We start from the raw sequence: 225,626 nt of genomic DNA, 5'->3' as shown, positions 1-225,626 counted from the left end.
ACGGACGGCACGGCGGGTGTGGTGCCGGCGCTGTTGGCCGAGCGTCTGGGTGTGCCGCAGGTGACGCTGCTGTCCGAGGTTTCCGTCGAGGACGGTGTGGTCAAGGGCCGCCGGGACGGCGACTCCGCCTCCGAGCAGCTTGAGGCCTCGCTGCCTGCCGTCGTGTCGGTCACCGACCAGTCGGGCGAGGCGCGTTACCCGTCCTTCAAGGGCATCATGGCCGCCAAGAAAAAGCCGGTCGAGGCCTGGGACCTGTCGGATCTGGACCTGGAGGCGGACGAGGTCGGCCTGGCGGGTGCCTGGACGAAGGTCGAATCGGCCACCGAGCGTCCCGCGCGCACCGCGGGCACGATCGTCAAGGACGAGGGCGAGGGCGGCAAGCAGCTCGCTGAGTTCCTCGCGGGCCAGAAGTTCATCTGAGCTTCAGCCATCCCCTTCCAGCAACCGCCCAGTTCCTCGTAATCGCAGGAGATTGAATTCCCATGGCTGAAGTTCTGGTCTATGTCGACCACGCGGACGGTGCCGTCCGCAAGCCCACCCTGGAGCTCTTGACGCTGGCCCGCCGTGTCGGCGAGCCCGTCGCCGTCGCGCTGGGCAACGGCGCCGCGGACACCGCAGCGGTGCTGGCCGAGCACGGCGCGGTGAAGGTATTGACCGCCGATGCGCCGGAGTTCGCCGACTACCTGGTCGTGCCGAAGGTGGACGCGCTGCAGGCCGCCTATGAGGCTGTGTCCCCGGTCGCCGTGCTCGTGCCCTCCTCCGCCGAGGGCAAGGAGATCGCGGCGCGTCTCGCGGTCCGCATCGGGTCGGGCATCATCACCGACGCCGTCGACCTGGAGGCCGCCGACGGGGGTGTGGTGGCCAGTCAGTCGGCGTTCGCCGCCTCCTACACCACCAAGTCCCGGGTTTCCAAGGGCACTGCGGTGATCACGGTCAAGCCGAACTCGGCTGCCGTGGAGGCCGCCCCGGCCGCGGGCGCCGTAGAGGCCCTCGCCGTCTCCTTCTCGCCGCTGGCCACCGGCACCAAGGTGACCGGGCGTACGCCGCGTGAGTCGACCGGGCGTCCGGAGCTGACCGAGGCCGCCATCGTGGTCTCCGGTGGGCGCGGGGTGAACGGGGCGGACAACTTCCACCTCATCGAGTCCCTCGCCGACTCCCTGGGCGCGGCGGTGGGTGCCTCGCGTGCCGCGGTGGACGCGGGCTGGTATCCGCACTCCAACCAGGTCGGCCAGACCGGCAAGAGTGTCTCGCCGCAGCTGTACATCGCCTCGGGCATCTCCGGTGCGATCCAGCACCGGGCGGGCATGCAGACCTCCAAGACGATCGTGGCGATCAACAAGGACGCCGAGGCCCCGATCTTCGACCTGGCCGACTACGGCGTGGTCGGCGACCTCTTCGACGTCGTCCCCGCCCTCACCGAAGAGGTCAACACCCGCAAGGGCTGAGCTTCTTCAGGCAGTACGAGAACGAGGCCTTCGCCACCGCACACAGCTGCGGAGGTGAAGGCCTCGTCGTGTCACGGGGGCGGCAGTGTCACAGCGTCAGCGAGGCCTGCACCGGCAGGTGGTCGCTCGGGAACTGGCCGCCCGCCGAGAAGGTGTTGATGGCCGCCGAGTGCACCTCCACCTCCGGCGTCGCCAGGATCCAGTCGATCCGGTCGCCGTCCGGCACCAGCGGCCGGTAGCCGTGGAAGGTGGCGTACGCCTTGCTGCGCTGGTCCGCGGCGTCCCACGTGTCGACGAGACCGGCGGCGAGCATCGTGTCGTACACCGGGTTCTTGTGGGCAGCGACATTGAAGTCACCGGTGACCAGGAGCGGCAGGGACGAGTCCAGGGCGGGGATCCGTTCGCAAATCAAACTCGCGGCACGCGCGCGTGCGTACTGGCTCGCGTTGTCGAGGTGCGTGTTGAGGACGTACAGCTCCTTGTCCGTCCGCAGGTCGCGGAAGCGGACCCAGGTGACCATGCGGATGGAACCGCCGCCCCAGGTGTTGGAGCCGATGACGTCCGGGGTGTCGGAGAGCCAGTAGTGGTCGTACTCGACCGGGGCGAGTCTGCGGGTGTCGTAGAAGACGGTCATGAACTCGTTGCGGCTGCCGCCCGCCCGGCCGGTGCCGATCCAGTCGTAGTGCGGGCCCAGATCCTCGGCGATGTCCTGTACCTGCTGGTAGAGCCCTTCCTGGGTGCCGATGACATGAGGGCGCGCGCGACGGAGGAGTTCCCTGGTCACCGGGCGGCGGTCGGCCCAGGTGTGGGGAGGCGTGGTGCTCGCGTAGCGGAGGTTGAACGACATGACCTCCAGGCGTCGCCCCGCGCGCTCCACCCCGTGGGCGGGTGTGGCGAGGGCCGCGGTGAACAGGGGGACTGCCACCGCGGCCAGCGTGGTCTGCAGGCCGAAGCGGCGCGTCACTCGGGTGTCATTCGGCACGCGGTCTCCTTCAGTGGGTACCGGTCAGGATGAGGTGCGGGCAGGCAGGTGCGGAAGCAGGATCTGAGACAGGGGTGAACGGCCGGGGTCCGGCAGACGAGAGGGTGTTGACCAGCGGGAAGGTCGCCGGATAACTTCGCCATGCGGATTGTTGATTCCGTGAAGCGGAAAATATCGAGTCCTGAGTGTGTGGTCCCGAGCGTGTGGAGGGTGCAGGAATGGGTCAGCAAGAGAAGGTGGCAACGAGCCTCGCGGGTGCGGTCAGCGAGGGCATCAGCGCTTCCCTCGCCCCGGTGGACGCGGAGCTCGAGCGCCGCTACCCCGGCGACCCGGGCACCCGCCAGCCCGTCCACACCGTGTACGTCCCCGGTGAGCTGTTCGGCGCCGACACCATCCGTACGTGGGGCGACCAGGCACTGAAGGCCCTCGACGAGCACGCTCCGGACGCCGCCTCCTTCGCGGCCGTCCTCGGCCTCACCGACGACCTGGCCGCGCCCGTCTACGACCGCGTACGCGCCAAGCTGGAGCGCGAGCCCGTCGAAGACCTGCGCATCGACTTCGAGGACGGCTACAAGGGCACCGACGAGGACCAGGACGCCGCCCGCGCGGCCCGCCTGATCGCCGAGGCCTACAAGAACGGCACCGCGGCCCCGTACATGGGCATCCGTATGAAGTGCATGGAGGAGGGGGTGCGCGACCGTGCCATCCGCACCCTCGACATCTTCCTGTCCGGCCTCATGGAGGCGGGCGGTCTCCCGGACGGCCTCGTCCTGACGCTGCCCAAGGTGACCTACCCCGAGCAGGTCACCGCGATGGTGCGCCTCCTGGAGGAGTTCGAGAAGGTGCGCGGCCTTGAGGCGGGCCGGATCGGCTTCGAGATCCAGATCGAGACCAGCCAGTCCATCCTCGCCGCCGACGGCACCGCCACCGTGGCCCGCATGATCGGCGCCGCCGAGGGCCGCGCCACCGGTCTGCACTACGGCACCTTCGACTACAGCGCCTGCCTCGGTGTCAGCGCCGCCTACCAGACCAGCGACCACCCGGCCGCCGACCACGCCAAGGCGATCATGCAGGTCGCCGCGGCCGGCACCGGCGTCCGCGTCTCCGACGGCTCCACCAACGTCCTGCCCATCGGCACCACCGAGAAGGTGCACGACGCCTGGCGCCTGCACTACGGCCTCACGCGCCGCGCCCTGGCCCGCGCCTACTACCAGGGCTGGGACATGCACCCCGGTCACATCCCCACGCGCTACGCCGCCGTGTTCGCGTTCTACCGCGAGGGCTTCGAGCAGGCCGCCGCACGCCTGTCCGCCTACGCCGCCCACCGCGAGGGCGGCGACGTGGCGGACGAGCCCGCGTCGGCCAAGGCGCTCGCCGGTTACCTGCTGCGCGGCATGGACTGCGGCGCCCTCGACGTCGGCGAGGTCACCCGGCTCACCGGTCTGACGCTGGCCCGCCTGCAGAGCTTCTCGGGGCCGCGCCGCGGCGACCTCACGCCCTCCGGCAAGTAACTCCCGGCACCCGCTGTCACCCCTGCCCCGTAGTCTGTGAGCCACGCACAGTGGTGTCACAGGAACGGGGCAGCGGTGACTTCGGGGGACCAGCAACAGACGGGCGGCACGAGCGGCCGTCTTCTCGCCGGGCGCTATCGCGTCGTGGCTCAACTCGGGCGCGGCGGCATGGGAGTCGTCTGGCGCGCCGTCGACGAAGTGCTCGGGCGTGAGGTCGCCGTCAAGGAACTGCGTACGTACACGGACGCGGCCGGGCCCGAACTGGCCGATCTGCGCGTGCGGATGCAGCGCGAGGCCCGCGCGGCGGCCCGGGTGCGCCACCCCGGAGTCATCGCCGTGCACGACGTGGCGGAGGTCGACGGGCGGCCCCTCATCGTCATGGAACTCGTCGAAGGACCCTCCCTGGACGACGTGCTGCGCGAGCGCGGCACCCTGGACCCCCGTGAAGCGGCGGCCATCGGCGCCAAGGTCATGGAGGCCCTCGCCGCCGCGCACCGCGCCGGAGTCCTGCACCGCGACGTCAAGCCCGGCAACATCCTCCTGGAGGCCGGGGGCCGCGTCGTCCTGACCGACTTCGGCATCGCCACGATGGACGACCCGGGGGACGGCTCCGCCACACATCTCACCCGCAGCGGTGAACTCGTCGGCTCCCTGGACTACTTGGCGCCCGAGCGCGCCCAGGGCCAGGACCCGGGCCCCGCCTCCGACGTATGGGCGCTGGGCGCCACGCTGTACGCGGCGGTCGAAGGCGCCTCGCCCTTCCGCCGTACGTCGACGTGGTCCACGCTCACCGCGATCGTCACCGACCCGCTGCCCGAGCCGCGGCGGGCAGGGCCCCTGATCCCCGTGCTGCGACAGCTGATGGACAAGGACCCGCAGTCGCGACCGGACGCGCACCAGGCGGCGCTGCTCCTCGCCGATGTGGCCGGCGGTGAGGTGACGGCGGCTCCGCGGCAGCCCGCACCACGCCCGAGGGAGACCACGGAGCGCAGCATCCCGAGCGGCCCGCCGCCGGGCTTCGGACCACCGCTCGCCGCCGTGTCCCCGCAGGCGGCGCCGGTCGCCGCACCCGCGGCCACAGCACCGCCCGCGCGACGACCGCGCCGTGGCCGCGCGCGGCTCGCGGCGGTGGCTGTCGTCGTCGTCCTGGCGGCGGCCGGCGTCACCGTAACCCTCCTGAACGACAAGGAGGGCAGCGGCAGTCAGGCCCAGGGTCCCGCCTCCGGGGACTCGGCCGAGCCGGCGGCCGACAACAGCCGCGGCACGCTGGACGGCGCGGACGCGTCCGAGCCCTCCAAGCAGGGCGACGAGAAGGCCCGGAAGCCGGACGGAAAGCCCTCCGCCGATCAGGACGAGGACCCCAAGTCCAGGGACAAGGCGTCGACCCGCCCCAAGTCCTCCACCAAGCCGACCGAGGGCGGCGGCACCACAGGCGACGGCACCGGGGACTCCGACGGTTCCGGCGGCACATCGGGTGGCGGCGACGACCCGGCCCCCGAAGCCGCCTGTCACGCGGCGGGCGGCGGCAAGTACGACTGCTCGGTGTGGCGTAGCGCCACCTCGTACACCGCCTCGGGCGCCGAAGCGGGCGTACTGAACGCGGGCACGAACTACTTCTACTGCCAGCAGAACCTGGGCCGCCGCGAGACGCACGGCGAGTGGACGAACGTCTGGTGGGCCAAGACGGACGACGACAGCGGCAACAGAGACGTCTTCATCAGCGACGTCTACATCAAGGGCGGCGACAACGACAAACCGCTGCCGGGCCTCCCGGTCTGCTGACACATCGGGCCAGAACCGCGATCCCTGCCGCCGGCCTTCAGACCGCCGGTGGCAGTTCACCCGACCCACGCTTGATCAGCCGGGTGGGAAGCTCGATGCGCTCCGGGGCGTCGGACGCGCCGTCGAGCTGCCGGAACAGCCGCTCCGCCGCGGTCCTGCCCAGCTGCGCCGCGTCCTGGGCGACGACGGTCACGCCCGGCTGCAGCAGGTCCGCGAGTTCGATGTCGTCGAAGCCCACGAGGGCCACGGGGCGGGTGAGCCCGGCGAGGACGCGGACGACCGTCACCGTCACACGGTTGTTGCCCGCGAAGATCGCCGTGACGGGCTCCGGGCCGCCCAGCATCGTCTTGGTGGCCTGCTCGACACGGTCAGGGGCGGTGGGGCCGAGGGACATCCACTCGTCATCGACGGTGATGCCCTCGTCCTCCATGGCGGCGCGGTAGCCGCGCAGGCGTTCTATGGCGGTGTGGATGCGCGGCTGGTCGCCGATGAAGCCGATGCGGCGGTGACCGTGGGAGATGAGATGCGCGACGCCGTCGCGTGCGCCGCCGAAGCTGTCGGAGAGCACGACATCGGCGTCGATCTTCCCGGCCGGGCGGTCGACGAAGACGGTGGCGACACCGGCGGCGATCTCCGGCTCCAGATAGCGGTGGTCGTCACCGGCCGGGATGACGACGAGCCCGTCCACCCGGCGCGCGCACAGCGCGAGCACCAACTCCTGCTCGCGGTCCGGGTCCTCGGCGCTCGAACCGTTGATGAGGAGCGCTCCGTGGGCGCGGGCCACTTCCTCCACGGCGCGGCTGAGCGGGCCGTAGAAGGGGTCTGCGAGGTCTTCGAGTACGAGACCGATGCTGGCCGTGCGGCCCTTGCGCAGGACCCGCGCACTGTCGTTGCGGCGAAAGCCCAGGGCTTCGATGGCCTCCTGGACACGGCGCTCGGTGTCCGGGGTGACGCCCGGCTCGCCGTTCACGACGCGCGAGACCGTCTTGAGGCCGACTCCGGCGCGGGCGGCCACGTCTTTCATGGTCGGACGGTTGCCGTAGCGGGGTTCGGGTCGCTCGGGTCGGCTGGCGATCTCGGCCACGGTGCGCTGTCCTGTCGTCGACGTAGGTGAGCTGAAAGTGGTGCGTAAGTGATGTGGCGTCGAGCATAGAACCTGGACAACGTTGTCAGATGCAAGAGAGACTGTCCATCGCATTCTCCGGCCTGCCCTTTCACCGAGAGGGTCGGCCTGCCCTTTCACCAGGAGATCTGACACTGATGCACACGGACCTCGTCGCCGCGCTCGACATCGGCGGCACCAAGATCGCCGGCGCCCTGGTGGACGGCCGCGGCCGGATCCTGCTGCGCGCCCAGCGGCCCACGCCCGCGCGCGAGGACGGTGACACCGTGATGCGGGCGGTCGAGGAGGTCATCGGCGAGCTCACGCTCTCCCCGCTGTGGCGCAGGGCCCGTGCGGTCGGCATCGGCAGCGCGGGTCCGGTGGACGCGTCGGCGGGAACGGTCAGCCCCGTCAACGTCCCCGGGTGGCGCGGCTATCCGCTGGTCGAGCGGGTGCGTGCGGCCACCGGCGGACTGCCGGTCGAACTGGTCGGCGACGGCGTCGCGATGACCGCGGCCGAGCACTGGCAGGGGGCGGCGCGGGGGCACGACAACGCGCTGTGCATGGTGGTGTCCACGGGTGTCGGGGGCGGGCTGATCCTCGGCGGCAAGCTGCACCCCGGCCCGACCGGGAACGCGGGGCACATCGGGCACATCAGCGTGGACCTCGACGGCGATCCCTGCCCGTGCGGGGCGCGCGGGTGCGTGGAGCGCATCGCCAGTGGGCCGAACATCGCGCGGCGCGCGCTGGAGGGCGGGTGGCGGCCAGGAGCCGACGGCGACACGTCGGCTGCCGCGGTGGCTCTGGCCGCGCGGGCCGGGGATCCGGTAGCGGTCGCCTCCTTCGAGCGGGCGGCCAAGGCGCTCGCCGCGGGGATCGCGGCGACGGCGACGCTCGTGGAGATCGACATCGCGGTGATCGGGGGAGGCGTCGCGAAGGCGGGCAACGTCCTCTTCGACCCGCTGCGGAGGTCCCTGCGGGAGTACGCCACGTTGTCGTTCGTACGGCACCTGACGGTGGGTCCCGCACTGATGGGGACGGACGCGGGTCTGGTGGGGGCTGCTGCGGCGGCGCTCATGCGGGAGCCCGGGGCGGCGGAATTGCACCCGGCGGTGGGGAGCTGACCGGGCCCCTGGCCCCTATGAGCGGCTCAGCCCCGGCTCCGGCAGGGGGCCACATCGGCCCAATCGAGGCCACCTGCCGGGAGTTGACCGCCCCCGGCGTCTCTTCGGGCCGGCTGAGCGTCGGGAACTGGCGCTCTGCCAGGGGGCCGAAGTGGTGAAATGGCGTACAGGCGTGGGAAGTTGACGTCACCGAGCCCCCCTCCGGGCCGGATGATGCCTCGAACCGCCGGCTGGGCTGAACCTCTTCAGCCCAGCCGGCGGTGCACGGCACGCGCCGGGTCAGCAGTTCAGCACCGGCTCCGCCCAGTCCGCGTGGTCGGAGTCCCGGTCGTCGCCGCCGTCCGTGACGACGAGGCGTACGACCTGGGCGCCGGTCACGTCGGCCGACAGGCTCTGCGCGGGATCGGCGTTGGTGAGGACGCCGGTCGAGGACGCCTTCTTTCCGTCGGCCCAGATCTCGAAGGCCACTGTCCCCTTGGACTCCTTCTCGTCGTCGACGCCCACTAGCGCGGTGACCTTCTCGCAGGACCCGCCGGTGTAGTACTCGACGGCGCTCTCCGCGTGCACCCCGAGACCCTTGGCGTACACGACCCCGCCGATGGTGATCGGGTTGCCGTCGCCCGCCGCGCTCTCGCCGTTGCTGGTGTTCTTCTCGACGGGGCCCCAGCCGTTGACCGTCGACATCCACGGCAGGTCACCCATGGCCGAACTGCCCGCGGGCGGCGCCACCACGACGTGCGCCGTCAGGGGCAGCACACTCTCCGCGCGCGTGCCGCTGGGCGAGCGGTAGGCCGTCTTGAGCGTCAGGTCGTACGCCCCCGGGGCCGTGCCCGGCGGCGCGGTCACCGACCACGACGTACCCAGCGTCTTCCCCGTACGCAAGGAGCTCGCGGTCGAGGGCGACGTCGCCTTGATCTGCCAGCCGGAGGGTCCGCCGAAGGTGGCGGACACCTTCTGCGCGGGGGTGCGGCCGAGGTTGGTGACCTTGGACGTCAGCGTCGCCGCCTTGCCCGCCTCCACCAACGGGGCTCCGCTCAGGCCGAGTTCGACAGCAGGCGGGTTCTTGGCCCACGCGTCGTCCGCCGAGACGCGCAGCAGTACGGTGCCGTGCGCGGGGACGGTCGCCGAGATCCTGCCCGCCGTGTTGTAGCTCTTGTGCTGCCACAGGTCCCGCAGCGTGTACCCGTCGGCGTCCGGAAGACCGACGGCCTTCGCCGACGTGGCGATCGACTGGGCGGTGCCCGTCTCGTTGAAGAGCGCGACCGCGCGGCTGCCGTCCCGCATCTCCTTGGCGACGGCCCACCGGCCGCCTTCCGATGAGAGCACCTCGCCCTGCCTGCCCAGCGGATCCTGGTCGACGGCGATGACTTCTTTGTTGCCGATGATCTCGAAGGTCTCGGGGGTGGCCTTGCGCAGGTCGGAGCCGATGAGCAGCGGCGAGGCCATGATCGACCACATCGAGAAGTGCGTGCGGTACTCGGTGTCCGTCATGCCGCCGTTGCCGACCTCAAGCATGTCCGGGTCGTTCCAGTGGCCCGGACCCGCGTGCTGGGCGAGCGGCAGATTCTGCTTCATGATCGACAGCATGGAGGACCAGTTGTCGCTGATGTCGCCGGTGGTGCGCCACAGATGGCCCACGTCGGCGGCCCACTCCCAGGGTTTGTTCTCGCCCCATTCGCAGATGCTGTAGACGATGGGACGGCCGGTGGCCTTCAGCGCGTCACGCATGGCGATGTACCGCTTCTTGGCGTCGACACCTTCGTTGTTGCAGTTGTCGTACTTGAGATAGTCGACGCCCCAGTCGGCGAACTGCCGTGCGTCGCTGACCTCGTGGCCGAGCGCGCCGGGGAAGCCCGCGCTGTTGCAGGTCTTGGTACCGGCACTGGTATAGATGCCGAGCTTCAGGCCCTTGGCGTGCACATAGTCCGCAACTCCCTTGATTCCATTGGGGAATCGCTTGGGATCGGGTACGAGTCTGCCGTCCGCGTCCCGCTGCGGCAGCGCCCAGCAGTCGTCGAGATTGACGTACTCGTATCCGGCGTCCTTGAGGCCCTTCTCGACGAAGATGTCCGCGATCCCCTTGACCATCGCTTCGTCGAACTCGGCCCTGCAGTGGGTGGAGTTCCAGTTGTTGAAGCCCATGGGTGGGGTGAGCGCGAGACCGCCGGGGAGCTTCGTGTCGGCGGTGAAGGGCGCCTCGGTCACGCTTCGGTCGCCCGTGTCGCCCGTGTCGCCCGTGTCGCGCGCCGCCGCCGGGACCGCGAGTCCGGCGGCGCACAGCAGTGCGGCGGCCAGCGATCCGACGACTCTTCGACGCGCTGTGAGGGGTGAGAGGTGACGCATCGTTACATTCCTCCGTACTCGCAGGAGTTGGGTGTCTGCATGTACGTGTCAGAGGTGCGCGCTTACGGTAGGCCGTGTTGGACTCTGTTGGAAGGGGAGCCGTAACGGTTCGAGCTCCCGGCGCCAAAACCCTTGACTGCGGTGGCACTTGGGAGTGGGATCCAACCCTCGCGTTCGGTTGTGTTCGGTTGCACCCCGAGGAGGGGGACATGGCACAGTCATCGTTCATGGGTCCTGCCACACCTCGAAGCATGTCAGGACATCGGATGTCCCGGCGGAACGTCCTGCGGGGTGCCGCGGCCGGCGCCGGTGCCGTCACCCTTCCGGCCCTGCTCACAGCGTGTGGCGACGGCCCTGGCGGCAACAAGGACGAAGTCACGATGGGGTCCAATTCCTCGGACGCGGTGCCCAAGAAGGCGTTCGCCGCCGCTTTTGACGCCTATGAGAAAAAGTCCGGGAAGACCGTCAAGGTCAACACGACAGAGCACAACGAGTTCCAGCAGAACATCACGCGCTATCTGCAGGGCACGCCCGACGACGTCTTCATGTGGTTCGCCGGTTACCGCATGCAGTACTTCGCGGAGAAGGGCCTTCTGATCGACGTGAGCGACGTATGGAAGGGCTTCAAGGGCTTCTCGGACGCGCTGCGGGAGCAGTCCACGCATGACGGCAAGCAGTACTTCGTGCCGTATTACTACTACCCATGGGCCGTCTTCCACCGCAAGAGCCTCTTTGAGAAACAGGGCTATGAACAGGCCAAGACCTGGGACGACTTCATCGGGCTCGCCAAGCAGATGGGCAAGGACGGCATTCCGGTCGCCTTCTGCGACAAGGACGGCTGGCCCGCCATGGGTACCTTCGACTACATCAACATGCGCCTGAACGGTTACGAGTTCCACAAGAACCTGATGGCCGGCGAGGAAGCCTGGACGAACACGAAGGTCAAGAAGGTCTTCGACCTGTGGCGCGAACTCATGCCGTACTACCAGAAGGGCGCGCTCGGCCGTACCTGGGAAGAGGCGGGCCAGGGCCTGCAGAAGCGCAAGACGGGCATGGCCGTCTTCGGAATGCCCCACCCCGGCCAGCAGTTCCCGGCGAACGAACGCGGCGACATCGATTTCTTCGCCTTTCCCGAGATCGACCCGGCACACGGGCAGGACGCCGTGGAGGCACCGATCGACGGGTTCCTGGTCGCCAAGAAGTCGAAGAACGTCGACGCCGCGAAGGAACTCCTGAAGTGGCTCGGGACGCCGAAGGCCGAGGAGATCTATCTGGCCGGCGACCCCAACAACGTCGCCGTCAACGACGGAGCCGACACCAGTAAGTACAGCCCGCTGCAGAAGAAGTCGGCCGAACTCGTCGCCGGGGCCAAGCAGATCTCGCAGTTCCTGGACCGCGACACCCGGCCCGACTTCGCACAGACCGTCATGATCAAGGCGTTGCAGGACTTCATCGACAATCCGAAGGACGTCGACGGTCTGGTCAACAGCATCGAGCGCCAGAAGAAGGACATCTTCTCGTCGGACGTCAGCTGATAGACGGGGGAGAGCGTTCCGTGCCGCAGAAAACCGCGCGGCGCGCCGGACGGCGGGGCCCACGGCGTTTCACACGCCGTGACGTCGCCGTGCTCGGCGTGCTTCTGGGAATTCCCGTCCTGCTGGACATCGTCATCATCTGGGGCCCGACGCTGGCCTCGATCGGACTGTCCTTCACGTCCTGGGACGGCATCGGGGACGTCGAGTGGGTGGGCGGGAAGAACTACAAGAACCTGGTCGACAACTACCCGGCGTTCTGGCCCGCGGTCCGCCACAACCTGCTGTGGACAGCGTTCCTCGGCCTGGTGGCCACGCCGTTCGGCCTGCTCCTGGCGGTCGTCATCGACCGCGGAGTCCGCTTCAGCCGCTTCTACCAGTCCGTGCTCTATATGCCGGTGGTGCTCTCACTCGCCGTGGTCGGCTTCATGGCCCAGTTGATCCTCGGAACCGACCAGGGCGTGGTCAACACCATCCTCAACGACCAGAAGGACCCGATCGACTGGCTCGGCAACTCCGATATCAACCTCTGGATGATGATGCTGGCCGCGAGCTGGCGGCACACGGGTTACGTCATGATCCTTTATCTGGCCGGCCTGAAATCCGTCGACCCGGCCCTGAAGGAAGCGGCACAGATAGACGGCGCGAACGCCCGCCAGACCTTCTTCCGGGTCGTCTTCCCGACCCTTCGCCCCGTCAATGTCATCGTCGGCGTCATCACGGTCATCGAGGCACTGCGCGCCTTCGACATCGTGTACGCGGTCAACAAGGGCCGCAATGGCCTGGAACTGCTCTCCGTACTCATCACCGACAACATCATCGGTGAGGCGAGCCGCATCGGATTCGGCTCCGCCATCGCGGTCGTACTCCTCACCGTCTCCCTCGGATTCATCGTGACGTTCCTGGTCCAAGAGCTGCGAGGTGCGCGCGACCGATGACCGCCGACATCCACACCACGCCACGCTCCAGCGCCCCCGCGCGCCCCGCCGGGAAACCCGCGGGCCGCGGACGCCGCCGGGGCCGTTTCGGGGTGCACATCTTCCTCATGGCGGTAACCCTGGGCTTCTTGGCCCCCCTCCTCCTCGCGGTGTACGCCTCACTGCGCCCGTACGAGGAGACGGCGAAGCACGGCTATTTCTCGCTCCCCGAGCATCTGTCGTTCGACTACTACCGCCAGGCCTACAGCGATTCGGGCATGGGGAAGTACTTCACCAACACGCTGCTCATCGCCGTACCGGCGGTCCTGATCACCCTTTTCCTCGCGGCGTTCGTGGCTTTCGCCGTATCCCGACTGAGGATCCGCGGCGGCATGATCCTGCTGATGTTCTTCACGGCGGGAAACCTGCTTCCTCCCCAGGTCCTCGTCACCCCCCTCTACGTCCTGTTCCTGAAAATCCCCCTCCCTTGGTGGATGTCCGACTCGCTTACTCTCTACGACTCGTACTGGGCGATCATCCTCGTCAACATCGGCTTCCAGGTCGGCTTCTGCGTCTTCGTGCTCTCCAACTTCATGCGCACGCTGCCGCAGGAAATCCTGGAGGCGGCGATCGTGGACGGCGCGGGAGTATGGACCCAGTTCTGGCGCATCACCCTGCCCTTGTGCCGCCCCGCCCTCGCAGCGCTGGGAACGCTCGAATTCACCTGGATCTACAACGACTTCCTCTGGGCCCTCATCTTCATCTCCAACCCCGACAAACTTCCGATCACGTCATCCTTGAACAACCTGCGGGGTCAATTCTTCACGGACTACAACCTCTTGGCAGCAGGCTCGGTCCTGGTGGCCCTGCCCACGGTCCTGGTCTTCCTGCTCCTGCAACGGCACTTCATCGCGGGCCTGACGCTGGGGTCCAGCAAGGGGTGAGGGGCCGGCCGTTCGCTGGTGGCAAGGGACCCGACGCGCGCCGGAGCCCCGCCGTGTTCGGCGGGGCTCCGGACGACAGGAAGGGTCAGCGCTTGTCGCGCTTCATGGAGTCGCGTGCGCCCTCCACGCGCTCCCTCGCGTCGCCCATGGTGTCCTTCATGCCGCCCTTGGCCTGGTCAGTCCGGCCCTCGGCCTTCTTGCGCTCGTCGCCGGTGGCCTTGCCGGCCATCTCCTTGGCCTTGCCCTTGAGCTTGTCCATGCCGCCTTCTTTGTTACCCATGACTACTCCTATGCGGTGCCGATCAGGTACTCGAACAACGTAGGACGGCCGCTCACGCTCCGCATGCCGAACAGTTGCGCAGCGTGACGAAGGAGGTCCGGTCGGGGCGTTACCCCGCCTGCAGTGCCTCCCCCAGCGTCGGCACCGGTAACAGCGTCGGAGTCAGGCCCGTGATGCGCAGGACGCGCAGCGTCAGGGAGTGATTGCAGACCACCGCCAGGCGGGCGTCCCTCGCCTTCGTGCGGCGGTGGGCGCGGACCAGCAGTGAGATGCCGGAGCAGTCGAAGAACGTGGTCCGGGTCAGGTCGATGACGACGGTCGACGCCGGGCCCGAGGTGATGGGGTCGAGCAGAGGCGCCAAGCGCTGGTAGGCCAACAGGTCGATCTCGCCGTGCAGTTCGACCACGACCGCACCATCGAGGCCGTAGACCCGCGGCGGCCGGTCGGAATCGTTGAACGCGAATTCGTTGAGAGCGTCGAGTTGCATGCGTCCCCCACTGCTGACGTCGGCCGGTCCTTCCGAAGCGGGATACATCGGAAGAACCTGATACAGGAGGTCACCAGGGGCTGGGGCGCCTGGCGGATCACGCTAGTGGCGCAGGAGGTTCCCTGGAGTGAGGGAACGATTCATGCAGGGTGACTCTCACTCAATGGGGTGAAGTGAATGCGAACCGCTTGACGTATTTCGGCGTCTTTTGGCCCAGGAGATGACTGCCTCATCAGGGCCTGGTTTCCGTGGCAGGGTGTTGCGGGCAAGCCACAGGGGGCCAACAGAAGAGGGGGGAACCGTGATCGTCTGGATCAACGGCGCGTTCGGTGCGGGCAAGACCAGCGCCGCACGGGAACTGATCGAGCTGATCCCGAACAGCACACTCTTCGACCCCGAGGTCATCGGCGGCGCACTGCCCTTTCTGCTGCCGTCCAAGCGCCTCGCCGATGTGAGCGACTTCCAGGACCTGCCGATCTGGCGGCGGCTCGTCGTGGACACCGCGGCGGCGCTGCTCGCGGAGGTCGGCGGCGTCCTCGTCGTGCCCATGACCCTGCTGCGGCAGGAGTACCGTGACGAGATCTTCGGCGGCCTCGCCTCGCGCAGGATCGCCGTACGACATGTCGTCCTGGACCCGGATGAAACGATCCTGCGGGAACGAATAACCGGCCGCCCCGTCCCGGCGGACCTCCCGGACGGCGAGACGCGCGTGCGGCAGTGGTCCTTCGACCACATCGAGCCGTACCGCGCCGCACTCGACGGCTGGCTCGGCGCCGACGCCCACCGCGTCGACACCGGCGCACTCACCCCCTGCGAGACCGCCGAGCACATCGCCGACGCCGTACGCACCGGGGCCGCGTCCGTCTGCGACATCGTGCAGACCCCGGAGCCGACCGCGGAGACGCTCGCCGCCGGAGTGCTGCTCTTCGACGAGCGGGACCGGGTGCTGCTCGTCGACCCGACGTACAAGGCCGGCTGGGAGTTCCCGGGCGGCGTCGTCGAACGGGGCGAGGCGCCCGCGCGCGCGGGCATGCGCGAGGTGGCCGAGGAGACCGGGATCCAACTCACCGACGCCCCCCGGCTCCTGGTCGTCGACTGGGAGCCGCCCACACCGCCCGGCTACGGAGGGATGCGCTTCCTCTTCGACGGCGGGCGCCTGGACGGCGGTGAGGCGCGGCGGATGCTGCTGCCCGGCCCCGAACTCCGCGACTGCCGCTTCGTCACCGAGGAGGAAGCGGCCAGGCTGCTGCCCCCCGTGCGCTACGAACGGCTCCGCTGGGCCCTGCGCGCGCGGGAGCGGGGGAGCGCGCTGTACCTGGAGGCGGGCGTTCCCGTCGGCGGCCAGTAGCAGCCGCCCGGCGGTTCAAGGCCCCGCGCCCGCGGCTCCGCTCAGTTCGCCGCGTACTTCTGGAGGAACAGCGCCTCCGCCACCGACAGCCGCTCCAACTCCTCGGGAGACACGCTCTCGTCGACCGCGTGGATCTGTGCCTCCGGCTCGCTCAGGCCGATCAGCAGGATCTCCGCCCCGGGGTAGAGCGCGGCGAGGGTGTTGCACAGCGGGATGGAGCCGCCCTGCCCCGCGTACTGCATCTCCTCGCCCGGGTAGGCCTCGCCCATCGCCTCCGCCATGGCCGCGTACGCCGGGCTCGTGGTGTCCGCGCGGAACGCCTGGCCCTGCCCGATCTGCTCGGTGGTCACCTGCGCGCCCCACGGCGTGTGCGCCTCCACGTGCGCCTGAAGCAGCTCGGTGGCCTCGGCCGCGTCCACGCCCGGCGGCACCCGCAGGCTGATCAGCGCCCGAGCGCCCGCCTGCACGGACGGCGTCGCACCGACCACCGGCGGGCAGTCGATGCCGAGGACCGTGACCGCGGGACGTACCCAGATGCGGTCGGCGACCGAGCCGTCGCCGATAAGCCGCACGCCGTCGAGCACCTTCGCGTCCTTGCGGAAAACGTCCTCTTCGTACTGAAGGCCGTCCCACACCTCGTTGCCCGTGAGCCCGTCGACCGTCGTCGAACCGTCCTCCGCGCGCAGCGAGTCGAGGACCCGCACCAGCGCCGCGAGCGCGTCCGGCGCCGCGCCGCCGAACTGTCCCGAGTGCAGATTGCCCTCAAGGGTGTCGATGCGGACGCGTACGAGAGTCATGCCGCGCAGCGTGGTCGTGACCGTCGGCAGGCCGACGCGGAAGTTGCCCGCGTCGCCGATGACGATCGTGTCGGCCGTCAGCAGCTCCGGGTGCTCCTCGGCGTACCGCTCGAGACCGCCCGTGCCCATCTCCTCCGAGCCCTCGGCGATCACCTTGACGGTCACCGGGACACCGCCGTTCGCCTTCAGGGCGCGCAGCGCGAGCAGGTGCATCAGCACTCCGCCCTTGCAGTCGGCGCTGCCGCGCCCGTACCAGCGGCCGTCCCGCTCCGTCAGCTCGAACGGCGGAGTCGTCCACGCCGCCTCGTCGAGCGGCGGCTGCACGTCGTAGTGCGCGTAGAGCAGGACCGTGGGCGCGCCCACCGGGCCGGGCAGCAGGCCGTACACCGACTGTGTGCCGTCCGGGGTGTCGAGCAGGGCCACGTCCTGGAACCCCTCGGCGCGCAGCGCGTCCGCCACCCAGTTCGCCGCGGCCTCGCTCTCGCTCTTGGGGAACTGAGCGAAGTCCGCCACCGACTTGAAGGCCACCAGTTCGGTGAGCTCCGCCTTCGCCTTCGGCATGAGTGAGGCGACGGTCTCGGCGATCGGATTCGGCGACATGGGCACGCTCCTCGTAGGTGCGACGTTGTACGTGTGCGGGTGCCGTGATCCTCCCACAGGAGGTGGCGCGGGACGCTCGCCGTAGGATGCCCAGGAAAGCGCGGCCAACAGCGGGATCGGGAGCGGTAGACCAACGTGAGCAGCGAGAACTCAGCGGACGACGCTCAGTACGTGTGGGACGTCGTCGTGGTGGGAGCAGGGCCCGCCGGGGCTTCGGCGGCCTATGCGGCGGCCGTCGCGGGACGCAGCGTCCTCGTCCTGGAGAAGGCGGAACTGCCCCGGTACAAGACGTGTGGCGGCGGCATCATCGGCCCCTCGCGCGACGCGCTCCCGCCCGGCTTCGACCTGCCCTTCAGGGACCGGGTGCACGCGGTGACGTTCTCCCTGGACGGCAAGTTCTCCCGCACGCGCCGTTCGAAGCAGATGCTCTTCGGGCTCATCAACCGTCCCGAGTTCGACCAGCAACTGGTCGAGTACGCGCAGAAGGCGGGCGCCGAAGTACGCACGGGCGTCACCGTGACGCGCGTGGAGCAGCACGGCTCCGCGGTGCCCGACCGGCGCACGGTCGCCGTGGTCCTGCAGGGCGGCGAGACGGTGCTCGCCCGCGCGGTCGTCGGCGCCGACGGCAGCGCGAGCCGCATAGGAGCGCATGTCGGGGTGAAGCTCGACCAGGTGGACCTCGGTCTTGAGGCCGAGATCCCGGTGCCGCAGAGCGTCGCCGAGGACTGGGCGGGCCGGGTGCTCATCGACTGGGGCCCGATGCCCGGCAGTTATGGATGGGTGTTCCCCAAGGGCGACACCCTCACCGTCGGTGTCATCTCCGCCCGCGGCGAAGGATCGGCCACCAAGCGGTATCTGGAGGACTTCATCGCCCGCCTCGGGCTCGCGGGCTTCGAACCGAGCATCTCCTCCGGCCATCTGACGCGCTGCCGCAGCGATGACTCGCCGCTCTCGCGCGGCCGGGTCGTGGTGTGCGGTGACGCGGCGGGGCTCCTTGAGCCGTGGACCCGCGAAGGCATCTCCTTCGCGCTGCGCTCGGGGCGGCTCGCGGGGGAGTGGGCGGTGCGGATCGGCGAGGCGCATGACGCGGTCGACGCCCGCCGCCAGGCCCTGAACTACGCCTTCGCGATCAAGGCAGGCCTCGGCGTCGAGATGAGCGTCGGGCGGCGCATGCTCACCGCCTTCGAGCGGCGGCCCGGCGTACTGCACGCGGCGATCACTGGTTTCCGGCCCGCGTGGAACGCGTTCGCGAGGATCACCCGCGGTTCGACGACGCTCGGCGAACTGGTGCGGAACCACCCGCTGGCGGGGCGAGCGCTCTCCGCGTTCGACAAGTAGCGGACCTCGGCGAGTAGCAAACCTCGACAAGTAGCGAACCCCGGCGAGCACCCGCCCTGCTCGCGAGCGCCAACGGGCCCTACGGGAATGTCAGTGAACTCCGCCCTCGATATGGGCGAGTTGGGCGGCGAGGATCTCTTCGAACGCCGCGCGGCGGTCCACCCCGAGGGGGCGGACGTCGCGGGCGAAGTGGGCCAGTGCGGGGAAGAGTTCGGGGTCGGCACCCAGTACCGCGACGCGGAACAGCTCCATGCCCTGTTCGTACTCTTCGGGGGTGATGGTGCCGAACCCCGCCTCGGAAGCGATCAATGCGGCGATGAGGATCACGATCCGGTGATAGCGCGCCGGGATCTCCTCGTCCGGCAGGCCCGACCCCCGCAGGGCCTGGAGCACCTCTTCCATGACCAGCCGGGAACCCGTGCCGCTTGAGGCGTAGCGCCCCCAGACCGCGGCGAGTTGGGGCTGTTGGCCGAAGGCTTCCCTCAAGCGCAGGGCCACGGTCGTGATGCGCTGCTTCCAGTCGCCTTCGGGACGGTAACCGTCCATGGCGGCCACGAGGGTCCGGTCCGCGACTGCGCGCAGCAGTTCGGTCTTGTTGCGGAAGTGCCGGTAGAGACTGGAGGAATCGGTCCCGAGCGCCGCGGCGAGCTTGCGCACGCTGAACGACTCGGCGTCGCTCGTACGCAGCAACTCCGCCGCCGTGTCCAGGATCTCCTCGGTCGACCAACGCCTTCGGCCTGCCATCTCGCCCCTCTCTGCCTCGCCCCTCTCGTATGGACTCAGCGTCTCGTCCGGACTCAGCGTAACCCATGCACTTGCTGTTGCACGCACCGCGTGCATAATGAGGACGCAAGCTACGCCTGACCATGACGCGCCGCGGCGGTCGGCCGCGGGAGGGGGATCGGGACATGAGCGAGGACACTGCCACCAAGCGGCCGCCGGAGCCGGACTGGCCGACGGTGACGGCCGGGGAACTGGTTGCCTACCGTGACGCGGAGAACCGCTTCCGGGCGTCGAGCGAGGCGCGGGCGATCCTCGGGGAGCCGGATCCGGGCGCCGCGATCGAGTGGCAGCAGATAGCGCTGCCCGGCCGCGAACTGCCGGTCCGGGTGTACCGGCCGGCGACGGAGAGCGGCGGGACGGGGGCCGGCCGGGCGGCCTTACCGCTCGTGCTCCACGTACACGGAGGTGGCTTCGTGGGCACGGCGGTGCAGTGCGACTGGGCCAACAGTCACCTGGCCACCCAACTGCCCGCGGTCATCGTCTCGGTCGAGCACCGCCTCATCGACCAGGAATCCCCGCTGTCGGCGGCTGTCGATGACGGCTGGGACGTGCTCCAGCACGTGGTGCGGCATGCCGCGCGGTGGGGCATCGACCCGGCGCGGACCGCCGTCTTCGGCGAGAGCTGCGGCGCGTTGATCAGCGCCATGGCGGCGATCCGGGCGAGGGAGGCAGGCCTGCGGCTCAGGGCGCAGGTGCTGGTCAACCCGGCTGTCGATGTGAGCGAGACGATGTTCGACTATGCCTCGATCGCCGAGTACGGCTACAGCCCGACCCGCGCCGACCCGCTACTGCGCTTCCTCCAGCGGCTCGCCGTTCCGCCGGGGGCCGACGCTCGCGCTCTCTCGCCGCTGTACGCCGACGAGCTGGGCGGGCTGGCCCCGGCGCTCGTGGTGGTGCCGACCCAGGACGCGGTGGCCGATCACGGCCGCCGCTATGTCGAGCGGCTGCGCGCGGCCGGGACGTCCGTGCGGCTCACCGAATACCCCGGAGCGAGGCACGCGTTCCTCACGCTGCCGGGCGTGGAGCAGCAGGCGGAAGCTGCTCGGGCGGAGATCCTCGAGTACCTCCGGGCCTCCCTCGCCGTATGACCGTAGGGAGGGGGTGCCAGGGGGTCGGTCTCACTTCGTGAGGGTGATGCGGAAAACGGGGTGGTCGGCCGCGGCCGCCTCGAGCTCCGCGTCCGTGGACTTGGCGGTGACGCCCTTGAAGTACTGGTTGACCTCCCAGCCCCACTTCTCCAGGTAGCCGCGCAGCAGCGGCAGCTTCCCGGCGTCCGGGATCTCCTCGACGGTGAACGCGCGCACCTTGCGCCCGACGCGCAGTTCGCCACCGCCGGCGGCGCGCATGTTGCGTACCCACTGGGAGTGCCCACGAGCCGAGACCAGGTACTGGGTGCCTTCGTACGTGAACGGGTTGACCGGGATGCGCTGCATCTGGCCGCTCTTGCGTCCGCGCACGGAGAGTTCCGCCGAACCCATCAGGCTGAAGCCGTGCCGCGCGAGCCAGCCGATCACGCCGTTGAGTCGCACGTTCAGGCGGCTGCCCTTGAGGTAGTAGGGGTCGGGGGAGCCGGAGGCGGAGGCCGAAGACGAGGGCGAAGGCATAGTGACCACCAGAGTCGGGAGAGTTTCCGAGAGCACTGCTCTCGCTTGAGAGCAGTGTGTACGAGAGCGGTGGCCCATGGCAAGAGCGGTGCTCTCGAAAGTGAGCGCCGATCTCGTTTCAGGTCACCGCGCACACATGAGTGCGGTGCTCTCGTATTAGTGCACTGCTCCGTTCGCATGGCACACTGGCTTCCATGAGCAGCGCCACCAGCGGAGCAAGGGCCCGCGCCCGAGTCGAAGTAACCGCCGCCATCAAGGACGAGGCCCGCAGACAACTGGCGGCCGATGGCGCGGCCAGGCTCTCGCTGCGCGCCGTGGCCCGCGAGCTCGGCATGGTGTCCTCCGCCCTCTACCGCTACTTCCCCAGCCGCGACGACCTCCTGACCGCGCTCATCATCGACGCCTACGACTCCCTCGGCGCCGCCGCCGAGGAGGCGCACGCCGAGGTCGCGTCGGCCCGACCGCTGCGGCGCTGGACGGTCGTGTGCGAGGCCGTGCGGTCCTGGGCGCTCGCACATCCGCACGAGTACACCCTCATCTACGGCTCGCCCGTCCCCGGGTACAGCGCGCCCGCCTCCACGATCGAAGCCGCCTCCCGCGTCGGGCTGCTGCTCATCGGGATCGTGCGCGACGCCCATCAGGGGCGCGGTGTCGCCGTCCGGCCGCTGCCCACCGGGCTGCGTCCCGAGGCGGAGCGGATCGCGGCCGATCTCGCGCCCGATCTGCCCCCGGCGGTGATCATGGCGATGGTCGCGGCCTGGGCCCAGCTGTTCGGACTTGTGGGATTCGAGGTGTTCGGGCAGTTCAACCGCGTCGTCGAGGACCGCTCGCCGTTCTTCTCGTACGCGGCCACTCAACTCGCCCACGGTGTGGGCCTGTTGGAACAGGAGTAAGACCCGGGGCCCGGCGGCGGACGCCTCCTCAAGCCGCCGGGACAGGAGCCGGCGCCCGCGTGGCCAGCAGCTCCGGATCCTGCCGCAGTATCCGCGCGTGCAGGGACCGCAGCGCGGGCCCCGGATCCGCGCCCATGGCCTCGGCGATCCGCAGCCGTGCCTCCTCGAAGGCGAGCAGCGCGTCCGACGAACGTCCCGTGCGGTACAGGGCGTTCATCAGGAGCTCGACCGGGCGTTCGCGCAGGGGGTGGGCGGCGACGAGCCGGATGAGTTCATGGACGTACTCGAAGGAGCGGCCGACCTCGATCTCCCCGGCGATCCTGGCCTCCAGGACGGTGATCCGCTTCTCGCGCCACCGCAGCCGTTCCGCCGCCAGATAAGGGCCGCCCAGGCCCTCGGCGAACTCGCCGCGCCACAACGCCTCGGCCCGGTCGGCGAGTTCGCCCGCACGCCGCAGCCGTCCCGCGTCCCGCGCGGTGAGCGCCGCGTCGATCAACTCCCGCCGCTCGCGCAGGTCGTCGGCCGCGGCACCGGTAAGGCGGTAGCCGCTGCCGGTCCAGGTCAGGGCCGGGCCCGCGGCGCCCGCCGACGCGAAGGCGCGCCGCACTCCGGAGACGTACTTCTGCACGAGGTTGCGCACATGGGCGGGCGGTTCGTCGCCCCACACCGCGTCCACCAGTCCTTCGTACGAGATCGGGCGCCCCTCCTGAAGCAGCAGCACCGCGAGCACCGTCCGCTGCTTCGGCGGTCCGAGCCGCACCTCCTCGCCACCATGCAACGCCCTTAGTGGGCCCAGCAGTTCGAAGCGCATCCCCGCGGACATCCCCACACCACCCATGGGCCGAGCGTAACCCGACCCCAGGTCGCGCGCCCCAGTGGATCTTCCAGCGAACCTTCCAGTGGCCCTTCCAGCGGTGACCGCGACCGTGGCGGCACCGGATCCCGCACGGGGATTCCGGGAGAGAGGCAGACAGCGATGCTGACCCGGCTCGGCCTATTCGTGGTGCGGCGCAGCCGTGCCGTGCTGATCGGCGTGGTACTGGCCTTCCTCGGTCTCGGCGCCTACGGAGCCGGCGCCCAGGCCGACCTCGACCTCGCCCGCTGGGACGCCCCCGGCACCGAATCCGTGCGCGCGGCGGACATCCTGCGCGAGGAGTACGGCACCGGCAACCCCAACCTCGCGCTCCTCGTCACGGCCCGCGACGGCGACATCGACTCGCCCCGTACGAGTGCCGCCGCCCGCCAACTGACCGCCGAGGTAAGGGACATCACCGGCGTCACGGACGTCAGTACCTACTGGTCCGGCAAGAGCCCTGCCCTGCGGGCCTCCGACGGCGACCGCGCCCTGATCCTCGCCCGTCTGGAGGGCGACCCCACCGCAACGCGGAAGCAACTCGCCGACCTCTCACCCCAACTCGCCCGCACCACACCGAGCCTGACCGTCGCCGTGGGCGGCCAGGAGGAGATCTCCCGGCAGGTCGGCGAGCAGGCCCGTACGGACTTCCTGCGCGCCGAGCTGTTCGTCCTGCCCGCCGTGGTGCTCCTGCTGATCCTCGTCTACCGGCGCACGGTGGCGGCCCTCCTGACCGTGGGCGTCGGGCTGCTCTCGGTCGTCGGCACGCTCGCCGGACTGCGGGCGATCGCGCAGGTCACCGAGGTGTCGACGTTCGCGGCGAATCTCGCCCTCGTCCTCGGCCTCGGTCTCGGCATCGACTACAGCCTGTTCGTCATCAACCGCTACCGCGAGGAACGGCACGCGGGCCACGCCCAGTCGGACGCCGTGGTCCGCGCGACCTCCGCAGCCGGACGCACCGTGATCTTCAGTGGGGTCACCGTGGCGGTCTCGCTCTGCGCGCTGCTCGTGTTCCCGTTCTTCTTCCTGAGCTCCTTCGCGTACGCGGGTGTCCTCGTCGTCGTCACCGCGGTGGCCGGAGCGCTGCTCCTGCTGCCCGCCGCGCTCGCCCGCTGGGGCCACCGCGTGGAGCGCCCGCAAGCCGCGGTCGGCGGATTCTGGCACCGGACCGCGCTGGCCGCGATGCGCCGCGCGCTCGCCTCCGGTGCCGTCGTGGTCGGCCTCCTGCTGCTCGCCGCCGCACCCCTGCTCGGCCTGCGCTTGGGACTGCCGGACGAGCGGACCCTGCCCACGGGCACTTCCTCCCGCACCACGTCCGAGACCATCCACAAGGAGTTCCCCGCCGAACCGACCGACACCGTCCAGGTCGTCTTCCGGGGCAAGTCCGACGCCCAGGGCGCCCGGCGCTACGCCGCTCAACTCTCCCGTGTACAGGGCGTGTTCCAGGTCGACGCACCCACCGGCCGTTACCAGGACGGCCGCCGCACCGGCCCCTCGGCCCTCACACCCGAAGACGCCGGAGCCCGCCTGGCGGTCGTGCCGACCCAAGCGGCCATGTACGGCGACGTTCCGGCCTTCGTCGACGACATCCGGCAGATCCCGGCCCCCGCGCCCGCCCTCGTCGGCGGCTACCCGGCCGAGACCACCGACTTCCGCTCCACCCTCCTGGACCGGCTCCCGTACGCCGTGGGCCTGATCCTTCTCGCCACCTTCGTCATCCTCTTCCTGATGACCGGCAGCCTGCTGCTGCCCGCCAAGGCGACCGTGCTCAATCTGCTCAGCCTGTCGGTGATGTTCGGGTGCCTGGTGTGGGTCTTCCAGGACGGTCATCTGTCGGGACTCCTGGGCTTCACGCCCACCGGGTCGATCGAACCGAGCATCCCGGTGCTGATGTTCTGTGTCGCCTACGGCCTCTCGATGGACTACGAGGTGTTCATGCTGGCCCGCATCAAGGAGGAGTACGAGCGGGTCGGCGACACCGAGCAGGCGGTCGCCACCGGGATCAGGCAGAGTGCGCCACTGATCACCGCCGCGGCCGGAATCCTCGCGCTGTCCTTCCTCACGTACGCGACCGGCGGCGTCGTCTTCCTCAAGGAACTCGGCGTCGGCACCGCCGTGACGATCCTCGTGGACGCCACCCTCATCCGAATCGTCCTGCTGCCCGTCGCCATGCGGCTCGCGGGCCGCGCCAACTGGTGGGCGCCGGGCCCGCTGCGCAGACTGCACCGCCGCTTCGGTCTGCACGAAGCTACGGAGACGGGCAAGACCCCCGAGGTACTCCAGCGGGAGTACGCGTGATCGCCACGCCGGGCTGACGCCCGCCGCCCACCCCGCGGTCTAGCGTGGCCGTCATGGATGAGCAGCGCGAACACAGGCGCGCCGGTCCGCCCCTGCCCTGGGGCGGACCGGCGATGTGGCGGCAGGGACCACCGTGGTGGAACCAGCGGGACCACGCCGGGGGCATCGGCGGGCTGCCGTGGCTGACGACGCTGGCGATCACCGTGTTCGTGCAGGTCGGTTCCGGGTTCGCCGCGCACAGTCAGCTCGACCGGGTGAGCCTGGACATGCCGGCCCGGTTGCTGCTGCTCGGGGGCACGGCCTCGCTCCTGCTGCGCCACCGCCACCCCGTCCCGGTGGCGTACTTCACCGCCGGGACCGCCCTGGTCTATCTGGCCGCCGGGTACGCCTACGGTCCCGTGCTGATCACTGTCGCCGTCGGCTGCTTCGCCGCCGTCGTCGCGGGGCACCGGCGCGCGGCGTGGGGCGCCGTCGGGATGCTCTGGGCGGGGCACGTGCTCGTCGCGCACTGGCTCTACCGGTGGCTGCCGCCGGGCGACGACGGTGCGCGCACCTGGGGCGAGGAAACCGTCGTCGCCGTCTGGGTCGTAGCCATCATCGCCGTGTCCGAACTGGCCCGCGTACGCCGTGAGCAGTGGATGAAGGAGCGGGCCGAGCGCGCGCAGGCCGCCAAGCGGCGGGCCGACGAGGAGCGCCTTCGCATGGCGCGCGAGCTGCACGACGTCCTCGCGCACAGCATCTCCGTGATCAACGTCCAGGCGGGCGTCGGCCTCGCGCTGCTCGACTCCGATCCCGAGCAGGCCCGTACGGCTCTGACCACCATCAAGGCCGCCAGCAAGGAGGCGCTGGGGGAGGTCCGTCAGGTCCTCGACACGCTGCGCACGCCCGGTGATGCTCCCCGAGCCCCCGCTCCCGGGCTCGACCGGCTTCCCGAGCTCGTGGAGCAGGCCGCGAGCACGGGACTCACGGTCGAGGTCGACACCGAGGGATCCGGCAGGAAACTGGCGCCCGGCGTCGACCTCGCCGCCTTCCGCATCGTCCAGGAAGCCCTGACCAACGTCGTACGGCACTCCGGATCGCGGCACGCGCGCGTGCTGGTGCGATACGAGGCCGCGGCGCTCACCCTGCGCGTGGACGACGACGGCCCCGCCACCGGCGCCGACGCGGGCGGCAGCGGGAACGGTCTCGCCGGGATGCGGGAGCGGGCCGCCGCCCTGAATGGCACGATCGAGGCGGGCCCGCGCCCGGACGGGGGCTTCAGGGTCACCGCCGTACTGCCCACCCGCACGGCACCTCAGGAGGACCAGTGATCCGCGTACTGCTCGCCGACGACCAGTCGTTGGTCAGGGCCGGTTTCAAGGCACTGCTCGGCGCACAGCGGGACATTGAGGTCGCGGGGGAGGCGGCGGACGGCGAGGAGGCGGTGCGCCTGGTGCGTGAACTGCGCCCCGACGTCGTCCTGATGGACATCCGCATGCCCCTGCTCGACGGTCTCGCCGCGACGCGGAAGATCACCGGCGAGCCGGACCTGAACGACGTCAAGGTGGTCATGCTCACCACCTTCGAACTGGACGAGTACGTCTTCGAGGCGATCCGTTCCGGAGCTTCGGGTTTCCTCGTCAAGGACACCGAGCCCGAGGAACTGCTGCGCGCCGTGCGCGCGGTCGTCGACGGCGACGCGCTGCTCTCGCCGGGCGTGACGCGCCGCCTCATCGCCGAGTTCGCGGCCCGCTCCAAGGAGCCTACGACCGCCGAGCCGCTGGGTGAACTCACCGAGCGGGAGCGGGAGGTGATGGCGCTGGTCGGCATCGGCCTGTCGAACGAGGAGATCGCCCGGCGTCTCGTCGTCAGCCCGCTCACCGCCAAGACCCACGTCAGCCGCACCATGGTGAAGCTGGGCGCCCGCGACCGGGCCCAACTGGTCGTCCTGGCCTACGAGTCGGGGCTCGTCCGGCCCGGCTGGCTCGGCTGACGCGTCGCGCGCCGGTGGCGTAGGAGGATCGTCACCAGGGTCGTGACGAAGACGACGGCCCCCGCGATCACGCCGGCCCGGACCAGCGTGCCCTCGCTGGGTGATGTCACGCCGAAGAAGAAGGCCGGTGACACCACGGCCAGCATCGTGCAGCCCGCGAGCAGCGTCGCGGCGAAGAGCGCGAAACCTATCTCTACAGTGTTCGCGTCGCGCTCGGCCTGCGTTCGTGTCCCCATGTCCCGAGTGTCAGGGGTAAGCCTCCGGCGGGCAAGGAACTGACCCGCCGGAGGACGCGTGTTGACGTACGGACAGGTCAGTCGTGGACGGCTACTCGCTCCTCTTCGGCCTCTCGCTGTACGGACTTCACGACCAGGACGGTCTCCTGCGTACGCCGCGTGCGCAGCCCGGTGAGGGTGATGAGGAGACCGGCGACGGCGATCGCCGTGACCACGATCAGGCCGGGCCGGTAGCTGTCGAGCAGGGCCTGTGGCGAGGCGTCGGCGCCGTGGGAGGACGCGGTGATCACCGCCGTGACGACGGCGAGGAAGATCGCGCCGCCCACCTGGATCGAGGTGTTCAGGAGGCCCGACACCATGCCCTGCTCGTCGTCGTCCACGCCGTTGGTGGCCTGGATGTTGAGCGAGGGGAAGACCAGGGCGCACGCGAAGCCGAGCAGGATCATGGACGGCAGGACCATCGACGCGTACGACGGGGTCAGGCTGACACGCAGGAACAGCACGTACGAGGCGACGAGCAGGACGAACCCGGCCACGATGACCCGCGGTGTGCCGAAGCGGTCGATGACCGAGCCGACCTTCGTGGACGACAGGGCGACCAGGGCGCCCGCGGGCAGGAAGGCGAGCGCGGTCTCAAGGGCCGACCAGCCGAGCAGCGTCTGGAAGTACTGCGTGGCGATGAACTGGAAGGAGACGTAACCGCCGAAGAACGCCATCGCGCCGATCTGCGCCCGCAGCTGTGGTCCCGAGCGCAGCACGCCGAGGCGGATGAGCGGGCTCGCGGTGCGTAGTTCGATGCGTACGAAGACGGCGAGCAGCGCGGCCGCGACGAGGAACGACAGGAGAGTGCGGGCCGACGCCCAGCCGGCCTCGGGTGCCTCGACGACGGTGAAGACGAAGAGCAGCATCGCCGCGGTGCCGGTGACGGCGCCCGGTATGTCGTAGCCGCCGGTGTTCTTCTCGCGGGCGCTGCGCGGGATCAGCTTGAGTCCGGCGATCAGCGCGATGACGGCGATCGGCGCGGGCAGCAGCATCGTCAGGCGCCAGCTTGCCTCGGTGAGCAGTCCGGACAGGACGAGGCCCATGGAGAAGCCGGTGGCGGCGCAGGTGGTGTAGATGGTGAGCGCGCGGTTGCGGACCGGGCCCTCGGCGAACGTCGTGGTGATGATGGAGAGGCCCGCGGGAGCGGTGAACGCGGCGCTCAGGCCCTTGATGAAGCGGCTCGCGATCAGCAGCGGGCCGGAGTCGACGAACCCGCCGAGCAGCGAGGCGAGCGCGAAGACGGCGAGCGCGATCAGGAAGACCCGGCGCCGCCCGAGCAGGTCGGCGGCCCGGCCCCCCAGGAGCAGCAGGCCGCCGTAGCCGAGGATGTAGCCGCTGACGACCCACTGGAGGGTCGAGGTGGAGAGGTTCAGTTCGGAGCCGATGGAGGGCAGCGCGACGCCGACCATCGATACGTCGAGTGCGTCGAGGAACATCGCGGCGCAGAGCACGAGCAGAGTGCCCCACAGGCGCGGGGACCAGCGCTCCGGGGGCGCGGAGGCAGCTGTGAGCGGAGAAGTCATGCGGAGCAGAGTACATGCACGTGCATTGAGTGCAAGCGCATTTAATTCCAACGCAACAAAGGGCGTTTTCTCTGCTACCGTGCGATGTCATGGCGGCGAATCAGGCCGAGCAAGGGCTCGTGGACCAATGGCGCGACATCCTCGCGGTGCACGCGCGCACTCTCTGCGCGATCGACCGTGCCTTGCATGAGCATGGCCTCGGGGCGAGCGACTTCGAAGTACTCGACGTACTGACCGAGGGCACGGCGGACGACGGCGGCGACGCTTACCGCGTGCAGGACATCGCGGGCCGGGTGCACCTGAGCCAGAGCGCGCTGTCCCGCCTCGTCGGACGCCTGGAGAAGGACGGCCTGGTCTCGCGCGGCATGTGCAGCGAGGACCGGCGCGGAGTGCGGGTGTGCCTCACGGACAAGGGCCGCGACCTGCATGCGCGAGTGCGACCCCTGCAGCGTGCGGTCCTTGAGGAGATGCTCAGGGAGCCGAGCGCACGCTGATCCGCGCCCGGCCCCCCTCTTGAGTCCCGCAAGTCCTACACCCCCGCTTTCTCCTGCCACAGAGCGGCGAGCGCGCTGTCGCCGCTGACCTGCGGGAACGGCGCGCGGTTCCACAGCGCGAGATAGAGCCGCGCGGCAGGGCCGGACAGTTCACAGTCCGCCTCGCCCACCGCACCCCGCTCCGTGACGGGCGGCTCCGCGGAGAGACGTACGGTCCACACGGCATCGTCCGCGTCTGTCGCGCGCACACGCAGAACCCGGGGCTCTGCCGTTCGCGCCCTGCTGCGCTCGCGGGCGTGGAATCCGCGGAGCAGCTCGTCGATCCCGTCGGCGCCGAAGTCCGTGCGAAGCGGCGACAGCGCGCCTCCCCGCGCGGACTCGGCGTCCACGCGGTGCACCGCCGTCTCGTTCGCCTGCCGCCGCGCCCAGAAGGCGAGCGGTGACGGCGCGGGCAGGAAGGCCCAGCACTCCACGTCGTGCGGTGCGGCGGACAACGTGGCGACCAGGGCGGCGTGGCCCTCGCGGTACCAGGCGAACAGCGCGTCCCCGTCCAGGTCGGGCGGGTCGCCCAGTGGCTGGCGCGAGCTGCGTCCGGTGGCGACGTACTGCGCGGCCCAGCGGTGCACCGTGCCTATGTGTCCCACCAGGTCGCGCACCTGCCATGCGGGACAGGTGGGCACTTTGGCGTCGGGCCCGGCCGCTTCGGCGGCGCGCGCCAGCAACTGACCCTCTTCGTCGAGTATTTGGATGTGCTCGGCAATGTCCATGACGGTGATTCTCGCCGATGGAGTGCGGTTGAGGGGTGCATGCGAGGGTCGGCTGGATCAGGTGCCGGCGCCACTGCCCTCAGCGGCGGGTCGTGTAGCCGATCACCGCTGCGATGCCCGCCAGAGCCGCCACGCTGGTGAGGGCCGTGGGCAGGGTGAACCAGTCGGCCATGAAACCGATGGCCGGTGGGCCGAGCAGCATGCCGCCGTAGCCGAGTGTGGAGGCGGTGGCGACGCCGCTGGGGCCCGCCAGTGCACCGGCGCGTTCGACGGCTACGGGGAAGATGTTGGCGAGTCCGAGCCCGGTGATCGCGAAGCCCAGGAGCGCCAGCCAGATGGAGGGGGCGAGCGCGCCGAGGAGCATGCCGGCGGCGGCCGTGGTGCCGCCGGCCACGAGGATCGGGGTCTGGCCGAGCCGTTCGAGCAGGGTCGTACCGCTGAGTCGGCCGATCGTCATGGCGAGCGCGAAGCAGGAGTAGCCGGCGGCGGCGACGCCGGGGTGGGCGTTGAGGTCCTGTTCGAGGTGGAGCGCGCCCCAGTCGGCGAGTGCGCCCTCGCCGAACGCCGTGCACAGGGCGATGAGGCCGAAGACGAGTACGAGTCCGCGGGTGCGGCCGTCGAGGCGCCGCGGAGTTCGGCCTTCCGCGTCGTGCTCGTCGGCCGGGGGCGTCGGGGGTTCCAGGCGCAGGAGGGTGCGGCCCGCGACTGCGGTGACGAGCAGGCCGATCACCGTGAGGCCGAGCAGGTGGCGCGTGGGAGACAGGGAGCCCGCTATCAGTCCGCCGACTCCCGCGCCGACCATGCCGCCCAGGCTGAAGGCGGCGTGGAAGCTGGGCATGATCGGACGCCGCAGGGCGGCCACGAGGTCGACGGCGGCGCTGTTGAAGGCGACGTTGATCCCCCCGTAGGCGGCGCCGAAGACCAACAGCACCGCGGCCAGTGCCGCCGCGGAGTGGGTCAGGGGAGGCAGCGCGACGCTCAGCGACAGCAGCACGGCGCAGACGACGGTGACCGGATGGCTGCCGAAGCGGCGGCAGAGCCGTCCCGTGAGCGTCATCGTGATCACGGCACCGGCGGAGACCCCGAGCAGCGCGAGCCCGAGGTCGCTGGCTGACGCGCCGGTCTGTTCCTTGATGGCGGGGATGCGGACGACCCACCCGGCGAAGATGAAGCCGTCGAGCGCGAAGAAGACGGTGAGTGCGACACGGAGCCGGGCGAGGCCCGGTGGGGTGGCCCGCGACGCTGCGGACGTGGTTTTGTTTAGGAGCGGCACAAAGTCAGAGTAGGGGCGTGCCCCGGCCGCGTACAAGACAGTTTGTGTGAGGCGGGGGTCACCGGTGAGCGGAAGTTTTCGTGGGGCGGCGGTCACCGGTGGACGGAGGGTTCTCGTGAGGTGGCTGTCGCCGGGGGGGCGGAGGATTCTCGCGAGGTGGCGGTCACCGATCGACGGAAGTGTTTCGTGAGACGCAGGGGAAGGGTGGCGGAAGGCCGGTGGACGGGCAGATGACGACTGAACGGCGAGGCGGCGTACGGATCATGGGAGACTCGCCCTCATGAACGGCAAGGCTTCCCCCCGCGCCGAGGGGGATCTGTCCACGCGTACGCGCCTGGAGCGAGGGCGCGGTGCGCTCGGTCCCGCGCTTGAGCTCGTCCACACCGGGCGAGCCCCGACCCGTGCCGTGCTCACCGCCGAACTCGGCGTCACCCGCGCCACGGCGGGCGCCGTCGCCGCGGAGCTCGAAGCGCTCGGTCTGATCAGGATCGACGCGCGGCCGAGCGCCCCCGCGGGTTCGCAGGGTCGCCCCTCGCACGGCCTGTCCATCGCGGAGGACGGGCCGGTCGCTCTCGCGGCGCAGGTGCACTCAGACGGTTTCCGGGCCGCGCTCGTGGGGCTCGGCGGTCGCATCGTCGCCACCGCGCCCGGCTGCGAGACCATCGACGCCGACCCGGCGCAGGTGCTCGGCTCGGTCATCGACGCGGGTGCGCAACTCCTGCGCGAGACCGGCAGGCGCTGCGTGGGCGCGGGCCTCGCCGTGCCGTCGGCCGTGGCCGAACCGGAGGGCACCGCGCTCAATCCGCTGCACCTCGCGTGGCCCGCGGGCTCGCAGGTCCGGCAGATCTTCGCCGACTGTGTACGGGACGCGGGCATCGCGGGTCCGGCCTTCGCCGCCAACGACGTCAATCTCGCCGCGCTCGCCGAGCACCGGCACGGCGCGGGACGCGGGGCCCGCGACCTGCTCTGCGTGGCCACCGGGCACCGTGGGGTCGGCGGCGCCCTCGTCCTCGACGGGCGTCTGCACACGGGCAGTTCGGGTCTCGCCCTTGAGGTCGGTCACCTCACCGTCAACCCCGAGGGCCGCCCCTGCCACTGCGGCAGCCGGGGCTGCCTCGACGTGGAGACGGACCCGCTGGCCTTCCTCACGGCGGCGGGCCGCGCACCGGCTTCCGAAGGGCTGTTGCAGCAGGCGTTGGACCTGCTCCGTGGCGCGGGCGGCGACCCCGCTGTCCGTGCCGCCACCGAGGAACTGATCGACCGGCTCGGCCTGGGGCTCGCCGGCCTGGTGAACATCCTCAACCCGGACCGCATCGTCCTGGGTGGCCTGCACCGCGCGCTCCTTGAGGCCGACCCCGAGCGGCTGCGCGCCGTCGTCGCCGACCGGAGCCTGTGGGGGCGCAGCGGCGGCGTACCGATCCTGGCCTGCACGCTGGACCACAACAGCCTGGTGGGGGCCGCCGAGCTGGCCTGGCAGCCGGTGCTCGACGACCCCCTCGGGGCGCTGGGCTGAAGCTGCCCTAGACGCGGGAGGACGCCTTCGCCTCCCGCGGGCTCTGCGGGTCAACGCTCTTACCGGCAGGGGCGGTTCGCCCGGCACGCAGCCGCCGCAGGTCCGGTACCAGGGTGAGGAGCCCGAGCCCGGCCAGCGCGGCGCCGATCCACAGGGGCGCCCGCAGGCCGAACGTATCGATGGCGGGTCCTCCGACGGACGTCGCGATGATGATGCCGAGGGTGATGAACGAGGAGTGGACCGTGTTGACCAGCGGCCGGGCGTTGCCGGTGCGCTGGACGCGGGTCACAAGGGCCGGGTTCATCGTGACCCCGACGAGGCCGATGCCCATCATCAACGCCACGGCGGGCACGCTCAGTTGGGCGAGTACGGCGAAACCGGCGAGGAACCCCAGATTGAGCAGCAGACCGATGAGCAGGACCGGAACGGTGTGCCGGTCGGCGAACCTGCCGACGATGGTGTTGCCGACGACGGTGGCGGCGCCGTACGCGATGAGCAGGAGAGGGACGGTGCCGGTGGAGAAGCCGGTGACCTCGGTGAGGATCGGGTTGAGGTAGCTGAAGGCGGAGAATGTGGCGCCGATGACGAAGGTGCTGGTGGTGAGCGTCAGCCAGAGCCGGGGGCTGCGGAAGGCGCCGAGTTCCTGACGCAGGCTGCCACCGTCGTCCTCGATGCGCTCGATACGCGGCACTCCGGCGAGGGTGGCCAGCGCCGCGAGGACGGTCAGGCCGGTGATGGCCCAGAACGCGGCGCGCCAGCCCAGGTGTTCACCGATGACGGTGGAGAGCGGAAGGCCGAGGAGGGTGCCCAGCATCAGCCCGTTGAGGGCCACCGCGATGGCCCTGCCCCGGACTTCGGGGCGGGTGAGCTGCGCGCACAGGGAGATGGAGACGCCGAAGAAGGCCTGGGAAGCGATGCCGGTGATGACGCGGGCGACGAGCATGGTGCGGTAGTCAGGGGCGAGGGCGGCGAGCACGTTACCCGCAAGGAAGATGGCGAACAGGACCAGCAGGGCCTGCTTCTGACGCATTTTCAGCAGCCCGATGGTGAGGAAGGGGCCGCCGAAGGCCATCGCCACGGCGAACGCGGTGATCAGGTAGCCGATCTCCGGAATCGTGGCGTGGAGGCCTTCGGCCATCTGCGGCATCAGGCCGGCGACGACGAACTCGCTGGTCACCATGGCGAAGATGCCGAGGGCCAAGAGGTATACGGCGCGGGGCATGGGGCTCCTGTCAGAGGTGGGTCGTACGGGGTGGGTCGCACGAGGGTTGTGCACTGGTCGGTACAAAACGCGGGCATGCCGGAGGGGGTGCGGGCCTGGGGGGCGGCCCGGCTTCGACCCGGCTGCGGCCGGGCTGCGCAGGTGAGGCGTCGGCTAGCGGGTCAGCGCGTCCAGGGCGGTCTCGGTGATGGCCTCCAGGGCGGCGCGGTCGGCGCCGCCCTGCGCCGCGATGCGCATGCCGCCGATGATGGCGTTCAGGAAGCGGGCGAGGTCGCCGGGGTCCCGTGGGGAGGTGATCTCGCCGCCGCTCTGTCCGGAGCGGATGACGGCGCTGATCGCGGTGAGCCGCACCGCGAGGTCACGCGCGAGCAGTTCGGCGGCCTCGGGGTCGCGCCCGGCCAGTTCCACGGTGGTGTTGACGGTCAGGCAGCCGATGCTGTGCCCGTCCTCGCGGCATTCGAACTCGGAGTCGACGACGCGGGCGAACAGGGCGCGGAGGCGCTCCAGCGGGGAACGCTCCGCGTCCTCCAGGATGCCGACCTGGGTGGACGTCATGGCGTCCATGTACCGGGCCAGGGCTCGCAGGAAGAGATCGTGCTTGCTGCTGAAGGTGTTGTAGATGCTGCTGCGGCCCAGGCCGGTGGCGTCGCACAAGTCCTGGGTCGAGGTGGCTTCGTAGCCGTTCGCCCAGAAGGCGCGCATCGCCGCGTCCAGGGCCCGTTCCTCGTCGAAGGTTCTCGGTCGGGCCATGTCGGTACGGTACCGGTTTTGGAACGCCCAGTGCAATACGGATGGGGGGCACCGAAGGACCGGCGTTACTGCCCCAGGCCCCGCTCCCCTCCATACTCCCACTCCACCGCGAACGCCCGCGCCGGATTCACCGTCAGCATCCGCTCCACCACCCCTGCCCCCACGGCGAGTTCGAGCCGCGGCCGGACCCTGCGCAGCAGATACGGCAGCCCAGGACCGCCGTTCACCGAGCGGGCCGCGGACGTCGTCGTGTCCCCGCCGAGCAGCAGCTGGTCCTCGAAGCCTGCCTCGGTCAGGGCCAGGACGGCTTCCGGCATGCGCCAGTCCGTGGCGTGGTTCGCGCGGGAGGGGCCGTCGAAGGCGAGATAGGCCCCGGCCTGCGCGGCCTCGCGGTGGACGGTCAGGTCGGGGGAACGGTTGAGGTGGCCGAGGATCACCCTCCCCGCCGGTGCGCCCAACTCCCCGCACAGCACGTCGAGTACGTCCAGCGCGCCGGTGCCGAGCTCCAGGTGAACGGCGATGGGCGCACCCGTCGCCCGGTGTGCCTCCGCCGCCGCCTCCATCGTCCAGCGGGCGTGCGCGTCCAGGCCGTGGAAGCCGCCCGCGACCTTGATCATCCCTGCCCGTACGCCGGTGTCGGCGATGCCCTTCGTCAGCTCCCGTACGAAGAGATCCGCGAGCCCGTCGGCGCGCAGCCGCGTCAGCAACTCCGGTGTGTAGTGGACTGCTTGATGCAGTCCCGTCGCGGCGACGATCCGCACACCCGTCGTCCGGGACAGGCCGGGCAGTTCACTCGCGTGGCGCCCCATCCCGTGCGGGGTCCACTGGATCAGACTCTCCCCGCCCACCGCCCGGAAGGCCGCCAGTTCTTGAGCCGCAAGGTCTGCTGAGTCCAGCTCCTGGTCAGGGAGTTGAGGGCTCGTCAGGAAGAGGTGGTCGTGCGCGTCGCAGACGCCGAGGTCCGTGGGTGCGATGTCACCGAGTACGGTGCGCACCGCGCTCACCACTGTCGACCCTGGGGGAGGAGGCCACGCTCCGGGGCGGAGAGGTGAAGGACCTGGAACACGTCACCCTCGCCCTTCGGCGCATCGTGGTCCCAGACGGAGAAGTGCAGTGCCTCCCACGTCCTCGGGTCGATGGACACGGCGGCGTAGAGAGCCCCGTCCTGACGCGCCAATCTCTGTGCCTCGTGGGCTAGTTCGTCCGCGAGGCCGCCCAGGTGAGTACCGGCCGGGATGCGCATCCGGCGACGAATCGCGGACTTCGCGGACTTCGCCGACTTCGCGGACCTCGCGGGCGTGCCCGAAGCCGCGCCCTCCGCGAACGCGATGCCCGCCCAGTGCTGTACTTCCGGTCGCCCGAAGTCGTCGACGATGCCCTGGAATCCGGGGCCCCAGAGGAAGGAGTTCATGCCCTCGGGGGTGTTCCAGAGGTAGAACGGCGCGTACTGGTTCACGGGGGAGCCGTCGACTCCTCGCTCGCGTATCAGATAGGCCTTGGCGCCAAGGCCTGGGTAGTTGTCCATGAGGTGGCCCTTGGTCGCCACGCGGTCGCGGATGACGCCCATGTCGTAGTCGGCCGGAAGGGTGATCTCGTACTGCATCGCGTGCATGGTTGTTCGCTCCTCAGGGTCGTGCTGCCGGATACGCGTCGGCGCCCACGGTGATGCGCGGGCCTCTTCAAGTCCGTGGCGCAGGCGGGGTGGTGGCGGCGAAGAGGAGCGCGAGGAGGCCGCGTACCGCGGTGTCGAAGGCGGCGGGGGCTCCCGAGGCGCGGGCCAGTACGTAGCCGCCCTGGACCGTCGCGACGACCGTCGCCGCGATCGTCCGCGGATCGAGCGTGGCCGCGAACTCGCCCCGGGCCTGGCCCTCTTCGACGATTCCGGTGATCCGGTCCCGCAGCCAGTCGAGCGTCTCGGTGACGGGCGCGCGCAGCTCGTCGCTCGCGATGACGTCCGGGTCCATCGTCAGCCGCCCGACCGGGCAGCCGCGCAGCACGTCGCGCTCGCGCAGCAGATACGCCTCGATGCGTTCGTACGCCGAACCGGTGCCGCCAAGGACGCCCTCGGCCGTGGCGCGCATCTCGTCCGCCGTACGCCGGATCGCGGCGAGCGCAAGGTCAGGCTTTCCAGCGAAATGGTGGTACATACTGCCCTGTCCGGCGCCCGCGTGCTGCTGGATCGCCTTGGGGCTCGTACCGACGTATCCGCGCTCCCACAGCAGTTCACGGGTGGACTCGATCAAGCGCTCCGGAGTGCTCATGTCCTGACTGTACATACTAGTAGGTACAGAGGTCCAGGCCCCTGCTGCCACCACCGGGAGCAGCGCCGAACAGCCCACGTACTCCCCACGTGGTACGCGAGCTGCCGCTGGCCGTACGACGACTCGGACCCCCTCGGAGGGCGAGTCTCAAGGCATCGAAACAACCACCGCACATCGCGGCAACGCTCCCAAGGAGATGGACCCCATGAACACCCTGGCTCACTTCGACGGCGGACCCGGCCCGTGGATCCTGTTCTTCCCGCTCATCTGGGCAGCCGTCGTCATCGGAAGCATCACCCTCCTGCGCCGTACCGTGTGGCGTGGCCGCCGGGCGCCGTGGCAGCGTGGCGGTGCCGAGCAGAACGTACGCATCGACGAGAAATCGCCCATCGCCGTGCTCGGCCGGCGCTTCGCCTCGGGTGAGATCGACGAGGACGAGTACTGGCGGCGCCTCTCCGTCCTGAACGAGGAGTTCGGGCGTACCTCCAAGGGCGGTACGGCATGACCACCGCCATCGGACGCCGCGGCGCCACCACCGCCGACGCCGCCCGCGTCACCGACGCCGTCAAGGTCTACGGCCGCGGAGACACCGCCGTGCGGGCCCTTGACGGGGTGAGCGTCGGCTTCCCGGCCGGGCGCTTCACCGCGATCATGGGCCCGTCGGGCTCCGGCAAGTCCACTCTGATGCACTGCGCCGCGGGCCTGGACACCCTCACCTCGGGGGCCGCCCACATCGGCGACACCGAGCTGGGCGCGCTGGACGACCGGCGGCTTACGCTCCTGCGCCGCGACCGCATCGGCTTCGTTTTCCAGGCCTTCAACCTGGTCCCGACGCTGACCGTCGCCGAGAACATCACGCTCCCGATGGATCTCGCCGGGCGGCGCGGCGAACGCGAGTGGACCGACGCCCTCATCGATGTCGTCGGGCTGCGCGACCGGCTCCACCACCGGCCCGCCGAACTCTCCGGCGGGCAGCAGCAACGCGTCGCCGTGGCGAGGGCGTTCGCCGGTGCGCCGGACGTCGTCTTCGCCGACGAACCGACCGGCAACCTCGACTCGCGCTCCGGCGAGGAAGTACTCCGCCTCCTCGGCCGCGCGGTGCGCCAGATGGACCGCACCGTCGTCATGGTCACCCACGACCCGGTGGCCGCGGCCCACGCCGACGAGGTCGTCTTCCTGGCCGACGGCCGCCTCGTGGACCGGATGCAGGACCCGACCGCGGACAAGGTCCTCGACCGGCTCAAGGCGTTCGACGCGCGGGCGGCGGCCGAGTCCGGTACCGCATTGCGTACGGAAGGGGCCCCGTCATGAGCTCCCCGAACTCCCCAGAATCCCCGAGATCCCTCAACTCCCCAGACTCCCCGAGCTCCCCGAGTCCCCTGAACTCCCTGAGCGCGTCCGCGCGCATCAGCCTCTCCTCGCTGCGCGGCCACAAGCGGCGCTTCGCGGGTACGTTCCTCGCGGTCATGCTCGGTGTCGCCTTCCTGGCGGGCACGCTCGTCATGGGCGACACCCTGCGCGGCAGCTTCGACACGATGTTCGGCAACGCGACGAGCGGCACCGACGCCGTCGTCCGCAGCGCCGACACCATCACCACCCCCGACGACAGCCAGGGCACCCGGCAGCCCGTCAAGACCTCGCTGGCCCGGAAGATCGAGCGGACCGAAGGCGTCGCCGCCGCCGCCCCCAGCATCCAGGGCGCCGGTCAACTCCTCGGCAAGGACGGCGAACCCATCGGCGGCAAGGGCCCGCCCACCCTCGCGGGCAACTGGATCGACGACGGCAAACTGAACGCCTATCAGCTCAGCGAAGGCCGCGCCCCCGCCAAAACCGGCGAAGTCGTCGTCAATCGCGGCGCCGCCGACTCCGGCGGCCTGAAGGTCGGCGACACGACCACGCTGCGCACCCCCGACCCCGTCAAGGTGACGATCGTGGGCCTCGCGACCTTCGGCGGCGAGGACGGCATGGCGCAGACCACCTTCACCGGCATGACGCAGACCGACGCCGAGAAGTACCTGACGCCGAAGCCCGGCGAGGCCGCCTCCATCCAGGTCAGGGCCGGACCCGGAATCAGCGAGCAGGAGCTCGTGGACGCGCTGAATCCCGTACTTCCCAAGGGAGTTGAGGCGATCACCGGCGAGGCGTCGGCGGCGGAGAACACGGACAACATCTCCGGTCAGTTCCTGACGCTCTTCACCAGCTTCCTGCTCGTCTTCTCCGGGATCGCCCTGCTGGTCGCCACCTTCAGCATCCACAACACCTTCGCGATCGTCGTCGCCCAGCGCACCCGCGAGAACGCGCTCCTGCGCGCGCTCGGTGCCTCGCGCCGCCAAGTCACCGCCTCCACCCTCGTCGAGGCGAGCGTGGTCGCCGTGGTCGCGTCGGCCGCGGGTCTCGCGGGCGGCATCGGGATCGCGGCCGGGCTCCAGGCGCTCTTCCCCGCCATCGGATTCCCCTTCCCCGAGGGCGACTTGGTGATCAGCGGTCTCTCGATGCTGCTGCCCCTGGCCGTCGGCATCGTCGTCTGCCTCGGCTCCGCCCTGTTGCCCGCCGTACGCGCCGGACGCACGGCGCCCCTCGCCGCCCTGCGCGAGACCGCTGTCGACCACTCCGGGGCCTCGCGGCAACGCGCCGTCACCGGCACGGTCCTCGCGCTCACCGCCGTCGCCCTCGCGCTGACCGGCGTCTTCGTCAGCCCGTCCGTGTGGCTGGCAGGGGCCGGAGCAGTCCTCGCGCTCGCCGCGTTCGTGGTGCTCGGGCCCGTCGCGTCCTCGCGGGCCGTACGCATCATCGGCGGGCCCCTCGACCGGCTGCGCGGCGTCACGGGCAGGCTGGCCCGCCGCAACGCCCTGCGCAGTCCCAAGCGGACCGCGGCCACCGCGAGCGCGCTCATGATCGGTGTCGCCGTCGTCTCGCTCTTCACGGTCTTCGGCGCCTCGCTGAAGGCGACCATGGACGAGACGGTGAACCGCTCCTTCGCGGGCGACCTCGCCATCAGCACCCCCGGCTTCGGCGCGGGCGGCAGCGGACTCAGCCCCAGGCTGGCCCCCGCGCTCGCCGAGCAGCCGCAGGTGGCGACCGCGGTCGGCCTAGGCAAGGGCACGGCGGAGGTCGACGGGAAAGGCCGGGCCCTGACCGTGACCGACCCGGGCCCCTTCGCCAAGTCCTTCGACCTCGGCAAGGTGGACGGCTCGCTCGGCGCGCTCGGCACCAACGGCATCGCGATCACCCGGGAGGAGGCCGGCAAGCAGGACCTGAAGGTGGGGTCCACGGCGCAACTCGCCTTCGCTGACGGCAAGAAGGACACCTTCACGGTCCGGGCGCTGTACGGCCGCTCCGAGCTGGCGGGGGACTACGTCATCACCCGCGAGGCCTGGGCGCCGCACCGCGCACAGGACGCCGACAGTCTCGTCTCCGTCACCTTCAAGGACGGCGTGAGCGCGGACGACGGGAAGGCGGCGGTCTCCAAGACCGCGCAAAAGTACGGCAACCCGGACGTGCAGACCCGGGGCGAGTACGCGCGGTCGGCCGCAGGCGGCATCGACATGATGCTCACGCTGGTCTACGCCCTGCTGGCGCTTGCGGTCCTGATCGCACTGCTCGGCATCGCCAACACCCTGACCCTCGCGATCCACGAACGTACCCGTGAACTCGGTCTGTTGCGTGCCGTCGGGCAGACCAGGGCGCAGCTGCGGGCCATGGTCCGCTGGGAGTCGGTGCTTGTCGCCGCCTTCGGCACGGCCGGCGGACTCGCGCTAGGCGGGTTCCTCGGCTGGGTGCTCGTCAAGGCCTCGGACGGCGCGACGAGCAGTGCCTTCGCGTTCGCGGTGCCACCCGTGCGGCTCGCGGTGGTGGCCCTGGTGGGCCTGGCGGCGGGAGCCCTCGCGGGTCTGCGTCCGGCGCGGCGGGCCGCACGCCTGGACGTGCTGCGTGCCATCGCCACCGAGTGACGTAGCGCCCGGCCCACGCGGAGCCTGTCACCGCCCGGTCAGCCGACAACGGCCGACCGGGCGGGAGTGTGTCCGGGCGCGTGGCCGTCGGCGATGGTGTCCGGCACGGTTTCCAGGTCCGCGAAGGGGCCCGCCGTGGTCGCGCCGTACACGGGGTACGTGGGCGGCAGGGCGACGGCAGGGGCGGGGGCGGGGGCGGCCGGGAGGGTGAACCAGACGACCTTGCCCGTGTCGCCGTGGGGGCGTACCCCCCAGCTCTCGCTGACCGCGGCGATCATCGCGAGCCCGCGGCCACAGGTGGCGAACGGCTCCGCGACGCCGACCTCGGGAAGGCGCGGGTCGTTGTCGTGCACGGAAACCGTGAGGCGGTCGAGCAGCAGCTCGATCTCCACGGTGCATCCCTTGTCCGGCTGTGCGTGCCGGTGCACGTTGGTCAGGAGCTCGGTGACACCGAGCGCGGCCCGGTCTATCAGCGGATCGAGACGCCAGTAGCGCAACTGCGCCGATACGATCCTGCGGACCTGGCCGATCCGCGACGGCAGAGCCTGGAGCTCTACGGTGCAATACCTGCTTGGCTGGCTGATCACGGCTGCGACTCCCCGAATTGCGGTCCGGAAGAAGACGACGATCGGATTCAGCAGCGGCCGCGGGGTCTGCCGGCTGCTGTTCGTAGCCGGCGGGCTGGTTCGCAGCGTCATCGCCGGTGAACCCAGAGTGATGTGAGACCAGAGTGACTCAGGGGGTGCGGGCGTGCAACTCGCACCGTTCTCAGCCCGGGGCGCGCGGCCCCCTCAAGCGCCCGGCCGACGGCCTGAGGCGCTGCGCACCGCGTCGATGAACCTGCGCACCGTGGGAGGTCCCGGCTCGCCGGGCGCCGGCTCGTGATCGGCGAGGGTCAGCCGGTAGCGCGTGCCGTTCAGTTCGGCCAGCGCGCGGTCGTCGGCGGCGAACCACGGCTTGCCGGCCCGCACCGTCTGCACCGGCGCGCTGTCGATCTCGCTGCCGTAACTGGTCAGCAACTCGAACCTGCCGTCACTGATGCGGACTTGACCCGCCCGCGTGAGGGAGCGCAGTCGCTTTCCGATCCGCACGCCTGTGGCCGTGAAATCCGGCTCCGCCATGACGTTCCGCCCCCTTGAGCGCTTCGGTAAGTCGTTGAGTACGGGACCGCCGTCCCGTGCGGTGCAGTCTGCACGCACCGGGCGTCGAGCACCAGTACGTATGTAGACGTGCGCCAAGCAGGACATATTCCCTTCCCCTGTGTGCCGTGTCTACGCGTCACCCGGCTGCGCCAGGTGTGCCTTTGAGGTGCTCAAAGGTGTGTTTATGCAGGTGAGAAGCGTGCGGAAGGTGATTATCATCGAGACGTCCGGCCCGCTGAGAGCGTGGCCCGCCTTATCCCAAGGAGCCACGCGGTGAGCAGTACACAGCAGGATCGAGCCGACGGGCCGATGGCCACCCTCGACGTGGACCGCAGCGACGCGGAGTACCGGTCCTGGCTGAAAGAAGCCGTACGCAAGGTCCAGGCCGACGCCAACCGCTCCGCCGACACACACCTGCTGCGCTTCCCGCTGCCGGAACACTGGGGCATCGACCTGTACCTCAAGGACGAGTCGACGCATCCGACCGGCAGCCTCAAGCACCGCCTCGCCCGCTCGCTCTTCCTCTACGGCCTGTGCAACGGCTGGATCCGGCCGGGGCGCCCGGTCATCGAGGCCTCCAGCGGCTCGACGGCCGTCTCGGAGGCGTACTTCGCGAAGCTGATCGGGGTGCCCTTCATCGCGGTGATGCCCCGCACGACCAGCGCCGAGAAGGGCCGCCTGATCGAATTCCACGGCGGCCAGTGCCACTTCGTGGACGACTCGCGCATGATGTACGCCGAGTCGGCCGCCCTCGCCGTCGAGACCGGCGGCCACTACATGGACCAGTTCACCTACGCGGAGCGGGCCACGGACTGGCGAGGCAACAACAACATCGCCGAATCGATCTACCAGCAGCTGCGCCTCGAGCGCTACCCCGAGCCCGCGTGGATCGTCGCCACGGCGGGCACGGGCGGCACCTCGGCGACCATCGCCCGCTACGTCCACTACATGCAGCATGACACCCGGCTCTGTGTCGCCGACCCCGAGAACTCCTGTTTCTTCGACGGCTGGACCCGGCACGACCCGGAGGCCACCAGCGACTGCGGCTCCCGCATCGAAGGCATCGGCAGGCCGCGCATGGAGCCGAGCTTCGTGCCCGGCGCGATCGACCGCATGATGAAGGTGCCGGACGCGGCGAGCGTCGCCGCCGTGCGTGCCCTGGAACAGGCGATCGGGCGCAAGGCGGGCGGCTCCACCGGAACGGGCCTTTGGAGCTCCCTGAAGATCGTGGCCGAGATGGTGGCCGCGGGTGAGACGGGCAGCGTCGTCACGCTCCTGTGCGACCCGGGCGACCGTTACCTGGACAAGTACTACTCGGACGCGTGGCTGGCCGAACAGGGGCTGGACATCACGCCGTACGCGGCGGCGATCAAGTCGCTCCTTGCGACCGGGTCCTGGACCGAGTAGGCCTCAACGGCCGCGCGCCGCTCAGGCGTTGGCCGCGGTGAGACGCCGGTCGAGGGAGGTGACGGCGTCACGGAAGGCCCGGCCCATGCCCGCCCTGCCGAGCTTCAGGGTGTAGCGGAAGGGCGCCGCGCCGTCAGCGGCGAACGTCCACTGGACGCGCGTGCCGGTCCCGGCCGGGGTGAGCCGCCACTCTTCGAGGAGGGCGCGGGGCCCGGGGGCGTTCGTCTCGTCGACGCGGTAGGCGTACCGCTCGGCGTCGTCCGCCGCGACGATCGTCTCCCTGAAGCGAGTGCCGCCCTTGAGCCGCACCTCGCGGCCCTTGCCACCGTCCGTGGGCCGGCACAGCGTGACCGCGGTGAACCACTCGGGCCAGCCCGTCATGTCGTCGGCGAGGGCGCGGTACACCGCATCGGGCGGCGCGCTCACCTCACGGACGAAGACCAGGCGCAGCGGCGCGGAGTCGACGAACTCGAGCCCCACAGGCCTCAGTCGGCGTGCCATCGAACTCAGCCCCCAAGCGGAATCGGGTCGTTGACCGGGCACCGACACCATAGCTGACAGGCCGTCAGATGTCTGTGGTGCTCCCGGCGTTCCCGTCCTGCCCGGCGTCCACGGACTCCTCCTCGGGCTCGCCCGTGACCACCAGGCGCCGCAGATGCTCGGCGATCTCCGTCCGCGCCGACGCCGGCAGTCCGGCATCCGTCACGAGCGTGTCGACCTGCTCCAGGGTGGCGAACGAACTGAGGCCCACCGTCCCCCACTTGGTGTGGTCGGCGACCACGATGACACGCCGCGCCGACTGCACCAGACGCCGGTTGGTCTCCGCCTCCGCGAGGTTCGGCGTGGACAGACCGGCCTCCGCCGATATGCCGTGCACACCGAGGAAGAGCACATCGAAGTGCAGCGCGCCGATCGCCTGGTCCGCGACCGGGCCGACCAGCGAGTCCGAGGGGGTGCGCACACCGCCCGTGAGAACCACCGTCGCCGCGCCCTGACGCTGGCCCGACGTGCGCTGCGCGGAGTGGAAGACATCCGCGACCCGCACCGAGTTCGTCACGACTGTCAGGTCCGGCACGTCCAGAAGATGATGCGCCAGCGCGTACGTCGTCGTGCCTCCGGAGAGCGCGATCGCCGTGCCCGGCGCCACCAGGGAGGCCGCGGTCCGCGCGATGTCCTCCTTGGCGCTCAGCTCAAGACCCGACTTCGCCTCGAACCCCGGCTCGTGCGTGCTCGCCTCGACCACCGGCACGGCGCCGCCGTGCACCTTCTCCAGGACCCCCTGGCGGGCGAGGGCGTCGAGATCGCGGCGGACCGTCATGTCCGACACACCGAGCTTGCGGGTGAGTTCATTGACACGCACCCCGCCCCGGCGGCGTACCTCATCCAGGATCAAGGCGCGGCGCTGCTCCGCGAGGAGGTTCTGATTCTCACTCACGTCCGTCCCGGCCCTTCTGCCTCATCACACCCATCGCGCCCGTCCGTCGCGCAGCCTCATCCTCGCACGCGTCACCGACACAGGGCCCACCGCCCGAGACAGCGCGCTCACTCGGAACGGGGAGATTGCGTGAGGAGTGGTGTGGACCGGTCCGCGAGCGGAGAACCTTACCCCCGACTACGGGTACCTCGGGGGAAGCAGAAAAGTGGCAGCTGACCACAGAGAAGAGACGGCTCTCGAACTCCTCGTCCATGGAGTGGGGGGCACCACACCGGAACAGATGCTGGGCGACCCCAGGACCGTGCGGGTCTCCGGCGACGAGACGGCGGCCGTCTTCCGCCGCACCGAGGACGCCGACGCCGAACAGCGCCCGGACGACTACCGGGGCAAGCCCGTCCCGGAGGCGTACGTCTGGTGCAATCTGACCTCCGGCAACGGCTCGCGGGCCTTGTGGCTCCTGCTGCTGCCCTTCATGGTGGTCAACCTCGCGCACTGGATGCGCCCCACATCGCGGCGCATGAAGAAGACGGTCCGCATGTACGGACTCCTGGTGCGCCTCACCGGACTCACCCTCACCGTCCTGCTCGTCGCCGCCGCCTGCGAGGTCGCCATCGACCTGACGGCCTGGCAGTGCGCGGGCACCCCTGAGTGCGCCTCCGGCCGCTCATGGCTCGGCTTCCTCGCGCCCGACGCCTCGGGGCACGGTGGCTGGTGGAGCCGGCCGGGCCGCCGCGTCGCCCTCGCCGCGGTGGTGCCCGCCGCGCTCACCGGGCTGCTCTGGTACCTCTCCCATCGCACCTGGAGCGCGTACGAGTCCCAGACCCCGCTGCCCCACCAGGCCGACCCGGAGGAGGAGACCGGCCGGACGGCGCTCGGGCGGCCCGGCTTCTGGTACGGCCGCAGGCTGGTGGCCCGGCTGCGTGCCGCGCACACGGCCGCCGGTTTCCTCACGGTGGCCGCCGCGGTGGGTACCGCCGCCGCGCGCCAGGACCGACGCGGCGGCGGCCCCGCGCTGCTCGACGTCCTCGGCTGGGTCCTGGAAGTGACGCTCGTCCTCGGCGCGGTGATCGTCGTCCTGGTGGTGTGCCGCAGGGGACGCAGCGAGAACAGGATCGACCAGCAACTGGACGAGAAGCTCACCCGCGGGCTGCCGGCCGGCGCGCTCACCCTCCTCACCCTGACCCTCCTGTACGCGGGGTGGGACCGCCCCGGCTGGACCTCCGACGGCAGGCTGCCCGGCAACGTCACCTTCGGAGGCATCACCCTGGTACAGGGCCTCCTGGTCATCGCCCTCGCCGTGGTCGCCCGCACCCTCTACCGCACGGCCCCCGACCCCCGCACCGCCCTGCGGGGCTACGCGGGACCCGCCGTCGCCATGCTGTCCTGCGCGCTCGGCGGCGTGATGTCCGGAGGCGGCGCCCAACGCGTCGCCGACTGGCTGGACGGCGCGGGGGAGCCCGGCTCGGGCGGCACCATAGACGGCCCGCCCGTCCTGCTGACCTGGCAGGCGTCCGTGATCCCGCCCCTCCTGGTGGTCGTCGCGGCGCTCTGCGGCTGGCTCGGCGTCCGCACCTGGAAGCGGGCCCGCCGCGACCGGGCGAACGTGCTGCTCGACTACCCCGGCGAGCCCAAGGACGCCGAACGCACCCGGCGCATCGCCGGTACACGCGCGCGTGCCGCCCTCACCGACCGGGCTCCGCTGCTCGTGGGCATCACCTCATCGGTGACGCTGCTGCTCGGCGCGGGGGCACTGGTCGGCGCCTGGGTCAGCGACCAGGTGCCGGGGGAGGCCGCGATCGGGGCGCCCGGCTTCGTCGTCGGGGCGGCGCAGACCTGCCAGGCGCTCGGCTCCTGGCTGATCGGCTTCGGCTTCATACTGTTCGTCACCTGGGGCCGCCGCGCCTATCGCGACGCCTCCGCACGCCGCACCATCGGCATCCTCTGGGACGTCGGTACGTTCTGGCCGCGCGCCGCCCACCCCTTCGCCCCGCCCTGCTACGCCGAGCGCGCCGTCCCCGACCTCACCTGGCGCATGCACACCTGGACCCGGGCGACGCGCGCCACGGGCGGCCGGCTCGTCATCTCCGGCCACTCGCAGGGCAGCGTCCTGGCCGCCGCGGCCGCCTGGCAGCTGTGGCCCTCCGTACGCAAGAGGGTCGCCCTGCTCACCTACGGCTCACCCCTGGAGCGGCTCTACGGCCGGTGGTTCCCCGCCCACTTCGGCCCGGCGGCCCTCAGCTCCCTGCACCGCGAGGTCGACTGCTGGCGCAACCTGCACCGCCCCACCGACCCGATCGGCGGCCCCGTCCGGGTCGTCCCCGAGGACGAGGGGCCGCAGGTCGACCGCGCGGCGCTCAAGGACCCGCTAGCCTACGGCCGCACCGAGCAACACCCGCTGCCCGCACCGATCCTGGGCCACTCCGACTACCAGGCGGATCCGGCGTTCGCCGAGGAACGCGCACGGCTCCTCGCCCGCCTCAAGCCCGAGGTGCCATCGCCGCGCCCGGGGGCCGACGGGGCCGCGGGGCCGGTCACGGCAGTTCCGGCAGATCCTCCGGATACAGCAGGGTGAGGTCGTCCGTGCTCGGTTCCTCGAACTGGGCGACCCGTCCCGCGTGCCGCTCCACCATCGACTCGAACGTCTGGCGGGCGGTGCGGCCGTTGCCGAACGCCGGGCCCTTGGGGAGCGCCGTGAAGTACTTCAGGAGGGCCTCGCCCGTCCCCGTGTCGAGGCGGTACTCGTGCTCCTCGGCCTGCTGCTCCACGATCCGGAGCAGCTCCTCAGGGGCGTAGTCGCTGAAGGTGATGGTCCGTGAGAAGCGGGACGCCACACCGGGGTTGACGGAAAGGAAGCGCTTCATCTCGGCGGTGTAGCCCGCCACGATCACCACCACCGCCTCTCGGTGGTCCTCCATCAGCTTCACCAGCGTGTCGATGGCCTCCCGGCCGAAGTCACGCCCGGAGTCCTCGGGCGAGAGCGCGTACGCCTCGTCGATGAACAGCACACCGCCGCGCGCCCGGTCGAACGCCTCCTGGGTGCGGATCGCCGTCGACCCGATGTGCTCGCCCACCAGATCGACCCGCGACACCTCGACGAGATGCCCGCTCTCCAGGACGCCGAGAGACGCGAGGATCTCGCCGTAGAGCCGCGCCACCGTCGTCTTGCCCGTGCCGGGGGAGCCCGTGAACACCAGATGGCGGCGCACGGACGCGGCCTTGAGCCCCGCGAGCTGCCTGCGCCGTCCGACCTCGATCATGTCGGTGAGGGCGCGCACCTCGCGCTTCACGCTGTCCAGGCCCACCAGCGCGTCGAGTTCACCGAGCACGGCCTTCGACGAGCGGGACGGCTCGGCGGCGACGCTCTTCTCCGGTTCCGTTGCGCGCTGCCCGGGAAGCGCGCCGAGCAGACCCACGGACTGCGTGGCCGTCTGCGGGGCCGACTCCTGCGTACGGGATGCCGCGGACACGCCCGTCGCGGCGGTCCGCACACCGCCGCTCTCGTCGCTGGTGCAGTCCTCGACGAGCGGCCCGTCCTCGGCGAACTCGAAGCCGCCGCGCGCGCACCTCTCCGTACGGCACTTCTTCAGCGTCGTACGGCAGCCGTCGATGACATGGAAGCCGTAACCCCCGCTGTCGGTGACCCGGCAGCCGTGCAGGCTGCCGCGACCACCCGCCGAGACGTAGAAGCCGGCCTCCGCGGGCGAGGTGACCGTGCAGCGCTCAAGGGTGGGGTCGGCGCCCTTGGTGACGATGACGCCCGTCTGGACGCCGTCCACCGTGCAGTTGGCGAGCGTGCCGCCGCTGCCGTGATCGCGGAACCACGCGCCGGTGGCGGCGTCGCGGATGCGGCAGTCGTCAAGCTGCGCCGTCGCACCGTCGCTCACGGACACCGCCGTGTTGCGCACCTGGGAAAGATCGCTGTCGACGACATCGGCACGCGAGCCGCGGTCGAGGACGAACAGCGCGTCCGGCACGTCGTGCACCCGGCAGGACTCCAGGACGGCCGTCGCGCCGTCGCTGACCCACACCGCCGGGTAGTCGCCCGTGCTGTCGTGGATCTCGCACTGGTTGGCGTCCACACGCGTGCCCGGGTCCCAGACCGAGAGGCCGTTGCGCCCGAACTGACGCACCGTGGAACGCGTCAGGGTCAGCACCGAGCGGGAACGCAGATCGATCGCGTTCTCCGGAATGTCATGGATGCGGCAGTCGGCGAGCGTGAGGACCGCGTCCGTGTCGAGCGTGACGCCGTCCGACGTCGTGCGGTGCACGTCGCAGTCCGTGAGGTGCGCCGCGGCCCGCCCGGTGATCTGCACCCCCGAACCCTTGACCTCGTACACCTCGCAGCCGATCGCCTCGAGCCCCGAGTGCTCACCGGTCACCGAAAGACCCGCGCCGGACGCGTGATGCACCCGGCAGCGCTCAAGGCGCGGGTGCGCGCCGCCGCGTACCGCGATGCCCGACTGCCCGGCCGAGACGATCTCGCACTCCTCGAAGACACCGCCGCCGCCGTCCAGCACGGCGATCCCGATGCCGCCCGGGTTGTCGACGGTGCAGCGGCGCACGGTGGGCCTCGCGCCGCCGCGCACCTCTATACCGGCCGCGGAACGCGTCACCACGCGTACGTCGATGAGTTCGGGCGCCCCGTCCTCGACGAGCAGCGCGGGCGCCGCCGAGTCCTGCCCCTCGACATGCAGGTCCTGCACCACGGCGGACGACCGGACGGTGAGCGGCACTCCGTCCGATGGCGCGATGCGGACGGAGCCGGGGGAACCCTCGGGACCGCGCAGCGTCACCGCCCGCTGGACGACGAGGTTCTCGCGGTACGTGCCGGGGGCGATGGTGAGGACGTCCCCGTCGCTCGCGGCCTCCAAGGCGGCAGCGAGCGATGCGTACTCACCCGTGCGGCGCCGCCACCGCGAGGTGCCGGTGTGCGTCACCTGGACCGTGCCCTGTGCCATGGAGTTGCTCTGCCCCCACCTTGTCGTACGCGGGACCTCACGACCTCGCGCAAGGAGCCGAAGAGTTCGGCCGGTCCACCGTAGCGCGCGCGGCGAGGGCGAGTTGACCCGATCGCCAGGCTCTCACCTGGTCATCGCCGGTCTCTCACCTGCCCCGGGAGGCGGCGCGGGCCGCTCAGGAGCCGGTGCCGGTCCGTCCCCAGTCCGGCCCCGCCTTGTCCCATGCCTGGTCCCAGCGGTCGTAGCGCCGCGCGATGAGCCGCCAGACGACCAGGCGCCGCGTTCCCTCCACGAGTCCGATGACCGCCACCGCCGTGCCGAATCCGGCGAGGGCCGCGTGCGTGGACGCCGTCACGTCGTCCAGCGGGCGGCCGACCACCTGGCCGTGCTCGTCCGTCCAGAGCGCGAACCGGTCGCCGGGGTCGGGGGACCGGAGGTCGGCGAACACGGTGCCGGAGTGTGTCGTGCCGTCGGGCGCCGTCCAGTCGGCGAGCACCCGGCTGTGCTTGTCACGCGCGGAGGACGTCTCGGGGTCGGGGTCGACCGGGGGCCGTGAGACCTTCTTGACCACCGTGGCGGCGATCTCGTGACGCGCCTTGTGCTGCTCCCGCGCGGACTGCAGCAGCGCGTCCCGAGAGAGGGAGCCGATCGCGAAGCCGGCCAGCGGCGCCGCGACCGCCATGAGCAGCACGGCGGCGAAGGCAACCCAGGCTTCGGCGAGGTCGCTCTTGCGGCACAGCGGATTGTGCCGCCAGCACCATAGCCCGACGAGTGCTCGCACAGTCCTGCACCCCCTTCCGCGTCCGTCTTTACCAGGAACGGCGCGGCCCACGCGTCGACAGGAAGAAGAGAGAGGCACATCACCCTTCTTCACACAGACTCAACGACCGCGCCCGGCCCCCGAGTTCCCTTCGCCCACGCCCTTAATCGAGGACGGTGAACGGATCACCGATCCGGATCGAACCGGTCGTCTCCGGCACCAGATTCTGGCCGAAGACCAGCTGGTCACCGAAGCGGCGGTGCTTGGCGAGCGTCCGCAGCGGCTCCTTGCCGCGCTCCGCGCTCCGCTGGTCGGTGGTGGTCACGACACAGCGCCCGCACGGCTTGGCCACCCGGAAGGTGACCTCGCCGATCGCGATGCGCGACCAGTCGTCCTCGGCCCAGGGTGCCGTCCCGTCCACGACCACGTTCGGCCGGAAACGGTTCATGGGCAGCGGACCCTCGTCGGAGTGATCGCCCTGCGCGATCAGCGAGTTCAGGGCGTCGAGCGAGGAGAGCGTGGTCAGGAGCAGCGGAAACCCGTCTGCGAAGGAGACGGTCTCGCCGTCCTTGGCGTACGCGGGATCGATGGCGCGCCGCGTCCTTGGGTCGTCGAGGTGGACGAGCCGGGCGTCCGTCTCCAGATAGGCGCTGAACCAGGCGTGGGCCTCCGCCTCGGCGGGTACCGCCTCGACCTTGTCCTTCCAGATGTCCACCGTGACCGTAGCGCCGGGACCGGGCACGGGGACCGTAAGGGCGTCGCGACCGGGCGCGGACACGCGTATGCCGCCGCCGGGCAGAAGCTCGGCGGCGGCCAACGCCAGCCGCGGATGCGGCCTTTGCGTCAGGACCTGCCCGTCACCGTCGATCACTACCCACCGCCGGTCGCCTGCGAGTCCCCAGGGCTCGACGACGGCCTCACGCGGAGCGTGTCCCCCGACCGCCTTCAGTGGGTAGTAGTGGATCGAGTGCAGCGCTGAGTTCGGCATGCCGTCATCCTGCCAGCAGCCACTGCCAGGGACGCATGCGGGCGAATCAGTAGCCGCGGTAGGGGCGGTTGTACGGATCCTCGTACGTCGCCGGGGCGGGGCGCGGCGCCGCGGGGCGCATGGCCTCGTAGCCCGTGCCGGCCGGTGGGCGCTGTTGTTGCTGGGGGCCCGGGTAACCGCGCGGCGCCGACGGCTGCTGCGGGATGTACGGCGCGGGCGCCTGCTGAAGCGGCGCGGGCTGCTGCGCGTAGCCGTACGCCGGATTGTGGTGGGACGGAGCGGCAGGCAGCGCGGGCAGGGCTGACTGCAGTGCGGGCAGGTGACTGCCCGTGTCGTACGCGGAGGGGACCCGGATCGGGGCGATCTGAGGAGTACCCCGCTCGGCGACAAGGGAGTCGTAGATCGGAGTGTCCGGGAAGGACGGCGCGGAGTAGTAACCGCCGCCATAGGTGGAGCGGGGGGAGGTCATGACACATAAGTTAAGCCCTTGATGTGCTGGTTGGGGAGACCGATAAGAGGGTTGTTTTACGCGTCGGTAGTGACTTGGAGTCCCCAATGCGAGCGAACTTAGGAAAAATCGGTCGCATGACGACGTATGGATCATGTAAAAGCCGAGCTCCGTACGGGTTACCGGCGGTTGACGCACCGTTGACATGAGGCTCGTGCGACGGGGTGTCGGCGGTGGGCATGGGCCTCCCGGGGGCCTGGGTAATAGGTTGGTCATGAACGGGACGGCGGCATGGCCGGACGTGGCGACTTGCGATGGGGGCGGACATGACAATGCCTAAAGGATCGAATGTTCCTGTGCCGGCACCTGCCGTGCGCGTCGAATTGGGGTGGGCTTCAGGACCCGGAGTGCCGGACGCCGACGCGTCGGCGCTGCTGCTCGCCGCTTCCGGGAAGGTCCGCTCGGACGACGACTTCGTCTTCTACAACCAGGCGGTCCACACCTCCGGCGCGGTGCGGCACGAGGGAAAGAAGACCGACGGCGGCCGGGTGACCGACGCGCTCGTGGTGGACCTCGCGCGCGTGGAGCCCGCCGTCGAGACCGTCGTCCTCGCCGCATCGACGGACGGCGGCGCCTTCGGGCAGGTCCCCGGCCTCTTCATCCGGGTCGTCGACGCGGCGAACGGCGCCGAGATCGCGCGCTACGACAGCCAGGACGCGACGGTGGAGACGGCGTTCGTCCTCGGGGAGCTCTACCGCCGCCAGGGCGCGTGGAAGTTCCGCGCCGTCGGGCAGGGTTACGGCAGCGGCCTCCAGGGCCTGGCCACGGACTACGGAATCTCGGTGGACGAGCCGCAGCAGGCGCCGCCGCCCGCCGCCGTGCAGGCGCCCCCGGCCCCCGTGGCTCCCGCGGCCCCCGCCACCCCCCTCCAGGCCCCGCCGCCGCCCGCCCAGGCGCCCGCGCCCGCCGCCGCCCAGCCCGTGCGCCTCACCAAAGTGACGCTGACCAAGGAAGCGCCGTCCGTCTCGCTCACCAAGCAGGGCGGCACATCCGGCGCGATGCGCGTGAACCTCAACTGGGAGGTGCGCAAGCAGTTCAAGGGCTGGGCCAGCAAGCTCGGCCGCGCCGTGGCGACGCACGCGGACCTCGACCTCGACCTGTGCGCCCTGTACGAACTCGCGGACGGCCGCAAGGGAGTCGTCCAGGCGCTCGGCAACGCCTTCGGAGCCCTTGACCAGCCCCCGTATCTGCTGCTCGACGGCGACGACCGCACGGGAGCCGTGGCCGCCGGCGAGAACCTCACGGTCAACCTCGACCACATCAACGACTTCAGGCGCATCGTCATCTTCGTGACGATCTACGAAGGCGCGCGCAGCTTCGCCGACCTGAACGCCACGGTCACCCTCCAGCCGCAGCACGGCGCCTCCATCGACTTCTCGCTCGACGAGTGCACGGTGCCCTCCACGGTGTGCGCGCTCGCCCTGATCACCAACAACAACGGCGACCTCTTCGTCCAGCGCGAGGCCCGCTATCTGGTGCCCGAGCGCGGCGTGAGCCCGCAGCGCACCATCGACTACGCCTACGGGTGGGGCATGAACTGGACGCCCGGCAGGAAGTGACCCCCAGGGCAGGGGATCAGGACTGCTCCGCGGTGGGGTCGGGCCGGGCGTAGGTCCGCCCCTTCCACGCCGCACCGCGCCCCCTGTAGTGCTGCACCGCCGAATCCACTGTCATGAGGAGGTAGAGGAAGGCGGTGAACGGCAGCAGAGGGGCGAGCCAGAGGGTCTGCCGGTAGTAGCGCAGCATCGGGAGGTACGTCGCCGTCATCAGGAGCCACGCGAGCCCACCGAGCACGGCGGGCACCGCACTGCCGGTGGCCAGGCCGGCAAGGAGCGCGAGAGGCGGGACCAGGTAGACCAGCGCGAGGCCGAGGACGGTGCCGAGCAGGACCAGCGGGTTGTGCCGCAGCTGGGCGTAGGCGCTGCGCGACACCATCCGCCACAGGTCTGCGAGACGGGGGTATGGCCGCACGCTGTCGACGCGCTCGGCGAGGCCGAGCCAGATGCGGCCGCCCGAGCGCTTCACCGCCCTGGCGAGCGACACGTCGTCGATCACCGCGTGCCGGATGGAGTCGGGGATCCCCGCCCGCTCGGCGGCCACCGCGCTCACCAGGACGCATCCACCCGCCGCGGCCGCGGTCCGCGAGGTCTTCCGGGCGATCCGGCGGAACGGATACAGCTGGGCGAAGAAGTACACGAACGCCGGGACGACGAGCCGCTCCCATCCGCTCTGTACGCGCAGCCGCGCCATCTGCGAGACGAGATCAAAACCGGCCGTCTCCGCCGCCGCGACCAACTCCCGCAGGCTGTCCGGCTCATGGGCGATGTCCGCGTCGGTGAGCAGCAGATAGCGCGGCTCACGCGCGCGTGCCAGGCCCATTCCATGGCGCACGGCCCAGAGCTTGCCCGTCCAGCCGCGCGGCGGCTCACCCGGCGAACCGACGGTCAGCGGCAGACCGCCGTGGCGGTCGGCCAGGGCGCGGGCGAGCTCGCCCGTACCGTCCGAACTTCCGTCGTCGACAAGGAAGATCTCGGCCTGCCCGGGATACTCCTGGGCAAGGAGCGAGGGAAGGCTCTTAGGCAGGACCGCGGCCTCGTCGCGCGCGGGGACGACGACGCAGACCGATGGCCAGCCGTCCGGTTCGCGGCGCGGGGGCAGACGCAGGTCCGTGCGCCAGAAGAAGCCCTGCCCCAACAGCAGCCACAGCCAGGCGACAAGCGATGCGGCGACGGTCCACACAACGGCGCTCATCCGCCGCAGTCTGCCCCACGCCGCCGGGTGCCGGGGGCCCATCGACTATGGTGACCGGGTGAAGATCGCGCTCATCGACTCCGGTATCGGCCTGCTTCCCGCGGCGGCGGCGGTACGCCGTCTGCGGCCGGACGCCGATCTCATCCTCTCATCGGACCCCGACGGGCTGCCCTGGGGACCGCGCTCCGCAGAGGACATCACCGAGCGCTCCCTGGCCATCGCCGAGGCGGCGGCATCGCACCACCCCGAAGCGCTGATCGTGGCCTGCAATACCTCTTCCGTGCATGCCCTGCCCGCCCTGCGCGCCCGCTTCGAGCCCGGTCTGCCCGTCATCGGGACCGTACCGGCGATCAAGCCGGCCGTGGCGGGTGGCGGCCCCATCGCCATCTGGGCCACTCCGGCCACCACCGGAAGCCCCTACCAGCGCGGCCTCATCGAGGAGTTCGCCGGTGGCGTCGGCGTCACCGAGGTGCCCTGCCCCGGCCTTGCGGACGCCGTGCAGTACGCCGACGAGGCGGCCATCGACAAGGCGGTCGCCGCCGCGGCGGCCCTCACCCCGCGTGATGTAAGGGCCGTCGTCCTGGGCTGCACCCATTACGAGCTGGTCGGAGAGCGTATCCGCGCGGCGGTGCAGCAACCCGGCATGCCGCCTCTCGTCCTGCACGGCTCCGCCGGTGCGGTCGCCGCCCAGGCGCTGCGCAGGACCGGGGAACTCCCCGGTGCGGGCGCCGGCACGGAAGGCGGCCTGACGGTGATTTTGAGCGGGCGGGCCGCCGAGCTGCCCGTCGCCGCCCACACGTACGCAGAAGGCAGGCTGCTCGCGGCGGTCAGCTCCGCGCGCTGAGCGCTCAGGGACGAGCCGTCACGCTCCGCGATGCCAGTGCGGTCACGCTCCGCGATGCGGTGCCTTCGGAGCGGAAGGTGAGTAGTCTCTGACGCATGAGGGACCACACCCACGGCGAGCGGGGCAGCACAGCCGACGCCCCGCCGGAAGTCTGGACCGGCAGCGCGACCAACCGCATGCAGTGGCTGCTGGCGCTGGTGGGTGCCTCCTGCCTGGCACTCGGCATCGAACTGGCCGTCGACAGCATGTGGACGTCCGGGATCGCGGCCCTGGTCATGTCCGTCGTGGGGTGCATCGCGGCCGGGCTTCTGATGCTGTTCGGCACCCTCGCCTTCGTCCATGTCGCCGTGAAGGTCGACATGGAGTGCCTCGAAGTGCGCTGCGGCCACATGGGCGTGCCGCGCCGCCGCATCCCCCTCTCCCACGTGGTGGCCGCCGAGTTCGCGCAGGCGGTCAGCCCCCGGCAGTGGGGCGGCTGGGGCTACCGCTCGCGGCCCGAACTCGGCACCGCCGTCGTGGTCAGGCGCGGTGAGGGCCTGGTGCTCAGCCTGGGCGACGGACGCAAGTTCACCGTGACCGTCGACGACGCCGAAGCGGCCGTGAAGATCATCCGTGACCGTCTCTCCAGGGCGAAGTCTCCGACGCTCTGACCTGCGCCGCGTCGTCGCCGTCGTCGCCCAGCGGGCGTGCCGTGGCGATGCCCGCCAGATAGCCCGCGCCCGTCGTCACCGCCGTGACACTCAGCGCGTTGCCGACCGAGGCGACGGCGGCCAGAGCAGTGAGGGCCGCGCCCGCCGACAGGACGACCTGGGTGGAACGCGGCGAGCGGTACAGGGCGTACAGAAGCCAGCAGAACACCGCGGCGAGCAGCACCACGCCCAGCAAGCCCTGCTCCGCCGCCTGCTGCAGCGGCGCGGAATGGGGTTTGCCGTCCGTGAGGAGATTCTCGGCCACCGTGGGACTCGCGTCGGCGAACCGCCCCGGGCCCACCCCGAGCGCCGGTTCCTGGCCCACCAGGGCGAGCGCGTCGTGCCAGAGCTGGACCCGGTATCCGTGGAGCTGGCCCTCCAGGGACGCGCTCAGGCCCTCCGGGAGTACGTCATCGGCGATGGCCCAGGTCAGACCGGTCACCACCGCCGTCGCCAGGGCGAGGCCCACCAGGCCGAGCGCCCTGCGCCGCATCAGGGCCGCCGCCAGCGAACAGAGCAGGATCCCGGTGCACGCCACGAGACCCGCCACAGAGCCGAGCGCCACGGCGGCCACCGCGACCCCGACGGCCACAAGGCGCATCGCGAGCCGCACCGAGGGGCCCCGGGCCGCCCACGCCGCGCAACAGGCGGCCCCCGAGGCAAGGATCAGGAGCGCCGCCGTCGCCCCGGTGTGGCCGAGCGGCGCCGCGCTGACCGGCCCCGGCGAGAGCCGCGGAGCCACCGCCGCGAGGCCGGCCCCGGCGAGCGCCCCGGCGCAGGGCGCGGCCACCGGCAGGAGCGCGCCGCAGATCCGCCCGCCCGCGTAACCCGCGGCCACGGCGAGCACCGCGAGGAGTACGCCCTCCGGCTGCCCGCCGTGCACCCCGGCGGTGATCAAGGACCAGGCCGCGCACACGCCGAGCAGGGCGACCCCCGTCGCGTCGGACGCGCTGCGTCGCTCGTACCCCATAGGTCTACCGGCCGTCACGGCCATCCCCGTTGCCCCCACCCCGTCGCCCCCCACTGTGAGACGGGCCCCGATCATGGTGGACCGATCACTGTGGCTTGATCTGGCCGCATGTCAGGGGCTCCGGCACACCGTAACGGCTGCGACCGGGAGATGTGGACGTCTTGCGCAGGAACGATCCGCCCGCAGGTCCCGCAGCGACCGGGGCATGACCGTGCTGTCCGTGTCCAAGTGACGCGCCGTACACTCCCCGAGTGACCGCCACCACCACCCCCGTAGACGAGTCGGAGCAGTTCGGGCCGCGGCCCGGGACCGTCTCCCGTAAGGCCCGCTTCCGGCGAGCGCTCGTTCCGGCCGCCGCGGCGGCACTCTCCGGAGTGCTGCTGTACGTCAGCTTTCCGCCACGCACCCTGTGGTGGCTGGCCCTGCCGGCCTTCGCGGTGTTCGCCTGGTGTCTGCACGGCCGCGGGTGGAAGGCGGGCCTCGGGCTCGGCTACCTCTTCGGGCTCGGCTTCCTGCTGCCGCTCCTGGTGTGGACCGGAGTGGAGGTCGGCCCCGGCCCCTGGCTGGCGCTCGCCGCCATCGAGGCGATGTTCGTCGCCCTGGTCGGAGCGGGCATCGCCGCGGTCTCGCGACTGCCCGGCTTCCCGCTCTGGGCGGCAGCCCTGTGGACCGCGGGTGAGGCGGCACGCGCGCGTGTGCCGTTCAGCGGCTTCCCCTGGGGGAAGATCGCCTTCGGGCAGGCGGACGGCGTGTTCCTCCCGCTTGCCGCGCTCGGCGGCACTCCGGTCCTCGGGTTCGCCGTGGTCCTGTGCGGATTCGGCCTGTATGAGATCGTCCGCCAGGCACGCGACGTACGGAGCACCCGGGTCGTACGCCGTGGCGCCGCGGCCGCGGCCCTGCTCAGCGTGCTCGTCCCGGTCGCCGGTGCGTTCGCCGCGCGGCCGCTCGTCAGCGACGACGCCGAGGACGGCACCGCGACCGTCGCGGCCATCCAGGGCAACGTCCCGCAGGCGGGCCTGGAGTTCAACGCCCAGCGCCGCGCCGTGCTCGACCACCATGTGCGCGAGACCGAACGGCTCGCCGCCCGGGTGAAGGCGGGCAAGGCCGAGCAGCCGGACTTCGTCCTGTGGCCAGAAAACTCTTCGGACATCGACCCCTTCACCAACCCCGACGCCCGCGAGGCGATCGAGCGCGCGGTCAAGGCGATCGGCGCCCCCATCTCGGTCGGCGGAGTCGTCGAGACCAAGGAAGGCAAGCTCTTCAACGAGCAGATCCTGTGGGACCCCAAGAAGGGCCCCACGGACACCTACGACAAGCGGCAGATCCAGCCCTTCGGCGAGTACATCCCGCTGCGTTCCCTCGTCGGCTTCTTCAGCAGCGATGTAGGCATGGTCCGCCAGGACTTCAGCCGCGGCACGAAGCCCGGCGTCTTCACCATGGCGGGCACGAAGGTCGGCCTCGCCACCTGCTACGAGGCGGCCTTCGACTGGGCCGTACGCGACACCGTGACGCATGGCGCGCAGCTGATCTCGGTACCGAGCAACAACGCGACGTTCGACCGCAGCGAGATGACGTACCAGCAGCTCGCCATGTCACGCATCCGCGCCGTCGAACACAGCCGCAGTGTCACCGTCCCGGTGACCAGCGGTGTCAGCGCCATGATCATGCCGGACGGCAGGGTCTCCCAGAAGACGAAGTGGTTCACCGCGGACTCCCTGGTCGAGGAGGTGCCGCTGCGTTCCTCGCAGACCCCGGCCACCGAGCTCGGCACCCTGCCCGAGGGCATCCTCGTGCTGATCGCCGCCGCCGGTCTCGGCTGGGCGGTGACGGCGCGAGTGCGGGCCAAGCGCGCGGGTCAGGCCCGTTAGGGTCGTCGGCATGGCTACTCCTGACTTCATCAGCACCATCCGGGCCGACGCGGGGCACCAGCTCCTGTGGCTTCCCGGGGTCACCGCCATCGTCTTCGACGACGACGGCAGAGTGCTGCTCGGGCGGCGTTCCGACAACGGCAAGTGGTCGGTCATCGGCGGCATCCCGGACCCGGGCGAGCAGCCCGCGGCGTGCGCCGTGCGCGAGGTGTTCGAGGAGACCGCGGTGCACTGCGTGCCCGAGCGGGTGGTGCTCGTCGAGGCCCTGGAGCCGGTGACGTACCCCAACGGCGACACCTGCCAGTTCATGGACATCACCCTGCGCTGCCGTGCCGTCGGCGGCGAGGCCCGGGTCAACGACGACGAGTCGCTCGAGGTGGGCTGGTTCGCCCTTGACGCGCTGCCCGACCTGCACGAGTTCGGGATCTTCCGGATCAAGCAGGCCATGGCGGAGGAACAGCCCACCTGGTTCGACCGCAGCTGAGGACGCACCCGCGGAAGACGGCGCCGGGCCCGCTCAGGTGGCCTTGAGCAGGTCCGCGCACTTCTCGCCGATCATCATCGTGGTGATGCACGGGTTGACCGCGGGCAGGAACGGCATGACCGACGCGTCGGCGACGCGCAGGCCCGTGACGCCCTTGACGCGCAGTTCGGGGTCGAGCGGCGAGTCCGCGTCGCCTGCCGCGCCCATCCGCACGGTGCCCGCCGGGTGGTAGACGGTGTTGTGGGTCTCGCGGATGTACGCGAAGAGCTCGTCGTCGGTCGTGGCGTTCGGGCCCGGGGCCAGCTCGGCGCCCGCCCAGTCCGCCAGCGGGGCCTGCGCGGCGATCTCGCGGGCGAGCCGCAGCCCGTACGTCATCACGCGGATGTCGTGCTCGTGCGTGAAGTAGCGCGGGTCGACCTTCGGCTTGTCCCGGAAGTCACGCGTGCGCAGCCGGACCGTGCCCATCGAGCGGGCCCGGGTGACGTTCGGCGTGAGACAGAAGGCGTTGTCGGTGGTCGGATAGCCGCGCCGGTAGGTGTTCATGTCGAAGGGCACCGAGCCGTAGTGGAACATCAAATCCGGGCGGTCAAGGCCCGGTTCGGTGTCCGCGAAGATGCCGATCTCCCACCACTGGGTGGAGGAGGTGACCATGGGCTGCTTCGCCTCCCACATGATCACGCCCTCGGGGTGGTCCTGGAGGTGGGAGCCGACGCCGGGGGAGTCCACCCGCACGTCCACGCCACACTCCCGCAGATGCCCGGCGGGACCGATGCCGGACAGCATCAGGAGCTTCGGCGAGTCGATGGCCCCGCAGGAGACGATCACCTCAAGGCGCGCCCTGACGCTGTTGCTGTGGATGGTGTCGGGCTCCAGGTACTCGACGCCCGTGCAGCGCCGGTTCTCGTCGAACAGCAGCCGCCTGGCCTGCAGCCCCGTGCGTACCTCAAGGTTGGGACGCTTGCCCAGAATCGGGTGCAGATACGACACCGACGCCGACGAACGGGTGCCGTCCGGGCGGGAATTGATCTGAAACCAGTGCGCGCCGCGCTTCACCGTCTTGCCGGTGTTGAAGGGGGTGGTGGGGATGCCCGCCGCCGCGCACGCCTCCAACAGAGCCGTTCCGCAAGGGTCGTTCGGCGGGACGCTCATGATGTTCACCGGGCCCGAGCGGCCGTGGTGGTCGCCGGGCGCGTCGTTGGTCTCCAGACGCTGGTAGAGGGGGAAGCAGTCCGCCGCGCTCCAGCCCGTGCAGCCGAGCGCCCCCCACTCGTCGAGGTCCTCCGCCGGGGCCCAGAAGGCGATGCAGGAGTTGTGCGACGAGCAGCCGCCGAGGACCTTGGCGCGGGCGTGCCGCATGAAGCTGTTGCCGTTCTCCTGCGGCTCCACCGGGTAGTCCCAGTCGTAGCCGGACTCAAGGAGGGCCATCCAGCCTTCGAGACGCAGGATGTTGTCGTCGCCGACGTCCGAAGGCCCGGCCTCAAGGACACAGACGCTGACGTCCGGGTCCTCGGTCAGCCGCGCGGCGACGACCGCGCCTGCCGTACCGCCGCCGACCACCACGTAGTCGTACTCGGCCTTGGGGCTCTCTGCGGGCATGGTGACTCCAGATCAGAGGGGTTCAGGGGGCGGCAGGGGGCGGCGGGGGAGAGGTGGGGTCGACGGCCTCTTGGAAGCGGTGCTCTTCGAGGACGCCTGCCTTGTGCCGCTGCACGAACCAGTAGTAGGCGAAGCCGCCGCAGGCCACGATGCCGATGAAGACGAACGCGCCCCAGCGCAGATACCAGTGCTGGGGTCCCGTCGCGTTGTAGACCTCCGCGCGGGGCCAGGCCAGGTTGATGGACATGGCCGCGCCCCAGAGCACGGCGATGATGTTGACGGGCAGGCCCCACTTGCCGAGCGAGAACTTGCCCTCGGCGGGCTGCCACTGGCCGCGCAGACGCCTGATCAGCATCGGTGTGGTGACCAGCAGATAGGCCACGTAGATCATGATGATCGCGATGCTGGTGATCACCGAGAAGATCTGCGGCTGGTTGATGTTGATCACCAGGATGCCCACGCCGACGAGCCCGATGATGATCGCGGGCAGTACGGGCGTCTTGAAGCGCGGGCTGACCCTGGCGAGCAGCGAGGACGCGGGCAGGCAGTTGTCACGTGCCATCGCGAACGCGAGGCGGATGCCCGCGGCGTGCACCGCGAGGTCGCAGACGGTGATGGCGACGACCACGCACCACAGCACGATCTCGCCGATCGTGGAGCCGAGCGTGCTCAGGACCACGTACTGCAGGCCGTCCACGGACAGTTGCTTCGAGTGCAGGTCGGGCACGGCCAGGAGTGCGAACAGCAGGATGAGCCCGCCGATGAGGAACGAGAAGACGAGCGCCCGCAGGATGGCCCGCGGGGCGTTGCGGCTCGGGTCGAGGGACTCCTCGCCAAGGGACGACGCGGTGTCGAAGCCGTACATCACATACGCCGATGCGAGCGAAGCGGTCAGGAACGCCCCGAGATACCCGAGGTTCTGCCCCTTGCCGAGGCCGCCGGTCTCCATGATGGCGCTGGGGCCGCGCGTGATGTGCGCGGCGAGCAGCACGATCAGTACGACGGCCGCGATCAGCTCGATCAGCACGCCGGCGGAGTTGATCCGGGCCATCAGCTTGACGCCGAACGCGTTGACCAGCGTGGTGAACAGGATCAGCACGGCGCCGAGAAGCACGGCGTTCTTCGCCGCGTCGGTCGTACCACTGCCGTCCCCGATGAACTGGAACGTGTCGGAGATCTGCGGCAGCGTGATCTGGTACGCGAGGGCGACCGCCGCCAGGGACACCATGGTGGCCGTCAGCATCATCCAGCCGCCGAGCCAGCCGACGTGCGGGCCGCCGAGCTGCTTGGCCCAGTTGTAGACGGACCCCGCGACCGGGAAGCGGGCGGCCAGCTCACAGAAGCAGAGCGCCACCATCAGCTGGCCGACGAAGACCATCGGCCAGGACCACCAGTAGGCGGGACCGCCGAAGCTGACGCCGAAGTAGAAGAGCTGGAAGGTGCCGGTGAGGATCGAGATGTAGCTGATCCCGGCGGCGAAGGTGTGGAAGTTGCCGAGGGTGCGCTTGAGTTCGGGCCGGTATCCGAGCTTGCCGAGCGCGTCGTCATCGTCCTGATGCTGCTGCCGGGCGGCGTCGGCGGCCTCGGCGCCCTTGTCGGGATCCGTGCTCATTCGAACCACCTCTGGGGTGTCGGTGCGAGGTTGCGCCAGATGTGCTTGGCCTCTTGGTACTCGGCGAGGCCGGCCGGGCCCAGCTCGCGGCCGAATCCGGACTGCTTCATGCCACCCCATTCCGCCTGCGGCACGTAGGGGTGGAAGTCGTTGATCCATACGGTTCCCGCGCGCATCCGGGATGCCACCCGGTGCGCCTTGCCGGTGTCCTGCGACCAGACGGCGCCCGCGAGTCCGTACACGGTGTCGTTGGCGAGCGCGACGGCCTCGCCCTCGTCCCGGAATCGCTCGACGGTGAGCACTGGACCGAACGACTCGTCGGTGATCACGGACATGCCGGGGGTGCACTCGTCGAGGACGGTCGGCGGGTAGTAGTAGCCGTCCGCGAGGGCCGGGTCGTCAGGGCGGGCGCCGCCGCAGCGCAGCACCGCGCCCTCGGCGATGCCGGCCGCCACGTACGCCTCGACCTTGTCGCGGTGCGCGGCGGAGATCAGCGGCCCGGTGCGGGCGTTGAGGTCGAAGGGTCCGCCGAGCCGGATCTGCTGCGCCCGCTCGACCACTTCGTCGACGAACGCGTCGTGCAGCTCGTCCTGGACGAGGAGCCGCGCACCCGCCGAACAGACCTGCCCCGAGTGGAGGAAGATCGCCATCAGGGCGTAGTCGACGGCCGCCTCGAAGTCGGCGTCGGCGAAGACGATGTTGGGATTCTTGCCGCCGAGTTCCAGGGCGACCTTCTTCACGGTGGGGGCCGCGGCGGCCATGATGCGGCGCCCGGTGACGAGCCCGCCGGTGAACGACACCATGTCGACCCGCGGGTCCTCGCTCAGGGGCGCGCCCGCGGTGGGGCCCGCGCCGAGGATCAGGTTGGCGGCCCCGCCCGGCAGCCCGGCCTCGGTGAGCAGGCGCATCAGGATGATGGAGGTGTGCGGGGTCAGCTCGCTGGGTTTGAGGACGAAGGTGTTGCCCGCGCCGAGCGCGGGGGCGACCTTCCAGGCGGTCTGCAGCAGCGGATAGTTCCACGGCGTGATCAGCGCGCACACCCCGACCGGCTCGTGCACCACCCGGCTGTCCACCTCCGGACTGCCCGCGTCGACGACCCGGTCGGTGCCGCCCGCCGCCGTCAGGTTGCCGAAGTAGCGGAAACAGTTGGCGATGTCGTCCATGTCGTACTCGCTCTCGACGAGCCGCTTCCCGGTGTCCAGGGATTCGGCGCGGGCGAGTGCGTCCTTGTCGCGTTCGAGGAGGTCGGCGACGCGCAGCAGCAGCCGGCCGCGTTCGGCCGCCGGGGTGTCAGGCCAGGGTCCGCGGTCGAAGGCCTCACGTGCGGCGGCGATCGCCGCGGCGGCGTCCTTCGGCCCGGCTTCGTCGACGGTCGCGACCAGGGTGTTGTCCGCGGGGCAGCGGATCTCCCGTACCTGCCCGTCCACGGCACTGGTCCACGTTCCGCCGATGAACAGCTCCGGCATGACGGCTCCTCGGGGGTGGAATGCGCGGGTGCTCCATCAAGGGACGCTAAGGAGAAAGCGCCGCGCCCGCACCACGGGAGCCGCTATTCGGCGCTATTCGGCTCTATTCGGATCAGCCGCCGCAAGCACCCCCCACGCTCAGTTAGCCTGAGGGCACGATGAACCTGCTGAGCACGTCTTGGGGCGCGTACGACCTCACACGATTTCCCGAGGACCCCCGCGACCCGCTGCGCGCCTGGTCCGCCGCCGACGCCTACCTGCTGCGGCATCTGGCGGGTGAGACGGGCAAGGCGGGTGAACCAGGTGAGATCGACGCGGGGGCCAAGCCCGTGGACCTCTCCGGCACCGTGGCCGTCGTCGGCGACCGGTGGGGCGCGCTGACCACCGCCCTCGCCGAGCACGGGCCGACGCTGATCACCGACTCGTTCCTCGCGCGGGAAGCGACGCGGGCCAACGTGGCGCGCGCCGGATTCGCGCCGGACGCGGTGCGGCTCACCACGACCGGCGACGCCCCGCCCAGCCGGATCGACGTACTCCTCGTCCGCGTACCGAGGAGCCTCGCGCTCCTCGAGGACCAGCTGCACCGGCTCGCGCCCGCCCTGCACGCGGACACGGTCGTCGTCGGCACCGGCATGGTCACCGAGATCCACACCTCGACGCTTGAGCTGTTCGAGCGGATCATCGGCCCTACGCGGACCTCCCTCGCCCAGCAGAAGGCGCGGCTCATCTTCAGCACGCCGGACCCCGGGCGCGACGCAGGACCCAGCCCCTGGCCGCGCAGCTACGTCCTGGACGACGACTCCGGAGCGGGATCGGGACTGACGGCCGTCAACCACGCCGGGGTGTTCTGCGCCGAGCGCCTCGACGTCGGCACCCGCTTCCTCCTGCGCCATCTGCCGACCGGCAGGGGCGCCGCGCACATCGTGGACCTGGGCTGCGGCAACGGCGTGCTCGGCACGGCCGCCGCCGTCGCCGATCCCGAAGTCACGCTCACCTTCATCGACGAGTCGTTCCCGGCCATCGCCTCGGCGCAGGCGACCTTCCGCGCGAATGCCGCCGACTCCACGAAGGCGGAGTTCGTGGCGGGCGACGTGCTGGCGGCCGTCCCGGACGGGTCGGTGGACCTCGTCCTGAACAACCCGCCCTTCCACAGCCACCAGGCGACCACGGGCGCGACCGCCTGGCGGATGTTCAGCGGGGCGCGGGCGGCGCTGCGCCCCGGCGGCGAACTGTGGGTGGTCGGCAACCGCCACCTCCAGTACCACGTGAAGCTGCGCAAGCTCTTCGGCAACTCCCAAGTGGTCGCCAGCGACCCGAAGTTCGTGGTCCTGCGGGCGGTCAAGCGCGACCGCTGACACTGCCTCAGGCCGCTGGCGACCGCCTCAGATCGCTGATACGCCTCAGGCGTCGAAGGCGGTGGCCCGGGTCACCTTCTCCCACGCGGCGATCTCCGCGCGGACCGCGTCGAGGTGACCGACGACCGCGTCCACGCCGTCGTCGCCGAGCGGAAGCCGCAGCGGTGTGTCGTCGGCGTCGAGCGCGGTGAGGATGGCGGCGGCGGCCTTGGCCGGGTCGCCGGGCTGTTCGCCGTCGCCGCCCGCGACCATGGCGCGGGTGACGCCCGCCGTCTGCGCGTAGTCCGGAATCTCGACGGCGCCGGCGCTGGTGTTGCCGAACAGGTTGGTGCGGAACGCGCCCGGCTCCACGATCAGGACCTTGATGCCGAGCGGCCCCACCTCCTGGGCCAGCGCCTCCGACATCCCCTCAAGGGCGAACTTCGTGCCGCTGTACGCCGAGAACCCGGCGAACGACATCTGCCCGCCCATGCTGCTCATCTGCACGATCGCTCCCGAGCGCCGTGCCCGCATGTGCGGAAGGACGGCGCGGGTCAGCGCGGCCGGGCCGAAGACATGCACGTCGAACAGGGAGCGCAGCTCGGCGTCCGAGTCCTCCTCCAGGGCGCCGACGTGGCTGCGGCCCGCGTTGTTGACCAGGACGTCGATGCGGCCGTGGCGGTCGATGACGTCCTGTACGGCGGCCTCTGTTCCGGCGGTGTCGGTCACGTCCAGGGTGAGGGCCTCGACCTGGTCGGGGTGGGCGGCGACCACGTCGTCAAGGGAGGAGGCGTTGCGGGCGGTGGCCACGACCACGCCTCCCGCGGCGACGGCCGCCTCGGTGATCGCCCGGCCGAAGCCGCTGGTCGCCCCCGTCACGAGCCATACCTTGGTCATCTCGAACTCCCTTGCACTGTCGGTCGGTTCATCCGTAGTCGGTTACGTGGATCATTCTGTGGCCGGTGCGACTGGCCCGTCCAAGACCTGCCGTGATAGCTGATGGTTATGGACCTGAACGGCAAGGACGTACACAGCAGGGATCTTCGCTACTTCGTCGCGGTGGCGCAGGAGCTGCACTTCACGCGGGCCGCCGAGCGGCTCTTCGTCTCGCAGCCCGCGCTGAGCAAGCAGATACGGTCCCGGGAACGGCAGTTGGGGACCGAGCTGTTCGTGCGGGACCGGCGGGAAGTGCGTCTGACGTCCGCCGGTGCTGCGCTCCTGCCGTACGCCCAACAGGCGCTCGCAGCAGTGCAGTTGGGTGTGGAGGCAGTGGAGCGCGCGAAGACCGAGGAGCGTGCCACGCTCGCCGTGGGCATGAGCACTCGCCCTGCCCGTGGCGGTCTCCTTCCGGCGGTGCGGTCCCGCTTCAGTGCGGCGCACCCGACGGCCACGATCCGTCTGCGGCAGGTGGGTTGGCAGGACGCGAGCGCGGGCCTCGCGGACGGCACGGCGGACGTGGGCTTCATCTGGCTGCCGGTTCCGGACGCGGAGCGCTACGCCTGGACGGTGGTCGCCGAGGAGGCACGCCATGTCGCCCTGCCGGATACGCACCGCCTCGCGGCCCAGGACGAGATCGACTTCGCGGACATCGCCGACGAACCCTTCCTCGCGCTGCCCGAGAGCGCGGGCGCGCTGCGGGACTACTGGCTCGCCCTGGACGCCCGCGCGGGCCGGCCGCCCCGGGTCGGCGCGGAGATCGCCAGTACGGACGAGACGTACGAGGCGCTGGTGGACGGCCGCGGCATCTGCCTGGTCGCCGCGGGCAACGCACCCCTGATCACCCTTGGCGGCGTCGTCACACGTCCGGTGCGCGGTATCGCGCCCAGCCGGTTCGCCCTGGCCTGGCGCGTGGGCGAGGACCGCCGCCCGCTGGTGGGGGCGTACATCAGGGCGTGCCGGGAGGCACTGGGGCGGGCCGAGTAGGCGCCCACGGGGCCCATGTTGTCGCAACCGTTGACCTTGCCCCAACGCCCCTTTACCGTTTCGGCGTTCGGAGTATCAGATGGCGTTCGAAATCACGAACATCGATGCCCGCCCCCGCAGGGAGCCGTATGAACCACGACCAAGTCCCCAGCCGCAGAACCGTGCTGCGCGGAACACTCGCCGTCGGCGCCCTCGCCGCCGCGCCCGCCCTCGCCCAGGCGCCCGCCCACGCGGCGACCCGCGCCGCCGCCTACCGCAACCCGCTCGTCGAACAGCGCGCCGACCCGCACATCAGCCGCCACACCGACGGCCACTACTACTTCACCGCGACCGCCCCCGAGTACGACCGCATCATCCTGCGCCGCTCCCGCACCCTGCGGGGCCTGACCCGGGCGGACGAGTCCGTCATCTGGCGCCGGCACACGACCGGCGACATGGCCTCGCACATCTGGGCGCCGGAGCTCCACCACATCGACGGCAAGTGGTACATCTACTTCGCCTCGGCCCCCGCCGACGACGTATGGAAGATCCGCATCTGGGTCCTGGAGAACACCAACGCCAACCCCTTCAAGGGAAGTTGGACGGAGAAGGGTCAGCTCACCACCGCCTGGGAGACCTTCTCCCTTGACGCCACCACGTTCACGCACCGCGGCAGTCGCTACCTCGCCTGGGCACAGTACGAGCCCGGCATGGACAACAACACCGGCCTCTTCCTGTCCCGCATGGCCAACCCATGGACCCTGACGGGACCTCAGATACGCCTGAGCACACCCGAGTACGACTGGGAGTGCGTCGGATTCAAGGTCAACGAAGGGCCGTCGGTCATCCAGCGCAACGGCCGCGTCTTCCTCTCCTACTCGGCCTCCGCGACCGACTTCAACTACTGCATGGGGCTGCTCACCGCCGACACCCGAAGCGACCTCATGGACCCCGCCTCCTGGAACAAGTCGCCGACCCCCGTCTTCACCAGCAATGCCACGACCAAGCAGTACGGCCCCGGCCACAACTGCTTCACCGTCGCAGAGGACGGCCGCACCGACGTCCTCGTCTACCACGCCCGCCAGTACAAGGACATCGTCGGCGACCCCCTGCACGACCCCAACCGCCACACCCGTATCCAGAGGCTCGGCTGGAAGGCCGACGGCACACCGGACTTCGGCATTCCCGTCGCCGACGGGGCGTGAGCGCGATGGCAGCCACCGTGCGAAGACGCGCGGCCACCGCCCTGCTGACCGCGTTCGCGGCCGTCGCCACCTCCCTCGCCCTTCAGCCCCCTGCCCTGGCCGCTCCGGCGGCCGGGGCGCCCGGGCTCGCCGACTGCACCACCACCGCCCCCGTCACCTGCCACTTCGACGTCGCGCCGGGAACGTACGACGTGACGGTCGACCTCGGCGGTGCAGCCGCCGCGAGCACACGGCTCACCGCCGAGACCCGCCGCACCGTCCTGGCCGAGACGGCCACCGAGGCGGGACAGCGACTGCGCCGCAGCTTCACCGTCGACGTGCGCACTCCGGAGGGCGAGCCCCTCGGACCGGACGGCAATCCGGGGCTCGACGTGTACGTCGGTGGCGCGGCGCCCGCTCTCGCCGGAATCCGGGTGAGGCCCGCCCGGCACGCGCGGCAGATCCTCCTGATCGGCGACTCCACCGTCTGCGATCAGCCAGGGGCGCCCTACTCCGGCTGGGGCCAGCAACTGCCGCAGTACCTCGGCAGAGGTGTGTCCGTCGCCAACTACGCTGATTCCGGGGAGAGTACGGTCTCTTACCTCGCCAACCCCGGCCTCTTCCCGGCCGTACGCACACGGATCGGCAAGGGCGACCTGGTCCTCATCCAGCTCGCCCACAACGACAAACAGACCGACGGCCCCACCTACCGGGCGAACCTCGAAGCCCTGGTCGACGGTGTCCGCGCTCGCGGGGGAAAACCGGTCCTGGTGACGCCGGTGGTGCGCCGCTGGTTCAACGCCGACGGCACGCTCGACAACGACACCGCGCTCCTGGTGAACGCCCTGGGTGTCAACCACCCCGAGGTCGTCCGTTCGGTCGCCGCCGACCATGGCGTCCCGCTCATCGACCTGACGGCCAGGACGAAGCAACTCGTGGAATCCCTCGGCGTCGAGGACTCCAAGGCGCTGTACCTCTACGACGAGAAGCGCGACAACACCCACACCTCCACCCGTGGCGCGACGCTCTACGCGGGCCTGGTGGGAGATGGGCTGCGGGCACAGCACCTGCTGCCGAGACCACGCACCCAAGGCGCCCGGTAACGAGCGGTCCCTCGCCCACCGCTCGACGGCCAGGGGCCCCTTACCATCGCGTCATTGCCTCACCGGCACGGTGCTCGCCACTGTCTCGGTGGCGCCCACGCCCAGTCCGTGGGGTTGGGCGGTACGGAGCTACGCCGACGCGCAGGCCAAGCTCCGCGTGCGCAAAGAGCCCACCCCGGGTCAGTGCGCCTTCCGTGCCACGTAGTAGACGTTGAGGATGTCGCCCTCCACCTGGCGGACGTCGACCTCGCCGAACCCGGCATCGGCCAGCATGCGCAGGGCGGTCTGCCTGCCCCACACCGTGCCGAGGCCGGCGCCGCCCTCGCCGAGGGAGACGGTCATGCAGTAGAAGACCGAGAAGGTGTAAAGGGCGGGGCCCATCGGGTGGTCGAGGTTCTCCTCCAGCTTGCTCGATGCGGCGATGTCGCCCATCAGGAAGACCCCGTCGTCGCGCAGGGCATCGGCGATCGCCGACAGAGTGCGCGCCGGGCGGGCCAGGTCGTGGATCACGTCGAAGGCCGTGATCAGGTCGTACGAGCCGGAAAGCCCGGCCGAGTCCGACACGTCGAACCGGGCGTTTCCAAGGCCGAGCCGCGCGGCCTCGTCGCGGGCCGCCGCGACGCCGGTCTCGGAAATGTCCACGCCGTGGAAGCGGCTGGCCGCGAACGCCTCGGCCAGGAGGATCACCGCATGCCCCTGCCCCGTGCCCACGTCGAGTACGTCGATGCCTTCACGCAGCCGCTCCGGGAGGCCGGGCGCCAGCGGGACAATGGCGTTCACCAGGGCGGCGTCGTACACCCTCGCGGTCTCCTCGGCCTGGAGCCCCTGGAAGCGCGGATAGGACGAGTACGGCACGCCGCCGCCCTTGTGGAAGCACTCCAGGACCTCGTCCTCGACGATGCCCAACAGGGCCAGATTCTGCGAGAAGGACGCCATGTTCTCGGGGCCCGCGGCGCGGGCGAGGGAGGCGGCGTGCTCGGGCGGCAGCCAGTACGTGCCGCCTTCCGGGTCGTACTCGACGAAGCCGCCCACGGTCATTCCGCCCAGCCACTCCCGGACGTAGCGCTCATCCAGACCGGCGGCCCGGGCGATCCGCTCGCCGGTGGACGCGGGCAGACCGGCCAGCACGTCGAACAGCCCCGTTCGGTGACCGAGACTGCACAGGTATCCCAGGCAGGAGTCATTGAGTACCTCGACCATCCGCTCCGCGAACCGCTCCTGTCGCACCGGATCAAGGGCATGTGTCTGCGCGGTCATCTCGCTCTCCCTCCTTCGGCCCGCGAGCTCCAGGTAGGGCACCCTGCCACAGATGGCCGAATTGACGGGTTTGCTACGATTTTACGCCTACGAAAGAGCGCACGAAGGCATTGCGGAACTTCCCCTGCGGATCGAGACGCCGGGCCAGCGCGGCGAAATCGGCGGCGTGCGGATAGCGGGCGCCGAGCTCGGCGGGGTCGGTGGTGAACACCTTGCCCCAGTGCGGCCGGGGAGCGAACGGCGCGAGACGCTCCTCGACGCGCGCGATCACCGGAAGCACGGCCGCCGTCTGAGGCACCCAGGTGAAGTGGAACGCCACGGTGTCCCTGCCGTGGGCGGGGCTGAGCCACTGGGTGTCGGCGGCGACCGTACGCACCTCGCAGACCTGGAGTACGGGCGCCATCTCGTCCCTGATCGCGTCCAGGGCGTGCAGCGCGGCGAGGGCGTGCTCGCGCGGCAGCAGGAACTCCGACTGCAGCTCCGCCCCGCTGCTCGGCGTGAACTCCGCCCGGAAATGGGGGAGTCGCTCGTGCCAGGGCCCAGGAACGCCCAGCTGCTCGGTGCAGTTGACGGCGGGCATGCCCGGCACGGGATGCTGCGGCTCACTCGCGGGCACCGCCCAGGGGAAGTCCACGGCACCACCCGCCCGTTGCTTGAGCCACACCTGGTTGAAGCGCGGCCCGCGCCAGTCCGTGAACAGACTCACGCTGTACGCCGATGACGACACGGCGTCGAAGTCGAGCCCTGTCAGCGGGAGTTCACGGAAGACGTGCTGGCTCACCGCGTATTCCGGCTCCAGATCGAGAGTGAGGGAGAGGACAACGCCGAGGGCGCCGAGCGAGACCACGGCCCCCTCGAACCCGGCCTCGCCCCGGCTCAGTACGCACGTCTCCCCGTCGGCGGTCACCAGCTCCACCGCGCGCACGGCCTCCGCCAGCGAACGGTTGCCGTTGCCCGAACCATGCGTCCCGGTGGCGACCGAACCGGCCACGGAAATATGGGGCAGCGAGGCCATGTTGGGCAGCGCGAGCCCGTGCGCGTGGACCTGGCCGGCGAGTTCGGCGTACCGCACACCGCCCGATACCCGCACCGTGCGGGCCGTCGTGTCCACGTCGATGGACGGCTCAAGGGCGGCGAGCGAGAGGAGCGACGCCCCCGCGAGGCCGTCGTCCACGTCGGCGATCCGGTTGAACGAGTGCCCGCTGCCGAGCACCCGCACCTGACCGCTGCCCGTGACAAGCGCGCGCAGGGCGTCCGGCGAGGTGGGGCGGTGCAGTGTCCCGGCCGAGAAGGTGATGTTCCCGGCCCAGTTGGTCACGGCGCCGTCGCGGCCGGTGGCCAAGGCGTCAGTCATGTTCAGGTCCCTCCCTCAGGGCCGCGGGAAGGAGCACTCCCCGCGTCCTCGTCCTCGTCCTCGTCCACGTACGTCAGGCCGATCCCCGGATCACCAGCTCCGTCGGCAGGATGACCGCGGCCGGATCCTCGCCCCCGATCTGGGCGAGCAGCACCCGCACCATCTCGGCGCTGATGCGGTCCCAGGGCTGGCGGACGGTCGTCAGCTCGGGGCGGGCGGTCAGTGCGGCGGGCGAGTCGTCGAAGCCGCCGACCGCGATGTCCTCGGGGACGCGGCGGTCCGCGCGGTGCAGGGCGGTGAGCACGCCCTGCGCCATGAGGTCGGAGGCGACGAACACGGCGTCCAGGTCTGGCGCCTGGGCAAGGAGCCGGGTCGCCGCCGCCTCGCCGCCCGCCCGGCTGTAGTCGCCGGACGCGATGAGCCGCTCGTCGACCGCGATGCCCTGCTCGGCAAGGACCTCGCGGTAGCCGGCGAGGCGTTCCACACCGCCGGGGGTGTCGAGCGGCCCGGTCACCGTACCGACGCGGCGCCGCCCGAGGGCGAGGAGATGGCGCACCATGTCGCGCGCTCCGTCGCGGTCGTCCGCGGCGACATAGCTCACCTTGGACGCCTGGCCGATGGGCTTCCCGCACGCCACCAGCGGGACCCCGGCCTCCCGCAGCTCGTCCGCGACGGGGTCGCCGGAGTGGCTGGAGACCAGGAGCACCCCGTCGACGTGGCCCGCGGTGATGTAGCGCATGATGCGTCGCCGCTCGTCGGGGGTGCCGGCCAGCATCAGGAGCAGCGGGATGTCGTGGGCGGCGAGCGCCTGCGTGCAACCCCGCAGCAGCACATTGAAGTTGGGGTCCTCGAAGAAGCGCTCCTGCGGTTCGGTGAGGAGGAAGCCGACCGAGTCGGAGCGCCCGGTGATCAGTGAGCGGGCGTGCCGGTTGACGACGTAACCGGTCTTGCGGATCGCCGCGTTGACGGCCTCCTGGGCCGAAGGGCTCACGTAGTGCCCGCCGTTGAGGACACGGGACACCGTTCCTCGCGAGACGCCTGCCTCGCGGGCGACGTCGTGGATCGTCGGCGGCCTGCGCCTGCCCCCCGTTGCGTTCATGGTCACGACTTTACGGCTCCGGACAGCAGGTCCAGGCTCCAGAAGCGCTGGATGACCAGGAAGAGGGCGATCAGCGGTACGACGGCGAGAAGGGCGCCGGTGATCACCAGGGTGTAGAGCGCCGGGGTGTTGGAGCCCTGTTCCAGGAGCGTGAACAGGCCCAGCGTGATGGGGAACTTCTCGTCGTCGCTGAGCATGATGTAGGGGAGCAGGAAGTTGTTCCACACCGCCACGAACTGGAAGAGGAAGACCGTCACCAGACCGGGCACCATCATCGGCAGCGCGATCCGCGTGAAGATCCGCCACTCGCTCGCACCGTCCATCCGCCCCGCCTCGACGACGTCGCCGGGCACGGCCGAAGCGGCGTAGATCCGGGCGAGGTACACACCGTAGGGGGAGAGGATCAGCGGCATCAGGACCGAAGCGTACGAATCGGTGAGGTCGGCCTTGGCGAGGAGGAGGTACTGCGGCACGGCCAGGATCACCGGGGGCATCAGGACGCCCGCCAGGAGGATGTTGAAGACGGTCTCGCGGCCACGGAAGCGGTAGATCGCGAGCGCGTAGCCGCTGATCGCGGAGACGGCCGTGGACAGGATCGCGCCGAGCCCCGCGTAGAGGGCGGAGTTGCCCATCCACCGCCAGTAGATGCCGTCGCGGTAGGCGGCCAGGTCCGTGACGTTGTCGGCGAAACCGCTGCCTGGCCAGAACGTGAACGTCGAGAACAGCTCGCGGCCCGACTTGGTGGAGGCGATCACCACCCAGAGCACGGGCAGCAGGCAGTACAGGGCGCCGAGCAGCAGCACCGCGGTCGGCAGTACGGCGATCCGGCGGGGCGCGGCCGGGGGCGGGCCCTGTGCGGTGCCGGGGGTGGTGCCCGCGGCGGGCCGGGTCTTGCGGACGGCGAGCGAACTCGGCGAACTCATGGGGTTGCCTCCTTCTTCGTACGGGAGTTCGCGGCGCGCAGGAACCCGAAGGACAGGACGAGCGTGGCGACGGCGATGATCACGGCGGTGGCCGCCGCCGAGTTGATGTCGCCCTTGCCGAAGGCGTCCTGGTACACCTTCATCAGCGGACTCCAGGTGGTGGAGACGGAGTTGGTGAGCGGCTTGAGCGTGGTGGGCTCGCTGAACACCTGGAGCGTCGCGATGATCGAGAAGAAGAAGGTGAGCACCAGCGAGGGCGCCACCATCGGGATCTTGATCCGCAGCGCCACCTGGAGCGGCGAGCAGCCGTCCAGCTTCGCCGCCTCGTGGACCTCGGCCGGGATGGCCCGCAGCGAGGTGTAGATGACGATCATATTGAAGCCGGTGCCGCCCCATACGGCGATGTTGGAGAGCGCGAGGTAGAGCGGCCCGCCGTCGAGCAGATCCGGCTGTGGCATGCCCAGCTTGTCGAGGACGAAGTAGAAGGGGCTGACGTCCGGGAGGTAGAGGAAGCCCCACAGGAGTGCGGCGATGACCCCGGGCACGGCGTACGGCAGGAAGATCGCCAGGCGCGTGAAGGGCGTGAGGCGCACCCGTTCGGTGTCCAGGAGCAGCGCGAAGAGCAGGGCGAGGCCGAGCATCACCGGGATGACGATGGCTCCGTAGCCGAGCACGCGCAGCGCACCGTGCAGGAGTTCGGAGTCGGTGAGCGCGTCGGTGTAGTTGCCGATGCCCGCCCAGACCTCGCGCCGGGCGTCCTTGCCAAGGCCGAGGCCCTTCACCTCGACCTTGTGGAGGCTGAGCCAGACCGCGTAGCCGATGGGCAGTGCGAAGAAGAGAGCGAAGAGCAGCGTGGCGGGGAGCAGGAACGCGTACGGGGCGCTCTTGACCCCGTACGCAAACCGGCGGCGTGGGCGTGCGGAGGTCACGGTGCGACTCCGAAGCCCTGCTTCTTCAGGTCGGCCACGGTGGAGTCCTGCATGGTCTTCAGGGCGTCGCCGAAGTCGGACCTGTTCTTGGCGGCCGAGCCGAAGGCGTCCTTGAAGGTGGTGTAGGCGACGTTGACGTTGGGTCCCCAGGCGCCGGGCGCCGCGGTCTTCGCGATCTTGGCGGCCTGCGGGTAGAAGTCCTTCTGCCCGGCGAAGAAGGCCGGGGGCTCGGTGAACGCGCCGCTGGTCTGGGCGGCGGTGGCGGCCGGATAGATGCCGCCTTCCTTCGCGAGGGCGTCCAGGGCCTTGGGATCGGTGTTCAGCCAGGCGGCGAACTTGGCGGCGGCCGACTTGTGGCCGCTGTCGGTGGTGACGGCGGTCGAGGAGCCGCCCCAGTTGCCGGTGGTGTTCTCGCCCTTCGACCACTGCGGGAGCGGCGCCATGGCCCACTTGCCCTTGGTGTCGGGGGCGGCCGTGGTGAGGGTGCCCGGCGCCCAGACGGCGCTCACCCAGGCGATCTGCTTGCCGGTGTTGAGCGCCTTGTTCCAGGAGGGGGTGTACATCGGCTGGTTGTCGATGGCGCCCTCCTTGACGAGGCCGCCCCAGAAGTCGGCGACCTTGCGTGTGGCGCCGTCGTCGATGCCGACCTTCCACTTGTCGCCCTTGGCGGTCCACCACTGGGCGCCGGCCTGCTGGGCGAGGCCCGCGAAGAGCCCGGAGTCGTTCGCGGAGAACGTGGTGAGGTCCTTCTCAGGCGCCTTCTTCTTCAGCGCGCGGGCCGTCTCGGCGAACTCGTCCCACGTGGCGGGGACCTTGAGGTCGTACTTCTTGAAGAGGTCGGCGCGGTAGTAGAACATCATCGGCCCCGAGTCCTGCGGCACGGCGTACACCGCGTCCGAGCCGAGCGTCGTCTGCTGCCAGACGCCCTTGGGGAACTCGCCCTCCACCTTGCCCACTTCACCGGATATGTCCGCGAGCGCGTCATTGCTGACGAGGGTCGGCAGGGCCTGGTACTCGGCCTGGACCAGGTCCGGGGCCTTCTTGGCCTTGTGGGCGGTGAGGATCTTGGTGACCAGGGTGTCGCCGGACGCCTGCTTCTTGACCGTGACGTCGATCTGTTCCTTCTTGCCCGGACCCTTGTTCCACAGGTCGACGACCTTGTCCATGCCGGGCGTCCACGCCCAGTACGTCAGGGACGCGGGCCCCGACTCCGCCTGACCCTCGTCGTCCGAGGATCCGCAGGCGGTGAGGGCGGCGGCGCCGAGCGTGAGGGCGAGCGAAGTGGCGTAGAAGCGGCGGTGCTTCGTGAACGGCATGGATGGTCTCCCCTTACCGGGTGGCTTCGCCGACTGTGTCGAGCGACTGGGCCACGTCTGTGAGCGTTCACAGTAGAGAAACATCCAGGACACTTGTCAATGGTTGTTGCTGTGCGGTTATGTTGAACCAGAGCCGCAAAAAGTGTGTGTGCACGTTCCCAATTGATCGATCACTCGGGAGAGATCCATGCCGGATACCACCCCCACGGGCCTGACCGGGCTCGCCTTCGGTGGGGACTACAACCCCGAGCAGTGGCCGGAAACCGTCTGGCGCGAGGACGTGGCGCTGATGCGCGAGGCCGGCGTCACGATGGTGAGCGTCGGGATCTTCTCCTGGGCCCTGCTCGAACCGTCCCCCGGCTCCTACGAGTTCGGCTGGCTCGACCGGATCCTGGACCTCCTGCACGAGAACGGCATCCGCGTCGACCTCGGCACCCCGACGGTCGCGCCGCCCGCCTGGTTCTACCGCGCGCACCCCGACGCCCTGCCCGTCACCGCCGAGGGCGTGCGCTACGCGTTCGGCTCACGCGGCGCCATCTGCCACAGCAACGCCGCCTACCGCGAGGCCGCGGCAGGCATCACCGAGCAGCTCGCCCGCCGGTACGCGGACCACCCGGCGCTCGCGATGTGGCACGTCCACAACGAATACGGGGTGCCGGTCTCCGCCTGCTACTGCGAGGGCTGCGCAACCCACTTCCGGGAGTGGCTGCGGGCCACGTACGCGAGCGTGGAGGCGGTCAACGAGGCCTGGGGAACGGCCTTCTGGGGGCAGCGCTACGGCTCCTTGGAGGAGATCGAGCCGCCGCGTGTCACCCCCACGGTCGGCAACCCGGCCCAGGCCCTTGACTACCGGCGGTTCGCCGACGCGACCCTGCGCGAGAACTTCGTGCGTGAACGCGACATCCTGCACCGCCTCGCTCCCGGCGCCCCCGTCACCACCAACTTCATGACCGCGCTCAGCCAGTGCGACTCCCTGGACTACTGGGCCTGGGGCCGCGAGGTCGACCTCGTCACCAACGACCACTACCTGATCACCGACGGCCGCCGCACCCACGTCAACCTCGCCATGGCCGCCGACCTCACCCGCTCCGTCGCGGGCGGCGCCCCCTGGCTGCTCCTCGAACACTCCACGTCAGGCGTCAACTGGCAGCCCCGCAACCCCGCCAAGGCGCCGGGGCAGATGGCCCGCAACTCCCTGGGTCACGTCGCGCGCGGCTCCGAGGGCGCACTGTTCTTCCAGTGGCGGCAGTCGCGACGCGGCGCGGAGAAGTTCCACTCGGCGATGCTGCCGCACGCGGGAACGGACTCACGGGTCTGGCGCGAGGTCGTCGAACTCGGTGCCTCTGTAGCCGAGTTGGCGCCCCTGAAGGGCACGCGGACCGTCGCCGACGTGGCGGTCCTGTGGGACTGGCACTCCTGGTGGGCGCAGTCCCTGCAGTGGCGGCCCAGTCAGGACCACGACGCGCGGGAGCGCGCCGACGCGTTCTACGAAGCCCTCTACGACCGTCACCTCACCGTCGACTTCGCCCACCCCGAGGCCGACCTGTCGGCGTACCCCCTGGTCGTCGTGCCCGCGCTCTATCTGGCGACCGAGGCTACGGCGCACAACCTCAAGCAGTACGTCGAGAACGGCGGCACCCTCCTCGTCTCCTACTTCTCCGGCATCGTCGACCAGCACGACGCCGTGCACCCCGGCCCCTGCCCCGGCGCCCTGCGTGACGTACTCGGCCTGACCGTCGAGGAGTTCTCGCCGCTGCTCGACGACCAGTCGGTGCGCATCACGGGCCCCGAAGGCGCCGAACTCACCGGTGACGTCTGGACGGAGTTCGTCGTGCCGCGCGGCGCCGAGACCGTGTGGACGTACGCCGACGGCCTGGCGGCGGGGCTTCCCGCCGTCACCCGGCACCAGCTCGGCGAGGGCACCGCCTGGTACGTCTCCACGCGGCTGACCGCGGCCGACCTCGACCCCCTGCTCGCCGCCGCCTGCGCCGACGCGGGTGTGGCCGAGCGGCCCGAACTCCCGCGTGACGTCGAGGTGGTGACCCGGCACGGGGACACCGGCACCTATGTCTTCGCCATCAACCACACCGAGTCCGACGCGAAGGTGCCGCTCGACGCGCATGGCACCGAGCTCCTCACCGGCGAGCGTGCCGCGGGCCGCTTGGCGGTGCCCGCGGGCGCGGTACGGGTCGTACGCCTCGACGGCTGACCCGCGCCCCACCTGAACGCTCCCCCCCTATCCCTGCCCCACCCCACGCACCGCGAAGTCGAAGGGACATCGACGATGCACGGAAACAGAACCCCGCGCACGACCCGCAGAGCCGTCCTGACCGCCGCACTCGGCGGCCTCGCCGTCACCGCGCTGCCCGCCAAGGCCGCGAGCGCCGCCTCCACGCTCACCAACGGAGCGTTCGAGAACGGCACGAGCGGCTGGAGCACCTACGGCACCGCCACTGCCTCCTACGCGGAGGCGGGCGGCCACACCGGCGCCAGCCGCCTTTCGCACTGGTCGGCGTCGGCGTACAAGGTGGAGACGTACCAGTACCTCACCGGCCTCACCAACGGCACGTACACCCTCACCGCCTGGGTCCGCTCAAGCGGCGGACAGAAATCCGCGTACCTGGCCCTCAAGAGCGGCTCCGCCGAACAGCGCACCGACCTGCCGCCGACGCCGAACGGCCGGTGGCTACGCCTCGTCACCTCCGTCACGGTGACAGACGGCGCGTGCACCGTCCGCCTGTACTCCGACGCGAACGCGGGCAACTGGGCGAACTTCGACGACATCACGCTCACACGAGGCTCAACCAGCTTGCCCATCAAGGGCGCTGACGTCTCCTCACTCAAGAAGAACGAGGACTTCGGAGGCGTCTACCGCGACAGCTCGGGCGCCACGGCCGACGCCCTCGCCGTGCTGAAGTCCGCGGGCATGAACTACGCCCGCCTGCGCGTGTGGGTCGACCCGGCGGACGGCTACTGCGACAAGGCCCGTACCCTCGCCGTGGCCAAGCGGGTCAAGGCGCGGGGCATGAAGCTCCTCGTCGACTTCCACTACTCCGACACGTGGACCGACCCGGGCGCCCAGACCATCCCGTCGGCCTGGGCGAATCACTCGTACGCCCAGCTGAAGACCGACGTCTACGCCCACACGTACGACGTCCTGAACGCCCTGAAGTCGCAGGGCACCACGGCCGACATGGTGCAGATCGGCAACGAGCTGAACGGCGGCATGCTCTGGCCGGCCGGGTCGACCTCCAACTGGGCTCAGCTGGCCGGTCTGTTGAGTGCGGGCGCGCAGGCCGCGAAGGCCGTCTCCTCGAAGACACTCGTCGCGTTGCATCTCGCCAACGGCGGCGACAACGCCCTGTACCGCACGTGGTTCGACAACGCGGTCTCCCGCGACGTGCCCTTCGATGTCATCGGCCTGTCCTTCTACGGCTACTGGCACGGCGCCCTCTCCGACCTCCAGGCCAACATGGACGACCTCGCGGCGCGCTATGCCAAGCCGCTCTACGTCGCCGAGACGGCCTACCCCTTCCGGCTCGACAGCGATGACGACTGGGAGAACGTCATCGACCTCCCCTCGGAGCTGGTCGGCGGCTACCCCGCGAGCGAGGCGGGCCAGGCGGCGTGGTTCCGCGACATCCAGAGCGTCGTCGAGGCGGTGCCGTCCGGCCGCGGTCTCGGCGTCTTCTGGTGGGATGCCACCTGGACGGCCGTCAAGGGCAACGGCTGGGACCCGACGGACCCCTCGACGGGCAACGCCTGGGAGAACCAGGTGCTCTTCGACTACGACGGCGTGCCTACGGAGGCGATGAGCGGCTTCACGCACCGCTGACTCAGGCCCGCATCACCAGACGGTCCACCGCGGGGTTCCCCGAACCGTAAGGGGCCGGTCCCGAGCCGTAGGGGACCGGCAGAAGTCCGGCAGAGTCCCCGCCGGTCGCGTACAGGGTCTGTTCGAGAGCGCTCACCAGACGCTGTACGTCGGCCGGCGGCCGGACCACCAGGCGGAGGAAGCGGCTTGAGCTGCCGATCTTGTTGCCGCATTCGCGGACCAGGATGCCGTGTTCCCCAAGAAGCCGGTCGCGCAGAGCCGCTCCGTCGACACCGCCGGGCAGCCGTACGTACACGAAATTCCCCTGCGAGGGATAACTGACGAGGCCGGGCAGCCGCCCGAGATGCCAGATCATCTCCTGGCGGTCCCGCCGCACCTGACGCAGACTCACCTCGTACGCGTGACGGTGCTGCTTCAGCATGAACACCACGGTCTCCGCGAAGGAGTTGAGGTTCCACTTCGGCAGGGCGGCGCGCACCTTGCCCGCGAGCCCCGGATTGGCGACGAGGTAGCCGAAGCGCACGCCGTGCAGCCCGAAGTTCTTGCCGAGGCTGCGCAGGACGATGACGTTGGGCCGCAGGACGGCTTCCTCGGCGACGCTCAACTCCGGCCCCCCATCGGCGAATTCCAGGAACGACTCGTCGACGACGACCAGATCGAGATCCTGCAGCGCGTCGAGCAGGGCGAGCACGGAGCGCCGCGGGAGCAGGCCGCCGTCGGGGTTGTTGGGGTTGCAGATCACGGCCGTGCGGGAGCCTCTGGCGCGTATGAAGTCGACGAAGGCCGCCGGATCCAACGCGAACGCGTCGGCCTCGGGAAGCAGGAACATGTCGACCCGCTTGCCCGTCTCCATGGACTGATCCGTCCACCGCCCGAACGTCGGCACGGGCACGGCGAGTGCGTCGCGGACCAGCAAGTGGTCGATCCAGGTGATGAGTTCGGTCGACCCGTTGCCCATCACGACGGTCTGCGGATTGAGCCCGAGCACGGCACTGAGCTCGGCGGCGATGGTGTCCGCACCGCTCGGATAGTAGGTGAGGATGTCCCGCAGCCGCCCGCCGAGCTCCTCGTACATCTCGGGAGTCGGGAAGTACGGATTGCACGGAATGCAGAAGTCGACAAGCGAACGCCCGTCGTCGGCCGCCGCCCGGTTCAGCGTGAAGTACGAGGGGCTGTGCGCGGTGGACGCGCGGAAGAGAGCGGTGACGTTGCCCGCGTCTGCCATGGGGTCCTCCGGAGGGGGCGGTGCGGTTCTCCGGGTAGATACGGGCGCAGGGCCTCGGGTGCTCAATGGGGCTCAGAGGCCGTCCACGCGCTCAGGCAGCTCCTACGATCAAGCTCATGACCCCCCGCCTCCTGATCTACAGCCGGACGACCGCCTACCGTCACGCGTCGATCCCCGTCGCGGTCGCCGCCCTGCGCGAGCTTGCCGCCGGGATCGGCTGTCCGGTCGCGGCGACCGAAGATCCCGGCGCCTTCGAGCAGGATCTCTCCGGCTACGCGGCGATCGTCTTCCTCTCCACCAGCGGCGATGTCCTCACCCCTGCCGGACGGGCCGCCCTGCGTGCGCATCGGTGGGGCGGCGGTGGATTTATGGGGGTTCACTCGGCTGCCTGCACCGAGTACGACTGGCCGTACTACGGCGAGCTCATCGGTGCCCGGTTCGACCGGCACCCCGCCTATCAGGGCGGCCGGGTGATCATCGAGGATCATGGGCATCCGGCGACCCGGCATCTTCCTCCCACCTGGGAGTTCACCGACGAGTGGTACGACTTCCGGGCCTCGCCGCGTGGCTCGGTGCGCGTTCTGGCATCCGCCGACGAGTCCTCGTACGAAGGGGGCGGGATGGGGGCCGATCACCCTCTGGTGTGGTGCCATGAGCATGGCGGCGGCCCGATGTTCTACACGGCGCTCGGCCACGCGGACGAGGCCTACGCCGATCCCGTCTTCCGCGCCCACCTCCAGGGCGGGCTGCGGTACGTCACCGGCCTCGGGGAGGCACATGGGTGAGCCCCCGCCTCGGGAGGCGGGGGCTCATGCCAGGTGCTAGAGGACGCCGGAGGCCTCGATCGCGATCTCGGCCTTCGTGGCGCCGGACTGCGAGCCGAAGCTCTCGATCTTCTTGACGAGGTCCATGCTGGCCTCGTCGGCGACCTCGCCGAAGACCACGTGCTTGCCGTCGAGCCAGCTGGTGACGACCGTGGTGATGAAGAACTGCGAGCCGTTCGTGTTGGGACCGGCGTTGGCCATCGAGAGCAGGCCCGGCTTGGTGTGCTTGAGCTGGAAGTTCTCGTCGGCGAACTTCTCGCCGTAGATGCTCTTGCCGCCCGTGCCGTTGCCGGCGGTGAAGTCGCCGCCCTGGAGCATGAAGCCCGGGATGACGCGGTGGAACTTCGAACCGGTGAAGCCGAAGCCCTTCTCGCCGGTGGCGAGCGCGCGGAAGTTCTCCGCGGTCTTCGGGACGACGTCCTCGAAGAGGTTGAACGTGATGCGGCCTTCGGGCTTGCCGTCGATGGTGATGTCGAAATAAGCCTTGATTGTCATGCTCCACATCCTGTCATTGCCCCTTACCCGACCGCCAACCGAACCCCCCCCGATCAAGCGTCCCGGCCGGAGCCCGCCCCGTGGCTCCTCACTCGGTCTTGATCCTCATGAACGTGATCGAGTTCGCCGGGAAGGTGTAGGAGAAGGCGTCGGACACTCCCTTGAACGTTGAAGTAACCGGTTTGACCGGTGACGCGTCCTTGGTGTTCTCCGCTGCCGGGTCGGCGGCCAGGGTGGTCACCTTCGCGTTCGGTCCGGCCCGCGTGCCCGAGCCGAGAGCGACCTTGGTGCGGGCATCGGCGCCCTGTGCGTTGACGACCTTGACGATGAGGTCGCCGGTGGCCTTGTCGCGGGTGACGACCTGACGGAACGGCTCGGCCGGCTTGTCGTCGGTGAACGCGCCCCACTTCTTGCCGTCGAGGTAGAGCGTCACCTGGCGGCCACGCACCTCGACGCGGACGTCATAGGTGCGGCCCGTCTCGATGGTCGTCGAGTCCTGGACCATGGTCTGCTTGGCACCGTCGACGGTCTTCTCGACGGCCGACTGGCTGTTGTTCCAGCCGCCCAGGTTCCACCAGTAGTGGTTGCCGGTGTCCTTGACCCCGAAGGCGACCATGAAGCCCTCCTTGCCGGACTTCTTGGTGGCCTTCACGTTCAGGTCGTAGTTCTGCCAGCTCTTGTCGCCCGCGGTGACCAGGGTGTTCTCGGCCGCCTCGTCGGACTGGACGTACGCGCCGTCCTTGACGGCCCACGTGCCCTTGTCCGTCTTGGTCCACTGGCTGTCACCGGCGGAGAAGTCGTCGGACAGGAGGGTCTTGCCGTCCTCGCCGGTGACCTTGACGTCGTCGTACGAGGCGCTGGTCGCCCAGGTGGAGAGGCCGACGGCGCCGGTGATGGGTCCGGAGGTGGCGGGGGTGCCGGAGGACGTGGACGGCACGACCTCGTCGCCCACGTTGCGCATGAAGAGCTTCTGCGTCTCGTAGTTCGCCGAGCCCCACGACTGGTCGTTGTCGAACCAGATCATGTCGGGCTTCCACTGCACGTAGTCCTCGTTGGCGAGCAGCGGGGCGTACGAGGCGAGCTTCACGACATCGGCGTTGCGCTCCAGGCCGGTCATGAACGCGGCTTCGGAGAGGGCGTTGGAGAACTTGTTGCCCTGCGACGCGTACTCGCCGAGGAAGACCTTGGGTCCCTTGCGGTCGTAGGAGTCGTAGCGGTCGTTGTTCTCCAGGAACCACTGCGGGCTGTTGTAGTAGTGCTCGTCGACCATGGCGACGTCCGCGTCGCGGTTGAGTTGCCAGGCCTTGTCGAAGACCGAACCGCTGTCGTCGGGACCGGAGTTGGAGATGACGGTGATGTCCGGGTACTTCGCCTCGATGGCCGCCCGGAACTCCTTGAAGTGGGCGAAGAACGCCTCGGGCAGATTCTCCTCGTTGCCCACTTCGAGGTGGGTGAGGCCGAAGGGCTTGGGATGGCCCATCGCCGCTCGCTTCTTGCCCCACTCGGATGTCACCGGGCCGTTGGCGAACTCGATGAGGTCCAGGGTGTCCTGGACGTGCCGCTTGAGCAGGGCCGGATCGTCTGTGACCTTGTTCTGGCCGCAGCCGGTCACCAGGGCGGGCACCACGGGCAGCGGCATCGCGCCGGTGTCCTCGGCGAACTGGAAGTACTCGTAGTAGCCAAGGCCGTAACTCTGGTTGTAGCCCCAGAAGTTGGAGTTCGTGGCGCGCTGTTCGACTGGTCCGATGGTGTCCTTCCACTGGTAGGAGCGCTTGCGCTGGAAGCCGGACTTCTCGTCGTACCCCTCGTGGGAGCCGGTGTTGACCAGGCAGCCGCCGGGGAAGCGCAGGAAGCCCGGCTTGAGGGCGGCGACCTTCTCCGCGAGGTCCTTGCGCAGGCCGTTCGCCCGGCCCTTGTAGGTGTCGCGGGGGAAGAGGGAGACCATGTCGAGGGCCGCGGGGGCGCCGGTGGCGACGGTGAGGCGGCCCGTGGCGCTGGTGCGCGTCGCGGTGAACGCCGCCGTGTACTTGGCCCAGCCGCCGCGCGCGGTGACACGGCGAGCGGCGGCCAGCTCACCGGAGGCGTCGCGCAGGGTGAGCGTCAGCGGCGCGCTCCCGGCCTCGCCGGTGCGGGCCCAGACGGAGAAGTCGTACCGCTTGCCCTTGGCGACCGCGATGCCGGTGTTGTATCCGGAGTTGGTGACGGAGGAACCGCCGTCCAGGGAGAGGTAGTTGCGGTTGCGCGCGTTGAGGCGGCCGTCGTCGTTCACCACCTTCGCGGTGCCGCTCGTGTCCCATGAGGTCAGCGGCGTATACGAGGCGTTGTCGGCCCGCTCGTACTCGAAGGACCGGTTCTGGACGAGCTCGGCGTACAGGCCGCCGTCCGCGGCGCGGTTGATGTCCTCGTAGAAGACGCCGTACATCGAGTCGTCGATCTTCGCGCCGGTGCGGGCCGGGTCGACGGTGAGGGTGTAGTCGGTGGGTTCGGCGGCCGAGGTGGGCCCGGCGGCGAGCGTGCCCGCGAGCAGGGCTCCCAGGGTGAGTCCGAGTCTCCATCGTCTGCGTGCCATGCGTACCCCAGTCTCGTGCGAAATACCGAACAGTGATCAGTGGATCGAACGGCAACTTAGGTAGCGGGAAGCGGCGCGTCAACGGATCGCGCAGGAAGGGCGTGAAGTGGGCTCCGGGGTTCGTGATGTCGAACAACTTCCGGCTGATTCCTGGGACTTCGGCTCTCGCTCTGTCCGAACCGTTGACGATCCGTTCGATCAACCTTACGGTCCCGTTCGAAGTTGCGAGCAGCATTCGAAATATCGAACAGAAGTGAGCCGCAATGCCACCATCCCTTCCGAGCCGGCGAGGCGTGCTCGGCGGATTCGGAGCCCTCGCCGTCGCGGGCAGCTTCGGACTCGCCGCCGCGAACCGCAGCGCCTCGGCTCTCGCGTCGGACGCGGACGTACGGGTCCGCTACTGGAATCTCTTCTCCGGTGGCGACGGCGCCAACATGATCGCGATGCTGGACGACTTTCGCGCCGCGAACCCCCGCGTCGACGTGAAGGACTCGACCCTGCAGTGGGGCAATCCGTACTACACCAAGCTCGCCATGGCGGCCTCCGGGAACCGCGCCCCCGACCTCGCCGTGATGCACCTGGGCCGCATCCCTGGCTTCGCGCCCGGACAGCTGCTCGACGCGTGGGACGCAGGGATGCTCGCCCGGTACGGCGTGCGGGAGGCGGACTTCAACCCCGTGCTGTGGAAGCGGGCCGTGGTCGACGGCAAGCTCTACGGGCTCCCTCTCGACATCCACGCGCAGCTCTGCTTCTACCGCCGTGACGTGTGCGAGAAGGCGGGACTCCTCGGTGAGGGCGGCGACCTGGCGGAGGTCACCTCGCCCGAGGAGTGGTTCAAGGCCCTCAAGGCCGCCAAGAAGGCCGTCAAGGGAGACGTGCACACCATCGGCATCAAGGCCGACGAGCCGAACTTCTCCTGGTGGTTCTTCCTGTCCTTCTACACCCAGCTCGGCGGCACCTGTCTGAGCGCCGACGGCCGGGACGTCACCTTCGACACCGACAAGGCCGTCCAGGTCCTGGAGTTCCTGCGCCGGCACATGACCGACGGCTACTCCACCGCCATCGGCGTCGCCGACGGCGAGGCCTTCGTCAACGGCTCCGCCTTCACCTGGGAGGGCAACTGGTCGGTGCCGGTCTTCAGCGGGGCCAAGCTCGACTACGGCGCGACCCCGCTGCCGCCCGTCTTCGGCAAGGCCGCCACCCACACCGAGTCGCACTGCTTCGTCCTGCCGCACCAGGCGGATCGGGGCGGCGCCACCGACGAGGGCGCGCACCAGCTGGCCGCCTACGTCGTGAAGAACGCCACGGCGTGGGCGCGGGGCGGTCATATCCCTGCCTACCAGCCGACGTTGAAGGACAAGAAGTACCTGTCCATGAAGCCGCAGTCCGAGTACGTCTCGGCGATGGACCACATGGCGGTGGAACCGTCGGCCTGGTTCGCGGGATCGATCGGTCTCCTCGCCCAGCGCATCGGCCCCGTCGTCGCCGCCTCCAACGTCGGCTCCACGAAGCCCGCCACGGCGGCACGGACCATGCGGGGCGTACTCGAAAAACTCGTCTCCATGAAGAACCCGATGAACGGTGAGTCGGCACGCAAAGGGGGCTCGGTCGCATGAGCGCCGTCGACACCGCGGTCACACCGGCCCGCGTACGTACGGTCCAGGCGGCGCACGCCGATTCGGGCCGCGCCAGACTGACCCGCAAGCTCCAGCACGGCGGCTGGTTCGTCGCCCCGTTCCTCGCCCTCTTCGCGCTGTTCGTGCTGCTGCCGATCGGCCGCGGCGTGTGGCTGAGCTTCACCGACGCCAACATCTCCGGCACGGGCGAGCGCTTCGTGGGGTTCGACAACTACCGCGAGGCCTTCGACAGCCCCCTCCTGTGGGACTCCCTCGGGCACAGCGCGTACTTCACCCTGCTCGTGGTGCCCTGCATCGTCCTGCTCGCCTTTCTCCTCGCGATGCTCGCCCACCACATCGAGCGCGCCAAGTGGCTCTGGCGGCTCTGCTTCTTCGCCCCCTTCCTGCTGCCCTCGACGGTCGCCGCGAACCTGTGGCAGTGGCTGTTCAACCCCGGCACCGGAATGATCAACTACGTCTTCGGTCTCGACACGCCCTGGCTGACCCAGAAGTCCACCGCCATGATCGCCGTCGTGATCACCACCCTGTGGTGGACGGTCGGCTTCAGCTTCCTGCTCTTCCTTGCCGCGCTGCAGAACATCCCGCGCCACCTCTACGAGGCCGCGGCCCTCGACGGCGCCAACGCCTGGCACCGCCTGGTGCACATCACCCTGCCGATGCTCCGCAACATCACAGGACTGGTGATCACGCTGCAGATCCTGGCCTCGCTCCAGGTCTTCGACCAGGCCGTGGTGATGCAGGACTTCGGGCCAGGACCGGAGGAAAGCACCCGGACCTTCGTCCAGTACACCCTCGAAGAGGGCTTCACCGCCTACCGCGTCGGCTACGCCTCCGCGATCTCCATCATCTTCTTCGTGCTCATCGCGGCCGTCGCCCTCGGCCGGATGTGGCTTCTGCGCAAGCGTGAGGAGGGCGTGCGATGAGCACGGCCGTCGTAGTCCGGAAGAAAAGCCCGAAGAAGAAGTGGACACCGAGCCAAATCGTCCTCACCTCGCTCGGCGTCATCGTCTCCGCGCTGTGGATGACACCCCTGCTGTGGGCCCTGTTCACGTCCCTGAAGTCGGAGACCGAGGCCGTCGAGGTCCCCACCCACTGGGTGCCGAAGGAGTGGACGGGACAGGCCTGGCGCGCCCTCTTCGACAGCGGCAACATCACCAACTGGTTCGTGAACTCGGCCATCGTCTCGGTCTGCGTCACCTTCATCGTGGTCCTCGTCAGCGCGCTCGCGGGCTACGGCTTCGCGCGCACCGAGTTCCGCTGCAAGAACGCGCTGCTCGGCCTGGTGATGGCGGGCCTCATGGTGTCGCCCGCCGTGCTCGGCGTGCCCCTCTTCACGACGGTCCAGTCGATGGGGATGGTCGACACCTACTGGGGCATGATTCTGCCGCAGTGCGCGCCCGCCGCGATGGTCTACATCCTCTACAAGTTCTTCCAGGCCATCCCGCGCGAACTGGAGGAGGCCGCGTTCATCGACGGCGCCGGACGCTGGCGGATCTTCTTCACCATCGTCCTGCCGCTGTCCAGGCCCTCGCTCTCGGCCGTCGGGATCTTCACCTTCATCTCGTCCTGGAACAACTTCCTGTGGCCGTACATGGTGACCAACAACCCCGACCTGATGACCATGCCGAACGGCATCGCGACCGTCATGAACTCCTACGGGATCCAGTGGGCGCAGCTCATGGCCGGCGGCCTCATGGCGGGCCTGCCCCTCGTCGTCGTTTTCGTCTTCTTCCAGCGGCAGATCGTCAGCGGCGTGGCCCACACGGGCCTGGCAGGACAGTAACTCCCGTACAGAAGCACCCTGTTGAAAGGACCCGCATGGCCCCCCGCACCGCCCGCTTCACGCTCGACCCCGCCTTCGCCGTCTCGGACGTCGACCCCCGGCTCTTCGGCTCCTTCGTCGAGCACCTCGGCCGCTGCGTCTACACCGGCATCTACGAGCCGGGCCACCCCACGGCCGACGAGGCGGGACTGCGCACCGACGTGCTCGAACTGGTCCGCGAACTGGGCGTGACGGCGATCCGCTATCCCGGCGGGAACTTCGTCTCGGGCTACAAGTGGGAGGACTCCGTCGGCCCCGCCGACGAGCGTCCGCGCCGCCTCGACCTGGCCTGGCACTCCACCGAGTCCAACCGCTTCGGGCTCTCCGAGTACATCGCCTTCCTGCGCAAGATCGGCCCGCAGGCCGAACCGATGATGGCCCTGAACCTCGGCACGCGCGGCGTCGCCGAGGCCCTCGACCTCCAGGAGTACGCCAACCACCCTGCCGGGACCACGTGGTCGGACCTGCGCGTGGCGCACGGCGACAAGGACCCCTTCGGCATCCGGATGTGGTGCCTGGGCAATGAGATGGACGGGCCGTGGCAGACCGGCCACAAGACGGCCGAGGAGTACGGGCGGCTCGCCGCCGAGACCGCACGCGCGATGCGCCAGGCCGACCCGGACGTCGAGCTCGTCGCCTGCGGCAGCTCCGGCCAGGCCATGGAGACGTTCGCCGCGTGGGAGGCGACGGTCCTCGCCGAGACCTACGACCTCGTCGACCACATCTCCCTGCACGCCTACTACGAGGAGACCGACGGCGACCGGGACTCGTTCCTTGCCTCGGCCGTCGACATGGAGTCCTTCATCGAGAACGTCGTCGCCACGTGCGACCACGTGGGCGCCCGGCTGAAGTCCAAGAAGAAGATCAATCTGTCCTTCGACGAGTGGAACGTCTGGTACCAGTCCCGGCCGCACCCCGAGGTCGAGGCGAGCCTGGTGGACTGGCCCGAGGCGCCCCGCCTCCTGGAGGACAACTACACCGTCACCGACGCGGTCGTCTTCGGCTCGCTGCTCATCGCCCTCCTTCGGCACGCGGACCGGGTGTCCGTGGCCTGCCTCGCCCAGCTGGTCAACGTCATCGCGCCCATCCTGACCGAGCCGGCAGGACCGGCCTGGCGGCAGACCACCTTCTTCCCCTTCGCGCAGGCCTCGCGGCATGGCCGCGGGCAGGTCCTCGACGTACGCGTGGACTCACCCGCGTACGAGACGGCCAAGTTCGGCGAGGTGCCGCTCCTGCACGCCACGGCGGTGCGCGCCGAGGACGGCACGGTCACCGTCTTCGCGGTGAACCGCGGCCAGAGCGAGCCGCTGCCACTTGAAGTCGCTCTGCACGGCCTTGAGTTGACGTCGGTGATCGAGCACAGCGCGCTGTCCGACGCCGACCCGGAGGCCCGCAACACCCTCAAGGACCCGGAGCGCGTCACCCCGCACGCCGTCACCGGAACGGCACTCCAGGACGGCACGCTGAGCGCCGTCCTGGAGCCGCTGTCGTGGAACGTGATCCGGCTGGGCTGAGGCCGGCCCCCGCTTACGGGACGGGGGCCACCGAGCCCCGTCCCGTCGGCACCACCTCGTCCGAGAGCGGCAGCCCGAGGCCGGCCACGGCCTGGGCGACCAGCCGGGACATCTGGAGGGCACCTCGCTCCTGGAAGTGGGTGTTGTCCTGCACCCCGTTCGGGAAGTTGGGGTACTCACCCGGAGCCAGCCACAGGAACACCCCCTTGGACTTCTCCACGCCGAGCCGCGTCAGATACCGGCGGCTGGCCTCGGAGAGGTCGACCAGCGGGGCGCCCTCCTCCTTGGCGACGGCCCGCGCCGCGGCCACGTACGCGGGGAAGGACACCTTGAACTCGCCGGTGCTCGCGTTGAAGTCGCGACGCGAGACGGGCGTGACGACGACCGGCACCGCACCGCGGGCCCGGGTGCCCCTGATGTAGTCGTGGCGCAGATATTCCTTGTAGTCGTCCGGCGAGGTGTAGCGGTCCGGATTGCTGACCGTGGCGTCGTTATGGCCGAACTGCACGAACAGATAGTCGTCCGGCTGGATCACCTGGTGGATGGCGGCGAGACGGCCCTGCTCGATGAAGGAGCGTGAACTGCGCCCGCCGATGGCACGGTTGGCGACCACGACGTCCTGGGTGAAGAAGCGGGGAAGCATCTGCCCCCAGCCGGCCTCGGGGTAGTAGCCCGCGTTGTAGGTCTGCGCGGTGGAGTCACTGGCGATGTACAAGGTCGTGGCGGCCCGTGCCTCCCCGCCGTCGCGTCCGGCAGCGGCGGCGGCGCCGGGAGCCGCGAGGACGGCGCCGCCCGCGCCCAGCGCGGCGGCGGCGACCAGGAAGCGTCTTCGGCTGGTGCGGGTGGTCGGTGCGGGATCTGTGCTCTCTGCGTTCTCTGTGCTGTCTGTGCTTTCTGTGCTGTGGCCCATCGGGCACTCCTGACGGGGAAGGGGTGGATACGTCGGGGTCAGTAGGCGACGGGCCATCCGGAGCTCCAGTTCAGGAGGTTCACGCCGAGCTTCGGGGTGCCGTTGTCCTGGCCGTCGTAGTAGTGGTAGACGAGCAGGTCGCCGTCGGTGTCCTTCATGACAGACTGGCCGCCGGGGCCGATGTAGCGGCCGTGGCTCTCCTGGACGATGGTGCCGCCGTTGTTCATCAGGCTGACGCCGTTCTTGTCGACGTACGGCCCTGTGACGCTGGAGGAGCGGCCCACTTTGATCTTGTACGTGGAGCTGGTGCCGGCGCAGCACGTGTCGTACGAGGCGAACAGGTAGTAGTAGCCGCCCCGCTTCACGATGTAGGGCGCTTCGACCGCCTTGGTGCCGGTGGGCCGCGAGGCGAGCGAGCGCCGGGCCGTGTCGCCCGCGTACTGCTTGCCGGTCGAGGGGTCGACGCGGATCATCTTGATCCCCGTCCACCAGGAGCCGAAGGACAGCCACCACTTGCCGTCGTCGTCGACGAAGAGGTTCGGGTCGATGGCGTTGTAGTCGCTGGACGTGGTCGAGGTGTACACCGCGCCGTAGTCCGTCCAGGAGCCGGGCTCACCCGTGGTGGAGGCGGCGAGGCCGATGGCCGACTTGTTGGAGCCGAACGACGAGACGGAGTAGTACATGAGGTACTTGCCGCCGTGGTACGAGATGTCCGGGGCCCAGACGTCACCGGTGGAGTTGTAGTTGTTCCACCAGCTCGGCCGGGTGGGGAAGGCGGAGCCGCTGCGGCCGAAGGCGGTGCGGTCGGTGGAGGTACGCAGTTGGAGGCCGTCGCCGGTCGAGTAGAGCAGGTACTTGCCCGAAGAGGTGCGGGCCATGGTCGGGTCGTGGACGACGGTGTCGCCGGTGACCTGGCCGGGGTTGGGGTAGGCGGTCGCGCTGCTCGGGATCAGTGCGAGCAGGGCGGCGGCGGGCAGCGCGACGAGGGCTCTGCGCCGGAAGGTGTTCGGGGTGCGGCTCACTCCGGTCTCCTTGGCCGTGCGGGGAGGTGAACGGGGGCGGTACGACGTATGGTCGCCGCCCGCCCCCGTGGGGTTGCCGCCCCGGTGACGCGGATTACAGCGCCGGGTACGCGTTCTTCAGGAGCTGCTGGAACTGCGCCGAGAACCACTTGCCGGAGACCGGCGAGTCGGGCAGCGCCCCGGAGAGGTTGTGGCCGTTACGGGGATTGCCCTCGTACGCCGGGTCACACATGCGGTCGAAGCCCTTGCCCTCGTCGTTCGGGATCTCCTTGCTCGACCCGTCGGACTCGCCCGGCGGCTTCATCCAGACGTAGGCGTCGATGCCGGACTCCGGCGCCACCTTCGGCCGCTCGCCGAGACCCGCGCCCGACTGGTTGCACCAGTTGCCGATGTGGATGCGGCGGTCGTAACGGCCGCCGTCCACATAGGTGTTGACGTCCGTCGTGGGGCCCGGGCCCGCAGGCTGTGCCGCGCCGCCCCAGCCGTTGCGGGAGGTGTCGATCAGCATGCCGATGGTGGACCTGAAGCCGGTGGAGACGAGCTGGCCGCGGAACGACTGGGCGAAGGAGAGCTCGTCGACTGAGCGGTTCCAGTCGACCCACTTGGACTCGCGGACCGACCGGCCGTTGACGCTGTCGCCGATCTTGAAGTTGTTCTCCTTCAGGGCGCTGTAGTTGGCCGTGTTGGTGATGAAGCCGTGCACGTTGTCGACGCTGCCGCCCTCGGCGGTCGCCGCCTGGTACATGACCTGCGCGGAGGCGGCGAAGTTGTCGTCCCAGCCGATCCAGCCGTGGTGGCCCGCGTCCACGTAGTTGTAGACGTTGGGGACGGCGCCGAGCTCGCGCAGGGCGTAGCCGACGCCCTTCACGTAGTTTCCGTTGGCCTTCATCACGTCGCACGCGGGCGTCGCGGTGGGACGGCTGCCGGTGTTGGTGACCAGGTTGGGCAGCGAGTCGATCTCGACGGTCGTGACGATGCGCAGATTCGCGTACTTCGTGTCGGCGAGGATCTCCGCGATCGGGTCGATGTAGTCGCTCTTGTAGCGGTCGATCTCGGTGGGGCCGAGCTCACCGTTGGACGCGAGCGCGGCACAGTCCCGGCCCGGCAGGTTGTAGATGACCAATTGCACGACACCGGCGCCCTGTTGGAGCGCCGCGTCGAGATGGTCGCGCAGGCCCATCGAGGCACCGGCGCCCTCGATCGCGGCGATCCGGTCGAGCCAGACACCGGTCGGCTGACCGGAGACGGCCTTGCCGCCCGGCTCGGCCGCTGCCTTCGCCGACCACTCGGGGTTCACATAGGGCTTGGCACCGGCGTACGGATTGTCGACGCGAGCGGCGGCCCGGGTCGCACCGGCTCCGCTGTCGCTCACCGCGAGGGCGGTGCCGCCGGTGGTGACGAGGAGGGTGGCGACGGCGGCCACGAGGACGCGGTCTCTGGTGCGCCTGGGGGAGGTGCGGCTCATGGTGGGGGTGGTTCCTCTCTGAGGGGGAGTGGACGCGGGGCGGTGCGGGTCAGGTGCCGAGCGCGGCCAGAGCGCCCAGATGGTCGCGGAGCCCGGCGCCGAACGCGGTGGGTGTGCCGTCGTAGGAGCTGATCAAGGACGGGCCCGACGCGCAGTTCCAGGTGTTCCAGGTCCAGCCGAGATAGGAGGCCTGGTGGGCGTCGAGCCACTCCATGACGGTGTCGATGAAGCCGTGCGAGCAGGTGTTCTCGCCGATCTCGCCCGCGACGAGCGGCACCTCGGCGGCGACCGGCGCCAGAACGCGGTCCCAACAGCTCGCGTCGGCACAGGTGTTGAAGTTGTAGACGTGCCAGGCGGCGGCGAGATTACCCGCCGGGTCGGTGGGCGCGTGCTCCAGCCAGCCGCTGAGGTCGTTGGAGTACGCGATGCCTGCGGCCAGGACGAGATTGGTCGCGCCCGTCCCCCGTACGGCATCCAGCAGGTCCTGCATTCCGGCGACTTCGTAGCCGATGCCGGGGCAGTCGCCGCCGTCGCGCCAGCAGTCCCAGGCCTGGTCGGTGGTGGGGGTGGCGCGGTCCGGGTAGGGCTCGTTGAACAGGTCGAGGACGACGGCCGGATCGTCCTTGAAGGTGTTGGCGACCGAGGTCCAGAACGCCGGTGTGTAGCGGGCGTTCGGCATCGGCTTCTGGCAGCTCGCGTGCACGTCCGCGCAGCCCGCCGAGTTCCCTGTGTACTGGCCGTGGGACCAGTGCAGTTCGACGACGGGGGTCATGCCGTGGTCCTGTACGCGCTGGACCAGGCCCTCGACGGCGGTGATGTAGTTGGCGCCCGCGTAGCGCGGGTCGATGTTGTCGGTGCCGAGCCAGCACTCTTCGTTGAGGGGGATGCGTACGGTGTTGGCCTTCCAGTCCGCGATGGCCTTGACGGAGGCGTCGTCGACGGGGCCGTCGAAGATGCCGTAGCCCTGGACGCAGGCGAACTCCCCGCCGGAGCGGTTGACGCCGAGCAGTCGGTGCGCGGCGCCTTCGGCGTCGACGAGCCGGTTGCCATCGGCGTGCAGCACGGGGGGTTGCGGAGCCTGGGACTGCGCGGCGCCCGCCGGTGACAGCGAGGAGGGCATCGCGAGACCGGTGGCGATGAGGAGGACGCCCGCCAGCACGGCCAGGGTGCGGAACAGGCGTGGGGGATGACGCATGAGCGACTCCTTGGCTTGAGCCGGAATCGCTCCCACTGGTGAGCGTGGAAGCTAGCAGGAAGTCGCCGCCGGGAACAGAAAGGTTGGCGGAGTTCTCAGATTTTCTGGATCGCCCCCTATCTCCCCCCTGTATCTCCCCCTGTCGAATTCATTCGACAACTCCCTTTCGTGTCCTGGCTCTTGACATCGCAGCGATCCAGCTGAATTTTGGGAGCGCTCCCACTGGTTCCCTCGCTCCCCAAGCGGAGCCACCCCCGCATCGAGCCGTCAGGAGACATCCCCGCATGTCCGCATTCCCCGACGCCCCCCGACCCGGTCACCCCAGACCGGAAATAAGCCGCCGCAACCTGCTGGCCCTAGGCGCGGGCGCCGCGCTGGCCCCCGTCATCGTGGCGCTCAACCCCGCAGGTCACAGCGCTCATGCCGCACAAGCCGCGACCGAGTACGAGCAGCGCTTCCTCGACCTCTACGCGAAGATCACCGATTCGGCGAACGGCTATTTCTCGCCGGACGGTATTCCCTACCACTCCGTCGAAACCCTCATTGTCGAAGCCCCCGACCACGGGCACGAGACGACATCCGAGGCATACAGCTATCTGCTCTGGCTACAGGCCATGTACGGCAAGGTCAGCGGCGACTGGACGCGTTTCAACGCGGCCTGGGAAACCATGGAGAAATTCATGATCCCCACCCATGCCGACCAGCCGACGAACAGTTTCTACAATGCGGCGAAACCAGCCACGTACGCCCCCGAACACGACCAGCCGTCCCAGTACCCGGCCCGGCTCGACCCCGCGATACAGGCAGGCGCCGACCCGATCGCGGCCGAGCTGAAGAGCGCGTACGGCAGCGACGACATCTACGGCATGCACTGGCTGCAGGACGTCGACAACGTCTACGGCTACGGCGGCGACGCCACGGGACCGGTCTACATCAACACCTTCCAGCGCGGCCCGCAGGAGTCGGTCTGGGAGACCGTCCCGCACCCCACCCGCGACGAGTTCACCCACGGCGGCCCCAACGGCTACCTCGACCTGTTCACCGGCGACGCCTCCTACGCCAAGCAGTGGAAGTACACCAACGCCCCGGACGCCGACGCCCGCGCCGTGCAGGCCGCCTACTGGGCGCACGTCTGGGCCTCGGCACAGGGCAAACAGGCCGACGTCGCGGCGACGGTCGCCAAGGCGGCCAAGATGGGCGACTACCTGCGCTACGCCCTGTTCGACAAGTACTTCAAGACCGTCGGTGACTGCACCGACCCGTCCGGCTGCGCGCCGGGCAGCGGCAAGAACAGCTCGCACTACCTGCTGTCCTGGTACTACGCCTGGGGCGGCGCCACCGACACCTCCGCGGGCTGGGCCTGGCGCATCGGTTCGAGCCACAGCCACGGCGGCTACCAGAACCCCCTGGCCGCCTACGCCCTCAGCGCGTACGCCCCGCTCGCCCCCAAGTCGGTTTCGGGCAAGGCCGACTGGACCAAGAGCCTGGCCCGGCAGATCGAGTTCTACCGCTGGCTGCAGTCCGCCGAAGGCGCGATCGCGGGCGGCGCCACCAACAGCTGGCAGGGCCGGTACGCAAAGCCGCCGGCCGGCACGCCCACCTTCTACGGCATGGCGTACGACGAGAAGCCCGTCTACCACGACCCGCCGTCCAACCAGTGGTTCGGCTTCCAGGCCTGGTCGATGGAGCGGGTCGCCGAGTACCTCCACGAGACCGACGACCCCGCCGCGAAGACGGTCATGGACAAGTGGGTGAAGTGGGCGCTGTCCGAGACGACCATCGCCGCGGACGGCACCTACACCGTCCCCTCGACCCTCAGCTGGTCCGGCAGCCCCGACACCTGGAGCCCGTCAAGTCCCGGAGCCAACACGGGACTTCACGTGACCGTTGTCGACCGGACCAATGACGTGGGCGTCGCCGCCGCTTACGCCAAGACCCTGACGTACTACGCCGCCGCCACCGGCCACACCGAAGCCGCCAAGACGGCCAAGGCGCTCCTCGACGGCATGTGGAAACACCACCAGGACCCGCTCGGCATCGCCGTCCCCGAGACCCGGGCCGACTACAGCCGCTTCGACGGCGCGGTCTACGTGCCGAGCGGCTGGAGCGGCACCATGCCGAACGGCGACACCATCAACTCCGGCTCGGACTTCACCTCCATCCGCTCCTTCTTCCGCGACGACCCCGACTGGCCCAAGGTCGAGGCCTACCTCGCCGGGGGAGCGGCGCCCCGGTTCACCTACCACCGGTTCTGGGCGCAGGCCGACATCGCGCTCGCCATGGCGGCGTACGCGGAACTCCTCGAACCGGGGTCGGCGTGAAAGGCCGCCGCACGCGCCGTACCCGCGACAGGGCGCTGCTCGGCGTGCTCTGTCTCCTCCCGGGGCTGTTGCTCGCGACCGCCCCGCCCTCCGGGGCCGACGACGCCGAGCGGACCGCGGCGGCCGGCTACACCTGGAAGAACGTCCGCGTCGACGGCGGCGGCTTCGTGCCCGGCATCGTCTTCAACCGGTCCGAGAAGAACCTCGCCTACGCGCGCACCGACATCGGCGGCGCCTACCGCTGGCAGGAGCGCACCCGGTCGTGGACCCCGCTCCTGGACTCGGTGGGCTGGGACGACTGGGGGCACACCGGTGTCGTCAGCCTGGCCTCCGACGCCGTCGAACCGGACAAGGTGTACGCCGCCGTCGGCACCTACACCAACGACTGGGACCCCGGTAAGGGCGCCGTCATGCGCTCGGCCGACCGCGGTCGCACCTGGAAGAGGGCCGATCTTCCGTTCAAGCTCGGCGGCAACATGCCGGGCCGCGGCATGGGCGAACGCCTCGCCGTCGACCCGCACGACAACCGCGTGCTGTACCTCGGCGCGCCCAGCGGCAACGGCCTGTGGCGCTCCACCGACTCCGGCGCGACCTGGTCGAAGGTGACGGCGTTCCCCAACCCGGGCAACTACCAGCAGGATCCCGCGGACACGAGCGGCTACGCCTCCGACAACCAGGGCATCGCCTGGGTCACCTTCGACGAGTCGACCGGCGTGTCCAAAGGCCGCACCAAGACGGTCTACGTGGGCGTCGCCGACAAGGACAACGCCGTCTACCGCTCCACCGACTCCGGCGCCACCTGGTCCCGCGTCGCGGGCCAGCCCACCGGATACCTCGCCCACAAGGGAGTACTGGACGCGGAGAACGGCTACCTCTACCTCGCGTACAGCGACAAGGGCGGCCCCTACGACGGCGGCAAGGGGCAGGTGTGGCGGTACGCGACCCGCACCGGCACGTGGAAGAACATCAGCCCCGCCACCGACGCCGACACGTACTACGGCTACAGCGGACTGACCCTCGACCGGCAGCGGCCGGGGACCGTCATGGTCACCGGCTACAGCTCCTGGTACCCCGACACCCAGATCTTCCGCTCCACCGACAGCGGCGCGAGCTGGACGGGGGCCTGGAACTACGATGCCTACCCCCAACGCGCCAACCGCTACACCATGGACGTCTCGTCCGTGCCGTGGCTGTCCTGGGGCGCCTCTCCGACGCCGCCCGAACAGACCCCGAAACTTGGCTGGATGACCGAGGCCCTGGAGATCGACCCCTTCGACTCCAACCGGATGATGTATGGCACCGGAGCCACCGTCTACGGCACCAGGAACCTCCAGCAGTGGGACAGCGGCGGCAAGTTCACCATCACGCCGACGGTCAAGGGCCTGGAGGAGACCGCCGTCAACGACCTCGCGGCACCGGCCTCCGGGGCGCCCCTGCTCAGCGCGCTCGGTGACATCGGCGGCTTCCGCCACACGGACGTCACCAAGGTGCCGCCCCTGATGTACACCGGGCCCAACTTCACCACCACGACCAGCCTCGACCACGCCGAGTCCGACCCGGCCACGGTGGTGCGCGTCGGACAGCTCGACAGCGGGCCACGCATCGCCTTCTCCCAGGACAACGGCGCCAACTGGTCGCCGGGGAAGGAGCCTTCGGGTGTCTCGGGTGGCGGAACCGTCGCGGCGTCCGCTGACGGCAGCCGCTTCGTGTGGAGCCCCGACGGCACGGGCGTACACACCAGCGGCGACCGCGGCGCGACGTGGACGGCGGCCGACGGCATCCCGCAGGGCGCGGTCGTCGAGTCCGACCGCACCGACCCCAAGACGTTCTACGGCTTCAAGTCCGGGACGTTCTACGTCAGTACGGACGGCGGCGCGACCTTCACCGCGAAGGCATCCGGGGGACTGCCGGCCGAAGGACCTGTCCGCTTCAAGGCCGTACCCGGAGCGGCCGGGGACATCTGGCTCGCGGGCGGCAAGGCGGGCGGCACGTACGGGCTGTGGCACTCGACCGACTCGGGCGCGCACTTCACGCGGGTCGACGGCGTCGAGGAGGCCGACACGATCGGCTTCGGGAAGGCCGCGCCCGGCTCGGCCCACCAGACGCTCTACACCAGCGCGAAGATCGACGGCGTGCGTGGCATCCACCGCTCCACCGACGGCGGCGAGAGCTGGCTGCGGATCAACGACGACGCCCACCAGTGGGGCTGGACCGGGGCGGCCATCACCGGTGACCCCCGGATCTACGGGCGGGTGTACGTGTCGACGAACGGCCGTGGCATCGTTTACGGGGACACGGCGGGGTCCGCCGGGCGGGGATAGCGGCCTCCAGCAGGTCCGCAACTCCGTTGGACAGCACGTCCTGTCGAAGCGCTTCGACACATGTATGGACAGCGCTTGCGTGTCCCTCTAGGGTCAGGGTGGCCCCAAGTCGAAGCGCTTCGCCACCGCTTCACGACCTGCCCAGGAGAGCCGAATGGTCACCCTTGCCGAGGTAGCCCACCACGCCGGAGTATCGGCCAGCACGGTGAGCTACGTACTCAGCGGCAAGCGGTCCATCTCCGCCTCCACCAAGGACCGTGTCGAGCGGTCCATCCGGGAGCTCGGCTACCACCCCAATGCCGGCGCCCGCGCCCTGGCAAGCAGCAGATCCAACATCATCGCGCTGATGGTGCCGCTGCGCACCGACATGTACGTACCGGTGATGATGGAGATCGCCATCGCCGTCGCCACCACCGCGCGCACCCACGGGTACGACGTCCTGCTCCTGACCGGTGAGGAGGGCCCCGAGGCGGTCCGCCGCATCGAGGGCAGCGCGCTCGCCGACGCCATGATCCTGATGGACGTGGAGCTGCACGACGAACGCCTTCCGCTGATCCGCGAGACCGACCGGCCCACCGTCCTCATCGGCCTCCCCGCCGACCCCACGGGCCTGACCTGCGTCGACCTCGACTTCGAGGCGACCGGCGCCCAGTGCGTCGAGCACCTCTCCGGGCTCGGCCACCAGGAGATCGCGGTCATAGGCGAGGCGCCCGCCGTGTACGAGCGGCACACCGGGTTCGCCGAACGCACCCTGGACGGGCTGCGGGTGCGGGCCCGGGAGCTCGGCGTGCGCGTCCTGCACCGGCCCTGCGAGGGAACGTACGACGCGCTGACCGCCATCCTGGCCCGGATCTTCGACGAACGCCCCGGCACCACGGGGTTCGTCGTGCAGAACGAATCCGCGGTGGAACCCCTCCTGAACCTCCTGCGCCAGCAGGGCCGCGCCGTACCGGAAGACGTCTCCGTCGTCGCCATCTGCCCCGAACAGGTGGCGACCCAGGCGTCCGTACGCCTCACCTCCGTCGCGATCCCCGCGCAGGAGATGGGGCGGCAGGCGGTGGAGCGCGTCGTCGCCAAGCTGAAGGGGGAGAGCGCCCTCGAAGTCGCCCTGATCGCACCGGAGTTGACGGTGCGGGCCAGCTCGGGCCCTGGACCCGCCAAGGGCTGACGGGTTTCTGTTATCGGAGCCCGCGTGGTCCGTCTCCTGAGTGTCCGGCCCCCGTACATCTCAAGGAGCCCCCCCTCATGGGTCACGAAAACAAGCACCGGCTCAGCCGCCGCTCCATGCTCCAGCTCACCGGCGGCCTCGTCGCCGCGGGTGCCGCCGGCGGCGCGGTGGCGACAGCCCTCCCGGAGGACAAGGCGGACGCCGCCCCCGCGGCCTTCGCCCACCCCGGCATGCTGCACAACGCCGGTGACCTCAACCGCGCCAAGGTGAAGGTCGCCGCCGGGGCCGCGCCCTGGACCCCCGGCCGGCAGAAGCTGACCGGCAACAGGCACTCGGCGGCCACCTGGAAGGCGAGCCCCCGGGCCACCATCATCCGCGGCGGTACGGGCCAGAACTACCCCACCCTCTACAACGACATCCACGCCGCCTACCAGAGCGCCCTGCGCTGGCGGATCGAGGGCTCCGCCGCGCACGGCGACACCGCGCGCGACATCCTCAACGCCTGGTCCGCCACGCTCACCGAGGTGACGGGAAACGCCGACCGGTTCCTCGCCGCCGGGATCTACGGCTACCAGTTCGCCAACGCGGCCGAACTCATGCGCGGCTACGACGGGTTCGACCTCGGCCGATTCAAGAACATGCTGCTCAAGGTCTTCTACCCACTCAACGACGACTTCCTGAAGCACCACAACGGCGCCTGCGTCACCAACTACTGGGCCAACTGGGACCTGTGCAACATGGCCTCGGTCATGGCGATCGGCATCCTGTGCGACGACAGGACCAAGTACGACCAGGCCGTCGACTACTTCAAGAACGGCGCGGGCAACGGCTCCATCAAGAAGGCCGTCCCCTTCGTGTACGACGGTGAAGGCCTCGCCCAGTGGCAGGAGTCGGGCCGCGACCAGGGCCACACCGTGATGGGCATGGGCCTGATGGGCGCGCTCTGCGAGATGGCGTGGAACCAGGGCGACGACCTCTACGGCTACGACTCCAACCGCTTCATGAAGGCCGCCCAGTACGTCGCCAAGTACAACCTCGGCCAGTCGGTCCCCTTCACCAAGTACACCTGGGGCACGGGCACCAACTGCGCCTACCGCGAGCAGACCGTCATCTCCGAAGCAGGCCGGGGCCAGGCCCGCCCGGTGTGGGACCTCCTGCACTTCCACTACGCGCGCCGCCGCAGACTGGCCGTGCCGTACATCACCGCCCTCGCGGAGAAGACGCGTCCGGAGGGCGGCGGCGGTGACTACGGCCCGAACAGCGGGGGCTTCGACCAACTGGGCTTCGGGACACTGGCGTACGCGAAGTAGGAGCGGGGCGGGTACAGCGGGGCGGGTCACCGGTGGCGGGACGGGACGACAGCCCCGCCACCGGGTGTTCAGGAGCCCCCTCAGGGGGTGGTGACCACCGGGCGCGGCGCCTTCGCCATGCCGGAGCCGATGAAGAAGCTCGGGTGCGGCGGCTGGTTGTACGCCGTGTTCTGCCACGCGAGCGCCGTGCGGTACTGGAGGTCGTGGAGCAGCGTGGTGATCTTCGTGCCGGTCTCGTGCGGGGTGGAGTAGATCCGCAGCGCCTTGTTGTCCGAGGTGCGCCAGACGACCTCCTCGCGCCAGTCGCCCAGGATGTCGCCGGAGAGCGCGGGGGTCGCCTTCGTGCCGTTGTTGGACGCCACGGAGGCCCCCGTCAGGAGCCGGGTCTCCCCGCCCGTGCCGTACTTGTCGATCCGGGTGCCGTCGAGGAGTTCGCGGGTGGTGTCGCCGTCCCACCAGTTCACGAAGTTGACGCTGGAGGGCTCGCGGCCGACCGAAGCCCCTGCGGGGGAGCGCAGGGTGCTGTCGGCCGCGGACCAGGACTCGGCGCCCGGCGAACCGGCGTAGATGTCGGCGGACACGCCCCGGCCGTTGTCGGAGCCCGACGCCGTGGTCCACAGGCGCTGCCCGGTGCGGGCGTCCGCCATCCAGGAGCCCGGCTTCGAGCTGTCCTCGGAGACCTTGAAGTACTCCAGGCCCGGGCGCGAGGGATCGAGGTCGCCGACGTGAGCGGCGTCGCCGTGCCCGAGCTTGGTCGTCCACAGGCCGTTGCCGTTGTCGTCGACGGTCATCGCCCCGTAGACGATCTCGTCCTTGCCGTCACTGTCCACGTCCGCGACCGACAGACTGTGGTTGCCCTGGCCGTCGTAGCCCTTTCCGGAGTTCGTCGAGGAACTGCTGTCGAACGTCCAGCGCCGGGTGAACGCGCCGCCGCGCCAGTCCCAGGCGGCGATGACGGTGCGCGTGTAGTAGCCGCGGGCCATGATCAGCGAGGGGCGGCTGCCGTCGAGGTAGGCGGTCCCCGCCAGGAAACGGTCCACGCGGTTGCCGTAGCTGTCGCCCCAGCCCGCGACGCTGCCGCGCGCGGGGACGTAGTCGACGGTGCCCATCGCGACGCCCGACCGGCCGTTGAACATGGTCAGGTACTCGGGCCCGGCAAGGACATACCCACTGGAGTTGCGGTGGTCGGCGGATGAGCTGCCGATCACCTTGCCCGCCCCGTCCTTCGTGCCGTCCGCGGTCTTCATGGCGACCTCGGCCTCGCCGTCACCGTCGTAGTCGTACACCTGGAACTGCGTGTAGTGCGCGCCCGAGCGGATGTTCCTGCCCAGGTCGATCCGCCACAGCCGGGTGCCGTCCAGCTTGATGCCGTCGACGATCGTGTTGCCGGTGTAGCCGGACTGCGAGTTGTCCTTGGCGTTGGTGGGCTGCCACTTCAGTACGAATTCCAGGGCGCCGTCCCCGTCCAGATCGCCCACGGAGGCGTCGTTCGCCTCGTACGTGTACGCGACGCCGTCCGGGGTGGTGCCTCCGGCGGGCGGCGTGATCGGCACGTCCTTGTACCCGGTGCGGAACTGCACCGCGTGTACGGAGTCGCCCTGTTCGGTGCCGTCCACCACGGCGCGCACGGTGTAGTCGGCGCTGTTCGGGGCGCCCGCGTGGAAGTAGTTCGTCGAGCCGGTGACCGGCGAGGAGTTGACCTTCGTACCGCCCCGGTAGACGTTGAAGGCCACGTCGTCGTCATCGGTGCCGAGCCAGCGCCAGCTGACCAGGTTGCCCGCGTCGGTGTGCACACTGACCACGCCCCGGTCCAGGGCCTCGGCCTGGCGGGTGGTGGCCGCGGACGAGGTGGACGACAGGGCGATGAGCTCGCCGGCGGCGAGGGCGCCCGCGACCACGGCGGTGACCAGGACCCGGGCGCGGGACCGGCGTCCCCTGCGTCCTCTTCGGTGGCGTTCCGTGTGCGGGTGCTGCGGCATGGGGTGCTCCTGCGGGGAGAGAGACAGTGCCGTGGACCAGTCGCCGCCGGCCGCGGAAAGGTTGCCGGTGGCCACGGGATTTTCCGGGGCGGGGAATTTTCTGTTATCCGCGGTGCCGTCCACGCGTCTCCGTTCATGGCCTGGTCAGGTACAGTTCCCGCCCCCGGCGGGGGTCTTCAGCCGGGGAGGGAAAAGCGTCCCCATGCCGATCCGGTTGATCCGGCCGGTGTACTCGGCGCGCAGAAATCTGGAGCTGACACCCTTGAGAGAGTTGATCAGCTTGGACAGGGCGACTTTCGGCGGGTAGTGCACGAGGAGGTGTACGTGGTCGGCTTCGCCGTTGAACTCGCGCAACTCGGTCTCGAAGCTGGCGCATACCTCGCGCATGATCTCCTCGCAGCGTCTGAGCATCTGGTCGTCGAGCACCCCGCGCCGGTATTTCGTCACAAACACCAAGTGCGCGTGCAGGTCGTAGGCGACATGACGGCCGGTGCGGATATCAGGATTCGGTTCCCAGCGTGGTGACATACACCAAGCGCAGTATGATCAGTAGGGCCAGACCGGAGGGGGTGGGCCTGGTGATCCGTGCGTACAAGTTCCTCATGCGGCCCACCGTGAGCCAGACGATCGCGCTCGGCGAGATGTTGCGGGATCACTGCTCCCTGTACAACGGGGCCTTGCAGGAACGCCGCGACGCCTGGCGGCACAGCTCCAGGACGAGCATCAAGTACGGCGACCAGTCCGCACAGCTCAAGGGCATCCGGGCGTTCGACCTTGAGCGTCAGGGCCGCTGGTCGTTCTCCTCGCAGCAGGCCACCTTGCGGCGTCTGGACAAAGCATTCGCCGCGTTCTTCCGCCGGATCAAGGCCGGGGACGCCCCCGGCTACCCACGTTTTCGCGGTGTGAACTGGTTCGACACGGTGGACTTCCCCAAGGACGGAGACGGCTGCCGCTGGGACTCCACCCCACACGACCCGCTCACCCGCGTCCGCTTCCAGGGCGTCGGGCACGTCAAGGTCAACCAGCACCGGCCGGTGGCCGGCAAGGTCAAGACCGTCAGCGTCAAACGCGAGGGCCGCAAGTGGTTCGTCGTCCTGACCGCTGAGCAGGACCAGCCCAAGCCGCTGCCCGCGACCGGCTCCGTCGTCGGGATCGACCTCGGTATCGCCAACTTCCTCGCCGACTCAGGCGGCCAGTTCGTTCCCAGCCCTCGTCACGGGCGCAGGGCCGCCGCGAAGCTCGAAGCCGCGCAGCAGGCGCTGTCCCGGTTCCCCCGCCGCAAGGCCAAGGACCGCACCGCCAACCACCAGCGCGCTGTGGAGAAGGTCGCAGGGCTGCACGGCAAGGTCCGTCGACAGCGGATCGACCACGCCCACAAGACCGCCCTCGGCCTGGTCCGTGAGCATGATTTCATCGCGCACGAAGACCTTAAGATCCGCAACATGAGCCGGGCCCCCGCGCCGAAGCCGGACCCCGGCAAGCCGGGCAGCTTCCTGCCCAACGGGGCCACGTCCAAGGCTGGGCTCAACCGCTCGATCTCTGACGCCGGATGGGGGGTGTTCCTGACGATCCTGCACGCCAAGGCTGAAAGCGCCGGACGGGAAGTGATCGCCGTGGACCCCCGCAACACCTCCCGGCGGTGTCCCGCATGCGGGCACACCACCAAGGAGAACCGGCCCACACAGGACAAGTTCCACTGCGTCTCGTGCGGCCACAGCGCGCACGCCGACACAGTCGGAGCTGTCAACGTTCTACGGGCCGGGCTGGTCCGTCGCGAAGCCAACCCGGCATAGCGAGAAGCCCCCTTGTTTACGAGGGGGAGGAGTCACCAGAATGAGCGCGGCGCCGACTACAACCTGATCGTGCAGCCCACCAGTTGGGCCGCCGTGGCCGAAGACATCACCCAGCCCCCGGACCCCGCACGCGGGGTGGTGCGCTACGGCTACGTACGGGACACGGGAACGGACGCGGCGCCGGTCCCGCAGTACCTGAACCGAGCCGGATAGCCATCATCCGGTTGGACCGGACCTGCCTGAGATCCCGGACGTTGTTCGGTGTCTCGCACAGACGTTGCTATGCTCGCGCACCGCGCTCCGGCGGCACGGGGGCCGGCACGGTGCGCGCAGAGCCGTGAACACACAGAAAGAGGTCACCCGTGGGGACAGCCGTCGACGACGCAGCCGCCGCGGAGTTCCATGACTTCTTCGAGCGGCATTACGCGGAACTCGCCCGCCTCGCCCACCTGCTGACCGGGGAGAAGGACGCGGCGGACGACCTCGCGGCCGACGCCCTGGTCGCGCTCTGGCACCGCTGGGACCGGGTGCGCGCCGCCGATCATCCGGCCGCGTACGCCCGAGGTGTCGTCGCCAACATGGCGCGCAGCCGCATCCGCAGCGCCGTCCGGGAGCGCCGCAGAGTGGCCCTGTTCTGGGAGCTGCGCTCCGAGGGCGTGGACGGCCCTGACGTACCGGCGGTCGTCGACGTCCAGGAGGCGTTGCGTACGCTGCCGTTCCGTAAGCGGGCGTGCGTGGTCCTGCGGCACGCCTTCGATCTGTCGGAGAAGGACACCGCGCTCACCCTGGGAATATCGGTCGGTACGGTGAAGAGCCAGACGTCCAAGGGAATGGCGGAGCTGCAACGGCTCCTGGGTGAGCGGGCCGCGTCACAACTCGTGGGAGGGAGGCAGTGATGCACGACGTACGCAAGCGGCTGCGCGACGCCGCCGCCGAGCACCGGCCCGACCGGGAGCGGATGCTGGCCCGGGTCGAGCGCGGCATGGAGCGCGACGCCGCCGACCCGGCGGTCTCCTCCCATGCCAGGCCGCCACGGCCGGCCCCCTGGCTGCGGATCACGGGAGCTACGGCCGCCGTGGCCGGAGTCTTCGCACTCGGCGGCTACGCGGTCGCCTCCGTCGTCCAGGACGAGGGCCCCTCCCGCGTCGTCGGCTCGCCCGCCGCCCCCGAGACGCCCTCCGAGCCGCGGCCTTCCGTGTCCCCGCCGGACGACGCCACGGCCAAGCCCAGCTCACCGGCCGAGCCCGCGCACCCGCCGGGCAAGCCCACCGAGAGCTCGACGGGCAAGGGCGACGGCGAAGGCGCGGACAGGCAGCCCAAGAAGCAGGGCCCCCCGTCCTCGCGGCAGCCCGTGGCCCCCGGCGCCACGGACGTCGAGGACGGCTATCTGTGGAGTGACGGCTCCATCGACCCGCAGAGCAACGACTTCTGGGCGCAGAGCACCCTCACCTTCAAGACGGAGAAACGGCTCACCGCGCTCACCGTCGAACTGCGCGTCGCCCGGACCGGCGGCGTCGCCGACACGGGCAACTGGCGCTCCCTGCCCGCCGACGACTTCAGCGTCTCCGTACGCGAAGAAGGCGACGACCTTGTCTACCGCTGGACGCTGAAGGCGGGCCGCAGCGTCCCGGCGGGTGAGCACGTCTTCGCCGGTCAGTACAACCACGCCAAGGGCGGCAGGGACGCCGGGGACGACACGTACGCGGCGCAGGCGGACGCATCGGGCAAGAAGGCCGCGGTGCGCGGCGACTTCGCCCGCACGTCCTAGGCCGCCGGAGAAATCTTTCGTACGGCGGCAACCTTCCGCATCCGGGCGGAGACCACCAGACGCAAGGTCGTCCCCCCAGCGAAAGAACGGTCCCCATGACCACACAACGAGCCGAACTGCGCAAGAGCCGCAAGAGTCGCCTCACACGCCGCCGCGTCGTGGGCGCGGTGAGCGGAGCGTTCCTGCTGACCGGCGCCACGGTCGGCGCCAACGTGCTGCTCTCCCCGGCGGGAGCGGCGACCACCGCCGCCGCCTGGCCGACGCCCACCGGGAACAAGCCCGTCACCAAGACCATCGAGGTGTCGGGCACTTACGACGGCGGCCTCAAGCGCTTCTACGGCAGTGGAGACCTCGGCGGCGACGGCCAGGAGGAGGGCCAGGATCCGATCTTCAAGCTGAAGGACGGCGCGGTCCTGAAGAACGTCGTGCTCGGCTCCCCGGCCGCCGACGGCGTGCACTGCTCCGGCAGCTGCACCATCCAGAACGTGTGGTGGGAGGACGTCGGCGAGGACGCCGCCACCTTCAAGGGCACCTCGTCGAGCTCGGTGTACAACGTGACGGGCGGCGGCGCGAGGAAGGCCGACGACAAGGTCCTGCAGTTCAACGGCGCCGGGAAGCTGAACATCAGCGGATTCCAGGTCTCGGACTTCGGCAAGCTGGTGCGCTCCTGCGGCAACTGCTCCAAGCAGTACAAGCGCACGATCACCGTCAACGACGTGGACGTGACCGCGCCCGGCAAGTCCCTGGTGGGCATCAACACCAACTACGGCGACACGGCCACCCTGACCAAGGTCCGCATCCACGGCGACAGCAGCAAGAAGATCAAGCCGTGCGTCCGCTTCACCGGCAACAACACGGGCGCCGAGCCCAAGGAGACGGGCAGCGGCCCTGACGGGACGTACTGCAAGTACAGCGCGTCGGACATCAGCTACCAGTAGCCACCTGGCCGACGAGCGGGCCACCGGTGACGTGACCGTCACCGGTGGCCCTTCTGTTACGGCGTCCAGTCGGCCAGGTAGGCCGAGCGGGTCGCCGACTCGGCCTGGGTGCGGGTCAGTTGAGGCCGGTTCTCCGGGAAGGGGAGCGCCGCGCCAGGGCCCGTGTTGTGGTACTCGGCGAACCGCTGGGCCTGCCAGGGGTAGGTGTCCCGCATGTTCGCGTAGGGAGCCGCCGCGTCGATGCCGCGCCCCAGGTGGGTGTCGCGCACCGTCAGCATCGGGCGGGCCGTCGTGTCCGAGCTGGGCACCCAGGGGCGGGCCAGCTTGTAGTAGGCGTCCGGGGCGCCGCTCGTCACCCGGCCGCGGGTCACCAGGTAGCCACGGGGGTTGGCGACGGCCGTCGAGGGTGCGAAGACGAAGCCGTACGGGGGAGCGGCCAGGTCACCGCGGGTCAGCGTGTGGAAGTGGCAGCGCTCGAAGACCGCGGTGGCCCGCCCGAAGACGAAATCGACATCCCCTTCCACGTAGCAGTCGCGGAAGTACTGGCGAGCGAAGGAACCCAGGTCCAGGGTGTCGGCGTACAGCGTGTCCTGATGACCGAGGAAGCGGCAGCGGAAGAACGCCGAGCGGTCGCCCATGACCTTCAGGGCGACGGCCTGGGTGCCGGTGTAGTCGGGGTGGTCGGCACGCAGCCAGTCGTTGGCGAACGTGAGCGCGTGGGCGGTGAAATCAGCGGCCCGCACGGTCGTGGTGGCGGAGCCGCTGGTGCCGTAGGTGCCGGTTCCGTCGGGCTTGGGGGTGCCCGCCGCGTTGTCGTACACGATGACCGTGTCGTGCGGGTCGCCGCTCGCCCCGATGAGCGTGAGCCCGGCACCCGCCTCGGGCACGGCCACCGTCTCGCGGTACGTGCCCGGGGCGATGACCAGGGTGTGTCCGGTGCCGGACGCGGCGTTCACCGCGGCCCGCACCGTGGTGTGGTCGCCGCGGCCCGCGGCATCCACGTACAGAGTCTTCGGAGTGCGGCGGGCGGCCGGGGACCCGTACGGGCCGAAGGGGCGGCGCGCGGCGGCGCCGGCCGGGGAGGCGAGCCCGATGGCCAGCGCGGCCCCGCCGCCCGCCGCTAGCAACGCGCGGCGGCTGACGGGTAGTTGGGGAAGTGATGCGGGCATGACAGGTCCTTCGCTGTGCGGCTCGACAGGAAAGAGGGAGGGAGGAAAGAGAAAGGGAGGGGAGAGGAAGGACAGAAGAGACGGTCAGCGGCGCTTGCCCGCGCCCGCGCCGTGTTTCAGGAGCGCCGGCAGCTTGCGAGGGTCGTCCACCCGCGTCCGCAGGACCGGCGTCCAGCCCGCGTCCGGCTGGAGCGTCTCCGCCGGCATCTCGGCGTTGTGGACGGCGATCAGATCGACGCGCTTGCCGTTGACGTAGTTGGCGTCGGCGGTGACCGGCGCCTCCTTCCACTTCTTGAGGATCTTCGCGGCACTGACCCCGGCCGGGAGCGTGAACGCGTTCTTCTGGGCGACCAGTTGGGACTCCAGGCCGATGCCGAACGAGTACTGATAGCCGCCCTCGGGGACCACGTAGTGGTTGTTGTACGCGTCTACCTGCCCGAAGCGGACCCGCGGCGCCCGCTCGACGATGTCCCTGAAGACGTTGTGGTGCAGGGTGACCCGCAGCTTGCCGCGGTCCGTGGCGCCCGCGCTGTCGCTGTTGCCGATCATCAGGGTCTTGTCGTGGTCGGCGAAGACGTTCCAGGACGCGGTGACCAGATCGGCGCCGCGTACGACGTCGAGCTCGCCGTCGTGCTGCTGGTAGATCTCTCCGTAGTAGGACGGCAGCGAACTGTCCGGATGCTCCCCGTCGGTGAACGTGTTGTGGTCGACCCACACATGCGTCGAGCCGTACACGACCATGCCGTCGTACTCGGAGTTCCACGCCCCGGTGGCGCCGTCCGTGGGATCCCACTGCGGGAAGCAGTCCAGCGGGCTCTCAAGGGTGAGGTTGCGGACCACGACGTTGTCCACGCCCTGGATCTGCAGGCTGCCGCCCACGATCCCGGCGTCCTTGCCGACGCCCACGATGGTCGTGTCGGCGGGGACGTACGCCTTGATCGCCGCGGCCTGCCGCTTCGCCGACGCAGCCCGCAGGTCCTCCTGCGCGCCGCTGACCGGTGTGTCGAGGCCCCACACGGCGGGGTCGTAGTCGGCGAGGTATTGGTCGAAGTCGTAGCCCTCGGCCTCGAAGGCGGCGCAGCCCGCCGCCGTGGCGTTCAGGGTGCCCTTGACCTTGATGATCCGGGGAGCGCCACCGTCGTCGGCGAGCGCGGCGCGCAACTCCTCCCAAGTGGTGACCGTGTAGGTGTGCGCGGCGTCGGCTCCGGCGCCGCCGGTGGTCCCGCCGTCCAGCGAGGCCCACCCGTCGCGGGGCGGCAGCACGTCACGCGCGCCACCGCCCCCCGAAGCGGAGGCGGACGTCGTGCCCGTGACGGCCACGACTAGGGCGGTGCACCCCGCGAGTGCGGCGAGTGATCTGCTGACAGCCATGCGCTTCGTCTTCATCGTCACGGTCCTTCCGGCCAGGTGATCCAGGATTCGGGTATCGCGTCGTCGAGCCGCCGCACGTCACGCGGTGCGAGGACACGGCGGTGCAGCAGCTCGGCGGCCACCAGGCGTGCCACGGCGATCGCGCCCGGCGGGTTGAAGTGCGTGTTGTCCTGCTCGGTGGCGGTCCAGTTGAAGTACGCCTTCGTCTCCTCGACGCCGAGCTTCTGCCACAGGGCGAGCGACAGGGCCTGCACATCGAGCAGCGGTACGTCCTCGGCCTTCGCGAGGGCACGCATCGCCGCCGGGTAGTCGCCGTGGGTGGGCAGGGCGTTGCCGCCCGCGTCGAACTTCCTGCGCTCGACGGCGGTCGCGAACACCGGCGACGCGCCACGGGAGCGCGCCCCGTCGACGTACCGCATCAAGTACTCCTGGTAGGTGGACCAGGGCTCGGTGTAGCGCGCCGGGTCGGCGCTCTTCTCGTCGTTGTGGGCGAACTGGACGAGGAGCCGGTCGCCGGGCCTGATCGCCTCAAGGATCACGGCGAGGCGGCCCTCGTCGAAGAAGCTCTTCGAACTGCGGCCGTTCATCGCGTGGTTGGCGACCGGCAGCCGACGGTGGAGGAAGAAGGGCAGGGCCATGCCCCAGCCGGTCTCGGGCGCCGCGTCGGCGTACTTCTGCGCGGCGGTGGAGTCACCGGCGATGTAGAGGGTGCTCACGGATGTGGTCCCCGCTGAACGCGCGAAGGCGGCCGGCGCCGCGGCCGCCGCGAGGGGAAGGCTCGCGAGGGCCGCGGCCGCACGGCGCCGGGAGACGCCGTGCGGTGGGCGCGCTGTCACTTGTTCTGGTCGTTCCACTCGGCCTGAGCCTTGTTGAGCTGCTCGGCGAGGGTGTCGAGGAAGTCCTTGGCGGACATCTTGCCGAGCAGGACCTTCTGGTAGTTCGGCTCGTTGTCGGCCTTGCTGATGGTGTTCCAGTCAGGCAGGTAGTACGGCAGCTGCACGACCTTCAGGGAGCCGTCGTTGAGCGCGGCGGCGGCCAGCTTCGTGGGCTCGGCGGCGTTCACCCAGGCGTCCTTGGAGGCCGCGGTGTTGGCGGGGATGGCGCCCGCCGACTTGTTCCACTTGCTGTTGGACTCGTGCGATGCGGCGAACTCGATGAACTTCCAGGCCGCGGCCTTCTTCTTGCTGGACTTGAACAGACCGAGTCCGTCGACCGGGTTGGACACCTGGACGCGTACGCCCGCGTCGGTCGTCGGGTTCGGCAGACCGCGGAACTTGCCCTCGCCGAGCGCCTTCACGTGGTCCGTGTAGGAGCCGAGGTTGTGGCTCAGCATGCCGATCTGGCCCGTGTCCCACTGGGCGTTCATCTTCTTGAAGTCGTTGTTGACGTCGGCCGCCGGGGTGTTCTTCTTGTACAGGGCGACGTACTTCTTCAACGCCTCGACGTTCTTCGGGTCGTTGACGGTGGTCTTCTCGCCGTCCCAGAACGACCCGATGCCGGACTGGCCGTAAGCCGCGTCGAGCGCCTGCGCGATGGAACCCTCGCCGCCGCGGATGGTGTACCCGAACTTGTTCTCGCCCTTGGCGGTGAGCTTGTCGGCCGCCTTGTAGAACTTGCCCCAGGTGGTGGGGGCTTCCAGGCCCGCCGCCTTGAACAGGTCGGTGCGGTAGTACAGCACGCCGTTGCTCGCCGACGTCGGCACCGTGAAGAGCCGGTTGCCGCCGCCCGCCGCCCGGACGCTGTCGACCATGCCGGGGTTCAGCTTGCCGTCGAGGGAGCTCTCGGTCAGCCGCTTGTCCAGCGGCTCAAGGGCGTTCTGCGCGGAGATCCCGGCGAGCATCGCGGCGCCGACGCCGCCGACGTCCGGCAGGCCGCCGCCCTGGATGGCGGTGTCGTACTTGGACTGGACGCTCTCGGCGGGGATCGGGACGTACTTGACCTTGATGTCCGGGTTCTTCGCCTCGAAGTCCTTGATGATCTCCTTCCAGACGTCGGTGCGGACCCCGCCGTTGTTGTCCCAGAAGGTGATCTCGCCCTTCCCGGAACCCTCGTCGCCCTTGTCCCCGCCGGCGCCGCTGCCGTCGTCACCACAGGCGGTGGCGGTCAGCGCGAACGTGGCGGTGAGGGCGACGGCGGCCAGGGCGCGACGGCGGCTGCTTCTTCGGATGGTGTTGTTCATGGTCGGCTCTCTTCTCCAGATGTACGGGTGGTGCGGGGTATTGGGGGCACTGAGGGGGGTGTCGGGAGGTGACGTTCAGGGCCTGGTCGTCCCGATGGCCTTCTGCGGGCCCGAGAACTTCGTCACCAGGCGGGGGACGGCGGACGCCGGGTCGAGGCGGTAGGCGTAGAAGTCGCGCGGCTCGAAGGCCGCGCCCCACGTGTCGTGGCGGCCCGTCGTGTTCTTCGTGATCGATCCGCGCTGCACCAACTCGGCCGTGGCATCGGCCTGGTAAGGGTGCTGCACGTCCTCGTAGAAGCTGTTCTCGATGACCATCTTCGTCTTGCCGCGCGCCCAGTTCCCGTAGGTCCACACGGGGTCGCCGTCGCGGACCTGCGCCGACACGTAGTTGTTGTAGAGATGCGCGTACGCGCAGTTGTCGGCGGAGGGGTTGCGCTGCTTGGTGCCGCTGAACCAGTTGTGGTCGATGGTCACCTGGGTCTTGACCTGGTCGGTCCAGCCGATGCCGAACGCCTTGTTGTGGTTCTCGAAGCGGTTGTACGAGACCGTGACGTACTCGCTGTCCTTGCGCAGGTCGATCAGGCCGTCGCCCATGCGCGTCAGGCGGTTGTGGTCGATCCAGACGTGGTCGACGGAGTCCAGCTGGATCGCGTCGAAGTCCTGCGTCTTGCCGTCCCAGTCGCCGTCCACGTACGAGTCGCGGATGGTGAGGTTCTGGATGATGACGTTGCTCGTGCCGGGGTTCAGGTGCAGCTCCCCGTGGACGATCTCGCCGGACGTGCCGACGCCGACGATCGTCTTGTCCGACGCCACCACGATGTCCGAGCCGAACGGCTCGACGGCCACCGTGCCCTTGACCCGGATGACGTAGGGCTGCTCGGCCCCCGCGTACCGGGCGAGCGAGGCACGGTCGCTGACGGTGACGACCTTGCCGCCCGCGCCTCCCGTGGTGCCTCCGGCCAGCGAGGCGAAGCCGTGCGCGGTGCCGGAGAGGCGGTCGTGGGCCGGGGCCGGTGCGGCGGCGGCTCGCGCGGGGTGGTGCACGGCCGTCAGACCGAGGACGACGGCCAGCGAGGCCGCCGCCGCGAGGGCGCGGGCCCTCAGGCGTCTTGTGCTGTGCAGGTGCTGCTCCATTGCGGCTCCCAACAGGCGTGCGGGCAGGGTCAGTCGGTGGTGATCCGGAAGTGGGTGAACAGGGCGTTCCCTGCCCCGTTCTGGCCGGCGGGGGCCGTGGCGAACAGGCCGAGCAGCGCGCCGACCCAGCGCCATGGAGTCGCGGCGAAGACCTGGCCCGATGGCTTGAAGCCGTCGCCGGTGTCGGCGGAGAAGCGGCAGCGGGCGCCGCCGGTGATCTCGATCCGCAGCCGCGCGGTGCCGTCGGGGGCGGGGCGCGGCGTCGCGGCGTCCCGTTCCCGCTCGGCGACGGACTCGGCGAACCGGTGCACGAGGCGCACCGCCCCGTCCTCGCCCCGTTCGAGGCCGATCCAGCTGAACGCGTCGCCGAGCACGGCGAGCCCGGCCCTTGCGTCGGCCGCCGCGCCGTCGAGCCTGAGGCCCACCTCGACGGTGCACGGCGCGAGCGGCAGGCGCTGGGTCAGGACGTGCGGCAGGCGGCGCAGGTCGTGGGCGTCGGCGGAGCGCACACAGGCGAGGCGCAGTCCGTCCGCCGCGTGCGAAGTCGCCCAGCCGTCACGGGGGTTGGCCGACCACTGCCACTGGCGGCCGTGGCGTCCGCCGGGGAAGTCGTCGTCGGTGGCGGGCGCGGACACCGGCTGCTGGGGCAGTGCGGGCTTCTCGTGTACGAGGACGGGGGCGCCGCCCTCCCCGATCACCGGCCAGCCGTCCGCCCCCCACCGCAGCGGCTGCAGATGGACGACCCGCCCGTACGCCCCCCGCTGCTGGAAGTGCAGGAACCAGTCCTCTCCGGAGGGGGTGCTCACCCACGCACCCTGGTGGGGGCCGTTGACGGCGGTAGCACCCTGCTCCAGGACGATCCGCTCCTCGTAGGGCCCGAAGAAGGTCCGCGACCGGAAGGCGCCCTGCCAGCCGGTGTCCACCCCGCCCGCGGGAGCGAGGATCCAGAACCAGCCGTCGTGGCGGTACAGCTTGGGCCCCTCCAGCGTGAACCAGCCGGGGATGTGGTCGGCGTCGACCAACACCCGCCCCTCATCCAGGAGTTCACGGCCGTCCAGGCTCATGCGGTGGCCGGTGAGCCGGTTCTTGACGCCCGAGCGCGACTTGGCCCAGGCGTGCACGAGATACGCCTCGCCGCTCTCCTCGTCCCACAGTGGGCAGGCGTCGATGAAGCCCTTGCCCGGCTTGATGAGATGCGGAGCACTCCAAGGCCCGCGAATACTGGGAGAGTTGATCTGGAACACGCCGTGGTCGGGGTCGCCCCAGAAGATCCAGAACCGCCCGTCGTGGTGCCGGATCGACGGCGCCCACACCCCGCAGTCGTGCCGGGGCGCGGCGAACGCCTCGGCCGGTTCAAGGCGCTCAAGGGCGTGCCCGACCAGGGTCCAGTTCACCAGGTCCCGGGAGTGAAGCAGCGGCAGGCCGGGGGCGCGCCCGAAGCTGGACGCGGTGAGGTAGAAGTCGTCGCCGACCCGGACGACGTCGGGGTCGGACCAGTCGGCGGCGAGAACGGGATTGCGGTAGGTCCCGTCGCCGAGGTCACCCGTCCGATCGAAGCCGTGGGCGCGGGGTGCGTTCACGCGGTCACCGCCTTGCGGACGAGCGCCGCGGCCTCGGCCCGGCCCGGGCGGCCGTCGGCGATGACGGTGATGACACGGCGTACGACGGTCTCGCCGGCGCCGATCGAAAGGCGCCGGTCATGGGCGAGCGAGGAGCCGACGCCCGGATATTCGGTGGTCCGCACGAACCACGGGTCGCGCCGGGTATCGGGCGTCGCCCCGGCGAAGACGAGGGTCCAGCCGTGGCCGGAAAGGGCCAGCCAGTCGGCCGTCGCGCCATGGACGGCGGCCTCGCCCTCGGCGTCCGCGGTGAACACCTCAGGGGCACGCCGCTCCTTGGGGGCGCGCCAGAAGAAGCCTCCGTAGGCGGCGCCGGGGCGGCCGTTGGTGGCGGGGCTGCCGATCGAGATCTCCTCGGCGGCCGGATTGGTCAGGGAGAACGTGAAGTCCAGGGCCCAGGCGGACGTGGTGAGGGGCGTGACGGCGACGGTGCGCCGCTCGCGCAGCAGCTCGCGCTCGCCGTCGAGCCAGCCCACTTCCTCGACGAAGCCGTCGGGGTCGCGCAGCTTGAACTCCAGGTGGCGCTGTTCGCCGTGGTTGTCGAGCTCGGTCGGCCCCTGGTCGCGTACGTAGGTGCGTCCGCCCCAGAAGTTGCGGCCCGCCGCGTCGGGCACGGCGACGCCCACGCCGAGGTGGTGCGGGTGATCGGCCGGGCCGGACTCGGTGACGGGGATGCCGCCGAAGGTGCGGACGGGGTGGAGGTAGGGGCGCGGCGCGAGCCGCTGGTCGACCGAGGGGTGGATGACGTAGCGGCCGACGGGGCGGCCCGAGCAGCGCAGCATGAGCGCGGTGTCGGTCGCGGTTCTGTTCATGGCGTTCTCACCTCGGTGGGGTCTCGGCGGTGGGGGTGCGAGAGGTGGGGGTGCGAGAGGTGGAGGTCCCAGCGGCGGTCCGAGAGACAGGCGCAGGCACCTGGTCGGGCAGCGCCCAGAACGTGCCGAGCTCGGCGAAGCCGCACAGGGTGTCGGCGCTCGCCGAGACCAGACCGTCGATGCCGTGGACGACCCGTCGCCGGGCGCCTTCGGGCTCCCCGGTGACGGTGCGCCAGGCCTCGTCGGGCAGAGGGCGCGGGTCGGGCGCCCGGCGGATCGTCTCTACGACCTTCATGAAGGCGCCCGTCGACACCGGCGGGACCAGCAGCTCCGCGCGGCCCGCGAGATGGTCGACGAGGTTTTCGAGGAGGTCCGTCCGCCCGTGAAGGACCTCCTCGGGTCCGTGTCCGGTGCGCTGCACGAGCACCCGGTCCTGCTTGTACCAGAACGTGATGCGGCCCTGCGCGCCGTGGACCAGGACGTACGGCTCGTCGGGCCGCTCGGCGCAGAGGGTCGCCGCGACGCCGATGCGCCTGCCGCGCGCGGTGGTGATCCCGACGAACGAGGTGTCGTCGGCCTCGATGTCGTTGGCGCGGAACAGTTCCGTCTCCACCCGCGTGACGTCATCCGCCCGTGTGGACCCGTCGACGGCCAGGGCGGTGGCGACGGCGTGCGCGAGGGGGTTGGTCAGGACGCCGTCCACGACGTCCACGCCCTCCAGCCGGCGCCGCCCCGCCCAGGGCGCTCGCCGGTAGTACGCCTCGTCCCGTGCCCAGGCACCCGCAGCGCCCACGCCGAGCGGCTCACCGATCACACCGTCCGCGACCAGCTCGCGGATGGCGGGCACGGCGTGCGAGCCGAGCGACTGGAACCCGACCTGGCAGGCCACACCCGCGGCGTCCACCGCCTCCGTGATTCGCTCGAAGTCGGCGTACGAAGGGGCCGGGGGCTTCTCCAGGAGCAGGTGCACACCCCGTGAGGCGGCGGCGACGGCCAGGTCGGCGTGGGTGGGGATGGGCGTACAGATGACGGCGGCGGCAGCTCCGGTCGCGTCGAGCAGACCCGCGAAGTCCGCGGACTGCGCGGGCTCGCCGATCCCGTCGAGTTCGGCGACGGTCAGTGGTTCCAGCTCACAGATCCCCACGAGCCGTACGAGGCCCGCCTGTTGGAGCCGCCGGATGTTCGCCAGATGCCAACGGCCGTGCCCGCGCGCCCCGGCCAGGACCAGCGGCAGCGGGGTGCCGGGGGCGGTGGACGCCCCGCCACGCGGCGCGGGCGACGGCAGTCGGGGACTCATCCCTTCACCGCCCCCGCGCTGAACCCCGTGACCAGCCACTTCTGGATGAACGCGAAGACGATCACGACGGGCAGGGCGGCGATGACGCCTCCCGCGGCGAGCGCGCCGAGGTCGACGCTGTCGGCGCCCATCAGGGTGGCGAGGCCGACCGGGATCGTCTGCTTGTCCTGGTTGGAGAGGAACATCAGGGCGAACAGGAAGTGGTTCCAGCTGTGCACGAAGGCGAAGGAGCCGACGGCGATCAGACCGGGCCGCAGCAGCGGCAGGACCACGGCGCAGAAGGCGCGGAAGCGCCCACAGCCGTCGACCCAGGCGGCCTCTTCCAGGGAGTACGGCACGTTCTTGATGAACCCGCTGATCAGGATCATCGACAGCGGCAGCTGGAAGACGGTCTCGGCGATGATGACGCTGCCGAGCGAGTTGATCATCTGGAGGTTGGCGAAGATCTGGAAGAGCGGCACCAGCATCAGCGCGCCCGGGATGAACTGCGAGCACAGCAGCGCCAGCATGAAGCCGCGCTTGATCTTGAAGTTGAAGCGGGCCAGGGCGTACCCGCCGGCGAGTGCGACGAGGGTCGTCATCAGCATCGACAGGGCGCCCACGATCAGGCTGTTCTGGAAGAAGAGCCCGAAGCTGCGCTCCGTCCACACCTTGTCGAAGTGCTCGAACGTCAGCGGCCACGGCAGCAGCGAGGTCGAGCCCGCGGGCCGGATCGCGAAGAGCAGCATCCAGTAGAAGGGGATGATCGTGAAGAGGAGATAGAGGCCGAGCGGCAGGTAGATCTGCCAGCGGGGTGCCTCGTCCCAGGCGCGCCGCTTCGGCGCGCGCGGGCGGCGGCCGGTGACGGCCTTGGCGGACGCGATGGTTTCCACCATGTCGGTGTCCCTGTCGACCTGCTGAGTGGTGCTCACTTGTCCTGACCCCCGAACTTGCTCAGCCGCAGATAGACCATCGAGCAGAAGAGGAGGATCACGAACGCGATGGAGGTCAGCGCGGAGGCGTAGCCGAAGTCGTGCGAGTCGACGGCGATGGACGCGATACGCAGGGGCAGGGTCGTCGTCTCGCCCGCGGGTCCGCCGCCGGTGAGGGTGTAGAGCAGGTCGACGTTGTTGAACTCCCAGACCGCGCGCAGCAGCGTGGAGAGGATGATCGCGTCCTTCAGGTGCGGCAGCGTGATGTGGAAGAACTGCCGCAAGCGGCTCGCGCCGTCCACCTCGGCCGCCTCGTACAGGTCCTTCGAGACGGACTGCAGGTCGGCGAGGATGAGGATCGCGAAGAAGGGGACGCCGCGCCAGAGTTCGGCGATGACGACGGCGGGGAAGACGGTGCTGGTGTCCGAGAGCCAGGACGTCCCGTACGAACCGATGCCCATGTCCGCGAGGTAACGGCTGATGCCCGTCTGCGAGTTGAAGATCAGCAGCCAGATCGTCGAGGTCAGCACACCGGAGACGGCCCACGGCGAGAAGACGAGGGCGCGGGCCATCGCACGGCCGATGAAGGTCTGGTTGACGAGCAGCGCGAGCCCGAGGCCGAGGAGCAGTTGCAGCACGACTTCGACGGCCACCCACTGGAGGCTGAAGCCGAGCGTCTGCCAGAACTGCGGGTCGTCGGTGAACGCGGTGACGAAGTTGTCGAAGCCCGCGAAGCCGTCCCGCCAGGGCTTGGTGGGGTTGTAGTGCTGGAGGCTGTAGTAGAAGACGCTGATGACCGGGTAGGCGATGAAGCCCAGCATCAGGAGGCCGGCCGGTGCGATCAGCAGATACGGGAGCCGGCGGGGAGTCGCCCCCGTGCGGCGCCGGTGCGCACCCGTCGCTCGGCGGCGGGGCGGCGGCTGCGGTGGCGCTTTCGCCACAGCTGAGGCCATGTCTGCTTCTCCGTTCTCAGGGTCTGCTTCACAGTCCGCGAGATGAAGCGCTTCGCAGACGTCGTTCGAAATCACGTACAAAAGGTGGAGCGGCGGGAGCTCAGCCCGCGTAAGGGTCGGGGACCTCGCCGTCACGGGCCAGGAACGCGAAGTCGCAGCCGGTGTCGGCCTGCGTGATCTGCTCGCTGTAGAGCGCGCCGTAGCCGCGTCCGTAGCGTGCGGGCGGCGCGGTCCACGCGGCCCCGCGCTGCTCCAACTCCTCGTCGGACACGTCGAGATGGAGCGAGCGCGCCTCGACGTCCAGGGTGATCAGGTCGCCCGTGCGGACCAGGGCGAGCGGCCCGCCGACGTACGACTCGGGTGCGATGTGCAGCACACAGGTGCCGTACGACGTGCCGCTCATCCGCGCGTCGGAGATCCGCACCATGTCGCGCACCCCCTGCTTCAGGAGGTGATCGGGGATCGGGAGCATGCCGTACTCGGGCATGCCGGGGCCGCCCTTGGGGCCCGAGTTCCGCAGCACGAGGACGTGGTCGGCGGTGATGCCGAGCGACTCGTCGTTGACGGTGCGCTGCATTTCCTTGTAGTCGTCGAAGACGACCGCGGGGCCGGTGTGCCGCAGCAGGTGCGGCTCGGCCGCGATGTGCTTGATGACGGCGCCGTCCGGGCAGAGGTTGCCGCGCAGGACCGCGACGCCGCCCTCGTCCGCCAGGGGCTTCTCCCTCGGTCGGATGACGTCGGGGTTGTGCACCGTCGCGCCCGCGAGCTGCTCGCGCAGGGTGTCGTGGGCGGCGGTCGGCCGGTCGAGGTGGAGCACGTCGGTCAACTGGGCGAGAAACGCGGGGAGTCCGCCCGCGAAGTGGAAGTCCTCCATGAGGTACTGCCCGCCGGGCCGCAGATTGGCCAGGACCGGCACGGTCCGCGCGATCCGGTCGAAGTCGTCAAGCGTGAGCCGTACGCCGCTGCGGCCCGCCATCGCGATCAGGTGGATGACGGCGTTGGTGGAGCCCCCGAGCGCGAGGACGGTGGCGACCGCGTCCTCGTACGCCTCCTGCGTCAGGAACCGCGACAACCGCAGGTCCTGGCGTACGAGTTCGACGATCCGCATCCCGGACGCGGCCGCCATCCGGTCGTGCCCGGAGTCGACCGCGGGGATGGAGGAGGCGCCGGGCATCGTCACACCGAGTGCCTCGGCGGCGGCGGTCAGGGTGGATGCGGTGCCCATGGTCATGCAGTGGCCGGGGGAGCGGGCGAGGCCGTTCTCCAGCTCGGCCAGCTCACAGTCGCCGATGAGCCCGGCGCGCTTGTCGTCCCAGTACTTCCACATGTCGGTGCCCGAACCGAGCACCTCGTTGCGCCAGTGGCCCGGGAGCATGGGCCCCGCCGGCACGAAGAGGGCCGGCAGGTCGACGCTCGCGGCGCCCATCAGGAGCGCGGGCGTCGTCTTGTCGCAGCCGCCGAGCAGGACCGCGCCGTCCACCGGGTAGGACCGCAGCAGCTCCTCCGTCTCCATGGCGAGGAGGTTGCGGTAGAGCATCGGGGTCGGCTTCTGGAACGTCTCCGAGAGCGTGGAGACGGGGAATTCGAGGGGGAAGCCACCGGCCTGCCACACGCCCCGCTTGACCGCCTGGGCGCGGTCGCGCAGGTGGACGTGGCAGGGGTTGATGTCGGACCAGGTGTTGAGGACCGCGATGACGGGCTTTCCCATGTGCTCCTCGGGCAGATACCCGAGCTGCCGGGTGCGTGCCCGGTGGCTGAAGGAACGCAGGCCGTCGGTGCCGTACCACTGGTGGCTGCGCAGCTCGTCGGGCCTCATATCGCCCACTCCTTCACCAGGGCCTCGATCTCGGCCCGCCGGTCCTCCGGGAGCACCCGGCTCGGCGGACGCACCTCGCGGCGGCACAGGCCGAGCGCGGCCAGGGCCTCCTTGACGACGGTGACGTTGTCCGCGGACTGGTCGGCGGCGCGCAGTTCCTCGAAGCGGCGGATGCGCTCCCAGACGTCCATGGCCGCCGGATAGTCGCCCGCCCGCAGCGCGTGCAGCATGCTCAGCGACACCTCGGGCGCGACATTGACCAGACCCGAGGTGAAGCCGCTGGCGCCGACGGCCCAGTAGGCGGGTGCGTACAGCTCGGCGAGCCCCGCCACCCACACGAAGCGGCCGAGCCCCGCGTCACGCGCGAACGCGGCGAAGGCGGCGGCGTCCGGCGTCGCGTACTTCGCGCCGATCACATTGGGGCACAACTCGCCGAGCTCCGCGAGGCGTTGACCGGTAAGGCGGGGATTGCGGATGTACGGGACGACGCCGAGCTCGGGCACGGCGTCGGCGATGGCACGGTGGTAGTCGACCCAGCCGTCCTGGGACACGTAGGGATGCACCGGCTGGTGGACCATCACCATGTGGGCCCCGAGGTCCCGGGCGTGCCGGGCGGCGGCGACCGCGGTCGGCAGGTCATGCCCGACGCCGACGAGGACGGTGGCGCCGCTCGTGGCCACCTCCTCCATGGTCAGCTCCGTGACCAGGCGCCGCTCCTCGGGATCAAGGGCGTAGAACTCGCCGGTGTTGCCGTTGGGGGTCAGGGTGCGGACACCGCCGTCGGTCAGGCGTCGCACCAGGGCGCGGTAGGTGTCCCGGTCCACGGAGCCGTCATCGGCGAACGGCGTCACCGTGATGGCGACGACGTCGGCGAGCGCGGCACGCGCCGCTTCGAAGTCCGTGGTGCGGGTGGTCCTGCCGGTCATCGGTGATCCCCCTCCGGGAAAGCGCGCCGCACGAACGAGGCGATGTGGTCATGGAGTCCGCGCGCCGCCGCGTCGGCCTCCCCCGCGAGGGCGAGCCGCAGGATCTCGCGGTGCTCGGCCGCTTCCCGTTCCCAGGAGGGCAGGGTCGCCCAGGCGACGGCGGAGACCAGGGCCGCCTGGTCGCGCACGTCGTCGAGCATGCGCGAGAGCAGCGGATTGCCGCACGGCACGTAGAGCGCGCGGTGGAAGGCCCGGTTGGCCAGCGAGCGTTCGGCCGCGTCGGTCGCGGTGTCCGCCCGCTCCAGGGCGTCGCGTGCCTCCTCCAGGAGGGCCCCGTTGCAGACGGTGCGCCGCAGGGCCTCCGGTTCGAGCAGCAGGCGTACGTCGTAGACCTCCTGCGCCATGGCCGCGTCCACCGTGCGCACGGTGGCCCCCTTGTACTGGCTCATCACGACGAGGCCGGTCCCGGCGAGCGTCTTCAGTGCTTCCCGTACGGGCGTCTTGGAGACCCCGAACTGGGCGGCCAGCTCGGTCTCGACGAGGGGCTGGCCGGGCGCGAGCTGCCCGGTGAGGATGCGGTGCTTGACCGCTTCGAGCACGTACTGCGTGCGCGAGGGGATGGGGTGGGGCGCAAAGTTCATCGATGCTCTCAGTCGTCGTGCAGCCGTCGTGCAGTCATCGCGTATCGCGTCTCATATATGACGTACGAAGTACGACGCGATGAAGCTAAGGGTCCGACTGGCCCGCGTCAATGTTTCGAGCAGGAAAACCCGGTCGACTTCGCGGAGTTGGTCCGCCGCGGTCGGTCGGTTCGTACTGCACGTACTCGAAGCGCTTCGACCGTTACCGCCCGGACCGTTGACGTACCCACCGCAGCTCCCTACCTTGTCCCGGCAAGCGCTTTCCTAAAACGATTCAATCGCCCGGACGAAGGACGAACTGTGCCCACATATGGGGAAGTTGACAGGCGCGGCCTGTTGAAGCTGGCTGGTGGCTCGTTGGCGGCCATCGGGCTGACCGCGGCGGGCTGTGGCGGCAGCGGATCGGGGGACGGGACCGTCACCATCCGGTACGCGTGGTGGGGCTCCGACGACCGTGCCAAGCGGATCAACCGGACCATCGAGCTCTTCGAGAAGAAGTACCCGAAGATCAAGGTGAAGACGGACTTCCAGCCCTACCTCGACTTCTGGAAGAAGTTCAACACCCAGGCATCCGGCGGCAATCCGCCCGACGTCTTCCAGAACGCGATCGGCTTCCTGCGCAAGTACGACCAGCGGAACGTCCTGCTCGACCTGCGCGCGCAGGCCGAGGCGGGCCACCTGCGCATGGACGGCTTCCGCGCCGGCCTGGAGAAGTTCGGCGAGGTCGACGGCAAGCTGCTCGGTGTTCCGGTCGGCAGCAACTCCATGGCCCTGGTGATCGACAAGCCGGTCTACGAGAAGGCCGGCGTCACCCCGAAGATGGGCTGGACCTGGGACGACTTCCACACCGCGATGGAGAAGATCCGTAAGCGGCAGGGCAGGGCGGGCGACAGCGGACTCTACGGAGTCATGTACCTCTACGACCCCTATCTGCGCCAGCAGGGCAAGGCCTTCTTCACCAAGGACGGCCTCGGCTTCGACGAGGCCGACCTCAAGGAGTGGTGGACCAAGGGGTACGCCGGCGTGAAGTCGGGGATCTACGCCGACCCGAAGAAGGTCGCCCAGATCAAGCCCAAGTCGGCCGTGGCCGCCGAGATCGCCGCCTCCGAGTTCACCTGGGACAACTTCACGGTCCGCTACACCGCCGAGGGCAAGAGCCAGTACGGCCTGGCGCCGCTGCCGACGACCGACGGCAAGAAGACCGGCCAGTACCTCGGTTCGCTCATGCTCAGCGGCTCCAAGCGCACCCAGCACCCCAAGGAGGTCGCGCAGTTCATCGACTTCATGGTGCACGATCCCGAGGTCGCCAAGATCATGGGCTACGACCGCGGAGTGCCCACCACCAAGGCGCAGTACGAGGCGTACAAGCCCGCCGAGGAGAAGGACAAGGTGATCGCCGGGGTCAACAAGGAGATCGCCGCGTACGAACAGGAGTTGGTCGACGCCGGTGTCCTTGAGACCATCACGCCGCACCCGGCCGGAGCGGACGTCTGTGAGGCGGCGTTCCTGCGCATCGCGGAGGAACTGGCCATGGGGGAGCGGTCGGTGGACGAAGCGGTGAAGCAGTTCTTCACCGAGTGCAAGACCGCTCTCGGGTCCTGATGGGCGGCACGATGGCGTCCCCGCAGACCTCCGTGGCCCCGCCCGTGGCCAAGGAACCGAAGCCGCCGGGCGGCCCCCGCCTCCCGGAGGCCGCCCGGCGGCGGCGGCGCGGCGAGAACCTCGCGGGGCTCCTGTTCATGTCGCCCTGGCTCGCGGGCTTCCTCCTGCTGACGGCGGGCCCCATGGCCGCCTCGCTGTACTTCGCGTTCACCGACTACAACCTCTTCGACGCCCCGAAGTGGATCGGCCTGGACAACTTCACGGAGATGTTCGGCGACCCGCGCTGGCGCAAGTCGGTGGAGGTGACGCTCTGGTACGTCGTCGTCGGCACCCCGCTCAAGCTGGCCGCGGCCCTCGGGGTGGCGCTGCTGCTCAACCAGAAGCGCCGCGGACAGGCCTTCTACCGGGCCGCGTTCTACGCGCCGTCCCTGATCGGCGCCAGTGTCTCGATCGCCGTCGTCTGGAAGGCGATCTTCTCGGACGACGCCATCGTGGACCGTACGCAGCGGGCCCTGTTCGGCGTGGACGTGGGCGGCTGGACCGGCGACCCGCAGTGGATCATCTACAGCCTGGTGGCGCTCACCGTCTGGCAGTTCGGCGCGCCGATGGTCATCTTCCTGGCCGGTCTGAAGCAGGTGCCGCGCGAGCTGTACGAGGCGGCGGAGATGGACGGCGCGGGCACCTGGGGGCGGTTCTGGCACATCACGCTGCCGATGATCTCGCCCGTCCTGTTCTTCAACGTCCTTCTGGAGACCATCCACTCCTTCCAGATCTTCGCTTCGGCGTACATCGTCGGCGGTGGCGCGGGCGGCAACGCCTGTGGCCCGGCGGACGGTTCGCTCGTCTACACCTGTTACCTCTACGTCCAGGGCTTCGAGAACAGCCGGATGGGCCTGGCGTCGGCCATGGCCTGGATGCTGCTGCTCGCGGTGGCGCTGGTGACGGCGGTCCTTTTCTGGTCCCAGAAGCGCTGGGTGCACTACGAGGAGAGCTCCCGATGACCACGTCGCCCGCACAGCAGCCCGTACAGCCCGCACGGCCCGCGAAGCCCGCCCGTCGGCGCCGCTCGGCCGGTTCGCTGGCCTGGCACATCGGGTCCCTCGCCGTCCTCGGCGTCGTCCTCTACCCGGTGATCTGGGCCATCGGCGGCTCCTTCAAGCCGAACGACGAGATCGTGGGCAGCCTCGATCTGTTCCCGACCGACCCCGTCGTCGCGAACTACAAGGGCCTGGCCGACGGCATCGCCGACATCTCCATCTCCACCTTCTTCACCAACTCCCTCTTCCTGGCCCTCGGTTCCGTGGTCGGAATCCTCTTCTCCTGCTCCCTCGCGGGCTACGCCTTCGCACGCATCAAGTTCGCCGGACGCAACGTGTTCTTCGCCCTGATGATCGGCACCCTGCTGCTGCCGTACCACGTGCTCCTGATCCCGCAGTACGTGCTGTTCCAGAAGATGGGCCTGATCAACACCTATACGCCGCTGCTGCTCGGCAAGTATCTGGCGGTCGACGCCTTCTTCGTCTTCCTGATGGTGCAGTTCATGCGGAACCTGCCCAAGGAACTGGACGAGGCGGCGCGGCTCGACGGCTGCGGGCATCTGCGGATCTACTGGTCGATCGTGCTGCCCCTGTGCAGGCCCGCGCTGATCACCAGCGCGATCTTCACCTTCATCAACTCCTGGAACGACTTCATGGGGCCGCTGATCTATCTCAACGACCCCTCGAAGTACACCGTCTCGCTGGGCCTGAAGATGTTCGTCGACCAGGAGGGGCTTGCCAACTACGGCGGCATGATCGCCATGTCGCTCGTCGCGCTGCTGCCCGTCCTCGCGTTCTTCCTGGCCTTTCAGCGGTACTTGATCGACGGTATGGCCACCTCAGGTCTGAAGGGCTGAGGCCGGGTGCGCGGCAAATCCGTCTTCATGGACCGCTTCGGCGCCTTCGCCGAGTGTCTGCTGACCGGCGTCTGGATCGCGCTCGCGTCCCTGCCGCTGATCACGCTCCCCGCGGCCTTAGCCGCGGGCTCCCGCCACCTTGACCGGCATCTGGCCCACGAGGCCTCCGGGTGGCGGGAGTTCACCGCCGATCTGCGTGCGGCGGTGCGGCGCGGCTGGCTGGTGGGTGTCGCCGGCTGGGCGGCGCTCGCCCTGCTCCTCGCCGACCTCGCGTTCGTACGGGCGGGACTTCCCGGTGGCGCGTTCGTCGGCGCGGTCGGGGTCATCGCCCTGTTCGTCCTGGTCGTCGCCGGGCTGCGGGCGTCCGCGAACTGGCGCCCCGACGCGTCATGGCGTGCGCTCCTGACCCAGGCGGTGCGCCGCACCCTGCGCGACCCGGCCGGTTCGCTGGTGATCGTCTGCGGCTTCGCCGTGGTCGCGGCGTCCGGCTGGTTCTCCCTGCCGCTCGCCGCCCCCACTTTGGGGATGGTCGCGGCGGCGGCGCTCGCGGTCGAACGGCGCGGCGCGGCGGTCTGACGCCCCTCAGGGACGGTCCCGCTCCGAGCTGCCCGCACATCTCCTTCTGTCATGCCCATGAAATGAGAAAGGACCAAGATGTCCCCGATCCCTCGCAGGTCCCTGCTCAAGGCCGCCGCCGTAGCGGGCGCCGCCGCACAGTTCAGCTGGGCGCTCGGCCGCCAGGGCGCCGAAGCGGCTCCCCGCGCGGCAGCGGAAGACGGCCCGGTCTCCATCGGCTGGCTGGAGAAGGGCGGGCTGGGCGCCGCGCCCGGATCCACCTTCGGCGTGCCCTGGCCCAAGGGCGTCCACCCCGCAGGCCAAAAGTTCGCCCTCGCCACTGCAGACGGCAAGGACGTCCCCGTACAGACCTGGACCACCGCCCACTGGCCCGACGGCTCGGTGAAGTGGACGGCACACGCGGTCGGGCCCCAGGCCGCGGGCGCCGACACGTTCCGCCTGAGCGCCGGTAGCCCCGCCGACCCGGGCACGGGCAAGAAGGTGAGCGTCACCGAGACCGGCCGGGCCATCACCATCGACACCGGCGTCATCAAGGCCGTCATATCCAAGGACGGCGAGCGGCTCGTCCAGTCCGTCACCCGCGGCGGCGTGAAGATCGCCACAGACGGAAGGCTCGTGCTCCTTCGCCAGGGCGACCTCGACGACGGCGACCACGGCAACGCCAAGTGGGAACGGTTCGACGGCGAGATCAGCGGGGCGAAGGTGGAGCAGGACGGTCCGGTGCGTTCCGTTGTCCGCATCGACGGCAAGCACCGTAAGGGCAGCCGCAGTTGGCTGCCCTTCAGCGTGCGTCTCTACTTCTACGCGGGCGCCGACTCCTTCCGCATGGTGCACACCATCACGTACGACGGAGACGCGGAGAAGGACTTCATCCGCGGCCTGGGGGTCCGCTTCAGCGTGCCGATGCGCGACGTGGCGTACGACCGGCACATCCGCATCGCCGGCGAGGGCAAGGGATTCCTGACCGAGGCGGTCAAGGGAATCACCGGGCTCCGTCGCGACCCCGGCGCCGCGATCCGTGCCGCCCAGGTCAAGGGTGAGAAGCTGCCGGATCCGGCGACCTGGGACCAGCGCGTCACCACCCGCCTCCAGTACATCCCCACCTGGGGCGACTACACCCTCGCCCAGCTCTCCGCCGACGGCTTCACCCTGCGCAAGCGCACCAAGCCGGGCCACACCTGGATCACCGCGGGAGGCGGCGGTCGGGCGACCGGCTTCGGATACGTCGGCGGGGTCGGCGGCGGGTTCTCCTTCGGGCTTCGGGACTTCTGGGAGAAGCACCCCGCCCAGCTGGACATCAGGGGCGCGGCCGGCGACACGGCCGAGGTGACGCTCTGGCTCTGGTCGCCCGAGGCCCAGCCGATGGACCTGCGCACGTACCACGACGGCATGGGGCAGGACACCTACCCCGAGCAGCTCGAAGGCCTCAACATCACCTACGAGGACTACGAACCCGGCTTCGGCACCCCGTACGGCATCGCCCGTACCAGCGAGCTGATGTTCTGGGCGAACGAGGCGACCCCCTCCGCGGCCACCCTCGTCGACCAGGCAGCCGCCGTCCGCACCCCGCCCCAACTGGCCGCGGAACCGGAGCACTTGGCGAAGGCCGGGGTCTTCGGCGGGCTCTTCTCTCCCGTCGACCGCTCCACGCCCGCCAAGGCGAAGATCGAGGACCACCTCGACTTCCTCTTCACCTACTACAAGGACCAGGCCGAACAGCGCCGCTGGTACGGCTTCTGGGACTACGGCGACATCATGCACACCTACGACGAGGACCGCCACCAGTGGCGCTACGACGTCGGCGGCTACGCCTGGGACAACTCCGAGCTCTCACCCGACCTCTGGCTCTGGTACGCCTACCTGCGCTCGGGCCGCGCCGATATCTTCCGCTTCGCCGAGGCCATGACCCGCCACACCGGCGAGGTCGACGCCTACCACTTGGGCAAGTGGGCGGGCCTCGGAACCCGCCACGGCGTGCAGCACTTCGCGGACAGTGCGAAGCAGCAGCGCATCTCCACGGCCGCCTACCGCCGCCCCTACTACTTCCTCACCGCCGACGAACGCGTGGGCGACCTGATGCATGCCCTGGTCGACTCCGACGAGACGTTCCTGGTCCTCGACCCCCAGCGCAAGGTCCGCACCGAGCCGTACGAACCCGACCGCAACGCCCTGTCCATCGGCTTCGGCACCGACTGGAGCGGACTCGCCGCGGCCTGGCTCACCGAGTGGGAACGCGGCGGCCCCAAGGCGGCCAAGGCCGAGGCGCGCCTGCGCTCCACCATGGAGACCATCGCCGCCCAGCCCAACGGCTTCGTCCAGGGCAGCGGCCTCTACGACCTGGACACCGGGAAGTTCGCGGTGGCCGCCGAGCCCGCCGTCAGCGTCTCCCACCTCTCCGCGATGTTCGGCCTGGTCGAGATGTGCGCCGAACTCATCGGCCTCGTCGACCAGCCGAAGTTCAAGGAGGCATGGCTGGACTACTGCCGCTACTTCAACGCCACCAAGGCCGAGCAGAAGGAGCGCTACGGCAAGGACTTCGGCAGCCTGCTGCTCTTCCAGGGGCACTCCCGCCAGGACGCGTACGCGGCAGCCCAGTCGAAGGACGGGAAGCTCGCGGCACGCGCCTGGCAGAAGTTCCACGAGAGCGACGGCTATACGAAGACCATGAGCTGGGGGAAGACCGAACTGGAGGGTCCCGCGGTGCTTGAGCCCGGTTACGAGAACCTGCGGATCAACACCAACGAGACCGCCCTCTTCGGTCTCGCCGCCATCCAGAACCTCGCCCTGGTCGGCGACGAGCTCCCCGGCTAGCCGCCTGAAACCTAACCGCCCGAGACCGTCAGGGAGTTGGTGGTGAAGTCCAGGCCTCCGGCCGATCCGCTGATCTCGTAGCCGAACTGCACGTCACCTATGGTCTCGTTGCCCATCCAGCCCTTGGTGTTCTTGATCCACTTCAGGATGGGGAGGACGTCGACGGTGCCGGACGAGGAGTCGGAGGTCCGCAGGAAGGAGAAGACCTCGTTGGCGCCGTTGCTTCCCTTGTAGACCGTCCAGGTGTGTCCGCCGAGGGAGACGGTGCCCTGCGAGGTGCCGAGCGGCCCGACGTTCCCGTTGTAGTTCACCCAGAGCATGATCTCGTAGTCGTGGTCGGAGTCCCAGATGTCGTACGAGGAGTTGTAGTCGCCAGCCGACGGGACCGTGACGTTGTACGAGCTCTTCAGCGAGGTCAGCGAGTCGATCGGCTTGCCGATGACCTTCTTGGAGTTGGGGTAGGACTTGATGCCGCTGGTGTTGGGGTGGTCGGCGTGCACCTTCCACTTCGTGCCGGAGTCCGCGCTGATGCACTGGCTGCCCGCGCCCGAGCCCCAGATGTTGTTGTAGAGGGTGTAGCCGTTCAGGCTGGTGTTGCCCCACTGGTCGCAGGAGTTCCAGACGGCGGCCTGGGCGGGGGCGGAAGCGAGGCCGAGCGCCAGGCCCAGTGCGGCGGCCGGGGCGAGCAGCAGGCGGGCCAACGTGTGGCGGGGGTGTCGTGTCATGTGTCGTCTCCAGGGTGGGGGGAGGAGCGCCGCGTGCCCGGGGCGGGCCCGCGGTGATCTGGGGCGGCGCGGCCAAGGAGGGCCACGCCGTAGCGGCCGAGGGCGACCGTGTCCTCGAGCCGGCCGAAGTTCCGTACGCCCGGCTGATGCGGGAGAGGAAGGCATCGTGGGTCAGCCCTTCACCGCGCCGGTGAGCATGCCCTGCTTGAAATGCCGCTGCACGAACGGCGAGAGAACCGCGACCGGGAGCAGCGCGAGCACCATCACGGCCATCTGGATGGCGAGCGGCGACAGATGGCCCGTGTTGATCGCCTGGCTCAGTCCTGTCGGCCGCTGCTGCTTGATCACCAGCTGCTGCATGACGTTCTGCAGCGGCATCATGTCCGGGTCACTGAGATAGATCGACGCGTTGAACCACGCGCTCCAGTAGCCCACCGCGTAGAAGAGGGTGATCACCGCGATCACCGCCCGGGAGAGAGGCATGACGATCCGCCACAGGATGCGCAGGTCGCCCGCCCCGTCGATGCGGGCGCTCTCGATCAGCTCCTGGGCCGTGCCCATGAAGAACGCCCGCAGGACGAGGATGTTGAAGACGTTCAGGGCGCTCGGCAGGATCAGCGACAGATAGGTGTCCGTGAGGCCGAGGCCCTGGACCACCAGATAGGTGGGGATGAGCCCGGCCCCGAAGAACATCGTGGCGACGATCACCAGGAGGATCGGGCGGTGCAGGACCGACCCCGGGCGCGAGAGGCCGTACGCGCACAGGATGGACACCACCATGCTGACCAGCGTGCCGACGACGGTGACGCCCACGCTGACCAGCGTGGCCCGCGACACCTGGCCGCCGCCGAGCAGTTCCTGGTAGTGGATGAAGGTGACACCCCGGGGGATCACCACCAGGCCGCCCGTCTCGGTGATCGTCTTCACCGAGGAGAGACTCGTGACGATCACCACCCACACCGGGAAGAGCACGGCCAGACAGACCAGGGTCAGCGTCACGCCCTTGGTGGCGAGCCCGGCCCGGGTCGGCGGCTCCTCCCACACCGGACGCAGACCCGTGCGGCTGCCCGGCTTGATGCCGAAGCTGAGCAAGCTCATCGCTTGTACACCCCCTGCTCGCCCATGAGGTGGGCCGCCTTGTTGGCCGCGAGCACCATCAGGAGGCCGAAGACGCCCTTGACGATGCCGATGGCGGCGCCGTAGCCGAAGTTGCCGTTGTCCAGGCCGGTGTTCCACACATAGGTGTCAAGGACCTCGGAGGCCGAGGGCCCCACCGCGGCGCGCTGGAGCAGGATCTGTTCGAAGCCGACCGTGAGCGCGTTGCCGACCTGGAGCACGAGCAGCAGGGCCACGACCGGGCGCAGCGCGGGCAGCTGGATGTGCCATATCCGACGCCAGCGGTTCGCGCCGTCCATCGCGGACGCCTCGTACAGATCGGGGCTGACCGCGGCGAGTGCGGCGAGGAAGACGATGACGCCCCAGCCCGCGTCCTTCCAGACCATCTCGAAGGTGACGAGGAACTTGAACAGACCCGGGTCGGTCATCAGGTCGAAGCCCTCGTGGCCGTTGTCCCGCAGGATCTGCGCCACCAGGCCGGCCCCGCCGAACATCTGCTGGAAGACCGTGATGACCAGGACCCAGGAGAAGAAGTGCGGCAGATAGAGGATCGCCTGGGCGACCGCCCGCACCCGGGGCCGCACGAAGCTGTTGATGAACAGCGCGAGCGCGATCGGCAGCGGAAAGAACAGCGTCAGCTGGATCGCGAAGATGGCCAGGGTGTTGCGCACCGCCTGCCAGAACAGCCGGTCCTCTGCCATGTGACTGAAGTGCTCGAAGCCGATCCAGGGACTCTGCGCCATCGCCTGGAACGCGTTGTCCGCGACGTAGGGGTCGTAGTCCTGGAAGGCAACGATATTGCCGATCAGCGGTACGTAGTTGAAGACGAGGAGGAGCAGCAGCGAGGGCAGCACCATCAACAGCAGTACGCGGTCACGGCGCAACCGGTGGCGCAGCGGCACGCGGGCCACGGTCTTCTTCGCCGGGGGCGCGGCCTCGGCGGGGGTGGGCGTCCGCTCGGCGGAGGCGGCGCGCGCGGGAGTCGTGCTCTGAGCCATGTCAGGACGCCGCGTCGCCGGACTCGTCGAGCAGCTTCTTGTACCAGTCGCGCAGCTTGTCGCCGCCGCCCGACTTCCAGTCGGAGACCGCCTGTTGCATGTCGGAGACCTTCTTGCGACCCCGCACGATGTCCTTCTCCAGGTCCTCGAACTCGGCGTTCAGCTCTGTGTAGCGGCTGGGCTCGATGATCGTCATGCCGTGGAAGAGCGGCTTCTTCGTGTGCTCGCCCTGCCGCTGCTGCCACTCGACCATGCCCTTGGTGACGTCCGGCAGATCGGCGTAGGCGATGAACGGCGCGGGCGACGCCACGTACTCGTACGTCGCGAAGACCTCGTTGTTGCCCTTGCCGTTCTTCGTCAGGACCCCGTCCTTCTGGGTGTGGTGCACGCCCTCGACGCCGTACATGCGAAGGCGCTGCTCCTTGGAACCGTAGGGAGCGGCCGTGAAGTTGGCGAGGGCGAGGATGTCGCGAACGGTCTTCTCGTCGGCCTTCTCGCTGATGAACGTCCAGATGTCGGCGGGCGGACGCGCGTACAGGGTCGGCGCGCCGCCGTCGTGGGCGAAGTAGTCGAAGGCCTCCATGCGGAACTTCTTGTTGTCCACGCGCTGCACCGCGGCCTTGCCGTACCAGTCGGACAGATCCCCGTCGTACATCCAGACCTTGCCGGCGGCGCACAGGTCACCGATGCTGCCGGTCTCGGCCTTGGCGTCGGGGTGGACGAAGCCCGCCGAGTAGAGCTTTCGTGACCACGCCAGTGCTTCGAGGTACTCGTCGGTCTCGTAGCGGTTGACCAGCTTGCCGTCGACGAGCTTCCAGTAGTACGGCTTCTCGGGCAGCACGCCGAAGATGGCCCAGGCCGCCCAGGTCATGTCGCCGCACGCCCACACCTTGCTCTTGGGGGCGTTGAGCTGCTTGCACAGGTCGAAGAACTCCTGGGCGCTGGTGGGCGCTTGGAGTCCCTCCTTCTCGAAGAGGTCGGTGCGGTAGAACGGTGCGATGTTGAGTGTGGTGGCCGAGGGCATCGGCAGCCCGCGCAGCTTGCCGCCGAAGACGGAGCGCTGCCAGGCGCCGGCGGGGATCGCCGCGAGGTTCGGGTACTCCTTGACCTTGTCGCCGCTCAAGTAGGGGCCGAGGTCGGCGAACTTGTTGGCGATGGCGCTCGGTATCTTGCCGGTCAGCTCCCACCCGGGCACGACCACGGCGTCCGGGACACCGCTTGAGGCCAGGACCGCGCCCAGCTTCTGCCCGTACGTGTCGCCCTGCTGGTTCTGCCACTTGACGCGGACGCCGGCTGCCTTGTCCATCGCGGTCCAGTAGGGGTTGCCCTGCTTGGGGACGTTGCCCCAGATCGGCGCCATGACGGTGAACTCGCTGCCCTTGCCGAGCTTGTGCGGCACCGACGTCTTGAGCTCGTCCGCGGGCAGGGCCTTGGTGTATCCGGCGGCCGAGCCGTTCTTGGCGGGGATGTCCGGGCTGCCGAACTCCTGGGCGACGTACGCGGGGAGCAGGTCCTTCAGCTTCTTCCCCGTCGTGGTGCCCTCGTTCTTCGACCCGCTGCCTCCACACGCCGTCAGGAGCGGGGTCCCGCCCGCCACGGCGATGGCGGCGAGGCCGGAGGAGGCGAGGAACGTTCTGCGGCTCGAACCGGGTCTGGGGGAGGGGGAGTTCGGCGTCATGGCGTCAACCCTTCGTGGCGCGCGTCCGGACACACGGCGGTCCCCGCCGGGTCGGGTGTCGAAGCGCTTCGATGTTGCAGCGAGGTTAAGTGAAGGCACGGGGTGTAACAAGACGTTGGCGCCGAATTCCTCTGCGGTCTCCGGAGGTTCAGGTGCAGCGACGGTGGACGGTCCTGTCACAGGGCGTATGTCTGCCTTCTTGACATGGAGCCTTGTCGACACACAGCATCGAAGCGCTTCGAAGAAAGCCACTGCCTTTGTGCCCGCCGCTCGCCAAGGGGACCCGTACGTGACAAGCCCGCCGCCGCACCGCGACCCGGAACCGCTGCCTTTCCTCGACCCTCAACTGCCCCTGCACCAGCGCGTGGACGACCTGCTGACCCGCCTGACGGCCGACGAACGCATCGCGCTCCTGCACCAGTTCACGCCCGGCGTCGAGCGCCTGGGCATCGACGCGTTCCGCACCGGACAGGAAGCCCTGCACGGCGTCGCCTGGATGGGTCCCGCCACCGTCTTCCCGCAGGCCGTCGGGCTCGGCGCCACCTGGAACGACGACCTCGTCCGACGCATCGGCGAGACCGTCGCCGCCGAGGCGCGGGCCATGCGAGCCCTCGACGACCGCGTAGGCCTCAACGTCTGGGCGCCGACCGTCAATCTGCTCCGCCACCCGCTGTGGGGCAGGAACGAGGAGGGCTACGCCGAGGACCCGCGGCTCACCTCCGCCATCGCCGTCGCGTACACCCGCGGCCTGCGCGGCGACGACCCCGTGCACTGGCGCACCGCCCCCGTGCTCAAGCACTGGCTGGCCCACAACAACGAGACGCACCGCGACACCTCCTCGGCCTCCGTGCGCCCACGCGTCCTGCACGAGTACGACCTGCGGGCCTTCCGCGCCACCGTCGAAGCGGGGAACGTGGCCGGGGTGATGCCCGCGTACAACCTGGTCAACGGCCGGCCCAACCACGTCTCGCCGTATCTGCGCGATCACCTGCGCACCTGGACCGGCCAGGAGCTGCTCGTCTGCTCCGACGCGGGAGCGCCCAGCAACCTCGTCGACTCCGAGAAGTACTTCGACACCCACGAAGAGGCCACCGCCGCCGCGCTCATCGCGGGAGTGGACAGTTTCACCGACCACGGCACGGATGCGAGCATCATCACCGGGCGCGTCCAACGGGCCCTGGAACAGGGCCTGGTGACCGAGCGCGACATCGACGCGGCGGTCCGGCGCCACCTCTCCGTGCGCTTCCGGCTCGGCGAGTTCGACCCTGACTCCGGCCCGTACGCGACCGCCGCCGCGCACGCCTTCGACACCCCCGAACACCGGGCCCTTGCCCAGGAATCCGCCGAACAGGCCGTCGTCCTGCTGAAGAACGACGACCTGCTTCCCCTGCCCGAAGGCACCCGGATCGCGGTCGTCGGACTCCTCGCCGACGAGTGCAAGACCGACTGGTACAGCGGCACCCTCATCCACCGCAGCACCCCCCTCGACGGCATCCGCGAGCGGTTCGGCACCGAGCACGTCACCTTCGCCGAAGGCGTGGACCGGGTGCGGCTGAAGTGCGAGGACGGCTGGCTCCAGGTGCCCGACGCGCCGCAGGCGGACGCCGTCCCGCAGGGCGCCGAGGCTGCCCTGGACCCGGCCCTGCTCGCGGGCCGCACCGACCTGCCCCCGCTGACCGCGGGGCCCGAACCGACCGAGTTCGCCCTCGTCGACTGGGGCGGCGGCACGTGGACGCTGCGCGCCCCCGACGGGCGCTACCTCTCGGCCGCCGAGGACGGCTTCGTGCGCGCCTCGGCAGAGCAGCCGGGAGGCTGGGTCGTGCGGGAGACATTCGCGCTGATCGGCCACGACGGCGGACACCTCATCGAGCACAAGGGGACGGGTGGGTACGTCTCTGTCGCCGCCGACGGCGTAAAGGTTGCCGAGGAACCGCAGGTCTTCACCGTCGAGTATCTGGAGCGCGGCGAGGACGCCGTGGCCCGCGCCGCCGCCGATGCCGACGCCGTGCTCGTCGTCGCCGGGAACGACCCCCACATCAACGGCCGCGAGACCGAGGACCGCACGACACTCGCCCTGCCGCCCCACCAGGACCGGCTCTGGCGCGCCGCTCGGGACGCCAACCCCCGCACCGCGCTCGCCCTGGTCTCCTCCTATCCGTACGCCGTCGCCGACGCCCACGACCGGCTGCCCGCGCTCCTGTGGACCGCGCACGGCGGGCAGTCCGCGGGCGCCGCGCTCGCCCGCATCCTGGCGGGGGACGTGTCCCCCGCCGGACGCCTCCCGCAGACCTGGTACGCCGCCGACACCGACCTGCCGGACCTGTTCGACTACGACGTCATCGGCTCCCGGCAGACCTACCTGTACTTCGACGGCACCCCGCTCTACCCGTTCGGGCACGGCCTCGGCTACTCCTCCTTCGCCTACGCCGACCTGACGGCCACACGCGAAGGAGAACTGCTCCACGTCGCGTTCACCGTCACCAACACCGGGAGCGTCGCCGCCGACGAGGTGGCGCAGCTCTACACCCGGGCCCCTCGGGAGGCCGCCGCCCGCCACGCCCTGCCGCACCGCCAGCTCGCCGCGCACCGCCGCGTCCACCTCGCAGCCGGGGCCGCGGAGCGCCTGGAGTTCCAACTGCCGATCGCCGAGCTGGAGTTCTGGGACGTACGGCACGACCGCTGGGCCCTCGCGCCGGGTGCGCACGACATCCTCACCGGAGCCTCCAGCCAGGACATCCGGCTCACCGCGTCCGCCGATCTCGGCGGCGCCCCGATCGCCGCCAGGCCGGTACCGACGGCCGGCCTGGCGGCCACCAGTTACGACGAACAGCACGGCACCGAGATCGTCGACCGCTCCCGGGCGACGGGCGACGCCGTACGGGCGGTGGACGGCGCCACGGGTGAACTGCGCTTCCGTGACTGCGACTTCGGCGACGGAGTCAGCGGCGTCTCGGTCGACGCCGCGGGGGAGGGGGCCATCGACCTCATCTCGGGCAGCACCGCCACCACCCTCACCGTCCCGGCCACCGGGGGCGTGTACGACTACGCCCAGCACACCTCCGGGTTCATCGCCTCGGGAGTGCGTGACCTGCGCGTGCGGCTGCGCGGCCCGCTGCGGCTCGCAGGACTCACCTTCACCGCTGCCGCAACGGCTCCCGCACACCGGAAGGACCCCGCATGAAGTTCACCGACGGCTTCTGGCTGATGCGCGAGGGCGTGCGCGCCTCGTACGCGACCGAGGTGCGCGACGTGCGACAGGGCGAGGGGCGGTTCACCGCGTACGCCGCCGTGCAGCAGGTCCGCGACCGCGGCGACACCCTCAACACCTCCCTCATCACCGTGGAATGCTTCTCGCCCGCCGAGGGAGTGATCGGCGTCCGGGCGACGCACCACGCCGGAAAGGCCGCGCACGGACCGGAGTTCGACCTGAACGCCACCGAGGGAGCCGGGCTGCTCAAGCGCGAAGGCTCCGTCACCGAACTCACCAGCGGCCCGCTCACCCTGCGCCTGGACGCCGACAAGCCCTGGGGCCTTGAATTCCTCGACGCCGAAGGGCAGCGGCTGACAGCCGTGGAGCGCAGAGGCACCGCCTTCGCCACCGACCCAGACGGAACCCACCACATGGTCGCCCAACTCGCCCTGGGCGTAGGCGAATACATCTACGGCCTGGGTGAGCGATTCACCCCGTACATCAAGAACGGCCAGAGCGTCGACATCTGGCAGGCCGACGGCGGCACCAGCAGCGAGCAGGCCTACAAGAACATCCCCTTCCACCTCTCCTCGCGTGGCTACGGCGTCTTCGTCAACCACCCCGGCAAGGTCTCCTACGAGATCGGCTCCGAGTCGGTCGGCCAGGTCCAGTTCAGCGTCGAGGACCAGTCGATCGAGTACTACGTCATCGCCGGCCCCACCCCCAAGGACGTCCTGCGCCGCTACACCGCGCTGACCGGCCGACCCGCGCTGCCGCCCGCCTGGTCGTTCGGCCTGTGGCTGACGACGTCGTTCTGTACGCCCTACGACGAGCGGACGGTCACCGCCTTCGTCGACGGCATGGCCGAACGCGACATCCCGCTGAGCGTCTTCCACTTCGACTGCTTCTGGATGCGCGAGTACCAGTGGACGGACTTCCGCTGGGACCCCGACGTCTTCCCCGACCCGGAGGGCATGCTGCAAAGACTCCGCGAGCGCGGGCTGAAGGTCAGCATGTGGATCAACCCCTACATCGCCCAGAAGTCCGAACTGTTCGCCGAGGCCGCCGACGCGGGATATCTCGTCCGCCGCACCAACGGCGACATCTGGCAGTGGGACCTCTGGCAGCCCGGCATGGCCCTTGTCGACTTCACCAACCCCTCGGCCCGCGAGTGGTACGCGGACAAACTGCGCGGCCTGCTCGACCAGGGCGTCGACTGCTTCAAGACGGACTTCGGCGAACGCGTGCCCACCGACGTCGTCTGGTACGACGGCTCGGACCCGCAGCGCATGCACAACTACTACGCGCAGCTCTACAACAGCACGGTCTTCGAACTCCTGGAGAAGGAGAAGGGCCCCGGCCAGGCCATCCTCTTCGCCCGCTCGGCGACGGCCGGCGGCCAGCAGTTCCCCGTGCACTGGGGCGGAGACTGCTTCGCCTCGCTCGGCGCCATGGCCGAGTCACTGCGCGGCGGCCTCTCGCTCTCCCTCTCCGGCTTCGGCTTCTGGAGCCACGACATCGGCGGCTTCGAGGGCACCCCCGACCCCGCGGTCTTCAAGCGCTGGCTCGCCTTCGGCCTGCTCTCCTCACACAGCCGGCTGCACGGCAACGTCTCCTACCGGGTGCCGTGGGAGTTCGGTGAGGAAGCGGTCGAGGTGGCCCGGAAGTTCACGCTGCTCAAGCACCGCCTCATGCCGTACCTGTACGGCGTCGCGGCCGAGGCGCACCGCACCGGCGTACCCGCGATGCGCCCCATGCTCCTGGAGTACCCGGACGACCCCGCCTGCCGCACCCTGGACCGGCAGTACATGCTCGGCCCGGACCTCCTGGTCGCCCCCGTGTTCACCGCCGATGGGGACGTCGAGTTCTACGTCCCCGAAGGCACCTGGACCCACCTGCTGACCGGCGAGACGGTCCAGGGCCCCGCGTGGCGGCGCGAGCAGCACGGCTTCGACAGCCTTCCGCTGTACGTCAGGCCCGGGGCGCTGCTCCCGCTGGGCGCCGACGACCAGCGCCCCGACGGCGACTGGCTGAAGGACCTCACCCTCCTTCTCACCCCGGGCGCCGAAGGCACCGAGATCACCGTCCCCGACCTGGAGGGCAGGCCCGCGGCCCGCTTCCGCGCGGTGCGGGACGGCGACGGTGACGGGGTCCGGGTCGTCGCGGAGGGGACAGAGCGCCCCTTCACGGTGCGCACGATCCCGCCGGGCCAGTAGCGGACACGCCACTGTGGCACGGCCATACCGGGGGGTATGGCCGCGCCGCAGTGGTGTGCGGTGTCAGTGCTGCGTCAGGTGCCCGCCAGCCTGTCGTACTCGGCCTGCGTCACCGGGAGGACCGTGCCATGCCGTGCGCCCGCCGGGAGAGCGGCGTTCTTCGTCTCGGTCCACGTGCCCGAGGCGAGATCGGCCGTCTCGAAGAGGACATAGCCGCGCCCGCCGAACTCGTCGATGAGCATGTACCACTTGTTCTCGGTGTTGGACCTGAACACCGCGGGCCCCTCGCCCCGGTCGACCACGCCCTTCCCGATGCAGTCGGCCACGAAGTCGTACGACGTGTCCGTCAGGCTCTTCGACTTCTCCGCGGTGATGAACTTCGAACAGGGGGTCCCGGAGGCCGGGTCCCGCTCGTCCTTGGTGAAGCGGTAGTAGTCGCCGCCGTCCTTCACCACCGTGGAGTCGATCACCGAGTAGCCCGGGTCGTTCCAGACCTTGGGCTTGCCGAAGGTACGGAAGTCCTTCGTCGTCGCGTACAGCATCTTGTTGTACGTCGACCCGGTGTGGTCCGGATCATCGGCGCCGTAGACCTTGGACGCCCAGAAGACGACGTACGCCTTCAGCTTCTCGTCGTAATACGCCTCCGGGGCCCAGGTGTTGCCCGCCGTGTCCGGAGCCACCTTCACCAGGCGCTGGTCGGTCCAGTGGACCAGGTCGGTCGACTCCCACACCATGACCGACTTGCTCCCGGTGCGCTGCACCTGGTCCCAACTGCCGCCACTTCCCCCGTACATCCGCAGGTCAGTGGCTATCTGATAGAACTTGTCGCCCTTCGGGGAGCGGATGATGAACGGGTCGCGCAGCCCCTTGGTGCCGAGCTGCGAGGTGAGCACCGGTTTGCCGCCGTTCAGCTCGCGGTAGCGCGTGGGATCGTTGCCGCGGCTGAGCGCCATGCGGATCTGCTCGCCGTCCGCGGTGCCCTCACCGGTGAAGTAGCTGAAGAGGTAACCCGCGTACTTCGCCTTCGCCTTCGCCGGGGCGGGGCCCGGGTGTGCGGCGGCGGGGGCGGCGAGCAGACCGGCCATCAGGGCAAGCAGCGGGATCAGGATTCTCGGGCGCAAGATGTCTCCTCTCTGGGCCGCGGCGACGCTCAGCGCGCCGAGAAGGTGTGCACCGTGCTTGACCGGTAGGTCTCACCGGGCCGCAGCACCGTGGAGGGGAACTTCGGCTGGTTCGGGGAGTCCGGGAAGTGCTGCGTCTCCAGGCACAGCCCGTCGCTCTGGCGATAGGTGTGTCCCGAGGGCCCGGTGAGGGTGCCGTCCAGGAAGTTCCCCGAGTAGAACTGCACGCCCGGCTCGGTGGTGGCGATCTTCATGGTGCGGCCCGACTCCGGGTCCCGCAGCGTGGCGAAGGGCTCGGGGCGCTTCGTGATGCCCTTGTCCAGGACCCAGTTGTGGTCGAAGCCCTTGGCGGTCACCAGCTGCTCGTGCGAGGTGCGGATGTCCTTGCCTACGGTCTTCGCCCGCCGGAAGTCGAAGGGGGTGCCCGCGACCTTCGCCAGCTCGCCCGTCGGGATGAGCCCGGCGTCGGTGGGCGTGAACCGGGCTGCGGCCAGGGCCAGTTCATGGCCCAGGATGTCGCCGCTGCCCTCGCCCGCGAGGTTGTAGTACGTGTGGTTTGTCAGGTTCACCACGGTGGCCTTGTCCGTGGTCGCCGCGTAGTCGATGCGCCAGTCACCGCGGGAGGTGAGCGTGTACGTCACGGTCACCCGAAGCGTGCCGGGGTAGCCCATCTCGCCGTCGACGCTCGTGTAGTGCAGGCGCAGACCGACACCGGAGGAGTCCGCGAACGGATCCACGTCCCACACCCGCGTGTTGAAGCCCTTGGCCCCGCCGTGCAGGCTGTTCTCGCCGTCGTTGACGGAGAGCTGGTGGGTCTTGCCGTCGAGGGTGAAGCGGCCCTTGGCGATGCGGTTGCCGTAGCGGCCGATGAGCGCGCCGAAGAAGGTGGTTCCGGCGGTGTACGCCTCGATGGTGTCGTAGCCGAGGGAGACGTTGGTGTACCGGCCGTGCCGGTCCGGGAGTTCGAGGGACTGCACGATGCCGCCGTACGAAAGCACCTTCATACGGGTGCCGCCGTTGGCAAGGGACCAGCGGTACACCTTGGTGCCGTCGGCGAGCTTCCCGAAGAGCTCCTTGGTGGGCTTGCGGCCCGCCGAGGTGGCGTACGAGGTGCCGGTGACGGCGGCGGTGAGGCCGGCGGCGGCAGCCGTGGCCAGGACGGTGCGTCTGCTCGTTTCCATGTGCGGCTCCAGACAGGGAAGGTGGGTGTAGGGACGAGCGGCCTTGTTGAGGCTTGGTGCGGTGCCGGGCCCCGTCAGGGGCGCGGGGAACTGCGCGATCAGCCCCCACCGGCCCGCGGGTTCAGCACTGTGTTTCCTGCGGTCGCCTAGCGACCGACCTTGCGCTTGTTCCAGACGTCGAAGCCGACCGCGGCCAGCAGTACGAGGCCCTTGATGACCTGCTGGTAGTCGGTGCCGATGTTGACCAGGGACATGCCGTTGTTGAGGACACCGAGCACCAGGCCACCGATCACGGCGCCCATCACCGTGCCGACACCGCCGCTCATCGACGCGCCGCCGATGAACGAGGCCGCGATCGCCTCGAGTTCGAAGTTCAGACCCGCCTGCGGAGTACCGGCGTTCAGACGTGCCGCGTACACACAGCCCGCGAGCGCGGCCAGCACACCCATGTTGACGAAGATCAGGAAGGTGACGCGCTTGTCCTTGACGCCGGACAGCTTCGCCGCCGCCTTGTTGCCGCCGAGCGCGTAGATGTGGCGCCCGACGACCGCGTTGCGCATCACATAACCGAGGGTGATGAGCAGGCCGCACATGATGAGCAGCACGACGGGTACGCCGTGGAAGCTCGCCAGGGTCAGCGTGAAGGCGATGACGGCGGCGGAGACCGCCACCAGCTTGGCCACCCACAGGCCCGTCGGCGTCACGTCGAGCTCGTAGGCCAACTGCTGCTTGCGGCTGCGCCATTCACGGAAGAGCAGGAACGCGACCGTCACGAACCCGAGCACAAGGGTCGGGTTGTGGTACTGCGTGTACGGGCCCATCTCGGGGATGAACCCCTTGGCGATGTTCTGGAAGCCCTCGGGGAACGGCGAGAGCGACTGGCCCTCGAGGACGATCTGCGTGAGACCGCGGAAGAGCAGCATCCCGGCCAGCGTCACGATGAACGACGGGATGCCGACGTACGCGATGAAGAAGCCCTGCCACGCGCCCGCGACCGCCCCGATCAGCAGCGAAAGGACGAGGGCCAGCACCCACGGCATGTCGTGTTTGACCATCATCACCGCCGACATGGCACCCACGAAGGCGACCAACGAGCCGACGGACAGGTCGATGTGGCCGGCGATGATGACGATCATCATGCCGATGGCCAGGATGAGGATGTAGCCGTTCTGCTGGATCAGGTTGGAGACGTTGTTCGGCAGGAGCAGCGTGCCGTCGGTCCAGATCTGGAACAGGATGACGATGAAGGCCAGGGCGACGAGCATGCCGTACTGGCGCATGTTGGAGCGCACGCTCTGCAGCAGCAGATCACGGGCGGATTCCTTGGCGGACGGCGTGGACGACGCGTCACGTGGTGGTGTGGTCGTGGTGGTCATGGCGGATGCCTCAGCTTCTGTTCTTGGTCATGTGGCGCATCAGGAGTTCCTGGGTGGCGTCCGCGCGGTCGACCTCACCGGTCAGCCGGCCCTCGGCCATCGTGTAGATCCGGTCGCACATCCCGAGCAGTTCGGGCAGTTCGGAGGAGATGAAGAGCACCGCCTTGCCCGAGGCCGCCAGCTTGTCGATGACGGTGTAGATCTCGTACTTGGCACCGACGTCGATGCCGCGCGTCGGCTCGTCGAGGATCAGCACCTCGGGGTCGGCGTGGATCCACTTGCTCAGGACGACCTTCTGCTGATTGCCGCCGGAGAGCCGCCCCACCTGCTCGAAGACGGTGGGGGCCTTGATGTTCATCGACTTGCGGTAGCGCTCGGCGACGGAGCGTTCATGGTGCTCGTCGACGAAGCCGTCCTTGCGCCGCATGCCCGGCAGAGAGGCCAGGGAGATGTTGCGGTTGATGTTGTCGATGAGGTTCAGGCCGTACTGCTTGCGGTCCTCGGTGACGTACGCGATTCCGGCGTCGACCGCGGCGGGCACGGTCTTCGTCACGACCTCTTGCCCGCCGACGGCCACCGTGCCGGCCACGTACGAGCCGTACGAACGCCCGAAGACGGACATCGCCAGCTCCGTGCGGCCCGCGCCCATCAGGCCCGCGATGCCGACGATCTCGCCGCGACGCACGGTCAGCGACACGTCGTCGACGACCTTGCGCTGATGGTCGACCGGATGCCGCACCGTCCAGCCCTGAACGGACAGGGCGAGGGATCCGGCGTCCTGACCTTCATAGGGAGTGCGGTCGGGGAAGCGGTGGTCGAGGTCGCGGCCGACCATGCCGCGAATGATGCGGTCCTCGGCCACCTGCGGTTCGGACGTGGGAGTCTCACGGACCGTCAGGGTCTCGATGGTCTGCCCGTCGCGCAGGATCGTCACCGAGTCGGTGATGGCCCGGATCTCGTTCAGCTTGTGCGAGATGATGATGCAGGCGATGCCCTGCTCGCGCAGCTCCAGGATGAGGTCGAGCAGCTTGGCGCTGTCGTCGTCGTTGAGCGAGGCCGTCGGCTCGTCCAGGATGAGCAGCTTCACCTCCTTCGACAGGGCCTTGGCGATCTCCACCAACTGCTGCTTGCCCACGCCGATGTCGGCCACCGGAGTCTGCGGCTTCTCGCTCAGACCGACCCGCTTGAGCAGCGCGCTCGCCCTGCGCAGCGTGTCGTTCCAGTCGATGAAGCCCCGGGTGCTCTGTTCGTTGCCGAGGAAGATGTTCTCGGCGATGGACAGATACGGGACGAGCGCCAGCTCCTGATGGATGATCACGATGCCGTGTTTCTCGCTGGCGCGGATGTCCTTGAAGGCCATCTTCTTGCCCTCGAAGTGGATCTCGCCGTCGTAACTGCCGTGCTCGTGAACGCCGCTGAGGACCTTCATCAGGGTCGACTTGCCGGCGCCGTTCTCGCCGCAGATCGCGTGGATCTCCCCGGCTCTGACGGTCAGATTCACCTCGGAGAGCGCCTTGACGCCGGGGAACGTCTTGGTGATGCCGCGCATCTCCAGTACGGGGCCGCTCACTTGAGCTGCCCAGCTTTGAAGTAGCCCTCGTCGATGAGGAGCTGGGTGTTGGACTTGTCGACGCTGACCGGGTCGAGGAGGAAGGACGGCACGGTCTTCTTGCCGTTGTTGTAGTCCTTGGTGTTGTTGACCTTCGGCTTCTTGTCGTTCAGGACCGCGTCGCCCATGGACACCGTCCGCGCGGCCAGCTTTCGGGTGTCCTTGAACACCGTCTGCGTCTGCTCGCCACGGATGATGGACTTCACCGACGCGAGCTCCGCGTCCTGCCCCGTGATCACCGGCAGCGGCTCGCTCTTGGAGCCGTACCCCGCGCTCTTGAGCGCGGAGATGATGCCCATCGAGATCCCGTCGTACGGCGAGAGGACCGCGTCGACCTTCGCCGAGCCGTAGTTCTTGCTGATCAGGTCGTCCATGCGCTTCTGCGCGGTGCCGCCGTCCCAGTCCAGAGTGGTGGCCTGGTTCATCTTCGTCTGCTTGCTGCGGACGGTGAGCTGGCCGCTCTTGAAGTACGGCTCGAGCACCTTCATGGCGCCGTTCCAGAAGTACTTCGTGTTGTTGTCGTTCGGCGAACCCGCGAACAGCTCTATGTTGTGCGTGTCGCCGCCCTTCTCCGGCTTGCCCAGCTTCAGCTTGTCGACGATGTACTGGGCTTGCAGGCGGCCGACGCGCTCGTTGTCGAACGACGCGTAGTAATCGACGTTGTCCGTGCCGAGGATGAGGCGGTCGTACGAGATCACGGGGATGCCCGCGTCGTGCGCGCGCTGCAGGACCTCGCTGAGCGCGGAGCCGTCGATGGCGGCTACCACGAGGAGGCTGCGCCCCTTGGTGATCATGTTCTCCAGCTGGGCGATCTGGTTCTCGACCTTGTTGTCGCCGTACTGCAGATCGGTCTTGTATCCGGCCTTCTTGAACTGCTTGGCCATGTTGTTGCCGTCGGCTATCCACCGCTCGGAGGCCTTGGTGGGCATCGCGAGGCCGATGGTGCTGCCCTTGCCCTCGTCAGGCTGGTAGCGGCTGCCGCCCTTGGCCTCCTGGCCGCAGGCGGTCAGCGAGCCGAGCAGGACGGCCGTGGCAACGGCGGCGGTGAGACGTACTTTTCTGGCTGTGCGGGTACTCATGGGTCAGTCCCCTTCCGGGACGGGGAAGCGCTGGAGCTCACCCGGCAGGCGGGAGCCGAGCGGCGACATGCCGCCGTCCGCTCCGTGCCGGGCGAGCAGGTCGAGGACGAGCCGGCCGCGTCGGACCCGCTCCCGGGCGGTGGCCAGCGTGTGCTCGCGCAGCTGGGCGCCGTAGGGGTAGATGCCGGGGGACTTGCTCAGGCCGAACTTGAGGTAGAGCGGGGCGCCGCGCCGGATCAGCTCGGCCGCCTCGTACATCCGGACGTAGCCGCCGAGGTCGTCGGGCGCCTCGACGTACAGGTCCATGGGGGCGCGGCTGGCCCGGCGGATCTCGGTGAGGTGGTCCAGGGTGAGGTCGGATGGGATGTTGAGCGAGTCCCCGCCGAGCCGCTCGAAGACCGCGTACGAGGCCGGGTTGACCGGGCCGATCAGGGCCGACAACTTGAACGTGGTGTCGGCGGGGAGCACCCCGGCCACCCGCAGCCGGTGCAGCGTCCACAGCACCCCCTCGTCGGCGACGAGCAGGCAGCGCACCCCCAACTCCGTGGCGCGTACGGCGTCTTCGACGCATCCGGCGAGCGCGTCATGACCGCGCGAGCGCAGTCCGGCGCCGCCCGAGTCGCTGCGGGTCGCGGCCCCGATGTCCCAGGTGCCGCGCGGCCCGGTGAACAGGCAGAGCTCGATGTCCCGTTCGGCGCAGGCCTCCACCATCTCGGTGATCTCGTCGTCGGTGAGCATCCAGATGCCGCTGCCCTGGCTGATCCGGTGGATCGGCACATCGAGCCGCGAGCTCTCCTTGAGGACGACGCCGAGCGCTTCGGGACCTTCCACGGAGGGGATCTCGGTGCGCCAGGTGCCGCCGTCGGGAAACGCGTGCGGCGACGCGTCGGCCGGGTCGACGGCGGGTACGGGGTGCCCGATACGGGCGAGGGCGTCGACGCCGGGGCGGCGGGGTACTGACGGGCTGGTCACGGGACTCCCATACGCTGTGAATTCTGCTGTGTTCGATATTTCGTACGTCGGTCGGTTCGGTGGGTGGGCGTCGGCACGGGCCGCGCCCACCCGGTGGGTCAGGGGCGCAGCAGCACCTTCCCGGTCTTCGGGTCGCCGCCGCCGACCAGCGCGACGGCCTCGCCGAAGCGCTCAAGGGGGAACTCGTGCGTGATCAGCGGTGCCGGGTCGAGCAGCCCGAGCCCGAAGGCACGCACCGCGTCCGACCAGGCGGAGGACGGGGCGCCGAAGACGCTGCGCACCTCCAGCTGGCTCAGCGACAGATGCACCGGGTCGATGCCGGTCGCGCCGGGCGTGAACATGCCGGTGAGGATCACCCGGCCGCCCCTGCGCGCAAGGAGACAGGAGGAGGCTGCCGTGCCCGGCGCGCCCGCCGTCTCCACCACCAGGTCGAAGCGGCCGTGGTACGCCTCCGCCTCGGCCGGTGTCAGGCTCTCGCTCGCGCCGAACTCCAGGGCCTGGCGGCCCCGCTCGGCCCGCGGGTCGATCACCACGAGCTCGCCGGGCGAGGAGGCGGCGAGCAACTGCACCGCGAGCATCCCGAGGGTGCCCGCGCCGACCACCGCGATCCGCTCGCCGGGCCGTGGCCGCCCCGTCCGCACCGCGCCCGCGATCACCGCGGCGGGTTCGAGCAGAGCGGCGGCGGCCAGATCCGCGTCCGGGGCCAGCAAGTGCAACAGCCGTGCGGGGACGGCCACATGGTCGGCGAAGGCACCGGGCTCGGTGAACCCGGTCTCCGCGTAACCGCCGCCGCACAGGCTTGTCTCGCCCTCACGGCAGCGCTCGCAGGTGCCGCAGGCGCGGAACCCCTCGGCGACGACCTTCTGCCCGGTGAGCGCCGGGTCGACGCCCTCGCCGGTGGCCTCGACGGTGCCCGACCACTCGTGTCCGGGGATCACGGGGTAGCGCACATAGGCGGCGTCCCGGTGACCGTCGTACACCTCGCGGTCGCTCATGCAGATCCCGGCCGCGGCGACCCGCACCAGGACCTCGCCGGGCCCCGGCTCGGGCCGCGCGCCGACCGTGAGCCGGTGCGAGCCCGGCCGGTCGACGACGATCGCGCGCGAGTCGGTGGTCACTTCCCGGCCGCCTTGGGGGCCCGCTTCTCCCAGCCCTCGGCCCACAGGTCGAACCGCGCCTGCTGCTGCGGGAACTCGGCCGCCGCGTCCGTGTCCAGCTCGACGCCGAGGCCCGGCTCGTGGGACACCTCGAAGTAGCCGTCGACCACCTGCGGGGCGCCCTTGACGACCTTCTTGATCTCCGCGTCCGCGAAGTCGTTGAAGTGCTCCAGGATCTTGAAGTTGGGCGTGCACGCGGCGACTTGGAGCGAGGCCGCGGTTAGCACCGAGCCGCCGACGTTGTGCGGCGCGACCAGCATGTAGTGCGTTTCCGCGGTCGCGGCCAGCTTCCGCGTCTCCAGGATGCCGCCGATGTGGCCGACGTCCGGCTGGATGATGTCGGCGGCCTGCGACTCGAAGAGCTCACGGAACTCGATCCGGTCGTGGATGCGCTCGCCGGTGGCGATCGGCATGTCCACCTTGGCTGCGACCTTCTCCAGCGCCTTGAGGTTCTCCGGCGGCACCGGCTCCTCGAGCCAGGCGGGCCTGAACGGCGCGAGGTCCTTGGCCAGGCGCACCGCCGTGGACGGGCTGAAGCGCCCGTGCATCTCCAGCATCAGCTCGGCGTCCGGACCGATCGCGTCCCGCACCGCCTCGATCAGCGAGACCGCGTACGAGGTCCCCGCCTGGTCGAGCTCGTAGTGCCCGGTGCCGAACGGGTCGATCTTCAGGGCGCGGTAGCCCCGCTCGACCACGGCCTGAGCCGCCTTGTGGTACGCCTCCGGAGTGCGCTCGGTGGTGTACCAGCCGTTCGCGTACGCCTTGACCTTGTCGGTGACCTTCCCGCCGAGCAGCTGCCAGACCGGCACACCGAGCGCCTTGCCCTTGATGTCCCAGCAGGCCATCTCCACGCAGGCGATGCCCGACATGACGATCTCGCCGGCCCGGCCGTAGTCGCCGTACTTCATCCGCCGTACGAGATCCTCGACCGCGAACGGATCGGACCCGACGATGTGGTTGGCCGCCGCCTCGCTGAGATAGCCGAGCAGCGCGTCGGTGTGGCCGAGCATGCGGGTCTCGCCGACGCCGGTGAGACCTTCGTCGGTGTGGACCTGGACATAGGTGAGATTGCGCCAGGGCGTTCCCACCACATGCGTGCTGATTCCCGTAATACGCAAGGCAATTGCCCCTTGGTTGTTCGGTATTTCGTCACACGTTCGAAATGTTGGCGTGACCGTATTCAGGCAGGCGGCAGGGTGTCAATGGGTCTGGCGAAACGGTCTTGGGCCCACTGAAACCTCCAGGCCGTTGCGCGGCGAACGTCGCTGTGTCTAGCCTGTGTTCGTCATATCGATCGTTGACCGAAGTTTCGGACGCATCCAGGGGTGCGATTTCGGACGCACGGGGTGGGAGGCCGACCATGGGACGACTGGTGCCTGCGGTGACCAGGGCGCTGGACATACTGGAGCTTTTCCTGGAGGGCGACGGGACGCTGTCCGCCCCCGAGGTGACCCGCAGGCTCCAGCTGCCGCGCACCACCGTGCACGAACTGCTCACCACACTCGCCGCCCGGTCCTACCTTGTCCAGATCCCGGACCAGAGCGGCCGCTACCGCCTGGGTGTACGCGCCTACCAGCTCGGCAGCCGGTACGCGGAGCAGCTCGACCTGGCCGCCGAGGGTCAGCAGGTGGCCCGCGAGGTCGCCGAGACCTGCGACGAGACGGTCCATGTCGCCGTCCTTGAGGACACGGACGTCATCTACATCGCCAAGGTGGACTCCACGCACGCCGTCCGCATGGTCTCCGCCGCGGGTCGCAAACTCCCCGCCCACTGCACGTCGGTCGGCAAGATGCTGCTCGCGTCGCTGGCGCCGTCCGAGCTCGAAACCCGCCTGGCGGGGCGGGAGTTGGTGGCGATGACGCAGAACAGCATCACGGAGCCGAAGGAGCTGCTCGCGGCGCTCGCCGATATCCGGGAGCGGGGAGTCGCCGCCGAACACCGGGAGTCCAACCCGGACGTGAGCTGTGTGGCGGCCCCGGTCCGCGACAGCGCGGGCCGCGTCGTCGCGGCGCTCTCCATCTCCGTACCGATGATCCGCTGGAGCGAGCAGCGCGAACAGGAACTCGCCGGTCTGGCCGCCAAGGGCGCGGGTGACCTTTCGGAGCGCCTTGGTCACCGGGGCGGGCGGTAAGGCCCCGGTGTCCTAACTCGGACACCAGCCGCAAACCAGCCGGGTGATCACGCGCCCGCCGCCGTGGCGGCCTGTTCGTCGTGTTCCCGCAGCATCCGCATGACGGTGGCGGCCGAGGGGTGCCGGCCCCGCCGATGGTCTTGCCACGCTTGCGGGCGGATTCGTGGCCTTCGAGGGTGCGGTCGCGACTCGCGCTCCATGCCGGACATCGCGGCGAGCACCGTGAACACGATCCCGGAGGGGTCGTGCGAGCCCTTGAGCTCCCCGGTGAGGAACTCCAGGCCGACGTCGCTCGCCTTCAGCTCAGGGCGCATCGTGGCGCGAGTGGAGATCTTCTCCGAGAAGACCCGCGTCACCCCGGCCTCGGCGAGGGACTCGAGCTGTGCGTCGAGGGACTGCCGGGCGGTCGAGGCGCGGGCGTATCCGACTGGACCGAGCTGCCCCGGCCGCCGACCGGGCCACTACTGCCGCCGATCTCCGTGCCGCGTCGGCTGATCAGCGGTGGTGCCGGGGGCGGGCCGGCGCCGGGTGGCGTGGAGGGAACCGAGCAGGTTGAGGGACTGCGCGCTGGGGCTGCCTGGTTCGGCGTGGTAGATGACGAGCTGCTGGCCGGGCGCTTCGCGTACGTCGAACGCCTGGTAGGTGAGAGTGAGGGGGCCGACGTCCGGGTGGAGGAGGTGTTTGGCGTCCTGGGTCTTGCCGCGCACGGTGTGGGCGTTCCAGAGGCGGGTGAAGTCCGGGCTGTGTTCGGTGAGGGTGTGGACGAGTTCGCGCAGCCGTGGGTTGTCCGGGTCGAATCCGGTTGCCTCGCGAAGGTTGGCGACGGTGGCCTGCGCTGCCCGGTCCCAGTCCGTGTAGAAGGTGCGGCCCGCGGGGTCGAGGAAGGTCATGCGGGCCAAGTTGTCCGCCGGCTCGAACGGGGCGTAGAGGGCATCGGCCAGGGCGTTGACGGCGAGGAGGTCCAGGGTCCGGCTCATGACGAACGCTGGAGTGTTCGGGTAGCCGTCCATCAGCTGTCGCAGCGCCGGGCTGACCCGCTCAGCGGCGCGGGCGGAGGACTGCACGCTCGGCGTGGCCCCGGCCAGCCGGTACAAGTGCGTGCGGGCGTCCGCGTCGAGGTGCAGCGCGTGGCTGAGCGCGTCGACCACCTGGGGTGAGGGGTTGCGCTCGCGGCCTTGTTCCAGGCGGGTGTAGTAGTCGGCGTTCACTCCGGCCAGGACGGCGACCTCCTCGCGGCGCAGTCCGGCGACTCTGCGGGTCCCGTAGCTCGCCATGCCGACGTCCTCCGGCCGCAGACCGGCGCGGCGTGTGCGCAGGAAATCTCCCAGGTGGTTGTCGTCCATGTGTTCAGGCTAGGCGGCTGCCCGGTGTGCTGCCTGGGTGTGCCGCACCCAGGCAGCACGCGTCCTGGTTGATCGCCGCTGACCTGCCCAGACTCGGTGGAGCAGGAAGGACCACACCGTTGGAGGAGAGGAGTCCGCCATGGCCGGGACCGTTGAGGGCGACCACGTCGACGTGGTCGGGATGTGGGTGACCGCGGATGGTCACATCCGTCAGGAGCTGCTGCCGGATGGCCGCTACGACGAAGCCCGCGGTGAGCGGCGCAGCGCCTACACCGGCCGGTACACGGTGACCGGCAGCCACCTGGACTACGTCGACGACACCGGGTTCACCGCCACGGGCGACATCCGGGACGGAGTGCTCCATCACGAGCACCTCGTGCTCTACCGGGAGCAGAAGGCGTCGTAGCGGAGGCCGGGCCACGGCCGCCCTGGGCACCGGGGGCGAATTCGCCGTCGGCGGACCAAGAAGTCCCGACACAGCAGCCAGTCAGCCAGCCAGCAGCAACGAGAATCAAGGACTATTTCCATGACAGGACAACGACTTGACGGCAAGGTCGCGCTGATCACGGGCGCGACCGGCGGCCTCGGCACAGCGACCGCCGAACTCTTCGCCCGCGAAGGCGCCCGGCTGGTGATCACCGATATCGCCGAAGGCCCCCTGCGGGACCTGTCCCACCGGATCGGGGCATCTGGCGCGGAGGTCGTCGCTGCCCGACTCGATGTCTCCTCCGCACAGGAGTGGGACGAAGTGATCACCGTCGTACGTGACCGGTTCGGAACGCTGGACGTCCTCGTGAACCTCGCCGGCATCGTGGACTGGCCGGGTATCGAGGACACGCGGGAAGAGGCCTGGGACCGCGTCATCGACGTGAACCAGAAAGGCACCTGGCTCGGCATGAAGGCGGCGATGCCGCTCCTGCGTGCGAGCGGCAACGCGTCGGTGATCAATACGTCGTCAGTACTCGGCCTGGTGGGAAGCGGCGCGGCTGCGGCCTACCAGGCGTCCAAGGGGGCCGTGCGCCTGTTGAGCAAGACCGCCGCGGTCGAGTACGCCCGGCAGGGAGTACGGATCAACTCGGTGCATCCCGGGGTGATCGCCACACCGATGATCCAGGAACTCCTGGACGACCAGGGCGACCAGCAGCCGGACATCCAACGCACCCCCATGCGCCGAGCCGGCCGTGCCGAGGAGATCGCACCCGCGATCCTCTTCCTGGCCTGCGACGACTCCTCGTTCGTCACCGGCTCGGAGCTGGTGGTCGACGGCGGGCTCACCGCGCACTGAACAAACCCAGCCGTACGACGTCACAGGGACCGCACCATGACACCTGCAACCGCATCCGCCGCAACATCCGAATCCACCGAGTTCGCTGGGAAGACCGCCCTCGTCACTGGAGCCGCGCGAGGGGTGGGCCGGGAGACCGTGGCGCTCCTCCACGCCCGCGGCGCCCGGGTCGTCGCCCTCGATCTCCGCCCCGACGTCACGAACCTGGCGGAGGAGTTTCCCGGCGTCGTCACGACAACAGGCGACATCACCCATGAGGAGACCGCCCAACGCGCGGTGGCAACGGCCCTGGACGCCTTCGGCGGACTGGACATCCTCGTGAACAATGCCGGGCGCACCCAGAACAAACCCGTCACCGAAACCACGGCCGAGGACTGGGACACCGTGATGGCGGTCAACGCCCGCGGCTCCTTCTTCTGCACCCGCGAAGCCTTCCGGGCCATGAAGAACCGCGGCGGCGGCGCCATCGTCAGCACCGGCTCGTACGCCTCCACCGTCGCCCTGCCCGAAGGCGTCGCCTACAGTGCGTCGAAGGGCGCTCTGGCCCAACTGACCAAGGTGATCGCCGTCGAGGGCGGCCCGCTGGGCATCCGCGCCAACCTCGTGGCCGCGGGCGTCATCGAGACGGACTTCCTCGACACGATCCGCCCCGACAGCCGCGCCTACCTGGCGTCCTTCGCCGCCGCGCAGCCCCTGGGACGTGTGGCGCAGCCCGAGGAGATCGCCGAGGTCCTGTGCTTCCTCGTCTCGCCCCGCTCCAGTTTCGTCACGGGAGCCGTGGTCGCCGCTGACGGCGGTTTCACCGCAATCTAGCGACGCGTCAGACAGCACATATCTGGCGACCACGGCCCGCAGGCCCTGGTCGTCGGCACTTCCACCGGATGATGTCACCGGGAGGTGCCCGGTTCGCGGCGGACTGTTTTCCGCTATCGCGTCTGCGCGGCCGACCGATCGGCCGTATCCGCCGCTGTGCGGGGGCGGGGCACGGCTGCGGCGGCTGACGCCAGGTCGAGGCGCTTGTCCACGGGGCCCGTCAGGGCGCCGTCCTTGCCGTAGTGGAGCACGGTGTTCGCGCTGTTCCAGTTCTCCACAACCTGGAGCCCGCCGTGGATCTCGCGGCGCAGGCCGGGACTGGTCAGGAAGTCGGCGTTCTTCAGCACGTCCAGGAGGTCCAGGACGCCCCAGCGGCGCGCGACCTCCTCCTTGAGGACCGCCAGGCTGGTGAGCTCGGTCAGCGGCTCCAGCCTCGGCACGGTGATCCACGGCTCGCCCTTGCGGGTGGTGGCCTCGCGCTGCCGGTCCTCGACCAGCTCGACCGGACAGACCTCCACGGCCAGCCGCGCGGCCGGCGCCTTCTCGTCCGCGGCCGTCGACGGCCGGAACCCCAGAGCCTCACGGATCTGCTTGCGGTGGTACTCGGCAGTCCCCCGCGAAGTCGGCGGCCGGGACCTTCACCAGATCGGCGACGTACTCCACCGTGGCCGGGAAGGAGGGCGAACTATTCTTTGACACGAATATTCGTTGTCGAGAATACTGGGGTGCATGGACGCACTCCTCACCGCCCTGGCCGACCCGGCCCGCTGGCGGCTCGTATGCCTGCTGGCCGAGCGGCCCCGCTCGGTCGGGGTCCTCGCCCAGCTCGCCGAGGCCCGCCAGCCGCAGACGACGAAGCACCTGCAGACCCTTGAGCGCGCAGGCATCGTCACCTCCCGGCGCACGGGGCAGCGCCGCGTCTACGCGCTGAAGGCCGCGCCCCTGAGAGGCCTGGCGGGCGCGCTCAACGGGCTCGCCGACACCGCCGAGCAGGCCGACGGATCGCACGCCACCTATGACCGGTACGGGCAGAACCTCCAGAAGGAGCGGCTCGCCGCGGAGGGGCCGGGGTGGGCCGACAGCCGTTCGTTCAGCTTCCACCGGTCACTGGCGGGGAGCCCCGAGCTGGTGTGGCGCCACCTGACCGAGACCTCCCTGCTCGGCCACTGGTGGACGCCCGACGATCTCCGCGTCTCCGAGCTCGTCTTCGAGGCGCGCGAGGGCGGGCGGATCGTCCAGGAGTACCGCGACGCCGAGGACGCCGAAGGCTCCGAGCCGGCGGTCGGCCGCGCGGAGGGCGTCGTCGACGACGTACGCCCCGGTGAACGCCTCGCCTACCGGCTCTCGCCGCTGCTCCCCGACGGCGGCGCGGCTTTCACCGCCCATGTCGGCTTCGACCTCCGGGCCACCGGTACAGGCACCGAACTCGATGTCCACTGGCGGATCACCGACAGCACCGTCGACTCCGCGGACTTCGTCGCGGGGATCGAGATCGGCTTCGGCCAGAGCCTCGACAAGCTCGCGGCGGCCCTGGCAGCGGAAGCACCCGGCACTGACGCACTTTCCGAAGACACCGACACGAGGAGCACGAAATGACTGAGCAGAGCGGCGGCCGCAGGGTCGTCACCAACATGAGTCTTTCCCTCGACGGCCACTACGCGGGGCGCGACCCCCTCGACATGAGCTGGGTGATGCCGTACGCCCACACCGACGTGGCCCGCGACCACATGGCCGGCCTCCTGGAGGCGGCTACGACGGCCCTGCTCGGGCGGGTCAATGCCGAGGGGTTCCTCGGTTTCTGGCCCACCGTCATCGGCATGGAAGGCGTCGACCCGCGCGACGAGGAGTTCGCGAAGTGGCTCGTCGGCGCCGAGAAGGTGGTGCTCTCCTCCACTCTCGGCGAGGCACCGGCGCCCGCGCCGTGGGAGCGGACGACGATCGTCGACAAGCCGACCGCCGAGGTGGTCGCGGACCTCAAGGCGACCGAAGGCGGCGACATTCTCGTGCTCTCCAGCGCGAGCGTCATCAAGGCGCTGCTCGCCGCCGACCAGGTCGACCGGCTGGCCATCACCGTCTTCCCGGTCTTCCTCGGTGACGGACCGCGCCTCTTCGACGACGGCCTGCCCGCGGGGAAGTGGACGCTCGTCAGTCAGAGCGCGGGAGAGCACGGCACGTTGGCTCTCGTCTACGACCGGGTCCGCTGACGCGCGGCCTCACACGCGCACGCTCACACCGACTCCAGGTCGAGGAGCCGCTGCTTGCGCTCCAGGCCGCCCGCGTACCCGGTCAGCGAGCCGTCGGCGCCGATGATCCGGTGGCAGGGGCGGACGACGAGCAGCGGGTTCCGTCCGATCGCCGTGCCCAGGGCGCGCACCGCGGCGCGCGAGAGGCCGAGCTGTTCGGCGAGCTTCCCGTACGTGGTCGTCGTGCCGTACGGGACGGTGTCCACCGCCTGCCAGACGCGCTGCTGGAAGTCGGTGCCGACGCCGCTCACGTACTCGATGTCGAAGTGCGTGAGCGTCCCGTCGAAGTAGGCGCGCAGCTGGCCCGCGATCACGGCGAACGCCTCGTCGTCGCGCACCCAGCCGCTCCCCTCCTGGAGGACGACGCCGCCCTTCTGCCCCGGTGTGGACAGCGAGGCCAGCGCGGTGCCGCCGTTCGCGGTGGCCGAGGCCTCGCCGACCAGCAACAGCTCACCCAGCGGGCTGTCGACGGTCGTGTAGAGGGCCTTGGTCATGGTGTCGGGCATGGTGTCAGGCGTGGCCTTGGTCATCAGATGCTCCCTTTCCTCCGTCCCGGGTGGCTGACGGGCGGCCGGTCTTCGCTTCCTCGCCGCCCCGTTCTCCCCGGTGACTGGGACCAGTCTGCGGGGCCGCGGGGCACGCGGCTGGCGGGTTTCGGACGTGGCGCTCATGCCGGGCCGGGGACGGGCGAGGCCAGGGTATCCGCCTGGTGGGGTCCCGGGTCGGCGTCCCTGCCTCGCGCTTTATGCAACTAGTTGCACAACGGGTGGCGCGTCGTCTAGAACTGTCCTGACGACACACCGCGTACGGAGGGCCCGCATGTCCCGCTACCCGAACCTGCTGAACCCGCTCGACCTGGGCTTCACCACCCTGCCCAACCGGGTCCTGATGGGGTCCATGCACGTCGGCCTGGAAGAGGCGCCGAACGGTTTCGAGCGGATGGCGGAGTTCTACGCGACCCGTGCCCGCGGCGGTGTCGGCCTCATCGTGACCGGCGGTATCGCCCCGAACGAGCTCGGCAGGCCCTGGGGCGGCGGCGCCAAGCTGACCACCGAGGCGGAGGCCAAGGAGCACGCGGGCATCACGGCGGCCGTGCACGCCGAGGGCGGCAAGATCGCCATGCAGATCCTCCACTTCGGCAGGTACGCCTACCACGAGGGCCTCGTCGCGCCCAGCGCCATCAAGGCGCCGATCAGCCCCTTCGTGCCCCGCGCCCTGACGGACGACGAGGTCGAGCAGACCGTCGAGGACTTCGTGCGCGCCGCCGAGCTCGCCAAGCTCGCGGGCTACGACGGCGTCGAAGTCATGGGCTCCGAGGGCTACTTGATCAACGAGTTCATCGCGGCCCCCACCAACCAGCGCGAGGACCGCTGGGGCGGCGCCTACGAGAACCGCATCCGCTTCCCCGTCGAGATCGTCCGGCGCATACGCGAGCGGGTCGGCGCAGAGTTCATCATCATCTACCGCCTCTCCATGCTGGACCTCGTCCCCGGCGGCTCGACCCTCGAAGAGGTCGTCCACCTCGCCAAGGAGATCGAGGCCGCGGGCGCCACCATCATCAACACCGGCATCGGCTGGCACGAGGCGCGCATCCCCACCATCGCGACGTCGGTGCCGCGCGGCGCCTACACCTTCGTCACGAAGAAGGTCATGGGCGAGGTCTCCGTACCGCTCGTCACCACCAACCGCATCAACACCCCGGAGATCGCCGAGCAGTTGCTCGCCGAGGGCGCCGCCGACATGGTGTCCCTGGCCCGCCCGCTCCTCGCCGACCCGGACTTCGTCGCCAAGGCGAAGGCCGAGCAGTCCGACGCCATCAACACCTGCATCGGCTGCAACCAGGCCTGCCTCGACCACACCTTCAACCTGCAGATCACCTCCTGCCTGGTGAACCCGCGCGCCTGCCACGAGACCGAGCTCGTCCTCGCGCCGACCCGCACCAAGAAGCGCGTCGCCGTCGTCGGCGCGGGCCCGGCCGGACTCGCCTTCGCGGTCTCGGCGGCCGAGCGCGGCCACGACGTCACGCTCATCGACGCGGCCTCCGAGATCGGCGGCCAGCTCAACGTCGCCCGCAAGGTGCCCGGCAAGGAGGAGTTCGACGAGACGCTGCGCTACTTCCGCACCCAGCTCGAACTCCACGGCGTGGACGTCAAGTTGAACACCCGCGCCACCGCCAAGGACCTCGCCGCAGCCGCGTACGACGAAGTGGTCGTCGCCACCGGAGTGACCCCCCGCACCCCCGAGATCCCCGGCATCGACCACCCCAGCGTGGTCGGCTACCTCGACGTGCTGCGCGACAGTGCGCCCGTGGGGGAGCGCGTCGCCATCATCGGCGCGGGCGGCATCGGCTTCGACGTCGCCGAGTACCTCACCGACAGCGGCGACAAGGCGAGCCTCGACCCGGCGACGTACTTCCGCCAGTGGGGCGTCGACATGGAGTACAAGGACCGCGGCGGCCTCACCGCACCCGACCGCCCCACCCCGCCGCGCACCGTGCACCTCCTGCAGCGCAAGACGTCCAAGGTCGGCCAGGGCCTCGGCAAGACCACCGGCTGGATCCACCGCACCGAACTGCGCCACCGCGGCGTCACGATGGTCGCGGGCGCGAGCTACGACCTGATCGACGACGCGGGCCTGCACATCACGGTCGACGGACAGTCCACGGTCATCCCCGTCGACACGGTCGTCCTCTGCTCAGGACAGGACCCGCGCCGCGACCTGTACGAGGAGCTCCTTGCAGGCGGGCACAACGCGCACCTCATCGGGGGCGCGGACGTGGCGGCCGAGCTGGACGCCAAGCGTGCCATCAAGCAGGGCACGGAGCTGGCCGCGGCGCTGTGACCCCGGGCGCCCGCTCCGGGCGCCGTACCTAGGATGGCCGCCATGTCACTGCCGCACGCGATCCTCACCGCCCTCCTGGAGAAGCCTTCGTCAGGGCTCGAGCTGACCCGCAGGTTCGACAAGTCGATCGGCTACTTCTGGTCGGCCACGCACCAGCAGATCTACCGCGAGCTGGGGAAACTGGAGCGGGACGGGGCCATTCGCGCGCTGGAGCAGCAGCAGGCGACCCGAGGGCAGAAGAAGGAGTACGAGGTGCTGCCGGCGGGCCGGGCCGAGCTGGCCCGCTGGACGGCCGCAAGCCAGGACCCCAAGCCCATGCGGGACACGATGCTGCTGCGCCTGCGGGCGGCGGCGGTCGTCGGCACGGACGGCATCGAGGCGGACCTGCGCCGCCATCTCACCCTCCACCGGCGGCAGTTGGCCGAGTACGAGGAGATCGAGGAGCGGGACTTCCCGCCGGGCAAGGACGCGGTTCAGGACCGGCTGCGGCATGTGGTGCTGCGGGCCGGGATCGACCTGGAGACGTTCTGGACGCAGTGGCTCGAGCGGACACTGGAGGAGCTGGGGGCGCCCCCGAAGGACTGATCCCCGCCGACGGCCTGCGGACTCTGTGAACGGGGGGGGGGGGGGGGGGGGGGGGCCCGGGGGGGGGGCGCGGCCGCCCCGGGCGGGGGGGGGGTCGGGCGGACGGTGGGGTGGGGGGGGCCGCCCCCGTGGCCCTCCCCCCGGCGGGGGGCGGGGGCCCTGGGCCCCCGGGGGCGCCCGCCGGACCGACGCGCGTCGGTCCGGCGGCAGCCGCCGTCGTTCGTGGCCCTGGATGAGATCAGAGCCGGTGCGGTGCGTTGCGGCGGCGCAGGTACCAGGCGCCGCCGCCGGCCGCGGCCAGAGCCACGAGGGCCCCGCCCGCGACGAGGGTGACGGTGCCCCATTCCTCGGTTCCGCCGCCGAGACCGCCCCGGACGCCGCGCGGGGCGGCCGTCGATGAGGTGGTCGGCGTGGCGCCGACGGTGACCGTCTGGGAACCGGCCGCCGTACCGTCATCGCAGACCACCGCCACCGTATGGGTGCCGGGGCTGACGTTCTGCCAGGAGGCGCTGCCGTTCGTCAGGGGCATCTGCCGCCCCTGGGCGAAGCTGGCGTTGCCGTTGCTCATCAGCGCGGCGTCGCCCCCGTCGGGGCAGGCCATCGTGGTGACCGTGACGGTCGATCCCCTGGCGGTGACCGAGATCCCTGAGCCGGCGTACGCCGAGGGAGCGGTCAGTGCCAGCGGAAGCGCGGCGGCGGCAGCGATGGTGAGGCCGGAGCGGACGAATATCTGAGTAGTGCGCATGAAGGTGCCCTCCGGTGACACGGGAGGCGGTACATCCCATGCGCCGCCAGGGGGTCGGGGAGCGCCCGTGCTACCTGACGACGAGCCAACGTGGCATCGGCCCGGACCGCATGCGGACTGCGACCGGGCAGGTGACGGAATCCTTCGGACGGCCCCACAGCTGACCGCGCGTCATGAGGACCGGCCGGTGGTGACCGCCCGTTCGGGGGAGTAGGCGCCCCACGTCCCGTCCGGCAGCTTGGCCCGCAGCTTGACCCGGTGCGCGGCGCCCGGCTCCTTGCCCACGTAGAAGCTGTGCGTGGCCTTCCCGCGAGGCGCCGTACCGCCGAAGACCAGCGAGGTGGCGGTCCTGCCGTCGAGGTGGATCTGGTACTCCGAGACGGCGCCCCCGGTGTGCGGCGGCGTCCACGACAGGTCGATGTAGTACGCCCCGTCGGCGCGGTGCGTCGCCGCGTGAAAGCCCGCCGGTGCCGTGCCCGCAGCGCCGCTCGCGCCGTCCTTGCCGCCGCTGTCCGCCTTGGTGGTGAGGCGGACAGCGCGGCTCGCGGGGGAGAAGTTGTCGGCCGCGTCACGCGCCTTGACGGTGAACGAGTAGCTGGTGCCCGGCCGCAATCCCGTGATCAGCGTCGTCCGCTCACCCCGGCCGACACTGTGGATCTTCGAGGTGCCCTGGTAGATCTCGTACGAGGCGACGCCCTGGTCATCCGTAGAAGCACCCCAGGACAACGTCACCGCCCGGGCCCCCTCGGCCGTGCCCCGCGCCGCACCGGGGCGGGACGGCGGCTCGCGGTCCGCGGCGGCAGCGGCGGGCGTGGTCACCGTCAGTTTCTTGCCTGCCGGGCCGACGTTCCCCGCGGCGTCGCGGGCGCGCACGGTGAAGGTGTACTCCGTGGACGGCTTCAAGCCGACGACGTCCACCATGTGCTTGCCGCCCGGCACGCGCTTGACCCTGGTGGCGCCGCGGTACACGTCGTAGCCGGTGACTTCGGTGTCGTCCGTGGCCTGGTTCCACATCACGTGGGCGGTGGTGGCGCTGCCCGCCTGGACGGTGACGCCTCTGGGGGCGGTCGGCGGCCGGACGTCCTTCGCGTTCTGATCGCCGCCCCAGGCGCAGGCGGTGAGGGCGCAGGCGGTGGCGGCAAGGAGGGCGGTGAGGCGGAAGGGGGGAGGGGTGGACAGGTGGGGGGTCCGTCGCACGGTCGTGCCTTCCACTCGGGCGGCATTGGTCCGGACCTATTTGACAATGGTGTCGGGTGCACATCAAGAGGCACGCGTGCGCCGTCCGGACCCCGAGTGGCGGCCGGGGGTGTACGACCCGGGACAGATTGGGATGTCTGGTCCCGTGCGATCGGCCCACCCCGCCTCCGCACACCCGACAAGGCGCCAGTTCCACCCAGGGAAGGTATTCCACAGTGCGTACCAGAAAGGCGGCGCTCGCCGTCGCTGCCGGAGCCGGCCTGCTCGCCCCCGCCTCGCTGCCCGCCGATGCCCACCCTCAACTCGTCGACCCGCACCGCAAGTCGGTTCAGATCAGCGGGAGTTCAGGCATCCACGAAGGCTCCGTCACGGCCGCGGCGCTCCTCGCCAAGGCCCGCGAACCCTGTAAACAGGTGTCCCGGGGCAAGTACCGAATCGACGACGGAGCGCGCGAGGACATCCCTGTCTGCGGAGGAAACGGCGCCGTGTTCTGGCAGGCCGACATGGACATCGACTGCGACGGCCTGCCGGGCACGGCCTGCAACCGCCGCACGGACCCGCTGTTCCTCCCCACCACCGCGTTCCAGGACTCCCAGGGCCGCCAACTGAGCGCGGAGCACCTCCCGTACATCGTCGTGCCCGGACCGAGCCAACGCTGGAACCACACGGCGCACGGCATCACGGGAGGCTCGGTGGCCGCCGTGATCTACCAGGACAAGGTCCTGTACGCCGTCGTCGGCGACACCGGCCCCACCGACCTCATCGGCGAGGCGTCGTACGCGTCGGCGAAGGCCCTGGGTATCCGCCCCGACCCCAAGACCGGGGGCACCGACGCGGGCGTCACCTACATCGTCTTCACGGGCCCCAAGGCGACCCCCATCGAAAGCCACCAGGCCGCGGTCGCCCAAGGCGACGCACTGGCCCGGCAGTTCGTCCAGCAGAACTGACGATGGGGGCGGCCCCGGTTCAGACCTTTCGGTTCAGACCTTCCGATAGGTGTACGCCTCCGCCGCCGCGGCCTCCACCGCGTCGAGGTCGCCGCCGGCCGAAGCGGTCACCACCGCCGCGATCGCGCCCTCCACGAACGGGGCGTCCACCAGCCGGGAGCCCTCCGGGAGCTCGTCGCCCTCGGCGAGCAGCGCCTTCACGGTGAGCACCGCGCTGCCCAGATCCATCAGGATCGCGATGCCCGCGCCGCGGTCCACCTTCGCGGCGGCAGCCGCGATGAGCTCCGAGCTGGTGCCGATGCCGCCGTCCTCGGTGCCGCCCGCGGCGGCCACGGGCGCGGTCGACGTGCCGCCCGCGAGCCCCGTGGCCAGTGCGGCGACGGCTTCGGCGACGGGACCGCTGTGCGAGACGAGGACGATGCCGACCTGCTTGTCGTCACTCACCGGCCGGCCTCCGCGGTCTGCGCCAGGGCATCGAAGAGGAGCGCCGACGAGGTCGCTCCGGGATCCTGGTGCCCGATGCTGCGCTCACCCAAATAACTGGCCCGGCCCTTGCGCGCCTGCAGAGGTGTCGTCGCCAGGGCGCCCTCGTTGGCGGCGTCGCGCGCCGCGCCGAACGACTCCGCGAGCGCGTCGACCGCCGGAGCCAGGGCGTCCAGCATGGTCTTGTCGCCGGGCGCGGCCCCGCCGAGCGCGCTCACCGCGTCGACGCCGGTGCGCAGCGCGTCGGCGAACTCCTGCTCGCTGACCTCGGCGGCGTCACCGAGAGCCTTGCCGGTCCGCCGGAGCAGCGTCCCGTACAGCGGCCCCGACGCGCCTCCCACCGTCGAGATCAACTGCCGCCCCGCCAGGGTGAGTACGGCCCCCGGAGTGGCAGGTGCTTCCTTCTCCAGAACAGTGACCACGGCGGCGAACCCGCGCTGCAGATTGCTGCCGTGGTCGGCGTCGCCGATCGGCGAGTCGAGCTCGGTGAGCCGCTGCGCCTCCCGGTCGACGAGTGCGGCGGCCGAGGTCAGCCAGTGACGGAAGAATGCGGCGTCGAGCACGGAAACTCCTTGCGCGGTAGAACGGTTCGGCACATGAAACGTACGTCGTCGGGGGCGGGGAAGATCAAATGCCCCAGCGCAGGCCTGCCGTGCGCACGGGAGCGTTCCAGAGCCGCAGCAGCTCCTCGTCGACCTGACACAGGGTCACGGAGGCCCCCGCCATGTCGAGCGACGTCACGTAGTTGCCGACCAGCGTGTGCGCCACGATGATGTCGCGCTCGGCGAGGACGCGCTGGACCTCGGCATTGAAGCCGTACAGCTCGAGCAGGGGTGTGGCCCCCATGCCGTTGACGAGCACGAGCACGGGGTCGCGCGGCCGGAGATCTTCCAGCACCACGTCCACGGCGTACTCCGCGATCTCGCTGGACGTCATCATCGAGCGCCGCTCACGCCCGGGCTCACCATGGATCCCGACGCCCAACTCCAGCTCCCCCGACGGCAGATCAAAGGTGGGGCTGCCCTTGGCCGGTGTGGAGCAGGCGCTCAGGGCGACGCCGAAGCTCCGCGCGTTCTCGTTCACCTGCCGCGCGATCGCCTCGACCCGCTCCAACGGCATGCCCTCGTCGGCCGCGGCCCCCGCGATCTTCTCCACGTAGAGGGTCGCGCCGGTGCCGCGCCGCCCCGCCGTGTACAGGCTGTCGGTGACGGCCACGTCGTCGTTGACGAGCACCTTGGCCACCTGGATGCCCTCGTCCTCGGCGAGCTCGGCGGCCATGTCGAAGTTGAGGACGTCGCCCGTGTAGTTCTTCACGACGAACAGCACCCCCGCCCCGCTGTCCACGGCCGCCGCGGCCCGCACCATCTGATCCGGGACGGGCGAGGTGAACACCTCCCCGGGACATGCGGCCGACAGCATGCCGGGGCCGACGAACCCGCCGTGCAGCGGCTCGTGCCCCGAACCCCCGCCGGAGACGAGGGCGACCTTCCCGTCGACGGGGGCGTCCCTGCGTACGATCACGCGGTTCTCCACGTCGATCGTCAGCTCAGGATGCGCGGCGGCCATGCCCCGCAGCGCGTCCGCGACGACCGTCTCCGGCACGTTGATCAACATCTTCATGGGTACCTCCTGGTGGGAGCAGCTGAGCGGTACTGAGGTCCGTGAACCTCAGGCCAGTATCGAGGGAGCGGCGCCGGGAAGCACGACCTGGACACCGTGCGCGCCGCTCAGGGGCCGCCCACGACGAACTCCCGCGCCGACAGGGCCGCTACGCCACCTACTGGAGCCTCTCCCTCACACCGGTCGGCGAATGACGCTCACCACCGGGGTGGCCCCTGCTCGATGCGGCGCAGCACGGGCGCCAGACGGTCCAGATCCTCGGTGTCCTGGAGCTGCCGTTCGTCCCACCAGGTCGCGCCGGCGTCGGCCAACGGCCCGATCAGGTCGCGCGCCCCGGCGGCGTCGGCGGGGCTTGCGCCGCCGAGGACGATCTCGAAGGGGCCACCGGACCCGCCCTCGCGATGCCGGTTGACGTAGGCCACCAGCTCGCGGACCTCCTCGACGGGCGGGGCGTGGCCGTGCTTGGCGGAGGCGAAGAGCGGCACGGCACCGTCCCAGCGGGCGGCTCGCCGCATCGGGGGACGGTTCGGCCAGAACCCGGCGATCCAGACCGGGGGCCTGGGGCGCTGCACGGTGGCGGGCAGCAGCGTGACGTCCCTGGCCTGGTAGTGCCGTCCGTCGTGGTCGACCGCCTCGCCTGACCAGTAGCGCTCCAGCAGCCCGAGGCCTTCGTCCAGGCGCTCGGCGAGTACGACCGGATCGGTGAGGTCACCGAAGCTGCCGTACTCGTCCTCGATCGGACCGCCAAGGCCCGCCCCGAAGATCACCCGTCCGCCGCTGAGCTGGTCCAGGGTGGCCACCTGGCGGGCCAGCTGATGCGGTCGCCGCCGGGCCACCGGAGTGACCAGCGTGCCAAGACGGATGCGCGAGGTCGCGAGCGCCGCCGCGGTGAGCAGCATCCAGGGGTCCCCGAACGGCCGGGGGTGGCGCCTGTGCAGCACGTGGTCCCAGACGAAGAGGCCGTCCCAGCCGGCTTCCTCCGCCGCCGTGGCGACCTGTGCCACCGTCCTGGGGTCCGCGAAGTCACCAAAGTTCGGAATGTTCACCGAGAAGCGCATGCAGGCATCGTGACGCCCGGCCACGCGTGGGGCAATCGGTTTGTCTCAGCCGGCGGCGCGCTCCGCGTTCGCCCGGCCCATGGGGGCGGAGATGAGGGAATCGTCGTGGACCCGGGCGCCGGGCAGCCGGAAACGGGCCGCGACCAGGGCGGCGTCGACGTCCTGGGTGCCGGTGGACACGCACAGGGTGTAGCCGATGTCCTCCATGCGCCGACGTGCGCCCCCGTTGCTGTCCTCGACGTTGAGCGCGGCCAGCATCTCGTACTCGGAGACCAGCGAGGACAGAACCGTGGGGTGGGCCATCAGCATGAAGACACTCCTTTGACGTCGGCGGGGAACGCTCCCCTCCGCCTTCCCCCGTCGCCGCGCCATACACGGATCGTCTTCACGGTGTGGCGCGGCGCACAGGGCGCGTTCCTTCAGCGAGCGGTCGTACGTGCCTGTCGGTGGAGGTCCTCCAGGGCGTCCAGGATCACGGTCTCCTCGTGCCAGGACAACCACGTTCCCGCCGTGCGGCTTATCCCGTCCAACGCCTGCAACTGCGCCCGGGTGAAGCCCATCAGGGGCAGGGGGTGGTGCGAGGAGACCACGCCGCGCGCGGTGCCCTCCTGGTCCACGAGCGGCACGCTGTGGCAGGCGCGGCTGCCGGCCCTGAGGATCACCTGCCGCGCCTCGTCGTCGAGGACCTCGGCGGTGGACACGTCGCTGACCGTGACCTGCACGCCCGCCTCCGCGGCCCGCGCGCACGCCGTGCCCTGCTCGACGAAGGCGAAGTACTGCGCGAACTGGTCCGAAAGGCCCACATGCCGGTGCATGCGCAGGCCGTCCTCCTCGGCCAGTTGGACGTCCCCCATCCCCGCTCCGGCCACCGTGAGGATCTGCTTGAGCGCCGCCGTCAGCACCGCACCCTGGTTGGGGTGGTCCTCCGCCATGCCGAGTGCCTTGAGCGAGGGCGGATCGCGCCGTACCCGGCCGGGGAACCACGCGGCGGAACCGGCGTCGGGGCCGGGCACCCGCGCCACGGCGGACGCCAGTTGATGCATCTTGATGTTCGCGCCCTGCGAGGCCTGCCGCATCAGTGCGAACGCCGCATCGGTGTCGGGCAGGCGGTAACGCTCGATCAGTACGCCCTGCGCCAGAGCGATCCGGGTGCGCGTACGGGCTCGCGTGTCCAGTCCTGTGACGGTCTGGCGCAGCTCGTCGACTTCGGCCCGCAGCTCCTCCGTCGCAACCGAAGGCGCCTCGGCGTCCGCTGCCTGCCGGGCTCCGCGCCGTCTCCCGCCATGGAGCGGCACCACCCGTTCCTCCGCCATGGATACTCCCCACTGCCGACTACATCTGACGCGTCCGTGCTGGTCGTGGACGCACGCGGGGCCCGCCCCTGGATCCGGACGGCCCCGAGGTGACGGTAGCGCCATGGGGTCGCGCGCGTCACCAGCGTTCAGATGTATGTCCGATTGATCACGCAGAGGGAACCGCGCGCGCCCGCACGTACGAGTACGCGCACGGGTAGCGGCGACCGCGAGCCCGACTGGGATTTGAGTGGGTCCGCCTGCCCTGTATGTCCTTGCGCAAGACCCTCAACAGGCCCCGGATACGGTGATGATCAGCACGGCGGTTCCCGGCGCGGGGCGGGAGTTGCCCGCTGGTCGAGGGGTACTCGGGTCCTCCCAGCCCGTTCACCGACCTGTGGGGAGCCTCTGTGGAAGACAGTCGCGCCAACATTTTCGTCCTCGGCCTCGATGAGGCCAACCTGCCCACTCTGCGGGCCGTCCCGGGGGCCGAGGGATATCGCTTCCACCCCTTGCTCACCGTCGAGGAGCTGCAGCAGGGCGAGGTCTCGGTCGAGGACCTGCTCGCCAAGGCCGAGCGCGCGCTTGACGCCTTCGAGGGACGCATCGACGCCATCGTCGGTTACTGGGACTTCCCGGTCAGCACCCTGATCCCGATCCTCGCCGAGCGCTACGGCACCCGCAGCACGAGCCTGGAATCCGTGGTGAAGTGCGAGCACAAGTACTGGAGCCGCCTGGAACAGGAGAAGGTCACCGACGCGGTGCCGCGCTTCGGCCGGGTCGACCTGGAGGCGGACCCGCCCCGGCCGCCGGAGGGCGTGCGCTACCCCATGTGGCTCAAGCCGGCCCTCTCCTACTCCTCCGAGCTGGCCTTCGGCGTCAAGAACGACGCGGAGTTCCGCGAGGCCGTCGCCGAGATCCGGGAAGGCATCGCGCGGGTGGGCCGGCCCTTCACCTGGATCCTCGACCAGCTCGACCTGCCCCCGGAGATGGCGGGCGTCGGCGGCGAGGTGTGTCTGGCCGAGGAGTCGCTCTCCGGTATCCAGGTCGCCGTGGAGGGCTACGTCCACCAGGGTGAGGTGACGGTGTACGGCGTGCTCGACTCCATCAACTACCCGGACTCCTCCAGCTTCCTGCGCCACCAGTACCCCTCGATGCTGCCCGAACCGGTGCGCCAGAGGCTGCATGACGTGTCCGAGCGTGTGATGCGTCAGATCGGCATGGACACGGCCACGTTCAGCATCGAGTACTTCTACGACCCCGGCACGGACGACATCAACCTCCTGGAGATCAACCCCCGGCACTCGCAGTCGCACGCCGAACTCTTCGAGTACGTCGACGGTGTGCCCAACCACCACTGCATGGTGGCGCTCGCGCTCGGCCAGGATCCGGCCCTCCCCAACCGGCAGGGCACCTACCGGGCCGCGGCCAAGTGGTACTACCGGTGGTTCGCCGACGGCGTGGTGCACCACGTCCCGGACCGCGAGCAGCTCGACGCGATCGAGGAGGAGATACCGGGCGTGCGCGTCGACGTCGTACCGGAAGAGGCCCAGCGGCTCTCCGACGTCGACCAGCAGGACAGCTACAGCTATGAACTCGCCCATATCTTCACCGGCGGCGACAGTGAGGCGGAGTTGCAGGAGAAGTACGACCGGTGCGTGGCCGCGCTGCGACTCGCCTTCGACAAGACGTCCCCCGGCGGCCGCGACCAGAAGAACGCCTGACCGCAAGAACACCTGAGCAAAGAACGACTGACCAAAGGAACACCCCAGCACGCCCCCGTACCGAAGGAGCGACCTCGCACCATGCGCTTCCTGGACGACCTGCCCCATTCCGTCAAGGAAGAGGATCACGTCCTCATCCCGATGTCCGACGGCGTCCGTCTTTCGGCGCGGATCTGGCGGCCCGTGTCCTCGGACTCCGAGCCGCTGCCCGCGATCCTCGAGTACATCCCGTACCGCAAACGCGATCTGACCGCCGTCCGCGACTCGATGCACCACCCCTACATCGCGGGCCACGGCTATGTCTGCGTCCGCGTGGACCTGCGCGGCACCGGTGACTCCGAAGGGGTTCTGCGGGACGAGTACCTGGAGGGGGAGCAGCGCGATGCCGAGGAGATCCTCGCCTGGCTGGCCGCCCGGCCCTGGTGCGACGGATCCACCGGCATGATGGGGCTCTCCTGGGGCGCCTTCGCCGCGCTGCAGGTCGCGGCGCGACAGCCGGCGAGCCTGCGCGCCATCGCCATCTCGTCCTTCACCGACGACCGGTACGCCGACGACATGCACTACATGGGCGGCGCCCTGCTCTCGGACAACCTCGCCGAAGCGGGCACCATGTTCGCCTACGCCACCTGTCCGCCGGACCCGGCCACGGTCGGTGAGCGCTGGCGTGACATGTGGCGGGAGCGGATGGAGAACACCCGTCCCTGGGCCCTGGAATGGCTGCGGCACCAGCGGCGCGACGACTACTGGCGCCATGCCTCGGTGTCCGAGAACTACCGGGACGTACGCTGCCCGGTGCTCGCCTCCAGCGGCTGGGCCGACGGCTACTCCAACGCCGTGACGCGGCTCCTCGCCCACCTGGACACGCCCCGCAAGGGCCTCATCGGCCCCTGGTCGCACAAGTTCCCCCACCTGGGCGAGCCCGGCCCCGCCATCGGCTACCTCCAGGAACTCGTGCGCTGGTGGGACCACTGGCTCAAGGGCGCGGACAACGGCGCGATGGACGGGCCGATGCTGCGTGCCTGGATGCAGGACAGCGTGCCGCCCTCCACTTCGTACGAGGAGCGGCCCGGCCGGTGGGTGGATGAGCCGTACTGGCCATCCCCGCGGATCGAACAGGCCACCCTGCCGCTGTACCGGCACCGCATCGTCATGGACGACACCGCCGCGGCCTCCGGGAGCTCCGGGAGTGAAGGGCGCGGTCAGCCCATGCGGGTCCAGTCGCCGCTGTCCGTCGGGCAGTTCGCCGGCAAGTGGGCCTCGTACAACGCCCCGCCGGACCTGCCGTACGACCAGCGCGAGGAGGACGGCGGTTCGCTGGTGTTCGACTCTCCGGTGCTGACCGAGCCCCTGGAGATCCTCGGCTCGCCCTTCGTCGACGTGGAGCTCTCGGCCGACCGGCCGGTGGCGATGGTGGTGGCCCGTCTCTCGGACGTGGCCCCTGACGGCAAGGCGACCCGCGTCTGCTACGGCCTCCTCAACCTCACGCACCGGGACGGCGTCGGCGAACCCGTCCGCCTGGAGCCGGGGCGCCGCTACCGCGCGACGGTGGAGCTCAACGGAGTGGCCCAGTCCTTCCCGCCGGGCCACCGCATCCGGCTCTCGCTGTCCACCTCGTACTGGCCGCTGGCCTGGCCACCGCCCGAGCCCGTCCTGCTGAGCGTGTACGAGGGCACCAGCTCGCTGAGGCTGCCGGTGCGCTCCCGGGACGCGGCCGGGGACGCGCCGGTGCCGGCGTTCGGTGAGGCGGAGGCGGCCCGCCCGGTCGCGATGACACAGCTGGTCGCGCCGGAGCAGCGCTGGGAGGTCAAGCGTGATCTGGTCGACTACCACTCCGCCATGGAGATCGTGAAGGACCGGGGCACGATGCGTATCGAGGACACCGGCACCGATGTGTCCTGCCGGGCCTTCGAGCGCTACACGTCGACCGCCGACGACTTCACGTCCGCGGGCGGCGAGTCGGCCTGGACCATGCGGTTCAGCCGCGGTGACTGGGACGTACGGGTGGAGACCCGCACGTTCCTGACCTGCACCGAGGACGAGTTCCGCATCGACGCGACGCTCGACGGCTACGAAGGGGAGCGCCGCGTCTTCTCCCGTACGTGGAACGAGAACGTGCCCCGCGACCTGCTGTGAGAGCCAGCTCCCGGCCGTCGTGATTGGTGAGGGCCGAGGTGGGGAAACCGTGGCTGCATGCTCATCGATCACAGCAAGGCACCGGTGCTCGACGCTCTCGCCCGCTACCGGGAATCAGCCCAAGTCGGTTTCTCCCCGCCGGGCCACAAGCAGGCCCGCGGCGCCGATCCCGCTGTCCGTGCGGTGCTCGGTGACGCGGTGTTCCTGGGGGACGTACTGGCAAGCGGAGGGCTCGACGATCACCGGACCAAGGGCGAGGTGCTTACGCGGGCCGAAGCGCTGATGGCCGACGCCGTCCACGCCGACCACACCTTCTTCTCCACCTGCGGCAGCTCGCTCTCGGTCAAGGCGGCCATGCTGACCGTGGCCGCCCACGGCCAGAAGCTCCTGGTGGGGCGGGACGCCCACAAGTCGGTGATCGCCGGTCTCATCCTCTCCGGCATCGAACCGGTCTGGGTCGAGCCGCAGTGGGACGCCGAGCGACACCTCGCCCACGCCCCTTCCCCCGAGGCCTACGAGGAGGCCTTCAGGGGGCACCCCGACGCCCGGGGCGCCCTGGTCACCAGCCCAACGCCCTACGGTTCGGCCGCCGATCTGAAGGCCATCGCCGAGGTGTGCCATCGCCGTTCGCGCCCGCTCATCGTCGACGAGGCGTGGGGCGCGCATCTCCCCTTCCACCGGGACCTGCCGTCGTGGGCGATGGACGCCGGGGCGGACATCTGCGTCACCAGCATCCACAAGATGGGCAGCGGGATCGAACAGGGCTCCGTCTTTCATCTGCGGGGGGACCTGATCGATCCCGCCACGCTCTCCTCGCGGGCCGACCTCCTCGGCACCACCAGCCCTTCGGTGCTGATCTATGGGGGCATCGACGGATGGCGTCGGCAGATGGCTCTGCGCGGCCACGAGCTGATGTCCGCCGCGCTCGACCTGGCGGCCTCCGTCCGCGAGAGCATCGAGGCCATCGACGGGATGCACGTCAACGACGAGAAGGACTTCTGCGGACCCGGGCGTGCGGCCGAGTTCGATCCGCTTCCCGTCGTCATCGACATCGAGCAACTGGAGACCACCGGCTACCGGGCCGCGGACTGGCTGCGCAGCCACCATCACATCGACATGCACCTCATCGACCACCGCAGGATCAGCGCGCAACTCACCCACGCCGACGACACGGAGACCACGACGCGCCTGCTCGAAGGCCTGCGCGACCTCGCCCGCCACGCAGACGAGCTCCGCCCCGCCCCCGTCGTCGCCGTCCCGGACCCGGCCGAGCTGCGGATGGACCAGGCGAGCCTGCCGAGGGACGCCTACTTCGCCGCCACGCAGGACGTTCCCTGGCAGGAGGCGGAAGGCCGCGTGGCGGCGGAGATGATCACCCCGTATCCGCCGGGGATCCCGGCGGTCCTGCCGGGCGAGCGGCTGACCAGGCCCGTTCTCACCTACCTGCGCAGCGGTGTGGACGCCGGGATGAACCTTCCCGACGCGGCCGACACCAGCCTGGACACCGTACGAGTGGTCGCCGACCCGGGACACTGACCGGCCGCGCCTCGCGGCGCGTCAGAACGCGATGTCGTCCGTCTCGCGGATGTCCGCCGACATATTGCGCTCCATCATGCGCAGCGCCGCATCCGCCAGGTCGGCGTGGATGTGCGCGACGGCGTCATCGGCGACGGTCACGCGAAGATGCCGGATGTGCGCGTCCAACGCCGAGTACAGAACGCACTGTTCGGTGACCTGCCCGCACAGGACGACATGGTCGACGTCCAGTTGGGAGAGCAGATAGCTGAGCGGGGTCTCGAAGAAGATCGAGTGCCGGGCCTTCACGATGAAGAGCGACTCCTCGTCGGGCCGGATCGGCTCGACGAGATCGGCGTACGGCCCCGCGAGCGCCGTATCGAGGATCTCGCCGTGGTGGGAGCGCCACTCGCCGAAGTTGTCGTTGGCGTAGATCACGGGGGCGCCTCGCTCCCGGGCGTTCTCGATGAGCCGGACCACGGCGGGCAGGGCCTTTCGCGCCGTGGGCCTGAGCAGCTGGGCGTCGTCGTGATCGTAGGTGTTGATCATGTCGATGACGATGAGGGCGGTTCTGCTCATGCTGCGCTGCCATCACTTCAGGGGGCGTGGGGGAGCGGCGGTCATCCGGGGTGTCCGGCGTCGATGTCCAGCGAGTCCCCCAGGCCGAGTACGGCGCCAGGGGTGGTGTCGGCCGTCGTACGGGTGGCGACCGGGTCGAGGACGAAGCCGACGTGGTCGCCTCCGTCGAACCGGTCGTGGACCCGCCCGGTGAACCAGGCGACGGCATCGTCAAGGACGGGCGCCCCGTCCGGGCCTTCGGCCCACGCGACCCCGGCGAACTTGTCGTCCCGCGCGCCGCAGAGGGAGCCGAAGCGCGCCGCGAGGTCGTGCCGCCCACGCGGCAGCAGATGCACCACGAGGGTCCGCGCCGACCGGGCCACGAGGTAGGTGTGATTGGCCTTGGAGAGCCACACCACGAAGCGCGCCGGTTCGAGGGAGCACTGCCCGGCGAAGCCGACGAGGCAGCCCGCGCGTCGGCCGCGGGCCGCGGCGGTGACCACGTATACGGGGGAGTCCACCAGAGCGGTGAAGGCGTCGAAGTCATCCATGGGGTCCTCTCCGCTCCAGCGTCCGCCCGCGAGAAGTCGCCCGCCACTCGTGCCGCGGGCCCCGACGTGCACCACAGGGTGCCCCCGGACGGGTGCCGTGATGCGTGCGGGGCCGGAGAAAGATCCGCGCCAAGGCCACGACCGGGAGAGAGTGGGCCACAGGACATCCACTCGAAGCCGGAGGTGCCCATGGCGAGCGGCGAGGGCTCAGCGGGACTGCGCTGTCTGGTGACCGGGGCGAGCGGTTACATCGGAGGACGGCTGGTTCCCGAACTGCTCGACGCGGGTCACAGCGTCCGCTGCCTCGCCCGCACGCCGGGCAAGCTGCGCGACCACCCCTGGGCGGGGCGGGCCGAGGTGGTGCGGGGTGACGCGTCCGACGCCGCGTCCGTCGGCTCCGCCATGGAGGGCATCGACGTCGCGTACTACCTCGTCCACGCCCTCGGTACCGGATCCGGCTTCGAGGAGAAGGACCGCGAAGCCGCCCGGATCTTCGCCGAGCGGGCCCGCGCCGCGGGCGTACGGCGCATCGTGTACCTCGGCGGCCTCACCCCCGCGCACGTACCGGAAGAGGACCTCTCGCCGCATCTGCGCTCACGCGCCGAAGTGGGACGGATCTTCCTCGAATCGGACGTACCGGCCACCGTGCTCCGCGCCGCCGTCATCATCGGCTCCGGCTCCGCCTCCTTCGAGATGCTGCGCTACCTCACCGAACGTCTGCCGGTCATGGTCACACCGAGCTGGGTGCGCACCCGGATCCAGCCGATCGCCGTGCGCGACGTGCTGCGCTACCTCGTCGGCAGCGCCACCATGCCCGACGAGGTCAGCCGCGCCTTCGACATCGGCGGCCCCGACGTCGTCACCTACCGCGAGATGATGCGCCGCTACGCGACCGTGGCGAAGCTGCCCCACCGCCTCATCGTGCCGGTGCCCATGCTGACTCCGGGGCTCTCCAGCCACTGGGTGGGCCTGGTCACGCCCGTACCGGCCTCGATCGCAAGGCCGCTCGCGGAATCACTGCGGTACGAGGTCGTCTGCGACGAGCACGACATCTCCCGGTACGTTCCCGACGCACCCGGCACCCCCATCGGCTTCGACGAGGCACTCACCCTTGCCCTCAAGCGGGTGAAGGACGCGCAGGTCACCACCCGCTGGTCATCGGCCGCGGTCCCCGGCGCCCCCAGCGACCCACTGCCCACCGACCCCGACTGGGCCGGCGGCAGCCTCTACACCGACCGCCGCGAACGGACCGTGAACGCATCGCCGCAGGCGCTGTGGCGCATCGTGGAAGGCGTGGGGGGCGAGAACGGCTGGTACTCCTTTCCGCTCGCCTGGGCGGTGCGCGGATGGCTCGACCGGCTCGTCGGCGGGGTGGGGCTCAGGCGGGGCCGCCGCGACGCCCAGCGGCTGCGGGTGGGGGACTCGCTGGACTTCTGGCGGGTCGAGGAGGTCGAACCGGGGCGGCTGCTGCGGCTGCGGGCCGAGATGCGGCTGCCGGGCCTCGCCTGGCTGGAGATGTACGTCGAGCAGGACGACGCGGGCCGCACCCGCTACCGCCAGCGCGCGCTCTTCCACCCGCACGGCCTGCTGGGGCACGCCTACTGGTGGAGCGTCTCGCCGTTCCACGGGATCGTCTTCAACGGAATGGCCCGCAACATCACCCGAGCGGCCGAACAGAGCCCCGAGACAACCGCACGGAATTCGTGACCCACCGCCGATCGGCAAGGTCTGCCCACTGTGGTTCGACGGCGGCCGCGGCTCCGACGAACCGACGTCCCACACTTCCCCACAGCATGAGGAGCCGCAGCAAGTGACCGTTTCCGTCGTCCTGTTCACCTCCGATCTGCGTCTGCACGACAACCCGGTGCTCCGGGCGGCGCTGCACGACGCCGAGAGCGTCGTCCCGCTCTTCGTCCACGACGACGGCGTACGGGGGACCGGCTTCGCCGTACCGAACCGGCGTGCCTTCCTCGCCGACTGCCTCGCGGACCTGGACGCGGGGCTGCGCAAGCGCGGCGGCCGTCTCGTGGTCCGCAGCGGCGACGTCGCCGACCAGGTCCGCGAGGTGGTGGCGGCGACCGGGGCGGCGCGGGTGCACGTCGCGGGCGGGGTCAGCCGGTACGCGCTGCGGCGCGAGGAACGGCTGCGAGGCGCGCTGGCGGCCACCGGCTGCGAGCTGGTCACGCACGACGCGGTCATCACGGCCGTCACCCCCGGGGAACTGCTCCCGTCCGGTGGCTCCCGGGTCGACCACTACGCCGTGTTCACCCCCTACTTCCGGCGCTGGACCGCGGCGGGCGTACGCGATTTCCTTGCCGCCCCGCGCAAGGTCCCGGTCGCCGAGGTGGCGTCGGAACCGCTGCTGCCGCGTACGGAGATCAGCGGGGTCTCGCCAGGAGTGGACGCCGGCGGCGAGAGCGCCGGGCGCGAGCGGCTGCGGGCCTGGCTGGCCGGCGGCGTCGACGGGTACGAGGACGGCCACGACGACCTCGCGGCTGACGTCACCTCGCGTCTCTCGCCCCACCTCCACTTCGGCACCTTGTCGGCGGCCGAGATCATCCACGGGGCGAACCGCGAGGGATCGTCGGGGGCGCGGGCGTTCATCCGGCAGCTGGCCTGGCGTGACTTCCACCACCAGGTCCTCGCGGCCCGCCCGGAGACGGCCGACCAGGACTACCGCCCGCGCGGTGACCGGTGGCGCACGGACGGCGAGGAAGTCGCGGCCTGGCGGGAGGGGCGCACCGGCTACCCCTTCGTGGACGCGGCGATGCGGCAGCTGCGGCACGAGGGCTGGATGCACAACCGGGGACGGATGGTCGTGGCGAGCTTCCTCACCAAGACCCTCTACACGGACTGGCGGGTGGGCGCCCGGCACTTCCTGAGCCTGCTCGTGGACGGGGACATCGCCAACAACCAGCTCAACTGGCAGTGGGCCGCGGGCACCGGAACCGACACCCGGCCCAACCGGGTCCTCAACCCCGTGGTCCAGGGCAAGCGCTTCGACCCGGGCGGCCGCTACGTCCGGCGCTGGGTGCCCGAACTCGCCGGGGTCGAGGACCGGTACATCCACGAACCGTGGAGACTCCAGGGCCCGGACCGGGGTGGCATCGACTACCCCGACCCGATCGTGGACCTGGCCGAGGGCCGCGCGCGCTTCGAACGGGCCCGCGGAGCCTGAGGCTCCGGACACCCAGGGCGATTTTGTACGCTGCTTGGGGAGAGTCTTGGATTCTTGGCAGTCTTGGACCGTCGAAAGGACAACCCCGTATGACCACCCCCACCACTCCCACCGATCTGGTCCCCGCCCAGGCGGCCGCCCGCCTGAACCGCTACACCGTGATCGACGTCCGCACTCCCGGTGAGTACGCCTCTGGCCACCTCCCCGGAGCGCACAACATCCCCCTAGATCACCTGCACAGGGCGCTGCCCGAACTGAAGGCGACCGCCACCCGCGGCGAGCTTCTGATGGTCTGCGCCTCCGGGAACCGCTCCGCCACCGCCTGCGCCGAGCTGGCCGACGCCGACATCCCCGCCTCCACCCTCGTCGGCGGCACCACCGCCTGGGCCGAGCAGGGCCACCCCATGCAGGCTTCCGAAGCCGCGTCGGGGGCCTGGGCGATGGAACGCCAGGTCCGCCTCGCCGCCGGGTCCCTCGTCGTCCTCGGGCTGGCCGCGGGGACCCGTTTCCGTCCCGCGCGGTGGCTGGCCGCCGGTATCGGCGCCGGTCTCGTCTACTCCGCCGTGTCGGACACCTGCGGCATGGCCGCCGTCCTTGGCCGGCTTCCCCACAACCGGCCCCGGGACGCCGACCTGCGCACCACGCTGGAAGCCCTGCAGCCGTAGCTTCAGTGAATGCGGCGCGCTCTGTGCGGCCGGGCCGTGATCCGTACGTCCGCCTCCAGGACGCGGGGCGCGGTGGCCGCGCGTGCCTCGGCGACGACGTCCCGGGCGAGCAGCCGCAGCACGGTTTCCGGGGAGGCGTCGGGGTCGAGGACCACAGTGATACGGGCCCGCAGCCGCCGGGGGCGGCCGAGCAGCCGTACGTGGGCGCGGGCCACGCCGTCGATGCCCCGGGCGCGCTCGGCCATGGCGGAGGACAGGGCCGTGGCGGACAGGGTGACACCGGGGTTCCCGAGGGGGAGCTCGCGCAGCCGCCCGGTGCGTAGCTGCGCGTAGGCCCACCAGAGGAACAGGACGGCGCCGAAGGCCAGCGCGGCGATCACGACGGGCGACCACCAGCCGTGATCACGCCAGCGGCCGAGCGCCTCCTGGTCGAGCCAGACCCGTTCGGCACCGAGGTGGGGCCGGCCCGAAGGCAGCCGGTCGCGCACGGGAGCGGTCGCGGACGCGAGGGCGGCGCCCACCGCCAGGAGAACTACCGCCGCGCAGAGCAGAGTTGAGCGGTTCGTACCGCCGCGGAGCCGGCTCACGAGGGGGTGCTCCTCACGGTCGCGTCAGGCGTGTCAGGCGCGGCTTCGGCCCCGGGCGCAGGCTCCGGCCCGTCCCAAGCGGACCCCGCGCTGAGCCGTACGCGCAGTCGCAGCGGCCTCGCAAGGCCGAGCCCGGCGGTCGCAGCCTCCGCTGCCTCCGTCACCGCTCGCCGTGCTCCCTCCAGCTCACCGAACTCAAGCCCGGCCCGCACCCGCGCCGTACGGCGGCCCACACCGACCCGGACCCGGCCGACGCCGCTCACCTCGGTCACGGCGTCCCGCAGGATGACCGCGACCGCCCGCCGCTCCAGGACGGCGCGCACCCCCGGCAGCGGTGCGTTCAGCGGCAGACCGCTGCGGCGGCCCGGTGTGACGGCGAGGACCAGCAGGAGCACACCGAGGGCGAACACGGCGAGGGCTGTGAGCAGGCCCGGGTTCGTGGCGGTGTCCGGGCCGTGCGTGGACAGCCACTCCAGCAGCCGCACGCGCCAGCGGGCCGGAGCGCGTCCGGCCGCGTGCACGGACACCACGTCGTACAGGAACACGGCGCAGACCGCGGCGGCGACGAGCGCGAACACCGCGACCGGCAGGCGCCGTTGGGACCACGGCCGACGCGTGCGATGCCCGGCCGCCGGTGCCGCCGCCTCCGCCGGGGACGCGAGCCGCTCGGCGGATTCCTCGTAGCGGGACAGACCTCGCACGCGGACGCGGGCCGACGGCACGGTGAGGCCGGTGAGCCGGGCCGTGCGTGCGGCCACGTGCGCCCTGACCCTCTCGCCCGCCTCGTCGAGGATGGCGGGATAGGGCAGCGTCACGGTGACGCCGACCTGGGCCCTGCGGCCGCGCACGGCCGCCCAGCCCCGGCCGGCCTCGACCGCGCCGGGCGCCAGCGCCTCCGTCGCGGCGCGTTCCGCGATGCGGCGCACCGCGCGGTCCGAGACGGTCGTCGAACCGCGCTCGGCCGCGGGCGAGGTCATCGGCGGTCCCGGTCACGCCCGCCGAGGAATCCACGGATGTCCGTGCCGTCGTCCACGAGGCGTCCCAGGACGAAGCCGACCGCGCCGAGCGCGGCGACCACAAGGAACGCGCCGAAGCCGCCGAACCATCCGGCGAATCCCAGGGCCATGCCCGCCACCAGGCCGACCAGAGCTGTGCTCACCACTCACCTCGCACCACAGAAGGGGACGTCACCTGAGGCCTATTCGACGCGCGTCTCGCCCGCGGAGTCCGCGGTGTCGTCCTCCGGCAGGCGTACGTCATTGACGGCGACGTTGACCTCGACCACCTCAAGGCCGGTGATGCGCTCGACCGCCGAGATGACGTTCTCGCGTACGTCGTGGGCGACATCCGTGATCGGCACGCCGTACTCGACGACGATGTCGAGGTCGATCGCCGTCTGCCGCTCGCCGACCTCGACCTTCACCCCGCGGCCCACGTTGGGGCGCCCGCCGGGGACACGGTCGCGTACGGCGCCGATGGTGCGGGACAGGCCGCCGCCCATGTCGAACACGCCGGGGATCTCGCGGGCCGCCATGCCGGCGATCTTCACGACCACGACATCGGCGATGGACGTCTTGCCGCGCGTCGACGCCGGCTCGCCCGGGCCCGTACCGCCCGCGACGGTGGTGGCCCCCGCGGCGACCCCCTGCCGCTCGCCCCCGGGGAACTCGGCGCTGCCGCTCTGGGCCGCCTTCGAAGTGAACTCCTGGGTCGCCATGGTGGCGTCTCCTCGTCGTCGTCGGGGATTGCTCGGTGGCTGTGCGACTGTTCCGCTGTGCTGTCTTCTCCTGTCAGACCCGCGCTCCGCGGGTCTGTTACGCGCCTGACGGGATTTTCTTTCCCCGGCGTGTAGCGTGCCGGGGCCGCGTAACGCGGCGGCCTTTCGTGTGTCGTACGAGCACGACCGGAATGAGAGGAGCCGCGTGTGCCGGGTGACCGGGGCGGAACGCCTGAGGAAGCTGACGCGGACGCGGACGCGTCCTTGAGGCGGGAGGACGGACTGCTCGCGGTGCGGGCCGCGGAGGGTGACGAGGAAGCCTTCGAAGCGCTCGTGCACCGCCACGCGCCCATGGCCCTGCGCCTGGCCACGCGGCTGCTCGGCAGCCGTCCGGAAGCCGAGGACGCCGTACAGGACTCCTTCGTCAGCGCCTGGCGCAAGCTGCCGGAGTTCCGCGGAGACGCCCAGTTCGGCACGTGGATCTACCGGATCGTCACCAACCGCTGTCTGAACGTCCTGCGTTCACGGCGGCCGGTCGTGGGTCTTGACGGCGTGCCCGAACCCTCCGCGCCGGAGCACGAGGTCTCGCCCGCGCGGGCCGCCGAGGCGCACGCCGCCGTGGCGGATCTGGCCAAGGCGATGGAGGGGCTCTCGCCGGAACAGCGGGTGTGCTGGGTGCTGCGTGAGCTGGACGGCGCTCCCTACGAGTCCATCGCCGAGACCGTCGGCATCAGTACGGAGGCGGTCCGCGGCCGTGTCTTCAGGGCGCGGCGCTATCTGACGGAGGCGATGGCCGCATGGCGATGAACGGGGAATCCGGTACGGACGACGAGCGGGAGGCGGGCTTCGAAGTGCTGCCCGAGGACGAACTGCTGCCCTGCGGGCGAGAGTTGTCGCACGTCTGGGAACAGTGGGAGGCGGGCCTGCCCGACCCCCACGCCGACGCCTGCCCGCACTGCACACGCGCCCTGGACGCGTTGCGGTCCCTTGAGGGCGTCGTCACCCAGGCGCGCGACACGGCGCCGCGTGAACCGGACACGTCCGCGCTGACCGGCCGCGTCATGGACGTGGTGCGTCTGGAGCTGCGGCCGGGCCGCACCCTGCCGCTGGGCGAGGTGGACGAGGACGCGTGGATGGTGGAGGCAGCCGCCGCGAGGACGGTCCGGGCGGCGGCCGAGTCCCTGCCCGGAGTGCGCGCGGGCAGCTGCCGCATCGACATCGATCCGCCGCGGGGCCCGGTGCGGATCCGGGTCGAGGTGCAGGTGGCGCTCACCTGGAACCTGCCCGAGGTCGCGGACCACGTACGGAGCAAGGTCCGGGAAGCGGTGGACGGCGAACTGGGCATGCGGATCGCGGCGGTCGACGTGACGATCGCCGATGTCATCGACGAAGACAGCGGGGACAGTGTGGAAGGACGGCAGCGGTGAGAGATCAAGACGCGTCCCGTGTGCTGGCCGACGCCGTCGCGGAGGCTGTCCTGGGCACCCCGGGCGTGGCCTTCCTGCGCCCGGGCCTCGTGGAACTCCTGCGCTCCTCGGCCCTGTCGAAATGGGGCCGAGGAGCGAGCGGCGCCCCCAGCACTCCGTCGAACTCCGCCGGCGTGCGCGTCACGCGACGCGACGGCGCCCAGGACTGGAGCGTGGAGGTGTACGTGGTCCTGCACCGAGGACGGCGGGCCCTCGACGTGACCCGTGAGGTGCGCTCGGCCGCGACGGAGGCCGTGCGGCGGGAGGCCGGGGGACCGGCCGAGCCCGGCATCACGGTCACGGTGACCGGCCTCGTCTGAGCCCCGTCTGAGCCCCGTCTGAGCAACCGGGCGGCCGGGTCCCCCTGGCTCAAGCGGAAGCCGGAGACGGCTCCCTGACGGTGATCGGAGCGATCGGGGTATCCGCCGCCCGCACCCAGCGCGGCCCCTCGGGGCCGAACACCGCACGCGGCTCCGGAAAGGCCGCGAGCAGCGCGAGATGGACGACCGCCGCCACGGCCGCGCCCAGCGGGAGGCTGATGTCGGCGCCGTCCGCGAGGTCGCCGAGCGGCCCCACGAACTGGCCGGGGATATTGGTGAACAGCACACCGGTCACCGCCCCGGCCCACCAGGCCGACATGCCGCGCCAGTTCCAGCCGTGTGCGAACCAGTAGCGGCCCCCGCGCTGCCGGCGGGTGAAGACCTGTAGGGCGTCGGGGTCGTACCAGCCGCGCCGGGTGACGTATCCGAGCATCATGACGATCATCCACGGCACCGTGCAGGTGATGATCATCGTGGCGAAGGTGGAGATCGCCTGGACCAGGTTGAAGCCGAAGCGGCCCACGAAGATGAACGCGATGGACAGTACGCCGATCAGGACCGTGGCGCGGACGCGGCTGAGCCGGGGGAAGACCGAGGAGAAGTCGAGGCCGGTGCCGTAGAGCGCGGTGGTCCCGGTCGACATGCCGCCGATCAGCGCGATCAGACAGACCGGCAGGAAATACCAGGCGGGCGCGATCGCGAGCAGGCCGCCGACGAAGTTCGGGGCGTCCGGGTTCATGTACGTGGGCGCCCGCTCGGCGATGATCGCCGCGGTGGCCAGGCCGAAGCCGAACGGCAGCACCGTCGCGAGCTGTGAGAGGAAGGCCGCCCCCATCACCCTGCGGCGGGGCGTGTCGGCCGGGATGTAGCGGGCCCAGTCGCCAAGGAAGGCGCCGAAGGAGACCGGGTTGGACAGCACGATCAGCGCCGAGCCGATGAACGAGGGCCAGAACAGGTCCTGCGTGGCCCGGTCGGCGTCCGGGGTGAAGATCCCCGCGTACGAAGCGTCGAAGTCGCCCGCGAACGCGACGAGTCCAAGGACGAACAGCAGCGTCGCCGCCACCACGGCGACCTTGTTGACGAGCAGCATGAAGCGGAACCCGTAGACGCACACGGCGAGCACCAGAGCGGCGAAGACGCCGTACGCGCACGCGTAGGCGATGTCGCTCTCCGGGACGCCGAGCAGCCGGTGGGCCCCGCCGATGAGCGCGTCACCCGAGCTCCACACCGAAAGGGAGAAGAACGCCACGGCGGTGAGCAGGGACAGGAACGAGCCGACGATCCTGCCGTGCACTCCCAGGTGCGCGGAGGACGAGACGGCGTTGTTCGTGCCGTTGCGCGGCCCGAACACCGCCATGGGGGCGAGGAGCAGCGCGCCGGTCAGCAGCCCGAGGAGCATCGCGGCGAGCCCCTGCCAGAAGGACAGGCCGAACAGGATCGGGAACGCGCCGAGCACGCAGGTGGCGAAGGTGTTGGCGCCGCCGAACGCGAGCCGGAACAGATCGAGCGGCCCGGCCGTCCGGTCCGCGTCCGGGATGCGTTCGACCCCGTGCGTCTCGACCTCGGTGACGGACGGCGATGACTCCTTGGGCACAGACAACTCCCTGGGTGGCAGCACCGCGACGTACGAGGACGCGGGCGGTGCTGTCGTACAAATGCAGGGAACGTAAACGCCGATCGCCGCACCGCGCCAGTGCCCGATTCGCACTGTCGGCGGCGAGGCGATGGACGAATCGCACACCCGCCGCGCGCGAATACGGCATCTACGGCGCCGCAACTCCGGCGCATGTCACGCGCCGGAATGGTCTCCCTGGAGCGCGGCAAGCTCACGGACGACCGTCATGTCGTCGAAGGGCAGGAGGCGTGTGCCGACGATCTGGTGCGGCTCGCTGCCCTTCCCGGCGACCAGCACGATGTCGCCCTCGCCCGCATGGGACAGCGCGCGCGATATCGCCTCGCGGCGGTCGGCCACCCGGTGGAAGGGGGTTCCGGTGGAGGTCAGACCGGGGACGACGTGGTCCAGGATGATCTCGGGGTCCTCGTCGCGCGGGTTGTCCGACGTGAGGACGCACAGATCGGAGTTGCGGCCCGCGATCTCGCCCATCAGCGCGCGCTTGGTGGTGTCACGGTCGCCGCCGCAGCCGAAGACGGTGATCACCGAACCGGTCGCGAAACCGCGGATCGTGCCGAGGACCTTCTCCAGCGAGTCCGGCGAGTGCGCGTAGTCGACGATCACGCAGACACCGCGCGCGGTGGTGTAGCGCTCAAGGCGGCCGGGAGTCGGCGGCATCCGGTCCAAGGCCTCGACGAGGGCAGGGAGTTCATGCCCGAGCAGATGGCAGGCGGCGAGGGTGGCCAGCGCGTTGGACACCGAGAAGCGGCCGGGAACGGGAATGGCGGCGGGGTACTTGCGGCCGTCGTGGTGGAGCGTGAAGCGACTGCCCGCCGCGTCCACGACCAGGTCGCTCGCCCGGTAGTCGGCCGGTGCGTCCAGGCCGTACGTGGTCACCGCGCCCGGCATCAGGGCCAGGATCTCGGCGCTGACGGGGTCGTCGGCGTTGACCACCGCGCGCTCGCACAGCCCTGAGAACAGTCGCAGTTTGGCGTTCTTGTAGCGCTCCATGGTCCCGTGGTCGTCCAGGTGGTCCTGGGTGAGATTGGTGAAGACGCCGACGCCGACAGGCACGTGGTCGAGGCGCTGCTGGAGCAGACCCATGGACGTGGCCTCGAGCACCACGCTGCTCGTGCCCCGGTCGCGCATATGGCCGAGGAGGTAGTGCAGGTCGGGCGACTCGGGGGTGCTCAGCACCGAGCGCGGCATCGGGATCCGCTCGGTGCCGATGCGGCTGCCCGAGGTCCCGATCACCCCCACCTTCGCGCCTTCGGCAAGCCTGAGCGCCGACTCGATCATGTACGAGACGGAGGTCTTGCCGTTCGTACCCGTGATCGCCACGATGTCCATGGCCCGGCCGGGCTCACCGTGGTACCGGGAGGCGATGAGCGAGGCGGCAGCTCGCGCGTCGGCGACGCGCACCACGCACGCCTGCCCGGCCGGTCCCGCGGTCGGCGGCGCTTCGTCCTCGGTGAGGACCGCCACCGCTCCCCGTTCCAGTGCCCGGCTGATGCCCCCGGGCCCGCCCTCCTCGTGGCCGGGGACGGCGATGTACAGCGAACCGGACGTCACTTGCCCGGCATCGAAGGTCATTCCCGCGGTGACCGGCACTGCAGGGTCGCCGTACAGAATGTGGTGGTCGTGCCCGTCGAGCAGTGCGCTGAGCTTCACAACAGTCCCCTCGAAGGCGGCTCACGGCACACCGCGCACACCTGGCCTGAACGGCAGGGGGGTGACGGTGAGCCGGAATCCGCGGTGATACGCGTAAGACGAGCAGGCCCCACAGGGGGGATATCTGCGTGCGGGCCGAAGGGCCAAGACGGCCGAGGACGCTACCTGTGCGCCGCACGACTGGTCGCAGAGGACCGGATCCGGGTCGTGGAGGGCTGATCACAAGTGGCCGGGCGGAGCAGGGACCTGCCCGACACCGCTTCAGTGTACGTCCGCGCGGGCTCATCCCGGACGTGTCGAACGTGCCCGGCGATCTCCTGTACGGGAAGAGCCCCGAGCAGGTGCGCAGCCGAGCTCGGCTGCTGAGGGGCGATTTTCGGCCAACGTTAGTGCAACGCTCAACAGTCGGCCAGGAGGGGGCTGGCTGGGTCAGGCGGTGATCAATAGCCTGGAACGCGTTGCCTGTTATCGACCGAGGAGTCACATGTCCACCGCGCAGCAGGTCCCCGACATCCTTTCGCCCGAGTTCGCCAGGGATCCCTACCCGGCCTATCAGGTGATGCGGGAGAACGCCCCGCTCTTCTGGCACGAGGCCACACAGAGCTGGATCATCTCGCGGTACGAGGATGTCGAGCGCGTGTTCAAGGACAAGAGCTCGCAGTTCACCACCGACAACTACGACTGGCAGATCGAGCCCGTCCACGGCAAGACGATCCTCCAGCTCAGCGGCCGTGAGCACGCCGTGCGGCGCGCGCTCGTCGCACCTGCCTTCCGTGGCAGCGACCTCCAGGAGAAGTTCCTGCCGGTCATCGAGCGCAACTCCCGCGAACTCATCGACACCTTCCGCCGCACCGGGTCCGTGGACCTCGTCGAGGGCTACGCCACCCGCTTCCCCGTCAACGTCATCGCCGACATGCTGGGCCTCGACAAGTCCGACCACGCGCGCTTCCACGGCTGGTACACCACCGTCATCGCCTTCCTCGGCAACCTGGCGGGCGACGCCGAGGTCGCGGCGGCCGGCGAACGGACCCGGGTGGAGTTCGCCGAGTACATGATCCCGATCATCCGGGAGCGCCGCGACAACCTCGGCGAGGACCTGCTCTCCACGCTGTGCGCCGCCGAGGTCGACGGCGTACGGATGAGTGACGAGGACATCAAGGCCTTCTGCAGCCTGCTGCTCGCAGCGGGCGGCGAGACCACCGACAAGGCCATCGCCAGCATCTTCGCCAACCTCCTGATGCATCCCGAGCAGCTCGAAGCCGTCCGGCAGGACCGCTCCCTGATCGCCCGGGCCTTCGCCGAGACCCTGCGCTACACCCCGCCCGTCCACATGATCATGCGGCAGTCGGCCACCGACGTGGAGGTCACCGGCGGCACCATCCCGGCAGGGGCCACCGTCACCTGCCTGATCGGCTCGGCCAACCGTGACGAGAAGCGCTACAGCGACCCGGACCGCTTTGACATCTTCCGGGACGACCTGACCACGACGACCGCGTTCTCCGCCGCCGCCGACCATCTCTCGTTCGCGCTCGGCAGGCACTTCTGCGTGGGCGCCCTGCTGGCCAAGGCCGAGGTGGAGATAGGCGTGGGCCAACTCCTCGACGCCATGCCGGATGTGCGGCTCGCCGAGGGCTTCGACCCCGTGGAGCAGGGAGTGTTCACCCGCGGCCCGCAGTCGCTTCCGGTGGTCTTCACCCCCGCCACCGCCTGACCCCGCCGGTGCGCCGCCCACGCGAACGGGCGGCGCACCGCGGGGACTTCAGTGCGCCGCGGGTGTGAACTGCACCGGCAGCGAGGTCAGACCGCGCATCCAGATGGACGGGCGCCAGCTCAACTCGTGCGGCTCCACCGCGAGTACGAGGTCGGGCAGCCGCTCCAGGAGCGTCTCGACCGCGGTCCTCGCGATGACGTCGGCGAGCAGCGGAGCCGGGTAGGGGCAGCGGTGCTCGCCGTGGCTGAAGGACAGGTGCGCGGAGTTCTCCGGGCCGACGTGCGACTCGGGCCAGATCTGCGGGTCGGTGTTGGCCGCCGCGAGGCCGAGCACCAGGCAGTCGCCCGCCCGGATCTGCCGACCGCCGAGCTGGGTGTCGCGCACCGCCCAGCGGCCGATGAAGTTCTGCGTCGGGGTGTCGAGCCACAGCACTTCGTTGAGCGCCTCGCCCACACTCAGCCGCCCGCCGGACACGTTCAGGGCGAACCGCTCGTCGGTCAGCATCAGCCGCAGCGTGTTGCAGATCCAGTTGGCGGTCGGCTGCTGGGCCGCCGCGATGATGGAGATCAGGTCCTGGACGATCTCCTCGTCGGTGAGCCCCGCCGGGTGCAGCAGCATCCGCGAGGTGACGTCCGCACCCGGCTTCTCCCGCTTCTCCTTCACCAGGAGCTGGATCCGCTCCCCGACGCGCGTGTACGCCGCCACGGGGTCGTCGCCCTCATGCGCGTCCAGCGAGATCCGCAGGTCGTCCACCAGCTGCTGCGTGTCCGTGCCCGTGTGCGGCATGCCGCACATCTGCACCGCCGCCACCATGGGCAGCGCGTGCGCGTACGCGCTCATCAGCTCCGCCTGGCCGCTGCCGGCGAACGAGGCGATCAGCCGGTCGGCGATCCGGCCGCTGTCCCGGGCGAGTTCGAACTGGTCGACACCCTCAAGGGCTTCCGTGATCACACCCGCCCGCCGCCGGTGCTCCTCGCCCTCGGTGAACAGGACCGACGGCTGATAACCGACGAACGGCATCAGCGGCCAGTCGGCGGGAATGTTCTCCCACTGGTTCCAGCGGCGCGAGTCGCGGGCGAACAGCTCGTCGTGGCTGGTCACATAGCTGACCTCGGAGTAGCCGAGGACCAGCCACGCGGGCACGTCCCCGTCCAGCAGGACCGGCGCGACCGCGCCGTGCTCCCTGCGCAGGCTGCGGTAGAGCTGCGAAGGCGTCTGCTGATACTCCAGACCGCCCAGACGCACCCCGCCCGCGTGCGCCGGACATCCCGGCGGAGCGGTCTGTTCGAAAGAGGCTGCGGTCGGCTCCGTCACGGTGTCATCTCCTGGGCCATGGCGAGTTCGTAGAGGTGGTCCACGAGGGTGATCAGGACGTCCTTGCCGGACGAGCGCACGCGCGCGTCGCAGTCGATCAGCGGCACATGGCCGGGCAGCGCGAGCGCCTGACGGATCTCCTCAAGCGTGTGCGTGGAGGTGTCGTCGTCGAACCGGTTCACCGCCACCACGAACGGCGTCCTGTGGTGCTCAAGACGGTCGATCGCGTACCAGGAGTCGTCCATCCGCCGGGTGTCGACCAGGACGACGGCGCCGAGCGTCCCGGCGAAGAGCCGGTCCCACAGGAACCAGAAGCGCTCCTGGCCCGGCGCGCCGAACAGATACAGCACCACACGTTCGTTGAGGCTGATCCGGCCGAAGTCGAACGCCACCGTCGTGGTGGTCTTGGCGGCCACGTCGGACGTCTCGTCGACGCCGACACCGGCCTGGGTCATCACTTCTTCGGTGTTCAGCGGACGGATCTCGCTGACCGACCGGACCAGCGTGGTCTTGCCGACCCCGAATCCGCCCACGACGACGATCTTCAGGCCGGTCTCGGCCGTGTCGGACAAGGGCGTACGGGAGGGCAGCTCAGATGTTGCGGAGCCCATGGAGCACCTCCTGGAGAAGGGCGGAATCGGGGATCGAGGCGGCCGAACCGGCCGGGCGGGGATGGCGGGCGGTGATCCGGCCCATCGCGAGCAGGTCACCCAGCAGGATCCGCACCACGGTGATCGGCAGCTTCATCTCCGCGGCGATCTCCACCACGGCCGTCGGATGCCGGCACAGGTCGAGGATCCGGACGTGCTCCGACTGCATCCCCGCCGTGGGCTCGCACTCGCTCACCACCAGCGTGACCAGGTCGAAGGAGTCGTCGTCGGCGCGGCTGCGGCCGCCGGTGACCGTGTAGAGCCGGTCAGGGTCACCGATGTCCACGGGCCTGCGGGGCGTCACGAGGAGCCGCTGCCCTCGGTCTGTGCGCGCGGTTCGGCGCGCAGGTGCTCCCCGATCTGCTCGACCAGTTCCGTCATCTGATGGCCCACCACTCCGGGATCGGCGTTCTCCTCCGCCACGACCGCCAGATGCGCACCCTCACCGGCTTCGACGATGAAGAGCAGCCCGCCGTGGAACTCGGTCATGGAGTGCCGGACGCCACCGGTTCCGTCGCCGAACTCCATGGAGGCGCCCTGGGCCAGCGCCTGGATGCCGGAGCAGATCGCCGCCAGCTGGTCCGCCTGGTCGAGCGTCAGATGCTCGCTCCAGCACAGCTTCAGGCCGTCACGGGAGAGCACCAAGGCGTGCCGGGTACCGGGGGTGCGCTTCAGGAGGCTCTGCAGGAGCCAGGTCAGGCTGTTGTCAGTGGTCTGCATGGTAGGCGGGGCGAGATGGCCGGGTCACCGGTCACCTGCCCGTCCCTCCAATCTCACGATCTTGAGCGGGGAAGAGGGGGCGCCAGAGCCCGGGCGCCGTGCGGGAGGCTTCGATCTACTCGGCGGGCGGCGGCCCGGGCTCGGTGGGAGGCCCGGGTACGTCGCTCCAGGCCCGCCGCGCACGGTGGAAGGCACCGAAGCGGGAACCGGCGTCACGCGGCGGCTGCCCCGCCTCCTGGGAGACCGTCCCCGCGCCCGGCGCCGAAGCGGCGTCGGAGGCCGCCCTGCGCTGCTGCCGCTCACGCTCCGCCTCGGCCATGGTGCGCCCGGGGGCGCGCACGGGGAGGCCGTTCGGGGTGGCGGCGGCGGGGCGGGGTTCCGCGGCAACCGCGGGCAGGGCGGGGGCCTCGGGGACGGCGGCGATCTCCGTGGCGGCAGGTGCGGGCGCTGCCGGGATCGGGTCCGGGGCCGGCACGGGCGCAGGCGCTGGCACGGGCGTCGGTTCAGCACCGCGGAGTGCGGGCTGCTGCGGAGCGGGATCGCGCTGCTGGGCCAGGAGCTGCGGGGGCAGGAGTACCACCACGCCGGTGCCGCCGCGTGAGGAGGGGCGGAAGTTGACGCTCATGCCGTACTTCGCGGCCAGGCGTCCGACCACGGCGAGGCCGAGGCGGGTGCCCTGGAGCGAGGCGAGGTCCGTCACCTGACCGGAGACCGACTCCTCCGCCCGGCGCATCGCCGCGTCGGCCATCTTCAGGCCGCTGTCCTCGATCGTCACGACGATGCCGGCGCTGCGCTCCTCCACGTAGACGTGCACCTCGTCGATGGGCGGCGAGAAGTTCGCCGCGTTGTCCATGAGCTCGGCGAGCAGATGCATGACGCCTTCCGCGGCGAACCCCGCGATCGCCACCGTCGTAGAACAGTGCAGCCGCACCCGCTGATACGCGGAGATCCGGCCGACGGCGCCCCGCAGGATGCTCTCCATGACGATCGGCTTGTTCCACGCGCGGCTGGAACGGCCGCCCATCAAGAGGGCGAGACGGTCGGTCATCAGGCCCAGTTGGGACGTGCCGTGGTCAAGGCGGAGCAGGTCGCCGAAGACCTCGACGCCGTGCCGCTCCTGCATGTCCCGAAGATCGGCGAGCATGCTCACGGACTTGGCCTGTACCCGGCTCAGCGCCTTGGCGGACGCGGCCTGGGCGGCCGCGGCGCGGCGCTCGCTGTAGGCGAGTTCCCGTACGAACGACTCGGCGGGCAGCCGCAGCAGCGGGTTCTGCGGCCAGTCGAGTCCGGCAAGAACGGTGTCCGCGGAGGCGCCCTCGCGCAGCCGCTCGATCGCGGCGGGCAGTGTCACCGCGGTGAGCTGGTCGAACTCCTCGGTGGCCTGGGTGAGTTGGGCCTGCGCCTGATCACGCCCGGCCTCGACCGTGGCGGCGCGGCGCACCGTCTCCTCCACCACGGACGCGAACACCTGGATGACCTGGCGCAGTTGGGGGTCCGATGGTGGTGCCGTGTTCGCCAGGGTCTCGCTCGCGCCCGCCCCCTCGCGCAGTCGCTTCACGACGGTGGGGAGCGTGACAGTCACCAGGTGCGCGGACTCGGCGCCCTGGCGAGCCAACTGGGCCTTGAGGGAGGCGGCCTCGGCATGGTCGGCCGCCGCGGCCCTGCGGACCCGCTGGACGAGCAGCGCACCGGTCACCAGGGCCACGGCCAGACAGAGCCAGCCGGCCAGGACCGCGGCCACGGTCCAGACCCGGGCGTCGTCCGGCGCCGCGAGACCCGCGATGGCGCCGGCCGCGCCGGTCACCACCAGCACGACGAGAGGCACGGCAAGGGCGGGGCGCCGCGCCTTCGCTATTCGGTGCGGGCTGGGAGGAGCAGGCACGGGCATTCAGCGGTCCCTCGGTCCTTGAGCGCAGGTGAGCAACGAGCCGACCGACACGCATCGGTCGCGGGCCCGGAGGGAACACCCAAGAGGACGGCGATCTTCCGGACCACGTATCGCGCCATGCTAGCCACCCCGTGGGGCGCGCATGACGGAGAGGTGGAACAGTCCGACCCCCGCGAGGACTTCGTCGTGATCTCGTCCCTCGAACACGGCTCCGTGATAGTGGCGTTCGCCGGGATTCCGTTCGGGCCGCGCGTCGGTTGATCCGGGCGGGGCGGGGCAGACGCATCAGTGGTCGAGTGGCGGGGGACCGGTCGCCCGCCTCCGTGCCGTCGGAAGAAGCCGGAAGAAGCCGGACGAAGTCGGAAGCAGAGGGGCCCTCATGGCTGTGGAGAAAGTCAGCGTTCTCGTCCTGGACTCCGCGAAGCCCGAGGACCTCGCGGAGTTCTACGCGGGGTTGCTCGGGGGCACGGTCCGGCCGGGCAAGGACCCCGACTACATCGAGGTGACCGACGGACGGGGCGTCCGCCTGGCCATCCACCGGGACCACGGATACGCGCCTCCGAGCTGGCCGCGGCCTGAGGACGCGCAGCAGGCGCACTTGAGGATTCTGGTGGCCCGCGGCGACATGGACGAAGCGGAACGCGAGGCCATCGGCCTTGGCGCGAGGCCCGTCGACACCAAGGACAACACCGGCCCGCATGACACCCGGACGTACACCGATCCGGCCGGTCACTCGTTCTCCCTTGCCGCGTCCGGATGAGCGGTCGCGCACGGTACCGAAAGGAACGTGTGGGGCCCCTGTTTGAGCGGCAGGAGTGCGGGGACCCGGCGCCCATGCAGTCCCATCGATTGAATCAGGAGTGGATGCGCAGGGCCGCCTGCGTCGACGAGGACCCCGAGCTGTTCTTCCCCGTCGGGCACACGGGCCCCGCGCTCAGGGACCAGGCCGTGGCCAAGGAGATCTGCGGCCGCTGTTCCGTCACGAGCCAGTGCCTGGATTACGCGCTCAGGTCGGAGCAGACCAACGGAGTGTGGGGAGGTGCAGGAGAAGACGAACGTGCCCCGCTCCACCGGGCCGAGAGCCGGGCGAAGAGGAGAAAGCGCAGGGCCGAACTCGCCCACACCCGGCCCTAGTCCGCTCTCCGCTCAGCGGCGCTTCCCCGGCTCTTCGCCTTTTCGGAGTGTTGTGTGCCCGCCGGTCGGCTCAGCCGGACGGTTCGTCCGGTACCGGCTGGTCGGGGCGCACACCTGCCGCGTGCGGGGCGCCGCGCCTGCCGGTGCCCGCCTCGTCCGTGTCGGGTACGTCGTCATCGGCGTCCGGGGCGTTGCCGGTGGTCGCCGCGTCGTCGTCCGGCTCCCAGCGGTCCTCTTCGTCCGACGCCTGCTGGTCGGGCAGATCCCTCGGTACGGGTGTGTCGTCCTCGTCCCGGGTCCCGGGCTGCTCCTCGCTCACGGTCTTGCCTCCAGTCGTTTTCCGGTGCGGTGCGCGGCTACCCGTCGTGGCCGCGGTGACACCTCGTACGGGATCACGGTGGACCGGCGAGGAGGTATCGGCCACAGGGGCGGGGCCGGTTGGCGGCCCTCCCGGACCTGCGTCATGGGCGCCGGTACAGCGCGGGGTCGGGGTGGTCGACGAAGCCGAGGTCGCGGTAGAGCGGTTCGCCCTCGGGGGAGGCGTACAAGTCCACGCGGGCCACCTCGCGTTCCGCGAACCAGTCGAGCAGCCCCCGCATGACCGAGCGGCTGTGCCCGCGCCGCCGGTACGCCGGGTCCGTGACCACGCCGATCACGAGCCCGACCCGGCCGTTCTGCAGATGCGGACCCGGCAGGCGCTGCTCGACGGAGCCGATGCCGCAGGCGGCGAGACCGCTGTCGCCGTCCACGACGAGAATCCGCAGGGAGTCCGCGGTCATCCGGTCCTTGAGCAGCACGGCAAGGGCGCCCATCCAGCCGCCGTCGCCGCCCGCGGGGTCGAAGTAGTCGCCGCCGAGGTTCTCGAAGAGCAGCGCCCGCAGACGTACGAGCTCCGCGATGTCGTCCTCGTCCGCCTGGCGTACGCGGGTATGGATTCCAGTGCTTGGTGACATGCCGATCAGCCTGCTGTAATGGTCTTGTGCACCTCAACCCTTACGGCGAGGAGGTCGTGAGCCTGGCCGCGGACCTCGCCAACCGGCGCCCGGCGACCGCCGCGGAACTCGCGGACCGCTGCCGCGCCGCCGGGCTCGTGGTGGAGCGCCCGGTCACGCCCGAGGACCTGGAGCGCACCCAGGACGCGCTGGACGCGTGGGAGAAGGTCGTCGACGCCACCGAGGAGGACGAGCGCGCCGAGCTGCTCAATCGGATGCTGGCGGCGTCGGCCGCGTATCCCCGCCTTACGGACCACGCGGGTTCTGGCTGGCACCTCCACTACCGCGACGACCGGCAGCCGCTCGGTGCCCTGCTGTTCCAGCTGATCTCCGTCGGTACGGCGCTGCACTTGGCGGGCCGGGGCATGCACCGGCTGAGGCGGTGCGCCGTGACCGAGTGCGCCACGATCTTCGCCGACACCTCCCGCACCGGACGGCAGCGGTACTGCTCCCAGAGGTGCGCCAACCGCGACGCGGTACGCAGGCACCGTGCGCGCCACCCCCAGCGAGGGGGCGAGCGTCACGGACTGTGACGGCCGAGAACCGGGCCCGCTTCGTGGAGGAGGGCGTTCACGAGATATCTTGATGTCGAGCAATGTTGCAGACGTGGAGCGGAGCACCCGGTGACTGACTCGACCATCATCTACACCCAGACCGACGAGGCCCCTGCCCTCGCGACATATTCCTTCTTGCCGGTGGTCAGGGCCTATGCCTCGACGGCCGGAGTCGCCGTGGAGAGCCGTGACATCTCCCTGGCGGGGCGCATCATCGCTCTCTTCCCCGAGTTCCTCGAGGAGAGCCAGCGCATCGATGACGCCCTGGCCGAGCTGGGCGAGCTGGCCAAGACGCCCGGCGCGAACATCATCAAGCTGCCGAACATCTCGGCCTCGACCCCGCAGCTGAAGGCGGCCGTCGCCGAGCTCCAGTCGCAGGGCTACGCGCTGCCGGACTACCCGGAGGACCCGAAGACCGACGCGGAGAAGGACATCCGCGCCCGTTACGACAAGGTCAAGGGCAGCGCCGTCAACCCGGTCCTGCGCGAGGGCAACTCCGACCGCCGCGCCCCCGCGTCGGTCAAGAACTACGCCAAGGCGCACCCGCACCGCATGGGCGCCTGGACGGCCGACTCGAAGACGAACGTCGCCACCATGGGCGTCGACGACTTCCGCTCCACGGAGAAGTCCACGGTCATCGCCGCTGCGGACACGCTGCGCATCGAGTTCACGGGCGAGGACGGCAGCACCACCGTCCTGCGCGAGTCCGTACCGGTCCTGGCGGGCGAGGTCGTCGACACCTCCGTCCTGCGCGTGGGTCCGCTGCGTGAGTTCCTCACCGCGCAGATCGCCAAGGCCAAGGCCGATGGCGTGCTGTTCTCCGTGCACCTGAAGGCCACGATGATGAAGGTCTCCGACCCGATCATCTTCGGTCACGTCGTGCGCGCCTTCTTCCCGAAGACGTTCGCCGCGTACGGCGAGACGCTCGCCGCGGCCGGTCTGAGCCCGAACGACGGCCTCGGCGGCATCCTCAACGGCCTCGGCGCCCTGCCCGACGGCGCGAAGATCAAGGAGTCCTTCGAGGCGGAGCTCGCCGAGGGCCCCGAGCTCGCGATGGTCGACTCCGACAAGGGCATCACCAACCTGCACGTCCCGTCCGACGTCATCGTCGACGCCTCCATGCCCGCGATGATCCGCACGTCCGGCCACATGTGGGGCCCGGACGGCGGCGAGCACGACACCCTCGCGGTCCTGCCGGACTCCAGCTACTCCGGCGTCTACCAGGTCGTCATCGACGACTGCCGCGCCAACGGCGCCTTCGACCCGGCCACGATGGGCTCGGTGCCCAACGTCGGCCTCATGGCGCAGAAGGCCGAGGAGTACGGCAGCCACGACAAGACCTTCGAGATCGCCGCGCCCGGCACGGTGCGCGTGCTCGACAAGGCCGGCAACGCCGTCCTGGAGCAGACCGTCGCCACCGGCGACATCTTCCGGATGTGCCAGGCCAAGGACGCCCCGATCCGCGACTGGGTCAAGCTGGCCGTCAACCGCGCCCGCGCGACCGGCTCGCCGGCCGTGTTCTGGCTCGACGAGACCCGCGCGCACGACGCGCAGCTCATCGAGAAGGTCAAGGCGTACCTGCCCGAGCACGACACCGAGGGCCTGCAGATCGAGATCATGTCGCCGGTGGACGCGACCGCGTTCTCCCTGGAGCGCATCCGCCGCGGCGAGGACACCATCTCGGTGACCGGCAACGTGCTCCGTGACTACCTCACGGACCTGTTCCCGATCCTCGAGCTCGGCACCAGCGCCAAGATGCTCTCGATCGTCCCGCTCATGAACGGCGGCGGCCTCTTCGAGACGGGCGCGGGCGGCTCCGCCCCCAAGCACGTCCAGCAGCTGGTCCGGGAGAACTACCTGCGCTGGGACAGCCTGGGTGAGTTCCTCGCCCTCGCGTCCAGCTTCGAGCACCTCGCGCAGACCACGGACAACGCGAGCGCCCAGGTGCTCGCCGACACCCTGGACCGCGCGACGGCGACCTTCCTCGAGAACGACAAGTCGCCGACCCGTCGCGTCGGCGGCATCGACAACCGCGGCAGCCACTTCTACCTCGCCCTGTACTGGGCCCAGGAGCTGGCCAAGCAGACCGCGGACACCGAGCTCGCCAAGGAGTTCGCCCCGCTGGCCAAGACCCTGGCCGAGCAGGAGCAGACGATCGTCGACGAGCTGAACGGTGTCCAGGGCTCGCCGGCCGACATCGGCGGCTACTACCAGCCCGACGTCGCCAAGGCCGCGGCCGTCATGCGCCCGTCGGCCACGCTGAACAAGGCCCTCGGCCTCCTCGGCTGAGCCTTTCCCGCTGACACAGCTCCGCCCCGGCCGGCGTTCTCGCCCGCCGGGGCGGAGCTGTCTGCGTCTGCCCGTCTGCCCGGCTTCTGCGCGTCTGTCACGGCCATTCCCTATTACTGAAACGCGTTCTACTGTGTGCGCCGTCGAGTCCAAGCCCAGTGGGTCAGCGAAAGCCAGGAGGGGCCGTGCACCTCGAATACACGCCTGAGCAGCGGGAGTTGCGCACCGAGCTGCGCGCGTACTTCGCCGAGCTCGTGCCTGACAACGCTTATGCCCGGTACGCCGATCCGGCCGCGCAGAAGCGGTTCTACCGGGAGACCATCCGCCGCCTCGGCGGCGACGGCTGGCTCGGCGTCGGCTGGCCCGCGGAGTACGGCGGGCGCGGGCTCTCGCCGATGGAGCAGTTCATCTTCTTCGACGAGGCGGCGCAGGCCGGGGTCCCGCTGCCGCTGATGGCCCTGAACACTGTCGGGCCGACGCTGATGCAGTTCGGCACCGACGAGCAGAAGGCCTACTTCCTGCCGAAGATCCTCTCCGGCGAACTCGACTTCGCGATCGGCTACAGCGAACCGGACGCGGGCACCGACCTGGCCGCCCTGAAGACCAAGGCGGTCCGCGACGGCGACGAGTATGTCGTCAACGGGCAGAAGATCTGGACGACCAACGGCGACACCGCCGACTGGGTCTGGCTCGCCGTCCGCACCGACCCGGACGCGCCGTCCCACAAGGGCATCACCATGCTCCTCGTACCGACGAGCGACCCCGGCTACTCCTGCACCATCATCAACACCCTGGCCTCGCACGACACCACGGCGAGCTACTACGAGAACATCCGGGTCCCCGTCTCGCGGCGCGTGGGCGAGGAGAACAAGGGCTGGCGCCTGATCACCAACCAGCTCAACCACGAGCGCGTCACGCTCGCCGCCCACGGCACCATGGCCATCCGCGCCTTCCACAACGTGCAGCGCTGGGCCGCCGACACCAAGCTCGCCGACGGCCGCCGCGTCATCGACCTCGGCTGGGTCCGTCAGCGCCTGGCCAGGACGCACACCAAACTGGACGCGATGAAGCTCCTCAACTGGCAGATGGTGAACGCCGTCCAGGAGGGCACCCTCACCCCCCAGGACGCCTCCGCCGTGAAGGTCTACGGCTCCGAGGCGCGCAGGGACGCGTACGCCTGGCTCATGGAGATCGTCGGCTCGGCCGGCGCCCTGAAGGAGGGCTCGGCGGGCGCGGTCCTCCACGGCGAACTGGAACGGGGCTACCGCAGCGCCGTCATCTTCACCTTCGGCGGCGGCAACAACGAGATCCAGCGCGAGATCATCTCCTGGATCGGCCTCGGAATGCCGCGCGTGCGGCGCTGACGCCGCCTGTTCCTGTTTTTTGTCCGGCCGGATCTTTTCAGCCCCGGAGGCTGGAGAGATCCGGCCGTTCTGTTACGGCCAGATGTATTGACACGGTCCGAGGGGCGGGGCGAGCATCACATCCAAGTTAATTAACTACCTAGTGCGTTAACTACGTCCCCTCGCAGCCCGCCCGCCCCCAGCTCGTGGCCCGGCTGCTCTCCCCGAGGAGTTCACGTGTCCGCTCACCCAAAGGCCGCCGACGCGTCGGCCGGGCCGCCGCCTCAGGGCAGGCCGCGCAAGGCCGCTTTCGCCGCCTGGATCGGCAGCGCGCTGGAGTACTACGACTTCTTCATCTACGGCAGCGCCGCGGCTCTCGTCTTCCCCAAGGTCTTCTTCGACCCGGACGACCCGGCCACCGCCACCCTGATCTCCCTGGCGACCTTCGGCGTCGCGTACGCGGCCCGCCCGCTCGGCGCCCTCGTACTCGGCCACTTCGGCGACCGGCTCGGCCGCCGGAAGGTCATGGTCTGGACGCTGATCCTGATGGGGCTCTCCACCTTCCTCATCGGCTGTCTCCCCACGTACGCGCAGGTCGGCACCGTCGCTCCGGTGCTGCTCGTGCTGATGCGGGTCTTCCAGGGCCTGTCCGCGGCCGGCGAGCAGGCAAGCGCGAACGCGATGACGCTGGAGCACGCGCCCGAACACCGGCGCGGTTACTACACGAGCTTCACCCTGAACGGGACCCAGGCCGGCCAGCTCCTGGCGACCCTGGTGTTCCTGCCGGTCGCCGCACTGCCGGACGAGCAGCTGTACAGCTGGGGATGGCGCGTCCCCTTCCTGCTGAGCGCCCTCGTCGCGGTCGCCGGATACGTCATCCGCCGCACCCTTGAGGAGACCCCGGTCTTCAAGCAGGTCTCCGCCGACCAGGAGGTGGCCAAGATGCCGCTGGCGGACCTGCTCAAGAATTACTGGGCCGACGTGCTGCGGGTGGTCGCCGCGGCACTGATCGCGACGGTCAGCACGATCTTCTCCGTCTGGGCCCTCTCGTACGCCACGAGCGACGCGGCCGGCCTCGACAAGACGGCCATGCTCTGGGTCGCCGGCAGCGCCAACGCCGTGGCTCTGCTCGCCATCCCGCTCTGGGCCAGGCTCTCGGACCGGATCGGCCGCAAGCCCGTCTTCCTCGTCGGGGCGCTCGGCAGCGGGGTGATGATCTTCGTCTATCTCTGGGCGATCTCGACCGGCAGCTACCCGCTCGTCTTCCTGACAGGAGTGCTGCTGTTCGGTGTCGTATACAGCGCCGCCAACGGCATCTGGCCCTCGTTCTACGGCGAGATGTTCCCCGCAAGGGTCCGCCTCTCCGGCATGGCCATCGGCACCCAGATCGGCTTCGCCGTCTCCGGCTTCGCGGTGACCTTCGCGGCAGAGATCGCGGGCCCCGAAGGCGACAACTGGCTCGGCGTCGCGATCTTCACCGCCGCCTTCTGCGCGGTCTGCGCGATCGCCGTGGCCACGGGGCGCGAGACGCACCGCGTACCCACGGCCGATCTCGGCCTGCGCTCCGGCGAGCCGAAGGAACCGGCGACGGCCCGCGAGGCCGCCGCCCTGTGAACCGGACGTGCCGGGGGAGCGCTGCCGCGCCCCCCGGACCCCGGCCGTGATCCACCCTGCCCAGCTGACCCACAGGAACACTTGATGACCTCGTATCTCACCGGCCTGATCGGCTCCGGTATCGGCCCCTCCCTGAGCCCCGCCCTGCACGAACGCGAGGCGGACCGGCACGGTGTGCGCCTGCTCTACCGCACCCTCGACATCGACGTCCTCGGCGTCGCCCCCGAAGCAGTGGGCGAGCTGGTCCGCGCCGCCCAACGCCTCGGCTTCGACGGCCTGAACATCACCCACCCCTGCAAACAGCTGGTCATCGAGCACCTGGACGAACTCGCCCCCGAGGCCGCCGAACTCGGCGCCGTGAACACCGTCGTCTTCAAGGACGGACGCGCCATCGGGCACAACACCGATGCCACCGGCTTCGCCCAGTCCTTCGCCCGCGGCCTCGCCGACGCCCCGACCGGTGACGTCGTGCAGCTCGGCGCGGGCGGGGCGGGTGCCGCGGTGGCGCACGCACTGCTGAACCTCGGTGTCGACCGGGTCACCCTGATCGACACCGACCCGGCCCGCGCCGCCGCCCTCGCCACCGCGCTGACCGCGCGCTTCGGGCCCGGCCGTGCGGTGTCCGCGCCGCCCGGTGCGGCGGCCGAACGCCTCGCCGCCGCGGACGGCCTCGTCCACGCCACACCGACCGGCATGGTCGCCCACCCGGGCCTGCCGCTGGAGGCCGCGCTGCTCAGGCCCGGACTCTGGGTCGCCGAGGTCGTCTACCGGCCGCTGGAGACCGAACTGCTGCGCGAGGCCCGTGCCATCGGCTGCCGCACCCTCGACGGCGGCGGCATGGCCGTCTTCCAGGCGGCCGACGCCTTCCGGCTCTTCACCGGACTCGAACCGCACACCGGACCGATGCTCGCCGACCTCGGCGATCTCGCCGCCTTCCCCGTCTGACAGGAGGACCACACCATGCGCAAGTCGATCGCCACCGTCTCGCTCAGCGGCCCGCTGTCCGAGAAGCTCACCGCCATCGCCACCGCCGGATTCGACGGTGTGGAGATCTTCGAGAACGATCTGCTCGGCGGCCCGCTCAGCCCCGAGGAAGTACGGCTGCGCTGTGCGGACCTGGGCCTCGGCATCGACCTCTACCAGCCGTTCCGCGACTTCGAGGCCGTGCCCGCCGACGTCCTCGCCCGCAATCTGCGGCGCGCCGAACGCAAGTTCGCCGTGATGGAGCGCCTCGGCGCCGACCTGCTCCTCGTCTGCTCAAGCGTCGCCCCCGAGTCGGTCGACGACGACGCGCTCGCCGCCGAGCAACTGCGTCTCCTCGCCGACCGGGCGGCGGAGCACGGCATCCGTATCGCCTATGAGGCGCTGGCCTGGGGCAAGCACGTCAGTACGTACGACCACGCCTGGAAGATCGTCGAGCAGGCGGACCATCCGGCGCTCGGCACCTGCCTCGACAGCTTCCACATCCTCTCCCGCGGCTCCGATCCCAAGGGCATCGCGGACATCCCCGGCGAGAAGATCTTCTTCCTCCAGCTGGCGGACGCGCCGCTGATGGCCCTTGACGTCCTCCAGTGGAGCAGGCACTACCGCTGCTTCCCCGGCCAGGGCGGCCTCGACGTCGCCGCGCTGGTGGCCGCCACGATAGGGGCCGGATACGAAGGGCCCCTGTCGCTCGAAGTGTTCAACGACGTCTTCCGGCAGGCAGGGGCGGCCTCCACCGCCGTCGACGCGCTGCGCTCGCTGCTCCTCCTGGAGGAGTCGGCAGGCCTGTCCGCGCTGCCCGCCCCGGCCGTGCCCTCCGGCTTCGCCTTCGCCGAGCTGACCGCGGCCGACACCGAACCGCTGCGTGGAGTGCTCGGTGCGCTCGGCTTCGCCCACACCGCGCGGCACAACTGGAAGCCGGTCGAGCTGTGGGAGCAGGGAGAGGCCCGGATCCTGCTCAACACCGGGGTCAGCGGCCGTCGGCAGGGCCCGGCGCTGACCGCCATCGGCGTGGAGACCTCCGACCCGGGCCGTGCCGTACGGCGCGCCGAGGCAGTGCTCGCGCCTGTGGTGCCGCGCCGCCGGGGCCCGCGGGACGCACAGCTGGACGCGGTCGCCGCACCCGACGGCACGGAGGTCTTCTTCTGCCGCACGGAGCGGCCCGACCACGGCGGCTGGATCGGTGACTTCACCGAAGTACCGTCGCACGCGCTGCCGCGAGAGCCGCAGGAGCCGCGCGAACCCGCCGCGACCGTCCACCGCATCGACCACATCGCCCTCACCCAGCCCTGGCACCAGTTCGACGAGGCATCGCTGTTCCACCGGGGCGTGCTGGGCCTGAAGGCCGACGACAGCCTCGACCTGGCCGACCCCTACGGGCTTGTGCGCAGCCGGGCCGTCGCCTCGCCCGACGGCGGCGTACGCATCGTCCTCAACATCGCGCCCTCACCGGACGCCGAGGGCCCCCGCCTCCAGCACATAGCGCTCGCCACGGACGACATCGTCGGCGCCGCCCGGCGCGTCCGGGAACAGGGCACGGGCCTGCTTCCGATCCCCGCCAACTACTACGACGACCTCGACGCCCGCTACGAGCTCGACCCGCGGCACCTGGCCACGCTGGCGGACCTCGGCATCCTCTACGACCGGGACGAGAACGGGGAGTTCCTGCACTGCTACACCGCCACTATCGGGCGGGTCTTCTTCGAGCTGGTGCAGCGGACGGACGGCTACCGGGGCTACGGGGCCCAGAACGCGGCCGTACGGCTCGCCGCCCAGCACCTTCACCAGCAGGGGGTGTGACCTGTCAAAAAACGCCTCCGAACAGCCACAAAGGCCCCAAGGCGGCCCGAGGTTAGACTGACCGGCGCCCGAGAGTCCGCCCTGAGGAGCCGCATGGCCGCCGCCGTCCCCCCGTCGTCCCCGCCCGCCAAGCGAACCCGGGACGCGGCCCGTACCCAGGGGGAGATCCTCGACGTGGCCACCGAGGAGTTCGCCCGCATGGGCTTCGCGGGGGCCCGAGTGGACGAGATCGCCGCCCGCATGCGCACCACGAAGCGGATGATCTACTACTACTTCGGCAGCAAGGACCAGCTGTTCACCGCGGTCCTTGAGCGGGCGTACAAGGTCATCCGGTACGAGGAGCAGCAGCTGGACGTCGGACATCTCGACCCGGTGTCCGCCATCCGCCGCCTTGCCGAGCTCACGTTCGACCACCACGAGGCACACCCGGCCTTCATCCGCCTCGTCAGCATCGAGAACATCCACGAGGCGCAGCACATCGCCGCCTCGCCCGCCCTCGCCTCCCTCAGCTCCCCGGCGATCGACGTCATCGCCTCCATTCTCGAGGCCGGGCGCGAGCAGGGCGTGTTCACGGCCGACGTCGACGCCGTCGACCTGCACGCGATGATCAGCTCGTTCTGCTTCTTCCGGGTCTCCAACCGGCAGACCTTCCGCGCGCTCTTCGACCGGGACCTCACCGAGGCCTCCCGCCGAGAGCACTACCGGACGATGCTGGGGGACATGGTCATCTCCTACCTGACCTCGGACCTCCCTGACACAGCGGGGAGTTGATCCCTCCCTGCCGCACGACGAGCGGCCGAACTGTGCGTAGCCTGCGCTCAGGAGGTGGTTGTATGCGCGAGGCATCCTCATCGAGGCCCCCGATGGCGGGCGACCCGGGGCTCTTCGGGCCCTTGTCCGTGACCTGGCAGATGCACGGCGACCCGATGATGTGGGTCGCCGGAGTCCGCGCCCTGTATCTCCAGGCTCTCCACCCCCGCGCGGTCCGCGGCGTCATGCAGAACTCAGACTTCCGCAAGGACGCATGGGGCCGTCTCATGCGCACCGCGAACTTCGTCGGCACCACCACGTACGGCACCACCGAGGTGGCCGAGCAGGCGGGCGCGCGTGTGCGCAAGATCCATACGATGATCAAGGTCACCGACCCGGACACGGGGGAGCGGTACGGCGTCGACGAGCCTGAGCTGCTGCTCTGGGTGCACTGCGCTGAGATCGACTCCTATCTCCACGTCGCACGCCGGTCAGGGTTCCGCCTGACCGCCGAGCTGGCCGACCGGTACGTCGCCGAGCACCGACAGAGCGCCCGTCTGGTCGGCCTCGACACCGCCGACGTACCGGCGTCGACCGCCGAACTCGCCGCGTACTTCGAGCGGGTGCGCCCCGAACTGGCCGCGGGCCCCGAAGCGCGCGATGTGGACGACTTCCTCCAACGGCCGCCGACCCACCCCCTGTTGGTCCCGGCGCGCGCCCTGCTGTGGCGGCGCGTGGCGAATCTGGCCTACGGCTCACTGCCCTCGTACGCCCATGAGTTGTACGGCAGGACGGCGCCGCCGCCCGTCACCGTGACCCGGCGGCTCGTCACCACCGGCACCATCCTGCGCACCGTCCCCGCGCGTCTACGCTGGCAACTTCCCCCGAAGCACATTCTGCGCGCCATGGCCAGGCTCGGCCCGGGCACGCGGCCCGCCCCGTACAAACTCGACAGGCGGGCAGCCATACTGGACGGGCCGGGGAGGGCGAAGCGAGGCAACGGGGGCGACGGCGGGAGATGGCGGACACCAGGCTGATCCAAGGCCGCTACCGACTGCTCGATCTCATCGGGCGCGGTGGCATGGGCGAGGTGTGGCGGGCGCGCGACGAATCTCTGGGGCGCCAAGTCGCCGTGAAGTGCCTCAAACCACTGGGGCCCCAGCATGACCAGTCCTTCACCCGCGTCCTGCGCGAGCGGTTCCGGCGCGAGGCGCGCGTCGCGGCGGCGCTGCAGCACCGCGGCGTCACCGTCGTCCATGACTTCGGCGAGAACGACGGCGTGCTGTATCTGGTCATGGAACTGCTCGAGGGCCGCAACCTCAGCCAGCTCCTCGAGGACAACAAGCAGCATCCGCTGCCCGTCGCCGACGTGGTGGAGATCGCCGACCAGGTCGCCGCCGCGCTCGCGTACACCCACGAACAGGGCATCGTGCACCGGGACTTGAAGCCCGCGAACATCATGCGGCTGACGGACGGCACGGTGAAGATCTGCGACTTCGGGATCGCCAGGCTCGGCCACGACATCGGCTTCACCTCGCGCCTGACCGGCACCGGTATCGCGATGGGCACACCGCACTACATGTCGCCCGAGCAGATCAGCGGCGGCCAGGTCGACCAGCGCAGCGACCTCTACTCCTTCGGATGTGTGCTGTACGAGATCGCCACCGGGGCGCCGCCGTTCGACCTGGAGGACGCCTGGGCGGTGCTCGTCGGCCACCGCGACACCGTGCCCGAGCCGCCGCGCAGACACCGTGAGGAGCTGCCCGAGTACTTCGAGAAGATCGTCCTCGACCTGCTCGCGAAGGAGCCGGACGAGCGGCCCGGCGACGCGCGTGAGCTGGGGCGCCGCATCGTCATCGGCCGCACGGTCCCCGCGTACGTCCCGACCGTCGTCACCCCGCCGCTGCGCCGCCCGGAGCAGCCGCCCTCGCGTGAGCCGCGGCTGCCCTCGTGGACCCGCGGCATGACGACGGGACACAAGGCGAACGGCGCCGCCGAGCTGCGCACGACGCCGCCCGACGCCGCGGCGGGCCTGACCGGCGAGTGGATCCCGCGCGCCGACGCCCGCCGGGCCGCCACTCCACGGCAGCCCGAGCGGCCCACGCCCTCGCCGGAGGTGGTCGCCACCCTGCTCAGCCGGCACAACGCGGGCCTGAGCCTGGGGCGTCTCGGCCGCTGGGCGGAGGCGGGCGAGGTGCACCGCGCGGTGGCGGCGGAGCGGGAGCACGCGCTGGGCCCCGACCACCCGGACACCCTGGCGAGCCGCTACGAAGTCGGCTTCACGCTCAGCCGCACCGGCCGGGCCGCCGACGCCCTGCGGGAGTACGGACGCGTGGCCCAGGGAAGGGAGCGCTCCCTGGGGCCCGACCACCCGGACACGCTCGCCGCCCGGCAGGAAATGGCGTACGTCATGGGGCAGTTGGGGCGGCATTTCGAGGCGCACCAGATGTATACGTCGGTGCTTGCCGTGCGGGAGCGGACCGCGGGCGCCGATCATCCCGACACCCTCCGCTGCCGGCACAACCTGGCGTACAACCTCAGCAGACTCGGCCGTCTGGAGGACTCCTACCAGCTGGCCCGCGAGGTCGCGACGGCCCGCGCACGCGTCCTCGGCGTCACACACCCCGACACCCTCGTCACGCGCTATGAAGTCGCTTACGCGCTGGGCCAGTTGGGTCGCTGGCCCGAGGCGCTCCAGACGTACCGTGAGGTCGCCGACGCCCGCGTGGGGGCGCTCGGTACCGACCACCCCGACACCCTCGCCGCCCGCTATGAAGTCGGCATCAGCCTCGGCCGCCTCGGCCGCGGCGGTGAGGCCCTTGAGCTGTACCGCGACCTGATCGACGACCGCACCCGCGTGAACGGCCCCTCCCACCCCGAGACCCTGCGCGCCCGGCACGGCCTCGGCGTCAACCTCGGCCGCCAGGGCCGCTGGGAGGAAGCCCTTGCCGAGGCCCGCGACGTCTGCGCGATCCGCGAGCGTGTCCTCGGCGGTGACCATCCGGACACCCTGGTCAGCCGCCGCGAGGTAGCCGTGGGCCTCGGCTGGCTGGGCCGCTGGGCCGATGCCCTGACGGAGTACCGCCGGGTCGCCGCCGCCCGCGAACAGGTACTCGGCGCCGACCACCCCGACGCCCTGGCCAGCCGCAACGACGAGGCGCACTGCCTGGAGCAGCTGGGCCGTGGCACGGAGGCGGTCGAGCTCTATCGGCGGGTGGCGGCGCTGCGGCAGCGGCGGGCGACCGGGGGGCATTGACTCGCGGGGGCGCGGGGGAGCGGTGAGCGTGGTGCTGCCGGGCTGCGTTTGCTCGCGGGGTGGTCGTACGGGGCAACTTCGGTGAGTAGGTCGCCTGCGGATCGTCGTGGCTGGCCGCGCCGTTCCCCGCGCCCCTTTCGGGGCGCTCCTGCAGCCCGTCCTCGCCCCCCACGTGTTACCAAGGGCTATGTCTCCTCGCGATCGATACGACGCCGTCATCGTCGGCGGTGGTCACAACGGACTTGTCGCCGCCGCCTACCTCGCCCGCGCCGGACGCTCCGTCCTGCTCCTGGAGCGGCTCTCCGGCACCGGCGGCGCGGCCGTGTCCAGCAGGCCCTTCGCCGGGGTGGACGCCCGGCTCTCGCGCTACTCGTACCTGGTCAGCTTGTTGCCGCGGAAGATCGTGCGGGATCTCGACCTGGACTTCCGGGTGCGCACCCGCACCATCTCCTCCTACACCCCGACCGAGCGCGAAGGACAGCCGACCGGACTGCTCGTCGGCGGGGGCGACGCGCGCACCCGGGACGCCTTCGCGCGGCTCACCGGCGGTCAGCGGGAGTACGAGGCGTGGCGGGAGTTCTACGCCATGACGGGGCGCGTCGCCAAGGAGGTGTTCCCCACCCTCACCGAGCCGCTGCCAACCCGCGACGCCCTGCGCGAGCGGATCGGTGACGAAGCGGCCTGGCGCGCGCTGTTCGAGGAGCCCATCGGCGCTGCCATCGAGGAGCGGTTCGTCGACGACCTGGTGCGCGGCGTGGTGCTCACCGACGGCCTCATCGGGACGTTCGCCGACGCCCACGACCCGTCCCTGCGCCAGAACCGCTGCTTCCTCTACCACGTCATCGGCGGCGGCACCGGCGACTGGAACGTCCCGGTCGGCGGCATGGGCGCGCTCACCGGCGCCCTCGCGACCGCGGCCCGCGCGGCGGGAGCCGAACTCGCCACTGGCCACGAGGCCATCCGGATCGACACGGACGGACAGAGCGCCGAGGTCACCTACCGGACGCCCGAGCGCGAAGCCACCGTGGCGGCCCGGCACGTCCTGGTCAACGCCTCGCCGCAGGAGCTAGCCGCCCTCGTCGGCGACGCGCAGCCCGCCCCGGCCGAAGGCGCCCAGTTCAAGGTCAACATGCTGCTCGACCGGCTGCCGAGGCTGCGCGACACCTCGGTGGACCCGCACGAGGCCTTCGCCGGGACCTTCCACATCGGGGAGGGATACGGGGAGTTGGCGACGGCGTACGCCCAGGCCGCGTCCGGCGAGCTGCCCGCCGCGCCGCCCTCCGAGATCTACTGCCACTCCCTCACCGACCCCAGCATCCTCGGCCCCGGCCTCGTGGAGCGCGGCTGCCAGACCCTCACCCTCTTCGGGTTGCACACGCCCGCCCGTCTCTTCGCCGACGACAACGACGCCGTACGGGCCGAGCTGCTGAAGTCGACCCTTGCGCAGCTGGACGCCCATCTGGCGGAGCCGCTGGCCGACTGTCTGGCCACGGACGCCGAGGGCGCGCCCTGTATCGAGGCCAGAACCCCTCTCGACCTGGAACGCGACCTGCGCCTGCCCGGCGGCAACATCTTCCACCGCGACCTCGCCTTCCCCTACGCGGGCGATGACACCGGCCGCTGGGGCGTGGAGACGCGGCACGCGAACGTCCTGCTGTGCGGCGCGGGCGCGGTGCGCGGCGGCGGGGTCAGCGGCATCCCCGGGCACAACGCGGCCATGGCGGCGCTGGGGGAGTAGGGAACAGCGTGCCGGGGAGGGGGTCAGGCCTCACTCAAGGCCTCCTTCAGTCGGCCGACGGCGCCCAGCCCACCGCCTCGATCCGCGCCGCGTCCGCGGGCCGCGCCTCGTCGAAGGCCGTACGGCGCCCGTCCTCGACCCGCAGTCCGTCGGCGTACGCACCGCGCCCCACGTAGAGCTGGTCCGTCGTGTACCGCCAGCGAAGCCGCACCTGTTCGCCCCGCCACGGCGCGAGGTCCGCGGTAAGCCGGTGCCAGGCGCGGCCCGACCAGCCGGTGGCCGTGCCCTCGGGGTGCTCGCGAGGTTCTGTTCCCTTGCGCTCCGTCGTGAACGGCACCGGCTGCCACGTCGTGCCGTCGTCGCGCGACGCCTCCAGGCGCAGGAGGTCCGAGCCGGGTTCGGTGTCCCACCACAGGGAGCACCGAAGCTTTCCCCGGTCCGTGGTGAGGGTGAGCGGCGGCAGGGTCAGGGTTGCCGAGGTCGCGTTCGCCATGCCGGAGAACCATGCGGTGCGCCCGTGTGCGGGGCGCACGGGGACGGCGCGTGCCATGCGGTTCGCCGTCGCGACCCGGGGCGCGGAGCCGGAGCGCCAACTGCGTACCGGATGGACGGAGTTGCCGAGGACGACGAGGAAGGAGTCGGTCGTCGGATCGAGGACGAGGGAGGTGCCGGTGAAGCCGGTGTGGCCCGCGGTGCGCGGCGTCGCCATCGCGCCCATGTACCAGTGCTGGTAGAGCTCGAAGCCTAGGCCGTGCTCGTCGCCGGGGAAGGCGGTGTTGAAGTCGGTGAACATCAGCTTCACGGAGTCGGCGGAGAGGATGCGGGCGCTGCCGTACGCCCCGCCGTTGAGGAGCGTACGGCCGAGGATCGCGAGGTCCCAGGCGCAGGAGAACACACCCGCGTGGCCGGCGACCCCGCCCAGGCCGAAGGCGTTCTCGTCGTGCACCTCGCCCCAGACCAGGCCGCGGTCGAGGCCCGACCAGGGCAGGCGGGCGTCCTCGGTGGCGGCGATCTTCGGCTGCCAGGAGGCGGGCGGGTTGTAGCGAGTGCGGTGCATCCCGAGCGGAGCGGTGATCTCGTCGTGGAGCAGTGCGTCCAGCTGACGACCCGTGATCTCCTCAAGGACCAGCTGGAGCGAGATCAGGTTCAGGTCCGAGTAGAGGTACTTGGTGCCCGGCGGGTTGAGCGGTGCCTCGTTCCAGATCAGGCGCAGCTGACCTTCGCGCGTGGGCTCCTTGTAGAGAGGGATCCAGGCACGGAACCCCGAGGTGTGGGTGAGGAGTTGGCGCACGGTGATGTCCTGCTTGCCCGCGCCGCCGAAGTCGGGGAGGTAGGAGGCGACCTTCGCCTCCAGCTCCAGCGCGCCCCGCTCGATCTGCTGCACCGCCAGCAGCGAGGTGAAGAGCTTGGACACGGAGGCGAGATCGAAGACCGTGTCCTTGGCCATCGCGATCTGCCGGTCGGCCGGCAACTCGACGCCGGTGTCGGTCTTCTCGTCGTACGCCGAATACCGCACCGCCTTGCCGATGGGCTGATGCAGCGCGACCGTGCCGCCGCGGCCCGCGAGCAGGACGGCGCCCGCGTACCAGGGGTGCTTGGGGGAGGGGCCGAGGAACTGCTCGGCGTCGGCGACCAGTTGCCGCAGATGCCCGGCGAGCAGACCGGCGCGCTCGGGGCTGCCGGGCTCGAGAGTCGGATGGGTCGGATGGCCGCCACCGGTCGCGGACTCCACCGCGGCCGCGGCCGGTCCCGCGGGGAACGGAACCAGGGCGAGCGCCCCTCCCAACGCAACCGCTCCCGCCCCCAGTTGGCGGCGCGTCAGCCCGCCGTCCGCTCGCCCCGCTCTGTCCTGCGCCCCGCTGTCCTCGGCCATGTTCCCTTCCCCCTCCTGAAACCCTTCGGATCTGAAATTATCTTTCGGATCACCAGAGACTGCTGAAACTTTCATGTCACGACCGGGCGCTGTCAACCACGGGCGCCCAGCAAAGATCTGACACTGCATCAGGAAACCTCTTCCGTCGTCCGGACGGCTGCGGCATCCTGCGCCCATGCAGACAGACCTGAGCAGGAAACTGGGGATCGAGCACGCCATCTTCGGCTTCACGCCCTTCCCGGCGGTGGCGGCCGCCATCAGCAGGGCGGGCGGATTCGGTGTGCTCGGCGCGGTCCGCTACACGGCGCCCGACGAGCTCGCCCGGGACCTCGACTGGATGCAGGAGCATGTCGGCGACAGGCCCTACGGCCTTGATGTCGTGATGCCCGCGAAGAAGGTCGAAGGGGTCACCGAGGCCGACGTCGAGGCGATGATCCCCGAAGGCCACCGGGAGTTCGTCAAGGAGACCCTCGGCAAGTACGGCGTACCCGAACTCGCCGAAGGGGAGGCCTCCGGCTGGCGCATCACCGGCTGGATGGAGCAGGTCGCCCGCAATCAGCTCGACGTCGCCTTCGACTACCCGATCAAGCTGCTCGCCAACGCGCTCGGCTCACCGCCCGCCGACGTCATCAAACGCGCCCACGACCAGGACGTGCTGGTCGCCGCGCTGGCGGGCAGCGCCCGGCACGCCCGCAAGCACGCCGAGGCGGGGATCGACGTCGTCGTGGCGCAGGGCTACGAGGCGGGCGGCCACACCGGCGAGATCGCCTCGATGGTGCTCACACCCGAGGCCGTCGAAGCCGTCGCACCGCTGCCGGTGCTCGCCGCGGGCGGCATCGGCAGCGGGCAGCAGATCGCCGCCGCGTTCGCGCTCGGCGCGCAGGGCGTGTGGCTCGGCTCCCTCTGGCTCACCACGACGGAGGCGGACCTCCACTCGCGGGCGCTCACCGCGAAGCTCCTGGCGGCGGGCTCGGGCGACACGGTCCGCTCGCGCGCCCTGACCGGCAAACCCGCGCGTCAGCTGCGCACCGAATGGACCGACGCCTGGGACGACCAGGACGGACCCGGCACGCTGCCCATGCCGCTGCAAGGTCTCCTCGTCGCCGACGCGGTCTCGCGCATCCAGAAGTACGAGGTCCAGGCGCTGCTCGGCACGCCCGTCGGGCAGATCGTCGGCCGGATGAACAGCGAACGCAGCGTCCAGGCCGTCTTCGACGAGCTGACCAGCGGCTTCGAGCGTGCCATCGACCGCGTGAACCGCGTCGCCGGACGCGACTGACGACACGGTCGCCGGACGCGACTGACCAGACGGAGGAGAGGTCCTTATGAGCAGCACGCCCCCCAACGGCTTCTGGGCGCAGGCCGGAGCCGACCCGGACCGCGTGGTCCTGACCGCGCCCGACGGCGAGGAGTGGACCGCGCGGCGCCTGCACGCGGCGACCAATCAACTCGTCCACGGGCTGCGCGCCGCGGGACTGGAGCGCGGCGACGCCTTCGCCGTCGTGCTGCCCAACGGCGTCGAGTTCCTCACCGCGTACCTCGCGGCCTCCCAGGCCGGCCTCTATCTCGTGCCGGTCAACCACCACCTGGTCGGCCCCGAGATCGCCTGGATCGTCGCCGACTCCGGAGCCAAGGTGCTCATCGCGCACGAGCGGTTCGCGCGGGCCGCGACCGACGCCGCCGACGAGGCGAAACTCCCGGCCACGCACCGGTACTCCGTGGGCGAGGTCACCGGCTTTCGCCCCTACGCCGAACTCCTCGCAGGACAGCAGGAATCCGTGCCCGCCGACCGCACCCTCGGCTGGGTCATGAACTACACCTCGGGCACGACCGGCCGCCCGCGCGGCATCCGGCGCCCGCTGTCGGGAAAGCTCCCCGAGGAGTCGTATCTCGGAGGGTTCCTCGGCATCTTCGGCGTCAAGCCCTTCGACGGCAACGTCCACCTCGTCTGCTCGCCGCTCTACCACACGGCCGTCCTCCAGTTCGCGGGCGCCGCCCTGCACATCGGCCATCCGCTGGTCCTGATGGACAAGTGGACGCCCGAGGAGATGCTCCGCCTCATCGACACGTACAAGTGCACCCACACGCACATGGTCCCGACCCAGTTCCACCGCCTGCTCGCCCTGCCGGATGAGACGAAGGCGGCGTACGACGTCTCGTCGATGAGGCACGCCATCCACGGCGCCGCGCCCTGCCCCGACCACGTCAAACGGGCGATGATCGAGTGGTGGGGCGAGTGCGTCGAGGAGTACTACGCCGCCAGCGAAGGAGGTGGCGCCTTCGCCACCGCGCAGGACTGGCTGAAGCGGCCCGGCACCGTCGGCAAGGCCTGGCCCATCAGCGAACTGGCCGTCTTCGACGACGACGGGAACCCGCTGCCGCCGGGTGAACTCGGCACCGTGTACATGAAGATGAGCACCGGCGGATTCTCGTACCACAAGGACGAGTCCAAGACGAAGAAGAACCGCATCGGCGACTTCTTCACGGTCGGCGATCTGGGTGTCCTGGACGAGGACGGCTACCTCTATCTCCGTGACCGCAAGATCGACATGATCATCTCGGGCGGGGTCAACATCTACCCCGCCGAGATCGAGTCCGCGCTGCTCACCCACCCCGCCGTCGCGGACGCCGCCGCGTTCGGCATCCCGCACGACGAGTGGGGCGAGCAGGTCAAGGCGGTCGTGGAGGTGGCGGAGGGTCACACGGCGGGCGACGCGCTCGCCGCCGAGATCCTCGGCCACTGCGAGCGGCAGCTCGCGGGCTACAAGCGGCCGAAAAGCGTCGACTTCATCGAGGTGATGCCGCGCGACCCCAACGGCAAGCTCTACAAGCGACGGCTGCGCGAGCCGTACTGGGAGGGCAGGGAGCGGGTACTTTAGGCGCTCATCGGGCGCCCCGTAAGGGGCGCGGGGAACTGCGCGACCAGCCCCCACCGGGCCCGCGGATGTCCAGCAACCGAGAGCACGGAACCGGGCCACCTCCTCGTCGAGCCCGACGTGGGGTGGCCCAGTTCCGGTTGACGTGGCGCGCAGCCTTAGCGGCGTTCGCGCACCTTCACCACCTTCAGGTGCGGATCGCGCGAAATATCCTTCTCGCAGAATCGCGACGTCACCCAGCGCTCATCGGAGTACAGCCGCGTCTGGTCGCTGTAGTGCGGCGAGTTGGGGTTCGACGACTGCGAGTAGGTGAGCAGCGTGCGCGCCACCGGGCAGTGGCCCTTGTCCCAGCCGACCGCCTGGATGTGGCTCGATCCGTGCGCCACCTCCGTGTAGCCGCCGCCCTTGGCGTCCCAGACCGGCTCGACCTTGTTCCACACGCCGATCGACTCCGTGCCGCCGTGCACCGGGATGCGCTGTGAGCCGCGTACGACGAACTGGTTCTTGCCCAGCGGCGCGTCGAGCGCGATGCCCGCCCCGTCCAGCTCGGCCACCGCGTCGGCGAGCGCGGTCGCGAAGCCCGGCGCGCCGGTGTTCAGGGTGTTCGGGGTGCGCACCGGGTCGGCGGCGGAGAACGGCACCTTCCACAGCTGGGCGCCCGGCACGGTGGCGACGAGCTTCCGCCAGAACCGGTCGAAGAGCAGCGCACCCCTGCTGTCCGTGTTCATGCTGTGGTCCCAGCCCTTGAGCGCGGCGCAGGCCGTGCGTACGTCGATCACCTGCCCGTCACTGCCCGTCGCGGTGCCACCGGGCAGCGCGCCACAGGCGCGTGCCGCGTCGTCGGCGATCAGGTCGCCCGCGGGCGCCCGGTTCGCGAACTGCTGCTTCTGCAGGTCCTTGACGGTCAGACCGCCCTTGTCCGCCATCGCCGCGACATCCTCGACGGCGCCGCGCGTCCGCATGGAGCGCTGCGTGCCGATCGTGCCGAAGACCCGCTCGTAGCCGGTGATGGGCCGGTCGGCGTTGGTGAGCCAGGCGCTGTCGTTGGAGTTCTCGGCGTACGGGGCGTCCTTCAGCGTCGGCATCTCGGACGGTCCGAAGACACCGGGCTGCACGGCGTCCTTGTCCGAGCCGAGCGCGCAGTCACCGCGCGACCCGTCCAGCACGGCCACGCCCGACGCCGGATACGTCACCTTGCCCAGGCCGGTGGAGCAGCGCTCGGCCAGGTCGTCGGTGATGCGGGGCAGCACCTGCGACTGGGTGAGCAGTGAGTGGCCCTTGCGGTCGGCGGCGACGGTGTTGACCCAGGGAAGGCCCTGGGTCTTGCGCAGCGCCTTGAGGACGTCGTCGGTGGAACGGGCCTTGCCGAAGCCGAGGTCGGTGTCGCTGCCGCGCATGTTCGTGGCGTTGGGGTCGTTCAGGGCGTACGCCGTCTTCGCCGACCAGGGCAGCGGAAGCTGTGCGCCGAGCCCGGTGGTGACCGGGCCGTAGCGGGTCCACCACTGGGTGCGGGTCACCGGAGCGCCGTCCTTGACCGGCACCTGGACCGTCCGCTTGGTCATCTTCTCCGGCTTGCCGTCCACGAGATAGGTGGTCGGGTCGGCCGGGTCCAGCGTGAGCTGATGCAGATTGAGGGTCACGCCGGTCGCCACCGTGTGGCTCCACGCCACATCGCCGTTGAAGCCGATGTTGACGACGCCCGTGCCGAGCAGCGAGCCGCCCGATACGTTCAGCTCGCCGGGGATGGTCTGCTGCGACTGCCAGAAGCGCCGGCCACCCTGCCAGGGATAGTGCGGGTTGCCGAGCAGCAGGCCCTTGCCGTTGGCGGTGGTCTTCCCGCTGAACGCGACGGCGTTGGAGCCCATGTCGGCTTCCTCGGGCGAGAAGAGCTCCCGTGCGGCCTTCGCGGTGCGCTCGGGGTCGGCCGTGCGGTCCGGGGCCGTCGCGCCCGGCGGCTGCGCGGCGGTTATGCCGTCGATGCCGCGTCCCTGGCCGCCCAGAACCTGCACGGCGAAGCCCTGCCGGGCCACATCAAGGGACGTGATCGGGCGCAGCCACTTGGAACCCTTGCAGGCGGGGTCGGTGACGCGGTTCTGCTTCAGCCAGGCGTTGTACCCCGCCGCGAAGCCGTGCATCAGCTTCTTCGAAGTGGCACTCGGGCCCGCCGGGGCGGGCTGATCGAGGAGCTTCTCGACCGTGTGCGTGTCGCGTACGCCGCCGAAGTACAGGTCACTGGAGAGGTTCGTGGTCGCCGACGACAGCGAGCCGTCCGGCTTGCCGTCGGGCCCGAAGTAGCGTGACCGTTCCCCGCGCACGGTCACGTACCCCTCGGCGAGTGTGCACACCTGGTCGGCGGCCTGCGCCCAGCCGGTGCCGAAGCCGAGGTTCTCGTAGTCCTTGGCCAGGATGTGCGGAATGCCGTACTGGGTGTAGCGGACGGTCGCGGACAGGCCGCCGTTGGACGGGCGGGCGTCGTGAGCCTCCGCCGCGCCGGCGGTGGCGGCGGACGACGGCAGGAAAGCCGCGGCGGTCAGCAGACTGATGCCGAGGGCCGTGAGACGTCTGATGCGGGTGCGCATGGGCGTGGTGCCTCCCAACTGCATTGACGGAAGGGGCGGTTGAGCGTACCAACCGGTATGTCAGTTGATCGAGTGGTGGAACAGCCCTTGTTCACGCCCCGTTCGACCTCCTCCGTCCCCGTTCGGAGCCTTGACCGCCGTGGCGCGCGCGGCACAGGATCACGCCATGACGGGTGTACGCGGCAATACGGTCGACGGGGTCCTGCGGCGCAGTGCGCGGCGCGTGCCGGGGCGAGTGGCTCTGCGCTACGGCGAGCGGGTCTGGACGTACGCGGAGCTGGACGGCGCCGTCACGCGTGCGGCCTCGGTGCTGCGCGCCGAGGGCCTGGTGCACGGCGACCGGGTCGGCGCCTACGCCCACAACTCGGACGCGTATCTCATCGGCTTCCTCGCCTGCTCGCGCGCGGGCCTGGTCCATGTGCCGGTCAACCAGAACCTCGTCGGCGACGACCTCGCGTACATCGTGGGCCAGTCGGGCAGCACGCTGGTCCTGGCCGACCCGGACCTCGCGGGCAGGCTCCCCGATGGCGTGCGCGTCCTGGCCCTGCGGGACGCGGACGACTCGCTGCTTGCGCGGCTCGCGGGTGCGCCGGCGTACGAGGGTGAAGAACCCGGCGCCGACGGCCTCGCCCAGCTGCTCTACACCTCCGGCACAACCGCCCTCCCCAAGGGCGCGATGATGACGCACCGCGCCCTCGTGCACGAGTACGTCAGCGCCATCACCGCCCTGGACCTCAAGGAGACGGACAAGCCCGTCCATTCCCTGCCCCTCTATCACTCGGCGCAGATGCACGTCTTCCTCCTGCCGTACCTGGCGGTGGGCGCCGAGAACACCATCATCGACGCGCCCGACGCCGAGCGGATCTTCGACCTCGTCGAGGCGGGCCGCGCCGACAGCCTCTTCGCGCCGCCCACCGTGTGGATCGGCCTGTCGAACCACCCCGGCTTCGCGACGCGCGACCTCGGCGCCCTGCGCAAGGCCTACTACGGGGCGTCGATCATGCCCGTCCCTGTCCTGGAGCGGCTGCGCGAACGGCTGCCGGGGCTCGGCTTCTACAACTGCTTCGGGCAGAGCGAGATCGGCCCCCTCGCCACAGTCCTCGGGCCGGGCGAGCACGAGGGGCGGATGGACTCCTGCGGGCGGCCCGTCCTCTTCGTCGAGGCGCGGGTCGTGGACGAGCGCGGCCAGGAGGTGCCCGACGGCACTCAGGGTGAAGTCGTCTACCGCTCACCGCAGTTGTGCGACGGCTACTGGGACAAGCCCGAGGAGACCAAGGAGGCGTTCCGTGACGGCTGGTTCCACTCGGGGGACCTCGCCGTGCGGGACGAAGAGGGCTACTTCACCGTCGTCGACCGGGTGAAGGACGTCATCAACTCCGGGGGAGTCCTGGTGGCCTCACGCCAGGTCGAGGACGCCCTCTACACCCATGAGCGGGTCGCGGAGGCCGCGGTGATCGGACTGCCGGACGAGCGCTGGATCGAGGCGGTCACCGCCGTCGTCGTACGCAAGGGAGAGGTCACCGAAGCCGAACTCCTGGCCCACGCACGCGAGAAGCTCGCCCACTTCAAGGCACCCAAGCGGATCCTCTTCGTGGACGAGCTGCCGCGCAACGCGAGCGGGAAGATCCTCAAGCGCGAGCTGCGGGACCGCTTCAGCGGATAAGCCTTACGCCGACAGTTCCGCGCGCCATTCCCGCGGCCACTGCCCTGACGGCGGGGGCGCTCCGCCGATACCCAGATCACCGCGCGCATGTTGGTAGAAGGCATCCCGCGCGGCACTGGCTATCTGGTGCGCCCTGCTCCACTCGCTCGGGGTGTTGCACCCCTCGCGTACGAGCAGCTCGATGGTCCACACGGATTCATGCCACTTACGGGCAGCCGCAATCGTGGGCGAGTCACCGACCAGCAACATGGCTTCCCACTCGGCCGCGCGACGAGACTCGGCTTCAGCCAGCTGTGCGAACCCTTGGTCTGGTTGCAAGGAGTCGACGACGCCCGAGTACCCGAGGGACGCGCCAATGCGCTGAGCGATGCGAAGCTGCGCTTTGAGGGCATTGCCGTAACGGATGTATGTCTCAAACCGCTTCTCGTCCCACCGCTCCAGTCGCTGCCTCTTCCACTTCCGCCGCTCCGTCAGACTCTGGGCCGCATAAGAACCGACCGAACCCACAACAACGCCGATCATCGCGGGTAATTGGTCCATGAGCGACATGCATTCCCCTACTTCCCCCGCAGGTCCACGATCCGTTTGAATTTACCCACCGAACGCTCGATGGTCTCCGGATCGACGATCTCGACCGACACCGAGACGCCGATGCCGTCCTTCACCGCCGTCGCGATCTCCCGGGCCGCCTCCGCGCGCCGCTCGGGGGTCGTGTCCGCGCGGGACTCGGCCCGGACCGTCAGGGCGTCCATGCGGCCCTCGCGGGTCAGGCGCAGCTGGAAGTGCGGGGCGACGCCCGGTGTGCGCAGGACGATCTCCTCGATCTGGGTGGGGAAGAGGTTCACGCCGCGCAGGATCACCATGTCGTCCGTGCGGCCCGTGACCTTCTCCATCCGGCGGAACGTCCGTGCCGTGCCGGGCAGGAGGCGGGTCAGGTCGCGGGTGCGGTAGCGGACGACGGGCATGGCCTCCTTCGTCAGGGACGTGAAGACCAACTCGCCGCGCTCACCGTCCGGAAGGACTTCGCCGGTGATCGGATCCACCACCTCCGGATAGAAGTGGTCCTCCCAGATGTGCAGGCCGTCCTTGGTCTCCACGCACTCCTGGGCGGCACCCGGGCCGATCACCTCGGAGAGGCCGTATATGTCGACCGCGTCGATCCCGAACCGTTCCTCGATCTCGCGGCGCATCTCCTCCGTCCACGGCTCGGCACCGAAGATGCCGACCTTGAGTGATGTCGTGAGCGGGTCGATGCCCTGGCGCTCGAACTCCTCCAGGAGCGTGAGCATGTAGGAAGGGGTCACCATGATGATCTCGGGCCGGAAGTCCTGGATCAGCTGGACCTGGCGCGCCGTCATGCCACCGGACGCGGGAATCACCGTACAGCCGAGCCGCTCGGCTCCGTAGTGCGCGCCGAGGCCGCCGGTGAACAGGCCGTATCCGTACGCCACATGGACCTTGTCCCCGGGACGGCCACCTGCCGCGCGGATCGAGCGGGCGACGACGTCCGCCCACATCGACAGGTCCTGCTCGGTGTAGCCGACGACCGTGGGCCGCCCCGTGGTGCCGCTGGACGCGTGCAGGCGCCGCACCTCGGACTGCTCCACCGCGAACATCCCGAAGGGGTAGTTGTCGCGCAGGTCGCTCTTGGCCGTGAACGGGAAGCGGGCCAGGTCGGCGAGGGTGTGGCAGTCGTCGGGGCGCAGGCCCGCCTTGTCGAACGCCGCCCGGTAGAAGGGCACGTTCTCGTACGCGTGCAGCAAGGTGTCCTGAAGCCGCTCCAGCTGCAGCGCCTCGAGCTCCTCGCGCCCGAGGCGCTCCGCCGCGTCCAGCATGGCCGTCATATGGGGGTACTCCCGTCCCAAACGGGCGACCGATCATTCGGTCGTGGATCTTCTGTCGAGGTCAGTAATCCAGCCGTGGGGGCGGCCGTCAAGAGATCACGCAGGACGGGTTGCCCGATGGTCTCCATGGTGGCGTGAGCTGTGGGGACGATGGTCGGACGGGGTCGTACGATGGCCGCCGAACCGGAACGATCAACACGGCCATCTCCAGGGGGAATCCCGTGCCGCTCACCTCATCCGCAGGCCGCTTCCTGACCGCCGGCGCGCTGGCGGCCGTGCTGCTGGGAGGGGCGGGCGCCGGTGTCGCGGTGGCCGCGCCGCCCGCCACACCGGTCGCGGCCGCCGCGCCGTACGCCAAGATCCGTCCCCTGGCCGAGCTGTCGGCCCAGCGCCTGGCCACCGCCGACCTCGTCGCCGCGGCCAAGTACGGCACCGGCGGGCCCATCGACGATCCGGCCCGTGAGCAGCAGGTCCTCGATGACGTCGCCCGGCAGGCGCGGGAGCTCGGCGCCGACCCCGAGGCGACCGTGCGTATCTTCCGCGACCAGATCGAAGCGAACAAGGTCGTCCAGCGGGGACTCTTCCGGCGCTGGGACGCCGATCCTTCCCAGGCGCCGACCGAGCGGCCCGATCTCGCGGAGGTACGCAAGGAGATCAACCGGATCAACGGACAGCTGGTGTCGGCCATCGCCGCGTCGGAGGGGGCGCGCACGGCCCCCTCCTGCGGAGGCGTCCTGGCAGCGGCGGCCGTGCGAGTCCGGTACGAGGACCGGCTCGACGCCCTGCACACCGTGGCCCTGGGGCGGGCCGTCGGGTCCGTCTGCGCCGGGTGATAAGTGCCGAGCCGTTCCCTCAGCCCTTCGCCGCCACGGCCTTCGCCCACCGGTAGTCCGCCTTGCCGCTCGGTGAGCGCTGTATGCGGTCGGTGAAGACCACGGCGCGGGGGACCTTGTAACCGGCCAGGCGGGTGCGGCAGTGGGTCTGGACGGCTTCCAGGTCCAACGCGTGGGCGCCGTCGCGGAGTTGGACGACCGCGGCGACGCGATTGCCCCAGCGCTCGTCGGGCACTCCGGCGACCAAGGCGTCGTACACATCCGGATGTGACTTCAGCGCCTGCTCGACCTCCTCCGGATACACCTTCTCGCCACCGGTGTTGATGCACTGCGAGCCCCGGCCGAGGACGGTGACGATGCCCTCCTTGTCGACGGTGGCCATGTCGCCGAGCAGCACCCACCGCTCGTCGCCCTTCTGGAAGAAGGTCTCGGCGGTCTTCGCCGGGTCGTTGTAGTAGCCGAGCGGCACATGGCCGCGCTGGGCCAGACGTCCGGGCTCGCCCACGGGCACCGGTTCGTGCGTGACCGGATCCACCACCTGCGTACGTTCGTTGACCTCCAGGCGGAAGCCCTTCTCCGGGCCCGAGTCGTCCGTCGCCTTGCCGTTGGAGCCGGACTCGGATGAGCCGAAGTTGTTCAGGAGGAGCACGTTCGGCGCCAGCTCCTGGAACTGGGCACGCACCGTCTCCGACATGATCGCCCCGGACGAGGAGACGCTGAACAACGACGACAGGTCGGTGCCCTTGAGCGGGCCGCGCAGGGCGTCGATGAGGGGCCTGAGCATCGCGTCGCCCACCAGGGACACGCTGGAGACCTTCTCCCGCTCGATCGTGCGGAGCATCTCCTCGGGAACGTACTTACGGTGAATGGCCACCCGCTGGCCGTAGTTGAAGGCGATGAACGACGTCAGCGTGGACGTGCCGTGCATCAGCGGGGGAGCGGGGAAGAACGTGAGACCGGCTCCGCCCGCCGCGACGCGCTCCGCAAGCTCCTCGGGCCGCTTCACCGGCTCACCCGTGGGCTCGCCGCCGAAGAGCCCGGCGAAGAACAGGTCCTCCTGACGCCACATGACACCCTTGGGCATGCCGGTGGTGCCGCCGGTGTAGATGATGAACAGGTCGTCGGCCGAGCGCGGACCGAACCCGCGCTCCGGCGAACCGGCCGCCTCCGCCTCCGTGAAGGCCACCACGTCGAGCGCGGGTGCGTCGCCGGGCGGAGTCCCCGTCCGCACCAGATGCCGCAGCTTCTCGGTGCGCGGCAGCGAGGCCGCGACCCGCTCGGTGAACTCCGCGTCGAAGACGAGCGCGGCGAGGTCAGCGTCGCGGTAGAGGTAGACCAACTCCTCTTCCACGTAGCGGTAGTTGACGTTGACCGGAACGAGGCGCGCCTTGAGGCAGGCGAGGACGGTCTGGAGGTACTCGACGCCGTTGTAGAGGTGCAGCCCCAGGTGCTCGCCGGGCTTCAGGCCGCTGTCGATCAGATGGTGCGCTATGCGGTTGGCGGCCCGGTCGAGCTCGGCGTACGTCAGCCTGCGTTCCGCCCCCGTGCCGGGGTGATCGATGTACACGAGCGCCTCGCGGTCGGGGACCACGTCGACGACCGACTCGAACAGGTCGGCAAGGTTGTACTCCACCGCTCCTCCTGACCCCGGCGTCATCTCTTGTGGCCGTCATCAGAGCAGAGGCACCCACAAGTGGGAAGGGTGCTCGGTCAAGTAATCTGACTGACTGTCAGAAAACTATTGAACTGCCACCCCGCCTACTGCAACCTGTTCCAGGTCCGAAGCCGACAGCAGGTGAGGGAGTACGGCTATGGGTGGGACGGAACATCTCGCTGTGCGGCGCGAAGGCGCCACACTGATACTCACGCTCAACCGGCCGGAGGCCAAGAACGCGCTCTCGCTGCCGATGCTGGTGGGCCTCTACGACGGGTGGGTGGCCGCCGACGAGGACGACGCGATCCGCTCCGTCGTGCTCACCGGCGCCGGCGGCGCCTTCTGCGCCGGCATGGACCTCAAGGCCCTCGCGGGCAAGGGGATGGACGGTGAGCGGTACCGGGACCGGATGAAGGCCGACCCCGATCTGCACTGGAAGGCGATGCTGCGCCACCACCGCCCCCGCAAACCCGTCATCGCCGCGGTCGAGGGGTACTGCGTCGCGGGCGGCACGGAGATCCTCCAGGGCACGGACATCCGCGTCGCGGGCGAGTCCGCGACGTTCGGCCTCTTCGAGGTCAAGCGCGGGCTGTTCCCGATCGGCGGGTCGACGGTGCGGCTGCCTCGGCAGATTCCCCGTACGCACGCGCTGGAGATGCTGCTCACCGGGCGCCCCTACTCGGCGGCCGAGGCCGCGGGCGTGGGGCTCATCGGCCACGTCGTGCCGGACGGCACCGCCCTGCAGAAGGCCCTCGCCATCGCCGAGCAGATCAACGCGTGCGGGCCGCTCGCCGTCGAGGCGGTCAAGGCGTCCGTGTACGAGGCCGCCGAGATGTCCGAGGCGGATGGCCTCGCGGCGGAGTTGAAACGGGGGTGGCCGATCTTTGACACCGCCGATGCGAAGGAGGGCTCCAGAGCCTTTGCGGAGAAACGGGACCCGGTGTTTCGGCGGGCCTAGGTCCGCTTCCACCTGCGGACCGGTGGGGGCTGGTCGCGCAGTTCCCCGCGCCCCTTAAGGGGCGCCCCCCCGCTCCCCTTCGGGGTGCCCCTTCGCTCCCCTCGACCAGAAACGGAGTTCCGCTGATGGCAACCGTTCCCTCACCGGAGGTGCTGCGTGCGCCTCTCGTCGTCGAGTTTCCCTTTACCCGGTCCCTCGGGCCCGTGCAGAGCGCCTTTCTCACCGGGCTGCGTGAGCGCACCGTGCTCGGGGTCAAGACCAGCGACGGGCGCACCCTCGTGCCGCCCGTCGAGTACGACCCCGTGACCGCCGAGGAGATACGCGACCTCGTCGAGGTCCACGCCACCGGCACCGTCACCACCTGGGCCTGGAACCACGAACCCCGCAGGGGACAGCCCCTTTCCGGGCCCTTCGCCTGGGTTCTGGTGAAGCTCGACGGCGCCGACACCGCTCTGCTGCACGCCCTGGACGCGCCCGGCCCCGACGCGGTCAGGAGCGGCATGCGCGTCCGGATCCGCTGGGCCGCCGAACGCACCGGCGCCATCACCGACATCGCCTGCTTTGAAGCGTACGAGGGGCAGGAGGCGGGAGGTGAAGTCGGGCCGCACGACGGGGTGTTCGGTGAGCCCGTCACCGGCATCGTCGCGCCCGCGCGCCTCGACTACACCTACTCCCCAGGCCGCGCCCAGACCAAGTACATCAACGCCCTCTCCGACCGCAGGACCGTCGGCGAACGCTGCCCCTCCTGCCACAAGGTCTACGTACCGCCCCGCGGCGCCTGCCCCACCTGCGGCGTCAGCACGACCGATGCGGTGGAGGTCGGGCCGCGCGGCACCGTCACCACGTACTGCATCGTCAACATCAAGGCGAAGAACCTCGACATCGAAGTGCCCTACGTCTACGCCCACATCGCCCTCGACGGCGCCGACCTCGCCCTGCACGCACGCATCGCGGGCATCCCCTACGACCAGGTGCGGATGGGCCTGCGCGTCGAGCCGGTGTGGACCGAGGGCGCTCGCTTCCCCGACCACTACCGGCCCACGGGCGAGCCGGACGCCGACTACGACGTGTACAAGGAGCTGGTGTAGATGCCGACCGCCAAGCCGTCCGTGATGCGGCCCGTCAGGGACATCGCCATCGTGGCCTTCGGTCAGACCGATCACCGGCGCTCCAGCGACGAGCACTCCGAGGTGGAGATGCTCATGCCGGTCCTGCACCAGGTCCTCGACGCCACCGGCCTCAAGACCAGCGACATCGGCTTCACCTGCTCCGGGTCCTCGGACTACCTCGCCGGGCGCGCCTTCTCCTTCACGATGGCGCTCGACGGGGTGGGGGCCTGGCCGCCGATCTCCGAGTCGCACGTCGAGATGGACGGGGCCTGGGCGCTGTACGAGGCGTGGACGAAGCTGCTCACGGGTGAGGCCGACACCGCGCTCGTCTACGCCTACGGCAAGTCGTCCCCCGGATCGGTACGAGACGTCCTGACCCGGCAGCTCGACCCGTACTACGTGGCGCCCCTGTGGCCCGACTCGGTGGCGCTCGCCGCGCTCCAGGCCCAAGCCCTGATCGACGCGGGGGACACCGACGAACCCGCGCTCGCCGGGGTCGCCGCGCGCAGCCGCGGGGACGCGTCCGCCAACTCCCATGCTCAGCTGAGCGGTTCGGTGCCGCAAGGTGAGTACGTCGTGCGTCCCCTGCGGACCGGTGACTGCCCGCCCATCGGTGACGGGGCGGCCGCCGTGATCCTCGCGGCGGGGGACCGGGCCCGTGAGCTGTGCGAGCGGCCCGCGTGGATCCGTGGCATCGACCACCGCATCGAAGCGCACAGCCTCGGCGTGCGCGACCTCACCGACTCGCCGTCCAGCCGTCTGGCCGCCGAGCGGGCCGGAGCTTTCGAACGCCCCGTGGACACCGCCGAGTTGCACGCACCGTTCACTTCCCAGGAGGTCGTCCTGAGGAAGGCGCTGAAGCTGGGCGATGACGTGTCGGTGAACCCGTCCGGGGGTGCGCTCGCAGCGAACCCCGTCATGGCCGCCGGTCTGATCCGGCTCGGCGAGGCCGCCGCCCGCATCCACCGGGGCGAGTCCGACCGCGCCCTCGCGCACGCCACATCCGGTCCCTGCCTCCAGCAGAACCTGGTCGCCGTCCTCGAAGGAGATGCGTCATGAGTGGGGTGGGCAAGGAGCCCGTGGCCGTCGTGGGAATCGGCCAGACCAAGCACGTCGCCGCCCGGCGGGACGTCTCCATCGCGGGCCTCGTCCGTGAGGCCGCCCAACAGGCCCTGGCGGACGCCGCGTTGACATGGTCCGACATCGATGCCGTCGTCATCGGCAAGGCGCCGGACTTCTTCGAGGGCGTCATGATGCCGGAGCTGTATCTCGCCGACGCGCTCGGCGCGGTGGGCAAACCCATGCTGCGCGTCCACACGGCGGGCTCCGTCGGCGGCTCCACGGCGCTGGTCGCCGCCAACCTCGTCGCGGGCCGCGTCCACGGCACCGTACTGACCCTCGCCTTCGAAAAGCAGTCGGAATCCAACGCGATGTGGGGGCTTTCCCTGCCCATCCCCTTCCAGCAGCCGCTCCTCGCGGGCGCCGGTGGCTTCTTCGCCCCGCACGTACGCGCGTACATGCGGCGCACCGGCGCACCCGACACGGTCGGCTCGCTCGTCGCGTACAAGGACCGCCGCAACGCCCTCAAGAACCCCTACGCGCACCTGCACGAGCAGGACATCACCCTGGAGAAGGTCCAGGCCTCGCCGATGCTCTGGGACCCGATCCGCTACTCCGAGACCTGCCCCTCATCCGACGGCGCCTGCGCCATGATCCTCACCGACCGCGCGGGCGCGGCCCGTTCGCCGCGGCCGGCCGCCTGGATGCACGGCGGCGCGATGCGCAGCGAGCCGACTCTCTTCGCGGGCAAGGACTTCGTGTCGCCGCAGGCGGGCAAGGACTGCGCGGCCGACGTCTACCGGCAGGCGGGCATCACCGACCCGAGGCGCGAGATCGACGCTGTGGAGATGTATGTGCCGTTCTCCTGGTACGAGCCGATGTGGCTGGAGAACCTGGGCTTCGCCGCGGAGGGCGAGGGCTGGAAACTGACCGAGTCGGGCGTCACCGAGCTCGACGGAGACCTGCCCGTCAACATGTCGGGCGGCGTCCTGTCCACCAATCCCATCGGCGCCTCTGGCATGATCCGCTTCGCCGAAGCGGCACTTCAGGTGCGCGGCCAGGCGGGCGAGCACCAGATC

The 225,626-nt window shown here is 70.3% G+C and carries 194 protein-coding genes and 4 pseudogenes (1 of these 198 only partly in view); 94 read left to right on the top strand and 104 right to left on the bottom strand.

Features of this window, described 5'->3' with window-relative positions:
* Both ACGFX9_RS11090 and ACGFX9_RS11085 read left to right on the top strand, forming a co-directional pair.
* Positions 1 to 420 (top strand): electron transfer flavoprotein subunit beta/FixA family protein (locus ACGFX9_RS11090; protein ID WP_393468228.1); only part of this gene is annotated, 420 nt, incomplete at its 5' end.
* Between the two features lie 62 nt (positions 421 to 482).
* Positions 483 to 1,445, top strand: coding sequence for an electron transfer flavoprotein subunit alpha/FixB family protein (locus tag ACGFX9_RS11085; protein WP_393468225.1), 963 nt, complete (start codon positions 483 to 485; stop codon positions 1,443 to 1,445).
* An 88-nt stretch (positions 1,446 to 1,533) separates the two neighbouring features.
* Here the strand turns inward: ACGFX9_RS11085 and ACGFX9_RS11080 are convergent, their stop codons facing one another.
* The gene (locus ACGFX9_RS11080) at positions 1,534 to 2,427 is read right to left on the bottom strand and encodes an endonuclease/exonuclease/phosphatase family protein (protein WP_393468223.1); all 894 of its coding nucleotides are present in this window, start codon (positions 2,425 to 2,427) and stop codon (positions 1,534 to 1,536) included.
* Between the two features lie 218 nt (positions 2,428 to 2,645).
* On the opposite strand from ACGFX9_RS11080, the gene ACGFX9_RS11075 reads away from it, so the two are divergent.
* The gene (locus ACGFX9_RS11075) at positions 2,646 to 3,938 is read left to right on the top strand and encodes a DUF6986 family protein (protein ID WP_393468220.1); all 1,293 of its coding nucleotides are present in this window, start codon (positions 2,646 to 2,648) and stop codon (positions 3,936 to 3,938) included.
* 75 nt (positions 3,939 to 4,013) lie between these two features.
* Complete coding sequence (locus tag ACGFX9_RS11070) at positions 4,014 to 5,720, top strand: serine/threonine-protein kinase (RefSeq protein ID WP_393468217.1); 1,707 nt, start codon at positions 4,014 to 4,016, stop codon at positions 5,718 to 5,720.
* A gap of 37 nt (positions 5,721 to 5,757) precedes the next feature.
* On the opposite strand, the gene ACGFX9_RS11065 is transcribed toward ACGFX9_RS11070, so the two are convergent.
* Positions 5,758 to 6,744: a LacI family DNA-binding transcriptional regulator gene (locus tag ACGFX9_RS11065; protein ID WP_393468214.1), complete on the bottom strand. Its 987-nt coding sequence runs from the start codon at positions 6,742 to 6,744 to the stop codon at positions 5,758 to 5,760.
* A 236-nt stretch (positions 6,745 to 6,980) separates the two neighbouring features.
* Here ACGFX9_RS11065 and ACGFX9_RS11060 point away from each other — a divergent pair, with 236 nt between their 5' ends.
* The gene (locus ACGFX9_RS11060; protein WP_393468212.1) at positions 6,981 to 7,946 is read left to right on the top strand and encodes an ROK family protein; all 966 of its coding nucleotides are present in this window, start codon (positions 6,981 to 6,983) and stop codon (positions 7,944 to 7,946) included.
* 279 nt (positions 7,947 to 8,225) lie between these two features.
* On the opposite strand, the gene ACGFX9_RS11055 is transcribed toward ACGFX9_RS11060, so the two are convergent.
* Positions 8,226 to 10,289, bottom strand: coding sequence for an NPCBM/NEW2 domain-containing protein (locus ACGFX9_RS11055; protein ID WP_393468209.1), 2,064 nt, complete (start codon positions 10,287 to 10,289; stop codon positions 8,226 to 8,228).
* 266 nt (positions 10,290 to 10,555) lie between these two features.
* Between ACGFX9_RS11055 and ACGFX9_RS11050 the strand changes: the two genes are divergently transcribed.
* From ACGFX9_RS11050 to ACGFX9_RS11040, 3 genes are read left to right on the top strand one after another with little or no spacing between them, the layout of a single operon-like run.
* Positions 10,556 to 11,824: an ABC transporter substrate-binding protein gene (locus ACGFX9_RS11050; protein ID WP_393468206.1), complete on the top strand. Its 1,269-nt coding sequence runs from the start codon at positions 10,556 to 10,558 to the stop codon at positions 11,822 to 11,824.
* A 20-nt stretch (positions 11,825 to 11,844) separates the two neighbouring features.
* Positions 11,845 to 12,759: a carbohydrate ABC transporter permease gene (locus ACGFX9_RS11045; protein ID WP_393468204.1), complete on the top strand. Its 915-nt coding sequence runs from the start codon at positions 11,845 to 11,847 to the stop codon at positions 12,757 to 12,759.
* The gene (locus ACGFX9_RS11040) at positions 12,756 to 13,682 is read left to right on the top strand and encodes a carbohydrate ABC transporter permease (RefSeq protein WP_393468201.1); all 927 of its coding nucleotides are present in this window, start codon (positions 12,756 to 12,758) and stop codon (positions 13,680 to 13,682) included. The genes ACGFX9_RS11045 and ACGFX9_RS11040 overlap by 4 nt, the downstream gene beginning before the upstream one ends.
* Before the next feature lie 85 nt (positions 13,683 to 13,767).
* On the opposite strand, the gene ACGFX9_RS11035 is transcribed toward ACGFX9_RS11040, so the two are convergent.
* Together ACGFX9_RS11035 and ACGFX9_RS11030 are read right to left on the bottom strand one after the other, a co-directional pair.
* The gene (locus ACGFX9_RS11035) at positions 13,768 to 13,962 is read right to left on the bottom strand and encodes a CsbD family protein (protein ID WP_393468198.1); all 195 of its coding nucleotides are present in this window, start codon (positions 13,960 to 13,962) and stop codon (positions 13,768 to 13,770) included.
* A gap of 109 nt (positions 13,963 to 14,071) precedes the next feature.
* Complete coding sequence (locus tag ACGFX9_RS11030) at positions 14,072 to 14,449, bottom strand: STAS domain-containing protein (RefSeq protein WP_393468197.1); 378 nt, start codon at positions 14,447 to 14,449, stop codon at positions 14,072 to 14,074.
* Between the two features lie 301 nt (positions 14,450 to 14,750).
* Between ACGFX9_RS11030 and ACGFX9_RS11025 the strand changes: the two genes are divergently transcribed.
* Positions 14,751 to 15,797 (top strand): NUDIX domain-containing protein, encoded by a 1,047-nt coding sequence (locus ACGFX9_RS11025; RefSeq protein ID WP_393468193.1) that lies wholly within the window; start codon positions 14,751 to 14,753, stop codon positions 15,795 to 15,797.
* Between the two features lie 41 nt (positions 15,798 to 15,838).
* Here the strand turns inward: ACGFX9_RS11025 and ACGFX9_RS11020 are convergent, their stop codons facing one another.
* On the bottom strand, positions 15,839 to 17,194 hold the full coding sequence (locus ACGFX9_RS11020; RefSeq protein WP_393468180.1) for a dipeptidase: 1,356 nt from the start codon (positions 17,192 to 17,194) through the stop codon (positions 15,839 to 15,841).
* 135 nt (positions 17,195 to 17,329) lie between these two features.
* Between ACGFX9_RS11020 and ACGFX9_RS11015 the strand changes: the two genes are divergently transcribed.
* Positions 17,330 to 18,532 (top strand): geranylgeranyl reductase family protein, encoded by a 1,203-nt coding sequence (locus ACGFX9_RS11015; RefSeq protein ID WP_393468177.1) that lies wholly within the window; start codon positions 17,330 to 17,332, stop codon positions 18,530 to 18,532.
* Positions 18,533 to 18,622: 90 nt separating this feature from the next.
* Here the strand turns inward: ACGFX9_RS11015 and ACGFX9_RS11010 are convergent, their stop codons facing one another.
* Positions 18,623 to 19,276: a TetR/AcrR family transcriptional regulator gene (locus tag ACGFX9_RS11010; protein ID WP_393468174.1), complete on the bottom strand. Its 654-nt coding sequence runs from the start codon at positions 19,274 to 19,276 to the stop codon at positions 18,623 to 18,625.
* A 164-nt stretch (positions 19,277 to 19,440) separates the two neighbouring features.
* Between ACGFX9_RS11010 and ACGFX9_RS11005 the strand changes: the two genes are divergently transcribed.
* Positions 19,441 to 20,403: an alpha/beta hydrolase gene (locus ACGFX9_RS11005; RefSeq protein WP_393468171.1), complete on the top strand. Its 963-nt coding sequence runs from the start codon at positions 19,441 to 19,443 to the stop codon at positions 20,401 to 20,403.
* A gap of 30 nt (positions 20,404 to 20,433) precedes the next feature.
* Here ACGFX9_RS11005 and ACGFX9_RS11000 read toward each other — a convergent pair whose 3' ends face one another.
* On the bottom strand, positions 20,434 to 20,919 hold the full coding sequence (locus ACGFX9_RS11000; protein WP_393468168.1) for a nitroreductase family deazaflavin-dependent oxidoreductase: 486 nt from the start codon (positions 20,917 to 20,919) through the stop codon (positions 20,434 to 20,436).
* Between the two features lie 194 nt (positions 20,920 to 21,113).
* Between ACGFX9_RS11000 and ACGFX9_RS10995 the strand changes: the two genes are divergently transcribed.
* Positions 21,114 to 21,812, top strand: a complete 699-nt coding sequence (locus ACGFX9_RS10995) for a TetR/AcrR family transcriptional regulator (RefSeq protein WP_393468165.1) — start codon at positions 21,114 to 21,116, stop codon at positions 21,810 to 21,812.
* A 28-nt stretch (positions 21,813 to 21,840) separates the two neighbouring features.
* Here the strand turns inward: ACGFX9_RS10995 and ACGFX9_RS10990 are convergent, their stop codons facing one another.
* Positions 21,841 to 22,650, bottom strand: a complete 810-nt coding sequence (locus ACGFX9_RS10990) for a BTAD domain-containing putative transcriptional regulator (RefSeq protein ID WP_393468162.1) — start codon at positions 22,648 to 22,650, stop codon at positions 21,841 to 21,843.
* Between the two features lie 138 nt (positions 22,651 to 22,788).
* Here ACGFX9_RS10990 and ACGFX9_RS10985 point away from each other — a divergent pair, with 138 nt between their 5' ends.
* From ACGFX9_RS10985 to ACGFX9_RS10975, 3 genes are read left to right on the top strand one after another with little or no spacing between them, the layout of a single operon-like run.
* Positions 22,789 to 24,963 (top strand): MMPL family transporter, encoded by a 2,175-nt coding sequence (locus tag ACGFX9_RS10985; RefSeq protein WP_393468159.1) that lies wholly within the window; start codon positions 22,789 to 22,791, stop codon positions 24,961 to 24,963.
* A 53-nt stretch (positions 24,964 to 25,016) separates the two neighbouring features.
* On the top strand, positions 25,017 to 26,273 hold the full coding sequence (locus tag ACGFX9_RS10980) for a sensor histidine kinase (protein ID WP_393468156.1): 1,257 nt from the start codon (positions 25,017 to 25,019) through the stop codon (positions 26,271 to 26,273).
* Positions 26,270 to 26,935 carry a response regulator gene (locus ACGFX9_RS10975; RefSeq protein ID WP_393468154.1) on the top strand — a complete coding sequence of 222 codons (666 nt, stop codon included), beginning with the start codon at positions 26,270 to 26,272 and terminating at the stop codon, positions 26,933 to 26,935. The genes ACGFX9_RS10980 and ACGFX9_RS10975 overlap by 4 nt, the downstream gene beginning before the upstream one ends.
* Here ACGFX9_RS10975 and ACGFX9_RS10970 read toward each other — a convergent pair.
* Positions 26,896 to 27,171, bottom strand: coding sequence for a DUF6332 family protein (locus tag ACGFX9_RS10970; protein ID WP_393468151.1), 276 nt, complete (start codon positions 27,169 to 27,171; stop codon positions 26,896 to 26,898). The two genes, ACGFX9_RS10975 and ACGFX9_RS10970, sit on opposite strands and share 40 nt — an antisense overlap.
* Before the next feature lie 77 nt (positions 27,172 to 27,248).
* The gene (locus ACGFX9_RS10965; RefSeq protein WP_393468148.1) at positions 27,249 to 28,736 is read right to left on the bottom strand and encodes an MFS transporter; all 1,488 of its coding nucleotides are present in this window, start codon (positions 28,734 to 28,736) and stop codon (positions 27,249 to 27,251) included.
* A gap of 89 nt (positions 28,737 to 28,825) precedes the next feature.
* Between ACGFX9_RS10965 and ACGFX9_RS10960 the strand changes: the two genes are divergently transcribed.
* Entirely contained in the window at positions 28,826 to 29,230 is a 405-nt protein-coding gene (locus tag ACGFX9_RS10960; RefSeq protein WP_393468145.1) for a MarR family winged helix-turn-helix transcriptional regulator, read from the top strand.
* Positions 29,231 to 29,265: 35 nt separating this feature from the next.
* Here ACGFX9_RS10960 and ACGFX9_RS10955 read toward each other — a convergent pair whose 3' ends face one another.
* Entirely contained in the window at positions 29,266 to 29,997 is a 732-nt protein-coding gene (locus tag ACGFX9_RS10955; protein ID WP_393468142.1) for a maleylpyruvate isomerase family mycothiol-dependent enzyme, read from the bottom strand.
* Between the two features lie 79 nt (positions 29,998 to 30,076).
* Positions 30,077 to 31,270 carry an MFS transporter gene (locus ACGFX9_RS10950; protein ID WP_393468139.1) on the bottom strand — a complete coding sequence of 398 codons (1,194 nt, stop codon included), beginning with the start codon at positions 31,268 to 31,270 and terminating at the stop codon, positions 30,077 to 30,079.
* Positions 31,271 to 31,550: 280 nt separating this feature from the next.
* On the opposite strand from ACGFX9_RS10950, the gene ACGFX9_RS10945 reads away from it, so the two are divergent.
* A complete protein-coding gene (locus ACGFX9_RS10945) occupies positions 31,551 to 32,783 on the top strand; it encodes an ROK family protein (protein ID WP_393468136.1) in 1,233 nt (410 codons plus the stop codon).
* A 7-nt stretch (positions 32,784 to 32,790) separates the two neighbouring features.
* Here ACGFX9_RS10945 and ACGFX9_RS10940 read toward each other — a convergent pair whose 3' ends face one another.
* From ACGFX9_RS10940 to ACGFX9_RS10920, 5 genes are all read right to left on the bottom strand, one after another.
* Positions 32,791 to 34,005 (bottom strand): MFS transporter, encoded by a 1,215-nt coding sequence (locus ACGFX9_RS10940; RefSeq protein WP_393468133.1) that lies wholly within the window; start codon positions 34,003 to 34,005, stop codon positions 32,791 to 32,793.
* Between the two features lie 153 nt (positions 34,006 to 34,158).
* Positions 34,159 to 34,755 carry a TetR/AcrR family transcriptional regulator gene (locus ACGFX9_RS10935; protein WP_393468130.1) on the bottom strand — a complete coding sequence of 199 codons (597 nt, stop codon included), beginning with the start codon at positions 34,753 to 34,755 and terminating at the stop codon, positions 34,159 to 34,161.
* 65 nt (positions 34,756 to 34,820) lie between these two features.
* The gene (locus ACGFX9_RS10930; RefSeq protein WP_393468127.1) at positions 34,821 to 35,759 is read right to left on the bottom strand and encodes a phosphotriesterase; all 939 of its coding nucleotides are present in this window, start codon (positions 35,757 to 35,759) and stop codon (positions 34,821 to 34,823) included.
* Positions 35,756 to 36,367, bottom strand: coding sequence for a DUF4865 family protein (locus tag ACGFX9_RS10925; protein WP_393468124.1), 612 nt, complete (start codon positions 36,365 to 36,367; stop codon positions 35,756 to 35,758). The genes ACGFX9_RS10930 and ACGFX9_RS10925 overlap by 4 nt, the downstream gene beginning before the upstream one ends.
* 67 nt (positions 36,368 to 36,434) lie before the next feature.
* The gene (locus tag ACGFX9_RS10920) at positions 36,435 to 37,016 is read right to left on the bottom strand and encodes a TetR/AcrR family transcriptional regulator (protein ID WP_393468121.1); all 582 of its coding nucleotides are present in this window, start codon (positions 37,014 to 37,016) and stop codon (positions 36,435 to 36,437) included.
* Positions 37,017 to 37,221: 205 nt separating this feature from the next.
* Here ACGFX9_RS10920 and ACGFX9_RS10915 point away from each other — a divergent pair, with 205 nt between their 5' ends.
* The 3 genes from ACGFX9_RS10915 to ACGFX9_RS10905 all read left to right on the top strand — a co-directional run bounded on the left by ACGFX9_RS10915 (position 37,222) and on the right by ACGFX9_RS10905 (position 40,966).
* Positions 37,222 to 37,521: an SHOCT domain-containing protein gene (locus ACGFX9_RS10915; RefSeq protein WP_393468118.1), complete on the top strand. Its 300-nt coding sequence runs from the start codon at positions 37,222 to 37,224 to the stop codon at positions 37,519 to 37,521.
* Positions 37,518 to 38,327 (top strand): ABC transporter ATP-binding protein, encoded by an 810-nt coding sequence (locus tag ACGFX9_RS10910; RefSeq protein ID WP_393468115.1) that lies wholly within the window; start codon positions 37,518 to 37,520, stop codon positions 38,325 to 38,327. Before ACGFX9_RS10915 ends, ACGFX9_RS10910 begins: the two co-directional genes overlap by 4 nt.
* Positions 38,328 to 38,404: 77 nt before the next feature.
* Entirely contained in the window at positions 38,405 to 40,966 is a 2,562-nt protein-coding gene (locus ACGFX9_RS10905; protein ID WP_393468367.1) for an ABC transporter permease, read from the top strand.
* 38 nt (positions 40,967 to 41,004) lie between these two features.
* Here the strand turns inward: ACGFX9_RS10905 and ACGFX9_RS10900 are convergent, their stop codons facing one another.
* Positions 41,005 to 41,553 (bottom strand): ATP-binding protein, encoded by a 549-nt coding sequence (locus tag ACGFX9_RS10900; protein ID WP_393468112.1) that lies wholly within the window; start codon positions 41,551 to 41,553, stop codon positions 41,005 to 41,007.
* A gap of 204 nt (positions 41,554 to 41,757) precedes the next feature.
* Positions 41,758 to 42,087, bottom strand: a complete 330-nt coding sequence (locus ACGFX9_RS10895) for a hypothetical protein (protein ID WP_393468110.1) — start codon at positions 42,085 to 42,087, stop codon at positions 41,758 to 41,760.
* A 330-nt stretch (positions 42,088 to 42,417) separates the two neighbouring features.
* Here ACGFX9_RS10895 and ACGFX9_RS10890 point away from each other — a divergent pair, with 330 nt between their 5' ends.
* Complete coding sequence (locus tag ACGFX9_RS10890) at positions 42,418 to 43,515, top strand: PLP-dependent cysteine synthase family protein (RefSeq protein ID WP_393468364.1); 1,098 nt, start codon at positions 42,418 to 42,420, stop codon at positions 43,513 to 43,515.
* Between the two features lie 21 nt (positions 43,516 to 43,536).
* Here the strand turns inward: ACGFX9_RS10890 and ACGFX9_RS10885 are convergent, their stop codons facing one another.
* Both ACGFX9_RS10885 and ACGFX9_RS10880 read right to left on the bottom strand, forming a co-directional pair.
* On the bottom strand, positions 43,537 to 44,016 hold the full coding sequence (locus ACGFX9_RS10885) for an SRPBCC family protein (RefSeq protein ID WP_393468107.1): 480 nt from the start codon (positions 44,014 to 44,016) through the stop codon (positions 43,537 to 43,539).
* A gap of 64 nt (positions 44,017 to 44,080) precedes the next feature.
* Positions 44,081 to 44,950 carry a DeoR/GlpR family DNA-binding transcription regulator gene (locus tag ACGFX9_RS10880; protein WP_393468103.1) on the bottom strand — a complete coding sequence of 290 codons (870 nt, stop codon included), beginning with the start codon at positions 44,948 to 44,950 and terminating at the stop codon, positions 44,081 to 44,083.
* Positions 44,951 to 45,155: 205 nt separating this feature from the next.
* Here ACGFX9_RS10880 and ACGFX9_RS10875 point away from each other — a divergent pair, with 205 nt between their 5' ends.
* Positions 45,156 to 47,522, top strand: a complete 2,367-nt coding sequence (locus ACGFX9_RS10875) for a hypothetical protein (protein ID WP_393468101.1) — start codon at positions 45,156 to 45,158, stop codon at positions 47,520 to 47,522.
* Here ACGFX9_RS10875 and ACGFX9_RS10870 read toward each other — a convergent pair.
* From ACGFX9_RS10870 to ACGFX9_RS10855, 4 genes are all read right to left on the bottom strand, one after another.
* A complete protein-coding gene (locus tag ACGFX9_RS10870) occupies positions 47,482 to 49,908 on the bottom strand; it encodes a right-handed parallel beta-helix repeat-containing protein (protein ID WP_393468099.1) in 2,427 nt (808 codons plus the stop codon). The two genes, ACGFX9_RS10875 and ACGFX9_RS10870, sit on opposite strands and share 41 nt — an antisense overlap.
* 175 nt (positions 49,909 to 50,083) lie before the next feature.
* The gene (locus ACGFX9_RS10865) at positions 50,084 to 50,689 is read right to left on the bottom strand and encodes a hypothetical protein (protein ID WP_393468096.1); all 606 of its coding nucleotides are present in this window, start codon (positions 50,687 to 50,689) and stop codon (positions 50,084 to 50,086) included.
* 142 nt (positions 50,690 to 50,831) lie between these two features.
* On the bottom strand, positions 50,832 to 51,656 hold the full coding sequence (locus ACGFX9_RS10860) for an MOSC domain-containing protein (protein ID WP_393468094.1): 825 nt from the start codon (positions 51,654 to 51,656) through the stop codon (positions 50,832 to 50,834).
* A 46-nt stretch (positions 51,657 to 51,702) separates the two neighbouring features.
* Positions 51,703 to 52,125 carry a DUF6643 family protein gene (locus ACGFX9_RS10855; RefSeq protein ID WP_393468091.1) on the bottom strand — a complete coding sequence of 141 codons (423 nt, stop codon included), beginning with the start codon at positions 52,123 to 52,125 and terminating at the stop codon, positions 51,703 to 51,705.
* Positions 52,126 to 52,418: 293 nt separating this feature from the next.
* On the opposite strand from ACGFX9_RS10855, the gene ACGFX9_RS10850 reads away from it, so the two are divergent.
* Positions 52,419 to 53,723, top strand: coding sequence for a TerD family protein (locus tag ACGFX9_RS10850; RefSeq protein WP_393468088.1), 1,305 nt, complete (start codon positions 52,419 to 52,421; stop codon positions 53,721 to 53,723).
* A 16-nt stretch (positions 53,724 to 53,739) separates the two neighbouring features.
* Here ACGFX9_RS10850 and ACGFX9_RS10845 read toward each other — a convergent pair whose 3' ends face one another.
* Positions 53,740 to 54,915 carry a glycosyltransferase gene (locus tag ACGFX9_RS10845; protein WP_393468085.1) on the bottom strand — a complete coding sequence of 392 codons (1,176 nt, stop codon included), beginning with the start codon at positions 54,913 to 54,915 and terminating at the stop codon, positions 53,740 to 53,742.
* A 58-nt stretch (positions 54,916 to 54,973) separates the two neighbouring features.
* Here ACGFX9_RS10845 and ACGFX9_RS10840 point away from each other — a divergent pair, with 58 nt between their 5' ends.
* On the top strand, positions 54,974 to 55,759 hold the full coding sequence (locus tag ACGFX9_RS10840; protein WP_393468082.1) for a glutamate racemase: 786 nt from the start codon (positions 54,974 to 54,976) through the stop codon (positions 55,757 to 55,759).
* A 95-nt stretch (positions 55,760 to 55,854) separates the two neighbouring features.
* A complete protein-coding gene (locus ACGFX9_RS10835; RefSeq protein WP_393468079.1) occupies positions 55,855 to 56,409 on the top strand; it encodes a hypothetical protein in 555 nt (184 codons plus the stop codon).
* Here the strand turns inward: ACGFX9_RS10835 and ACGFX9_RS10830 are convergent.
* A complete protein-coding gene (locus ACGFX9_RS10830) occupies positions 56,366 to 57,418 on the bottom strand; it encodes an O-antigen ligase family protein (protein WP_393468076.1) in 1,053 nt (350 codons plus the stop codon). The two genes, ACGFX9_RS10835 and ACGFX9_RS10830, sit on opposite strands and share 44 nt — an antisense overlap.
* A gap of 251 nt (positions 57,419 to 57,669) precedes the next feature.
* Here ACGFX9_RS10830 and lnt point away from each other — a divergent pair, with 251 nt between their 5' ends.
* Together lnt and ACGFX9_RS10820 are read left to right on the top strand one after the other, a co-directional pair.
* Positions 57,670 to 59,286: an apolipoprotein N-acyltransferase gene (gene lnt, locus ACGFX9_RS10825; protein ID WP_393468073.1), complete on the top strand. Its 1,617-nt coding sequence runs from the start codon at positions 57,670 to 57,672 to the stop codon at positions 59,284 to 59,286.
* A 10-nt stretch (positions 59,287 to 59,296) separates the two neighbouring features.
* Complete coding sequence (locus ACGFX9_RS10820) at positions 59,297 to 59,770, top strand: NUDIX domain-containing protein (RefSeq protein ID WP_393468070.1); 474 nt, start codon at positions 59,297 to 59,299, stop codon at positions 59,768 to 59,770.
* A gap of 33 nt (positions 59,771 to 59,803) precedes the next feature.
* Here ACGFX9_RS10820 and ACGFX9_RS10815 read toward each other — a convergent pair whose 3' ends face one another.
* Genes ACGFX9_RS10815 through ACGFX9_RS10805 form a run of 3 tightly spaced genes read right to left on the bottom strand, consistent with a single transcriptional unit; the run spans position 59,804 to position 64,444 of the window.
* On the bottom strand, positions 59,804 to 61,366 hold the full coding sequence (locus tag ACGFX9_RS10815; protein WP_393468067.1) for a GMC family oxidoreductase: 1,563 nt from the start codon (positions 61,364 to 61,366) through the stop codon (positions 59,804 to 59,806).
* 22 nt (positions 61,367 to 61,388) lie between these two features.
* A complete protein-coding gene (locus tag ACGFX9_RS10810; RefSeq protein ID WP_393468064.1) occupies positions 61,389 to 62,978 on the bottom strand; it encodes an APC family permease in 1,590 nt (529 codons plus the stop codon).
* The gene (locus tag ACGFX9_RS10805) at positions 62,975 to 64,444 is read right to left on the bottom strand and encodes an aldehyde dehydrogenase family protein (protein ID WP_393468062.1); all 1,470 of its coding nucleotides are present in this window, start codon (positions 64,442 to 64,444) and stop codon (positions 62,975 to 62,977) included. Before ACGFX9_RS10805 ends, ACGFX9_RS10810 begins: the two co-directional genes overlap by 4 nt.
* 158 nt (positions 64,445 to 64,602) lie before the next feature.
* Between ACGFX9_RS10805 and ACGFX9_RS10800 the strand changes: the two genes are divergently transcribed.
* Entirely contained in the window at positions 64,603 to 65,799 is a 1,197-nt protein-coding gene (locus ACGFX9_RS10800) for a methyltransferase (RefSeq protein WP_393468059.1), read from the top strand.
* Between the two features lie 45 nt (positions 65,800 to 65,844).
* Here the strand turns inward: ACGFX9_RS10800 and ACGFX9_RS10795 are convergent, their stop codons facing one another.
* A complete protein-coding gene (locus ACGFX9_RS10795) occupies positions 65,845 to 66,675 on the bottom strand; it encodes an oxidoreductase (protein WP_393468056.1) in 831 nt (276 codons plus the stop codon).
* Between the two features lie 102 nt (positions 66,676 to 66,777).
* Here ACGFX9_RS10795 and ACGFX9_RS10790 point away from each other — a divergent pair, with 102 nt between their 5' ends.
* The 3 genes from ACGFX9_RS10790 (at position 66,778) to ACGFX9_RS10780 (ending at position 69,967) form a co-directional block, all read left to right on the top strand.
* Positions 66,778 to 67,701, top strand: coding sequence for a LysR family transcriptional regulator (locus ACGFX9_RS10790; protein ID WP_393468053.1), 924 nt, complete (start codon positions 66,778 to 66,780; stop codon positions 67,699 to 67,701).
* Positions 67,702 to 67,829: 128 nt separating this feature from the next.
* On the top strand, positions 67,830 to 68,885 hold the full coding sequence (locus tag ACGFX9_RS10785) for a family 43 glycosylhydrolase (RefSeq protein WP_393468050.1): 1,056 nt from the start codon (positions 67,830 to 67,832) through the stop codon (positions 68,883 to 68,885).
* Positions 68,886 to 68,890: 5 nt separating this feature from the next.
* Entirely contained in the window at positions 68,891 to 69,967 is a 1,077-nt protein-coding gene (locus ACGFX9_RS10780) for a rhamnogalacturonan acetylesterase (protein WP_393468047.1), read from the top strand.
* A gap of 180 nt (positions 69,968 to 70,147) precedes the next feature.
* Here the strand turns inward: ACGFX9_RS10780 and ACGFX9_RS10775 are convergent, their stop codons facing one another.
* The 6 genes from ACGFX9_RS10775 to ACGFX9_RS10750 form a co-directional block, all read right to left on the bottom strand.
* Positions 70,148 to 71,224: a class I SAM-dependent methyltransferase gene (locus tag ACGFX9_RS10775; protein WP_393468044.1), complete on the bottom strand. Its 1,077-nt coding sequence runs from the start codon at positions 71,222 to 71,224 to the stop codon at positions 70,148 to 70,150.
* A gap of 73 nt (positions 71,225 to 71,297) precedes the next feature.
* Positions 71,298 to 72,578 (bottom strand): D-arabinono-1,4-lactone oxidase, encoded by a 1,281-nt coding sequence (locus ACGFX9_RS10770; RefSeq protein WP_393468041.1) that lies wholly within the window; start codon positions 72,576 to 72,578, stop codon positions 71,298 to 71,300.
* A gap of 73 nt (positions 72,579 to 72,651) precedes the next feature.
* Positions 72,652 to 73,683, bottom strand: coding sequence for a LacI family DNA-binding transcriptional regulator (locus ACGFX9_RS10765; RefSeq protein ID WP_393468038.1), 1,032 nt, complete (start codon positions 73,681 to 73,683; stop codon positions 72,652 to 72,654).
* Positions 73,680 to 74,600, bottom strand: coding sequence for a carbohydrate ABC transporter permease (locus ACGFX9_RS10760; RefSeq protein ID WP_393468035.1), 921 nt, complete (start codon positions 74,598 to 74,600; stop codon positions 73,680 to 73,682). Before ACGFX9_RS10760 ends, ACGFX9_RS10765 begins: the two co-directional genes overlap by 4 nt.
* Positions 74,597 to 75,529: a carbohydrate ABC transporter permease gene (locus ACGFX9_RS10755; RefSeq protein ID WP_393468032.1), complete on the bottom strand. Its 933-nt coding sequence runs from the start codon at positions 75,527 to 75,529 to the stop codon at positions 74,597 to 74,599. Before ACGFX9_RS10755 ends, ACGFX9_RS10760 begins: the two co-directional genes overlap by 4 nt.
* Positions 75,526 to 76,845, bottom strand: coding sequence for an ABC transporter substrate-binding protein (locus ACGFX9_RS10750; RefSeq protein WP_393468029.1), 1,320 nt, complete (start codon positions 76,843 to 76,845; stop codon positions 75,526 to 75,528). The genes ACGFX9_RS10755 and ACGFX9_RS10750 overlap by 4 nt, the downstream gene beginning before the upstream one ends.
* Positions 76,846 to 77,032: 187 nt before the next feature.
* On the opposite strand from ACGFX9_RS10750, the gene ACGFX9_RS10745 reads away from it, so the two are divergent.
* Positions 77,033 to 79,054, top strand: a complete 2,022-nt coding sequence (locus ACGFX9_RS10745; protein ID WP_393468026.1) for a beta-galactosidase — start codon at positions 77,033 to 77,035, stop codon at positions 79,052 to 79,054.
* A 75-nt stretch (positions 79,055 to 79,129) separates the two neighbouring features.
* Entirely contained in the window at positions 79,130 to 80,680 is a 1,551-nt protein-coding gene (locus ACGFX9_RS10740) for a glycosyl hydrolase 53 family protein (protein ID WP_393468023.1), read from the top strand.
* Positions 80,681 to 80,693: 13 nt separating this feature from the next.
* On the opposite strand, the pseudogene ACGFX9_RS10735 reads toward ACGFX9_RS10740, so the two are convergent.
* A pseudogene (locus tag ACGFX9_RS10735) lies at positions 80,694 to 81,905 on the bottom strand (pyridoxal phosphate-dependent aminotransferase); the annotation flags it as partial.
* A gap of 116 nt (positions 81,906 to 82,021) precedes the next feature.
* Here ACGFX9_RS10735 and ACGFX9_RS10730 point away from each other — a divergent pair.
* Complete coding sequence (locus tag ACGFX9_RS10730; protein ID WP_393468020.1) at positions 82,022 to 82,690, top strand: ThuA domain-containing protein; 669 nt, start codon at positions 82,022 to 82,024, stop codon at positions 82,688 to 82,690.
* A 36-nt stretch (positions 82,691 to 82,726) separates the two neighbouring features.
* Here the strand turns inward: ACGFX9_RS10730 and ACGFX9_RS10725 are convergent, their stop codons facing one another.
* Together ACGFX9_RS10725 and ACGFX9_RS10720 are read right to left on the bottom strand one after the other, a co-directional pair.
* Positions 82,727 to 83,224 carry a peptidylprolyl isomerase gene (locus ACGFX9_RS10725; RefSeq protein ID WP_393468018.1) on the bottom strand — a complete coding sequence of 166 codons (498 nt, stop codon included), beginning with the start codon at positions 83,222 to 83,224 and terminating at the stop codon, positions 82,727 to 82,729.
* A gap of 88 nt (positions 83,225 to 83,312) precedes the next feature.
* Positions 83,313 to 85,793, bottom strand: coding sequence for an alpha-L-arabinofuranosidase C-terminal domain-containing protein (locus tag ACGFX9_RS10720; protein ID WP_393468015.1), 2,481 nt, complete (start codon positions 85,791 to 85,793; stop codon positions 83,313 to 83,315).
* A gap of 263 nt (positions 85,794 to 86,056) precedes the next feature.
* Here ACGFX9_RS10720 and ACGFX9_RS10715 point away from each other — a divergent pair, with 263 nt between their 5' ends.
* Genes ACGFX9_RS10715 through ACGFX9_RS10700 form a run of 4 tightly spaced genes read left to right on the top strand, consistent with a single transcriptional unit; the run spans position 86,057 to position 90,766 of the window.
* Positions 86,057 to 87,409, top strand: a complete 1,353-nt coding sequence (locus tag ACGFX9_RS10715) for an extracellular solute-binding protein (protein ID WP_393468012.1) — start codon at positions 86,057 to 86,059, stop codon at positions 87,407 to 87,409.
* Positions 87,406 to 88,353 carry a carbohydrate ABC transporter permease gene (locus tag ACGFX9_RS10710; RefSeq protein ID WP_393468006.1) on the top strand — a complete coding sequence of 316 codons (948 nt, stop codon included), beginning with the start codon at positions 87,406 to 87,408 and terminating at the stop codon, positions 88,351 to 88,353. The genes ACGFX9_RS10715 and ACGFX9_RS10710 overlap by 4 nt, the downstream gene beginning before the upstream one ends.
* A complete protein-coding gene (locus ACGFX9_RS10705) occupies positions 88,350 to 89,213 on the top strand; it encodes a carbohydrate ABC transporter permease (protein ID WP_393468001.1) in 864 nt (287 codons plus the stop codon). Before ACGFX9_RS10710 ends, ACGFX9_RS10705 begins: the two co-directional genes overlap by 4 nt.
* Positions 89,214 to 89,248: 35 nt before the next feature.
* Positions 89,249 to 90,766, top strand: coding sequence for an alpha-N-arabinofuranosidase (locus ACGFX9_RS10700; protein WP_393467996.1), 1,518 nt, complete (start codon positions 89,249 to 89,251; stop codon positions 90,764 to 90,766).
* A gap of 13 nt (positions 90,767 to 90,779) precedes the next feature.
* On the opposite strand, the gene ACGFX9_RS10695 is transcribed toward ACGFX9_RS10700, so the two are convergent.
* The 4 genes from ACGFX9_RS10695 to ACGFX9_RS10680 all read right to left on the bottom strand — a co-directional run bounded on the left by ACGFX9_RS10695 (position 90,780) and on the right by ACGFX9_RS10680 (position 95,358).
* Positions 90,780 to 91,676, bottom strand: coding sequence for a rhamnogalacturonan acetylesterase (locus tag ACGFX9_RS10695; RefSeq protein WP_393467993.1), 897 nt, complete (start codon positions 91,674 to 91,676; stop codon positions 90,780 to 90,782).
* A gap of 38 nt (positions 91,677 to 91,714) precedes the next feature.
* Entirely contained in the window at positions 91,715 to 92,698 is a 984-nt protein-coding gene (locus tag ACGFX9_RS10690; protein ID WP_393467990.1) for an arabinan endo-1,5-alpha-L-arabinosidase, read from the bottom strand.
* A gap of 94 nt (positions 92,699 to 92,792) precedes the next feature.
* The gene (locus ACGFX9_RS10685; RefSeq protein WP_393467987.1) at positions 92,793 to 94,163 is read right to left on the bottom strand and encodes a glycoside hydrolase family 6 protein; all 1,371 of its coding nucleotides are present in this window, start codon (positions 94,161 to 94,163) and stop codon (positions 92,793 to 92,795) included.
* Positions 94,164 to 94,212: 49 nt separating this feature from the next.
* Complete coding sequence (locus ACGFX9_RS10680; protein WP_393467984.1) at positions 94,213 to 95,358, bottom strand: glycoside hydrolase family 5 protein; 1,146 nt, start codon at positions 95,356 to 95,358, stop codon at positions 94,213 to 94,215.
* Between the two features lie 443 nt (positions 95,359 to 95,801).
* On the opposite strand from ACGFX9_RS10680, the pseudogene ACGFX9_RS10675 reads away from it, so the two are divergent.
* The 4 genes and pseudogenes from ACGFX9_RS10675 to ACGFX9_RS10660 all read left to right on the top strand — a co-directional run.
* Positions 95,802 to 97,679: pseudogene (locus ACGFX9_RS10675) on the top strand (glycoside hydrolase family 48 protein); the annotation flags it as partial.
* The gene (locus ACGFX9_RS10670) at positions 97,676 to 100,000 is read left to right on the top strand and encodes a xyloglucanase (protein ID WP_393467981.1); all 2,325 of its coding nucleotides are present in this window, start codon (positions 97,676 to 97,678) and stop codon (positions 99,998 to 100,000) included. The pseudogene ACGFX9_RS10675 and the gene ACGFX9_RS10670, both read left to right, overlap by 4 nt.
* 154 nt (positions 100,001 to 100,154) lie before the next feature.
* Entirely contained in the window at positions 100,155 to 101,168 is a 1,014-nt protein-coding gene (locus ACGFX9_RS10665; protein ID WP_393467978.1) for a LacI family DNA-binding transcriptional regulator, read from the top strand.
* A gap of 77 nt (positions 101,169 to 101,245) precedes the next feature.
* Entirely contained in the window at positions 101,246 to 102,478 is a 1,233-nt protein-coding gene (locus ACGFX9_RS10660; protein WP_393467975.1) for an alginate lyase family protein, read from the top strand.
* 80 nt (positions 102,479 to 102,558) lie between these two features.
* On the opposite strand, the gene ACGFX9_RS10655 is transcribed toward ACGFX9_RS10660, so the two are convergent.
* Positions 102,559 to 104,457, bottom strand: coding sequence for a rhamnogalacturonan lyase (locus ACGFX9_RS10655; protein ID WP_393468360.1), 1,899 nt, complete (start codon positions 104,455 to 104,457; stop codon positions 102,559 to 102,561).
* Positions 104,458 to 104,601: 144 nt separating this feature from the next.
* Positions 104,602 to 104,985, bottom strand: coding sequence for an IS200/IS605 family transposase (gene tnpA / locus ACGFX9_RS10650; protein ID WP_393467972.1), 384 nt, complete (start codon positions 104,983 to 104,985; stop codon positions 104,602 to 104,604).
* A gap of 50 nt (positions 104,986 to 105,035) precedes the next feature.
* On the opposite strand from tnpA, the gene ACGFX9_RS10645 reads away from it, so the two are divergent.
* The 5 genes from ACGFX9_RS10645 to ACGFX9_RS10625 all read left to right on the top strand — a co-directional run bounded on the left by ACGFX9_RS10645 (position 105,036) and on the right by ACGFX9_RS10625 (position 108,956).
* On the top strand, positions 105,036 to 106,250 hold the full coding sequence (locus ACGFX9_RS10645) for an RNA-guided endonuclease InsQ/TnpB family protein (RefSeq protein WP_393467969.1): 1,215 nt from the start codon (positions 105,036 to 105,038) through the stop codon (positions 106,248 to 106,250).
* A gap of 69 nt (positions 106,251 to 106,319) precedes the next feature.
* Entirely contained in the window at positions 106,320 to 106,463 is a 144-nt protein-coding gene (locus tag ACGFX9_RS10640; RefSeq protein WP_393467966.1) for a hypothetical protein, read from the top strand.
* Between the two features lie 149 nt (positions 106,464 to 106,612).
* Entirely contained in the window at positions 106,613 to 107,146 is a 534-nt protein-coding gene (locus tag ACGFX9_RS10635; RefSeq protein WP_393467964.1) for a SigE family RNA polymerase sigma factor, read from the top strand.
* Positions 107,146 to 108,018 (top strand): hypothetical protein, encoded by an 873-nt coding sequence (locus tag ACGFX9_RS10630; RefSeq protein WP_393467961.1) that lies wholly within the window; start codon positions 107,146 to 107,148, stop codon positions 108,016 to 108,018. The genes ACGFX9_RS10635 and ACGFX9_RS10630 overlap by 1 nt, the downstream gene beginning before the upstream one ends.
* A gap of 95 nt (positions 108,019 to 108,113) precedes the next feature.
* Positions 108,114 to 108,956 (top strand): pectate lyase, encoded by an 843-nt coding sequence (locus ACGFX9_RS10625; protein ID WP_393467958.1) that lies wholly within the window; start codon positions 108,114 to 108,116, stop codon positions 108,954 to 108,956.
* A 56-nt stretch (positions 108,957 to 109,012) separates the two neighbouring features.
* Here the strand turns inward: ACGFX9_RS10625 and ACGFX9_RS10620 are convergent, their stop codons facing one another.
* The 13 genes from ACGFX9_RS10620 to ACGFX9_RS10560 all read right to left on the bottom strand — a co-directional run bounded on the left by ACGFX9_RS10620 (position 109,013) and on the right by ACGFX9_RS10560 (position 123,784).
* Positions 109,013 to 110,125, bottom strand: coding sequence for a pectinesterase family protein (locus ACGFX9_RS10620; RefSeq protein WP_393467954.1), 1,113 nt, complete (start codon positions 110,123 to 110,125; stop codon positions 109,013 to 109,015).
* A gap of 84 nt (positions 110,126 to 110,209) precedes the next feature.
* Positions 110,210 to 111,511, bottom strand: coding sequence for a polysaccharide lyase family 1 protein (locus ACGFX9_RS10615; protein WP_393467950.1), 1,302 nt, complete (start codon positions 111,509 to 111,511; stop codon positions 110,210 to 110,212).
* 2 nt (positions 111,512 to 111,513) lie between these two features.
* A complete protein-coding gene (locus ACGFX9_RS10610) occupies positions 111,514 to 112,332 on the bottom strand; it encodes a rhamnogalacturonan acetylesterase (protein WP_393467947.1) in 819 nt (272 codons plus the stop codon).
* Positions 112,329 to 113,675, bottom strand: a complete 1,347-nt coding sequence (locus ACGFX9_RS10605) for an ABC transporter substrate-binding protein (RefSeq protein ID WP_393467943.1) — start codon at positions 113,673 to 113,675, stop codon at positions 112,329 to 112,331. Before ACGFX9_RS10605 ends, ACGFX9_RS10610 begins: the two co-directional genes overlap by 4 nt.
* 75 nt (positions 113,676 to 113,750) lie before the next feature.
* A complete protein-coding gene (locus ACGFX9_RS10600; protein WP_393467940.1) occupies positions 113,751 to 114,809 on the bottom strand; it encodes a polysaccharide lyase family 1 protein in 1,059 nt (352 codons plus the stop codon).
* A 29-nt stretch (positions 114,810 to 114,838) separates the two neighbouring features.
* On the bottom strand, positions 114,839 to 116,389 hold the full coding sequence (locus ACGFX9_RS10595) for a family 43 glycosylhydrolase (RefSeq protein WP_393467937.1): 1,551 nt from the start codon (positions 116,387 to 116,389) through the stop codon (positions 114,839 to 114,841).
* Positions 116,386 to 117,240 (bottom strand): PmoA family protein, encoded by an 855-nt coding sequence (locus tag ACGFX9_RS10590; protein WP_393467934.1) that lies wholly within the window; start codon positions 117,238 to 117,240, stop codon positions 116,386 to 116,388. Before ACGFX9_RS10590 ends, ACGFX9_RS10595 begins: the two co-directional genes overlap by 4 nt.
* 7 nt (positions 117,241 to 117,247) lie before the next feature.
* Positions 117,248 to 118,537 (bottom strand): Gfo/Idh/MocA family protein, encoded by a 1,290-nt coding sequence (locus ACGFX9_RS10585; RefSeq protein ID WP_393467931.1) that lies wholly within the window; start codon positions 118,535 to 118,537, stop codon positions 117,248 to 117,250.
* Positions 118,534 to 119,412 (bottom strand): carbohydrate ABC transporter permease, encoded by an 879-nt coding sequence (locus ACGFX9_RS10580; protein ID WP_393468356.1) that lies wholly within the window; start codon positions 119,410 to 119,412, stop codon positions 118,534 to 118,536. The genes ACGFX9_RS10585 and ACGFX9_RS10580 overlap by 4 nt, the downstream gene beginning before the upstream one ends.
* 32 nt (positions 119,413 to 119,444) lie before the next feature.
* Positions 119,445 to 120,401 (bottom strand): carbohydrate ABC transporter permease, encoded by a 957-nt coding sequence (locus tag ACGFX9_RS10575; RefSeq protein ID WP_393467928.1) that lies wholly within the window; start codon positions 120,399 to 120,401, stop codon positions 119,445 to 119,447.
* A 100-nt stretch (positions 120,402 to 120,501) separates the two neighbouring features.
* Positions 120,502 to 122,217, bottom strand: coding sequence for an L-arabinonate dehydratase (araD, locus tag ACGFX9_RS10570; RefSeq protein ID WP_393467925.1), 1,716 nt, complete (start codon positions 122,215 to 122,217; stop codon positions 120,502 to 120,504).
* A complete protein-coding gene (locus ACGFX9_RS10565; protein ID WP_393467923.1) occupies positions 122,214 to 123,143 on the bottom strand; it encodes a dihydrodipicolinate synthase family protein in 930 nt (309 codons plus the stop codon). The genes araD and ACGFX9_RS10565 overlap by 4 nt, the downstream gene beginning before the upstream one ends.
* A complete protein-coding gene (locus ACGFX9_RS10560; protein WP_393467920.1) occupies positions 123,140 to 123,784 on the bottom strand; it encodes a GntR family transcriptional regulator in 645 nt (214 codons plus the stop codon). The genes ACGFX9_RS10565 and ACGFX9_RS10560 overlap by 4 nt, the downstream gene beginning before the upstream one ends.
* Before the next feature lie 300 nt (positions 123,785 to 124,084).
* Between ACGFX9_RS10560 and ACGFX9_RS10555 the strand changes: the two genes are divergently transcribed.
* From ACGFX9_RS10555 to ACGFX9_RS10535, 5 genes are all read left to right on the top strand, one after another.
* Positions 124,085 to 125,386, top strand: coding sequence for an ABC transporter substrate-binding protein (locus ACGFX9_RS10555; protein WP_393467917.1), 1,302 nt, complete (start codon positions 124,085 to 124,087; stop codon positions 125,384 to 125,386).
* Between the two features lie 11 nt (positions 125,387 to 125,397).
* Positions 125,398 to 126,387 carry a carbohydrate ABC transporter permease gene (locus ACGFX9_RS10550; RefSeq protein ID WP_393468353.1) on the top strand — a complete coding sequence of 330 codons (990 nt, stop codon included), beginning with the start codon at positions 125,398 to 125,400 and terminating at the stop codon, positions 126,385 to 126,387.
* Positions 126,384 to 127,280, top strand: coding sequence for a carbohydrate ABC transporter permease (locus ACGFX9_RS10545; protein ID WP_393467914.1), 897 nt, complete (start codon positions 126,384 to 126,386; stop codon positions 127,278 to 127,280). Before ACGFX9_RS10550 ends, ACGFX9_RS10545 begins: the two co-directional genes overlap by 4 nt.
* A gap of 27 nt (positions 127,281 to 127,307) precedes the next feature.
* Complete coding sequence (locus ACGFX9_RS10540; protein WP_393468350.1) at positions 127,308 to 127,856, top strand: hypothetical protein; 549 nt, start codon at positions 127,308 to 127,310, stop codon at positions 127,854 to 127,856.
* A 78-nt stretch (positions 127,857 to 127,934) separates the two neighbouring features.
* Complete coding sequence (locus ACGFX9_RS10535; protein ID WP_393467911.1) at positions 127,935 to 130,667, top strand: Tat pathway signal sequence domain protein; 2,733 nt, start codon at positions 127,935 to 127,937, stop codon at positions 130,665 to 130,667.
* Positions 130,668 to 130,678: 11 nt separating this feature from the next.
* Here the strand turns inward: ACGFX9_RS10535 and ACGFX9_RS10530 are convergent, their stop codons facing one another.
* The 4 genes from ACGFX9_RS10530 to ACGFX9_RS10515 all read right to left on the bottom strand — a co-directional run bounded on the left by ACGFX9_RS10530 (position 130,679) and on the right by ACGFX9_RS10515 (position 135,184).
* Positions 130,679 to 131,392, bottom strand: coding sequence for a hypothetical protein (locus tag ACGFX9_RS10530; protein ID WP_393467909.1), 714 nt, complete (start codon positions 131,390 to 131,392; stop codon positions 130,679 to 130,681).
* A 171-nt stretch (positions 131,393 to 131,563) separates the two neighbouring features.
* Positions 131,564 to 132,490, bottom strand: coding sequence for a carbohydrate ABC transporter permease (locus ACGFX9_RS10525; protein WP_393467906.1), 927 nt, complete (start codon positions 132,488 to 132,490; stop codon positions 131,564 to 131,566).
* Complete coding sequence (locus ACGFX9_RS10520) at positions 132,487 to 133,506, bottom strand: ABC transporter permease (RefSeq protein WP_393467903.1); 1,020 nt, start codon at positions 133,504 to 133,506, stop codon at positions 132,487 to 132,489. The genes ACGFX9_RS10525 and ACGFX9_RS10520 overlap by 4 nt, the downstream gene beginning before the upstream one ends.
* A 1-nt stretch (position 133,507) precedes the next feature.
* Entirely contained in the window at positions 133,508 to 135,184 is a 1,677-nt protein-coding gene (locus ACGFX9_RS10515) for an extracellular solute-binding protein (RefSeq protein ID WP_393467899.1), read from the bottom strand.
* A 289-nt stretch (positions 135,185 to 135,473) separates the two neighbouring features.
* Between ACGFX9_RS10515 and ACGFX9_RS10510 the strand changes: the two genes are divergently transcribed.
* On the top strand, positions 135,474 to 138,365 hold the full coding sequence (locus ACGFX9_RS10510; protein WP_393467895.1) for a glycoside hydrolase family 3 C-terminal domain-containing protein: 2,892 nt from the start codon (positions 135,474 to 135,476) through the stop codon (positions 138,363 to 138,365).
* Complete coding sequence (gene yicI, locus ACGFX9_RS10505; RefSeq protein WP_393467890.1) at positions 138,362 to 140,590, top strand: alpha-xylosidase; 2,229 nt, start codon at positions 138,362 to 138,364, stop codon at positions 140,588 to 140,590. Before ACGFX9_RS10510 ends, yicI begins: the two co-directional genes overlap by 4 nt.
* Positions 140,591 to 140,676: 86 nt before the next feature.
* Here yicI and ACGFX9_RS10500 read toward each other — a convergent pair.
* The 8 genes and pseudogenes from ACGFX9_RS10500 to ACGFX9_RS10465 form a co-directional block, all read right to left on the bottom strand.
* Positions 140,677 to 141,675, bottom strand: a pseudogene (locus ACGFX9_RS10500) (glycoside hydrolase family 43 protein); the annotation flags it as partial.
* Between the two features lie 65 nt (positions 141,676 to 141,740).
* Positions 141,741 to 142,892 (bottom strand): aldose epimerase family protein, encoded by a 1,152-nt coding sequence (locus tag ACGFX9_RS10495; RefSeq protein WP_393467885.1) that lies wholly within the window; start codon positions 142,890 to 142,892, stop codon positions 141,741 to 141,743.
* Between the two features lie 146 nt (positions 142,893 to 143,038).
* A complete protein-coding gene (gene mmsB, locus ACGFX9_RS10490) occupies positions 143,039 to 144,268 on the bottom strand; it encodes a multiple monosaccharide ABC transporter permease (protein ID WP_393467881.1) in 1,230 nt (409 codons plus the stop codon).
* Between the two features lie 10 nt (positions 144,269 to 144,278).
* On the bottom strand, positions 144,279 to 145,817 hold the full coding sequence (mmsA, locus tag ACGFX9_RS10485) for a multiple monosaccharide ABC transporter ATP-binding protein (protein WP_393468347.1): 1,539 nt from the start codon (positions 145,815 to 145,817) through the stop codon (positions 144,279 to 144,281).
* Between the two features lie 17 nt (positions 145,818 to 145,834).
* Positions 145,835 to 146,956 (bottom strand): multiple monosaccharide ABC transporter substrate-binding protein, encoded by a 1,122-nt coding sequence (chvE, locus tag ACGFX9_RS10480; protein ID WP_393467877.1) that lies wholly within the window; start codon positions 146,954 to 146,956, stop codon positions 145,835 to 145,837.
* Positions 146,957 to 146,959: 3 nt separating this feature from the next.
* Positions 146,960 to 147,928 (bottom strand): hypothetical protein, encoded by a 969-nt coding sequence (locus tag ACGFX9_RS10475; RefSeq protein ID WP_393467874.1) that lies wholly within the window; start codon positions 147,926 to 147,928, stop codon positions 146,960 to 146,962.
* A 98-nt stretch (positions 147,929 to 148,026) separates the two neighbouring features.
* Positions 148,027 to 149,046, bottom strand: a complete 1,020-nt coding sequence (locus ACGFX9_RS10470; RefSeq protein WP_393467871.1) for a zinc-binding dehydrogenase — start codon at positions 149,044 to 149,046, stop codon at positions 148,027 to 148,029.
* Entirely contained in the window at positions 149,043 to 150,203 is a 1,161-nt protein-coding gene (locus ACGFX9_RS10465) for a mandelate racemase/muconate lactonizing enzyme family protein (protein WP_393467868.1), read from the bottom strand. The genes ACGFX9_RS10470 and ACGFX9_RS10465 overlap by 4 nt, the downstream gene beginning before the upstream one ends.
* A gap of 242 nt (positions 150,204 to 150,445) precedes the next feature.
* On the opposite strand from ACGFX9_RS10465, the gene ACGFX9_RS10460 reads away from it, so the two are divergent.
* Positions 150,446 to 151,216 carry an IclR family transcriptional regulator gene (locus ACGFX9_RS10460; RefSeq protein WP_393467865.1) on the top strand — a complete coding sequence of 257 codons (771 nt, stop codon included), beginning with the start codon at positions 150,446 to 150,448 and terminating at the stop codon, positions 151,214 to 151,216.
* A gap of 47 nt (positions 151,217 to 151,263) precedes the next feature.
* Here the strand turns inward: ACGFX9_RS10460 and ACGFX9_RS10455 are convergent.
* Both ACGFX9_RS10455 and ACGFX9_RS10450 read right to left on the bottom strand, forming a co-directional pair.
* Positions 151,264 to 151,632: pseudogene (locus ACGFX9_RS10455) on the bottom strand (recombinase family protein); the annotation flags it as partial.
* A 45-nt stretch (positions 151,633 to 151,677) separates the two neighbouring features.
* Positions 151,678 to 152,559, bottom strand: a complete 882-nt coding sequence (locus tag ACGFX9_RS10450) for a helix-turn-helix domain-containing protein (RefSeq protein WP_393467862.1) — start codon at positions 152,557 to 152,559, stop codon at positions 151,678 to 151,680.
* 139 nt (positions 152,560 to 152,698) lie between these two features.
* Here ACGFX9_RS10450 and ACGFX9_RS10445 point away from each other — a divergent pair, with 139 nt between their 5' ends.
* From ACGFX9_RS10445 to ACGFX9_RS10435, 3 genes are all read left to right on the top strand, one after another.
* On the top strand, positions 152,699 to 152,965 hold the full coding sequence (locus ACGFX9_RS10445; RefSeq protein WP_393467859.1) for an Atu4866 domain-containing protein: 267 nt from the start codon (positions 152,699 to 152,701) through the stop codon (positions 152,963 to 152,965).
* Between the two features lie 120 nt (positions 152,966 to 153,085).
* Positions 153,086 to 153,844, top strand: coding sequence for an SDR family NAD(P)-dependent oxidoreductase (locus ACGFX9_RS10440; protein ID WP_393467853.1), 759 nt, complete (start codon positions 153,086 to 153,088; stop codon positions 153,842 to 153,844).
* A gap of 36 nt (positions 153,845 to 153,880) precedes the next feature.
* Positions 153,881 to 154,657 (top strand): SDR family NAD(P)-dependent oxidoreductase, encoded by a 777-nt coding sequence (locus tag ACGFX9_RS10435; RefSeq protein ID WP_393467851.1) that lies wholly within the window; start codon positions 153,881 to 153,883, stop codon positions 154,655 to 154,657.
* A 113-nt stretch (positions 154,658 to 154,770) separates the two neighbouring features.
* On the opposite strand, the gene ACGFX9_RS10430 is transcribed toward ACGFX9_RS10435, so the two are convergent.
* The gene (locus ACGFX9_RS10430; RefSeq protein WP_393467848.1) at positions 154,771 to 155,175 is read right to left on the bottom strand and encodes a hypothetical protein; all 405 of its coding nucleotides are present in this window, start codon (positions 155,173 to 155,175) and stop codon (positions 154,771 to 154,773) included.
* A 211-nt stretch (positions 155,176 to 155,386) separates the two neighbouring features.
* On the opposite strand from ACGFX9_RS10430, the gene ACGFX9_RS10425 reads away from it, so the two are divergent.
* The gene (locus ACGFX9_RS10425; protein WP_393467845.1) at positions 155,387 to 156,253 is read left to right on the top strand and encodes a metalloregulator ArsR/SmtB family transcription factor; all 867 of its coding nucleotides are present in this window, start codon (positions 155,387 to 155,389) and stop codon (positions 156,251 to 156,253) included.
* A complete protein-coding gene (locus tag ACGFX9_RS10420) occupies positions 156,250 to 156,861 on the top strand; it encodes a dihydrofolate reductase family protein (RefSeq protein WP_393467842.1) in 612 nt (203 codons plus the stop codon). The genes ACGFX9_RS10425 and ACGFX9_RS10420 overlap by 4 nt, the downstream gene beginning before the upstream one ends.
* Before the next feature lie 23 nt (positions 156,862 to 156,884).
* On the opposite strand, the gene ACGFX9_RS10415 is transcribed toward ACGFX9_RS10420, so the two are convergent.
* Positions 156,885 to 157,430: a methylated-DNA--[protein]-cysteine S-methyltransferase gene (locus tag ACGFX9_RS10415; protein ID WP_393467839.1), complete on the bottom strand. Its 546-nt coding sequence runs from the start codon at positions 157,428 to 157,430 to the stop codon at positions 156,885 to 156,887.
* 289 nt (positions 157,431 to 157,719) lie between these two features.
* On the opposite strand from ACGFX9_RS10415, the gene ACGFX9_RS10410 reads away from it, so the two are divergent.
* Together ACGFX9_RS10410 and ACGFX9_RS10405 are read left to right on the top strand one after the other, a co-directional pair.
* Positions 157,720 to 159,741: an FAD-dependent oxidoreductase gene (locus ACGFX9_RS10410; RefSeq protein ID WP_393467837.1), complete on the top strand. Its 2,022-nt coding sequence runs from the start codon at positions 157,720 to 157,722 to the stop codon at positions 159,739 to 159,741.
* A gap of 42 nt (positions 159,742 to 159,783) precedes the next feature.
* Positions 159,784 to 160,326, top strand: a complete 543-nt coding sequence (locus ACGFX9_RS10405) for a PadR family transcriptional regulator (RefSeq protein ID WP_393467834.1) — start codon at positions 159,784 to 159,786, stop codon at positions 160,324 to 160,326.
* Between the two features lie 238 nt (positions 160,327 to 160,564).
* Here the strand turns inward: ACGFX9_RS10405 and ACGFX9_RS10400 are convergent, their stop codons facing one another.
* Positions 160,565 to 161,071, bottom strand: a complete 507-nt coding sequence (locus ACGFX9_RS10400; RefSeq protein WP_393467831.1) for a hypothetical protein — start codon at positions 161,069 to 161,071, stop codon at positions 160,565 to 160,567.
* Between the two features lie 171 nt (positions 161,072 to 161,242).
* On the bottom strand, positions 161,243 to 162,268 hold the full coding sequence (locus tag ACGFX9_RS10395; RefSeq protein WP_393467826.1) for a fibronectin type III domain-containing protein: 1,026 nt from the start codon (positions 162,266 to 162,268) through the stop codon (positions 161,243 to 161,245).
* 215 nt (positions 162,269 to 162,483) lie between these two features.
* Between ACGFX9_RS10395 and ACGFX9_RS10390 the strand changes: the two genes are divergently transcribed.
* Positions 162,484 to 163,215 carry a glycoside hydrolase family 75 protein gene (locus ACGFX9_RS10390; protein ID WP_393467820.1) on the top strand — a complete coding sequence of 244 codons (732 nt, stop codon included), beginning with the start codon at positions 162,484 to 162,486 and terminating at the stop codon, positions 163,213 to 163,215.
* Positions 163,216 to 163,248: 33 nt separating this feature from the next.
* Here the strand turns inward: ACGFX9_RS10390 and ACGFX9_RS10385 are convergent, their stop codons facing one another.
* The 6 genes from ACGFX9_RS10385 to ACGFX9_RS10360 form a co-directional block, all read right to left on the bottom strand.
* Positions 163,249 to 163,659, bottom strand: coding sequence for a PTS-dependent dihydroxyacetone kinase phosphotransferase subunit DhaM (locus tag ACGFX9_RS10385; protein ID WP_393467818.1), 411 nt, complete (start codon positions 163,657 to 163,659; stop codon positions 163,249 to 163,251).
* Complete coding sequence (gene dhaL / locus ACGFX9_RS10380) at positions 163,656 to 164,261, bottom strand: dihydroxyacetone kinase subunit DhaL (RefSeq protein WP_393467814.1); 606 nt, start codon at positions 164,259 to 164,261, stop codon at positions 163,656 to 163,658. The genes ACGFX9_RS10385 and dhaL overlap by 4 nt, the downstream gene beginning before the upstream one ends.
* A gap of 64 nt (positions 164,262 to 164,325) precedes the next feature.
* Entirely contained in the window at positions 164,326 to 165,318 is a 993-nt protein-coding gene (gene dhaK, locus ACGFX9_RS10375) for a dihydroxyacetone kinase subunit DhaK (RefSeq protein ID WP_393467811.1), read from the bottom strand.
* Between the two features lie 197 nt (positions 165,319 to 165,515).
* On the bottom strand, positions 165,516 to 166,376 hold the full coding sequence (locus ACGFX9_RS10370) for an LLM class flavin-dependent oxidoreductase (RefSeq protein WP_393467808.1): 861 nt from the start codon (positions 166,374 to 166,376) through the stop codon (positions 165,516 to 165,518).
* A gap of 45 nt (positions 166,377 to 166,421) precedes the next feature.
* Complete coding sequence (locus tag ACGFX9_RS10365) at positions 166,422 to 166,685, bottom strand: DUF5133 domain-containing protein (RefSeq protein WP_393467805.1); 264 nt, start codon at positions 166,683 to 166,685, stop codon at positions 166,422 to 166,424.
* Between the two features lie 110 nt (positions 166,686 to 166,795).
* Positions 166,796 to 167,689 carry an ANTAR domain-containing protein gene (locus tag ACGFX9_RS10360; RefSeq protein ID WP_393467800.1) on the bottom strand — a complete coding sequence of 298 codons (894 nt, stop codon included), beginning with the start codon at positions 167,687 to 167,689 and terminating at the stop codon, positions 166,796 to 166,798.
* A gap of 389 nt (positions 167,690 to 168,078) precedes the next feature.
* On the opposite strand from ACGFX9_RS10360, the gene ACGFX9_RS10355 reads away from it, so the two are divergent.
* The 3 genes from ACGFX9_RS10355 (at position 168,079) to ACGFX9_RS10345 (ending at position 173,061) form a co-directional block, all read left to right on the top strand.
* Positions 168,079 to 169,392 carry an acetyl-CoA carboxylase biotin carboxylase subunit family protein gene (locus ACGFX9_RS10355; RefSeq protein WP_393467793.1) on the top strand — a complete coding sequence of 438 codons (1,314 nt, stop codon included), beginning with the start codon at positions 168,079 to 168,081 and terminating at the stop codon, positions 169,390 to 169,392.
* Between the two features lie 81 nt (positions 169,393 to 169,473).
* Positions 169,474 to 171,525 (top strand): CocE/NonD family hydrolase, encoded by a 2,052-nt coding sequence (locus ACGFX9_RS10350; RefSeq protein ID WP_393467790.1) that lies wholly within the window; start codon positions 169,474 to 169,476, stop codon positions 171,523 to 171,525.
* A gap of 57 nt (positions 171,526 to 171,582) precedes the next feature.
* Positions 171,583 to 173,061, top strand: coding sequence for an aminotransferase class I/II-fold pyridoxal phosphate-dependent enzyme (locus ACGFX9_RS10345; RefSeq protein ID WP_393467787.1), 1,479 nt, complete (start codon positions 171,583 to 171,585; stop codon positions 173,059 to 173,061).
* 21 nt (positions 173,062 to 173,082) lie between these two features.
* On the opposite strand, the gene ACGFX9_RS10340 is transcribed toward ACGFX9_RS10345, so the two are convergent.
* Both ACGFX9_RS10340 and ACGFX9_RS10335 read right to left on the bottom strand, forming a co-directional pair.
* A complete protein-coding gene (locus ACGFX9_RS10340; protein ID WP_393467784.1) occupies positions 173,083 to 173,619 on the bottom strand; it encodes an isochorismatase family cysteine hydrolase in 537 nt (178 codons plus the stop codon).
* Positions 173,620 to 173,660: 41 nt separating this feature from the next.
* Complete coding sequence (locus tag ACGFX9_RS10335) at positions 173,661 to 174,149, bottom strand: flavin reductase family protein (protein ID WP_393467781.1); 489 nt, start codon at positions 174,147 to 174,149, stop codon at positions 173,661 to 173,663.
* A 189-nt stretch (positions 174,150 to 174,338) separates the two neighbouring features.
* On the opposite strand from ACGFX9_RS10335, the gene ACGFX9_RS10330 reads away from it, so the two are divergent.
* The 3 genes from ACGFX9_RS10330 to ACGFX9_RS10320 all read left to right on the top strand — a co-directional run bounded on the left by ACGFX9_RS10330 (position 174,339) and on the right by ACGFX9_RS10320 (position 177,992).
* Complete coding sequence (locus ACGFX9_RS10330) at positions 174,339 to 175,856, top strand: SDR family oxidoreductase (protein WP_393467778.1); 1,518 nt, start codon at positions 174,339 to 174,341, stop codon at positions 175,854 to 175,856.
* A 103-nt stretch (positions 175,857 to 175,959) separates the two neighbouring features.
* Positions 175,960 to 177,327, top strand: a complete 1,368-nt coding sequence (locus ACGFX9_RS10325; RefSeq protein WP_393467775.1) for a cryptochrome/photolyase family protein — start codon at positions 175,960 to 175,962, stop codon at positions 177,325 to 177,327.
* An 89-nt stretch (positions 177,328 to 177,416) separates the two neighbouring features.
* Positions 177,417 to 177,992 carry a rhodanese-like domain-containing protein gene (locus ACGFX9_RS10320; RefSeq protein ID WP_393467771.1) on the top strand — a complete coding sequence of 192 codons (576 nt, stop codon included), beginning with the start codon at positions 177,417 to 177,419 and terminating at the stop codon, positions 177,990 to 177,992.
* A 2-nt stretch (positions 177,993 to 177,994) separates the two neighbouring features.
* Here ACGFX9_RS10320 and ACGFX9_RS10315 read toward each other — a convergent pair whose 3' ends face one another.
* From ACGFX9_RS10315 to ACGFX9_RS10300, 4 genes are read right to left on the bottom strand one after another with little or no spacing between them, the layout of a single operon-like run.
* Positions 177,995 to 178,579: an alkaline shock response membrane anchor protein AmaP gene (locus tag ACGFX9_RS10315; protein WP_393467768.1), complete on the bottom strand. Its 585-nt coding sequence runs from the start codon at positions 178,577 to 178,579 to the stop codon at positions 177,995 to 177,997.
* Positions 178,576 to 179,556 carry a DUF6286 domain-containing Asp23/Gls24 family envelope stress response protein gene (locus ACGFX9_RS10310; RefSeq protein ID WP_393467765.1) on the bottom strand — a complete coding sequence of 327 codons (981 nt, stop codon included), beginning with the start codon at positions 179,554 to 179,556 and terminating at the stop codon, positions 178,576 to 178,578. Before ACGFX9_RS10310 ends, ACGFX9_RS10315 begins: the two co-directional genes overlap by 4 nt.
* Positions 179,553 to 179,738 (bottom strand): hypothetical protein, encoded by a 186-nt coding sequence (locus ACGFX9_RS10305; RefSeq protein WP_393467762.1) that lies wholly within the window; start codon positions 179,736 to 179,738, stop codon positions 179,553 to 179,555. The genes ACGFX9_RS10310 and ACGFX9_RS10305 overlap by 4 nt, the downstream gene beginning before the upstream one ends.
* Positions 179,739 to 179,777: 39 nt before the next feature.
* Positions 179,778 to 180,296: an Asp23/Gls24 family envelope stress response protein gene (locus tag ACGFX9_RS10300; protein WP_393467760.1), complete on the bottom strand. Its 519-nt coding sequence runs from the start codon at positions 180,294 to 180,296 to the stop codon at positions 179,778 to 179,780.
* A gap of 264 nt (positions 180,297 to 180,560) precedes the next feature.
* Here ACGFX9_RS10300 and ACGFX9_RS10295 point away from each other — a divergent pair, with 264 nt between their 5' ends.
* Genes ACGFX9_RS10295 through ACGFX9_RS10285 form a run of 3 tightly spaced genes read left to right on the top strand, consistent with a single transcriptional unit; the run spans position 180,561 to position 182,082 of the window.
* A complete protein-coding gene (locus tag ACGFX9_RS10295) occupies positions 180,561 to 181,103 on the top strand; it encodes an RNA polymerase sigma factor (RefSeq protein WP_393468344.1) in 543 nt (180 codons plus the stop codon).
* A complete protein-coding gene (locus tag ACGFX9_RS10290) occupies positions 181,094 to 181,723 on the top strand; it encodes an Asp23/Gls24 family envelope stress response protein (RefSeq protein ID WP_393467758.1) in 630 nt (209 codons plus the stop codon). The genes ACGFX9_RS10295 and ACGFX9_RS10290 overlap by 10 nt, the downstream gene beginning before the upstream one ends.
* Positions 181,720 to 182,082: an Asp23/Gls24 family envelope stress response protein gene (locus ACGFX9_RS10285; protein WP_393467755.1), complete on the top strand. Its 363-nt coding sequence runs from the start codon at positions 181,720 to 181,722 to the stop codon at positions 182,080 to 182,082. Before ACGFX9_RS10290 ends, ACGFX9_RS10285 begins: the two co-directional genes overlap by 4 nt.
* A gap of 49 nt (positions 182,083 to 182,131) precedes the next feature.
* On the opposite strand, the gene ACGFX9_RS10280 is transcribed toward ACGFX9_RS10285, so the two are convergent.
* Both ACGFX9_RS10280 and ACGFX9_RS10275 read right to left on the bottom strand, forming a co-directional pair.
* Positions 182,132 to 183,676 carry a purine-cytosine permease family protein gene (locus ACGFX9_RS10280; protein WP_393467752.1) on the bottom strand — a complete coding sequence of 515 codons (1,545 nt, stop codon included), beginning with the start codon at positions 183,674 to 183,676 and terminating at the stop codon, positions 182,132 to 182,134.
* A gap of 195 nt (positions 183,677 to 183,871) precedes the next feature.
* On the bottom strand, positions 183,872 to 185,365 hold the full coding sequence (locus ACGFX9_RS10275) for a UDP-N-acetylmuramoyl-L-alanyl-D-glutamate--2,6-diaminopimelate ligase (RefSeq protein WP_393467750.1): 1,494 nt from the start codon (positions 185,363 to 185,365) through the stop codon (positions 183,872 to 183,874).
* 484 nt (positions 185,366 to 185,849) lie between these two features.
* On the opposite strand from ACGFX9_RS10275, the gene ACGFX9_RS10270 reads away from it, so the two are divergent.
* Entirely contained in the window at positions 185,850 to 187,076 is a 1,227-nt protein-coding gene (locus ACGFX9_RS10270; protein ID WP_393467747.1) for a cytochrome P450, read from the top strand.
* A 48-nt stretch (positions 187,077 to 187,124) separates the two neighbouring features.
* On the opposite strand, the gene ACGFX9_RS10265 is transcribed toward ACGFX9_RS10270, so the two are convergent.
* The 5 genes from ACGFX9_RS10265 to ACGFX9_RS10245 form a co-directional block, all read right to left on the bottom strand.
* Entirely contained in the window at positions 187,125 to 188,390 is a 1,266-nt protein-coding gene (locus ACGFX9_RS10265; RefSeq protein ID WP_393467744.1) for a cytochrome P450, read from the bottom strand.
* Complete coding sequence (locus tag ACGFX9_RS10260) at positions 188,387 to 189,001, bottom strand: ATP/GTP-binding protein (RefSeq protein ID WP_393467742.1); 615 nt, start codon at positions 188,999 to 189,001, stop codon at positions 188,387 to 188,389. Before ACGFX9_RS10260 ends, ACGFX9_RS10265 begins: the two co-directional genes overlap by 4 nt.
* A complete protein-coding gene (locus ACGFX9_RS10255) occupies positions 188,982 to 189,344 on the bottom strand; it encodes a DUF742 domain-containing protein (RefSeq protein WP_393467739.1) in 363 nt (120 codons plus the stop codon). The genes ACGFX9_RS10260 and ACGFX9_RS10255 overlap by 20 nt, the downstream gene beginning before the upstream one ends.
* The gene (locus ACGFX9_RS10250) at positions 189,341 to 189,760 is read right to left on the bottom strand and encodes a roadblock/LC7 domain-containing protein (RefSeq protein WP_393467737.1); all 420 of its coding nucleotides are present in this window, start codon (positions 189,758 to 189,760) and stop codon (positions 189,341 to 189,343) included. Before ACGFX9_RS10250 ends, ACGFX9_RS10255 begins: the two co-directional genes overlap by 4 nt.
* Before the next feature lie 115 nt (positions 189,761 to 189,875).
* Positions 189,876 to 191,648: an ATP-binding protein gene (locus ACGFX9_RS10245; protein WP_393467734.1), complete on the bottom strand. Its 1,773-nt coding sequence runs from the start codon at positions 191,646 to 191,648 to the stop codon at positions 189,876 to 189,878.
* 117 nt (positions 191,649 to 191,765) lie between these two features.
* Here ACGFX9_RS10245 and ACGFX9_RS10240 point away from each other — a divergent pair, with 117 nt between their 5' ends.
* The 3 genes from ACGFX9_RS10240 to ACGFX9_RS10230 all read left to right on the top strand — a co-directional run bounded on the left by ACGFX9_RS10240 (position 191,766) and on the right by ACGFX9_RS10230 (position 192,782).
* On the top strand, positions 191,766 to 191,909 hold the full coding sequence (locus ACGFX9_RS10240) for a hypothetical protein (protein ID WP_393467731.1): 144 nt from the start codon (positions 191,766 to 191,768) through the stop codon (positions 191,907 to 191,909).
* Between the two features lie 118 nt (positions 191,910 to 192,027).
* Positions 192,028 to 192,408, top strand: coding sequence for a VOC family protein (locus tag ACGFX9_RS10235; protein ID WP_393467728.1), 381 nt, complete (start codon positions 192,028 to 192,030; stop codon positions 192,406 to 192,408).
* A 104-nt stretch (positions 192,409 to 192,512) separates the two neighbouring features.
* Entirely contained in the window at positions 192,513 to 192,782 is a 270-nt protein-coding gene (locus ACGFX9_RS10230; protein ID WP_393467726.1) for a WhiB family transcriptional regulator, read from the top strand.
* Between the two features lie 70 nt (positions 192,783 to 192,852).
* Here the strand turns inward: ACGFX9_RS10230 and ACGFX9_RS10225 are convergent, their stop codons facing one another.
* Together ACGFX9_RS10225 and ACGFX9_RS10220 are read right to left on the bottom strand one after the other, a co-directional pair.
* Complete coding sequence (locus ACGFX9_RS10225) at positions 192,853 to 193,101, bottom strand: hypothetical protein (RefSeq protein WP_393467723.1); 249 nt, start codon at positions 193,099 to 193,101, stop codon at positions 192,853 to 192,855.
* Between the two features lie 142 nt (positions 193,102 to 193,243).
* On the bottom strand, positions 193,244 to 193,735 hold the full coding sequence (locus ACGFX9_RS10220) for a GNAT family N-acetyltransferase (protein WP_393467720.1): 492 nt from the start codon (positions 193,733 to 193,735) through the stop codon (positions 193,244 to 193,246).
* A gap of 26 nt (positions 193,736 to 193,761) precedes the next feature.
* On the opposite strand from ACGFX9_RS10220, the gene ACGFX9_RS10215 reads away from it, so the two are divergent.
* The 10 genes from ACGFX9_RS10215 (at position 193,762) to ACGFX9_RS10170 (ending at position 208,099) form a co-directional block, all read left to right on the top strand.
* On the top strand, positions 193,762 to 194,307 hold the full coding sequence (locus tag ACGFX9_RS10215) for a CGNR zinc finger domain-containing protein (protein ID WP_393467716.1): 546 nt from the start codon (positions 193,762 to 193,764) through the stop codon (positions 194,305 to 194,307).
* 90 nt (positions 194,308 to 194,397) lie between these two features.
* Positions 194,398 to 196,617: an NADP-dependent isocitrate dehydrogenase gene (locus ACGFX9_RS10210; RefSeq protein WP_393467713.1), complete on the top strand. Its 2,220-nt coding sequence runs from the start codon at positions 194,398 to 194,400 to the stop codon at positions 196,615 to 196,617.
* A 185-nt stretch (positions 196,618 to 196,802) separates the two neighbouring features.
* Positions 196,803 to 197,981: an acyl-CoA dehydrogenase family protein gene (locus ACGFX9_RS10205; protein WP_393467711.1), complete on the top strand. Its 1,179-nt coding sequence runs from the start codon at positions 196,803 to 196,805 to the stop codon at positions 197,979 to 197,981.
* A gap of 216 nt (positions 197,982 to 198,197) precedes the next feature.
* Positions 198,198 to 199,574 (top strand): MFS transporter, encoded by a 1,377-nt coding sequence (locus ACGFX9_RS10200; protein ID WP_393467708.1) that lies wholly within the window; start codon positions 198,198 to 198,200, stop codon positions 199,572 to 199,574.
* A gap of 84 nt (positions 199,575 to 199,658) precedes the next feature.
* A complete protein-coding gene (locus tag ACGFX9_RS10195; RefSeq protein WP_393467706.1) occupies positions 199,659 to 200,519 on the top strand; it encodes a shikimate dehydrogenase in 861 nt (286 codons plus the stop codon).
* Positions 200,520 to 200,534: 15 nt separating this feature from the next.
* A complete protein-coding gene (locus ACGFX9_RS10190) occupies positions 200,535 to 202,355 on the top strand; it encodes a bifunctional sugar phosphate isomerase/epimerase/4-hydroxyphenylpyruvate dioxygenase family protein (protein WP_393467703.1) in 1,821 nt (606 codons plus the stop codon).
* Between the two features lie 93 nt (positions 202,356 to 202,448).
* On the top strand, positions 202,449 to 203,126 hold the full coding sequence (locus ACGFX9_RS10185) for a TetR/AcrR family transcriptional regulator (RefSeq protein WP_393467700.1): 678 nt from the start codon (positions 202,449 to 202,451) through the stop codon (positions 203,124 to 203,126).
* 62 nt (positions 203,127 to 203,188) lie between these two features.
* Complete coding sequence (locus ACGFX9_RS10180) at positions 203,189 to 204,142, top strand: oxygenase MpaB family protein (RefSeq protein ID WP_393467697.1); 954 nt, start codon at positions 203,189 to 203,191, stop codon at positions 204,140 to 204,142.
* Entirely contained in the window at positions 204,124 to 206,361 is a 2,238-nt protein-coding gene (locus ACGFX9_RS10175) for a tetratricopeptide repeat protein (protein WP_393467694.1), read from the top strand. Before ACGFX9_RS10180 ends, ACGFX9_RS10175 begins: the two co-directional genes overlap by 19 nt.
* A gap of 187 nt (positions 206,362 to 206,548) precedes the next feature.
* Positions 206,549 to 208,099 (top strand): phytoene desaturase family protein, encoded by a 1,551-nt coding sequence (locus ACGFX9_RS10170; RefSeq protein ID WP_393467688.1) that lies wholly within the window; start codon positions 206,549 to 206,551, stop codon positions 208,097 to 208,099.
* A 46-nt stretch (positions 208,100 to 208,145) separates the two neighbouring features.
* On the opposite strand, the gene ACGFX9_RS10165 is transcribed toward ACGFX9_RS10170, so the two are convergent.
* Positions 208,146 to 209,972: a serine hydrolase gene (locus ACGFX9_RS10165; RefSeq protein WP_393467685.1), complete on the bottom strand. Its 1,827-nt coding sequence runs from the start codon at positions 209,970 to 209,972 to the stop codon at positions 208,146 to 208,148.
* Between the two features lie 175 nt (positions 209,973 to 210,147).
* Here ACGFX9_RS10165 and ACGFX9_RS10160 point away from each other — a divergent pair, with 175 nt between their 5' ends.
* Together ACGFX9_RS10160 and ACGFX9_RS10155 are read left to right on the top strand one after the other, a co-directional pair.
* Positions 210,148 to 211,251, top strand: coding sequence for an NAD(P)H-dependent flavin oxidoreductase (locus tag ACGFX9_RS10160; RefSeq protein ID WP_393467682.1), 1,104 nt, complete (start codon positions 210,148 to 210,150; stop codon positions 211,249 to 211,251).
* Between the two features lie 46 nt (positions 211,252 to 211,297).
* A complete protein-coding gene (locus tag ACGFX9_RS10155; protein ID WP_393467679.1) occupies positions 211,298 to 212,851 on the top strand; it encodes an acyl-CoA synthetase in 1,554 nt (517 codons plus the stop codon).
* Positions 212,852 to 213,006: 155 nt separating this feature from the next.
* Here the strand turns inward: ACGFX9_RS10155 and ACGFX9_RS10150 are convergent, their stop codons facing one another.
* Positions 213,007 to 215,427: a penicillin acylase family protein gene (locus ACGFX9_RS10150; protein ID WP_393467676.1), complete on the bottom strand. Its 2,421-nt coding sequence runs from the start codon at positions 215,425 to 215,427 to the stop codon at positions 213,007 to 213,009.
* Between the two features lie 166 nt (positions 215,428 to 215,593).
* Here ACGFX9_RS10150 and ACGFX9_RS10145 point away from each other — a divergent pair, with 166 nt between their 5' ends.
* Positions 215,594 to 217,090, top strand: coding sequence for an acyl-CoA synthetase (locus ACGFX9_RS10145; protein ID WP_393467665.1), 1,497 nt, complete (start codon positions 215,594 to 215,596; stop codon positions 217,088 to 217,090).
* Positions 217,091 to 217,093: 3 nt separating this feature from the next.
* Here ACGFX9_RS10145 and ACGFX9_RS10140 read toward each other — a convergent pair whose 3' ends face one another.
* Complete coding sequence (locus tag ACGFX9_RS10140) at positions 217,094 to 217,639, bottom strand: hypothetical protein (protein ID WP_393467661.1); 546 nt, start codon at positions 217,637 to 217,639, stop codon at positions 217,094 to 217,096.
* 8 nt (positions 217,640 to 217,647) lie between these two features.
* On the bottom strand, positions 217,648 to 218,934 hold the full coding sequence (gene paaK / locus ACGFX9_RS10135; protein ID WP_393467658.1) for a phenylacetate--CoA ligase PaaK: 1,287 nt from the start codon (positions 218,932 to 218,934) through the stop codon (positions 217,648 to 217,650).
* 221 nt (positions 218,935 to 219,155) lie between these two features.
* Here paaK and ACGFX9_RS10130 point away from each other — a divergent pair, with 221 nt between their 5' ends.
* Positions 219,156 to 219,767: a chorismate mutase gene (locus tag ACGFX9_RS10130; protein ID WP_393467655.1), complete on the top strand. Its 612-nt coding sequence runs from the start codon at positions 219,156 to 219,158 to the stop codon at positions 219,765 to 219,767.
* 19 nt (positions 219,768 to 219,786) lie between these two features.
* Here the strand turns inward: ACGFX9_RS10130 and ACGFX9_RS10125 are convergent, their stop codons facing one another.
* Positions 219,787 to 221,400: an acyl-CoA synthetase gene (locus tag ACGFX9_RS10125; protein ID WP_393467652.1), complete on the bottom strand. Its 1,614-nt coding sequence runs from the start codon at positions 221,398 to 221,400 to the stop codon at positions 219,787 to 219,789.
* A gap of 178 nt (positions 221,401 to 221,578) precedes the next feature.
* Here ACGFX9_RS10125 and ACGFX9_RS10120 point away from each other — a divergent pair, with 178 nt between their 5' ends.
* The 4 genes from ACGFX9_RS10120 to ACGFX9_RS10105 form a co-directional block, all read left to right on the top strand.
* Positions 221,579 to 222,379: a crotonase/enoyl-CoA hydratase family protein gene (locus tag ACGFX9_RS10120; RefSeq protein ID WP_393467649.1), complete on the top strand. Its 801-nt coding sequence runs from the start codon at positions 221,579 to 221,581 to the stop codon at positions 222,377 to 222,379.
* A gap of 125 nt (positions 222,380 to 222,504) precedes the next feature.
* Positions 222,505 to 223,467: a Zn-ribbon domain-containing OB-fold protein gene (locus ACGFX9_RS10115; RefSeq protein WP_393467646.1), complete on the top strand. Its 963-nt coding sequence runs from the start codon at positions 222,505 to 222,507 to the stop codon at positions 223,465 to 223,467.
* Entirely contained in the window at positions 223,468 to 224,547 is a 1,080-nt protein-coding gene (locus ACGFX9_RS10110) for a thiolase domain-containing protein (RefSeq protein WP_393467643.1), read from the top strand.
* 5 nt (positions 224,548 to 224,552) lie between these two features.
* A protein-coding gene (locus ACGFX9_RS10105) for a thiolase domain-containing protein (RefSeq protein WP_393468341.1) crosses the window boundary here: on the top strand, positions 224,553 to 225,626 show its 5' portion. The gene runs 93 nt beyond the window's last position; only the first 1,074 of its 1,167 coding nucleotides appear in the window; the start codon lies at positions 224,553 to 224,555; the stop codon falls past the right edge of the window.

It is taken from the genome of Streptomyces sp. NPDC048436, from assembly GCF_043200355.1.
GTDB lineage: Bacteria > Actinomycetota > Actinomycetes > Streptomycetales > Streptomycetaceae > Streptomyces.
The sequence above is the reverse complement of the archived record's forward strand: the minus strand, read 5'-3'. Positions and strand labels throughout refer to the sequence as shown.

Bases quoted from the DNA above. Each gene is read 5' to 3' on its own strand.
- ACGFX9_RS11040 (WP_393468201.1), top strand. From the start codon at position 12,756: ATGACCGCCGACATCCACACCACGCCACGCTCCAGCGCCCCCGCGCGC.
- ACGFX9_RS10560 (WP_393467920.1), bottom strand. From the start codon at position 123,784: ATGAACTTTGCGCCCCACCCCATCCCCTCGCGCACGCAGTACGTGCTC.
- ACGFX9_RS10410 (WP_393467837.1), top strand. From the start codon at position 157,720: ATGTCCCGCTACCCGAACCTGCTGAACCCGCTCGACCTGGGCTTCACC.
- ACGFX9_RS10140 (WP_393467661.1), bottom strand. From the start codon at position 217,639: ATGTCGCTCATGGACCAATTACCCGCGATGATCGGCGTTGTTGTGGGT.
- ACGFX9_RS10815 (WP_393468067.1), bottom strand. From the start codon at position 61,366: ATGCCCGCAGAGAGCCCCAAGGCCGAGTACGACTACGTGGTGGTCGGC.
- ACGFX9_RS10340 (WP_393467784.1), bottom strand. From the start codon at position 173,619: ATGAGCAGAACCGCCCTCATCGTCATCGACATGATCAACACCTACGAT.
- ACGFX9_RS10545 (WP_393467914.1), top strand. From the start codon at position 126,384: ATGACCACGTCGCCCGCACAGCAGCCCGTACAGCCCGCACGGCCCGCG.
- ACGFX9_RS10435 (WP_393467851.1), top strand. From the start codon at position 153,881: ATGACACCTGCAACCGCATCCGCCGCAACATCCGAATCCACCGAGTTC.
- ACGFX9_RS10365 (WP_393467805.1), bottom strand. From the start codon at position 166,685: ATGCTGATGGCCCACCCCACGGTTCTGTCCTCGCTGGTCTCCGAGTAC.
- ACGFX9_RS11005 (WP_393468171.1), top strand. From the start codon at position 19,441: ATGAGCGAGGACACTGCCACCAAGCGGCCGCCGGAGCCGGACTGGCCG.
- ACGFX9_RS10935 (WP_393468130.1), bottom strand. From the start codon at position 34,755: ATGGCCCGACCGAGAACCTTCGACGAGGAACGGGCCCTGGACGCGGCG.
- ACGFX9_RS11030 (WP_393468197.1), bottom strand. From the start codon at position 14,449: ATGCAACTCGACGCTCTCAACGAATTCGCGTTCAACGATTCCGACCGG.
- ACGFX9_RS10680 (WP_393467984.1), bottom strand. From the start codon at position 95,358: ATGCGTCATCCCCCACGCCTGTTCCGCACCCTGGCCGTGCTGGCGGGC.
- ACGFX9_RS10335 (WP_393467781.1), bottom strand. From the start codon at position 174,149: ATGGATGACTTCGACGCCTTCACCGCTCTGGTGGACTCCCCCGTATAC.
- yicI (WP_393467890.1), top strand. From the start codon at position 138,362: ATGAAGTTCACCGACGGCTTCTGGCTGATGCGCGAGGGCGTGCGCGCC.
- ACGFX9_RS10150 (WP_393467676.1), bottom strand. From the start codon at position 215,427: ATGCGCACCCGCATCAGACGTCTCACGGCCCTCGGCATCAGTCTGCTG.
- ACGFX9_RS10845 (WP_393468085.1), bottom strand. From the start codon at position 54,915: ATGAGCGCCGTTGTGTGGACCGTCGCCGCATCGCTTGTCGCCTGGCTG.
- ACGFX9_RS10445 (WP_393467859.1), top strand. From the start codon at position 152,699: ATGGCCGGGACCGTTGAGGGCGACCACGTCGACGTGGTCGGGATGTGG.
- ACGFX9_RS10995 (WP_393468165.1), top strand. From the start codon at position 21,114: ATGAGCAGCGCCACCAGCGGAGCAAGGGCCCGCGCCCGAGTCGAAGTA.
- ACGFX9_RS11010 (WP_393468174.1), bottom strand. From the start codon at position 19,276: ATGGCAGGCCGAAGGCGTTGGTCGACCGAGGAGATCCTGGACACGGCG.
- ACGFX9_RS10250 (WP_393467737.1), bottom strand. From the start codon at position 189,760: ATGCAGACCACTGACAACAGCCTGACCTGGCTCCTGCAGAGCCTCCTG.
- ACGFX9_RS10750 (WP_393468029.1), bottom strand. From the start codon at position 76,845: ATGCCGTTCACGAAGCACCGCCGCTTCTACGCCACTTCGCTCGCCCTC.
- ACGFX9_RS10370 (WP_393467808.1), bottom strand. From the start codon at position 166,376: ATGCGCTTCTCGGTGAACATTCCGAACTTTGGTGACTTCGCGGACCCC.
- ACGFX9_RS10985 (WP_393468159.1), top strand. From the start codon at position 22,789: ATGCTGACCCGGCTCGGCCTATTCGTGGTGCGGCGCAGCCGTGCCGTG.
- ACGFX9_RS10240 (WP_393467731.1), top strand. From the start codon at position 191,766: ATGCTAGCCACCCCGTGGGGCGCGCATGACGGAGAGGTGGAACAGTCC.
- ACGFX9_RS10585 (WP_393467931.1), bottom strand. From the start codon at position 118,537: ATGAGTCCCCGACTGCCGTCGCCCGCGCCGCGTGGCGGGGCGTCCACC.
- ACGFX9_RS10260 (WP_393467742.1), bottom strand. From the start codon at position 189,001: ATGGGCTCCGCAACATCTGAGCTGCCCTCCCGTACGCCCTTGTCCGAC.
- ACGFX9_RS10810 (WP_393468064.1), bottom strand. From the start codon at position 62,978: ATGAGCACGGATCCCGACAAGGGCGCCGAGGCCGCCGACGCCGCCCGG.
- ACGFX9_RS11085 (WP_393468225.1), top strand. From the start codon at position 483: ATGGCTGAAGTTCTGGTCTATGTCGACCACGCGGACGGTGCCGTCCGC.
- ACGFX9_RS11060 (WP_393468212.1), top strand. From the start codon at position 6,981: ATGCACACGGACCTCGTCGCCGCGCTCGACATCGGCGGCACCAAGATC.
- ACGFX9_RS10590 (WP_393467934.1), bottom strand. From the start codon at position 117,240: ATGAACAGAACCGCGACCGACACCGCGCTCATGCTGCGCTGCTCGGGC.
- ACGFX9_RS10290 (WP_393467758.1), top strand. From the start codon at position 181,094: ATGGCGATGAACGGGGAATCCGGTACGGACGACGAGCGGGAGGCGGGC.
- ACGFX9_RS10520 (WP_393467903.1), bottom strand. From the start codon at position 133,506: ATGGCTCAGAGCACGACTCCCGCGCGCGCCGCCTCCGCCGAGCGGACG.
- ACGFX9_RS10460 (WP_393467865.1), top strand. From the start codon at position 150,446: ATGGGACGACTGGTGCCTGCGGTGACCAGGGCGCTGGACATACTGGAG.
- ACGFX9_RS10120 (WP_393467649.1), top strand. From the start codon at position 221,579: ATGGGTGGGACGGAACATCTCGCTGTGCGGCGCGAAGGCGCCACACTG.
- ACGFX9_RS10820 (WP_393468070.1), top strand. From the start codon at position 59,297: ATGGCTACTCCTGACTTCATCAGCACCATCCGGGCCGACGCGGGGCAC.
- ACGFX9_RS10850 (WP_393468088.1), top strand. From the start codon at position 52,419: ATGGGGGCGGACATGACAATGCCTAAAGGATCGAATGTTCCTGTGCCG.
- ACGFX9_RS10910 (WP_393468115.1), top strand. From the start codon at position 37,518: ATGACCACCGCCATCGGACGCCGCGGCGCCACCACCGCCGACGCCGCC.
- ACGFX9_RS10660 (WP_393467975.1), top strand. From the start codon at position 101,246: ATGGGTCACGAAAACAAGCACCGGCTCAGCCGCCGCTCCATGCTCCAG.
- ACGFX9_RS10990 (WP_393468162.1), bottom strand. From the start codon at position 22,650: ATGGGTGGTGTGGGGATGTCCGCGGGGATGCGCTTCGAACTGCTGGGC.
- chvE (WP_393467877.1), bottom strand. From the start codon at position 146,956: ATGAGTACCCGCACAGCCAGAAAAGTACGTCTCACCGCCGCCGTTGCC.
- ACGFX9_RS10180 (WP_393467697.1), top strand. From the start codon at position 203,189: ATGCGCGAGGCATCCTCATCGAGGCCCCCGATGGCGGGCGACCCGGGG.
- ACGFX9_RS10220 (WP_393467720.1), bottom strand. From the start codon at position 193,735: ATGTCACCAAGCACTGGAATCCATACCCGCGTACGCCAGGCGGACGAG.
- ACGFX9_RS10760 (WP_393468035.1), bottom strand. From the start codon at position 74,600: ATGAGTTCGCCGAGTTCGCTCGCCGTCCGCAAGACCCGGCCCGCCGCG.
- ACGFX9_RS10945 (WP_393468136.1), top strand. From the start codon at position 31,551: ATGAACGGCAAGGCTTCCCCCCGCGCCGAGGGGGATCTGTCCACGCGT.
- ACGFX9_RS11075 (WP_393468220.1), top strand. From the start codon at position 2,646: ATGGGTCAGCAAGAGAAGGTGGCAACGAGCCTCGCGGGTGCGGTCAGC.
- ACGFX9_RS10270 (WP_393467747.1), top strand. From the start codon at position 185,850: ATGTCCACCGCGCAGCAGGTCCCCGACATCCTTTCGCCCGAGTTCGCC.
- ACGFX9_RS10425 (WP_393467845.1), top strand. From the start codon at position 155,387: ATGGACGCACTCCTCACCGCCCTGGCCGACCCGGCCCGCTGGCGGCTC.
- ACGFX9_RS10450 (WP_393467862.1), bottom strand. From the start codon at position 152,559: ATGGACGACAACCACCTGGGAGATTTCCTGCGCACACGCCGCGCCGGT.
- paaK (WP_393467658.1), bottom strand. From the start codon at position 218,934: ATGACGGCCATGCTGGACGCGGCGGAGCGCCTCGGGCGCGAGGAGCTC.
- ACGFX9_RS10790 (WP_393468053.1), top strand. From the start codon at position 66,778: ATGGTTATGGACCTGAACGGCAAGGACGTACACAGCAGGGATCTTCGC.
- ACGFX9_RS10550 (WP_393468353.1), top strand. From the start codon at position 125,398: ATGGCGTCCCCGCAGACCTCCGTGGCCCCGCCCGTGGCCAAGGAACCG.
- tnpA (WP_393467972.1), bottom strand. From the start codon at position 104,985: ATGTCACCACGCTGGGAACCGAATCCTGATATCCGCACCGGCCGTCAT.
- ACGFX9_RS10575 (WP_393467928.1), bottom strand. From the start codon at position 120,401: ATGGCCTCAGCTGTGGCGAAAGCGCCACCGCAGCCGCCGCCCCGCCGC.
- ACGFX9_RS10745 (WP_393468026.1), top strand. From the start codon at position 77,033: ATGCCGGATACCACCCCCACGGGCCTGACCGGGCTCGCCTTCGGTGGG.
- ACGFX9_RS10310 (WP_393467765.1), bottom strand. From the start codon at position 179,556: ATGACCTCGCCCGCGGCCGAGCGCGGTTCGACGACCGTCTCGGACCGC.
- ACGFX9_RS10605 (WP_393467943.1), bottom strand. From the start codon at position 113,675: ATGAACAACACCATCCGAAGAAGCAGCCGCCGTCGCGCCCTGGCCGCC.
- ACGFX9_RS10245 (WP_393467734.1), bottom strand. From the start codon at position 191,648: ATGCCCGTGCCTGCTCCTCCCAGCCCGCACCGAATAGCGAAGGCGCGG.
- ACGFX9_RS10835 (WP_393468079.1), top strand. From the start codon at position 55,855: ATGAGGGACCACACCCACGGCGAGCGGGGCAGCACAGCCGACGCCCCG.
- ACGFX9_RS11020 (WP_393468180.1), bottom strand. From the start codon at position 17,194: ATGTCGCCGAATCCGATCGCCGAGACCGTCGCCTCACTCATGCCGAAG.
- ACGFX9_RS10955 (WP_393468142.1), bottom strand. From the start codon at position 29,997: ATGGACATTGCCGAGCACATCCAAATACTCGACGAAGAGGGTCAGTTG.
- ACGFX9_RS10330 (WP_393467778.1), top strand. From the start codon at position 174,339: ATGGCGAGCGGCGAGGGCTCAGCGGGACTGCGCTGTCTGGTGACCGGG.
- ACGFX9_RS10525 (WP_393467906.1), bottom strand. From the start codon at position 132,490: ATGAGCTTGCTCAGCTTCGGCATCAAGCCGGGCAGCCGCACGGGTCTG.
- ACGFX9_RS10860 (WP_393468094.1), bottom strand. From the start codon at position 51,656: ATGCCGAACTCAGCGCTGCACTCGATCCACTACTACCCACTGAAGGCG.
- ACGFX9_RS10350 (WP_393467790.1), top strand. From the start codon at position 169,474: ATGCGCTTCCTGGACGACCTGCCCCATTCCGTCAAGGAAGAGGATCAC.
- ACGFX9_RS10970 (WP_393468151.1), bottom strand. From the start codon at position 27,171: ATGGGGACACGAACGCAGGCCGAGCGCGACGCGAACACTGTAGAGATA.
- ACGFX9_RS10420 (WP_393467842.1), top strand. From the start codon at position 156,250: ATGACTGAGCAGAGCGGCGGCCGCAGGGTCGTCACCAACATGAGTCTT.
- ACGFX9_RS10885 (WP_393468107.1), bottom strand. From the start codon at position 44,016: ATGGCACGCCGACTGAGGCCTGTGGGGCTCGAGTTCGTCGACTCCGCG.
- ACGFX9_RS10705 (WP_393468001.1), top strand. From the start codon at position 88,350: ATGAGCACGGCCGTCGTAGTCCGGAAGAAAAGCCCGAAGAAGAAGTGG.
- ACGFX9_RS11065 (WP_393468214.1), bottom strand. From the start codon at position 6,744: ATGAAAGACGTGGCCGCCCGCGCCGGAGTCGGCCTCAAGACGGTCTCG.
- ACGFX9_RS10195 (WP_393467706.1), top strand. From the start codon at position 199,659: ATGACCTCGTATCTCACCGGCCTGATCGGCTCCGGTATCGGCCCCTCC.
- ACGFX9_RS10980 (WP_393468156.1), top strand. From the start codon at position 25,017: ATGGATGAGCAGCGCGAACACAGGCGCGCCGGTCCGCCCCTGCCCTGG.
- ACGFX9_RS10855 (WP_393468091.1), bottom strand. From the start codon at position 52,125: ATGACCTCCCCCCGCTCCACCTATGGCGGCGGTTACTACTCCGCGCCG.
- ACGFX9_RS10580 (WP_393468356.1), bottom strand. From the start codon at position 119,412: ATGGTGGAAACCATCGCGTCCGCCAAGGCCGTCACCGGCCGCCGCCCG.
- ACGFX9_RS10895 (WP_393468110.1), bottom strand. From the start codon at position 42,087: ATGGCGGAGCCGGATTTCACGGCCACAGGCGTGCGGATCGGAAAGCGA.
- ACGFX9_RS10630 (WP_393467961.1), top strand. From the start codon at position 107,146: ATGCACGACGTACGCAAGCGGCTGCGCGACGCCGCCGCCGAGCACCGG.
- ACGFX9_RS10185 (WP_393467700.1), top strand. From the start codon at position 202,449: ATGGCCGCCGCCGTCCCCCCGTCGTCCCCGCCCGCCAAGCGAACCCGG.
- ACGFX9_RS10770 (WP_393468041.1), bottom strand. From the start codon at position 72,578: ATGACTGACGCCTTGGCCACCGGCCGCGACGGCGCCGTGACCAACTGG.
- ACGFX9_RS10155 (WP_393467679.1), top strand. From the start codon at position 211,298: ATGAGCAGCACGCCCCCCAACGGCTTCTGGGCGCAGGCCGGAGCCGAC.
- ACGFX9_RS10515 (WP_393467899.1), bottom strand. From the start codon at position 135,184: ATGACGCCGAACTCCCCCTCCCCCAGACCCGGTTCGAGCCGCAGAACG.
- ACGFX9_RS10300 (WP_393467760.1), bottom strand. From the start codon at position 180,296: ATGGCGACCCAGGAGTTCACTTCGAAGGCGGCCCAGAGCGGCAGCGCC.
- ACGFX9_RS10800 (WP_393468059.1), top strand. From the start codon at position 64,603: ATGAACCTGCTGAGCACGTCTTGGGGCGCGTACGACCTCACACGATTT.
- ACGFX9_RS10190 (WP_393467703.1), top strand. From the start codon at position 200,535: ATGCGCAAGTCGATCGCCACCGTCTCGCTCAGCGGCCCGCTGTCCGAG.
- ACGFX9_RS10175 (WP_393467694.1), top strand. From the start codon at position 204,124: ATGGCGGACACCAGGCTGATCCAAGGCCGCTACCGACTGCTCGATCTC.
- ACGFX9_RS10235 (WP_393467728.1), top strand. From the start codon at position 192,028: ATGGCTGTGGAGAAAGTCAGCGTTCTCGTCCTGGACTCCGCGAAGCCC.
- ACGFX9_RS10415 (WP_393467839.1), bottom strand. From the start codon at position 157,430: ATGACCAAGGCCACGCCTGACACCATGCCCGACACCATGACCAAGGCC.
- mmsB (WP_393467881.1), bottom strand. From the start codon at position 144,268: ATGACCACCACGACCACACCACCACGTGACGCGTCGTCCACGCCGTCC.
- ACGFX9_RS10725 (WP_393468018.1), bottom strand. From the start codon at position 83,224: ATGACAATCAAGGCTTATTTCGACATCACCATCGACGGCAAGCCCGAA.
- ACGFX9_RS10400 (WP_393467831.1), bottom strand. From the start codon at position 161,071: ATGCGCACTACTCAGATATTCGTCCGCTCCGGCCTCACCATCGCTGCC.
- ACGFX9_RS10710 (WP_393468006.1), top strand. From the start codon at position 87,406: ATGAGCGCCGTCGACACCGCGGTCACACCGGCCCGCGTACGTACGGTC.
- ACGFX9_RS10655 (WP_393468360.1), bottom strand. From the start codon at position 104,457: ATGCCGCAGCACCCGCACACGGAACGCCACCGAAGAGGACGCAGGGGA.
- ACGFX9_RS10405 (WP_393467834.1), top strand. From the start codon at position 159,784: ATGTCACTGCCGCACGCGATCCTCACCGCCCTCCTGGAGAAGCCTTCG.
- ACGFX9_RS10170 (WP_393467688.1), top strand. From the start codon at position 206,549: ATGTCTCCTCGCGATCGATACGACGCCGTCATCGTCGGCGGTGGTCAC.
- ACGFX9_RS10230 (WP_393467726.1), top strand. From the start codon at position 192,513: ATGCGCAGGGCCGCCTGCGTCGACGAGGACCCCGAGCTGTTCTTCCCC.
- ACGFX9_RS10685 (WP_393467987.1), bottom strand. From the start codon at position 94,163: ATGAGCCGCACCTCCCCCAGGCGCACCAGAGACCGCGTCCTCGTGGCC.
- ACGFX9_RS10915 (WP_393468118.1), top strand. From the start codon at position 37,222: ATGAACACCCTGGCTCACTTCGACGGCGGACCCGGCCCGTGGATCCTG.
- ACGFX9_RS10535 (WP_393467911.1), top strand. From the start codon at position 127,935: ATGTCCCCGATCCCTCGCAGGTCCCTGCTCAAGGCCGCCGCCGTAGCG.
- ACGFX9_RS10625 (WP_393467958.1), top strand. From the start codon at position 108,114: ATGACCACACAACGAGCCGAACTGCGCAAGAGCCGCAAGAGTCGCCTC.
- ACGFX9_RS10785 (WP_393468050.1), top strand. From the start codon at position 67,830: ATGAACCACGACCAAGTCCCCAGCCGCAGAACCGTGCTGCGCGGAACA.
- ACGFX9_RS10360 (WP_393467800.1), bottom strand. From the start codon at position 167,689: ATGGCGGAGGAACGGGTGGTGCCGCTCCATGGCGGGAGACGGCGCGGA.
- ACGFX9_RS10795 (WP_393468056.1), bottom strand. From the start codon at position 66,675: ATGACCAAGGTATGGCTCGTGACGGGGGCGACCAGCGGCTTCGGCCGG.
- ACGFX9_RS10495 (WP_393467885.1), bottom strand. From the start codon at position 142,892: ATGGAAACGAGCAGACGCACCGTCCTGGCCACGGCTGCCGCCGCCGGC.
- ACGFX9_RS10600 (WP_393467940.1), bottom strand. From the start codon at position 114,809: ATGGAGCAGCACCTGCACAGCACAAGACGCCTGAGGGCCCGCGCCCTC.
- ACGFX9_RS10890 (WP_393468364.1), top strand. From the start codon at position 42,418: ATGGCCACCCTCGACGTGGACCGCAGCGACGCGGAGTACCGGTCCTGG.
- ACGFX9_RS10615 (WP_393467950.1), bottom strand. From the start codon at position 111,511: ATGAAGACGAAGCGCATGGCTGTCAGCAGATCACTCGCCGCACTCGCG.
- ACGFX9_RS11035 (WP_393468198.1), bottom strand. From the start codon at position 13,962: ATGGGTAACAAAGAAGGCGGCATGGACAAGCTCAAGGGCAAGGCCAAG.
- ACGFX9_RS10165 (WP_393467685.1), bottom strand. From the start codon at position 209,972: ATGGCCGAGGACAGCGGGGCGCAGGACAGAGCGGGGCGAGCGGACGGC.
- ACGFX9_RS11050 (WP_393468206.1), top strand. From the start codon at position 10,556: ATGTCCCGGCGGAACGTCCTGCGGGGTGCCGCGGCCGGCGCCGGTGCC.
- araD (WP_393467925.1), bottom strand. From the start codon at position 122,217: ATGAGGCCCGACGAGCTGCGCAGCCACCAGTGGTACGGCACCGACGGC.
- ACGFX9_RS10730 (WP_393468020.1), top strand. From the start codon at position 82,022: ATGACCCCCCGCCTCCTGATCTACAGCCGGACGACCGCCTACCGTCAC.
- ACGFX9_RS10740 (WP_393468023.1), top strand. From the start codon at position 79,130: ATGCACGGAAACAGAACCCCGCGCACGACCCGCAGAGCCGTCCTGACC.
- ACGFX9_RS10440 (WP_393467853.1), top strand. From the start codon at position 153,086: ATGACAGGACAACGACTTGACGGCAAGGTCGCGCTGATCACGGGCGCG.
- ACGFX9_RS10805 (WP_393468062.1), bottom strand. From the start codon at position 64,444: ATGCCGGAGCTGTTCATCGGCGGAACGTGGACCAGTGCCGTGGACGGG.
- ACGFX9_RS10530 (WP_393467909.1), bottom strand. From the start codon at position 131,392: ATGACACGACACCCCCGCCACACGTTGGCCCGCCTGCTGCTCGCCCCG.
- ACGFX9_RS10780 (WP_393468047.1), top strand. From the start codon at position 68,891: ATGGCAGCCACCGTGCGAAGACGCGCGGCCACCGCCCTGCTGACCGCG.
- ACGFX9_RS10715 (WP_393468012.1), top strand. From the start codon at position 86,057: ATGCCACCATCCCTTCCGAGCCGGCGAGGCGTGCTCGGCGGATTCGGA.
- ACGFX9_RS10115 (WP_393467646.1), top strand. From the start codon at position 222,505: ATGGCAACCGTTCCCTCACCGGAGGTGCTGCGTGCGCCTCTCGTCGTC.
- ACGFX9_RS10145 (WP_393467665.1), top strand. From the start codon at position 215,594: ATGACGGGTGTACGCGGCAATACGGTCGACGGGGTCCTGCGGCGCAGT.
- ACGFX9_RS10345 (WP_393467787.1), top strand. From the start codon at position 171,583: ATGCTCATCGATCACAGCAAGGCACCGGTGCTCGACGCTCTCGCCCGC.
- mmsA (WP_393468347.1), bottom strand. From the start codon at position 145,817: ATGCGCGGCATCACCAAGACGTTCCCCGGCGTCAAGGCGCTCTCCGAG.
- ACGFX9_RS11000 (WP_393468168.1), bottom strand. From the start codon at position 20,919: ATGCCTTCGCCCTCGTCTTCGGCCTCCGCCTCCGGCTCCCCCGACCCC.
- ACGFX9_RS10920 (WP_393468121.1), bottom strand. From the start codon at position 37,016: ATGAGCACTCCGGAGCGCTTGATCGAGTCCACCCGTGAACTGCTGTGG.
- ACGFX9_RS10320 (WP_393467771.1), top strand. From the start codon at position 177,417: ATGACCACCCCCACCACTCCCACCGATCTGGTCCCCGCCCAGGCGGCC.
- ACGFX9_RS10965 (WP_393468148.1), bottom strand. From the start codon at position 28,736: ATGACTTCTCCGCTCACAGCTGCCTCCGCGCCCCCGGAGCGCTGGTCC.
- ACGFX9_RS10110 (WP_393467643.1), top strand. From the start codon at position 223,468: ATGCCGACCGCCAAGCCGTCCGTGATGCGGCCCGTCAGGGACATCGCC.
- ACGFX9_RS10960 (WP_393468145.1), top strand. From the start codon at position 28,826: ATGGCGGCGAATCAGGCCGAGCAAGGGCTCGTGGACCAATGGCGCGAC.
- ACGFX9_RS10870 (WP_393468099.1), bottom strand. From the start codon at position 49,908: ATGGCACAGGGCACGGTCCAGGTGACGCACACCGGCACCTCGCGGTGG.
- ACGFX9_RS10940 (WP_393468133.1), bottom strand. From the start codon at position 34,005: ATGCCCCGCGCCGTATACCTCTTGGCCCTCGGCATCTTCGCCATGGTG.
- ACGFX9_RS10620 (WP_393467954.1), bottom strand. From the start codon at position 110,125: ATGCCCGCATCACTTCCCCAACTACCCGTCAGCCGCCGCGCGTTGCTA.
- ACGFX9_RS10830 (WP_393468076.1), bottom strand. From the start codon at position 57,418: ATGGGGTACGAGCGACGCAGCGCGTCCGACGCGACGGGGGTCGCCCTG.
- ACGFX9_RS10925 (WP_393468124.1), bottom strand. From the start codon at position 36,367: ATGCACGCGATGCAGTACGAGATCACCCTTCCGGCCGACTACGACATG.
- ACGFX9_RS10540 (WP_393468350.1), top strand. From the start codon at position 127,308: ATGGACCGCTTCGGCGCCTTCGCCGAGTGTCTGCTGACCGGCGTCTGG.
- ACGFX9_RS10775 (WP_393468044.1), bottom strand. From the start codon at position 71,224: ATGACCGCGCAGACACATGCCCTTGATCCGGTGCGACAGGAGCGGTTC.
- ACGFX9_RS10565 (WP_393467923.1), bottom strand. From the start codon at position 123,143: ATGACCGGCAGGACCACCCGCACCACGGACTTCGAAGCGGCGCGTGCC.
- ACGFX9_RS10700 (WP_393467996.1), top strand. From the start codon at position 89,249: ATGGCCCCCCGCACCGCCCGCTTCACGCTCGACCCCGCCTTCGCCGTC.
- ACGFX9_RS10665 (WP_393467978.1), top strand. From the start codon at position 100,155: ATGGTCACCCTTGCCGAGGTAGCCCACCACGCCGGAGTATCGGCCAGC.
- dhaK (WP_393467811.1), bottom strand. From the start codon at position 165,318: ATGAAGATGTTGATCAACGTGCCGGAGACGGTCGTCGCGGACGCGCTG.
- ACGFX9_RS11055 (WP_393468209.1), bottom strand. From the start codon at position 10,289: ATGCGTCACCTCTCACCCCTCACAGCGCGTCGAAGAGTCGTCGGATCG.
- ACGFX9_RS10720 (WP_393468015.1), bottom strand. From the start codon at position 85,793: ATGGCACGCAGACGATGGAGACTCGGACTCACCCTGGGAGCCCTGCTC.
- ACGFX9_RS10160 (WP_393467682.1), top strand. From the start codon at position 210,148: ATGCAGACAGACCTGAGCAGGAAACTGGGGATCGAGCACGCCATCTTC.
- ACGFX9_RS10695 (WP_393467993.1), bottom strand. From the start codon at position 91,676: ATGGGCCACAGCACAGAAAGCACAGACAGCACAGAGAACGCAGAGAGC.